Source organism: Mycobacterium sp. BMJ-28, from assembly GCF_054404835.1.
Genome location: NZ_CM136783.1, coordinates 6,290,154 through 6,491,044, shown reverse-complemented (window position 1 = coordinate 6,491,044; position 200,891 = coordinate 6,290,154). Strand labels below are relative to the sequence as shown.

Annotated in this window: 162 protein-coding genes (1 of these 162 only partly in view); 84 read left to right on the top strand and 78 right to left on the bottom strand. The window is 67.9% G+C overall.

What is annotated here, in order from left to right:
• Positions 1–613: 613 nt before the first annotated feature.
• The 9 genes from rpmH to ACXPWS_RS31815 all read left to right on the top strand — a co-directional run bounded on the left by rpmH (position 614) and on the right by ACXPWS_RS31815 (position 6,907).
• Positions 614–757, top strand: a complete 144-nt coding sequence (gene rpmH, locus ACXPWS_RS31855; protein WP_073695092.1) for a 50S ribosomal protein L34 — start codon at positions 614–616, stop codon at positions 755–757.
• Positions 758–777: 20 nt separating this feature from the next.
• Positions 778–1,158 (top strand): ribonuclease P protein component, encoded by a 381-nt coding sequence (gene rnpA, locus ACXPWS_RS31850; RefSeq protein ID WP_458710472.1) that lies wholly within the window; start codon positions 778–780, stop codon positions 1,156–1,158.
• Positions 1,159–1,208: 50 nt separating this feature from the next.
• Positions 1,209–1,439 carry a membrane protein insertion efficiency factor YidD gene (gene yidD / locus ACXPWS_RS31845; RefSeq protein WP_458713773.1) on the top strand — a complete coding sequence of 77 codons (231 nt, stop codon included), beginning with the start codon at positions 1,209–1,211 and terminating at the stop codon, positions 1,437–1,439.
• A gap of 43 nt (positions 1,440–1,482) precedes the next feature.
• Complete coding sequence (gene yidC / locus ACXPWS_RS31840) at positions 1,483–2,505, top strand: membrane protein insertase YidC (protein WP_458713772.1); 1,023 nt, start codon at positions 1,483–1,485, stop codon at positions 2,503–2,505.
• Between the two features lie 80 nt (positions 2,506–2,585).
• On the top strand, positions 2,586–3,149 hold the full coding sequence (locus ACXPWS_RS31835) for a Jag family protein (RefSeq protein ID WP_458710471.1): 564 nt from the start codon (positions 2,586–2,588) through the stop codon (positions 3,147–3,149).
• 70 nt (positions 3,150–3,219) lie between these two features.
• A complete protein-coding gene (rsmG, locus tag ACXPWS_RS31830) occupies positions 3,220–3,903 on the top strand; it encodes a 16S rRNA (guanine(527)-N(7))-methyltransferase RsmG (protein ID WP_458710470.1) in 684 nt (227 codons plus the stop codon).
• Positions 3,900–4,874, top strand: a complete 975-nt coding sequence (locus tag ACXPWS_RS31825) for a ParA family protein (protein WP_458710469.1) — start codon at positions 3,900–3,902, stop codon at positions 4,872–4,874. The genes rsmG and ACXPWS_RS31825 overlap by 4 nt, the downstream gene beginning before the upstream one ends.
• A gap of 31 nt (positions 4,875–4,905) precedes the next feature.
• The gene (locus tag ACXPWS_RS31820; protein WP_458710468.1) at positions 4,906–5,904 is read left to right on the top strand and encodes a ParB/RepB/Spo0J family partition protein; all 999 of its coding nucleotides are present in this window, start codon (positions 4,906–4,908) and stop codon (positions 5,902–5,904) included.
• Positions 5,905–6,154: 250 nt separating this feature from the next.
• Positions 6,155–6,907, top strand: a complete 753-nt coding sequence (locus ACXPWS_RS31815; protein WP_458710467.1) for an acetyltransferase — start codon at positions 6,155–6,157, stop codon at positions 6,905–6,907.
• Positions 6,908–6,911: 4 nt separating this feature from the next.
• Here ACXPWS_RS31815 and ACXPWS_RS31810 read toward each other — a convergent pair whose 3' ends face one another.
• From ACXPWS_RS31810 to ACXPWS_RS31775, 8 genes are all read right to left on the bottom strand, one after another.
• Positions 6,912–8,108 carry an N-acetylmuramoyl-L-alanine amidase gene (locus ACXPWS_RS31810; protein ID WP_458710466.1) on the bottom strand — a complete coding sequence of 399 codons (1,197 nt, stop codon included), beginning with the start codon at positions 8,106–8,108 and terminating at the stop codon, positions 6,912–6,914.
• 127 nt (positions 8,109–8,235) lie between these two features.
• Positions 8,236–8,568 (bottom strand): thioredoxin, encoded by a 333-nt coding sequence (gene trxA, locus ACXPWS_RS31805; protein WP_458710465.1) that lies wholly within the window; start codon positions 8,566–8,568, stop codon positions 8,236–8,238.
• Between the two features lie 28 nt (positions 8,569–8,596).
• The gene (gene trxB, locus ACXPWS_RS31800; RefSeq protein WP_458710464.1) at positions 8,597–9,547 is read right to left on the bottom strand and encodes a thioredoxin-disulfide reductase; all 951 of its coding nucleotides are present in this window, start codon (positions 9,545–9,547) and stop codon (positions 8,597–8,599) included.
• Between the two features lie 94 nt (positions 9,548–9,641).
• Complete coding sequence (locus ACXPWS_RS31795; RefSeq protein ID WP_458710463.1) at positions 9,642–10,235, bottom strand: hypothetical protein; 594 nt, start codon at positions 10,233–10,235, stop codon at positions 9,642–9,644.
• Between the two features lie 7 nt (positions 10,236–10,242).
• Positions 10,243–10,779 (bottom strand): RNA polymerase sigma factor SigM, encoded by a 537-nt coding sequence (sigM, locus tag ACXPWS_RS31790; RefSeq protein ID WP_458710462.1) that lies wholly within the window; start codon positions 10,777–10,779, stop codon positions 10,243–10,245.
• A gap of 140 nt (positions 10,780–10,919) precedes the next feature.
• A complete protein-coding gene (gene murJ, locus ACXPWS_RS31785) occupies positions 10,920–14,501 on the bottom strand; it encodes a murein biosynthesis integral membrane protein MurJ (RefSeq protein ID WP_458710461.1) in 3,582 nt (1,193 codons plus the stop codon).
• Positions 14,498–16,888 carry a DUF6049 family protein gene (locus ACXPWS_RS31780; RefSeq protein ID WP_458713771.1) on the bottom strand — a complete coding sequence of 797 codons (2,391 nt, stop codon included), beginning with the start codon at positions 16,886–16,888 and terminating at the stop codon, positions 14,498–14,500. Before ACXPWS_RS31780 ends, murJ begins: the two co-directional genes overlap by 4 nt.
• Before the next feature lie 71 nt (positions 16,889–16,959).
• Positions 16,960–17,733: an NUDIX hydrolase gene (locus ACXPWS_RS31775; protein WP_458710460.1), complete on the bottom strand. Its 774-nt coding sequence runs from the start codon at positions 17,731–17,733 to the stop codon at positions 16,960–16,962.
• A gap of 111 nt (positions 17,734–17,844) precedes the next feature.
• Here ACXPWS_RS31775 and ACXPWS_RS31770 point away from each other — a divergent pair, with 111 nt between their 5' ends.
• Both ACXPWS_RS31770 and ACXPWS_RS31765 read left to right on the top strand, forming a co-directional pair.
• Complete coding sequence (locus tag ACXPWS_RS31770; RefSeq protein WP_458710459.1) at positions 17,845–19,314, top strand: CCA tRNA nucleotidyltransferase; 1,470 nt, start codon at positions 17,845–17,847, stop codon at positions 19,312–19,314.
• A gap of 15 nt (positions 19,315–19,329) precedes the next feature.
• Entirely contained in the window at positions 19,330–19,830 is a 501-nt protein-coding gene (locus ACXPWS_RS31765; protein WP_458710458.1) for a pullulanase, read from the top strand.
• Here the strand turns inward: ACXPWS_RS31765 and ACXPWS_RS31760 are convergent.
• Complete coding sequence (locus tag ACXPWS_RS31760) at positions 19,827–20,603, bottom strand: TIGR03084 family metal-binding protein (RefSeq protein WP_458710457.1); 777 nt, start codon at positions 20,601–20,603, stop codon at positions 19,827–19,829. The genes ACXPWS_RS31765 and ACXPWS_RS31760 overlap by 4 nt on opposite strands.
• A 9-nt stretch (positions 20,604–20,612) precedes the next feature.
• The gene (locus ACXPWS_RS31755) at positions 20,613–21,911 is read right to left on the bottom strand and encodes an MFS transporter (RefSeq protein ID WP_458710456.1); all 1,299 of its coding nucleotides are present in this window, start codon (positions 21,909–21,911) and stop codon (positions 20,613–20,615) included.
• 122 nt (positions 21,912–22,033) lie between these two features.
• Here ACXPWS_RS31755 and ACXPWS_RS31750 point away from each other — a divergent pair, with 122 nt between their 5' ends.
• Positions 22,034–22,639: a YqgE/AlgH family protein gene (locus ACXPWS_RS31750; RefSeq protein ID WP_458710455.1), complete on the top strand. Its 606-nt coding sequence runs from the start codon at positions 22,034–22,036 to the stop codon at positions 22,637–22,639.
• Positions 22,640–22,646: 7 nt separating this feature from the next.
• Here the strand turns inward: ACXPWS_RS31750 and ACXPWS_RS31745 are convergent, their stop codons facing one another.
• Together ACXPWS_RS31745 and ACXPWS_RS31740 are read right to left on the bottom strand one after the other, a co-directional pair.
• Positions 22,647–23,024: a hypothetical protein gene (locus ACXPWS_RS31745; RefSeq protein WP_458710454.1), complete on the bottom strand. Its 378-nt coding sequence runs from the start codon at positions 23,022–23,024 to the stop codon at positions 22,647–22,649.
• A 31-nt stretch (positions 23,025–23,055) separates the two neighbouring features.
• On the bottom strand, positions 23,056–24,111 hold the full coding sequence (locus tag ACXPWS_RS31740) for an LpqN/LpqT family lipoprotein (RefSeq protein ID WP_458710453.1): 1,056 nt from the start codon (positions 24,109–24,111) through the stop codon (positions 23,056–23,058).
• Between the two features lie 175 nt (positions 24,112–24,286).
• On the opposite strand from ACXPWS_RS31740, the gene leuS reads away from it, so the two are divergent.
• Positions 24,287–27,151, top strand: coding sequence for a leucine--tRNA ligase (leuS, locus tag ACXPWS_RS31735; RefSeq protein WP_458710452.1), 2,865 nt, complete (start codon positions 24,287–24,289; stop codon positions 27,149–27,151).
• Positions 27,152–27,299: 148 nt separating this feature from the next.
• Positions 27,300–28,517, top strand: coding sequence for a formaldehyde dehydrogenase, glutathione-independent (gene fdhA / locus ACXPWS_RS31730; protein WP_458710451.1), 1,218 nt, complete (start codon positions 27,300–27,302; stop codon positions 28,515–28,517).
• Positions 28,518–28,519: 2 nt separating this feature from the next.
• Here the strand turns inward: fdhA and ACXPWS_RS31725 are convergent, their stop codons facing one another.
• Entirely contained in the window at positions 28,520–29,185 is a 666-nt protein-coding gene (locus tag ACXPWS_RS31725) for an SDR family oxidoreductase (RefSeq protein WP_458710450.1), read from the bottom strand.
• Between the two features lie 54 nt (positions 29,186–29,239).
• Between ACXPWS_RS31725 and ggh the strand changes: the two genes are divergently transcribed.
• A complete protein-coding gene (gene ggh / locus ACXPWS_RS31720) occupies positions 29,240–30,580 on the top strand; it encodes a glucosylglycerate hydrolase (protein ID WP_458710449.1) in 1,341 nt (446 codons plus the stop codon).
• 1 nt (position 30,581) lies between these two features.
• Here ggh and ACXPWS_RS31715 read toward each other — a convergent pair whose 3' ends face one another.
• From ACXPWS_RS31715 to ACXPWS_RS31665, 11 genes are all read right to left on the bottom strand, one after another.
• On the bottom strand, positions 30,582–31,055 hold the full coding sequence (locus ACXPWS_RS31715; protein WP_458710448.1) for a MarR family winged helix-turn-helix transcriptional regulator: 474 nt from the start codon (positions 31,053–31,055) through the stop codon (positions 30,582–30,584).
• A 71-nt stretch (positions 31,056–31,126) separates the two neighbouring features.
• Positions 31,127–31,888, bottom strand: a complete 762-nt coding sequence (locus ACXPWS_RS31710) for an amino acid ABC transporter ATP-binding protein (protein WP_458710447.1) — start codon at positions 31,886–31,888, stop codon at positions 31,127–31,129.
• On the bottom strand, positions 31,888–33,648 hold the full coding sequence (locus ACXPWS_RS31705) for an ABC transporter substrate-binding protein/permease (protein ID WP_458710446.1): 1,761 nt from the start codon (positions 33,646–33,648) through the stop codon (positions 31,888–31,890). Before ACXPWS_RS31705 ends, ACXPWS_RS31710 begins: the two co-directional genes overlap by 1 nt.
• Before the next feature lie 44 nt (positions 33,649–33,692).
• Positions 33,693–34,370, bottom strand: a complete 678-nt coding sequence (locus tag ACXPWS_RS31700; RefSeq protein WP_458710445.1) for a GntR family transcriptional regulator — start codon at positions 34,368–34,370, stop codon at positions 33,693–33,695.
• Between the two features lies 1 nt (position 34,371).
• Complete coding sequence (locus tag ACXPWS_RS31695; RefSeq protein ID WP_458710444.1) at positions 34,372–35,148, bottom strand: LLM class F420-dependent oxidoreductase; 777 nt, start codon at positions 35,146–35,148, stop codon at positions 34,372–34,374.
• A gap of 17 nt (positions 35,149–35,165) precedes the next feature.
• A complete protein-coding gene (locus tag ACXPWS_RS31690; RefSeq protein WP_458710443.1) occupies positions 35,166–37,232 on the bottom strand; it encodes a PhoX family protein in 2,067 nt (688 codons plus the stop codon).
• Between the two features lie 109 nt (positions 37,233–37,341).
• Positions 37,342–38,238 (bottom strand): alpha/beta fold hydrolase, encoded by an 897-nt coding sequence (locus tag ACXPWS_RS31685; protein WP_458710442.1) that lies wholly within the window; start codon positions 38,236–38,238, stop codon positions 37,342–37,344.
• A gap of 39 nt (positions 38,239–38,277) precedes the next feature.
• Entirely contained in the window at positions 38,278–39,366 is a 1,089-nt protein-coding gene (locus ACXPWS_RS31680; protein ID WP_458710441.1) for an inositol-3-phosphate synthase, read from the bottom strand.
• A 58-nt stretch (positions 39,367–39,424) separates the two neighbouring features.
• Entirely contained in the window at positions 39,425–39,973 is a 549-nt protein-coding gene (locus ACXPWS_RS31675) for a PadR family transcriptional regulator (protein ID WP_458710440.1), read from the bottom strand.
• A 129-nt stretch (positions 39,974–40,102) separates the two neighbouring features.
• Positions 40,103–40,966, bottom strand: coding sequence for a DUF1707 SHOCT-like domain-containing protein (locus tag ACXPWS_RS31670; RefSeq protein ID WP_458710439.1), 864 nt, complete (start codon positions 40,964–40,966; stop codon positions 40,103–40,105).
• A gap of 37 nt (positions 40,967–41,003) precedes the next feature.
• On the bottom strand, positions 41,004–41,861 hold the full coding sequence (locus ACXPWS_RS31665; RefSeq protein WP_458710438.1) for a DUF1707 SHOCT-like domain-containing protein: 858 nt from the start codon (positions 41,859–41,861) through the stop codon (positions 41,004–41,006).
• A gap of 90 nt (positions 41,862–41,951) precedes the next feature.
• On the opposite strand from ACXPWS_RS31665, the gene ACXPWS_RS31660 reads away from it, so the two are divergent.
• The 8 genes from ACXPWS_RS31660 to ACXPWS_RS31625 all read left to right on the top strand — a co-directional run bounded on the left by ACXPWS_RS31660 (position 41,952) and on the right by ACXPWS_RS31625 (position 51,785).
• Entirely contained in the window at positions 41,952–42,383 is a 432-nt protein-coding gene (locus tag ACXPWS_RS31660; protein ID WP_090359708.1) for a DUF5318 family protein, read from the top strand.
• Positions 42,376–44,772, top strand: coding sequence for a transglycosylase domain-containing protein (locus ACXPWS_RS31655; RefSeq protein ID WP_458710437.1), 2,397 nt, complete (start codon positions 42,376–42,378; stop codon positions 44,770–44,772). The genes ACXPWS_RS31660 and ACXPWS_RS31655 overlap by 8 nt, the downstream gene beginning before the upstream one ends.
• Entirely contained in the window at positions 44,769–46,436 is a 1,668-nt protein-coding gene (locus ACXPWS_RS31650) for a glycosyltransferase family 87 protein (protein WP_458710436.1), read from the top strand. Before ACXPWS_RS31655 ends, ACXPWS_RS31650 begins: the two co-directional genes overlap by 4 nt.
• A gap of 154 nt (positions 46,437–46,590) precedes the next feature.
• Positions 46,591–46,881 carry a 30S ribosomal protein S6 gene (gene rpsF / locus ACXPWS_RS31645; RefSeq protein WP_003931678.1) on the top strand — a complete coding sequence of 97 codons (291 nt, stop codon included), beginning with the start codon at positions 46,591–46,593 and terminating at the stop codon, positions 46,879–46,881.
• Positions 46,882–46,960: 79 nt separating this feature from the next.
• Positions 46,961–47,461: a single-stranded DNA-binding protein gene (locus ACXPWS_RS31640; RefSeq protein WP_458710435.1), complete on the top strand. Its 501-nt coding sequence runs from the start codon at positions 46,961–46,963 to the stop codon at positions 47,459–47,461.
• 36 nt (positions 47,462–47,497) lie between these two features.
• Entirely contained in the window at positions 47,498–47,764 is a 267-nt protein-coding gene (rpsR, locus tag ACXPWS_RS31635) for a 30S ribosomal protein S18 (protein ID WP_458710434.1), read from the top strand.
• A 15-nt stretch (positions 47,765–47,779) separates the two neighbouring features.
• Positions 47,780–48,232, top strand: coding sequence for a 50S ribosomal protein L9 (gene rplI, locus ACXPWS_RS31630; RefSeq protein ID WP_458710433.1), 453 nt, complete (start codon positions 47,780–47,782; stop codon positions 48,230–48,232).
• A gap of 484 nt (positions 48,233–48,716) precedes the next feature.
• Positions 48,717–51,785, top strand: coding sequence for a replicative DNA helicase (locus ACXPWS_RS31625; RefSeq protein ID WP_458710432.1), 3,069 nt, complete (start codon positions 48,717–48,719; stop codon positions 51,783–51,785).
• 21 nt (positions 51,786–51,806) lie between these two features.
• Here ACXPWS_RS31625 and ACXPWS_RS31620 read toward each other — a convergent pair whose 3' ends face one another.
• Both ACXPWS_RS31620 and ACXPWS_RS31615 read right to left on the bottom strand, forming a co-directional pair.
• Positions 51,807–52,697, bottom strand: coding sequence for an SDR family oxidoreductase (locus ACXPWS_RS31620; RefSeq protein WP_458710431.1), 891 nt, complete (start codon positions 52,695–52,697; stop codon positions 51,807–51,809).
• A gap of 148 nt (positions 52,698–52,845) precedes the next feature.
• Positions 52,846–53,268 carry a tautomerase family protein gene (locus ACXPWS_RS31615; protein ID WP_123023568.1) on the bottom strand — a complete coding sequence of 141 codons (423 nt, stop codon included), beginning with the start codon at positions 53,266–53,268 and terminating at the stop codon, positions 52,846–52,848.
• A gap of 347 nt (positions 53,269–53,615) precedes the next feature.
• Here ACXPWS_RS31615 and ACXPWS_RS31610 point away from each other — a divergent pair, with 347 nt between their 5' ends.
• Positions 53,616–54,716 carry an AraC family transcriptional regulator gene (locus ACXPWS_RS31610; RefSeq protein WP_458710430.1) on the top strand — a complete coding sequence of 367 codons (1,101 nt, stop codon included), beginning with the start codon at positions 53,616–53,618 and terminating at the stop codon, positions 54,714–54,716.
• A gap of 114 nt (positions 54,717–54,830) precedes the next feature.
• Here the strand turns inward: ACXPWS_RS31610 and ACXPWS_RS31605 are convergent, their stop codons facing one another.
• Entirely contained in the window at positions 54,831–55,271 is a 441-nt protein-coding gene (locus tag ACXPWS_RS31605) for a TIGR03618 family F420-dependent PPOX class oxidoreductase (protein ID WP_458710429.1), read from the bottom strand.
• Between the two features lie 123 nt (positions 55,272–55,394).
• A complete protein-coding gene (locus ACXPWS_RS31600) occupies positions 55,395–56,396 on the bottom strand; it encodes an SDR family NAD(P)-dependent oxidoreductase (protein WP_458710428.1) in 1,002 nt (333 codons plus the stop codon).
• A 522-nt stretch (positions 56,397–56,918) separates the two neighbouring features.
• Here ACXPWS_RS31600 and ACXPWS_RS31595 point away from each other — a divergent pair.
• Positions 56,919–57,566: a TetR/AcrR family transcriptional regulator gene (locus ACXPWS_RS31595; RefSeq protein WP_458710427.1), complete on the top strand. Its 648-nt coding sequence runs from the start codon at positions 56,919–56,921 to the stop codon at positions 57,564–57,566.
• 44 nt (positions 57,567–57,610) lie between these two features.
• Here the strand turns inward: ACXPWS_RS31595 and ACXPWS_RS31590 are convergent, their stop codons facing one another.
• From ACXPWS_RS31590 to ACXPWS_RS31580, 3 genes are all read right to left on the bottom strand, one after another.
• Positions 57,611–57,880, bottom strand: coding sequence for a muconolactone Delta-isomerase (locus ACXPWS_RS31590; RefSeq protein WP_458710426.1), 270 nt, complete (start codon positions 57,878–57,880; stop codon positions 57,611–57,613).
• 140 nt (positions 57,881–58,020) lie between these two features.
• A complete protein-coding gene (locus ACXPWS_RS31585) occupies positions 58,021–58,431 on the bottom strand; it encodes a RidA family protein (RefSeq protein ID WP_458710425.1) in 411 nt (136 codons plus the stop codon).
• A gap of 185 nt (positions 58,432–58,616) precedes the next feature.
• On the bottom strand, positions 58,617–59,240 hold the full coding sequence (locus tag ACXPWS_RS31580; RefSeq protein ID WP_458710424.1) for a TetR/AcrR family transcriptional regulator: 624 nt from the start codon (positions 59,238–59,240) through the stop codon (positions 58,617–58,619).
• Between the two features lie 423 nt (positions 59,241–59,663).
• Here ACXPWS_RS31580 and ACXPWS_RS31575 point away from each other — a divergent pair, with 423 nt between their 5' ends.
• The gene (locus tag ACXPWS_RS31575) at positions 59,664–60,056 is read left to right on the top strand and encodes an MmpS family transport accessory protein (protein ID WP_458713770.1); all 393 of its coding nucleotides are present in this window, start codon (positions 59,664–59,666) and stop codon (positions 60,054–60,056) included.
• Positions 60,053–62,980, top strand: a complete 2,928-nt coding sequence (locus ACXPWS_RS31570; protein ID WP_458710423.1) for an MMPL/RND family transporter — start codon at positions 60,053–60,055, stop codon at positions 62,978–62,980. Before ACXPWS_RS31575 ends, ACXPWS_RS31570 begins: the two co-directional genes overlap by 4 nt.
• Before the next feature lie 242 nt (positions 62,981–63,222).
• On the opposite strand, the gene ACXPWS_RS31565 is transcribed toward ACXPWS_RS31570, so the two are convergent.
• Positions 63,223–63,423 (bottom strand): alpha-ketoglutarate-dependent dioxygenase AlkB, encoded by a 201-nt coding sequence (locus tag ACXPWS_RS31565; RefSeq protein WP_458710422.1) that lies wholly within the window; start codon positions 63,421–63,423, stop codon positions 63,223–63,225.
• Between the two features lie 45 nt (positions 63,424–63,468).
• Entirely contained in the window at positions 63,469–63,846 is a 378-nt protein-coding gene (locus ACXPWS_RS31560) for a hypothetical protein (protein WP_458710421.1), read from the bottom strand.
• A 27-nt stretch (positions 63,847–63,873) separates the two neighbouring features.
• On the opposite strand from ACXPWS_RS31560, the gene ACXPWS_RS31555 reads away from it, so the two are divergent.
• Positions 63,874–64,242 carry a DUF4437 domain-containing protein gene (locus tag ACXPWS_RS31555; RefSeq protein ID WP_458710420.1) on the top strand — a complete coding sequence of 123 codons (369 nt, stop codon included), beginning with the start codon at positions 63,874–63,876 and terminating at the stop codon, positions 64,240–64,242.
• A gap of 477 nt (positions 64,243–64,719) precedes the next feature.
• Here the strand turns inward: ACXPWS_RS31555 and ACXPWS_RS31550 are convergent, their stop codons facing one another.
• The gene (locus ACXPWS_RS31550) at positions 64,720–65,184 is read right to left on the bottom strand and encodes a winged helix-turn-helix transcriptional regulator (RefSeq protein WP_458710419.1); all 465 of its coding nucleotides are present in this window, start codon (positions 65,182–65,184) and stop codon (positions 64,720–64,722) included.
• An 80-nt stretch (positions 65,185–65,264) separates the two neighbouring features.
• On the opposite strand from ACXPWS_RS31550, the gene ACXPWS_RS31545 reads away from it, so the two are divergent.
• From ACXPWS_RS31545 to ACXPWS_RS31535, 3 genes are all read left to right on the top strand, one after another.
• Complete coding sequence (locus tag ACXPWS_RS31545) at positions 65,265–65,918, top strand: cysteine hydrolase family protein (protein ID WP_458710418.1); 654 nt, start codon at positions 65,265–65,267, stop codon at positions 65,916–65,918.
• Positions 65,919–66,385: 467 nt separating this feature from the next.
• Positions 66,386–66,946, top strand: coding sequence for a MarR family winged helix-turn-helix transcriptional regulator (locus ACXPWS_RS31540; protein ID WP_458710417.1), 561 nt, complete (start codon positions 66,386–66,388; stop codon positions 66,944–66,946).
• Between the two features lie 535 nt (positions 66,947–67,481).
• On the top strand, positions 67,482–68,864 hold the full coding sequence (locus tag ACXPWS_RS31535) for a hypothetical protein (protein ID WP_458710416.1): 1,383 nt from the start codon (positions 67,482–67,484) through the stop codon (positions 68,862–68,864).
• Between the two features lie 110 nt (positions 68,865–68,974).
• Here ACXPWS_RS31535 and ACXPWS_RS31530 read toward each other — a convergent pair whose 3' ends face one another.
• Positions 68,975–69,460 (bottom strand): MarR family winged helix-turn-helix transcriptional regulator, encoded by a 486-nt coding sequence (locus ACXPWS_RS31530; RefSeq protein WP_458710415.1) that lies wholly within the window; start codon positions 69,458–69,460, stop codon positions 68,975–68,977.
• A gap of 898 nt (positions 69,461–70,358) precedes the next feature.
• Positions 70,359–70,601, bottom strand: coding sequence for a hypothetical protein (locus ACXPWS_RS31525; RefSeq protein WP_458710414.1), 243 nt, complete (start codon positions 70,599–70,601; stop codon positions 70,359–70,361).
• On the opposite strand from ACXPWS_RS31525, the gene ACXPWS_RS31520 reads away from it, so the two are divergent.
• A complete protein-coding gene (locus tag ACXPWS_RS31520) occupies positions 70,591–70,992 on the top strand; it encodes a hypothetical protein (RefSeq protein ID WP_458710413.1) in 402 nt (133 codons plus the stop codon). The two genes, ACXPWS_RS31525 and ACXPWS_RS31520, sit on opposite strands and share 11 nt — an antisense overlap.
• A 388-nt stretch (positions 70,993–71,380) precedes the next feature.
• On the opposite strand, the gene ACXPWS_RS31515 is transcribed toward ACXPWS_RS31520, so the two are convergent.
• A complete protein-coding gene (locus ACXPWS_RS31515; protein ID WP_458710412.1) occupies positions 71,381–71,932 on the bottom strand; it encodes a YaeQ family protein in 552 nt (183 codons plus the stop codon).
• Positions 71,933–72,202: 270 nt separating this feature from the next.
• Here ACXPWS_RS31515 and ACXPWS_RS31510 point away from each other — a divergent pair, with 270 nt between their 5' ends.
• On the top strand, positions 72,203–73,054 hold the full coding sequence (locus tag ACXPWS_RS31510) for an HpcH/HpaI aldolase/citrate lyase family protein (RefSeq protein WP_458710411.1): 852 nt from the start codon (positions 72,203–72,205) through the stop codon (positions 73,052–73,054).
• 54 nt (positions 73,055–73,108) lie between these two features.
• Here the strand turns inward: ACXPWS_RS31510 and ACXPWS_RS31505 are convergent, their stop codons facing one another.
• Positions 73,109–74,218 (bottom strand): ROK family transcriptional regulator, encoded by a 1,110-nt coding sequence (locus ACXPWS_RS31505; protein WP_458710410.1) that lies wholly within the window; start codon positions 74,216–74,218, stop codon positions 73,109–73,111.
• Between the two features lie 80 nt (positions 74,219–74,298).
• Here ACXPWS_RS31505 and xylA point away from each other — a divergent pair, with 80 nt between their 5' ends.
• The 5 genes from xylA to ACXPWS_RS31480 all read left to right on the top strand — a co-directional run bounded on the left by xylA (position 74,299) and on the right by ACXPWS_RS31480 (position 79,288).
• A complete protein-coding gene (gene xylA, locus ACXPWS_RS31500; RefSeq protein ID WP_458710409.1) occupies positions 74,299–75,522 on the top strand; it encodes a xylose isomerase in 1,224 nt (407 codons plus the stop codon).
• A gap of 102 nt (positions 75,523–75,624) precedes the next feature.
• Positions 75,625–76,707, top strand: coding sequence for a sugar ABC transporter substrate-binding protein (locus ACXPWS_RS31495; protein WP_458710408.1), 1,083 nt, complete (start codon positions 75,625–75,627; stop codon positions 76,705–76,707).
• A gap of 4 nt (positions 76,708–76,711) precedes the next feature.
• Positions 76,712–77,500, top strand: coding sequence for an ATP-binding cassette domain-containing protein (locus ACXPWS_RS31490; protein WP_458710407.1), 789 nt, complete (start codon positions 76,712–76,714; stop codon positions 77,498–77,500).
• 10 nt (positions 77,501–77,510) lie between these two features.
• Positions 77,511–78,776, top strand: a complete 1,266-nt coding sequence (locus ACXPWS_RS31485; protein ID WP_458710406.1) for a sugar ABC transporter permease — start codon at positions 77,511–77,513, stop codon at positions 78,774–78,776.
• A 41-nt stretch (positions 78,777–78,817) separates the two neighbouring features.
• Positions 78,818–79,288, top strand: a complete 471-nt coding sequence (locus ACXPWS_RS31480) for a hypothetical protein (RefSeq protein WP_458710405.1) — start codon at positions 78,818–78,820, stop codon at positions 79,286–79,288.
• 37 nt (positions 79,289–79,325) lie between these two features.
• On the opposite strand, the gene ACXPWS_RS31475 is transcribed toward ACXPWS_RS31480, so the two are convergent.
• Together ACXPWS_RS31475 and ACXPWS_RS31470 are read right to left on the bottom strand one after the other, a co-directional pair.
• The gene (locus ACXPWS_RS31475; protein WP_458713769.1) at positions 79,326–80,171 is read right to left on the bottom strand and encodes a glycosyltransferase; all 846 of its coding nucleotides are present in this window, start codon (positions 80,169–80,171) and stop codon (positions 79,326–79,328) included.
• A gap of 203 nt (positions 80,172–80,374) precedes the next feature.
• Entirely contained in the window at positions 80,375–80,800 is a 426-nt protein-coding gene (locus tag ACXPWS_RS31470) for a MarR family winged helix-turn-helix transcriptional regulator (protein WP_458710404.1), read from the bottom strand.
• A 104-nt stretch (positions 80,801–80,904) separates the two neighbouring features.
• Here ACXPWS_RS31470 and ACXPWS_RS31465 point away from each other — a divergent pair, with 104 nt between their 5' ends.
• The 3 genes from ACXPWS_RS31465 to ACXPWS_RS31455 all read left to right on the top strand — a co-directional run bounded on the left by ACXPWS_RS31465 (position 80,905) and on the right by ACXPWS_RS31455 (position 84,295).
• Positions 80,905–81,978, top strand: coding sequence for a substrate-binding domain-containing protein (locus ACXPWS_RS31465; RefSeq protein ID WP_458710403.1), 1,074 nt, complete (start codon positions 80,905–80,907; stop codon positions 81,976–81,978).
• A gap of 202 nt (positions 81,979–82,180) precedes the next feature.
• Entirely contained in the window at positions 82,181–83,218 is a 1,038-nt protein-coding gene (locus tag ACXPWS_RS31460) for an aliphatic amidase (protein WP_267317326.1), read from the top strand.
• A gap of 9 nt (positions 83,219–83,227) precedes the next feature.
• Entirely contained in the window at positions 83,228–84,295 is a 1,068-nt protein-coding gene (locus ACXPWS_RS31455; RefSeq protein WP_458710402.1) for an AAA family ATPase, read from the top strand.
• A gap of 15 nt (positions 84,296–84,310) precedes the next feature.
• Here ACXPWS_RS31455 and fbaA read toward each other — a convergent pair whose 3' ends face one another.
• Genes fbaA through ACXPWS_RS31420 form a run of 7 tightly spaced genes read right to left on the bottom strand, consistent with a single transcriptional unit; the run spans position 84,311 to position 90,691 of the window.
• Complete coding sequence (fbaA, locus tag ACXPWS_RS31450) at positions 84,311–85,333, bottom strand: class II fructose-bisphosphate aldolase (RefSeq protein WP_458710401.1); 1,023 nt, start codon at positions 85,331–85,333, stop codon at positions 84,311–84,313.
• A gap of 24 nt (positions 85,334–85,357) precedes the next feature.
• Positions 85,358–86,347, bottom strand: coding sequence for a LacI family DNA-binding transcriptional regulator (locus tag ACXPWS_RS31445; protein WP_458710400.1), 990 nt, complete (start codon positions 86,345–86,347; stop codon positions 85,358–85,360).
• A gap of 5 nt (positions 86,348–86,352) precedes the next feature.
• On the bottom strand, positions 86,353–87,003 hold the full coding sequence (locus tag ACXPWS_RS31440; protein WP_458710399.1) for a nucleoside/nucleotide kinase family protein: 651 nt from the start codon (positions 87,001–87,003) through the stop codon (positions 86,353–86,355).
• A complete protein-coding gene (locus ACXPWS_RS31435; RefSeq protein WP_458710398.1) occupies positions 87,000–87,920 on the bottom strand; it encodes a PfkB family carbohydrate kinase in 921 nt (306 codons plus the stop codon). Before ACXPWS_RS31435 ends, ACXPWS_RS31440 begins: the two co-directional genes overlap by 4 nt.
• Entirely contained in the window at positions 87,898–88,692 is a 795-nt protein-coding gene (locus tag ACXPWS_RS31430; RefSeq protein WP_458710397.1) for an ATP-binding cassette domain-containing protein, read from the bottom strand. Before ACXPWS_RS31430 ends, ACXPWS_RS31435 begins: the two co-directional genes overlap by 23 nt.
• On the bottom strand, positions 88,689–89,684 hold the full coding sequence (locus ACXPWS_RS31425; protein WP_458710396.1) for an ABC transporter permease: 996 nt from the start codon (positions 89,682–89,684) through the stop codon (positions 88,689–88,691). The genes ACXPWS_RS31430 and ACXPWS_RS31425 overlap by 4 nt, the downstream gene beginning before the upstream one ends.
• Positions 89,685–89,692: 8 nt before the next feature.
• A complete protein-coding gene (locus tag ACXPWS_RS31420) occupies positions 89,693–90,691 on the bottom strand; it encodes a substrate-binding domain-containing protein (protein WP_458710395.1) in 999 nt (332 codons plus the stop codon).
• A gap of 177 nt (positions 90,692–90,868) precedes the next feature.
• Between ACXPWS_RS31420 and ACXPWS_RS31415 the strand changes: the two genes are divergently transcribed.
• Positions 90,869–91,312, top strand: a complete 444-nt coding sequence (locus ACXPWS_RS31415; RefSeq protein WP_458710394.1) for a thiol-disulfide oxidoreductase DCC family protein — start codon at positions 90,869–90,871, stop codon at positions 91,310–91,312.
• Between the two features lie 19 nt (positions 91,313–91,331).
• On the opposite strand, the gene ACXPWS_RS31410 is transcribed toward ACXPWS_RS31415, so the two are convergent.
• Positions 91,332–91,907: a TetR/AcrR family transcriptional regulator gene (locus ACXPWS_RS31410; RefSeq protein ID WP_458710393.1), complete on the bottom strand. Its 576-nt coding sequence runs from the start codon at positions 91,905–91,907 to the stop codon at positions 91,332–91,334.
• A 98-nt stretch (positions 91,908–92,005) separates the two neighbouring features.
• Here ACXPWS_RS31410 and ACXPWS_RS31405 point away from each other — a divergent pair, with 98 nt between their 5' ends.
• The 3 genes from ACXPWS_RS31405 to ACXPWS_RS31395 all read left to right on the top strand — a co-directional run bounded on the left by ACXPWS_RS31405 (position 92,006) and on the right by ACXPWS_RS31395 (position 94,458).
• Entirely contained in the window at positions 92,006–92,482 is a 477-nt protein-coding gene (locus tag ACXPWS_RS31405) for a DUF1772 domain-containing protein (RefSeq protein WP_458710392.1), read from the top strand.
• A 51-nt stretch (positions 92,483–92,533) separates the two neighbouring features.
• Positions 92,534–92,917, top strand: a complete 384-nt coding sequence (locus tag ACXPWS_RS31400) for a DUF4267 domain-containing protein (RefSeq protein WP_458710391.1) — start codon at positions 92,534–92,536, stop codon at positions 92,915–92,917.
• 152 nt (positions 92,918–93,069) lie between these two features.
• Entirely contained in the window at positions 93,070–94,458 is a 1,389-nt protein-coding gene (locus ACXPWS_RS31395; protein WP_458710390.1) for a hypothetical protein, read from the top strand.
• Between the two features lie 86 nt (positions 94,459–94,544).
• Here the strand turns inward: ACXPWS_RS31395 and ACXPWS_RS31390 are convergent, their stop codons facing one another.
• From ACXPWS_RS31390 to ACXPWS_RS31380, 3 genes are read right to left on the bottom strand one after another with little or no spacing between them, the layout of a single operon-like run.
• Positions 94,545–95,216: an alpha/beta hydrolase family protein gene (locus ACXPWS_RS31390; protein ID WP_458710389.1), complete on the bottom strand. Its 672-nt coding sequence runs from the start codon at positions 95,214–95,216 to the stop codon at positions 94,545–94,547.
• Positions 95,217–95,254: 38 nt separating this feature from the next.
• Positions 95,255–96,961, bottom strand: a complete 1,707-nt coding sequence (locus ACXPWS_RS31385) for an MFS transporter (protein WP_458710388.1) — start codon at positions 96,959–96,961, stop codon at positions 95,255–95,257.
• Positions 96,962–97,396 (bottom strand): MarR family transcriptional regulator, encoded by a 435-nt coding sequence (locus ACXPWS_RS31380; RefSeq protein WP_458710387.1) that lies wholly within the window; start codon positions 97,394–97,396, stop codon positions 96,962–96,964.
• A gap of 93 nt (positions 97,397–97,489) precedes the next feature.
• Here ACXPWS_RS31380 and ACXPWS_RS31375 point away from each other — a divergent pair, with 93 nt between their 5' ends.
• The 3 genes from ACXPWS_RS31375 to ACXPWS_RS31365 all read left to right on the top strand — a co-directional run bounded on the left by ACXPWS_RS31375 (position 97,490) and on the right by ACXPWS_RS31365 (position 102,576).
• Positions 97,490–99,139, top strand: a complete 1,650-nt coding sequence (locus tag ACXPWS_RS31375) for an ABC-F family ATP-binding cassette domain-containing protein (RefSeq protein WP_458710386.1) — start codon at positions 97,490–97,492, stop codon at positions 99,137–99,139.
• Between the two features lie 114 nt (positions 99,140–99,253).
• Positions 99,254–99,700, top strand: coding sequence for an MmpS family transport accessory protein (locus tag ACXPWS_RS31370; RefSeq protein WP_458710385.1), 447 nt, complete (start codon positions 99,254–99,256; stop codon positions 99,698–99,700).
• Positions 99,697–102,576 carry an MMPL/RND family transporter gene (locus tag ACXPWS_RS31365; RefSeq protein WP_458710384.1) on the top strand — a complete coding sequence of 960 codons (2,880 nt, stop codon included), beginning with the start codon at positions 99,697–99,699 and terminating at the stop codon, positions 102,574–102,576. The genes ACXPWS_RS31370 and ACXPWS_RS31365 overlap by 4 nt, the downstream gene beginning before the upstream one ends.
• Here the strand turns inward: ACXPWS_RS31365 and ACXPWS_RS31360 are convergent.
• From ACXPWS_RS31360 to ACXPWS_RS31350, 3 genes are all read right to left on the bottom strand, one after another.
• Entirely contained in the window at positions 102,525–103,019 is a 495-nt protein-coding gene (locus ACXPWS_RS31360; protein ID WP_458710383.1) for a hypothetical protein, read from the bottom strand. The two genes, ACXPWS_RS31365 and ACXPWS_RS31360, sit on opposite strands and share 52 nt — an antisense overlap.
• A gap of 109 nt (positions 103,020–103,128) precedes the next feature.
• Positions 103,129–104,157: a fused (3R)-hydroxyacyl-ACP dehydratase subunits HadA/HadB gene (locus ACXPWS_RS31355; RefSeq protein ID WP_458710382.1), complete on the bottom strand. Its 1,029-nt coding sequence runs from the start codon at positions 104,155–104,157 to the stop codon at positions 103,129–103,131.
• A 119-nt stretch (positions 104,158–104,276) separates the two neighbouring features.
• Positions 104,277–104,849 carry a TetR-like C-terminal domain-containing protein gene (locus ACXPWS_RS31350; RefSeq protein WP_458710381.1) on the bottom strand — a complete coding sequence of 191 codons (573 nt, stop codon included), beginning with the start codon at positions 104,847–104,849 and terminating at the stop codon, positions 104,277–104,279.
• 249 nt (positions 104,850–105,098) lie between these two features.
• Between ACXPWS_RS31350 and ACXPWS_RS31345 the strand changes: the two genes are divergently transcribed.
• From ACXPWS_RS31345 to ACXPWS_RS31330, 4 genes are all read left to right on the top strand, one after another.
• The gene (locus ACXPWS_RS31345) at positions 105,099–105,398 is read left to right on the top strand and encodes a hypothetical protein (RefSeq protein WP_458710380.1); all 300 of its coding nucleotides are present in this window, start codon (positions 105,099–105,101) and stop codon (positions 105,396–105,398) included.
• A 488-nt stretch (positions 105,399–105,886) separates the two neighbouring features.
• On the top strand, positions 105,887–106,111 hold the full coding sequence (locus ACXPWS_RS31340) for an MbtH family protein (RefSeq protein WP_458710379.1): 225 nt from the start codon (positions 105,887–105,889) through the stop codon (positions 106,109–106,111).
• 28 nt (positions 106,112–106,139) lie between these two features.
• Entirely contained in the window at positions 106,140–137,189 is a 31,050-nt protein-coding gene (locus ACXPWS_RS31335) for a non-ribosomal peptide synthase/polyketide synthase (RefSeq protein ID WP_458710378.1), read from the top strand.
• A gap of 2 nt (positions 137,190–137,191) precedes the next feature.
• Entirely contained in the window at positions 137,192–140,185 is a 2,994-nt protein-coding gene (locus ACXPWS_RS31330) for an MMPL/RND family transporter (protein WP_458713768.1), read from the top strand.
• Here the strand turns inward: ACXPWS_RS31330 and pks2 are convergent.
• Positions 140,182–146,304 (bottom strand): sulfolipid-1 biosynthesis phthioceranic/hydroxyphthioceranic acid synthase, encoded by a 6,123-nt coding sequence (gene pks2 / locus ACXPWS_RS31325; RefSeq protein WP_458710377.1) that lies wholly within the window; start codon positions 146,302–146,304, stop codon positions 140,182–140,184. The two genes, ACXPWS_RS31330 and pks2, sit on opposite strands and share 4 nt — an antisense overlap.
• 143 nt (positions 146,305–146,447) lie before the next feature.
• Between pks2 and ACXPWS_RS31320 the strand changes: the two genes are divergently transcribed.
• Positions 146,448–148,184, top strand: coding sequence for an AMP-binding protein (locus ACXPWS_RS31320; protein ID WP_458710376.1), 1,737 nt, complete (start codon positions 146,448–146,450; stop codon positions 148,182–148,184).
• A gap of 4 nt (positions 148,185–148,188) precedes the next feature.
• Positions 148,189–148,986, top strand: coding sequence for a GAP family protein (locus ACXPWS_RS31315; protein WP_458710375.1), 798 nt, complete (start codon positions 148,189–148,191; stop codon positions 148,984–148,986).
• 18 nt (positions 148,987–149,004) lie between these two features.
• On the opposite strand, the gene ACXPWS_RS31310 is transcribed toward ACXPWS_RS31315, so the two are convergent.
• Positions 149,005–149,508: a hypothetical protein gene (locus ACXPWS_RS31310; protein ID WP_458710374.1), complete on the bottom strand. Its 504-nt coding sequence runs from the start codon at positions 149,506–149,508 to the stop codon at positions 149,005–149,007.
• Between the two features lie 143 nt (positions 149,509–149,651).
• Between ACXPWS_RS31310 and ACXPWS_RS31305 the strand changes: the two genes are divergently transcribed.
• From ACXPWS_RS31305 to ACXPWS_RS31285, 5 genes are all read left to right on the top strand, one after another.
• Entirely contained in the window at positions 149,652–151,337 is a 1,686-nt protein-coding gene (locus ACXPWS_RS31305) for a metallophosphoesterase (RefSeq protein WP_458710373.1), read from the top strand.
• 82 nt (positions 151,338–151,419) lie between these two features.
• Complete coding sequence (locus tag ACXPWS_RS31300) at positions 151,420–152,550, top strand: ferredoxin reductase (protein WP_458710372.1); 1,131 nt, start codon at positions 151,420–151,422, stop codon at positions 152,548–152,550.
• A 9-nt stretch (positions 152,551–152,559) separates the two neighbouring features.
• Positions 152,560–153,798, top strand: coding sequence for a fatty acid desaturase family protein (locus tag ACXPWS_RS31295; protein ID WP_458710371.1), 1,239 nt, complete (start codon positions 152,560–152,562; stop codon positions 153,796–153,798).
• A 56-nt stretch (positions 153,799–153,854) separates the two neighbouring features.
• On the top strand, positions 153,855–154,745 hold the full coding sequence (locus tag ACXPWS_RS31290; RefSeq protein WP_458710370.1) for a mechanosensitive ion channel family protein: 891 nt from the start codon (positions 153,855–153,857) through the stop codon (positions 154,743–154,745).
• A 255-nt stretch (positions 154,746–155,000) separates the two neighbouring features.
• Positions 155,001–156,011, top strand: coding sequence for a glycoside hydrolase family 6 protein (locus ACXPWS_RS31285; RefSeq protein ID WP_458710369.1), 1,011 nt, complete (start codon positions 155,001–155,003; stop codon positions 156,009–156,011).
• Here ACXPWS_RS31285 and ACXPWS_RS31280 read toward each other — a convergent pair.
• The 12 genes from ACXPWS_RS31280 to ACXPWS_RS31225 all read right to left on the bottom strand — a co-directional run bounded on the left by ACXPWS_RS31280 (position 156,008) and on the right by ACXPWS_RS31225 (position 168,443).
• Positions 156,008–157,120, bottom strand: a complete 1,113-nt coding sequence (locus ACXPWS_RS31280; protein WP_458710368.1) for a cellulase family glycosylhydrolase — start codon at positions 157,118–157,120, stop codon at positions 156,008–156,010. The two genes, ACXPWS_RS31285 and ACXPWS_RS31280, sit on opposite strands and share 4 nt — an antisense overlap.
• 467 nt (positions 157,121–157,587) lie before the next feature.
• Positions 157,588–159,945 (bottom strand): arylsulfatase, encoded by a 2,358-nt coding sequence (locus tag ACXPWS_RS31275; RefSeq protein WP_458710367.1) that lies wholly within the window; start codon positions 159,943–159,945, stop codon positions 157,588–157,590.
• Positions 159,946–160,060: 115 nt separating this feature from the next.
• A complete protein-coding gene (locus ACXPWS_RS31270; protein ID WP_458710366.1) occupies positions 160,061–160,285 on the bottom strand; it encodes a hypothetical protein in 225 nt (74 codons plus the stop codon).
• A 43-nt stretch (positions 160,286–160,328) separates the two neighbouring features.
• Positions 160,329–161,330 carry a DUF5914 domain-containing protein gene (locus ACXPWS_RS31265; RefSeq protein ID WP_458710365.1) on the bottom strand — a complete coding sequence of 334 codons (1,002 nt, stop codon included), beginning with the start codon at positions 161,328–161,330 and terminating at the stop codon, positions 160,329–160,331.
• Positions 161,327–162,862: an FAD-dependent oxidoreductase gene (locus ACXPWS_RS31260; RefSeq protein WP_458710364.1), complete on the bottom strand. Its 1,536-nt coding sequence runs from the start codon at positions 162,860–162,862 to the stop codon at positions 161,327–161,329. The genes ACXPWS_RS31265 and ACXPWS_RS31260 overlap by 4 nt, the downstream gene beginning before the upstream one ends.
• Positions 162,859–163,161 (bottom strand): lycopene cyclase domain-containing protein, encoded by a 303-nt coding sequence (locus tag ACXPWS_RS31255; protein ID WP_458710363.1) that lies wholly within the window; start codon positions 163,159–163,161, stop codon positions 162,859–162,861. The genes ACXPWS_RS31260 and ACXPWS_RS31255 overlap by 4 nt, the downstream gene beginning before the upstream one ends.
• The gene (locus ACXPWS_RS31250; protein ID WP_458710362.1) at positions 163,158–163,508 is read right to left on the bottom strand and encodes a lycopene cyclase domain-containing protein; all 351 of its coding nucleotides are present in this window, start codon (positions 163,506–163,508) and stop codon (positions 163,158–163,160) included. The genes ACXPWS_RS31255 and ACXPWS_RS31250 overlap by 4 nt, the downstream gene beginning before the upstream one ends.
• Entirely contained in the window at positions 163,505–164,449 is a 945-nt protein-coding gene (locus ACXPWS_RS31245; RefSeq protein WP_458710361.1) for a phytoene/squalene synthase family protein, read from the bottom strand. Before ACXPWS_RS31245 ends, ACXPWS_RS31250 begins: the two co-directional genes overlap by 4 nt.
• The gene (gene crtI / locus ACXPWS_RS31240; protein ID WP_458710360.1) at positions 164,446–165,954 is read right to left on the bottom strand and encodes a phytoene desaturase family protein; all 1,509 of its coding nucleotides are present in this window, start codon (positions 165,952–165,954) and stop codon (positions 164,446–164,448) included. The genes ACXPWS_RS31245 and crtI overlap by 4 nt, the downstream gene beginning before the upstream one ends.
• Complete coding sequence (locus tag ACXPWS_RS31235) at positions 165,954–167,057, bottom strand: polyprenyl synthetase family protein (RefSeq protein ID WP_458713767.1); 1,104 nt, start codon at positions 167,055–167,057, stop codon at positions 165,954–165,956. Before ACXPWS_RS31235 ends, crtI begins: the two co-directional genes overlap by 1 nt.
• A 225-nt stretch (positions 167,058–167,282) precedes the next feature.
• Positions 167,283–167,828: an isopentenyl-diphosphate Delta-isomerase gene (idi, locus tag ACXPWS_RS31230; protein ID WP_458710359.1), complete on the bottom strand. Its 546-nt coding sequence runs from the start codon at positions 167,826–167,828 to the stop codon at positions 167,283–167,285.
• Positions 167,829–167,966: 138 nt separating this feature from the next.
• The gene (locus ACXPWS_RS31225; protein ID WP_458710358.1) at positions 167,967–168,443 is read right to left on the bottom strand and encodes an SRPBCC family protein; all 477 of its coding nucleotides are present in this window, start codon (positions 168,441–168,443) and stop codon (positions 167,967–167,969) included.
• 148 nt (positions 168,444–168,591) lie between these two features.
• On the opposite strand from ACXPWS_RS31225, the gene ACXPWS_RS31220 reads away from it, so the two are divergent.
• Entirely contained in the window at positions 168,592–169,275 is a 684-nt protein-coding gene (locus tag ACXPWS_RS31220; protein ID WP_458710357.1) for a GAF and ANTAR domain-containing protein, read from the top strand.
• 58 nt (positions 169,276–169,333) lie between these two features.
• Here the strand turns inward: ACXPWS_RS31220 and ACXPWS_RS31215 are convergent, their stop codons facing one another.
• Entirely contained in the window at positions 169,334–169,801 is a 468-nt protein-coding gene (locus tag ACXPWS_RS31215) for a hypothetical protein (RefSeq protein ID WP_458710356.1), read from the bottom strand.
• A 317-nt stretch (positions 169,802–170,118) separates the two neighbouring features.
• Between ACXPWS_RS31215 and ACXPWS_RS31210 the strand changes: the two genes are divergently transcribed.
• The 3 genes from ACXPWS_RS31210 (at position 170,119) to ACXPWS_RS31200 (ending at position 172,040) form a co-directional block, all read left to right on the top strand.
• Positions 170,119–170,286: a hypothetical protein gene (locus ACXPWS_RS31210; protein WP_458710355.1), complete on the top strand. Its 168-nt coding sequence runs from the start codon at positions 170,119–170,121 to the stop codon at positions 170,284–170,286.
• A 25-nt stretch (positions 170,287–170,311) separates the two neighbouring features.
• On the top strand, positions 170,312–170,800 hold the full coding sequence (locus ACXPWS_RS31205; RefSeq protein ID WP_458710354.1) for a GNAT family N-acetyltransferase: 489 nt from the start codon (positions 170,312–170,314) through the stop codon (positions 170,798–170,800).
• A 145-nt stretch (positions 170,801–170,945) separates the two neighbouring features.
• On the top strand, positions 170,946–172,040 hold the full coding sequence (locus tag ACXPWS_RS31200; RefSeq protein WP_458710353.1) for an MBL fold metallo-hydrolase: 1,095 nt from the start codon (positions 170,946–170,948) through the stop codon (positions 172,038–172,040).
• Here ACXPWS_RS31200 and ACXPWS_RS31195 read toward each other — a convergent pair.
• Positions 172,037–173,017, bottom strand: coding sequence for an amidohydrolase family protein (locus ACXPWS_RS31195; protein ID WP_458710352.1), 981 nt, complete (start codon positions 173,015–173,017; stop codon positions 172,037–172,039). The two genes, ACXPWS_RS31200 and ACXPWS_RS31195, sit on opposite strands and share 4 nt — an antisense overlap.
• 124 nt (positions 173,018–173,141) lie before the next feature.
• On the opposite strand from ACXPWS_RS31195, the gene ACXPWS_RS31190 reads away from it, so the two are divergent.
• Both ACXPWS_RS31190 and ACXPWS_RS31185 read left to right on the top strand, forming a co-directional pair.
• On the top strand, positions 173,142–173,309 hold the full coding sequence (locus ACXPWS_RS31190) for a hypothetical protein (RefSeq protein WP_458710351.1): 168 nt from the start codon (positions 173,142–173,144) through the stop codon (positions 173,307–173,309).
• Between the two features lie 61 nt (positions 173,310–173,370).
• Complete coding sequence (locus tag ACXPWS_RS31185; RefSeq protein ID WP_458710350.1) at positions 173,371–174,201, top strand: LLM class F420-dependent oxidoreductase; 831 nt, start codon at positions 173,371–173,373, stop codon at positions 174,199–174,201.
• Here the strand turns inward: ACXPWS_RS31185 and ACXPWS_RS31180 are convergent.
• On the bottom strand, positions 174,198–175,406 hold the full coding sequence (locus tag ACXPWS_RS31180) for a TetR/AcrR family transcriptional regulator (RefSeq protein WP_458713766.1): 1,209 nt from the start codon (positions 175,404–175,406) through the stop codon (positions 174,198–174,200). The two genes, ACXPWS_RS31185 and ACXPWS_RS31180, sit on opposite strands and share 4 nt — an antisense overlap.
• Positions 175,407–175,800: 394 nt before the next feature.
• Between ACXPWS_RS31180 and ACXPWS_RS31175 the strand changes: the two genes are divergently transcribed.
• The 12 genes from ACXPWS_RS31175 to ACXPWS_RS31120 all read left to right on the top strand — a co-directional run bounded on the left by ACXPWS_RS31175 (position 175,801) and on the right by ACXPWS_RS31120 (position 187,765).
• Positions 175,801–176,664 (top strand): MlaE family ABC transporter permease, encoded by an 864-nt coding sequence (locus tag ACXPWS_RS31175; RefSeq protein ID WP_458710349.1) that lies wholly within the window; start codon positions 175,801–175,803, stop codon positions 176,662–176,664.
• A 1-nt stretch (position 176,665) separates the two neighbouring features.
• Positions 176,666–177,523, top strand: coding sequence for an MlaE family ABC transporter permease (locus tag ACXPWS_RS31170; protein WP_458710348.1), 858 nt, complete (start codon positions 176,666–176,668; stop codon positions 177,521–177,523).
• The gene (locus ACXPWS_RS31165) at positions 177,523–179,073 is read left to right on the top strand and encodes an MlaD family protein (protein WP_458710347.1); all 1,551 of its coding nucleotides are present in this window, start codon (positions 177,523–177,525) and stop codon (positions 179,071–179,073) included. The genes ACXPWS_RS31170 and ACXPWS_RS31165 overlap by 1 nt, the downstream gene beginning before the upstream one ends.
• Positions 179,070–180,125: an MlaD family protein gene (locus ACXPWS_RS31160; protein WP_458710346.1), complete on the top strand. Its 1,056-nt coding sequence runs from the start codon at positions 179,070–179,072 to the stop codon at positions 180,123–180,125. Before ACXPWS_RS31165 ends, ACXPWS_RS31160 begins: the two co-directional genes overlap by 4 nt.
• Positions 180,118–181,155, top strand: a complete 1,038-nt coding sequence (locus ACXPWS_RS31155) for an MCE family protein (RefSeq protein ID WP_458710345.1) — start codon at positions 180,118–180,120, stop codon at positions 181,153–181,155. The genes ACXPWS_RS31160 and ACXPWS_RS31155 overlap by 8 nt, the downstream gene beginning before the upstream one ends.
• A complete protein-coding gene (locus ACXPWS_RS31150; RefSeq protein WP_458710344.1) occupies positions 181,152–182,264 on the top strand; it encodes an MlaD family protein in 1,113 nt (370 codons plus the stop codon). Before ACXPWS_RS31155 ends, ACXPWS_RS31150 begins: the two co-directional genes overlap by 4 nt.
• Positions 182,261–183,430: an MlaD family protein gene (locus ACXPWS_RS31145; protein WP_458710343.1), complete on the top strand. Its 1,170-nt coding sequence runs from the start codon at positions 182,261–182,263 to the stop codon at positions 183,428–183,430. The genes ACXPWS_RS31150 and ACXPWS_RS31145 overlap by 4 nt, the downstream gene beginning before the upstream one ends.
• On the top strand, positions 183,427–184,677 hold the full coding sequence (locus tag ACXPWS_RS31140) for an MlaD family protein (protein WP_458710342.1): 1,251 nt from the start codon (positions 183,427–183,429) through the stop codon (positions 184,675–184,677). Before ACXPWS_RS31145 ends, ACXPWS_RS31140 begins: the two co-directional genes overlap by 4 nt.
• Before the next feature lie 22 nt (positions 184,678–184,699).
• Positions 184,700–185,311 (top strand): DUF3329 domain-containing protein, encoded by a 612-nt coding sequence (locus ACXPWS_RS31135; protein ID WP_458710341.1) that lies wholly within the window; start codon positions 184,700–184,702, stop codon positions 185,309–185,311.
• A 3-nt stretch (positions 185,312–185,314) separates the two neighbouring features.
• Positions 185,315–186,097, top strand: a complete 783-nt coding sequence (locus ACXPWS_RS31130) for a mannan-binding family protein (protein WP_458710340.1) — start codon at positions 185,315–185,317, stop codon at positions 186,095–186,097.
• Between the two features lie 98 nt (positions 186,098–186,195).
• Positions 186,196–186,621 carry a YciI family protein gene (locus ACXPWS_RS31125; RefSeq protein ID WP_458710339.1) on the top strand — a complete coding sequence of 142 codons (426 nt, stop codon included), beginning with the start codon at positions 186,196–186,198 and terminating at the stop codon, positions 186,619–186,621.
• Positions 186,622–186,628: 7 nt separating this feature from the next.
• Positions 186,629–187,765, top strand: a complete 1,137-nt coding sequence (locus ACXPWS_RS31120) for an RNA polymerase sigma factor (RefSeq protein WP_458710338.1) — start codon at positions 186,629–186,631, stop codon at positions 187,763–187,765.
• Here the strand turns inward: ACXPWS_RS31120 and ACXPWS_RS31115 are convergent.
• Positions 187,731–188,306, bottom strand: coding sequence for a TetR/AcrR family transcriptional regulator (locus tag ACXPWS_RS31115; RefSeq protein WP_458710337.1), 576 nt, complete (start codon positions 188,304–188,306; stop codon positions 187,731–187,733). The two genes, ACXPWS_RS31120 and ACXPWS_RS31115, sit on opposite strands and share 35 nt — an antisense overlap.
• A 96-nt stretch (positions 188,307–188,402) precedes the next feature.
• On the opposite strand from ACXPWS_RS31115, the gene ACXPWS_RS31110 reads away from it, so the two are divergent.
• From ACXPWS_RS31110 to ACXPWS_RS31100, 3 genes are read left to right on the top strand one after another with little or no spacing between them, the layout of a single operon-like run.
• Positions 188,403–189,437 carry an aldo/keto reductase gene (locus tag ACXPWS_RS31110; protein ID WP_458710336.1) on the top strand — a complete coding sequence of 345 codons (1,035 nt, stop codon included), beginning with the start codon at positions 188,403–188,405 and terminating at the stop codon, positions 189,435–189,437.
• Positions 189,438–189,463: 26 nt separating this feature from the next.
• A complete protein-coding gene (locus ACXPWS_RS31105) occupies positions 189,464–190,360 on the top strand; it encodes an SDR family NAD(P)-dependent oxidoreductase (protein WP_458710335.1) in 897 nt (298 codons plus the stop codon).
• A gap of 49 nt (positions 190,361–190,409) precedes the next feature.
• The gene (locus ACXPWS_RS31100; RefSeq protein ID WP_458710334.1) at positions 190,410–191,249 is read left to right on the top strand and encodes an SDR family oxidoreductase; all 840 of its coding nucleotides are present in this window, start codon (positions 190,410–190,412) and stop codon (positions 191,247–191,249) included.
• A 31-nt stretch (positions 191,250–191,280) separates the two neighbouring features.
• On the opposite strand, the gene ACXPWS_RS31095 is transcribed toward ACXPWS_RS31100, so the two are convergent.
• Both ACXPWS_RS31095 and ACXPWS_RS31090 read right to left on the bottom strand, forming a co-directional pair.
• The gene (locus tag ACXPWS_RS31095; protein ID WP_458710333.1) at positions 191,281–192,099 is read right to left on the bottom strand and encodes a glycoside hydrolase family 16 protein; all 819 of its coding nucleotides are present in this window, start codon (positions 192,097–192,099) and stop codon (positions 191,281–191,283) included.
• A 12-nt stretch (positions 192,100–192,111) separates the two neighbouring features.
• Entirely contained in the window at positions 192,112–194,091 is a 1,980-nt protein-coding gene (locus ACXPWS_RS31090; protein ID WP_458710332.1) for an MFS transporter, read from the bottom strand.
• A gap of 448 nt (positions 194,092–194,539) precedes the next feature.
• On the opposite strand from ACXPWS_RS31090, the gene ACXPWS_RS31085 reads away from it, so the two are divergent.
• Positions 194,540–195,355, top strand: a complete 816-nt coding sequence (locus ACXPWS_RS31085; protein WP_458710331.1) for a cutinase family protein — start codon at positions 194,540–194,542, stop codon at positions 195,353–195,355.
• On the opposite strand, the gene helR is transcribed toward ACXPWS_RS31085, so the two are convergent.
• Both helR and ACXPWS_RS31075 read right to left on the bottom strand, forming a co-directional pair.
• The gene (helR, locus tag ACXPWS_RS31080; protein WP_458710330.1) at positions 195,329–197,506 is read right to left on the bottom strand and encodes an RNA polymerase recycling motor ATPase HelR; all 2,178 of its coding nucleotides are present in this window, start codon (positions 197,504–197,506) and stop codon (positions 195,329–195,331) included. The two genes, ACXPWS_RS31085 and helR, sit on opposite strands and share 27 nt — an antisense overlap.
• A gap of 114 nt (positions 197,507–197,620) precedes the next feature.
• Complete coding sequence (locus ACXPWS_RS31075; RefSeq protein ID WP_458710329.1) at positions 197,621–198,304, bottom strand: winged helix-turn-helix transcriptional regulator; 684 nt, start codon at positions 198,302–198,304, stop codon at positions 197,621–197,623.
• A gap of 112 nt (positions 198,305–198,416) precedes the next feature.
• Here ACXPWS_RS31075 and ACXPWS_RS31070 point away from each other — a divergent pair, with 112 nt between their 5' ends.
• A complete protein-coding gene (locus ACXPWS_RS31070; RefSeq protein ID WP_458710328.1) occupies positions 198,417–198,614 on the top strand; it encodes a hypothetical protein in 198 nt (65 codons plus the stop codon).
• Positions 198,615–198,621: 7 nt separating this feature from the next.
• Here the strand turns inward: ACXPWS_RS31070 and ACXPWS_RS31065 are convergent, their stop codons facing one another.
• The gene (locus ACXPWS_RS31065) at positions 198,622–199,176 is read right to left on the bottom strand and encodes a PadR family transcriptional regulator (RefSeq protein ID WP_458710327.1); all 555 of its coding nucleotides are present in this window, start codon (positions 199,174–199,176) and stop codon (positions 198,622–198,624) included.
• A 57-nt stretch (positions 199,177–199,233) separates the two neighbouring features.
• On the opposite strand from ACXPWS_RS31065, the gene ACXPWS_RS31060 reads away from it, so the two are divergent.
• Together ACXPWS_RS31060 and ACXPWS_RS31055 are read left to right on the top strand one after the other, a co-directional pair.
• Complete coding sequence (locus ACXPWS_RS31060; protein WP_458710326.1) at positions 199,234–199,638, top strand: nuclear transport factor 2 family protein; 405 nt, start codon at positions 199,234–199,236, stop codon at positions 199,636–199,638.
• The gene (locus tag ACXPWS_RS31055) at positions 199,635–200,672 is read left to right on the top strand and encodes an LLM class F420-dependent oxidoreductase (protein ID WP_458710325.1); all 1,038 of its coding nucleotides are present in this window, start codon (positions 199,635–199,637) and stop codon (positions 200,670–200,672) included. The genes ACXPWS_RS31060 and ACXPWS_RS31055 overlap by 4 nt, the downstream gene beginning before the upstream one ends.
• Here ACXPWS_RS31055 and ACXPWS_RS31050 read toward each other — a convergent pair.
• Positions 200,669–200,891, bottom strand: the 3' portion of a protein-coding gene (locus ACXPWS_RS31050) for a cutinase family protein (protein WP_458710324.1). 506 nt of this gene lie beyond the right edge of the window; the window shows 223 of its 729 coding nt (coding positions 507–729); the start codon falls outside the window, past its right edge — the gene reads right to left on this strand; the stop codon is at positions 200,669–200,671. The genes ACXPWS_RS31055 and ACXPWS_RS31050 overlap by 4 nt on opposite strands.

Genomic DNA, 200,891 nt, shown 5'->3' with positions numbered 1-200,891 from the left:
CGACGCTTACCCCCTTGCGGCTGTCCTGGGTGTCGCCCAGGAGCGACGACGACAAACTGTCCACATAGTTATCCACAGTCTGTGGAGAGTGGCCAGCCGTGATGGTCGCGTTGTGTTGTGGCTAGTTGGTGGGCGAGGAAAACGTGTGTCGGAGCTCGTCACGCGCGCTGTGGCGTGTGGGCTCTCGGCCGGCGGTCGTCCTCGCTCTGGTGTCCGGCGCCGCCCCGGTGTCGAAACGGCATTGCCAGAAGCTAACAGTTTTCTCTCCGAGTGCCAACCGTTCTGCAACATTGCCGGGAGGTACCTGGCCAGCGCCGTAATGTTGGTGACGGGTGTGACTTTTGTGATTTGACAGGGCATTCCGGGCGGGCATTCCCGCGGGCGGGGTGGCGGCGGCGGGGGGCGGTGGCGGCAGGTTTGACCCAGGCAAATCTCGTCAGTACCCTCGAGCAGTCGCCCGCACGTGGCGATACGGCTGCGACCCGGGTGTCCAGGTACCGCGCCGGTTAGTACATGAGATCGACGAGCTTACCAACGGTGGCCGTGATCGCATCGCTACGAAACACTCGTGGCGGTGAGGTCGTGGTCCCATATGTAACAAGGAGAGACAGCCGTGGCCAAGGGCAAGCGGACTTTTCAGCCGAACAACCGGCGCCGGGCCCGTGTGCACGGTTTCCGTCTGCGCATGCGTACTCGTGCCGGGCGCGCCATCGTGTCCGCGCGGCGCGGCAAAGGTCGCCGTTCTCTGACTGCCTGATTCGATCAGGGTTCAGGGCGGTGCTTCCGGCCCCGAATCGAATGACACGGTCAACTGATTTCGGTGTCACGGTTCGTCAAGGAGTGAGGGCTGTTCAGCCTGATCTGGTCGTGCATGCGTTGCGCGGTCGGTCGGGTGGCCTTCTCGACTCCGCGCAAAGCCAGGACGATCCCAAGATCGGACTGGTGGTCTCTAAATCCGTCGGTAACGCGGTGCAACGCCATCGGGTGTCACGCCGGCTGCGCCACGTGGCCCGGACGCTGCTGGCCGAACTCGATGCCGGCGACCTTCTGGTGATCCGCGCGTTGCCTGGCAGCCGTGACGCGATATCCGCTCGGCTCGAGTCCGAACTGCGGGCCGCACTCAAACACACCCGTAGCGCGGCCGGAGCCCGACGGTGACCGGGTGGGCAGCGCGCAGCCTCGTCTTCGTCATCCAGCTGTACCGGACGATGGTGTCACCGCTGCGGTTGCCCACCTGCCGCTTCACCCCGACCTGTAGTGAGTACGCCGTCGATGCCCTGACCGAATGGGGCCTGATCCGCGGCGGATGGTTGGCCGTGGTGCGGCTGGCCAAATGTGGGCCATGGCATCGCGGCGGATGGGATCCGATCCCCGAGCGGTGCGAGCACGCCGCAGGGGCTACCTCAGCGGTAATCGTCAGGAGCGATTCTCTTGTTTAACTGGTTCAGCCTGGACATCATCTATTACCCGGTGTCGGCGATCATGTGGGTCTGGTACAAGCTGTTCGCTTTGGTACTGGGCCCGTCCAACTTCTTCGCCTGGGCACTGGCGGTGATGTTCCTGGTGTTCTCCCTGCGCGCCATCCTGTACAAACCGTTCGTCCGGCAGATCCGCACCACGCGGCAGATGCAGGAGTTGCAGCCGCAGATCAAGGCGCTGCAGAAGAAGTACGGCAAGGACCGCCAGAAGATGGCGCTGGAGATGCAGAAGCTCCAGAAGGAACACGGCTTCAACCCGATCCTGGGCTGCCTGCCCATGCTCGCGCAGATCCCGGTGTTCCTCGGTCTGTTCCACGTGCTCCGCTCATTCAACCGGACCCAGGGCGGATTCGGCCAGATCCATCTGACCGTCGAGCAGAACCGGGCCACCGGCAACTACGTCTTCAGCCCGTCCGACGTGGCGCACTTCCTGGACGCGAACCTCTTCGGCGCACCGCTGGGTGCCACGATGATCCAGACCACCGGTCTGGACGCTTTCACCGAATTCAACCGGGTGTCGGTGATCGCGGTCGGTGTGCCGATCATGATCCTGGCCGGCATCGCCACCTACTTCAACAGCCGTGCGTCGGTGGCCCGGCAAAGCCCGGAAGCCGCGGCCAACCCGCAGACCGCGATGATGAACAAGCTCGCGCTCTACGTGTTCCCGCTCGGCGTTGTGGTCGGTGGACCGTTCCTGCCCCTGGCCATCATCATGTACTGGCTTGCGAACAACATCTGGACCTTCGGTCAGCAGCACTATGTGTTCGGCAAGATCGAGAAGGAAGAAGAGGCCAAGAAGCAGGAGGCGCTGGCCCGCCGAGCGGCGAACGCCCCGGCCCCGGGTAAGAAGCCGAACAGGGCCAAGCGACCGGCCAAGGAACTGACCGAGTCCGAAGGTGTCGAAGACATGGTGCCGGATTCGGTGGAGGACTCGCCTTCCAAAGTGGAGGACACCACCACCGGGGGCAGCGCGGCGAACAAGACCCCTCGCCCGGGCGCCCGCCCCAACCGAAAGCCGAAGCGCTAGTCGCGCTGACAAGACCAAGCCGACAGCGACTGGGGTGAACGATCCCCGGAAGCAGACGCGCAGAGTAAGGAGAAGACGATATGACTGACGCCGAGACCACCGAGCGGACCGAGGACCAGATCGCCGTGACCGATACGGAGATCACCGCACCCGAAGACGGTGCCGGTCCCGTGGTGGACCTGGAAGAGCGCTTGGTCGCCGAGGGTGAGATCGCGGGGGACTACCTGGAGGAGCTGTTGGACCTCCTGGACTTCGACGGCGATATCGACCTGGACGTCGAAGGTGACCGTGCGGTGGTGAGCATCGACGGCGGCACCGACTTGAACAAGTTGGTGGGCCGCAAGGGTGAGGTACTCGACGCCTTGCAGGAACTGACCCGGCTGGCCGTGCACCAGAAGACCGGTGAGCGCAGCAGGCTGATGCTGGACATCGCGCGGTGGCGTCGTCGTCGTCGTGACGAGCTGGCGGCGCTGGGCGACAAGGTGGCGCGCCGCGTGGTCGCTTCGGGCGAACGCGAGGAGCTGGCCCCCATGACGCCGTTCGAACGCAAGATCGTGCACGACGCGGTCGCCGCGGTGGACGGTGTGCGCAGCGAGAGCGAGGGCGCCGAGCCGTCCCGCCGCGTCGTCGTGCTACCGGCCTGAATTACAGGGATGTAGTTCCAGTACCACTTTGTCAGGGCCGTCGGCCTGGGTCATCCGGAGGATGTTTCACGTGAAACATGGCGAACTGAGTCCGGCTCCCCAGTCGGCGGCCTTGTGCTTTGGCGAGCGCGCTGACCTGGCGCGTGCCTACGGGGAGATCCTCGCCGGGGCGGGTATCGAGTGGGGCCTGATCGGACCCTCGGAGTTGGACCGGTTGTGGGAGCGGCACCTCCTCAACAGTGGCGCCGTGGCCGAACTCCTGCACGCGGGCGAGCGGGTCGCGGACATCGGCAGTGGTGCCGGGCTGCCGGGTATACCGTTGGCCATAGCGCGGCCAGACGTCCATGTGGTGCTCGTCGAGCCGCTGCTCCGGCGCAGCGAGTTTCTGCGCGACGTCGTCGCCGAACTCGGTTTGGATGTGACGGTGGTTCGTGGCCGCGCGGAGGATCGGGGCGTGCGGGACGAGGTGGGGGAGCTGGACACGGTGACATCACGGGCGGTCGCGTCGTTGGACAAGTTGACCCGGTGGAGCATGCCGCTGCTTCGGATCGGCGGACGGATGCTGGCCCTCAAGGGCGAGCGGGCCGCGCAGGAAATCAATGAGCACGAGCGGGCCTTGCGCTCGCTTGGTGCCACCGACGTAAGGGTGGTGAGATGTGGCGTGGACTATTTGAATCCACCCGTAACCGTGGTCGCAGCCACGCGCGGCCAGCGAGCGGATCGATCGGTGCGATCGAGCAGGAGGAAGCGATGACAGCGGGACCCGCTCAGCGACCAGACGGGCCCGATGTTTCACGTGAAACATGGACGCCCGAAGGTGCCGGCACGTGGCGGGGCGATCCCGCAGCGGATACGCCCATCGCCGCGGAGGCCGAGCGCGCCACCCGCCTTCTGCACAATCGCGAGGCGGGCCTGCCCAAGCCGTCGCGTCAGCGCGTCTTCACCATCGCGAATCAGAAGGGCGGGGTCGGCAAGACGACCACCGCCGTGAATATCGCCGCGGCACTGGCTCGCCAGGGGTTGCAAACCTTGGTGATCGATCTCGATCCGCAGGGCAACGCCAGCACCGCGCTCGGCATCGAGCACAGGCAGGGCACCCCTTCGTCGTACGAAGTGCTCATCGGGGAGATCCCGCTGCACACCGCGCTGCAACGCAGCCCGCACAACGATCAGCTGTTCTGCGTACCGGCGACCATCGATCTGGCCGGCGCCGAGATCGAACTCGTCAGCATGGTGGCCCGCGAGGGACGGCTGCGCGCCGCCCTGGCCGAGCTCAAGCAGCACAGCTTCGACTATGTCTTCATCGACTGCCCGCCCTCGCTGGGCTTGCTCACCATCAACGCGCTCGTCGCCGCGCCGGAGGTGTTGATCCCGATCCAGTGCGAGTACTACGCGCTGGAAGGGGTGGGCCAGTTGCTGCGCAATATCGAGATGGTGAAGGCGCACCTCAATCCGGATCTCGACGTCACCACGGTCATCCTCACCATGTACGACGGACGGACCCGGCTGGCCGATCAGGTGGCCGAGGATGTCCGCGCGCACTTCGGGGAGAAGGTCTTGAAGACCGTCATCCCGCGCAGCGTGAAAGTGTCCGAAGCACCGGGATACGGGATGACCATCCTGGACTATGACCCGGGTTCGCGGGGTGCCATGAGCTACATGGATGCCAGTCGTGAGCTCGCCCAGCGCGGACCGGGTGTCGAGCAGAATAGGGGACAGGCATGAACCCCTGCGAGAAGCCGAAGGTGGACTGCGCATGAATCAGGCGTCGAAGAAGCGCACCGGGCTCGGACGCGGACTGGCGTCACTGATCCCGACCGGCCCCGCCGAGGATGACGCGCTGGGCACCAAGCTCGGTAGTGCGGCCGCCGACGTGCTCATGGGCGGGCCCGCGACCGGTGCGCCGGCCAGCGCCCCGCCGGCCACCTCCGAGTTCGGTGCGGTCTACCGCGAGATCGACCCCAAGCTCATCGAACCCAACCCCCGCCAGCCGCGGCAGGTGTTCGACGGGGACGCACTCGCCGAGATGGTGCACTCGATCAAAGAGTTCGGCGTCATGCAACCGATCGTGGTCCGGGTGGTTCCCGGTACGGACGCCGGTGATGAGCGCTACCAGTTGGTCATGGGGGAGCGGCGCTGGCGTGCCTCGCAGGAAGCCGGGCTGACCGCCATCCCCGCCATCGTGCGGGAGACCGCCGACAGCGACATGCTGCGCGACGCGTTGCTGGAGAACATCCACCGGGCCCAGCTGAATCCGTTGGAAGAGGCGGCCGCGTATCAGCAGTTGCTCGAGGAGTTCGACGTGACACACGACGAACTCGCGGTGCGGATCGGACGGTCCCGGCCGCTGATCTCGAACATGATCCGACTGCTGCGGCTGCCGATCGCGGTCCAGCGCCGGGTCGCCGCCGGCGTCCTGTCGGCCGGGCACGCCCGTGCGTTGCTCGCCCTGGAAGGCGGCGCCGAGCGCCAGGAGGAGCTCGCCGCCCGGATCGTCGCCGAGGGATTGTCGGTGCGGGCCACCGAAGAGGCCGTCACGCTGGCCAACCGGAACGGTCCCGCTGAGCCGCCGTCACCGCGGCGCAAACCGATCCAGATGCCGGGGCTCCAAGACGTCGCCGAAAAGCTGTCGACGGCCTTCGACACCCGGGTCACGGTCAGTCTGGGTAAGCGCAAAGGCAAGATCGTCGTCGAGTTCGGGTCGGTGGACGATCTGCAGCGGATCGTCGACCTGATGAACGCCGCCAAGTCGTGATGGACCGAAATGTGCGCTGAACGACCAGGACCTAGGACACCGGCGAATTACGTCACTGTGACACTAGACCGCACAATGGCCGGCTTCCTCGGGAAACACCATGTGTAACAAGGCTTTTCGGTGCGGAGCCGAATCGCCACGGCAAAACCGGCCTGAGCGGCCGGTGCCAGGCGCGCTCTCCTATTCTGGAGGGGCAACCCAGTCGGCCGCGTCATCGTGCGCCGGGAACTTGTGAGAGTCGGGGGTCGAAGTGTCATCGCGAATCACGCCGCTCCGGCTTGAGGCATTCGATCAATTGCCCAAGCACGCGAGGCGGTGCGTGTTCTGGGAGGTGGACCCGTCCACCCTCGGCGGTGACGATCATCTGGCCGACCCGGAGTTCGAGAAGGAAGCCTGGCTGTCCATGGTGATGCTGGAGTGGGGATCATGCGGCCAGCTCGCGATCGAATGCGCGCCCGGCCCCGGCGAGCAGGACACCGTGCAAGCAGAATTGCGCAGCGACTCGGCATGCCTGGGATACGCCTTCTATGCTCCACCGCGTGCGGTCCCGCGGGCGCACCGGTTTCCCACCGGCCCGGTCAGTGCGGACGCCGTGTTGCTGACCTCGCTGGGGGTGGACGCCGGTGATGAGTCCGGTGTACTGCCGCGCGGATTGATCGCCGCCGTGGTCGCCGATCTGGTCCGCCGCGGGGTACGGGCACTGGAGGCGTTCGGCCGGACACCGGCCATCCTCGACATCGACCCCGCCGCAGTGCCGGACGATCTACTGCCGGTGATCGAGGTGATCGGGGACTGCTCGACAGAGCAATGCATCATCGCGGTGGATCTGCTGGCCGAGGCCGGCTTCGAGGTGGTGGCCCCGCACCCGTATGTGCCGCGGCTGCGCCTCGAGCTGGAACAGGGACTGGGCTGGAAGGCCGATGTCGAGGCGGCGCTGGAACGGCTGCTCGAGTCCGCGCAGATGCAGATGCAGGTGCCGGTGGGCGCGATGCCGTGCGGCTGACGGTCTAGCTGGGCGAGACCCGGCCGGCCTGCTCGACCGACAGTTCGTGGGCCAACAGCTCGGCGAAAGTGAAAGTGCCCGTCGGGCGGTCATTCTTGCCCAGCAGGTACAGCCGCTTGACGGCGGCCAGCATACCTTCGGCTATGGCGTCGCGAGCGGTGCTGGAGGCCAACAACTGTCGATCGTGTGGGTTGGTGATGTAGCCCAAATCGACCTGGACGGTGGGCATCCGGGTCAGGCGCAGCAGATCCCAGGTCCGGCCATGGGTACGGCAATCGCGTAACCCGGTGCGCGCCACCACTTCACGCTGGATGAAGTCGGCAAGATTGCGTCCGATGGTGGACACCGAGCCGTGCGAGTTGCCGAAGTGGAACGACGCCACACCGCTGGCGGACGGGCTGACGTGACTGGTGCAGCGCAGGCTGATCATCAGGTCAGCGCCGACCGTGTTGGCCGTGGCCGCACGCTCCGCGTCCGACGGGCTGTGGCCGCCGGGCCGGGACAGGAAGGTGTCCATCCCGATCGCCGTCATCCGGCCCTCGAGCCGGCTTGCCAAGTCCCACAGGATGTCTGCTTCGCTGATCGGCCCGGAGGGCCCCTGCAGGATCAGGCCATGGTCATCGCCGCCGCGACCCGGATCGATGATGACCCGCTTTCCGGACAGCTGCGGGCCCGAGCGCCGGACCAACTCCTCCTCACGGATGGCGTGCGGTGAGCCACCGGTGACGCGCGAACCGAGAAAGTACAAGGAGCGCAAGGTATCCGGGCCACAGATCCCATCCGGGAACAGGCCGTACTCGCGCTGGTAGGACATCAGGGCGTTATGGGTCTGCAGACCGAAGTGGCCGTCGACCAGACCCGTGTAGAAACCGAGGTCCTGCAGCCGGGCCTGCAACGTGGCCACGTCGTCGCCATACATCGGTGCGCCGAACTGATGAGCCAGGGTGCGGGCGCCCAGCTGATAGGACGCCTCCTTCAAAGCCCGGAAGGTGGCCTCACCGACCATCCCGTCGACGAGCAGGCCGCGGCGCTGCTGGAAAGCGCGGACAGCGTGATCCAGCTCATCGTCGAACACGTCCAGGGCGATGTGCTTGCCCGTGGTCAGGTCCGAGTCGGGGTTCTCCAGCATCCCCAGCGCTGCCAGGGCCGCTCTGATCTCGGTGACCGCCGCGCCGCGGTCACCTCGACGCAGTATCGACATACCTGGCCTTTCGGATGCGCTGCAGTCGATACGTGCCGACGACTGCTGAACGGGCTGACAGCATTGTCGCAGATACGCACGGAAATCCGGAAAACTCCGGGCACGGGGTGTGGCTGCGCGTTACCTGTTAAACGTGCTCGGCGAGATCGCGGAGCAGGGCGGCCTTGCCCTTTGCGCCGACGATACGCTTCACCGGCTCGCCGCCCTTGAACAGGATCAAGGTGGGAATCGACACCACCTGGAAGTCGCGGGCGGTCTCTGGGTTGGCGTCCACGTCCAGCTTGACCACGCGCAGGTCCCCGGTCTTCTCCTTGGCGATCTCCTCGAGCACCGGGGCGACCATCTTGCACGGTCCGCACCAGGTGGCCCAGAAATCCACCAGCACCGGGGTGGAGCTGGACAGCACGTCCTGTTTGAACGACGCGTCGGTGACGGCGCTCGTCGTGGAATCTTCGCTCATCTGATCCTCCTGGTCGGGGTTGGGAAAGTTAAACGGTTGCCGCAGAGTCGTTGTCGGCCAACCAACGTTCGGTGTCGATGGCTGCCGAACAACCCGACCCGGCCGCGGTGATGGCCTGCCGGTAGGTGTGGTCGACCAGGTCGCCCGCGGCGAACACCCCGTCCACCGAGGTGGCGGTGCTACGGCCGGCCACCTTGACGTAGCCCTCGTCGTCGAGCTCGACCTGACCCCGGACCAGATCCGAGCGCGGGTCGTGACCGATCGCCACGAAGACACCGGTCACGGCGAGCTTGGACTCCTCACCGGTTACCGTGTCGCGCAACCGAATTCCACTGACCTTCGGGTCACCTTCGATCTCGGTGACCGCGGTGTTGGTCAGGAAGGTGATCTTCTCGTTGGCCTGGGCGCGCTCCAGCATGATCTTGGATGCGCGGAACTCTTCGCGCCGGTGGATCAGGGTGACGCTGCGGGCGAACCGGGTGAGGAAGGTGGCCTCCTCCATCGCCGAGTCACCGCCGCCGATGACGGCGATGTCCTGGTCGCGGAAGAAGAAGCCGTCACAGGTGGCGCAGGTGCTGACCCCGAGGCCGATGCGCTCCTGTTCACCGGACACACCCAGCTGGCGGGCCGCCGCGCCCATGGCGAGGATGACCGCGCGCGCCTCATACGTGACATCGCCCACGGTCACCTTCTTGACCGGGCCGGACAGGTCGACCTCGTCGACGTCCTCCATGCGCAGATCGGCCCCGAACCGCAGCGCCTGCTCGCGCATCTCGTCCATCAGGTTCGGGCCGGTGATGCCCTCGCGGAAACCGGGGTAGTTCTCCACCTCGGTGGTGGTCATGAGGGCGCCGCCGAACTGGATACCTTCGAACACCACAGGCTTCAGTTGTGCTCGTGCGGTGTACACCGCGGCCGTATAGCCGGCGGGGCCCGAGCCGATGACGATCACGTCGTGGATCTGCGGAGAGCTTGACATCGTGGGTGCGAAGCCTTTCTGCCGTGTGAAACCGGCGTGAGTTCAAACATCAGGGTAGGCCCCAGTGTTCCCGGCCGTACTGCGGCGCCGTCTCCTAGGGGCGCGGCAGTGTCGTCGCGGCCAGCGGTGTGGTGTGCGCGGCACTACAGCCCGCGTCGAGCAGGACGGCGTCGACCTGTCCGGGGCGCCGCCCCGGGAACACCGCCAGCACCGCGGGCCGCCCGCCCACAGCGACCGGGCGGGCGCCCAGCACCGGGGCCCCCGGATCGCGTCTGAGCCCGCTCAGGCACGCCGACCAGCGCTGTGGATCGACCAGCACGCCGAGATCGGCGGGCCGGGTCAGCAGGGCCAGGATCTCGCCGTCGGGCATGGGCATGGGGATGGTCGCCGGGCGCCGCGGGACGGTGATCTGCTCGGCCGTCGGTCCGGCGCTGCGGGCGGGCGACGACGGAGTGCTCAACGTCACCGCGCCGATGACCAGACCCGCCAGCGCCGCCGCGGCGCCACAGGCCAGCGCGGTCCTGCGCCAGTGCAGCGGGCGGTCGGCATGGGCCGGCCCGGCCGCCCGCAGTGCGGTCAGCACCCGGGCGGTGACGGCAGTGGGCACCTCGGGCGCCGAATCCGGGTCGGCGGCCAGCGCCGCCAGTTCCTCACGCACCCGGTCGTCGCCGCGGTTGGCACTCTGCACGGCTCCATCATTGCGCGACCGGCACGGCCCGTTCCGCCAAAAGGCGTGCCAACTTGGCCCTGGCGCGGGCGCACCGGCTCTTCACGGTGCCCTCGGCAACGCCCAGCATGCGCGCCGTCTCGGCGATCGAGAAGCCCTGCATGTCGACGGCCACCACCGCCGCGCGCTGCTCGACAGGCAGCCTCATCAGCGCGCGTTCCACCACGATCGCGGTGTCCACCTGGGCGGTGGCGTCGCGGACCGGCCAATCGTCGTCGTTCAGCGGTGTGGTGGGGTGGGCCTTACGCCGGCGCAGCCGGTCCAGGCAGGCATTCAGCACGATGCGGTGCAGCCAGCTGCTCACCGACGACCCGTCCCGAAACGTCGCCGCCGCGCAGTGCGCGGACAACATGGCGTCCTGCAGTGCGTCGCCGGCATCTTCGGGGCTGTGGGTGGTGAACCGGGCCAGCCGGTACAGCGGCCGCTGGTAGCGGATGAACAGCTCCTCGAACGCGAACCGTTCGCCCGCGACATGTGCCGCCAGCAACTGCGCGTCCGTGCGCATCCGGCCAGAATTCCCCCCGAAACTCCCCACAGCCGAACCCTAGTGACGCCGCGGGCCCATCCCGGACACCACTTTCTGCCACGTGTGGCAGAAACCCTCTGACCTGCACATCCAGTGTGCACAGGCTGGGGATAACCTCGTCAGGACTTGGCTTTGAGGGTGATTTCGGAGATATCGGCGCGGTTCTTGCCGTCGACCGTACCCAGCGTCGAGATCCACACCAGCACATAGGACGTCGGGGATGCGTTCTCGACGGTGATGGTGTTGGACCCCTTCTTCAGCGGGGTGGCCGGCGCCAGCACGGTGGTGTCCTCGAGCTTGGCCGGGGTGGCCGACTGCGCGGACCGGATCTGTACCGCGGTGCCGGTGCTGGTGACGTTCACGGTGACCGAACCGATCGTGGCCGGCTGGGACAGCTGCAACATCAGGCCGACGCCGTTCTTGAAATTGGGGAACGGATTCGGATCGGAATAGGTGTCGCTGGGCCAGACGGTCGCCGGGTTGCCGTCGATGGCCAGCCCGGCCAGCGTCGGCGCGTCGGCCTCGCCCTCGGGGGAGAACACCGTGGCGCGCACCGGTTTGACCACATCGCCGCTGCCGTCGGAACTGGACGAACTACCCGGGGCATTGAGCCCGAGATCGCCCTTGTCCAGCGATCCGCCGACATCCCCGAAGATCCGGTTGAGCACCGACGCCAGCACGATCAACGCGATCACCACGATCACGCCCGCCGCGGACAGGCCGACGATCAGGCCCTTGCGCCGCCGGGCCAGGGCCTCCGGGTCGGTCGAGCGCACCGCACTGAACGGCCGGGGGCTTGCCGGCGCCTCGACCGGAGCGATGTATTCGGTGCGGTCGGCGACCGCGGTGGCCTGCTGCAGCAGGTTCAGCAAGGTGGGCGCGCTGCGGATGCCGCCACCCTCCTGCACGGCCCTGGCCGCGGCGGCCGAGATCTGGAACGGGATGTCGCGATCCACCGACCGGGGTTCGACCGGCTGGCCGGCACTGTCCAGGTCGGCGGGCGCGAGTCCGCTGTGCACCCCGGACTCGGGCAGCGGCCAGCGGTTGATCAGCAGCGCGTACAGGGTCGCCCCGATTCCGCGGATGTCGTCTTCGGGTGTGGCGGCAGCCAGCGTGGCGGGGAAGGCCAGCGCGACGTCGCCTTCGATACTCACCCGGACCCGGCTCGGGTCGTCGATCGACAGCGCGACCCCGCTGCGGTGTGCGGCCTCGGCCGCAGCGGCCAACGACTGGATCGCGCGCGCCCCGCCGATCGGTGACGGAGTGGTCTCGGCGACCTCGGCCAGCGACCCGCCGCGGATCCATTCCGAGACCACCAGGCCACCGGAGCCGGTCCGGGCGACATCCAGGATCTGGGCGATACCGGGGGAGTTGACCTTGCTCAGCTTGGACGTGCGGGTCAGGATGTCCTGCAACTCACCGTCGGACAGCTGGCCGTCGGGATCGATGAAGGTCAGGGCGACCTGCCGGTCCAGCGCGGTGTCGAGCGCATGCCAGAACTGCAGATGCGGCGGCCCGCCGTGGAAGACCAGCAGCCGGTAGCGCCCACCGGCGATGATCGCGCCGGGAATCAGGTGCACGTCGTCGTCGCCGGTGGCGGACTCGATCGCGGGTTCGCGCGGCGGGTCGAACGGCAACGCCTCCCGGGTCGGGTCGTTGCTGTAGTCGGCGGGCGGGCGGGTGGGCACGTCGGGCTGCAGGTCGCCCGCGACGGGCGGCCGGGAATCCGATCCCGTGGTGGGCAGCGGGATCCGCGTGGTGGCACCGGCGCCGGTACCCGTCTCGGGCGGTACCTCACCGCCTGGCGTGAACCCGCTACCGGGTTGGTCGGCCACCTGGTGTCCTTTCCGGGCTGGGGTCCTGACGGCCGCCGCCGGGGGTCCCGGTGGGCGGGAGGCGGGCGGCCGGATGGGACGGGGTGCGGGGGGTTGCCCCGCGTACGGATTCCTCTGATCAGGGTAATTGACGGGACGCACCGGCCGCTGGGAGATACCGCCGGTCGCCGGTGCCGGCGCCGTGGTGCGGCCCAGCCGTCGCCGCACCGCGCGCAGCGCGGCCTGGGCGTCGGGCACCCGCGCGGCCAGGAGTACGCCCACGATGATCGGCAGCATGATGACCCCGAGGATCAGCAGCCGCAGCAGCGATCCGGCGGCGCCGCCGTGTTCGGTGAGCTTGTCCACACCCAGCAGCCGATCCACCACGTGTGCGGCCAGGCCGGCGATGAGGGACGCGGTGATGGTGACCAGGATGGCGCGCACGACGTCGAGGCTGACCAGCCTGCCGCCGGACCGGGGCGGTAGCAGCGGAGCCAGGTTGGCCCGCAGCACGAGGTGGCCGACGGTGGCGCCGGCCAGAAAGCCCAGCCCATTGGCCAGGCCGAGGTAGCCGGCGACCAATTCGGGGTCGGTCACCAGATGTCCGACGAGTACCGAGGCCACGATCTTGACCGCGGTGATCACCAGGATCAGCACGATCGGGATCCACGGCTGTTCCCTGGCGTAGAACACCCGCAGCTGCAACAGCACCAGGGCGTACGGGATCAGCGTGAACGCCGACAGGGTGATGGCCATGCCGAGGTAGCCGGCGTCGGTTTCGCCGAAATTGCCGTACGCGAAGAGGGCGGTGCCGATCGCCGGGCCGGTGACGGTCATGAACGCGACGATCGGAATCAGCGTGATCATGGTCAGCCGGGTGGCCAGGGACAGGTCGGCCAGGATCGCGGGGCCGTTCTCGGCGGCGGCGTTGCGGGACAGCCGTGGCATCACCACCGTCAGCACCGTGACGCCGATCATCCCGAACGGCAGCTGCAGCACCAGCCAGGTGTAGTTGTAGATCGCCGGCCCGGATGCGGCGGCCGCGCTGGCAATCCGGTTTCCGACGAAGAGGCCGATCTGGCTGATCAGCACGTAGAGCACCATCGCGGCGGCCATCGTGCCGAACCTCTTCAGCCGGTCGTCGATACCCCACAGCGGGCGCAGGCTGATCCGCTGGCGGCGGATCGCCACCAACAGCACCGTCATCTGCGCGACCACCCCGAGCGTGGTGCCGATACCGAGCACCAGCAGTTTGGCGTTGCCCATCCGCACCGGGTCCAGGGACAGTTCACCGGGCACCAGGAGATACACCCCGAGGGTGACGATGGCCACGACGTTGTTGACCACCGGCGCCCACGCCGGCGGCCCGAACACGTTGCGGGTGTTCAGGATTGCCATGTACACCGAGGCCAGCCCGTAAAAGATCACCTGCGGCAGCAGCAGATAGGCGAAGGCGGTGGTCAGCGGCCGGTCGACCAGCGAGTCGCTGTCCAGCATGAGGTCGACGAGCAGCGGCGCCGCGGCCACCGAGACGATCGTGGTGACCAGCAGCAGCGCGGTGGCCAGGGTGACCAGGCGGCGCACGAAGGCCGTCCCGCCGTCGGGGTCATCGTGTTCGGCGCGGGCGAGCACCGGGACGAAGATGGCGGTGAACGTCGCCTCCAGGACCAGGGCCGCCACCATGTTGGGCAGCTGGTTGGCCACCGTGAACGAACTGGACAACGCGGCGCCGAGGATGGCGGCCAGCAGCACGATCCGGAAGAAGCCGGTGATCCGGCTGATCAGGGTGGCCAGCGCCATCCCCCAGGACCGCGACACCACCGCAGAGTCCGACAGCTCCCTGCGCTGCGCTTGCGGCGCGGCGGGCCCGCGTTGGGACATGTTCATCGGCTGTCGTCGTCCGCTGAGTGGGCCAGTGCGGTGTCCAGCGGGTCGGGCCGGTGCACCCGGACCGGCCGCGACGGTGGCACCAGGTCGGCCCGGTCGGGCTGGCCGCGGAACCGGTGCCAGAGCCGCCGGCCGACCAACAGCGCCAGGATCGCCCCGCCGGTGAGGGTGATGAAGAACAGCACCTTCCCGTACGCGTTGGAATGCACCGACAACCGGACCTGATCGCCCAGCGGCATTCCGTCGGCGGTACTGAGCGTGACGTCGACGGCCACCCGCTGGGTGAAGTGCACCTCGATCGGCACCCGCAGCGGCAGGTAGCCCGGCGGCAGTTCGATCTCGCCCGGATCGGTCACCGTCATGCCGGGTGGGGTGTCGATGTGCAGTCGCACCCGGATGGGCACCGGCAGGTCGTTGCGCAGCGCCAGCGGTAGCGGGCTGCGTTCGGTGGCCAGCGTGTACGAGCCACCCGGATTCACGATGGTCACCGCGCTCATCAGATCCGAGAGTGTCCGCTCGACGGTCGAAAGTCGTTGCTGGGCAAGACCGTTGCGTGCGTCCGCGGGAACCGTCTGGCTCAGCGCGCGGAGCATGTCCTCGCGCAGCGGTGCGGTGTACCCGGTGCCGGTCAGTCCGGTCTGCTCGTCGGTGGTCAGCGCCGAGGTCAGCTCCCACAGTCTCGCGGTCGTGGTGCCGATACCGGAGAGGATGTCGTCGTCGAACCGGGCCCGCGGATTGCCGGCGATGTCCGGCGAGCGGGACGGCTGCGCGGGAGCGGCCAGCCCGGTTTCGGTGATCAGCGCAGGCAGCGGCCGGGGTACGGCTAGCCCGGCCCGGATGGAGCTGGAGATGGCGGTGAACACCGCCTGGGCTTCCTCGGGCCGCAGATTCCAGGCCAGCGGGGGCATCACGATCTGGGTGCGCGGCTCGAGGTCTGGACGCAGACCGCGCCACAGCACCGCACCGAGCGCGTCCTGCAGCCGCGCCACCTGCGAGTCGTGGCTCAGCGGGATGGTGAGCGACGAGTCCACGTACGTCGGCGTCTGCGGATCTGTGCCCGCACCGGCCAGCGCGGCGGCCAGCATCGGGTCGAACGGGGCGGTGACCACCTGCGGGGCGTCGCGGCGGGCGTCCAGTGCCACGGTGCCGTCACCGTCGGCGCTCAGCGGTGCCGCGGCGATCGCGACCGTCGGGCCTTGGGCCGCGAGCAGTTGTACCGCACGGTCGGTCAGCGGGCCGTCACCGATGACGGTGGCCCCGCGGACGGTCTTCACCCCGAGGATCTGGTCGACGATATCGGCGGCCAGACCGGTGGCGGCGGTGTTCAGCCGGCTGTCGCCGACCCGGGCCAACGCGTCCAGGTCGGCCTGCGCGTAGACGGTGGACGTCACACAGGTGCGCTGGGCCAGCACCTTGAGCCGGTTCAGCCAGTCCGTGGCCGCCTCCTTGCCGGTGCCGGGCTGCGATGGTGCGTTCAGGCCGCCGTCGGGGGTGGTGCTCACGACGTAGCCCGCCGTCATCGCGTTGACGGTCACCAGCAGATCCGGATCGACCGCCAGGCACAGTGCGGTGCGCACGGTGCCGTCGGGATCCACCTCGGGGCTGGTGGCGAAATCGGCCGCCGACAGCAGGGTGTCCAGCCGGCCGCCGGGGGCCAGCGAGGTGGCCAGGTCGTCGTCCAGCAACCGCACCGGTGTGGTGCCGCCCGGGATGCCGGCGGCCAGCCTGGGCCGGTCGGCCAGCGGCCACAGCACCGTGGTGGCCACCGGCCGGGTGGTGTCCGGGGCGACCACCGCGCCCAACGGGGAGGCACCGGCGGTGTCACCGCCGGCCGCATCCGTCGGGTCGGCGGGCACGCCGAGCACCGGCAGCAGGAAGCGGGCATCGTCGAGGCGCGCCGGCTCGCCGTAATCCGGGGTGCCGTTGACGTTCACCAGCACCGGGTACACGCCGGGGCTGTCGATGCGCAGCGACGGCACTCGGTCGGCCCGCACCGGATAGGACAGCGTGAACGGCACCTTCTGGCCGCGGTCCAGTTCGGGGGCCACCGTGATGAAGTCGGCCACGGGTTCGTACTGGTCCAGGTTCCCGGAGAGATTGGTGCGCAGGCCCGGCGCCGCCGTCACGCCGGCCGCGTGTTCGAGCCGGATCACGACATCGCGCACCGGCCGGTCGCCCACATTGGTCACGGTGCCCGCGACGGTGACCACCGCGTCGCTGGTGGTCGTGACGATATCGGGGGTGATCCGGTCGATCTGCAGGTGCAGGAACTGCGCGGACCGGGGTTCACCGGCCGCCGCGCGCGGCGAGACGACGGGAGCGGCGAACAGCAGGAGCACCGCGACGGCGGCGAGGAAGCGTAAGAGGACCGGCGGGCAGGAGCGCAGCGACCGGGGGAATCGGACCGGCGGGTGGGAGCGTGGCGACGGCGGCCCGTGGACATGGACCGCCACCGAACTCACGGGCCTTGCCCGCATCCGTTCGCTCGCCGGCCGGGCGAGTCCTCCTGGCGACGGTTCCGGGCGTGCGAGTGGGTCTGCGGACGGCGTCGCGGGGAACTGTGCGGAAGCGGCGGCAGCGCCGCCGGACCGTCGGACTGCAGTTTCTCGATCAGTTCGCCGGCGACCTGGGCCAGCCGGCGTTCGTCGGCATACGCCAGCCGGGCCGGCAGATCCCCGATCGGGACCCATGCGACCTCGGTGACCTCCACATCCTCATCGGAGAGCTCGCCGCCCAGGAAACGCATCAGGTAATGGTGCACCGTCTTGTGCACGCGTCGCCCCTCGGTGACGAACCAGTAGTCGATGCTGCCGAGTGCGGCCAGCACGCTGCCCTGGATCCCGGTCTCCTCGGCGACCTCGCGGATGGCGGTCTGTTCGGCGGTCTCGCCCATCTCGATATGTCCCTTGGGCAGCGACCAGAGCATCCGGCCGCGTCGGTCGATCCGCCCGATGAGGGCGGCGACCTGAGTTTCCTTCGGTCCGTCGATGCCGTCGATGACCAGGCCACCCGCCGAGGTCTCGTGCACGGTGCGCAGCCGTTCCTGGGCGTGCCGGGGTGGGCGTTGCTGCCGGTTCTGGCCGGGTTTCGCCGGGGTGGCGTTCGACTCGGCGGACGGCTGGGAGGTGTTCTTGGCGGACTGCTCGGTGGCCGGCACCGGGGGACCGGCAGCGCGGCGGCCGCGGCGGCGCCCTCGGCGCCGTCGCGGTTTGCCTTGTTCGCCGTCCGACACCCAAGCGATAGTAGTTGCCGCGACGTGGCGCTCTTGCCACACCGGCCCGGTCGTGGCCGGGCTGTCGCCGGGTCGTTACCGCGCCGGTAGACGTCATTAGACTCACCGAACGTGCCGAACGACCCGACTCCAGACACCGCCGACGCCGAACTACTGGCCGGCGCCTGGCTCACGCTGAGCGAGTATCGGCAACTGCTCGGCGACCTCGGCGCGGTGTTCGCCGCCGCCGGCCACGAGTTGTACCTGGTCGGGGGCAGCGTGCGGGACGCGCTGCTGGGCCGGGTGTACACCGATCTGGACTTCACCACCGACGCCCGTCCCGCGCAGATGCAGAAACTGCTGCGTGGCTGGGGCGACGCCACGTGGGACACCGGTATCGAGTTCGGCACGATCGGGGTCGGCAAAGGGCCGCACCGCCTCGAGATCACCACCTTCCGGTCCGACAGCTACGACCAGGTGACGCGCAACCCGCAGGTGCGGTTCGGGGACAGCCTCGAAGAGGACCTGGTGCGCCGCGACTTCACGGTCAACGCGATGGCGGTGCGGATCACCGAGGACGGTCCGGCCGAATTCTGTGACCCGCTGGGCGGCCTGGCGGCCCTGCGCACCAAGGTGCTGGACACCCCGTCGGCGCCACAGGTGTCGTTCGGGGACGATCCGCTGCGGATGCTGCGGGCGGCGCGGTTCGTCTCCCAGCTCGGCTTCACCGTGGCGCCCCGGGTGCTGGAGGCGTTGTTGGACATGGCTCCACAGCTGGAGCGGATCACCGCCGAGCGGGTCGCCGCCGAGCTGGACAAGCTGCTGCTGGGCGCCGACCCCGTCGCCGGGGTGGACCTGATGGTGCAGACCGGGCTGGGCGACGTGGTGCTGCCCGAGGTCGGCGAGATGCGGATGGCCATCGACGAGCACCATCAGCACAAGGATGTGTACTGGCATTCGCTCACGGTGCTGCGCCAGGCCATGGATCTGGAGGACCCCGAGAGCGGCCCCGATCTGGTGCTGCGCTGGGCGGCGCTGCTGCACGACATCGGCAAGCCCGCCACCCGCAGGCACGAGTCCGACGGCGGGGTGAGCTTTCATCACCACGAGGTGGTGGGCGCCAAGATGGCGCGTAAACGCATGCGCGCGCTGAAGTACTCCAAGCAGATGGTCGACGACGTGTCGCAGCTGGTGTATCTGCATCTGCGGTTCCACGGCTACGCCGATTCGGCGGGTACCGGCCGGTGGACCGACTCGGCCGTGCGCCGGTATGTCACCGATGCCGGCCCGCTGCTGACCCGGCTGAACAAACTTGTGCGTGCCGACTGCACGACCCGGAACAAGCGCAGAGCCGCACGGCTGCAAGCCAATTACGACGATCTGGAGGACCGGATCGCCGAGCTGGCCGCCAACGAGGACCTGCAACGGGTCCGCCCGGATCTGGACGGCAACGAGATCATGAAGATCCTCGGCATTCCGGCGGGGCCGCAGGTCGGGCAGGCCTGGCGGTACCTCAAGGAGCTGCGCCTGGACCGTGGCCCGCTCGATCACGACGAGGCGATCGACGAACTCCGAAAATGGTGGAACGCCCAGCACGGCTGATGCGTCTTCAAAAGCATGGATTACTGCTTGGCCGACGGTGACGGCGGCGCGACCATGTTCACCGCGGAGCCCGCCGTCGATGCCGACGGAGATGGTGTGCTCGACGCGATAGGCCTCGATCTGGACGGGGACGGCCGCTTCGATGATGCGCTGGCCGACCTGGACCGTGACGGACTGGCCGAGCGCGCCATGCACGACGTCGGTGGCGCGGACGCGGCGTACTTCACCGACGACGGGTCGGGCCGGTGGCTGCTGGCCGCAGACGGCGCGGCCGGGGCGGGCCGGGTGCGCTGGTTCGGTCTGGACGGGATCGAGCAATCCGGCGGCCCGCTGGTGGATTTCGACGCCGACGGGCAGGCCGATGACCGCCTGCTCGACACCGACGGGAACGGGCTGGCGGATCGTGTGCTCGGTGGGGAGAGCGCCTACGCCGACCGCGACGGCGACGGCAAATGGGACGTCAAACTCACCGACTCCGACGGCGACGGTGCCGCGGATACGGCCGGTGAGATCTAGCCGCGTCCCGCTCCCGGCGGGCCGGCGAAGGCTTGGGCGATGGTCAGCCACGTCGCGGCGTCGTCGCCGGTGGCCGTCACCGCGAGATCGCCGGGGGCTCGGCGCTGGGTGACCAGCATGCAGAAATCCTCGGCGGGCCCGGTCACCACCTGGTCGGCCTCGGAAGGCCCCCAGGTCCACCAATCCCCTTGGGGCCCTTGTAGTTTCACGTGAAACGGGGCGGTGGGCGGGGTCAGGCCGTGCACGGTGAAGGCGAAATCGCGGGTGCGCACCCCGATGTGCGCGATCGAGCGCAGCCGCGCCGTCGGTTCCCTGTGGACCCCGAGGGCGTCGGCGACGTCCAGCCCGTGCGCCCAGGTCTCCATCAGCCGGGCTGTCGCCATCGACGCCGCACTCATCGGCGGCCCGAACCACGGCAGCTTGCGGCCGTCGGGCACATTCAGCAACGCCTGATGCAGCCGGGCCCGGTCCGCGCGCCAGCCGGCCAGCAGTTCGGCCGGCGCCGTGGTGGCCAGCCGCTCGGCGGCGGCGTCGACGAACCCGAGCGGATCCTTGGCGGCCTCGGCCAGCACCTCGGCGAAGGCGGCCTCGTCGGTGACGGCCTGCAGGGAGGTCCGGTCGGTCCACCACAGGTGCGCGATCTGATGGGCGATGGTCCAGCCCGGAGAAGGTGTTTCGGTCTGCCAGCCCTGCCCGGGCAAGTCGGCCACCAGTGCGTCGAGCACATCGCTCTCGGCCTGCAGGTCGGCGACGATCGGTCCGGCTCCAGCCATGTGAGCACCTTAACCGCGGTCTTCGGCCGGACCGCCTCGCCTACCCAGGAACGCGTGCAGCGCCAGCCCGCCGAGGTAGACCACCGCGCCGGCGCAGACCAGCGCGGCCGATCTGCCGTCGGTGGGGATCACCGTCGCCGCCGCGGCCACCGCCAGCACGAAGGACATCCAGAACAGCGAATCCTGGACGCTGAAGACATGTCCGCGCAGGGCGTCGTCGACGTCGATCTGCATGGCGCTGTCGGCGCACAGCTTCACCACCTGGCCGGCGGCGCCCAGGATGAAACCGCAGACGATCATCACCGGCAGTGCGAGCGTCACCGCACACAGCTGTACGACGGCGGCCAGCGCCAGGGCGCCGTTGGCGGCGCGATACCGGCCCCACTTGCCGACCACCGCGGGCGTCAGCACGGTCGCCAGAAAGGCGCCCAGGCCGCCCGCGGCCAGGAACAGCACGGTCTTACCCAAGCCGACGCCCGCCACTTCGCCGTCACCGATGTGCCGGACGATCACCAACACCAGCAGCGTGTTGACCCCGAAGGCCATCCGGTGGGCGGCCAGGCCGGTCAAGGTGGCGGCGACGGCGGGCACCGAGGCCACCGTCCGCACGCCGTGCACCCATCCGGTGAACACGGCGTAGGCCACCGACCCGTGCACGGCTCGGGCGGTGTCGTCGGGACCCAGCACATGGGAGGGGAAGCGCACCGACAGCAGCAGGGCCAGCGCGATCGGCACCGCGGCCAGGAAGATCACCGCCGAGGCACCGGCGTCGTCGGCGCCCAGCAGCCAGCGCGGCAGCAGCATGAAGTTCGCGCCGAGGAAGGTGGCCGCCGATCCGGTCGCGGTGGCCACCGAGTTCATCGCGACGACCTTGTCGCGCGGCACCACATGGGGTAGTGCCGCCGACAACCCGGACGACACGAACCGGGTGAATCCGTTCACGATCAGCGCACCGAGCAGCAGCACCAGGTTGCCCGCGTCGACGGCCAGCGCGGTGGCGACCGCGAGCACCAGCGTCAGCCGGCCGGCGTTGGCGCCCACCAGCACCCAGCGCCTGTCCCAGCGGTCCAGCAGTGGGCCGGCGAACGGACCGAGCACGGAGTACGGCAGGAACAACACGGCGAACGACAGCGCGATCTCCCACGGCGAGGCCGAGCGTTCCGGATTGAACAGGATGGCCCCCGCCAGGCCCGCCTGGAACAGTCCGTCACCGAACTGGCTGGCCATCCGCAGCTCCAGCAGCCGGCGGAACTCGGGCATGCCGCGGACCGCCTGCCAGCCGGTGTCGGGTGGGCGGGTGTCGGTCATGTGGTGTCAGATCCTGTCCGGGCCGGGATCGTGCCAACCGCACCCGGAATCCACCCTACAAATATCCCGGCGGGCCGTGCTTGATCATCGCGGGCCGCGGTCGCTGGTGCCATGATGGATGGGTGGCGCACCCAGAGGATCCGGAGGATTACGCGGCTCCGACGGCACCTCGTGTGCGGGCCGGAACCCTGCTGCTGGCCGAGACGGATCTGCTCGAGCCGACCTTCCGGCGCAGTGTCATCTACATCGTGGAACACAACGAGGGCGGAACGCTCGGGGTGGTGCTGAACCGGCCCAGCGAGACGGCCGTCTACAACGTGCTGCCGCAGTGGGCCAAGATCACGGTGAAACCGAAGACGATGTTCATCGGTGGCCCGGTGAAGCGGGACTCCGCGTTGTGCCTGGCCACCCTGCGGGCCGGGATGAGCGCCACCGATGTGCCGGGGCTGCGGCACGTGCAGGGCCGGGTGGTGATGGTGGACCTGGACTCCGACCCCGATGCGATCGCCCCGGTGGTCGAGGGGGTCCGGATCTTCGCCGGCTACTCCGGCTGGACCATCGGTCAGCTCGAGAGCGAGATCGAACGCGACGACTGGATCGTGTTGTCGGCGCTGCCGTCGGACCTGCACGCCGAGCCGCGCGGTGATCTGTGGGGCCGGGTACTCCGCCGCCAGCCGCTGCCGCTGTCCATGCTCGCGACGCACCCCATCGACGTCAGCCGGAACTGACCGCCGGTCAGCTGCAGGACAGCGTGCAGGACGCGCACGAACCGGCGCAGCCGGCAGAGCTGTCGGCACCCGAGCGTGCCCGGGCGAGTTCCGCGCCGGCTTCGGCCCGCGCCACCAGCTTGGCGTTCTGCCAGCAGCCGGCCGCGACGGTGCCGACCGCACCGAGCACGCACACCGTCAGCACCAGGAACGCCATCCCGCCGGGCTTGGCCAGCGCCACCACGGCGCCGGTGGCGAGCATGGCGGCAGCCGCGAACTGGGTGGGTGCGACGGCGCGCAGCACCTGACGGACCGGATCCCCGGAATGCGGCCTGCTCAGCGTCCAGCCGGCAACGGCGGCGGTGGCCACCGCGGCGCACAGACACAACACGGCGGCAAGTTGCATGCGCTCCAGGATACGAGGCGGTCGCTGCGGGTCAGCGGGGGAGGCCCAGCGCCAGCGGTGCGACGGCGGCGGCCGGAGCGACCGGAGCGACCGGAACCACCGGTGCCGGGGCCGCCGGAGCGGCAGGTGCCGGGACCGCGCCCGGTGCGGCCACCGGTGCGGCGGGTGCCGGCGCAGGCACGGCGCCGGGCGGCAGCACCTTGAATCCGTTGATGATCGCGTCGGTGGCCTCGCCGGATGCGACCGCGACGCTGGCCCCCGTCGTCACCGCCAGCGACACTAGATAGCGGTCCGGGCCGGCCGTCGCGAAGAGATTGTGCCGGGACGTGTTGAGCGTCATGTTGTTCTCGCGGTAGGTGCCCTCGATCCAGGAGATGGGCACGTCGTTGATGACCGAGATGCGGCCGTCGGTGGGTCGCCAGGCGGCCAGCTGCTGGCTGTCGACGAAACCGTGCCGGATGGCCTCGCGCGGATCGAAGTCACCGACCAGCTTGTAGACCAGGACCTGCGCGTTGGAGGTGTAGAGGCCGTCACCGCCGGTGCGGTCGGCGATCACCGCGAAGGCGTCGGGCACGTTGGGGTCGGGGACCTGCGACCAGCCGTTGGGCATCGGCAGCACGATGTGCAGGGCTTTGAAATCGCGGGCCGACTGCGGCTGCATGGTGACGCCCTTGGACGTCAGGTAATCCCGGATGGTGCCCGAATTGTCCGGGTTCAGCGGGATGGTGACCGGCTGGGCCATGGTCGAGGTGGCCGCCGGAGCCACCGGGGCGCCGGGAACGGCCGCGGTGCCCGGGACGGTCGGGGCGGCCAGCCCGGCGACGGGCGGCACGGCGGCGGGGGCGCCGGCCGGCACGCTCGCGGCCTGCGCGGGCACCAGCGGGTTGGCGTTCGGGGTGACGGTCACCGTCTGGGTGACGGTCGCCGGCGCCGGCAGCACCGGCTGCGGAGCGAGAGGTTCGGCCCCGGCGGTATTGCCCGCCAGACCCACCACGCCGGCAACGCCGGCCGCGGTCCCCGCGATCAGAATTCGCCAGCGGCGGCTGGTGTTCTGATTGACGGTCCCGCCGTCGCCCATTTTCCTCATCTGACGTCGGTCCTTTCCAGATCGTTCGCCAAGTCAGGGGCCGACTGTATCCGCGGCCATGGCCCGCTCACCAGGGCCGGAATCGAGCTGCAACCGTGCGCTGACCGCACTGCAATGGAACCTTTACCAACCCGTGGCCGAAGGCCGCCTTGGCGGCGCTTATACCCTGTTTGGCGTGACAAACCCGCCGGCCGACACCGATGCCGCCTCCGATGTTGATGCCCCGAGCCACCGCTACAACGCGCAACTGGCCGGTGCGATAGAGGCCGACTGGCAGCAGACGTGGGCGCAACGCGGCACGTTCAACGTGCCGAATCCGGTCGGCTCGCTCGCGCCCGCCGATGGCGGGCCGGTGCCGGCGGACAAGATGTTCGTCCAGGACATGTTCCCGTACCCGTCCGGTGAGGGCCTGCACGTCGGGCATCCGCTCGGCTACATCGCCACCGATGTCTACGCGCGGTATTTCCGGATGACCGGCCGCAACGTGCTGCATGCGCTGGGCTTCGACGCCTTCGGACTGCCCGCCGAGCAGTACGCCGTGCAGACCGGGACGCACCCGCGTATCCGCACCGAGGCCAATATCGTCAACTTCCGGCGGCAGCTGGGCCGGCTGGGCCTGGGCCACGACACCCGGCGCAGCTTTTCCACCACCGACGTCGACTTCTACAAGTGGACCCAGTGGATCTTCCTGCAGATTCACAACGCCTGGTTCGACCCCGAGGTCAACCGGGCCCGCCCGATCGCCGAGCTGATCGCCGAGTTCGAGTCGGGGACGCGGGCGGTGCCGGACGGTCGGGACTGGGCGGCGCTGTCGGCCGCCGAGCGGGCGGACGTGGTGGACGGCCACCGCCTGGTCTATCGCGCCGACTCGATGGTCAACTGGTGCCCCGGTCTGGGCACGGTGCTGGCCAACGAAGAGGTCACCTCCGACGGCCGCAGCGACCGCGGGAATTTTCCGGTCTTCCGGAAGCGCTTGCGGCAGTGGATGATGCGCATCACCGCCTACTCCGACCGGTTGCTCGACGATCTGGACACGCTGGACTGGCCGGACAAGGTCAAGGCCATGCAGCGCAACTGGATCGGCCGCTCCACCGGTGCCAGCGTGTTGTTCGGCACCGACGCAGGCGATGTCGAGGTGTTCACCACCCGGCCCGACACCCTGTTCGGCGCCACCTATCTGGTGTTGGCCCCCGAACACGATCGGGTCGACGCCCTGGTGGCCGCGCAATGGCCCGCGGGCACCGATGCGCGCTGGACCTACGGTGCGGCCACGCCGGCCGCCGCCGTCGCGGCGTACCGGGCCGCCATCGCGGCGAAGTCGGATCTGGAACGCCAGGAGAACAAGACCAAAACCGGTGTGTTCCTCGGCGTGTACGCCACCAATCCGGTGAACGGCCAACAGGTTCCGGTGTTCATCGCCGACTACGTGCTGGCCGGTTACGGTACCGGTGCCATCATGGCGGTGCCCGGCGGCGACCAGCGGGACTGGGAGTTCGCCACCGCGTTCGGCCTGCCCGTCATCGAGGTCATCTCGGGCGGCGATGTCAGCGAAGCGGCTTATACCGGCGACGGTGAACTGGTCAACAGCGACTACCTCAACGGCCTGCGTGTCGCCGACGCCAAGGACGTGGTGGTTTCCCGGTTGGAGGCCGACGGCCGCGGCCGGGCGCGGGTGGAGTTCAAGTTGCGCGACTGGCTGTTCGCCCGGCAGCGCTACTGGGGTGAGCCATTCCCCATCGTGTACGACGCCGACGGGCGCGCCCATCCGCTACCGGAATCGGCTCTGCCGGTGGAACTTCCGGATATCCCCGACTACGCGCCGGTGTCGTTCGACCCGGACGACGCCGACAGTGAGCCGTCCCCGCCGCTGGGCAAGGCCACCGACTGGGTGCACGTCGAGTTGGACCTCGGGGACGGCCTGAAGTCCTACACCCGCGACACCAACGTGATGCCGCAATGGGCGGGCAGCTCCTGGTACGAGCTGCGCTACACCGACCCGCAGAATCCGGATGAGCTGTGCGCCAGGGAGAACGAAGCCTATTGGATGGGTCCGCGGCCGGAGATCCACGGCCCAGGGGATCCGGGCGGCGTGGATCTGTACGTCGGCGGTGTCGAGCACGCGGTGCTGCACCTGCTGTACTGCCGGTTCTGGCACAAGGTGCTCTTCGACCTGGGTCATGTCAGCTCCAGCGAGCCGTACCGCCGGCTGGTCAACCAGGGTTACATCCAGGCATTCGCCTACACCGACGCCCGGGGCAGCTATGTGCCCGCCGCCGATGTCGTTGAGCGCGAAGGGAAATTCTTCTATCCCGGTCCCGACGGTGAGATCGAGGTCAATCAGGAATTCGGCAAGATCGGCAAGAGCCTGAAGAACTCGGTCTCGCCCGACGAGATCTGCGATGCGTACGGCGCGGACACCCTGCGCGTCTACGAGATGTCGATGGGTCCGCTGGAGGCCTCCCGGCCGTGGGCCACCAAGGACGTGGTCGGCGCGCACCGATTCCTGCAGCGGGTATGGCGCGCGGTCATCGACGAGACCACCGGCGCCGAGCGGGTGGCCGACCACGAGGCGCTCTCCGATGACACCCTGCGGGCACTGCACAAGACCATCGCCGGGGTCGCCGAAGACTATGCGGCCCTGCGCAACAACACCGCAGCGGCCAAGCTCATCGAGTACACCAACCATCTCACCAAGGAAGGGGTGACGGCCCGTGCCGCGGTCGAGCCGTTGGTACTGATGGTCGCCCCGCTGGCACCACACCTGGCGGAGGAGCTGTGGCGCCGGCTGGGTCACGACACCCCGCTGGCGCACGGGCCGTTCCCGGTCGCCGACGAGCGTTACCTCGTCGACGACACCGTCGAGTTCCCGGTTCAGGTCAACGGCAAGGTGCGCGGCAAGATCACCGTCGCGGCCGACGCGGACAAGGCCGCCCTCGAGGCGGCGGCGCTGGCCGACGAGAAGGTGCTGGCGTTCCTGGACGGGGCCACCCCGAAGAAGGTCATCGTGGTGCCCGGCAAGCTGGTCAACCTCGTCGTCTGAGCGAACCTGACCGTTGAGCTAGGTTCTGTCCACATTCGGGTATCTGCATGTCCCGGCGCGGATACTGGGGCGCAGGGCCGCCCGGCAGTGACGGAAATACCGTCTGAGAGAACGACATACGGTTCCCGCGGCCCGGTTGGAGCGCGCCATGAGTGATAACCGGATCGTCGTCTACAAGGGCCCGGGCAAGGTCGCCGTCGAGTCGGTGCCGTATCCGAAACTCGAGGTTCCCGCCGAGGTCGCCGCCGCGATGGGGATGAGCCGCAAAGCCGATCACGGCGTCATCCTCAAATGCGTGTCCACCAACATCTGCGGCTCGGATCAGCACATGGTCCGCGGCCGCACCACCGCGCCGGTCGGCCAGACCCTGGGTCACGAGATCACCGGCGAGATCGTCGAAAAAGGTTCCGACGTACAGTTTCTCGAAGTGGGCGATATCTGCACGGTACCGTTCAACATCGCTTGTGGACGATGCCGGAACTGTCGGGAGGGACAGACCGGCATCTGCCTCAACGTCAACCCTGCCCGAGCGGGTTCGGCATATGGCTACGTCGACATGGGCGGCTGGCTCGGTGGGCAGGCCGATTACGTGATGGTGCCGTTCGCCGACTTCAACCTGCTCAAGTTCCCCGACCGGGACGCGGCGCTGGCCAAGATCCGTGACCTGACCATGCTGTCGGACATCTTCCCGACCGGCTACCACGGCGCGAAGACCGCCGGCGTCACCACCGGGTCCACCGTGTACGTCGCAGGGGCGGGACCGGTCGGTCTGGCGGCCGCGTACTCGGCGCATCTGCTGGGCGCGGCGGTGGTGATCGTCGGTGACCTGAATGCCGACCGGCTCAAGCAGGCGGAATCGTTCGGCTGCGAGACCGTCGACATCGGCGCCGACGCCACATTGGAAGACCAGATCGCAAACATCCTGCACACCAACGAAGTCGACTGCGCCGTCGACGCGGTGGGCTTCGAAGCCAGCGGGCACGGGCACGGGGCGGGCGAGCAACCCGCCGCGGTGCTGAACTCCATCATGAACGCCACCAGGGCGGGCGGTTCCCTGGGCATCCCCGGGCTGTATGTCACCGGTGATCCCGGCGCCGCGGATGACGACGCCAAGCACGGCACGCTCAAGGTGCGGCTCGGCCTGGGCTGGGCGAAGAGCCACAGCTTCTACACCGGCCAGTGCCCGGTGCTCAAGTACAACCGCGGATTGATGATGAGCATCCTGCACGACAAGGCGCATATCGCCGACGCGGTGAACGCGACGGTCATCGGCCTCGAGGACGCACCGGACGGTTACGCCGCATTCGACTCAGGGGTGGCGCAGAAGTTCGTGCTCGATCCACACGGAATGGTGCCGGCGGCCTGAAATCACCGGGGGCGGACCACGATCTCGTGCACGTGGCCGTCCGGCGGGGTGGCCACGGCGTGGGCGACGAATGCGGCGACGGTCTCCGGACGCAGGAAGTGGGCTGAGTCGTAGGCCTTCTCTTCGTAGGCCGCCAGGTCGCGCTGCATCTCGGAGTCGGTGCGGCCCGGGAAGACCGAGGTGACCCGCAGGTCGGGCTCGTCGGCGCGCAATGAGTCGGCGAAGGCGCGCAGCGCGAACTTGCTGGCCGAATAGGACGCCATCCCGGCCGACACCGTGCGGCCGGCACCCGAGTTGATGAAGACGACGTGCCCGCGGGCGGCACGCAACTGGGGCAGCAGCGCCAGCGTCAATGCCACCGCACCGGTGACGTTGACCTCGAAGCTGGCCCGCCACTGCTCGGGGGTGGACTCCGCGACCCGGCCCGGATACAGCACGCCGGCGTTGTGCACCAGCACGTCGAGCTCGGCGAGCACCTCGGTGGCGGCCTCGATCGACTCCTGATCGGTGAGCTCCAGCGGCCAGGTCGGGGCGCCGAGTCGCTCGGCGAGCGCGTCCAGGCGGTCCGACGGCCGGCCGGCCAGCAGCAGGGTGTGGGTCGGGGCGAGGGCGGCGGCGATGGCGGAACCGATACCGCCGGCGGCGCCCGTGATCAAAGCGGTCGGCACGGTTTTGAGCGTACCGATCTGCACTTTGCGGTCCGGCGTCGCATGATGGATGCGATGCCACCCGATCCGAGCTTCGCCGCCACGCAACTTGCCGCCCGCGCGGCCTATCTGTTGCGCGGTAACGACCTGGGCACCATGACCACCGCGGCGCCTCTGCTGTACCCGCACATGTGGAGCTGGGACGCCGCCTTCGTCTCGATCGGCCTGGCGCCGCTGAGTGTGGAGCGGGCGGTGGTCGAGCTGGACACGCTGCTGTCCGCGCAGTGGTCCAACGGGATGATCCCGCACATCGTGTTCGCCAACGGGGTGGACGGCTACTTTCCCGGGCCGGCCCGCTGGGCCACCTCGGCGCTGGCGGCCAACGCCCCCCGCACCCGGCATACGTCCGGGATCACCCAGCCGCCGGTGCACGCCATCGCGGTGCAGCGCATCCTGGACCGGGCCAAGACCAGAGGCCGGTCCACCCGGGCGGTCGCCGAGGCGTTCCTGGACCGGCGCTGGGCCGATCTGGTGCGCTGGCATCGCTGGCTGGCCGAGAGCCGGGATCAGCAGGGGCACGGCCGGATCACGCTCTATCACGGCTGGGAATCCGGGATGGACAACTCGCCGCGCTGGGACAGTGCTTACGCGAACGTGGTTCCGGGCAACGTGCCCGAGTACCAGCGCGAGGACAACAAGATCAACACCGATGCCAGCCAGCGACCGTCGGATCTGGAATATGACCGCTACCTGTGGCTGCTGGAGGAGATGAAGTCGGCTCGCTACGACGACGACCTGCTGCCGAAGGTCATGAGTTTCGCCGTCGAGGATGTGTTCGTCTCGGCGGTGTTCTCGGTGGCGTGCACCGTGTTGGCCGAGATCGGCGAGGACTACAAGCGACCGCACGCCGACGTCCGCGACCTCTACGCGTGGGCGGACCGGTTCCGCGCCGGCGTGATCGAGACCGCCGACGAACGGACCGGGGCGGCAAGGGATTTCGATGTCCGATCGGAAAAGTGGGTGGCCACCGAGACGGTCGCGCAGTTCGCCCCGCTGCTGTGCGGGGGCCTGCCGCACGACAAGGAGCGCGCGCTGCTCAAGCTGCTGGAGGGCCCGCGGTTCTGCGGCCATCCGGATCTGAAGTACTCGCTGATCCCGTCCACCTCACCGGTGTCGCGGGACTTCCGGTCGCGCGAATACTGGCGCGGCCCGGTATGGCCGGTGATGACGTGGTTGTTCTCGTGGTGTTTCGCGCGCCGCGGCTGGTCCGAGCGGGCCCTGGTGCTGCGCCGGGAAGGATTGCGCCAGGCCAGCGACGGTACCTTCGCCGAGTACTACGAACCGTTCACCGGCGAACCGCTGGGCAGCATGCAGCAGTCCTGGACGGCGGCCGCCGTGCTGGACTGGCTGGGTTGAGCTAGTTACTGGCCTTCTCGATCGGCTGGGCCTGATCGGCCAGCCGGTCCAGTGAGCCGAGCGCGGCCAACAGGGTGCGCTGATCCTCGTCGGTGAGCTTGCCCACCAATTCGCCGAGGAAGGCCCGCCGGGTCTCCAGCGCCTCCCGATGCTGAATCAGCCCGCGCGGGGTCACCTCGACCAGCACGGCACGCAGGTCCGAGGGGTCGCGCGACCGCTTGACCAGGCCCAACTTCTCCAGCCGGCGGATGGCCACGGTGGTGGTGGGGGTGCGAACCCGCTCGTGGGCGGCCAGCTCGGTCATCCGGATCGGCCCACAGTCCAGCAGGGTCAACAGGATCGAGAGCTGGGCCAGCGTGAGGTCGCCGGCCTGACCCTTGTTGGTATCGCCGCGACGCAGCACGGAGAACAGCTTGGAGAGCACCCGCTGGAGCTCCCCGGCCAGCTCAGCGACCTGCGGTTCGGTCTCGACCATAATTCGCTAGTCTAACCTGTCTGTTCCTGCCAGGTCGGTTTCGTGGTCAAGTTCGCCCACCGACACCGAATTCAGAGCACCTGCGACAGGAAGCGGCGCAGCCGGTCGGTTTCGGCCGCCTCGAAGATCCGCTCCGGCGGACCCGATTCGACCACCGCGCCGTGGTCCATGAACACCACCGCGTCGGCGGTGGACCGGGCGAAGCCCATCTCGTGGGTCACCACCACCATGGTCATGCCGCCGTCGCCGAGTTCGGCGATCAACTCCAGGATGCCCTTGACCAGTTCGGGATCCAGCGCGGAGGTGGCCTCGTCGAAGAACATCACCTGCGGCGACATGGCCAGCGCCCGGGCGATGGCCACCCGCTGTTGCTGACCCCCGGACAGCGTGGCGGGACGGTCTTGCGCCTTGTGCCGCAAGCCAACTCGGTCCAGCTGCGCCAGCCCCAGTTCACGCGCCGCGTCGGCGGACAGGCCTTTGAGCTTGCGCGGCGCCAACGTCACATTGTCCAGCACGGTGCGGTGCGGAAAGAGGTTGAACTGCTGGAACACCATGCCGATCCGTTGCCGCAGCACATCGGGGTTGTCCTTGAGCACCGACCGTCCGTCGAGCAGGATGTCGCCCCGGTCGGGTTCGTACAGTCGGTTCAGCGTGCGCAGCAGCGTGGACTTACCCGAGCCGGACGGCCCGATGACCACTGCGGTGCTGCCCGCGGGCACCTGCACATCCACCCCGCGCAACACCGGATTCGATCCGAACGACAGATGAATGTCCTTGGCAGCCAGTGATACCGCAACTTTCCCCGTCGCTTCGCTCGCCCCTGGATCAGCCATCAGATCATCTCCTCCTGCACGGGGGCCGGCCGGCGGCCGGTGCGCAGCCGGTCGTCGATCACGTTGACCAGGTGGGTCAGTGGAATGGTCAGCAGCAGGTAGAACAACCCGGCCGCCACCAGGGGCGACAGGTTGCCGGTCTGCGCATTGAGGTCGCGGCCGACCTGGAACAGCTCGCGCTGGTTGGCCACCAGCCCGAGGAAGTACACCAGTGAGGACGCCTTGAGCAGCGAGATGAACTGGTTCACCAGCGCAGGCAGCACCCGGCGTATCCCCTGGGGCACCACCACCAGCCGCATCGACGAGCGGTAAGAAAATCCGAGTGCGCGGGAGGCCTCCAACTGTCCGGCCTCCACGCTCTGGATACCGGACCGGAAGATCTCCCCGACATAGGCGGCCGACATCAGACCCAGCGCGGCGATTCCGAGGGGATACGGATTGTTGCCTGTCAGTCCGCCCACGACGGGACCGACGCCCAGCCCGATGACCAGGATGATCACCACTTCGGGCAGGCCGCGGAAGATGTCGGTGTACACCCGCGCCGGCCAGCGCAGCCACCGCGACCGCGAGATACCCGCGATGGCCAGTGTCAGCCCGAGCAGCACGCCGATCACCGCGGCGCAGATGGTGAGGATCAGGGTGTTGGGCAGGCCCGTCTTGAACAGATCGGGGATGGCCTGGCGGTACAGATCCCAATCCAGGAAGGCCGAGCCCAGTTGGGCCAGGGTGGATTTGGGTGCCGCGCCGCCGGCCGCGGGTGCACCGGCGTGCTGGGCGGCGATGGCCGCGAAGTCCGGAAGCTGGGGCACCGGGGCGGCTTTGGAGCCGGGCTTCCAGCCCGGTGGCAGCGCGCGCGGCACCCAGTCGGCATACAGCTTGGCCCAGGTGCCGTCGGCGATCACCGCATCCAGCCCGGCATTGAGGGCGTCGATCAGCGGCTTGTTCTCCTTGGCGACCGCCCACGCGACGAAATTGTCCAGGCTGAACGTGTTTTCGACGATGGTGGCCGGATCGCCGGACTGCACCGTGCCGACCGCCTGTTGCGAGGGCGCCACCCAGGCGTCGATCTGCCGGGTCTTGAGGCTGGCGTAGACGGTGTTGTAGTCGGGGAACTTCACCGGATCCAGGTGCAGGGTGTCGACGACGTAGGCCTCCTGCACGGTGCCCTGCACGACGCCGATGCGCTGCCCCTTGGCCAGCTGCGAGAAGCCGGCGATCGGCGAACCGGTCGGCACGACGAGGGAGAAGTAGCCGAAGTCGTAGCCGTTGGTGAATCCGACGGTCTTGCGCCGGGCATCGGTGGTGGTGATCGAGGACGACCCGACATCGAAACGCCGCGAGGCGACCTGGGCCAGCAAGCCGGAGAAATCGGTGCCGACGAAGTTGACCTTCAACCCGATCCGGTCGGCGGCGGCGCGCAGCAGTTCGTTGTCGAAACCGGTGAACTGGCCGGCCGCGTTGATGCAGATGCTGGGCGGCGCATCGGAGAGCGTGCCGACGGTCAGCACCCCGGGAACGCCGAGGCCCAGTGCGGCCTTGTCGATGTCGGGCAGTGGTTCGACGGTGTCGGTGGTGTATTTGTCCGCGCCGGGTCCCTTGGCGGCGGCGGCCAGGTTGGTCGGGAGCGCACTGGCGCTGTCGACACCGGGAGGGGCGCACTGGTCGGCGCCCGCGGGTGCGGCGAAGCCAAGGGCGCACGTCAACAGCGCCACCAGGACCGCGATCACCACCCGGGCGAAGCGCTTGGGTACAGACGTCATCGTGGCAACCTATCGGTTGCGCGGCCGTCGGCCATCGCTTCGGCTCATTCAGAGTGCTTCCAGAACGTGCCCGCCGACATCGGCGGGGTGAGCACACCGCGGCGTACCAGCTCGGCCAGCATGACCCGTCCCATCAGGGTGGCGCCGGTCTGGCACGCGGCCCGCGCGGCATCCGGGTCACCGTCGGCGATGGCGTTGGTCTCGGTCTCGTAGTGCGCCAGCAGCGCCGGCCCGGCGTGCAGGTGGTCGGCCCAGAAGGCGCGCGGGATGAACGTCTGCGATGAGCCGATGGCCGCCTGCAGGCGCGGACCGGCATGCCGGTCGACCAGCAGTTGCCGGTACTCCCATGCGATGTCGTGGAAATTCTCGGTGCGCATCGCGGTACTGAGTTCCTTGAGCCGGTCGACGGTCTCGGCGCTCGCCTCGGTGGCCGCGCCCGCCGACACCAGCCCGTTGAGCACCCCGTAGAGGGTGTAGTGCTCGAGTAGCACCGCGGAGTCGAAGCGCTCGATGAACGCGCCGCGGTGATACCGGGTCGCGACGACACCGTCGTGCTCCAGTTGGGCCACCGCTTCCTGCACCGGGACCCGGCTCACCCCGAGCTCGGCGGCAAGTTCGTTGCGGTCCAGCCGATCTCCGGACCGCAGCTTGCCCGTCAGGATCAGCTGCGCGACGTGGCCGACAACCTGGTCGCGTTCGTTGACGCCGTACCGCTTGGGCATGTCACCGGCGGCTGTCGCGCCACCGCACCAGTTCCTCGGCGTCGGACAGGTCGTAGTCCGGCCCGTTGACACCGACGGTCAACAACGAAACACCGTGCGCGGTAACGGCTTCGGCGTTGGCGATCAGACCGTCGCCGCTGCGGTCGACCCCGGCGGACCGCTCGATGGCGCCGGGATCGCGGCCGACGTCGGCGCAGTGCCGGTCCAGCACGGCGGCCTTCTCCGGGTAGGTCTCGGCGGTGGTGAACCCGTGCCAGATGTGCGCGTACTGGGCGACGAGTTTGAGGGTCTTGCGCTCACCCTGGCCGCCGATCAGGATCGGGATCTCGCGCACCGGCTGTGGGTTCAGCTTGCCCAGCCGTGCGGTGATCCGCGGCATGGCCGCCGCGAGGTCGTCGAGTCTGCTTCCCGCGGTGCCGAAGTCGTAGCCGTACTCGTCGTAGTCCTTCTCCTTCCAGCCCGATCCGATGCCCAGGATCAGCCGGCCGTCGGAGATGTTGTCGACGGTGCGGGCCATATCGGCCAGCAGTTCGGGATTGCGGTAGGAGTTACAGCTGACCAGGGCGCCGATCTCGATGCGCGAGGTCTGCTCGGCCCAGGCGCCCAGCATGGTCCAGCACTCGTAGTGCGCCCCGTCGGGATCGCCGTACAGCGGGAAGAAATGATCCCAGTTGAATGCGATATCGACGCCGAGGTCCTCGGCCCGGCGCACCGCGTCGCGCATCAGACCGTAGTTGGGGGAGTGCTGGGGCTGCAGCTGAACACCGATACGAGTCATAGATACCAACCGTAGCGCTATACCCCGATCGCGCCACCGTCTCGCCAGACCGCGACGACCGCGGGCCGCGCCGGGGCGGTGCCCCCGTCGGGCCAGTGCGACAGCGGGTTGTCCAGGCTGTGGTCATCGCCTTCACCGGGATGCTGCACGCTCACGGTGACCAGGTCACCGGTCACCACCGGTCCGCAGGTTTCCGCCCCGACCGGCACCGTGAGGAACTGTTTGGTCTCCCCGCGCCGGTCCCCGTCCAGCGCGACGGCGAACAGGCCGTCGTTGGAATCCAGGGCGTTGCCGTCGGTGGAGATCCACAGGTTGCCGTGCGGATCGAAGGCGACGTTGTCCGGGCACGAGATGGGGCTGACCTTGGTCTTGTCGAATCCGCCGTAGTAGGTGTCGGCGGCCGCCGGGTCACCGCACACCAGCAGCAGGTCCCAGGTGAACGCGGTGCCACCGTGGTCGTCGGTGATCTCCAGGACCTGACCGTTCTTGTTCTCGTTGCGCGGGTTGGCCGCATCGGGCTTGGCCTTGCCGTTGGCGCCGCGCTTGTCGTTGTTGGTCAGCGCGACGTACACCTTGCCGGTCTTGGGGTTGGCTTCGAAATCCTCCGGGCGGTCCATCTTGGTGGCGCCGGCCTTGTCCGCAGCCAGCCGGGTGAACACCGCGACATCCTGCGCGGAGAACCCCTCGATCAAGGATTCCGCCTTGCCGTCGGGCCCGGAGTGCAGCAACGGAATCCATTGGCCGGTACCGGCGAAGGTGCCCTCGGCGGGCAGTTTGCCGCTGCCGTCGATCTCGCCGGCCGGGATATCGCTGGACAACTTGGCGACGTACAGCGTGCCCACGTCCAGCAGCGTCATGTTGTGCGCCATGGCTTCCGGTGTGTTACCGGGCTGGATCGTGTTGTCGGAGACGAACTTGTACATGTAGTCGAAGCGTTCGTCGTCGCCGGTGTACACCACCACCGTGCCGTCGGTGGTGACGTGGACGTTGGCTGCCTCGTGTTTGAAGCGGCCCAGCGCCGAGTGCTTCACCGGCGTGGAAGCGGGATCCCACGGGTTGATCTCGATGACGTAGCCGAACCGGTTGACCTCCAGCGGCGTCTTGGCCAGATCGAACTGCGGATCGAAGCGTTCCCACTTGAGTTCCGACGGTTCGGTGAGCACGCCGTAGCGCTTGTACCGGTCGGGATCGGCCGCCGGCGTGCCTTCGGCCGCACCGAAATAGGTGTGGAAGTTCTCCTCGCCGGACAGGATCGTGCCCCACGGTGTCACCCCGCCGGAGCAGTTGGCGAAGGTGCCGACGACGGTGCGCCCGGCCGGATCGGCGGCGGTCCGCACGGCGGGTGAACCCGCGGCAGGACCGGTGAGGGTGAAGGGCGTGTCGGCGGTGATGCGGCGGTTGTACCGGCCGATGACCGGGTGCAGGCCGCCGTGCGGGCTGCGCTCCACTTCGACCACCGACAGGCCCACCGCGCCGGTCTCGACGTCGAACTGTTCACGGGTCGGTGCGTCGGCATCGTAGCCGTGGAACATGAACTGGGGGCTCACATATTCGTGATTGGTGGCCAGCAGATAGCGCCCGGGCCGGCCTTCGATCGGCAGCAGCGCGGCGAAGTCGTTGTTGAAGCCGAACTGCTGACGCTGTGCGGCGCCGGTCTGCCGGTTGACGTCGAAGACCGGTGCGCCGGGCAGCACCGGGTCGCCCCAGCCGATCACGACGCGCTGGCGGTACCCGTCGGGGATGACGACGGCGTCCTCGGTATTGGGTTCCACACTGTCGAACCGCATCCCGGCCGGCGGCTGGCCGGCGGGTGTGGCCGGGGTGGAGCCCGGCGCGGCCGGGGGTGCGTCGGTGGCGCAGGCGGCCAGCGCCGATCCGGCACCGACGGCCAGCACCGCGACGCCGGTGGCGCGCAGCACCGAGCGGCGCGACATAGCGGCGACGATATCGCCGAAGTACTCGTTGGCACTGGTGTTGGGAGCCGGTCGGGAGCACGCGTCCCCGCAGCGGTTGCGGCACGTCACGTGCTGGCGCGACGAGCGGCCCTGGTGTGCGACAAAGAGATTCAGCGGTACGAGCGCCATGGGTGCGCAGATCCTTCCCCCAGAGAACCGGCCGCGGGCTGGGCGACCGGTGGGGCGAACCTACGTGAAGCTGGCAATCAACTGGTGAACAGCTGGCAACGTCTCGGGGTCAGCCCAGCACATCCTTGAGCAGCGCCACCAGCGCCGCGGGCTGATCCCCCTGCACGGAGTGCCCCGCGCCGTCCACGACGTGGGTGCGCAGGAAGCCCGGTGCGGTGCGGGCGAAGGTATCGGCATCCTCGTCGTTGACGAAGAACGAGTCGGCGCCGCGGATGAGTGTGGTGGGCATGGTGATCGCCGGCACGTCATCCCAGAGCCGTTCGAACCCGTCGCCCTTGCGGAACGAGTCGTAGCGCCACGTCCAGCTGCCGTCGTCGAGTTGTTTGGCGTTGTGGAAAACCCCGCGCCGCAACGAGTTCCGGTCCCGGTGCGGTGCCGCGGCGACGGTGGCGGCCAGGATCGCCTCGAATGTCGGGAAGGTCCGGTTCTCCTGCACCAGTGCGACGGTGCCCATCTGGGCCTTCGTCATCTCGGTGTGCCGTTCGGGTGCGGACGGGGTGACGTCGACCAGCACCAGCTCGGGCACCAGGGCGGGTTCGGTGGCCGCGATCCGCAGTGCCGTCAGGCCACCGAGGGACATGCCGACGACCAGCCGCGCATCGGGGGCGTGTTCACGCAGGATGGGGATGATCGCCTCGGCGCCGAGTTTGGGACCGTAGTCGCCGTCCTCGCGCCACGCGGAGCGGCCGTGTCCGGGCAGGTCGATGGCCAGCGCCGGCACGTCCAGGCCGAGGATGACGGTGTCCCAGGTGTGCGCGTTCTGGCCGCCGCCGTGCAGGAAGACCACCTGCGGGGAGGCATCGCCCCATTTGAGGAAACTGACCCGGCCGGCGTCGATTCGGGTCACCGGCGGGATCGATGCGGCGCCGATCTGGGCGGCGTTCTCGGGCAGCAGGGCGAATTCGTCCAGGCCCACCAGTTCGTCATCCGGGATCTGTGGAGTCATACCCGCAATCATTACGGGTACGACGCCACAAATCACCGACTAGCCGTGGATGAAGGTTTCCAGCTGGGTGCGGGCCACGTCGTCGGCCAGCTGCTGGGGCGGGCTCTTCATCAGGTACGCCGAGGCCGGGATGATCGGTCCGCCGATACCGCGGTCCTTGGCGATCTTGGCGGCGCGCACGGCGTCGATGATGATGCCGGCCGAGTTGGGGGAGTCCCAGACCTCGAGCTTGTACTCCAGGTTCAGCGGCACATCGCCGAAGGCGCGGCCTTCCAGGCGGACGTAGGCCCACTTGCGGTCATCGAGCCACGCGACGTGGTCGGACGGGCCGATGTGCACGTTCTTGTCGTCGATCTTGCCGGCCAGCGAGCCGGTCAGGTTGGAGGTGACGGCCTGGGTCTTGGACACCTTCTTGGACTCCAGCCGCTCACGCTCGAGCATGTTCTTGAAGTCCATGTTGCCGCCGACGTTGAGCTGGTAGGTCCGGTCCAGCGTGACGCCGCGGTCCTCGAACAGCTTGGCCATCACCCGGTGCGTGATGGTGGCGCCGACCTGGCTCTTGATGTCATCGCCGACGATCGGCACGCCGGCGTCGGTGAACTTCTTGGCCCACACCGGATCCGAGGCGATGAACACCGGCAGGGCGTTCACGAATGCCACGCCCGCGTCGATGGCGCACTGGGCGTAGAACTTGTCGGCCTCTTCGGAGCCGACGGGCAGGTAGGACACCAGCACGTCGACGTTGGCGTCCTTGAGCGTCTTGACGATGTCCACCGGTTCGGCGTCGGAGATCTCGATGGTCTCGGCGTAGTACTTGCCGATGCCGTCCAGGGTCGGCCCGCGCTGCACGACGATGTCGGTCGGCGGAACGTCGGCGATCTTGATGGTGTTGTTCTCGGAGGCGAAGATGGCCTCCGACAGGTCGAAGCCGACCTTCTTGGCGTCCACGTCGAACGCGGCGACGAACTTGACGTCGCGGACGTGGTACTTGCCGAACTTGACGTGCATCAAGCCGGGAACGTGGGCGTTCTCGTCGGCGTCCTGGTAGTACTGGACGCCCTGCACGAGCGAGGACGCGCAGTTGCCTACGCCGACGATTGCGACCCGAACCTCGTTCGACTCAGACATGTGACGCTCTCCTTCTCAAGCTTCCGTGCTTGTACCGGTTCGGATTGATCAGGGTTGATCAAGGTTGGTTTTCGGGGTGGCTCTGGGCTACCCGCTCGGCTGCGATCAACTCGTTGAGCCACTTCACTTCACGCTCGCTGGACTCCAGGCCCAGCTGATGCAACTGCTTGGTGTAGCGATCGAAGGAACTGCTTGCCCGGGCGATCGCCTCGCGCAGCCCTTCGCGGCGTTCCTCGACCTGACGGCGCCGGCCTTCCAGGATGCGCATCCTGGCCTCGGCCGGGGTGCGGTTGAAGAACGCCAGGTGCACACCGAAACCGTCGTCGGTGTAGTTCTGCGGTCCGGTGTCGGCGACCAACTCGGTGAAGCGCTGGGTACCTGTCTCGGTGAGCTGGTACACCCGGCGTGCCCGGCGCACCTTGAGGGTGCCCTCGGGTGCGGCGTCCTCGACGATCAGGCCATCGGCCTGCATGCGCCGCAGCGCGGGGTAGAGGGAACCGTAGGAGAAAGCCCGGAACGCGCCCAGCAGGCCGGTGAGGCGTTTGCGGAGTTCGTAGCCGTGCATGGGCGACTCGAGCAGCAGCCCGAGAATCGCGAGCTCCAGCATCGAATCACCTCCCCTGGTCGCCTTTGTCAAAGCCGATCGAATGTCACGTCGGCTCGACACGTCGGGCAATTGTATCGCGCCGATATATATGGCGCTAGGTGAGGGCGATATGCCGACGGCGTCCGAACGTCAGCTGGCGTAGTTGATGCGCTTGATGGTGCCGTCGCCGTTGAACTCGATGTAGCCGCTGTTCCCGAACTTCGGGGTGACGTACACGCTGATCTGGATGGCGCCCGGCGGGGCGGTCATATCGGTGTTGGGTTCGATGCTGACGTGGGTGTTCTTCACCTCGGCGGGGTTGATGCCGACGGCCTCGGCGGTCCCGCGGATCAGCCCGACCATCTTGGGGATGTCGAACGCGCCCAGGTCGACCACCCGGTCGCTGTCACTGACGGTGTCCTCGTTCGGATCGTCCCAGCCGCCGCGGTAGTAGTAGGTCAACCCGCGTCGCGGCTCTTTCGGGTCGGGGCGCTCCAGCGACGCGTAGTCCTCGAAGATGGTGATGCTGTAGCCCTTGGTGTCGCCGAATTTCTGCCGCATCTGCTCGAACAGACCGGTGAGCCCGCCCAGTGACTGCAGTTGCCGGGGCGGGGTCAGCACTTTGCCGGGGATGCCGTCGGCCTTGGCGCCGGGGTCGGTGGTGAAGCTCAGCGGCGAGGCGGTGTTGCCGTACAGGCCCCAGCCGATGGCGATGCCCAGGATCACCAGCACCGCTGCCACCGCCACCCGCAGGCCCCAGCCCGCGCCGGCTCCGGCCGCCGGGCCGCGCTCGGGTTTCAGGTTCGGCAGTTGGACCGGCGCGTTGCCCGTCTGCAGATCGCTGACCAGCCCCTGCAGTTCACCGAGGGTGGCCGCGCTGGTGGCCGCGGTGACGCGCTGCCGGTGTTCTTCCATGGACAGCTGGCCCTCGCTCAGTGCGCTGTCGAGCACCTTGCAGGTGTCATTGCGGTCGCTGTCTCTGGCCCGTGTTGCAGCCGTCTGCCGTGTCGCCACGCGATGATCGTAGGAGTTCCTCCGCACCCGCTGCAGGTCAGCTGGGATTCTCGACGCGCTTCACGTTCGCCGACGGGTCGAGGTAGAGGTAGCCGTTGGCGCCGGATTTCGTGATGACCCGCACTCGCAGCTCCAGCCCGCCCGCCGCGGCGACGTGGTCGATGTCCAGTTCGCTGCCCTCCACGTCCTGCGGAGCGATGTGCAGGGTGGCGGGGGCGGCCGCCAGCGCCGCGGCGGTGGCGGGAATGTCGAAGGCGGCCAGATCGGTCAGGTCGTCGGTGTCGGAGCGGTCGCGTTTGGACGGATCGTCCCAGCCGCCGCGATACGGGTAGACCATCATCGAATGCTCGTCGGCCGGGTCGGGCCGCGCCAGCACCGCCTGGTCGGACGAGATGCCCAGTTCGTAGCCCATGGTGTCGCCGAACCGATCGCGGATGGCGTCGATCACCGCCGTCAGGCCCTCGACACTGTGCAGTTCACGCACCGGTCGCAGCACCACCGGAGGCACCGCGTCGGGCACCGGTGCTGCGACGGTGCTGAGCACCACGTGCGGTTCCGGGACCGGGGCCACCGGAGTCGGGCTGCTCGCCGGTGCTGGAGCGTCGTCGGTGGCCAGGCCCCAGCCGACCGCTGCGGCGACCACGACGATGACGCCGGCGCCGGCCAGGATCGGGCCGCGCGGCCGCGCCGATCGCGGGCCCGGCTGTGGCGTCCCGGAATCGAACTGCAAATCGCCCACCAACGGCTCCAACTCGCCGAGTGTGGTTGCTGTCACGGCGGCAGCGACGCGGCGCCGGTGCTCCTCGCCGGTGAGCTGGCCGTCGGCCAGCGCGTTGTCCAGAATTCGGCACGTCGCGTCGCGGTCGCTGTCCTTCGCCCGGGTGCGCGCTGCCATGGCGCAGATCGTATTGCCAGCGGCCCCGCCGCGCTGATGCTCGGTGCAGTCCTGACTCGCCCGGCTGGGGGCCGACGTACTCTGGTTAACGTGCGATTGCAGCGACAGGTGGTGGATTACGCGCTCCGGCGCCGATCACTGCTGGCCGAGGTGTACTCCGGGCGTACCGGGGTCACCGAGGTGTGCGACGCCAATCCCTACTTATTGCGTGCCGCCAAATACCACGGGAAACCCAGCTCGGTGATGTGCCCGATCTGCCGCAAAGAACAGCTCACCCTGGTGTCGTGGGTTTTTGGTGACCATCTCGGTCCGGTGTCGGGTTCGGCCCGCACCGCTGAAGAGCTGGTGCTGTTGGCGACGCGCTACGACGAGTTCGCGGTACATGTGGTGGAGGTATGCCGGACCTGCAGTTGGAACCATCTGGTCAAGTCGTACGTGCTGGGGGCCCCGCGGTCACCCAAGGCGCCCAAGGCGCCCCGCACTCGAACGGCGCGTTCCGGCGCGCGTACGGCCAGTGAATAGCGAAGGGCGCCATACGAGGTCAGCGGGAGATGCCGAACAGGGGCATGCCGCTGCCGCAGGCGCGCGCCGCCGGGCCAACGTTCCGCCCGATGACCGGCAGACCACCTTGTTGCCGCCCGTTCGCAATGTCACCGAGCCGCATCTGCGCGACCCGATCGACGTCGTCAAGGCGGCGCTGGACGGCGCACCGCCACGCAAACCGCCGCCCCCGCCGCCGGCACCCCCGCGGCCACCGGTAGGCGGCCCGCCGCCCGGGCCGCCGGCCGCGCCGCGCGGCAAGTTCCAGTGGAAGTGGGTGCGCCGCGCCGTCTATCTCGGACTGGTGCTCTTTCTGGTGCTGCCGTTCGTCACGTTCGCGATGGCCTACCTGATCGTCGACGTGCCCAAGCCCGGTGACATCCGCACCGCGCAGGTGTCCACCATCCTGGCCAGCGACGGCAGCGAACTGGCACGGATCATTCCGCCCGAGGGCAACCGCAACGACGTCAGCATCAACCAGATCCCGGTGCACGTGCGTGACGCGGTGATGGCCGCCGAGGACCGCGACTTCTACAGCAACCCGGGGTTCTCGCTGTCCGGGTTCGCCCGCGCCTTCAAGAACAACATCTTCGGTGGTGACCTGCAGGGCGGGTCGACCATCACCCAGCAGTACGTGAAGAACGCCTTGGTCGGCGACGCGCGGTCAGGTCTGGGCGGCGTAGTCCGCAAGGCCAAAGAACTCGTCATCTCGACGAAGATGTCCCGCGAATGGGGCAAGGACCAGGTGCTGGAGTCCTACCTCAACATCATCTATTTCGGCCGGGGCGCGTACGGCATCTCGGCCGCGGCCAAGGCCTACTTCGACAAACCCGTCGAACAGCTCGACGTCGCCGAAGGTGCGTTGCTCGCCGCGCTGATCCAGCGCCCCTCCACACTCGACCCGGCGGTCGACCCGGAGGGCGCGGCGGACCGGTGGAACTGGGTGCTCGACGGCATGGTCGACATCGGCGCCCTGTCCAAGACCGACCGGGCCGCGCAGGTGTTCCCGCCGACCGTGCCGCCCGAGCAGGCCAGCCAGCAGAACCAGACGACCGGGCCGAACGGGCTGATCGAGCGCCAGGTCACCAAGGAACTGATGGACCTGTTCAACATCAACGAGCAGACGCTGAACACCGAGGGCCTGCAGGTCACCACGACCATCGACCCGACCGCACAGAAGGCGGCCGAGGACGCGGTCACCAAGACCCTGGACGGGCAGATGCCCGACATGCGGGCCGCCGCGGTCTCCATCGACCCCAAGACCGGCGGCATCAAGGCCTACTACGGCGGCTCCGACGCGCAGGGTTTCGATTTCGCGCAGGCCGGTCTTCCGACGGGTTCGTCGTTCAAGGTGTTCGCTCTGGTCGCCGCGCTGCAGCAGGGCATCGGGCTGGGCTACCAGGTGGACAGCTCGCCGGTGACGGTCAACGGCATCAAGATCACCAACGTCGAGGGCGAGGGCTGCGGTGTCTGCAACATCGCCGAGGCGCTGAAGCGGTCGCTCAACACCAGCTACTACCGGCTGATGCTCAAGCTCAAGAACGGCCCGCAGGACGTGGCCGACGCGGCGCACAGCGCCGGCATCGCCGAGAGCTTCCCCGGCGTCGACCACACCTTGAGTGAGGACGGCAAGGGCGGGCCGCCGAACAACGGTGTCGTGCTGGGCCAGTACCAGAGCCGCGTCCTCGACATGGCCTCGGCGTACGCGACGCTGGCCGACTCGGGCACCTATCACAAGCCGCATTTCGTGCAGAAGGTCGTCGACGCCGACGGCAAGGTGCTCTTCGACGCCGCGCAGCAGGACAACACCGGCGAACAGCGCATCGACAAGGCGGTGGCCGACAACGTCACCTCGGCCATGCAGCCGATCGCCGGGTGGTCCAACGGGCACAACCTGGCCGGCGGGCGCCCGTCGGCGGCCAAGACCGGGACCAACCAGCTCGGTGACACCGGCGCCAACCGGGACGCCTGGATGGTCGGCTACACACCGTCGCTGTCGACGGCTGTCTGGGTGGGCACCACGTCGGGCACGAAGCCGCTGGTCAATCAGTGGGGCGGCCCGGTGTACGGGTCCGGTCTGCCGTCCGACATCTGGAAGTCGACGATGGACGGTGCGCTCAAGGGCACCGACAACGAGACGTTCCCCAAGCCGACCGATATCGGTGGCTACGCGGGTGTGCCGCAAGCGCCCCCGCCGCCCCCGCCGGTGGCGGTCCCGCCGCCGCCGTCGGAGACGGTGATCCAGCCGACCCTGGAGATCGCGCCCGGCGTGACCATCCCGTGGGGCCCGCCGACCACCGTGCCGCTGGGCCCGCCCCCGCCGGGTGATCCCAATGCTCCCGCGCCGCCTGGGCCGCCGCCGCCACCGTGACCGAACCCGAAGAGCCGCAGACGGTTTCCCCGGCACCGCTGGCGCGTGATCTGCGCAGCGCCCATGACCGGGACCTGCCGAGCCGAACGGATGTGCTCGGTTCGGCCCTGTCGCACACCATCGGTGGGCCGGTGGGACGGCATGCCCTGATCGGGCGGGGGCGGTTCTTCACCCCGCTGCGGGTGATGCTGGTGATCGGGGTGATCTTCCTGGCGCTGGGTTACTCGACGAAGGCCGCGTGCCTGCAGTCCACCAACAGCGGCACCGCCGCCCAGCGCGTCGCCAACTGGCAGAACCAGCGGGCCTATTACGAGCTGTGCTATTCGGACACGGTGCCGCTGTACACCGCGGAACTGTTGAGCCAGGGCAAGTTTCCGTACAAGTCCAGCTGGGTGGACGTGGACAGCACCGGCAAGCCCAACGTCCAGTACGACGGCAGCCCGGCCATCCGGTACATGGAGTATCCGGTGTTGACCGGTGTCTACCAGTACCTGTCCATGACGCTGGCCAAGACGTATTCCGCACTCACCAAGCTGGTCTCGGTGCCGTTGGTGGCCGAAGTGGTGATGTTCTTCAACATCTCCGCGTTCGGTCTCGGGCTGGCGTGGCTGGCGACGGTGTGGGCCACGGCGCTGCTGGCGGGACGCCGGATCTGGGACGCCGCGCTGGTCGCGGCATCGCCGCTGGTGATCTTTCAGATCTTCACCAATTTCGACGCCCTGGCGGCCGCGTGCGCTGCGGGCGCCATGCTGGCGTGGGCGCGCCGAAGGCCCGCCGTGGCGGGGGCGCTCATCGGTATCGGGGTGGCGCTCAAGCTGTATCCACTGCTGTTGATGGTGCCGCTGGTGATCCTGGCGCTGCGCACCGGCCGGTGGCGCGCGGTCGGCACGACGGCGCTGACGGCGGTCAGTACTTGGATTCTGGTGAATCTGCCTGTGCTGCTGCTGTTTCCGCGCGGCTGGTCGGAGTTCTTCCGGCTGAACACCCGGCGCGGGGACGATATGGACTCGCTGTACAACGTGGTGAAGTCGTTCACCGGGTGGCGTGGGTTCGATCCGCATCTGGGGTTCTGGGAGCCGCCCTCGGTGACCAACGCGGTGACCGCGGTGCTGTTCGCGTTGTGCTGCGCGGCGATCGGGTATGTCGCGCTGACCGCCCGGCAGCGGCCGCGGGTGGCGCAGCTGGCCTTCCTGGTGGTGGCCGCCTTCCTGCTGACCAACAAGGTGTGGAGCCCGCAGTTCTCGCTGTGGCTGGTGCCGCTGGCTGTGCTGGCCTTGCCGCACCGGCGAATCCTGTTGGCCTGGATGACGATCGACGCGCTCGTGTGGATACCGCGGATGCTGTACCTGTACGGCGAGCAGAACCGCGGCCTGCCCGAGCAGTGGTTCACCGCGACCGTGCTGCTGCGCGATATCGCGGTGCTGGCGCTGATCGCGCTGGTGATCCGCCAGATCTACCGGCCCGAACTGGACCTGGTGCGCCATCACGGCAGGATCGACGACCCGTCCGGCGGTGCGTTCGACGGTGCCCCCGACGCCTTCCCGACGTGGTGGCCGGCGCGCCTGCGCCCGCGCGAAGTCCTGGTGGGCCCCGTTCCCGCGTCGGATGCCGAGCTGGCCGACGCTGACCGCGCGAGTGCGGTTTCGTCGGCGACACGCCGCTGAGCGCTGTTCGGATCGCACAAATGCGGCCGGCGTGATCGCGCGATTTCGCAGTTCAGCGGCCCTGCCTGTAACCTAGCGGGGTTGCCGACGCAGGCGACCCTCCTGCCACGGACAAGCCGTGGCCGCAACGACCATAGGAGGTGATGGGTTTCTCATGCGTCCATACGAAATCATGGTCATTCTTGACCCCACTCTCGACGAGCGCACCGTAGCTCCGTCGCTGGAGACGTTCCTGAACGTCATCCGCAAAGACGGCGGTTCCGTCGACAAGGTCGACATCTGGGGCCGTCGCCGGCTGGCGTACGAGATCGCCAAGCACGCCGAGGGCATCTACGCCATCGTCGATGTCAAGGCTGAGCCCGCCACGGTGTCCGAGCTCGACCGTCAGCTGAACCTGAACGAGTCGGTGCTGCGGACCAAGGTGATGCGGACCGACAAGCACTAGGTCGATACACCCCGCCGATGTCGGGTGCGTTGCGTAGGCTCGCGCCCAACATAGGCTGCCCACTGCCCAGGAGGATCTTGTGGCTGGTGATACCACCATCACTGTTATCGGAAACCTGACCGCCGACCCAGAACTGCGTTTCACGCCGTCCGGTGCCGCGGTTGCGAACTTCACCGTGGCGTCCACGCCGCGGACGTTCGACCGCCAGACCAATGAGTGGAAGGACGGCGAAGCGCTGTTCCTCCGCTGCAACATCTGGCGTGAGGCGGCCGAGAACGTGGCCGAGAGCCTCACCCGCGGTTCGCGGGTGATCGTGTCCGGCCGGCTCAAGCAGCGGTCCTTCGAGACCCGTGAGGGTGAGAAGCGCACCGTCGTGGAGCTCGAGGTCGACGAGATCGGCCCGTCCCTGCGGTATGCGACGGCCAAGGTGAACAAGGCCAGCCGCGGTGGCGGCGGTGGCGGTGGTGGGTTCGGCGGCGGATCGAGTCAGCCGCGCACTGCGGAGCCGAAAGACGATCCGTGGGGCAGTGCTCCCGCGGCGGGCTCGTACAGCGGCGCTGACGAAGAACCGCCCTTCTGACAAACACAGACAAACATTTGAGAAAGAGATAGACCCATGGCCAAATCCGGTAGTACCAAGCGGCGGCCGGCACCCGAAAAGCCGATCAAGACCCGCAAGTGCGTGTTCTGCTCCAAGAAGGGCAAGGGGCAGGACATCAACTACAAGGACACCGCGCTGCTGCGCACCTACATCAGCGAGCGCGGCAAGATCCGTGCCCGTCGGGTGACCGGCAACTGCGTCCAGCACCAGCGCGACGTCGCCGTTGCAGTGAAGAACGCCCGCGAGGTGGCTTTGCTGCCGTTCGGTTCGTCGACGCGGTAAGGGAGAAACCACATCATGAAGCTGATTCTCACCGCAGAGGTCGACCACCTGGGTGTCGCCGGCGACGCCGTCGAGGTCAAGGACGGTTACGGCCGTAACTACCTGCTCCCGCGTGGACTGGCGATCGTGGCCACCCGTGGCACCGAGCGCCAGGCCGACGAGATCCGTCGGGCCCGCGAGACCAAGGAAGTCCGCGGCGTCGAGCACGCCAACGAACTGAAGACCGCCATCGAGGCGCTCGGCCCCGTGGCGCTGGCCGTCCGGGCCGGCGAGGGCGGCAAGCTGTTCGGCTCGGTCACCCAGGCCTCCGTGGTCTCGGCGATCAAGAAGGCCGGCGGACCCAACCTCGACAAGCGCACCGTGGAGCTGCCCAAGGCGCACATCAAGTCGGTCGGGACGCACCCGGTCGGCGTGCGGCTGCACGCGGGCGTCACCGTGTCGGTGCCGCTCGACGTCGTCGCCGAATAGGCTCTGCACGTCCGAAGCACTTCCGTAACGCCCGGGTGGGGAACCACCCGGGCGTTGCCGTGTTTCCAGCGAATGCCTTTCGCGTTAGCCGGCCAGCAACTGCAACTTGCTGTTAACCTTTCGGGCTCCCAGCCGCAACGCAACACGCCCGAGGTGGCAACCCTCGCCGACACGCCGGGGCAACTAGTTTCCACAGCGGTAGACAGTAGAAAAACGGCCTTGAACTGGACGTCGTTTCGCTACCGGTGAGTTAATGCACAAGTTCTCCCCAGCTCCTCAACACAGCTGTCCTCGTGTTTCCACACGGCATCCACACCCCTATGCACAGGGTCGTTTGCGCCGCGCGCAGCAACGTCTAATGTTGGCCGTCGCATGGTGGTGGAGTCCGGGCCCTCGGGGTGGTTGTCGGTGCGGCGTCCTACTGTCATGACAACTAGAGTCGAACGCATGTTCGGCCGCGATATTAGTGCGGGAGGGACGGCCAGTGGCTGTCGTAAACGACCTCGGTCATAGCGGCATGGACGAGCCGCCCAGCGAGGATTTCGGTCGCCAGCCTCCGCAGGACATGGCCGCAGAGCAGGCGGTGCTCGGCGGCATGATGCTCAGCAAGGACGCCATCGCCGACGTCCTCGAGCGCATGCAGCCCGGCGACTTCTACCGGCCCGCGCACCAGGATGTCGCGATGGTCATCCTCGATCTCTACGACCGCGGTGAACCTGCCGACGCCGTGACGGTGGCCGCCGAACTGGACCGTCGTGGCCAGCTGCGCCGGGTCGGCGGGGCCCCGTATCTGCACACCCTCATCTCCACCGTGCCGACGGCCGCCAACGCCGGCTTCTACGCCGGCATCGTCGCCGAGAAGGCGCTGTTGCGGCGTCTGGTGGAGGCGGGCACCCGGGTCGTGCAATACGGCTACGCCGGGGCCGACGGCGCCGACGTGCACGACATCGTGGACCGGGCCCAGGCCGAGATCTACGACGTCACCGACAAGCGCCGCCAGTCCGAGGATTTCGTCCCGCTGGAGGAGTTGCTCCAGCCCACCATGGACGAGATCGACGCGATCGCCTCGGCGGGCGGAATCTCGCGGGGCGTGCCCACCGGGTTCATCGACCTCGATGAGGTGACCAACGGGCTGCACCCCGGGCAGATGATCATCGTCGCGGCCCGCCCGGGTGTGGGTAAGGCGCTGGCGCTGGACACTCCGCTGCCCACCCCGCACGGCTGGACCACGATGGGCGATGTCAGCGTGGGGGATGAGCTGATCACCGCCGACGGTGTTCCGACCCGGGTGGTGGCCACCACCGAGGTACTGCTCGAGCGCCCCTGCTACGTCGTGGAGCTCGGCGACGGGACGAGCATCGTGGCCGACGGCTCGCACCAGTGGCCGACGGGCCGCGGCATCGTGGTCACGGCCGCCCTGCGCGCCGGTGCCGACCGGCTGGAGCCGGTGCTGACCGCCGGCGGCACGGCGGTGCTGACCCGCCCGGTGACGATCACCGGCGTCCGGCGCATCGACTCCGTTCCGGTGCGGTGCGTCGAGGTGGACGATCCCTCGCATCTGTACCTCGCCGGCCGCTCCATGGTGCCGACGCACAATTCCACGCTGGGACTGGATTTCATGCGGTCCTGCTCCATCAAGCACCGGCGGGCCAGCGTCATCTTCTCGCTGGAAATGAGCAAGTCCGAGATCGTGATGCGGCTGCTGTCGGCCGAGGCCAACATCAAGCTCGGCGACATGCGCTCGGGCCGGATGAACGACGATGACTGGACCCGGCTGGCCCGGCGGATGAGTGAGATCAGCGAGGCCCCGCTGTTCATCGACGACTCGCCGAACCTCACCATGATGGAGATCCGTGCCAAGGCCCGGCGGCTGAAGAAGAAGGCCGATCTACAGCTCATCGTCGTGGACTACATGCAGCTGATGTCCTCAGGCAAGAAGTACGAGTCACGCCAGCAGGAAGTCTCGGACTTCTCCCGAAGCCTCAAGCTGATGGCCAAGGAACTGCACGTGCCCGTGGTTGCGATCAGCCAGCTCAACCGTGGTCCCGAACAGCGCACCGACAAGCGCCCGCAGGTGTCCGATCTTCGTGAGTCGGGCTGCATGACCGCCAACACCCGGATCTTGCGGGCCGATACCGGCGCCGAGGTCACCTTCGGTGAGCTGATGGCCACCGGCGAGCGGCCGCTGGTGTGGTCGCTGGACGAACGCAAGCGCATGGTGGCGCGACCGATGACCAACGTGTTCCGCAGCGGGCACAAGGAGGTCTTCGTGTTACGGATGGCGTCCGGCCGCGAGGTCGAGGCCACCGCCAACCATCCGTTCATGACGCTGGACGGCTGGATTGCGTTGGGAGATTTGCAGATTGGTGACCGGCTGGCCACGCCGCGGCGGGTGCCCGAGCCTGTGCTCACCGAGCGGATGCACGAATCCGAGATCGTGATGCTCGCCCACATGATCGGCGATGGATCATGCGTGAAGCGGCAACCGCTCCGGTACGCCAGCATTGATGAGGCGAGTCTGGTCGCGGTGGAGATCTCGGCCGCGCACTTCGGCGTGACGCCGGTACGCGACGTCCATCCCGCCGCCCGGGTGACGACGCTGCGGCTGCCTGCCCCGCAGCGGCTGACGCATCGTAAGCGCAACCCGATTGCGGCGTGGCTGGACAAGTTGGGCTTGTTCGGCAAGCGCAGCTACGAAAAGTTCGTTCCCAAAGAGGTTTTCGCACTGCCCAACGATCAGGTGGCGCTGTTCCTGAAGCATCTGTGGGCGACCGACGGTTCGGTGCGCTGGGATGCCAAGGCCGGCCAAGCGCGGATCTACTACGCGACCACCAGCCGGCAGTTGGCCGATGATGTGGCGCAGCTGCTCCTGCGGGTCGGGGTCTACGCGCGCATCAAGTGCGCCAAGAAGACCGGCTACCGCGACTGCTGGCACGTGCACATCTACGGCGGCGAGAATCAGAAACGCTTCGTCGCGCATGTCGGCGTGCATGGTGCCCGCGGGAAGTCGGCACGGGAAGTGTTGGCCAACATCGACACTGCGCCGCGCAACACCAACCTCGATACGGTGCCCAAAGAGGTGTGGCGACAGGTCAAGTCGGCGTTGACCCGCAACGGGATGACGCATCGCCAGTTCGCGGCATCGATGGCGACCCAGTTCTGCGGTTCGGCCATGTGGAAGCATGCGCCCAGCCGGCACCGGCTGCACCGGGCCGCAGCGCTGCTCAAGGATGACGAGTTGCACGATCTCGCGACCAACGACGTGTTCTGGGACGAGATCGTCGAAATCACCAGCATCGGCACGCATGACGTCTTCGACGGAACGGTGCCTGGCACGCATAACTTTGTGGCGCAGGGCATCGCAGCGCACAACTCATTGGAACAGGACGCCGACATGGTCATCCTGCTGCACCGCCCGGACGCCATCGACCGTGACGATCCGCGCGGTGGCGAGGCCGACCTGATCCTGGGCAAGCACCGGAACGGGCCGACCGCGAATATCACCGTGGCGCACCAGCTTCACTTGTCGCGGTTCACAAATATGGCGCGGTAGGTCTGGCGAACTGTAGGTTGCTCAGGGTGCGGGGATCGGGTCTTGGTCGTCGCGCAGCTGCTCTGGTGTCATGTCGAAGGACTTCTGGATGCCGTCGTTGCGGGTGCCGAGACCGTCGGTGGTCTTCTTGCTCCACGGCGCCTCGATAAGCTTCTTGGTCTCCTCGAGCATCGACTTCGGCTCCAGGTTCCGGTAGCTGTCGATCTCACCGGCAGCCAGCGCTGTCAGCGTCGCGTACACGGGCTCGGGGTTGAATTGCGCCCGAGGGAAGGCCAGTTTCGAGTAGTCGAACAACCGCTGCTGCGGGTCGTCCTCCCAGCTCTCCCACGTCTGGAAGATGCGGTCGTTGAAACCGGTGAGGAATGGCCCCGGGTTCATGGTTGCGACTTCCACGCCGAACTCCTGCAACTCGTCCTTCATGCTCTCGGCGATTGCCTCGACGGCGTGCTTGGAGGCGGAGTAAATGCCGGTAAAGGGGTTGACGTTGAGCCCTTCGCGGGAGGACACCCAGATGATGCGTCCGGATCCGCGCTTGGCCATCTGCTTGGCGATGGGCTGGGTCAGCAGCAGTGGTCCGGTGACGTTGACCTCGAACTGGCGCCGGATGTTGTCTCCTGGAATGTCGACGGTGGAACCGCCTTCGCCGACGCCGGCGTTGTTGACGAGGATCTCGATGCCCCAGTCGAGGGCCTTGCGGCGGTCGCCGTCATTGGTGACATCGAGTTTCTCGACCTGCAGGGTCACCCCACGCGCGTCGGCTTGTCGTTTCAGGGTTTGCACCTGGCCGTAGATCTCAACCGCGGCCACCACGGCGAACCCCTTCTCGGCGAGTCGCATTGCGACTTCGTATCCAAAGCCGGTCCCGGCTCCGGTGATGAGCACCTTCTTCAATGTCGTTGCTGGGGTTGCCACGGTGGCGTCCTTCCGGGGTGCGGACAGCGCCGGACAGCTGCCTGGCGCCAATCGAGGGCTGTGGTCGTTGACGGTGATGGTCCGACTGAGTCGGTCGGAGGCGGCGGCACCTGGAGGTTGGCTCTGCGGGGGACCGATGCTGAATTCGTCAGTGCGGGATGGAGTTTGGGTCGAGACGGTCGGCTGGCACACCCCTGACGTAGGTCGCCACCCCCAGGCCCATGGACCAGTCCGCGGGCTGAACCGTCATCAGGTTGAAGAAGACGTCCTCGGGCCGCACCTGCAGCTTCTCCTGCAACTCGTCCACGACAGCCTCGTAGAACGTGCCCTTCTGTTCCGGGGTCGCGACGTCGAGGAAGATGAGCTGGATGAAGATGCAGTTCTCGGACCGGTAGATGCCCAGGTAGTCGGCGTCGAAGAGGAAGTTCTCCGCCTTGTGTTCACTGATGGTCTGGAACCGATCCTCGGGGACGCCAAGGCATTCGATCATCTTGTCGTAGACGACATCGGCGATCGTACGGCGGTACTCCGCTGACTTGCCTTCGATGAGGTCGATACGAGCTAGCGGCATGAGAAGCTCCTGACGAGTGTGAGAGAACCCGAGTTGCACCCCGGTGGATGGTTGGGACGTGGACTACATTCCCTACTTCCTTACTCAACCCCGACCACTGGCGGTGTGCTAGCCCAATTCGGCTCACCTTGTGCCCATTCCGACTTCATCATGGTTAGGCGCCGCCTGAGGTGGCTGGCAAGGACGGGTAGGTTGAGAGGTCGTCAAAGCCCAGGTTGACTTCACACGCGCCACAAGCGCCCAAGGCACCCCAGCCGCAACGTCCTCTCGGCAGATTCCCAGGCGCAGGTCAGGTAGGCGAGATAGGCTGTGACGAGCGGCGAGCCCACTCGGAGCTGGAGGTTGGGATGCTCGATCACCCCTGTGAAATTGAAGTATCTTCGAACGACCTTGCTGAGGAACTGTCAGCTCGTTCGTTCGGCGACGGCGCCAACGTGGGCCTATGGCCCGGTTTGACGATCTACCGGTACGTCAAGCCGACCATGCCGAAATGGGATGAGATCCAATCACTTTCAGTATGCATCGTCGCGCAGGGCCGCAAGATCGTCACCGCCGATGGCCATCACTATGTCTGCGACGAATGCCAATATCTTCTGCTCAGAAGCAACCTGCACTTTCAGTCGCAGATCCTGGACGCAACGCCAGACAAACCGTTCCTCGCATTCGTGCTGCAGATCGATCCGGCTGTGGTGCGTAGGCTCTCGGAGGCGGTGATCGGTGGTCGCGCCACGTCGGACCAATCAACGACTCCGACGGAGGGTCAGGTTCAGAGGGTCGTGTCCGAACTCGACGACGAGTTTGGGGGCGCGGTCCTCCGCTTCTTGAGGTCACTCGCAACGGATTCGGACCGACGGGTGTTGGCACCGTTGTATCAACACGAGCTGGTGTACCACATCATGCGTCGTGACCGGTCCGCTCAACTGCTGATGATCGCTGGGCAGCAGGACGATGAGAACTCCGTTGCGGCGGCGCTGAACTACATCGACGCGCACCTGTCCGAGTCACTGACGGTCGAGACCCTTGCCGGGCAGGTGAACCTCAGTTCGTCAGCGTTCTCACGAAGGTTTCGCGAACTCACCGGCAGATCGCCACGTCAGTTCGTCAAGGAGACCCGACTAGAGCGGGCGCGCGAACTGCTATTCGAACGCCGATTGGGAGTTGGGGACGTTTCCGTCGCAGTCGGATACACCAGCCAGTCGCACTTCACGACGGAATTCCGGGCGCGTTTCGGGACGACCCCGCGCGACTACGCCGACGCAGAGGGACTGAGCCGCGATCTAGGCCCGACCTACAGCGCAGCAGACGTAAGCGATGAACTCGGCCCAACGACAGCGAAGGACTTCCCGCCGCGGCCGGCCCACATTTCCATCGGAAGCGGATTCGGTTATCCCGGTGCTGCTGTGCCCTCATCCTCTGCGTACCAGGTGAAAACCCGACGTTTCGCGTGATGGCCTCAGAGTTGCGACCAGCCCCCTTCGACGGGAAGTTCAGGTCACGAGGCGGCCACACGATCCGTCGCGCTGTCGCGCACCACGACCGCGAAATGACTTGTCGTGCATCGCTTATCCGTTGCTATAGACCCGATCGGGTCGGATGAGCACTGCTGCCCGGCGCTGCTCGGCCATCGTACGGTCGTAGTCGTCCCAGTCGTCGTGTTCGCCGCCGGCTGCGGTGAAGATCGCTCGGAGCAGCAGCCGCAGCCCTTCGGCGTCCAGCCAGGGTTGCGGGTCGTCGGGTCCGACGAGCTCGGCGCGGCCCTCGACCGCCGCCCATTGCCAGCCGTTGCGGAAGGTGGCGGTGACTTGGGGCCGGGCGCGCAGGTTCGCCAGCTTGACCGGGCCTGCTGCGACCAAGGCCAAGATGGTCTCCCCGGTCGCGGGATGGGCAAGGATGCCGGCGTTGACCAGGGAGGACTGGATGGTGTCGTTGGCCCGCAACGTCGACAGCACCACCAGGCCTTGCTCGTGGCTCGACAGCGATACTGCTTCTTGAAGTGTGGTCACGGAATCTCCTCTTCGTTGTTGGGGTCCATGCACGTCTGTGTTTCGACCGCTCTGGCGCGGCGTGTGGTGGAACTGTCGATGAGGCTCGGATCCGCGATCACTCACCGCCACGGGCTCCAACCCTCAGCGGGACTCAACGCCATCCGCACCGATGGTGCGGGGAGTCGGTTCTTGCTGTGAGCGTGGCTTCTTGACGAAGCGGTGGATGGCTTCGTAGGCATGCTGTTGTATTGCCGGGTCCCTGAAGTCGGCGACGATCTCCGACTGATCGACTAGGGGCCCGACGACTTTGCCCGGTCGGCTGGCGTAGAACACGCCGCTGCGCAACTGTTGATCGGTGACACCGTCGACCAGCCGCTTCGCGCCCTTCTCCAACTGGTGTCCGACCCCCAAAGCCGGTAGGACGTAGGGCAACATGACGTGATTCATCATGGCCCGAGTGACGGAGCCCATGTCGCGCAAGGCGTCGGTTCCCGCGGTGTTGCCCGGGCTGACGGTAAGCAGCCGCAGGTCGGGATGCCTACGCGCCAGCGCCGACATCCACAACGGACCAAGGTATTTCACCTGGCCGTAGGCGAGGAACGTGTTGAACTTGTGCTGCTCGAAGTACGAACCGTCGATGACGCTGGCGAAGTCCTCCACCGAGTGGTCGGCGAACGTGGGCCGCGGCATCCGCATCATGCGAACACCCCGCGCGGCTTCGCTGCCCACCAGGACCGCGGTGTTGGTCAACGCCCCGGCGGCGAGGAGATTCTCGAGCAGGACGACGTGGCCCAGCACGTTGGAACCGAAGACATGCGTGACGCCATCGGCGGTGAGCGCCAGCGGTGTTGGGCCGCCGGTGCCGCCGGCGTTCATGACGACCGAATGCAGAGGGCCATCCAATGTGCTCAGCGCGGACCTCACCGAGTCCAAGTCGGTCAGGTCCATTCGCACGACCGTGAAGATGGACCTGCGCGTGAGGCGTTCCAGGTCGGCGGCCGCAGATTGACCGCTGTCGGTGTTGCGACACGCCAGATAGATCCGGTCGAAATCGCCGGTAAGAGCGAGTTGGCGCGCCACCTCCTTGCCGAGCCCAATGTTGGCACCGGTGATCAGAACTGCCTTGGAAGACGTCGTAGCCATGTCATTTCCTTTCGATAGAGAGAGTCATGTGCTCGGCAGTACACGGTCGGCGGCGATGGTTGACGTCGACGTCGTGATGCCCCTTCTGTAGAGGAAGGTTGCTTCGAAGCTCACCTAGAATTTGTAGTCTAGGCTACATAATTGACTTGAAGTACGCGGATGTCAATCGTCAAAGTTTGTACGGCGTAGATCGCTGTTGATACCGTTGAATATGCTGGCCCAAACATTTTCGGGTGATCCGGTGTCGAGGAACAGGCGCACCGTAGCGAAGTGCCGCCGTATCGGCGGCAAGTGGCTACTGCATCTTTTTATGTAGTATGAGCTGCATTATCGGGCAACGTTGGGGCTATACTTTTGTCCTGGTCGCCGCGGGCAGACCGCGCAGGACCCGGTAAGTCGATGTCGGGTTCGCGGCGGCGCGAGCAGCACGCATGAAGACTCGGAACAGGATTCGACGAATCGGAAGGGAGATCAGGTCAGCGGGTCCCGCAGCGACGGATCTCGCCAGACCTGGCCAACGTGATGGCAACGAACGAAACGGTCACCGAGCCGCAACGGCTCACCCCCAAGGGACGAGCCACGCGGGAGCGGATCGTGGCGACGGCAGCGCAGCTGATGTACGACCACGGTGTCGCCGGCACGAGTCTCGGCGACGTCCAGAAGACGGCGGGCGTGGGCGTTTCGCAGGTGTATCACTACTTCGGGGACAAGGATTCGCTGATCAGGGCCGTTGTCGCGCACCGCATCCAGGCTCTGCTGGCAACGCTCGGCGGGCTGGACAGCATGGAGGGGTTGCGCGCCTGGCGAGACTTCCTCGTCGACACGCTCGGCCAGCGGAACTGTGAGGGCGGCTGCCCGGTCGGGTCCTTGGCCGGGGAGCTGGCCGAGTCCTTCCCGGATTGTCGAACTGACCTCGCCGGTGGATTCGACCAATGGGAAGCGGCGATCCGCGCCGGCCTGCAGGCCATGTGCGACCGGGGCGAGCTGCGCCGCAAGGCCAACCCCGACCGGTTGGCGACGGCGCTGTTGGCTGCGGTCGAAGGCGGCATGCTGCTCGCACAGGTTCGCCGCGACCCAGCTCCTCTGGCAACGGCACTCGATGAGGTCCTCGATCGCATCGAGGAGCTCAGGCCCCGACGCGCCCCGGCCCGTCACTCGCCCGCCGTCTGACCGGCCGCCGTCGGCGAGGCCTGATGGCTACGGCCGCGCGGCCCTCATGGGGTGTAGAGGTCAAGTGCGGTGACTTCGATCTCGGTGTAGGGCCGGATCGGCAAGCTAGCAAGCGCCTCCTCCAAGGCGTTGGCATCAGCGGCTGACCAGATGCCGATGTTCGTGTGAGTACCAGGCAACCGCCAGAGCTGCCGAATCACCCCTTGAGACAGCAACTCTCGGCCCCTGGACCGTTCACGCTCGAGCAGAGCCGTACGTTTGTCTTCGGGTAGTTCGAAGGCGCGGGCAAAGTCCACACGGACGAGGAAGTCCATTTTCTCTTTTGTCCTTTCGGCGGTGGAACTGCTCTCACCCAGCGGCCGGTGTCAATCGATGGTGTGACGTCCGTGGAGGCGCCCGATCTCTGCGTGACGCGGGCAGCAAGCGCAGTAGCCGCACCGCCAAGGCGCCCTTGCTAGTCGAGAACCGCGATCGCCTCCACCTCGATGAGGTGCTCGGGGACGAACAACGCGGCGACACCGATCAAGGTGCCCGGCGGCATGAACGTGGTGACACCGAGTTTGGCGCAGGCTCGGGCGCGGCCCTCTTGCACCAAGGGCATCTTGTCCACGGTCCAGTCGGTCACGTAGTTGGTCAGTTTGACGATGTTGTCGAAGGAGCCACCAATCTCGGCGAGTGCGGCCCCGACGTTGAGATAGCACTGCTCGACCTGCGCGGCGAGGTCGCCCTCGCCGACTAGCGTTCCGTCGGCGTCCCAGGCGACCTGCCCGGCGATAAAGACAAGCCTGGATCCGGTGGCGATCGACACCTGGTGGAAAAACTCGACTTTCGGCAGGCCCTGCGGGTCCGTCAAGGTGATGCTCATGTAGAACTCCCTATCTGTCGTGAAGGCCGTTAGCCCCCTGTTGCGAGAAGACGTGGCACTGCAGCAAAGGACCGCACCACGGCGCCCCAGATGAGCACCGAGGCTTTCGGCACATTGCACCGGCAAAGTCATGCTCTTGTCGGCAGCTTTCGGGTTGGCTGGTAGAGCAGCTGTATCGGAGCTGACTATTCATGGAGGAGTGATGCCTCGACCGCGGGATCGGCCACATCGTCGATCCACCGCAGCAGCCGCTGGCTTTGGCGGTGCATCAGGGCGGGGTCGCGCAGCGAGTGGGTGAGCACGGCGGTGCCCTGGTAGGCGGCGATCAACGTGACCGCCAGATCGCGTGCGTCGGATCGTCCCATCTCGCGGAATTGCCGCTCCGCCCAGTCGACTACCACACCCAGCAGCTCACGGCTGCGGGAGGACGCTTCAATCCCAAAGCGCTTGTCCAGCTCGGAGGCCAGCGTTCCGATCGGGCACCCGTACTGCGAGATGGAGTCGCGGGCGGCGTCGAGCTCGTCAACGAGAGCCTTCAGCCGCGCGCGCGGCGTCCGTCGCCGATCTAGACGTGCGAGCAGCTCGTCACGTTCCTCGGAATAACCTTCGACGATCGCGTCGACCAGCTCGTCTTTAGTCTTGAAGTAATAGAAGATGTTCCCGACGGCCACGTTGGCCTCAGTGGCGACGTCGGCCAACGTTGTACGCTCCACGCCTTGGTGGTAGATCATCCGGCGAGCACCCTCGACCAGCCGCTTACGTTTCTCGGCTCCCTGCGCTCTGCGCGTCCCGACCATGTTCACCGCCATCATGAGTTGGTTGACTGACTAAAGCATAGCGCTCAAGAACGACCGCCCATCGGCTTCAGACCGCGAAGACCAACTGGCTGCTCTCGAACGGTCGGTCACCATCTCGCCCAGCCGGGCCGGCGTTCTGCCCGAATCACGGCGCTGCGCGCGTGAGCCCGGTGAGATGTTAGGTTAGTTGTCCAACCAACAAATCAGGAGCAGCGCTCGAATGCGTACTGGACCTTCCGACGCTTCAACCTCGTCGTCGCGGCGCGGGCGACCCACCCTCGCCCAGCTCTGCCTCGACGGGTGTTCACGTGGTCGCGGTCGGCTCAGCCGTGAGCGGGCATCGGCAGACTCCCGTTTTCCCCCCAACCGAAAGGCGCGGCAGTGAAGGGCTTTTCGATCGGAAGCGTGGTCAGGCGACGCTGGACGGTGATCGTGATGGTGGTCGTCGTGGCGCTGGCGGGCTTCGGTGTGGACCGGTTACGCGGCGTCTTCGGCTCCAACGACGTGGTGTCCTGGCCGCGCGCGGACTCGATCGAGAACAGCAAGTACAACCCCAAGCAGGTCCTCTTCGAGGTCTTCGGCAGTCCTGGGGCGGTGGCGACGATCAACTACCTGGACGAGCACGCCCAACCCCAGCGCGTCGACGACGCGACCCTGCCCTGGTCGCAGCTGCTGACGACCACTGACCCCACCCTCTTCGCCGACCTCCGTGCGCAAGGCGACGCCGACGCTCTCACCTGCCGCATCACCGTCAACGGCATCGTCAAGGACGAAAGGTCCACCACCAACGTGAACGGCTACATCTCCTGCCTGGACAAGTCCGCGTGAACGAGCACCGCGTCGAGGACCCGGTCCGGCGTTCGAGGGTCGCGCGCAACATCCGTCGATTCGCCATCCCCATCGCCATCTTCTGGGTCGCCGTCGCCGCTCTGACCAACGTCCTGGTCCCCACATTGGAGATCGTCGGCGCGAGACACACCGTGGCACAGAGCTCGCCGGACTCACCGTCGCTGAAGGCGATGAAGCACATCGGCAAGGTCTTCGGCGAGTTCGATTCCGACAGCAACGCAATGATCGTGTTGGAAGGCGATCAACCCCTGGGCGCCGACGCGCATCAGTTTTACGCCACCCTGGTCAAGAAGCTGGCTGCCGACCCCCACGTCGAGCACGTCCAGGATTTCTGGGGTGATCCCTTGACCGCGGCCGGCTCCCAAAGCAAGGACGGCAAGGCCGCGCTGGTGCAGCTGTACCTGGTGGGGAACCAGGGTGAGTCCACCTCCAACGAATCGGTCGACGCCATCCGCAAGATCGTCGCCGACTCTCCGCCACCGCCCGGGGTGAAGGCCTACGTCACCGGTGCGGCACCGCTGACCACCGACACCTTCGAGATCGGCGGTTCGGAGAACGTCCTGATCACCGGGGTCACGTTCGCGGTCATCGCGGTGATGCTGCTGGTGGTCTACCGCTCGTTCGTCACCATGATGCTGATGCTGATGACGGTGATGGTCGAACTGTCCGCGGCCCGCGGAGTCGTCGCCGCCCTCGCCAACTCCGGGTTCATCAGCCTGTCCACCTACACGACGAACCTGCTGACCCTGCTGGCGATCGCCGCCGGTGCGGACTACGTGATCTTCGTCGTCGGGCGCTATCAGGAAGCCCGCTCCGCCGGCGAGGATCGAGAAGCCGCGTATTACACCATGTTCCGAGGCGTCGTCCACGTCATCGTCGGATCGGGGCTGACCATCGCCGGGGCAGTGGCCTGCCTGAGCTTCACCCGACTGCCCTACTTCCAGAGCCTCGGCCTGCCCGCCGCCCTAGGCGTGCTGGTGGCCCTGGCGGCCGCGCTCACCCTGGGCCCCGCGATGCTGGTGATGGCCAGCCGCTTCGGGCTACTCGAACCCAAGCACGCGACACGCACCCACGGCTGGCGGCGCATCGGCACCGTCATCGTCCGATGGCCCGTTCCCGTCCTCGTTGCGTCGATCGCACTGGCCCTCATCGGCCTCCTCGCGCTCCCTGGGTACAAGACTGATTTCGATGCCCGCCCCTACGTGCCCGCCACCTCACCTGCGGCCGTCGGATACACCGCCGCCGAACGCCACTTCTCCGAGGCACGACTCAACCCCGAGTTGCTGATGATCGAATCCGATCACGACATGCGCAACCCCGCGGACATGATCGTCCTCGAACGGGTGGCCAAGGCCGTTCTCCACACCCCCGGCATAGCCATGGTGCAGTCGATTACCCGGCCCCTGGGCACACCAATCACCCACAGCTCGATCCCTTTTCAGATCAGCGCGAGCAGCGCGAACACCATCATGAACCTCAGCTACCAGCAGGCCAGAGCCCAAGACATCATCAAACAGGTCGACCAGACCTCCAAGTCGATCGACATCCTGCAACAACAGCTCGCGCTGCAGCAGGCCAGCGCCGCTGCCACCGACGAGCAGACCAAGGCATTCCACGACACCGTCGACACCATCAACCAAGTCCGCGACAACATCGCCAACTTCGACGACTTCTTCCGGCCGTTGCGCAACTACTTCTACTGGGAGCCACACTGCTTCGACATCCCATCGTGCGCAGCGATCAGATCGGTGTTCGACTCCATCGACGGCATCAGCGAACTCAGCGACAAGTTCGCGACGATCACGGCGAGCTTGGACAAACTCAACGCCCTGCAACCCCAGCTGGCCGCCCTCATCCCACCGCAGCTCGCCATTCAGGAAGCCAACCGCGACCTGCTCCGCTCGAACTATGCCACTTCGGCCGGCACCGACACCCAATCCGCGGAGGCGCTCAAGACTGCGACCGCACTCGGCAAGGCCTTCGACGACGCCAAGAACGACGACTCCTTCTACCTGCCCCCTGAAGCGTTCGACAATCCCGACTTCCAGCGCGGCCTCAAACTGTTCATGTCCCCGGACGGCCACGCCCTGCGCATGACCATCACACACGAAGGCAAACCCGCGGCACTGGAGGGAATCTCGCACATCGACCCGCTGCGGAACGCGGCATTCGACGCCCTCAAGGCCACCCCGTTGGCCGACGCCAAGATCTACATCGCCGGAACCGCGGCCACTTATAAGGACATTCAGGAGGGCGCGACGTACGACCTGATGATCGCCGCGCTGGCCGGGATCAGCCTCATTTTGCTGATCATGGTCTTCATCACCAGAAGTCTGATCGCCGCGCTGGTCATCGTCGGCACCGTCGCACTGTCCCTGGGAGCGTCGATCGGTCTGTCAATCCTGGTGTGGCAGTACATCGCTGGTATCCAGCTGTACTGGGTCATCGTGCCACTGGCCGTCATGCTGCTCTTGGCGGTGGGGGCCGACTACAACCTGCTGCTGATCTCCCGATTCAAGGAGGAACTGCCTGCCGGCCTCAAGACCGGCAACATCCGCGCGATGGCGGGTACCGGCGGTGTCGTCACCGCGGCGGGCCTGGTGTTCGCGGCCACCATGTCCTCTTTCATCGTCAGCGACCTGGTCATGCTCGGACAGCTCGGCACCACCATCGGCCTGGGCTTGCTCTTCGACACGCTGATCGTGCGGTCGTTCATGACACCGTCCATCGCCACCCTCCTCGGTCGCTGGTTCTGGTGGCCCCTCAACGTGCGTACCCGACCGGCCAGCCAGATGCTGCAGCCGTATGGCTCCCGCATCTCCGTCCGGGAACTACTCGGCCACCAACGCCGCCCAGCAACCGGACCGACCGAGAACACCGACGAGAACGGTCAGCGGCCATGACACCCACGAAGACCGTGACGTGGCTTGCACATACCGCCTCCACGGAGAGGCTTAGTCATCACTGCGCGTCACGTGACTAAACGGTGACTGTGGGTCTCGGTGGGTGTGCCAGGGGCGGCGTGCAGTCGAATCGGCGTCTGCGAAGTAGTGGACACGAAAGTGAGAATCCTCGGCTGTCTGGACCTGGCGGCCTCAATTGCTGTCGATTGCAGAACGCGCGTAACCGCGTCGAGCCGCTTGTCTCAGGCGCTGAGCACTGCGGAGAAGTTGAGGCTCATGCGTGGTCCCGCAGGGGTGTTCTGTTTGGGGACGCAGTGTTGCCAGTCGCGTTGGCAGCGTCCGTGCATGACGATGACATCGCCGCCGGCCGGCGTGAAGGCCGTGCTGGGGCCCCCGGAGCCGGGCCGAAGGAGGAAACGCCGGGGTGCGCCGAGACTCAGCACGGGGATGGTCGCAGTCGGCGCCTTATTGGCCGGTCGATCGGCATGTCATCCGGTGCCGTCGCGGTGATCGCGGTACCAGTTCATCCAGACCCGGTTGTAGAGCACGTCGTATTGTGTGCCTAGGACGGCGATGATCCGGCCGATCGTCGGCGGTACGAGTTGCACGTCGACGTACTCGGCGGTCAGTCGCGGTTCCTTGACCATCCGGTTGTACATCCAGCGACTGCGTTGTTCCCAAATGTCGAGTACGGCAAGTTGGTTGAGCAGGTGGGTGTGGCCAGGGACCAACGCCGGGACGTGTGTGATCCAGGAGTGCTCGTCAAGGGCGTGGACGGTGGCGCGGTCGAACGCCGATGGGTCGACCGACGCGGCGGTGGTGTTCTCGGCGTCGTCAAATAACGACGACTGCCACGGTTGCGCCATGTCGCCTCCTGAATCCCGTCACGTTCGATGGTGAGTGCTGTCTGCTGGCAACCCGTCGGCCCGCTCGACGAGAACGGCAAGGGAATCTTCGTCTCACTGATGTACGGCGACCTTGAAACCAAGGGGCCCACCGCATTCCTGATGAAGTACTCCGCCGGCATCACCGCTCCACCTCACATTCATGGACACGACTACTACGCTGTCGTCGTCTCCGGCAAGTTCCGGCACTATCTCCACGACCAGGACGAATACGAAGTGCTCACACCCGGATGCACATGGTTTCAAAAGGGCGACGCCGTACACGGCGACACCTGCGTCGGCGACGAAGACTGCGTCCTCAGTATCTTCTGGCCCAACGGCTTTGACGTCACGTTCATCGAGAATGCAACGCCGTAACAACCCGCGACGGCGGGTCGTTGCAGAACGAGGCGATCCACCGGCGAGAGTCCTAGCCCGACGTCAACCAGGTCGAGCTGGTCACGGCCCAGTGGGTCGAGCAATTGGCCACCGAGCGTTCTGTACGAGTACCTCGACACTTCACTCCCGAGGCCGTCGAGAAGCTCAACGGCGATCACAAACACACTGCCGACACGCAGATTATTCAACGGGGCGTGGCCGCCGGGCTCGCCGGAAGAAGTCAAGCCCGTCAACATTCCCGTCGATGGGGCTCAGGACGTGGCCGCAGGGGAAGAATCCAGCCCACCCGTGTTGCTCGGTCGCTGTGCCGATCTCGACGAGGATGTGCGGATCGGCCAGCGGCCCGAATGGAGGCACGTAGACGGCGTGCCGCATACCGTCAACGTTAACGCGCACAACGCATCCAAGCGCGCGTCTGCGTGGTGAGGGAGTGCTGGTACCTGTCGAGTCGAAAGATCAGTTAAGGCGAAGTCCGCGCTCGGCGGCGAACTGCGGGTCGAGTTCTGAAACGATCTGCGGAGAGGGAACGATCCGAGCACAGGCGGGGCAGGTGCCGTCTAGGGCGAGTTCGGCGCCGCATTCGGTGTGGCTGAGGTGGATCGCGACGGGCTCATCGGCATCCTTGCACCAGGTTTCGCCCCACGCACGCAGGGCCAGCAGGACTGGTAAGAAGTCGCGGCCTTTCTCGGTGAGGACGTAGGCGAAGCGACGGGGCCGTTCACTGTAGGCGCGACGGTCAACGATGCCGTCTGTCTGTAGCTGCTTCAGTCGTGCCGTCAACAGTTGGGCAGTGGCGCCGCTGAGGCGCTGGAGATCATCGAAACGGGTTGTGCCCAATGTGAGTTCACGCAAAATCAGCAGGGTCCAGCGATCTCCGATCTCGGGAACCGAACGTGCAACCGGGCACAACATGTCAGACATGGGTCTCACCTTCGGCATTACACGCACCTTTCCGGGTGTCCGCATTCGGGTGGTTGTCGGAACCACCCCAAGGAGTCTCGATGTCCGTTTTGCACGACGACCCCGCGCGCACCGCGCTGCTGATCGTGGATCCTTACAACGACTGGCTCGCAGACGAAGGCAAGCTGTGGCCACGCATCAGCCAGATTGCGCAACAGGTGAAACTCGTGAGCAATCTCGCGGCGCTGATAGAAGCGGCCAGATCCGCCGGTGCCCCAGTCGTGTACGTTCCGCATCGACGTTGGGAGCCCGGCGACTACGACGACTGGGCGTATCCGAACCCGACGCAGAACCTGATGCGCACCGTGCGGGCCTTCGCTCGGGGAAGCTGGGGTGGGCAGTGGCATCCCGACCTGACCCCGCGCGATAACGAGGTAATCGCCCAAGAGCATTGGGCACAAAACGGATTCGCCAACACCGACCTGGATTTCCAGCTGCGCCAACGCGGAATCAACCGAGTCGTGGCGACCGGGCTGTTGGCCAACACTTGCGTAGAGGCCACCGCCCGAGCGGCCATGGAACTCGGCTATCACGTCACCCTGATCAACGATGCCACCGCGACGTTCACCGAGCAGATGATGCACGCCGCGCACGCTCTCAACGGCCCGACCTATACCCATCAGATCACCACAACAGCCCATGCCCTGGCCGGCGCTCCCCGCCAGGCCGGGCCGATGTCGGAGTCGGCGCGGTAGGCCACCCATCTGGTACGAGTGGGGCAAATCGGCCCGTATTCTTGGTCAGCGGTGGCACAGTCGGATGCCGCCGAGCCAACGAAATGCGCGGACGGTCAGGTTCTGCCGATTTGTCACGCCTGCCAGAGGCGACGGACACTACGGCTCTTGCAAGTCCAGTCAGCCCTTAGCTATCGCGCATCTCAATCAATTCCTGCGCAACGACTACGCCACGCCAGTTAGAAAGAACCCGCATGCCGTCCCAGAAGTAACAGGCCGTCGCTCTGCTGAAAGCCATCGAACCTGGCGCGTCCGAGCCCGGCGACGTCGTTGACGCCCACAATTGCATCCAGCCAACTGGGGAGCCGCTGACGGCTTGGCGGGCTACGGGCGGCCATGTATTCGGTCACCGATGGCTGACATCCGCTGGTATCACTTTTCCAGATTTCGGGCCGACCGATGATCGGGGGCGCCTAGCATGACCGCGTATGGGGGGTGCGTGTTCGGAGATTCCACCAAATCGTCTTCCCGCGCTCGATGAGACCGAGCAGTGTAGTTGGGAACACTATCTCGATGCGGCGATGCGGCTCTACATACTGCTGAATCGGAAGTTGCTGGACGCGCACAAACTCACGCTCTTCGACGTGCTGCTATTGCAGATACTGGCCGGGTCTGGCTCCGGTTCCGCGCGGGTTGGCGATCTGGCCCAGGCACTGATGTTGACCCCGAGTCGGGTGAGCCAACAGATTCGGCGGTTGGAGTCACAAGGGCTGGTGCAGCGCAGCGCCAGCAATCGAGATCGACGCGGTGTCGTCGCGATCATCACCCACGACGGTATGGCGCGAATCCGGCCTGCGCTGGTCACTTACGCGCGGGTGGTGCGCACGCACTATCTGGATCAGCTGTCACGTCCGCAAATGGCAGCACTGGGCGACTGCAGCCGGCGGATCACAAGTGGTGTGAACCCCATTGACGTAACGCTGAATTCAGCCAAAGGACGCCGGGCGAAGCTGCTACGTAGCCGCAGGTCGGCAGACTGCCCTCCGTGATCGTCACCTTCGTGACGAACTCCGAATCGGAGGTGGCCCGATCGGCGCGGAGGCGACGCATCCCTGCTGAATTCGGTGGTATCACAGGCAGATTCGGTAAACAGTAGCTGGGGATGACGGTGCCCAACCGCGCGCCGGCAGGCGGGCCGTTCGAACCGTTGCCGGTGCCTGGCGGGACCGCCCTGAACGGTGAGGTGAGAGACCGTCAGTTCTCAGCCGACTCAGCTAACTACGACTGAGGGGCTGTTAATGCGATTTGCAGCGAATAGCTCCGCCAATTCGCAGTCTGGCAATTAAAAAGCACGAATAGAACCTGTGCCAGAACTTCTTCGAGGTCGTTGCGCATTTGATTAAGCGCATTTAAGTGAGAGTTTGCCAATGGAAGACTCACATGCGGGTTGAAGTGCGAAAATGCGGTTCAGTGTCGATTGCGGCAGTCGGGACGCCGAAACGGAACAATACATTCATACCGAAGCCTGGCTTCCGCTCGGATAGCTTTCCGGTGTCACGACCTCGTCGATTAAGGAGAGATGGCATGGAGATTGCCGTTCGGTCACGTCTCAACATGGGTATTGCGGTGGCGAGTGTCGGGGCGATTGCGTTTGCCCCGATCGCCCAACCGATGCCCGCCATCGCCGAGCTACAAGCGCGAGCAGTGTCTTCTACCGAGGTTGCGCTGACGGCAGCGGTGAACCCAATTGAGCAGTGGTCGAAGATCATCCAAGACGCGTTGGCCAACGGCGGAACGCTCGTGCAAAGCTATCTGGACAACCCCGTGCCGATCCTGCATCAGCTGTTGCTCAACGGGCTGGGCTACGGCCGGCAGACTTTCACGGCACTGCAAACCTCTGTGGTGAATCTTGTCGACCAGTTGAGATTGGATAATCCGAATGGCTTTCCGGCCGGGGTCAAGAACGGCCTGAGTCAGATTCTGGCAGGCGAGATCTACGAGGGCACGACGACGCTGTTCAATGCCGGGCTCGGATTCATACTCGGGCCGGTTGGTCCGCTGCTCGAGCTGCTGCAAATCCCCGTCACCATGGCGCAGAACTTCGCGAACGTCGTCGCCGCGGTCCCGGGAGTTCTGCTCGGCGTGGGTTTCGGAGCCATCGCCACCGTCAACGGCACCATTCAGGCAACCTCATTTCAAGCGCAGGCCGTCCTCGACGCCCTGAAAGTCGGGGACCTGATGGGCGCGGCGGGTGCGCTCGTCGCCACCCCGGGAGCGATCGTGAACGCGGTGCTCAACGGGTTTGCCCTCACCGGAGCCCCTGGTCTCCTCAGCCCGGGTGGATTGATCGCCCAGGTGATCCAGGGCCTCAACACGATTGCCCAAGCGCTCGCACCGGCCCCGCCGCTGGCGGCGAAGGTTGCCGATACCGGACCATCCGCCCTACCGTCGACGGCCTCGTCGCTTGCGACCGTCACCCTCGGTACCGAGAAGCCGGCGACGGCTGATGCAGCAAAGACGTCAGCGACGGAGCCCAAGTCGCCGGAGGCCAGCCCGACGGAACCCAGGTCGACGGAACCGACCGCGACCGTGCCCGCCGCGACGGAACCGACCGCGACTGAGCCCGAAAAACCCTCCAGTGCAACGGAATCAAAGCCCGAATCGAAGCCGGAGCCGAAGCCGGAACCGGGGACCCCTTCCAGCACCACCACGCCGAACGGCGGCACCGACATGACCAGTGGCAACAAGGCTGAACCCGGCAAGACGGGGGCGCCCACCAAGCCGAGCGGATCGACCGACGGCGGGACGGGCTCGGGCAGCACAGGCGCCGGATCCACGGGGTCGCAGAGCTCCGGCTCCGACAGCGGAAGTGCCGCGGCCGGCACCGAGGCCTCCGGGAGCGGAAGTGGCGCAACCGGTTCGGGTAGCGGCGCATCCGGAAGTGCTGCCTCCGGCGCCGCCGCCTAGCCACGTCCTTTTCAAGACCGGTGGACCCCGCTCCTGAGCGGGGCCCACTGTCGTCTGCGATCTCGAATGGCCGCCAGGCACAGCTCCGGGTGGCTACACCGGAGTCCTGTCTAGTGGCGGTAGGGGTCCAAGTCGCGCATCCGGTTCAGATGAGCTTGCTGTATTTCGTCCGCACGGGTGAGGAATCCGACGATCAGGGCGATCTCCGCCGCGGTGTAGTGGTTCAACAACATCTGTCGGCCCTGGTCCAGCACCGGAGCGACGAGCTCGGACAGACGGCGCGCAGCGAGATCCGTGGCCAACACGATCACTCGGCGTCGATCGGTCGGATGCAGCGATCGACTGACGTATCCGAGCTTCTCCAGCCGATTGAGAACAATCGTGGTGCCGGCGGCAGTCAGACCGAGCCCGTCGGCCAGGAGTCCCGGCGTCATAACGTCCTCGCCCGCAAGAAGAATGAGCTCCAGGGCACGCCGATCTGTCTGATTGATGCCTAGCACCCTCACCAATTCACGCGCCAAGTCATCGACCGTTCCATGGAGAGATTCCAGTGTTCTCTTCAGGACCACGGCCGAACGAGCGAGTTCTGTTGTCATTGAACGAAAAGACCTCCCACACCTGGGCTTGGCCCTATTCGGTGAACATGGGGTCAGGCGGCCTTTGCCGACTGGTCGAGTCTGTATTCCTTTGTGGCAGACCTGATCATACCGGCGGACGAGCGATCTCCTGCGTGATTGTCGAGGGTTTCAGTGGGAAGGTTGCCGACGACCGTTGCCGCCGTCTTCGCCGGCAATGCAAATCGGTTCCAGAGCGCAACTCTCGCTGTGGCCCAGATAGATTCAGCCACACGGGTAGGACGGCACGAGTCCGGCCGGCCAGCGGAACGATTCGTCTTGGCGGCGAACTGGACCGGTCCGATATCTGCAATTCGGCAACCACCACTGACGCGCACAAGTGGGGCGTCGGGGATGCCGCTCGCCGGCAAAGCGGTGCGCCCCGGCGAAGTTACATCACCTGACCAGTCGGTGCGCATCGACGGTTCGCGGTGAGTACCCGCTGCGCGCGTCTTGGCGCACACGTACAGGTATAGCGAACACGCGCCGGTGTGCGGCTGGGCGGTAGATCGTCTCGACCGCCGCGCCGTTCGATGTGGCTGCCGGTAGGGCAAAGCCGTACCGAGTGCGCCAAAATCTCGGCGATGCCGGTCGATGCGCGCACGAAGTGAGGGGCGACCTCCAAACTGGACGCCGGATCGCCGTTTGAACTGCGGTCTTCGAGACTCGGCGTCCAGCACCAGCCAATTCAGCGGCTTGCCGGAAGTATGCACGGAATCGGCCGCGTTGTTATTCCTATATTCGTGACGGGTTCTTGTGCGTGTTCCAATAGGCGTCGCGCCGAAAGGTCGATTACGAAATGACGACCGAAAACAGGAATGACCCTCGACTGCGCCGTTCGCCAAGCCCAGTCGAGGGTCATTCACCGCGACCGGCGGAGTTAGGTGACAGTCGTGGTGGTGAGCGTCGGAGAGGGATTCGGGTAGCACGAGGTGGCGACGTTGCCGACCGCCGCCACCGTAGTGGTCATGGTCATGCCGGGGTCTGTGTAGCTGGTGCCGGCGTACTTGCTGGTGATCGAGCCGGGAGCGGTGGCCGTCACGTTGACGGTGACGGCAGGCGGGGTGAAGCTCGAGCCACCGGAGATGGGGCCGGGAACGGTGAGTACGACGTTGCTGCCCACGAGCGCCGCCGAGCCGGAGACCGTTCCGCCGGATGTGCTGGTGGAGACGTACGTCGAGTTCGCCGGGACCGGGATGAGCATCTTCAGGTTGCTGATGCTGGTGACGGTGAAACCGGAGGCCGTTGACGGGACGGTCGATGAACCCGGGGTGAGGGTAATGGCTACCGGTGAGCCCGCGGTGACCGAGCCCGGCGCGGTCCCGGTAACCGAGGTGGTCATGCTCGATGTCTGGCCGATGCCGAAAATGGTGCCCTTACAACTCCAGTTCACGCTGACGGCTGCATTCGCCGTACCCGCGAAACAAAGTGCGGCGGCAAGCGCCACCGGAGTGACGACGCCGACCCGACGCAGCGTGGCGGAATTCGATCGCATAGTTATCTCCAAAGGGTGAAGGTAACGACGTGGCCGAAATGCCGCGCCGCGGTAGAGCGGATAAAACATAACTCTCACCCCGCCAAATTCCCGGCACATTTTGAACACGTTTCGACAGCAATATCACCTTTTCGGTAATCGTTATTTGATATTGAGAATTAGCAATAGAAAGTTATTGCCGCAATAATATTAAATGCAGAATTACCCGGACGACGGTTCTGTCCCACGCGGTGCTTATTCACCCTGGTAGGAAGGCGGTACCTGCAAAAGCCTGAGCTCGGACTGCGCACGGATCTGCCGCTGCTCGTGGATCCCGGCGGTGAAGAAGCCGCGACGAGACTTCTTCCAGTGGGATCGGCAGGGAACGCCGGCGCTAACGCCATCGACCAGCACCTCGGCTCAGACGTTCACTCCAATGGCTCGGGCGTGAAGGTGACGTCGACACTGCCCACGGTCATCGTCACCTGACCTTCCATCACCATCACCTGCGCCGAGACCCGTCGATCGACAGTCTGGGCCAGCTGCTGCACCGGCTCGTGCGGTATCTGCGCCACAGACAGGTTCGGCAGCCCCGCCACTTTGGGGCCGATGGTGCGCCACCAGGTGGCCACGCCGGCGGCGAACGGGTACAACAGCACCTGTTCGGCCTGGCTGGCTGCCTTGCCCAGGGCGCGTTCATCGGGCTGGCCGACGTTGATCCACTCCAGGATCCGGCCCGTGTAGTCCGCGAGCCGCAGGTCCGGTACGCCGGGGGTGGACAGGCCGGCCCCGAACGCCAACTCGCCGTCGACGTCGCTGAGCCGGTGTGCGCGCAGCCCAAAGGCCAACAACCGCACCACCATCCGCTCGTCGGTCTCACTGGGATGACGGGCGACGGTCAGCGAGTGATCGGCGTAGTAACCGTGATCGACATCGGAGACGCTAAGTTCGACTTTGAACACTGTTGCAGAAAGAGCCACGTCATAGTGTCCACCCTGGTGGTGTTGCCCGAGTAGTCGGGCCGCCCCGCTCGTCGCCGGATCGAGTCGCCACCGATAGACCCCTGGCTCGCAACCATGCAGCAACGCCTGGTCAACCGCGTCGAGGCAGCGCTGCAGGACGTATCCATCGAGAAACGGACATGGAGCGGCCGTGCGCGAACGCGTCGTGAACTTTATGTGCGCAATCTGGTACCCACGCCGCGGGGCTTGGACGATGGGTGCGACGCCGCCGAGCGAGAGGACCTACACGTGACAGTTTCACCACAGGTAACGGGACGAGTCCGCAGGCCGCACTGGTCCTTGGCTCGGGCGTGGCTGTTGCAGCCGGGGATCCCGGACGGTGGCGACGCGTACGACGCCGCTGCCGCCAGCAGTGCCGACGTGGTCGTTCTGGACATCGAGGATGGGCTGCCTGCTACCCAGAAACCCGCCGGTCGCCTATCGGTGGTCGAATGGCTCAACAACGGGGCACAGGGGTGGGTGCGGATCAACAGTGTGAGCACGCCCGACTGGTCGGCCGATCTCGATGCCCTGGCCGATGCCCGTGGGTTGTCCGGCGTCATGCTGGCCAAGGCCGAATCCGGTGACGATATCGCCGCGACCGCCGCGCGGCTGCCTGCCGGCACACCGCTGGTGGCGCTGGTGGAATCGGCACTGGGCATCGAGTCTGTCTCCGACATCGCGCGGGCCCAGGGATGTTCTCGAATTGCGTTCGGTGTCGGCGACTTTCGCCGCGACACCGGGATGAGCGAGGAGCCGACGGTGCTGGCCTACGCGCGTGCACGGCTGGTGATCGCCAGTCGGGCTGCGGGACTGCCCGCACCGATCGACGGCCCCACGTTGCGTGATCAGACCCGCCACCTCGCTCGGGAGACCGCGATGGCCAAAGCTACCGGTATGACCGGGCGACTGTGTCTGGACCTTGATCACGCAGAGACGATCAACCGGCTGCTCAGTCCGTCGCCGCTGGACATCGACCAGGCGCGTCGTACGCTCGCCGACCTGGACGCGCCCGCCGGACCGTACGACGGCAGCGTCGGCCCCACCCGGGCCCGGGCACAAGCCGTCCTCGACCTGGCCGAGAAACTCGGCCTGACCTGATCGTGTGAGCACCGCTGGTGGTTCAGTGCGTGATCGCTGCGCGCCCGCCACCCCTCAGCCGATGGCGTCGTCGAGCGTCCGGCGATAGTGCCCGGCGGGATCGGCGAGCAACGACGCGAACGCGGCCTCGGCGGCGCCGATCATCAGGGTTTCGGCACCGAGGGTGCCTGACACGATGCGCACCTGTTCGTTGGGTACCCGCATGGAATGCCGGGCCACCGCGGTGTCCAGCGCGGCCGCGGCCTGGGTCGGGAAGGCGCCCAGGAATCCACCGAGCACGATGAGGTTGGGGTTCAGCAGATTGATGGCGTTACCGAGTGCGATGCCGAGGTACTGCGCTTGGTGGGCAAGGGTTTTCGTGCTCGACTCACTGACCTCGGTCTCCAGGCAGCCAATTCGTCCGCAATGGCACGGTCCGGCCCCGCCGACGTAGGTGTGGCCCAGCTCGCCGGCGTAGCCCGCCGCGCCTTCCAGCAGTTCGCCGGCCACGACGAAGCCGGCCCCGATACCGCTGGCGCCGCCGTTGACGTAGATCATGTGCCGGGCATCGGGATGCCCGCCGAAGATGTGTTCGGCGATTGCCCCCAGGTTGGCGTCGTTCGCTGCGAAGACGGGTAATCCTGTTGCCGCGGTAAGCATCTGACCCAGCGCCTCGTCATGCCAGTCCAGGTTCGGCGCCAGCCGCACCACCGAACCGGGGGCATGCACCAGACCGGGCACGGCCACCCCGATCGCGGTCACCCGCTGGCTGCGGTCCAGCGTGCGTTCGATCCTGGCGACTGCTTTGGCGGTGATGGCGACGGTCTGGCGGGCGCTGGGCACACCCTTGGTCGGATACCTTCTGACATCGAGCACCGCCCCGCCCAAGGCCACCACGCCGACGGTCACCCCGACGGTGTCGGGGTTGACGGCGATCGCCAGCGTTGCGGTCTTCGGCCGCACCATCGGGCTGGGCCTGCCGACCTGGCTGGGCGACGCTGCCAGTGATTCCTCGACCAGGCCGGCGTCGGCGAGTTCCTCGACCAAGTCCTTGACCGTCGACCGGGACAACCCCGTCCGCCGGGTCACCTCGGACCTGGTCAGCGCGCCGGCGCGGTGCACCAGTGTCAGGACCGCGGACAGATTGCGGCGCCGGACATCGTCGGTGTTGGTGCCGATCCCCATTCGCGAGATCCTCCCTTGACAGTGGCCTACGCCACATCTTATGTTCGGCCGAGAAACAAATCCAGCATCGGGAGTATGTGATGTCCATCCTCGAATCCACCAGGGCCGCCACCGTCGACCTCACGCCCAAGCCCTCCGACAAGTTCTCGTTCGGCCTGTGGACCGTCGGCTGGGTCGCCAACGACCCTTTCGGTGTGGCCACCCGGCCCGCGCTGGACGTGGTCGAGGCCGTGGAGCGGCTCGCCGAGCTCGGCGCCTACGGGCTCACCTTTCACGACGACGACCTGTTCCCGTTTGGCAGCAGCGACGACGAACGCCGTCGGGCCATCGCCCGGTTGACATCGGCATTGCAGGCCAACGGCCTGGTTGTGCCCATGGTCACCACCAATCTGTTCACCCACCCGGTGTTCAAGGATGGCGGATTCACCAGCAATGATCGCGACGTCCGGCGGTTCGCGCTGCGCAAGGTGCTGCGCAACATCGACCTCGCCGCCGAGCTCGGTGCCGAGACGTTCGTCATGTGGGGCGGTCGCGAGGGTAGTGAGTACGACAGTGCCAAGGACGTCCGAGCCGCCTTCGAACGCTATCGCGAAGCACTGGACCTGTTGTGCGAGTATGTCATCGACCAGAAACACCCGCTGCGGTTCGCGATCGAACCGAAACCCAACGAGCCGCGCGGGGACATTCTGCTGCCCACCGTCGGGCATGCGCTGGCTTTCATCGAGACCCTCGCCCATCCGGAAATGGTCGGCGTCAACCCCGAGACGGGCCACGAGCAGATGGCCGGACTGAACTTCACCCACGGCATCAGCCAGGCGCTCTACTCCGGCAAGCTGTTTCACATCGACCTCAACGGTCAGCGCGGGATCAAGTTCGACCAGGATCTGGTGTTCGGCCACGGCGATCTGGCCAACGCGTTCTCACTGGTCGACCTGTTGGAGAACGGCGGGGTGGACGGTGGGCCGAGTTACACCGGGCCCCGGCATTTCGACTACAAGCCCAGCCGCACCGAGGACAGCGCCGGGGTGTGGGAGTCGGCCGCCGCCAACATGCGGATGTACCTGCTACTCAAGCAGCGCGCTGCGGCCTTCCGGGCCGACCCGGAAGTGGCCGAGGCACGCCGTGCCGCCCGGGTCGACGAATTGCGCCGAACCACCTTGGCTGCCGGCGAGACGTATCGGGAGTTGCTCGCGGACACGTCGGCGTACGAGCGGTTCGACGCCGACTCCTATTTCGGCGCCAAGGGTTTCGGTTTCGTCCGGTTGAACCAGCTGGCCATCGAACACCTGATGGGCGCTCGCTGACCATCGCGGCACCGACGCGCTGGACGTGACGCACGTCACGCTATAAGTTGTCCGGAACAACAAAAGGCCGAGGGATCGGTGGATGTGATGAGAGGCGGTTGCATGCAGCGAATCAGCGGTCTGATGTTCGCCGTCGTCGTCGGCGCGGGCCTGACGCTCACCGCGTGCGGCGGTAACGGCGGCGGCGACGCCGGCGGCAGTGGTGGCGGTGCCAAGGCGCAGAAGATCGGCGTCATCCTGCCCGACACCAAGTCCTCGGTCCGGTGGGAGTCCAAAGACCGCCCGGCGTTGGAGGCCGCCTTCAAGGCCGCCGGCGTGGCGTACTCCATCCAGAACGCCGAGGGATCCGCCGACAACATGGCGACCATCGCCGACGGCATGATCGCCGACGGCGTGACGGTGCTCGCGCTGGTCAACCTCGACTCCGACAGCGGCGCGTCGATCCAGCAGAAGGCGGCGAGTCAGGGTGTCAAGACGATCGACTACGACCGGCTGACGCTGGGCGGGTCGGCCGATGCCTACGTCTCCTTCGACAACACCAAGGTGGGGGAGCTCCAAGGCCAGGGGTTGGTCGACTGCCTCGCGGGCAAGCCGTCGAATGTGCTGTTCCTGAACGGATCACCCACCGACAACAACGCGACGTTGTTCACCGCCGGTGCGCACTCGGTGGTCGACAAGACGCCGACGATCAAGGTGGTCGCCGAGCAGGCCGTGCCGGATTGGGACAACGACAAGGCGGTCACCATCTTCGAGCAGATGTACACCGCCGCCGACGGCAAGGTCGACGGCGTGTACGCGGCCAACGACGGGCTCGCCGGATCGGTGATCTCGATCCTGGAGAAGAACGGTCGTGCCGGGCAGGTGCCGGTCACCGGGCAGGATGCCACGGTCGAGGGTCTGCAGAACATCCTCGCGGGCACCCAGTGCATGTCCGTCTACAAGTCCGCGAAGGAAGAGGCCGGAGCCCTCGCCGAGGCCGCCATCGCGCTGACCAAAGGCCAACAACCCAAGACCAACAGCACATCCCGGGATGACAAGGGCAACCGTGACGTGCCCTCGGTGCTGTTGACCCCGAAGTCGGTCACCAAAGACACCGTCAAGGTGGTGTTCGACGACGGCGGCCAAACCAAGGCCGATGTCTGCACCGGGCAGTTCGCCGCCGCGTGCAGCGCCGCGGGACTCTAGGGCGATGGTGACCGCCACCAACGCGCCCATCCTCGAACTGCGCGGCGTCAACAAGAGTTTCGGCGTCGTACACGTGCTGCACGACGTGGACTTCCAGGTGTATCCCGGTGAGGTCACCGCGCTGGTCGGTGACAACGGCGCGGGCAAGTCGACCCTCGTGAAAGCGATCGCCGGGATCTACCCCGTCGACACCGGAACCTATGTGTTCGAGGGCAATCCGGTGACCGTGCACGGGCCCAACGAGGTGTCGGCACTCGGGGTCGAGGTCGTGTACCAAGACCTGGCGTTGTGCGACAACCTCGACATCGTGTCGAACATGTTCCTCGGCCGTGAGCTCATCCGGCGGGGCGCCCTCGACGAAGCAAAGATGGAATCCCTGGCCCGCGAGGCCCTTTCGTCGCTGTCGGTGCGCACGGTGAAGTCGGTGCGCCAGGCGGTGTCCAGTCTGTCCGGCGGTCAGCGGCAGACCGTGGCGATCGCCAAGTCCGTGCTGTGGAACGCCAAGGTGGTACTTCTCGACGAGCCCACCGCGGCGCTCGGCGTCGCGCAGACCCGCCAGGTGCTCGACCTGGTCCGCAGACTCGCCGATCAGGGCGTGGGCGTGGTGTTCATCTCGCACAACATGAACGACGTGTTCGAGGTGGCCGACCGGATATGCGCGCTGTACCTGGGCCGGGTCGCCGCGGAAGTGCCGGCCGCCGAAGTCAGCCACAGCCAGGTGGTGGAGCTCATCACGGCGGGTCGGTCCGGCAGCCTGGGCCTGACCCCGGCCGACGCCGCGCAGTCGATGTGAGGGCCGCCAAATGACCACTCTCAATCCGAAACTCGCCGACACCGACTTCGCCGCCGACGCCCGCACCGACGAGTCGTTCCCGGATGCGGTGCGCAGCTATCTGCGCCGGGTCCGCGGCGGCGACATGGGCTCCCTGCCGGCAGTGCTGGGCCTCATCGTGCTGTTCATCGTGTTCAGCATCGCCAACGCCCGCTTCACCTCGGCGCTGAACCTGGCCAACCTGGTCACCCAGGCGGGCTCGATCTGTGTCCTGGCAATGGGATTGGTGTTCGTCCTGTTGCTCGGCGACATCGATCTGTCCGCGGGCGTGGCGGGCGGGGTATCGGCATGCGCGATGGGCTTGACCATCGTCAACGACGGCTGGCCCTGGTGGGCCGGCGTGCTCGCGGGCATCCTGTGCGGCGCGGCGATCGGCCTGGCGATCGGCCTGTTGCGCGCCAAACTCGGGATCCCGTCGTTCGTAGTGACATTGGCCTTCTTCCTCGGCCTGCAGGGCGTGACACTGAAACTCATCGGCGAGGGCGGTTCGATCCGGGTCGACGACCCGGTCATCCGCGGTATCACGATCGACACCATGTCGGTCACCGCGGGATGGCTGTTCGCACTGGTGATCGTCGCGGGCTTCACGGGCCTTGAGCTGTACCGGCACCGCACCAAGGTCGCGTTGGGTCTGGTGCACGCACCGCTGGGAGTGGTGATCGCCCGCATCGCCGGGGTGGCCGTGGTGACACTGGGCGTGGCGTACGTGCTCAACCTGAACCGCAGCGTGAACCCGAACATCGAGATTCGCGGCATCCCTTACGTTCTGCCGCTGGTGGGAGTGCTGTTGATCGCGCTCAGTCTGATCCTCAACCGGACCTCTTACGGCCGGCACATCTATGCGGTCGGCGGGAACGCCGAGGCGGCGCGCCGGTCCGGAATCAACGTCGCGCGGATCAGAATGTCGGTGTTCGTGGTGTGCTCATCGCTGGCGGCGCTCAGCGGCATCATCGCCGCGTCGTACGGCGGCAAGGTATCCGCGTCGTCGGGCGCCGGGAACGTGTTGTTGTACGCCGTCGGTGCGGCGGTGATCGGCGGCACCAGCCTGTTCGGCGGCAAGGGCCGCGCCGTCGACGCGGTCGTCGGCGGTGTGGTGGTCGCCACGATCGCCAACGGGCTCGGGCTGCTGAACCAGTCGTCCTACATCAACTTCCTGGTGACCGGTGGCGTGTTGCTCCTCGCGGCGAGCGTGGACGCGATCTCGCGCCGGCGCCGGTCGGCGACGGGTCTGGCCTGATGTCCGGGCGGCCCGTCCTCGCGTCCTGCGCAGCGTTGGTCGTGGCGGTGGCGTGCGCGGCATGTGGCACCTCATACGGCCTCGCCGGTTCGGCAACGCCCCGTCTTGCCGCCTATCCCGAGGAAACCCAGGGCGGCGCCGCGGTCACGCTCGGGGCGGCCACCGTGGCGGCGCAGGGCATCGTCGACAGCTTCACCGCCGGTGACTTCGGCTCGGTCTGGGAGCACATGACAGGGGATGTCCGGCAAGGCATTTCGCAGACCGACTTCGCGACGTTCTATCGAACCTGCAAGAAACCCGGTGCGAGCCTCGATGTCTCGGGCGTGCGCCTGGAAGACGATGGCGACGCCGTCGTCCGCGTGACCGGCCGCGGAGTCGACGGTGCCCGGTTCATGGTCTACGAGCAGGGCGTGTGGAACATGCGTGCCACCGCCGACTTCGCCGCCCATCTCGGCCAACCACTGCGGCAGATCATCAAGGAAGAGAAGGCCGCGGGGCTCTGCAACAGGTGAGCGGAATCCGGAGACCATGGGTTGCGCATATCCGGAACTACTTTGCGAGGGAGCGAAGTCCCTCGACCAACATCCCCAAGTTGAACGCCAAGGTCTGGGTGGACTTGCGCCGCAAGCGTGGCAGCCGCCCCACCGTAGTCCACAACAGAACCCAGACTGCCGCCTGAGCCGCCAAGGGCACCATGCCAGGCGCCACCAGCCGGGGCCGGAACTTCGTCGCAAGAATCGCCTCACCGCGCCCGAAGTTGAAGTACTGACGGAATGCCGTGGACAAGTCAGTGTGCTGCAGCTTGTCGACCACAGCGTCGGCCACCAACCACATCCGGTAACCAGCGCGGTGTGTGCGGCAGAAGAACTCCACCTCGTCCGCAGTGCCGATCAGGCTCTCGTCGAAACCGCCCACCTGGTGGAACACCTCCATCGAGAAGCCGCAGTTCGTCGCGTTCGCGTAATGGCTCCCGCCGACCTGCGACCAGTACAGCTTGCGCTCCCTGGCGAGGACGGTGCCGTCTGCCAGCACCCGATTCAATCCGCCGCCGACCGTATCGGCGCCGGCTTTCGCGGCCCGCCAGTAGGCCTCCACCCAGCCGGGATGTACCACATCGTCCGCGTCGGTCAGCAACACAAAGTGACCGTGGGCGATGGCGACTCCGACGTTGCGAGCAACGTTGGCGCCGGGGCCCCGGGAGGCGTTTGCGATGCGGACCCGCCGGTCGCGCAGCAGGTATCGCTGCGCGATTGCTACTGTGTCGTCGGTTGATCCATTGTCGGAGACGATGACCTCGAACGAAGCCTCAGTCTCCTGACTGAGCAGGGCGTCCAATTGTTTGCTGATGAACGGTGCTCCGTTGCGAACGGGAATCACGACACTGATGTCCACCATGTTCACAGTTGGTCAACCTAGCAGCAGCACAGCAAATCGTCCAATACAAGCGTATTGCCCAATCTGCCAATGGTGGCCCGCGGCGGAGCGGGCGGATTCGAATCGGGACTGAAGGGGTTGCGGGAGGCCTGACGCGGGCCTAACGCATTGCCCGACTGCCGATCCCGGCACGTGCGTGGCCTCGACGACCCGTCCGTAAGGCGCTAAGCGTTGCGGGGCGGCGACCCGAGTCGATCAGATAGCTGTCGGCGATTGGCCGCCGCCCACTGCGCTTCCACCGGCTCGATCTGGCGACGCAGTTCATCGTGGAGCGACGTGCCGCGTTCGCTGAGGAAGACCCGGACCTTGCGGCGGTCGAACTGGTCGACTTCCCGGTATGCGAGTGCCTGGCCGACCAGCCGGTCCACCACCCTGGTCAAGGTCGGCCCGGCGGTCAGCGTCAGCGCCTGCAGTTCTGCCATCGTGAGTCCGGCAGCGGCGGCCAGGGCCTCGAGCGCCAGCCAGTGGTCGACGCCGAGCCCCGATTCCTGAAGTTCGGCGTCCAGGCGGGCGGTCAATCTGCGGGTTGCGCGGAGCAGCGTGGCCGTGACCGACGTGGTCATGCCGTGCTCGGGCAACGTGCTCGTCATGACCCCACTCCTACGTGTTGCCCATCGGGCCCTGTAGCGCAATACTTTCAACTGAAAATGATGATAGCCGATCGACAGACGGTGTGGCAAAGGACGTAATGGTCATGAACTCGCAGGCCAGTGGTGATGCCGGCGAGGTATGGCGGGCGGCCATGGTGGTGCCCCTGCAGGGCCCGGGCGGCGTTTTCGGGCCATCATGTGAGGCCGTCAGCGAGTTGGTGGCCCACGACCTGAACGTCGACGGTGGAGTGCTGGGCCGCGAGGTTCAGATCGAAGTGGTCGACGGCGGGGCCGACCCGCAGCTGGTCGCCCGACAGATCGATCAACTCATCACGGCGGGAGCCATCCATGCGGTCAGTGGGTGGCACATCTCCTCGGTGCGCAATGCGCTCGCGCCGGTGGTCGCCGGCCGGGTGCCCTATGCCTACCCCGCCCTCTACGAGGGCGGCGAACGGCGCCGTGACATCTATTGCTGCGGTGAGACACCGGACCGCCAGATCGCACCGGCGTTGCGCTGGCTGCGCGACAACGCCGGGGTGCGACGCTGGTTCATCGTCGGCGACGACTATGTCTGGCCGCGATCGTCGGTAGCCGCGGTCCGGGAGTATGCCCGCGATCTCGGTCTCGACCTCGTCGGACACCGGTTCGTGGACCTGGGGCGGGCCGACATGTCCGAGGCCGTCAGGGCGGCCATGGCGTCGGAATGTGATGCCGTGTTGATGCTGCTGGTGGGGCAGGATGCGGTCGAATTCAACCGTGCCTGCGCCGCACTCGGTGCCGCCGACTCGTTCCTCCGGTTCAGCCCGTTGATGGACGAGAGCATGTTGCTGGGTAGCGGGGCGGACGGCACCCGAGGATTGTTCGTCGCCGCCTCCTTCTTTTCCTCGATGGTGGGGGCGAACGCGATGGAGTTGATGGGCCACTACTACGACTTGCACGGACCCACCGCTCCACCGCTGAGCGGTATCGCCGAATCCTGTTACGAGGGTCTGCAACTGCTCTCCCGGCTCATTCATCGCTCGGGGCAGTTGACCGACATCGCGACCAGTGATCGAGTCTCGTACGACGGTCCGAGGGGCACCGTGCACTACCGGGCGGACGCGACCGTGCAGCCGGTGCACCTGGCTGTGGCCGACGGGTACGACTTCGATGTGCTCACCACCCTGACTGCGCCCTGACCTCCGATGGTGTGGACAACGTTCGGGTTGACACCGCGACATCGGGCATTTAATTTCAACTGAATATATTTCAACTGAATATTTCAGGTGATGGCGACCGTGCCCAGTGTCGGAGGTGGCGGCCGGCATCGCCACAGTTGTGATCCGAGCGCCGTATTCCATTCGAGCCCTTGTGGTTTCGACATCGATAAGGAGAAATACCATGCGTCATGGTGACATTTCGTCGAGCCCAGACACCGTCGGCGTAGCCGTCGTCAACTACAAGATGCCCCGGTTGCACACCAGGGATGAAGTACTCGACAACGCCCGCAAGATCGCGGACATGGTGGTGGGAATGAAGTCCGGCCTGCCGGGCATGGATCTCGTGGTGTTCCCCGAGTACTCGACTCAGGGCATCATGTACGACCCCGAGGAGATGTATGCCACCGCGGCGTCCATCCCCGGCGACGAAACCGACATCTTCGCGGCGGCATGCCGGAAGGCCAAGACCTGGGGCGTGTTCTCGATTACCGGTGAGCGCCACGAAGATCATCCGAACAAGCCGCCGTACAACACCCTCGTCCTCATCGACGACACCGGTGAGATCGTGCAGAAGTACCGAAAGATCCTGCCCTGGTGTCCGATCGAGGGCTGGTACCCCGGCGACACCACCTATGTGTCCCGGGGCCCCAAGGGCATGAAGATCTCGCTGATCATCTGCGACGACGGCAACTACCCCGAAATCTGGCGGGACTGCGCCATGAAAGGTGCGGAGCTGATCGTGCGCTGCCAGGGATACATGTACCCCGCCAAGGAGCAGCAGGTTCTGATGGCCAAGGCGATGGCCTGGGCGAACAACACCTACGTCGCCGTGGCCAATGCCGCAGGCTTCGACGGGGTGTACTCCTACTTCGGGCACTCGGCGATCGTCGGGTTCGACGGCCGCACCCTGGGCGAAACCGGCGAGGAAGAGTACGGAATCCAGTTCGCGCAGCTGTCGCTGTCGGCGATCCGCGATGCCCGCCAAAACGACCAGTCGCAGAACCACCTGTTCAAACTGCTGCACCGCGGCTACTCCGGCGTGCACGCGGCCGGCGACGGCGATAAGGGTGTCGCCGATTGCCCGTTCGAGTTCTACAAGCTGTGGGTGACCGACGCGCAGAAGGCACAGGAAGTCGTCGAATCGATCACCCGGGACACCGTTGGCGTGGCGGACTGCCGCGTGGGCAACCTGCCCGTCGAACGGACCGTCGAGGCGTAAGAGAGCGACGTGCCCTACCTCACCGACATGTATCACGACCAGAACGCGACGCCGCGGCGCACCAACGACGTCGCCGTGAAATCGGTCGCCGCCTTCGATCCCGAGGCCTTCGCCGACCGGCTCGGGCAGCGGATACTCGGTCAACCGGACGCCGTCAGCGCCGTCGCCCGGGCAATGTCGATCGCACATGCCGGTATCGCCGACCCGGGCCGCCCACTGGCCAGCGTGCTGCTCGTCGGACCGACCGGGATCGGCAAGACCGAACTGGTCCGCCAGGTCGCCGCCGAGATCCGCACCGGGCCCGACGACCTCTGCCGAATCGACATGGCGGCCTTGGCTCAGGAGCACTACGCGGCGTCCTTCTCCGGGGCGCCACCGGGATACGCGGGAAGCAAAGAATCCTTCACCCTGTTCGACAAGAACAAGATCGAAGGCGATCCGTACATGCCGGGCATCGTGCTCTTCGACGAAGTCGAGAAAGCGGACCCCACGGTGATCCGTGCACTGCTGCACGTGCTCGACAGCGGCCAACTCAGGCTCGCGAACGGGCGCGAACGCATCTGCTTCCGCAACAGTTATGTCTTCATGACGTCCAACTTGGGTTCCAGGGCCGTCGCCACGGCCCAGCGCGCAGACCGGCGGTCGTCCCGGTGGCGCCGACTGAGGGGATTGGGCCGCGGCCCAACCGATCCGGCCACCCAGGTAACCGCCGCGGTCGAGGAGTTCTTCGACCCGGAGTTCTTCAACCGGATCGACGAAACCGTCATCATGGAGCCTTTCAGCACCTCGACGGCCCGGCAGGTCACCGGGCGCGAAGTGGAGTTGTTCACCGCGCGACTGGCCCGCGAATCCGTCGAACTCCGTGTCGACGAAACCGTGCTGGAGTTCTTGCGCGACTGTGGGTTCGACCCGATCTACGGTGCCCGCGGGTTGCGCAGAACCGTCAGGACCCACCTCATCGCACCGGCAGCCGAGTGCGTCCTGCGCAGTCGCAGCACACCGACAGCGCGCATCGTGATCGAGGCGAAACTGGTCGACGGAGCGATCGAGGTGACACCGGCCGACCGCGCGGCGTGAGTCAGGCGGGCGGGCCTAACGCATCGCCCGCCCCGCCGACCCCAGCATCCGCGCGGCCTCGACAACCCTTGCCGCCATGGCGTTCTCGGCCGGCTTGCCCCACGATCTCGGGTCGTAGGCCTTCTTGTTGCCGTACCCGCCGTCGACCTTGAGCACCCGGTCGTATTGGGAGAGCATGTGGCCGGCGATGGACCGGGTGAAGGCGTACTGGGTGTCGGTGTCGATGTTCATCTTGACCACGCCGCTGGCGACGGCGGAGGCGATATCGGCGGCGCTGGAGCCCGACCCGCCGTGGAAGACGAGGTCGAACGGCTTGGCCTGCCCGGTCTCGGCGCCGATGACGGCCTGGATGTCCGCCAGGATCTCCGGGCGCAAATGCACCGAATCCGGGTGGTACACACCGTGCACGTTGCCGAAGGTCAGCGCGGTCAGATACCGCCCGCGTTCCCCCGCGCCCAGTGCCGCGATGGTGGCGCGCGCATCGTCGACGGTGGTGTACAGCTGTTCGTTGATCTCATGGGACACGCCGTCCTCTTCGCCGCCGATTACGCCGACCTCGATCTCCAGCAGCGTGTTCGCCGCCACCGATGCCTCCAGCAATTCCGCTGCGATGCGCAGGTTTTCGTCGAGTGGCACCGCGGACCCGTCCCACATGTGCGACTGGTAGAGCGGGCCCAGGCCGCGGCCACGGCGTTCGACGGAATCGGCGATCAACGGCCGGACCCAGTCGTCGAGGTTCTCGGCGGGACAGTGATCGGTGTGCAGTGCCACGGTGATCGAGTAGTGCGAGGCCACCTCGTGCGCGTAGAGGGCCAGCGCCTTCGACCCGGCGAAGCGGTTCGCCACCGCACTGCCGGACAGGTAGAGCGCCGTGCCCAGCGACACCTGGATGATGCCGTCGCTGTCGGCCTCGGCGAACCCCTGCAATGCAGCGTTGAGCGTCTGCGAGCTGGTGACATTGATGGCCGGATACGCGAAGCCGCCTTCCTTGGCGCGATCGAGCATCGCAACGTACTGCTCGGGTGTCGCTATCGGCATGGTCGAACGTCCTATCGGTCAGAGTTACGTGCATCCGCACGAGGTGCGATGGTGAAACGCCGTCGGCACCCGGATCCGTTGCGGCGCGGCGTCATGTCCACGGATCCGGGCGAGCAGCAACTCGACCGCAGTGGCGCCGATCGTCTCCACGTCCTGGGCGGCCGCGGTGAGCTTGGGTTCGAACAGGTCAGACCATTCGAAGTCGTCGTAGCAGACGAACGCGACATCGCCAGGAATCGACAAGCCCAGGCTGCGTAGGGCTTTGAGGGTTCCGATGGTCATCGCGTTGTTCAGCGACACCAGCGCGGTCGGTCGGTCGGACCCGGACATCAGGGCGTGCACTTGGCGTTCTGCCACATCCGTGTTGGATCCCCCGTCGACGACCAGTGTGGCGTCGACGGCGATACCGTGCGCGGTGAGCGCGGCGGTATACCCGTCGAATCGTTCGATGGTGGAGGAGATCCCATCCAGACCGCGTATGGCGCCGATCCGGTGATGCCCGAGGTCGAGTAGGTGCTCGGTCAATGACCGCGTCGAGGTGAAGTTCTCCGGGCCGACCTGATCGCTGCCGACGTCGACGCCGCGGTCGATCAGCACCAGCGGCGTCCCGGTCCGGCTGATCTCGGGCAGGGTGACCCGTTCCGACCCGGCCGCCGGCGCCACGATCATCCCGTCGACCTGCCGGTCCAGCAGCGAGTCGATGACGCGCTTCTCCGATGTCACGTCGTCATGGGAGTCCCCGACGATCAGCACGTATCCCGCGTCCGACAGTGCCCGTTCCACCGCGTGCACCAAGCCTGCGAAGTACGGATTGGTCAACGCGGAGATCGAAAGTCCCACCGTGTGTGTGCGCCCGGCCGCCAGTGATCGGGCGACGACGTTGCGGCGGTACCCGGTCTGCTCGATGGCTGCCTCGACACGCAACCGGGTGGCAGTGTCGACTTTGCGCGTGCCGTTGAGCACGTGCGACACCGTCGAGGCGGAGACGCCGGCGATGCGGGCGACATCGCCCATCGTGGTCACCGGGGACGCACGACGCGGTCCGCGCGACCGGCGGTCGACTCGATCAGTTGGGCATTGCGCTCGTCGGGACCGAGCGCCCAGAGCGCCGCGTCCTCCGGCGACTTTCCGTACGCCTCATGCCGGCGCTGCAACCGGGCGTGCCGAATAGCGGTGTCGGGGGCCAGAAACCACACCGCGTCGATTCCGGCTCGCGCGGTGGGCCACGCATCGAAGTCCAGCAGAAGGTAGTTGCCTTCGGTGACGACCAGCGGCACCGTGGGTGGCACGGGAATGGCCGAGCCGATCGACTCTTCGATCTCGCGGTCGAACCGGGGCGCGTACACGATGGGGTCGTCGATGCGCTGCGCCCGCAGGGTGGTGATCAGCCGTGCGTACCCGCCGTCGTCGAACGTGTCGTGCGCGCCCTTGCGGTCCCGGCGCCCGAGGTCGAGCAGGACGTCGTTGGCCAGATGAAAGCCGTCCATGGGGACCAGGACGGCGGTGTCTGGACCGAGCGCGGTGACGAGTTGTTCGGCGACGGTGGACTTCCCGGCTCCCGGTGCGCCGGTCAAACCGAGAATGCGGCGTTCGCCGGGAACGACGAGCGCCATGGCCGCCTCGACCAGTTGGTCCAGGGTGGCGTCCTGCACGTCTTGCTCGATGGTCACCGTGCCCGCTTTCGTGTCTGTTCGCTGGAGAGTTCGGTCAGCCAGGCCCGGGGCCCGACCACCGAACACCGTAGTGCGGCCACGCGGGCGGAGCGCTCGATGCGCTCGGTGACAGCGCATCCGGCCCGGGTGCTGAAATACGCATACGCGCCGTGGAAGGCATCGCCGGCGCCCAGCGTGTCGACGACCACCACCGGTGTCACCGGCACGGAACCGGACAGGCCACCGGACCACCACGTGACGGGGTCGCCGCCGTGGGTGGTGACGACGGTATGCACACCGCCCTCGACCAGTGCGGCGGCAGTGGATTGCGGGTCGCCGGCTCCTGGTACCCGGAAGTCGTTGGAGCACAACATATCCGTCGCGTAGGGAAGGATGTCGCTCATCACCGGCTTCCACCGGCCGGCGTCGACGACGAGCGCGGTGTGCCGGGTGGCCGCGCGTGCGGCGGCGGCCCGGGCTATCAGCGGGTGGTGCCCGTCGACGAGCACCACATCGGCTGTCGCCACCAGGTCGTCGAGGTGCTCGGGCGGCAACGCGTCGGAGTTCACCGCATCCAGTGACACCACGGACCGGTCACCGGTCGATTCGACGACCGACACCGCGGACACCGGCACCGCTCGGGTGGTGCCGGAAGCCGCGTCGACGACACGGACACCGTAGGCGTCGAGGTCGGCTCGGATCAGATCGGCGACCGGGTCGTCGCCGAGCGCGGTCACCAGGGTCGCGTCGCCGCCCAGCGCCGCGAAGGTGACGGCGGCGTTGGCGGCCGGCCCGCCCGCGGCGACGAACTGGGCGGTCGAGGTGATCTTCTGGTTCACCGCAGGCGGTTTCGCGATGCGATGGATGACGTCGAGGGTCGCCAATCCGACGAAGACCCCGACCGGGGCCTTCTCAGAGTCCGGCGCGTTCCTCATCGGTGGGCTCCTCTGCACCGGTCATGAGCGCCACCACTTCGGACATCGAGCGCTTCTTCGGATCGACGACACCGGCACGCTGCCCGAGCCGGTGGATATGGATCCGGTCGGCGACCTCGAACACGTGCGGCATGTCGTGGCTGATGAGTACCACGGGAATGCCGCGGTCGCGGATCGACCGGATGAGGTCGATGACCTGACCGGACTCCCGTACGCCGAGCGCGGCGGTGGGCTCGTCCATGATGATCACGCCCCGACCGAATGCGGCGGCCCGCGCCACCGCGACACCTTGGCGCTGTCCGCCGGACAACGTCTCCACGGCCTGGTTCACCGATTTGATGCCGATCTTGAGATCAGCGAGGTGCTGTGACGCATCCTCGCGCATCCTGGGCATGTCCAGACGGCGGAACAGGCTGCCGGCGAGACCTTTTCGCCGAACCTCGCGGCCAAGGTACAGGTTCGACGCGATGTCCAGGGCCGGTACGACGGCGAGATCCTGGTACACGGTCTCGATGCCGGCCGCCCGGGCGTCGCGGGTGTTCTTGAACGACACCGGGGTGCCGTTCATGAGAATCTCGCCCGAGTCCGGAACCACCGCGCCCGCCAAAGCCTTGATCAAGCTGGTCTTTCCGGCGCCGTTGTCGCCGATGACCGCAAGCACCTCACCCGCGCGGAGTTCGAAGTCGGCCCCGTTGATCGCTGTCACGTTGCCGTATTTCTTGACCAGGCCCCGCGCCTCGAGGGCGGGTGCGCCGCTCGTCGTGATCGTCACTGTGATCTCCTGCGGGCGAATTGGTCCACGGCCACCGCGACGATCACCAGGACTCCGGTCGCGATGTTCTGGTAGAGATTGTCGACGCCGGCCTGGGTGAGGCCGTTGCGCAGAACCCCGACGATCAGCGTGCCGACCAGGGTGCCGCCGACGCCGCCACGCCCGCCGAACAGGCTGGTGCCACCGATCACCACCGCGGTGATCGACTCGAGATTGGCGTTCTGATACGCATTCGGGTCGGCATTCGGGATGCGGCCCAGTGCCGCCCACGCGGCGATGGCCGCGATCACACCGGTGGTGATGTAGACCGACAACAGCACCCGCTGGGACTTGATACCCGACAGATTGGACGCCTGCGGGTTGCCGCCGACGGCGTAAACGTGCTTACCCCAAGCCGTTTGGGACAGCGCGTACCACATCACCAGGTAGACGAGCAGCATCGCGACCACACCGTAGGTGGTCGAGAACGATCCGAGACGAAACGATGTGCCCAGGAAGGTGAGCGGTCCTGGCGGCACCCGGTAGGTCTCGGAGCCCGCGAGCAGTCGGGTGGCCGCCTGGATCGCGGTGAACGTGCCGAGGGTGACAATGAATGGCGGCAAGCGCAGTGCCGTGACGAGGCCGCCGTTGATCGCGCCGAAGGCCACACAGACCAGCAGCGTCGACCCGAGTGCCAGCGCCGGCCCGCTGGCGCCGGCGGTCTGCGCCATCACGATGGTGCCGAACACGGCGACGGCGCCGATCGACAGGTCGATGCCGGAGGTGAGGATGATCAACGTCTGGCCCACCGCGAGGATGCCGATGACCACGGACTGCTGCAGGATCAGCGACACGTTCTGCGGGTTGAGGAATGAGTTCGAGACCGAGCTGAAAATGATGATGGCGATGACCAGCGCCACCAGCGGACCGAGCAGCGGTTCACGCAGCAGGTGTGCCACGTTGAACCGGCTCGCTACCGAGGGTGTCGCCGTCGCCGGTGGGGCAGTGGTCATGTGTCGACTCAGCCCCAGCAGTTCTTCTCGCCCCAGGCGGTGTCCTTGGAGTCGAGTCCGGCAACGGGCTTGTCCGTGACCAGCTGCGAGCCGGTGTCGTTGAATCCGCTGGGCTTGGTGCCGTCCTTGGCGAACTTGACCACGGCCTGCACCCCCTGCTCGGCCATCTTCGCCGGGAACTGCAGCACCGTCGCGCCGATCTTGCCGGACTTCACGTCCGCGATGCCCGTGCAACTGCCGTCGATCGACCCGATGGTGATCTGGGCGGCGCGGTTGGCGGATTGGATCGCCTGGTAGGCGCCCGCGGCCGCCGGCTCGTTGATGGTGTAGAGCGCGTTGATGCCCGGAGCGCGCTGCAGGATGTTCTCCATGGCGGTCTGCGCCTTGGTCTGGTCGCCGTTGGTGTTCTCCCGGCCGACGATCTCGGGCGAGTCGTTCGTGATGCCGAAGCCCTCGAGGAATCCGTTGTGGCGGAACGTGTCCACCGTTCCGCCGGGGGTGCCGTCCAGCATGACGACCTGAGGTGCCTTACCGGCGAGGGCGGCCTTCACCCATTTGCCCTGGCTGACGCCGGCGGCCTTGTTGTCGGTGGCGAACGTGGCGTCGACGGCGTTCTCGGGGTCGGTCGCGGTGTCCAGGGCGATGACGACGACGCCGGCGTCCCGGGCCTTCTTGATGGCGTCGAGCACGCCGGTGGAGGAGTTCGGGGTGATCAGGATGCCCTTGACGCCCTGGCCGACCATGTTCTCGATGGCCGCGACCTGGCCTTCGTTGTCGCCATCGAAAGCTCCTGCAAGCGCCACCAATTGGGCGCCGTCCTTGTCGGCCTGGGCCTTGGCGGCCTCGCGCAGCTTGACGAAGTAGGGGTTGGAGTCGGTCTTGGTGATCAGTCCGACCTTGACGCTGCCGGAATCGGATCCGCCGCAGGCGGTCAGGCCGAGAACCAGCGAGCCGGCCATGAGGACCGCCCCGACCATGTGCGTGCTTACGCTGCGCCCTGCGAACATGTGGACTCCCTTGTCCCTGATGCGACGCCGGTGGCGCCGCGCGATCTGCAGAAGCCTAGAACGCACGCAAGCGCTTGCGCATGCGCTTTCGCGAAAATGGTCCACGAAATGATCGGGGCCGTGTTTTGTCATGATGGAAGGAGATGACGTGTGTTCCCTGGCGAAGGGGTGGTCGGCATGAACGCGGGACCTCATTCACCGAACGCGCCGGTCCTGCTGTACGACGGGGTGTGCGGGGTGTGCAACAGCGCAGTGCGCACCATTCTCCGGTTCGACCGGCGCGGTGCGCTGCGGTTCGCCGCGCTCGACAGTGACTTCGCCCGTGACGTGCTGGCCCGCCATCCCGACGCGGCGGGGGTGGACTCCGCGGTGTTCATCCGTAACGTCGGGCAGGCCGACGAGGCGGTGGACATCCGATCGGCTGCACTGCTTCGGGTCGCCGCCTACCTCGGCGGGTGGTGGAAGCTCGCGCTCGCCGGATGGGCGCTACCGACGGGCGTCCGTGATTGGCTCTATGACCGCTTCGCCGCCGTCCGCTATCGGGTGGCGGGCCGTTATGACACCTGCCCGATTCCGCCCGCCGAGGTGCGCAGCAGATTCCTCGACGCCAGTTACGGCTGAGAATGCTTGCCCCGCAACACTACCCGTGGGTGAACCGATCGACGAGCAGTTGGAGACGCTCTGCATCGTGGCCCGACCGCAGGCGCCCACCGCGGCCGAGGGTGACCAGCCCATGCAGTGCGGCGAACAAGACCTCGGTGAGGCCATCGGCGTCCCGTTCGCCGGCGACGCGGTCGACCGCCTGTCGCAACTCCGCGAAGGAATCCTTCAGCTGCGGCGGTGTGGCATCGGCCGCGAAGGGCAACGACGTCGCGCGGGTGAACATCGCGTCGTAGACCGCCGGGTTGTCGCGCGCGAAATCGAGGTAGGCGTGCGCCATCGCGGTCAGATCGGCAGCGGGGGTGCCAGCACCGGAACGGGCGGCCCGAATCGCTTGCGCGAGTTCGCCGAAGCCGTCGATGGCGATGGCATCGGCGATCTGTTCCATCCCGCTGAAGTGCTTGTACAAGACGGGCTGGCTGTATTCGATTTCGTGGGCCAGCCGGCGGGTGGTGACGGCGTCCCAGCCTTCGGCCTCGGCGAGGGTGCGTGCGGTGGCGATGATCAGCTGACGGCGGGCGGCGCGCTCTCGCTCGCGGCGGTCCTCCATGGCCATACTCGACGATAGCATCGCTAGAACTGCTAGCGCTGCTATTGACGCCGTGCCATTCCAGGGTTAGCGTTGCTAGCACTTCGCTGGAAAGGGCATATGACATGGCCATGGACCTCATCGCGCGGCTATCTGCACTGATCGCCGTCCTCTGTACCGCGGTCGTCTATGGCACCGACGTGTTCTGCGCGATCGTCCTGCGCCCGGCCCTGGCATCGGTCGATGACCGGGCGCTGGTCGCGGTCACGGGCAGCGTGCATCGGTACGGCGACCGACGCATGCCCGTGCCCGGCGGGCTCGGCGTGGTCGCCACCGCGGTGAGTGCGCTGACGGCCGCGCTCGCGGCGCAGTGGGTACAGGCCATCGCGGCCGGCTCCGCGCTGATCCTGCTGTTGAGCTGGCTGCTGCTCTATGCGCGGGTGAGCGCACCCATCAACCGACAACTGACGGCCGCAGTCGATGCCGACCAGACACTCCCGAATGCGCGTGCGTTGCAAGCGAAGTGGGACCAGATCATCGACACCCGCGCAGTGCTACAGGGTCTGGCCGTGACCGCCCTGTGCGTGGTGCTGATGGCCTGAACCGGGCCCACGCAGTCACCCTTTACCGACAAACCCCCGGGAGTGCTCGACATGACCATCACCACGACCATCGGCTACGTCCTCGCCGGGCTGCTCGCGGCGGCCATCATCGGCATCGGCGCCCGCTTCCTCGTCGCCCCGCGCGTCGCCGCCGCCGGATACGGCGTGCTGCCCGACCTCGATGCACCGGGGGCTGGCGCGTACCTGAGCGTCAAGGGCGTGCGCGATATCGCCACCGGGCTGTTCGTGTTCATTCTGATGGCCGCCGGCGCCCCGCACCTGGTCGGCTGGGTGATGCTGGCCGCCACCATCATCCCGATCGCCGATGCCGTCATCGTGGTGCGAAATGGCGGCGCGAAGTCGACCGCCTGGGGTGTGCATGGCGGCACGGCCGCCGTCATGCTGTTGACCACCGCGCTCCTGCTGCTGTCCTGACCGGCAGCGCGCCGGCACGAAAACGGCCGGGCCGGGTCCACTCGGAAGAATCTTCCAGACATCGGATGAATTTTCATGAAAACGCAAACAAATGAGCTTACTGGTTGGTAGCTTTCCTGAGTCGCTACCCTTCAAAGCTGAAAGTGCCACCTATGTCCCTTGTTTCGTTCAAACGCCGCACCGCGGCACCGGTCGTGTGGATCACCGCTTCGGCGCTGGCCGCGGTCCCGATGATGGCTTCCGCACCGACTCCCCACCGCCTCGCCGTGGAACTGGCCGCCGACAGCACGAGCGTGGCCGCGGCGGACACCCACGTGGCCGACAACGCCGTGGCCGCCGTTCCGACGGTGGTCGGGCTGCTCGCTCAATCCACGGATGTGCTGCGTTCGACGAACGTCCATGACCTGGCCCAGCTGGTCACCAACCCGGTCGCCACCCAGCCACTGACCCGAACCGCCGCCGCCACCGCACCCGCCACGGCTCACGTCGCCGCCGCGGCGGCGTCCACCCCGATCACCGACCTGGGCGAACTCGGCGCAGCACTGCAGACCATCCTGGGTCGCCTCGGCACCGCGGTGACCGGCGCCCCGGGCAATGTGGTCAAGGCTCTGGGTCAGTTGTTCAGCGGCGATGTGCGTGACGCGCTGCAAACCGTCACCGGCATCCTCACCGAGCCGCTCCTGTTCATCGCGCTTCTCGACCTGCCGAACGTCACCGCGCCGCTGGCCAAGCTGCTGCCGCCGCTGGCTCCGGTCTTCAATGCGCTGCCCAACATCGTCGTCAATGCGGGCGTCACCGTGCTGCAGTTGGTTGCCGATGTGCAGAGCAGCGTCGCCGATGTGTACGAGGATGTCCGCGACGGAATCGTCGCCCGCGACCTCGGCAAGACGGTGCTCGGCATCACGTCGAACACCGTGAGCCTGCTGCAGAAGGTGCTGGCCGACACCATCGGTACCAACGGCATCCTGCGCGGCCTCTACAACGCCGGCCGGGATCTGCTGACGGCCGTCGGTAAGGTGTTCCGTCCGGGTACGGCCAACGTGACGGCTACGGCTACGGCTACGGCTACGGCTACGGCAGTGTCGGCTGCCGCGGCCGCCACCACCGCCGCGACCACCGATGCCACCGCCGCCACTGCCGACACCGCGGCAGCCCCGGTGACCGCCAAGCGTGCCACCGTTCGCCACACCCCGGCGAGCAAGCCGGCCACGGATACCACCGACACCACCTCGACCGATTCCGGCAAGGTCACCACCGGCGCGTCCGAGAGCGATGCCGCCGGCTCGGGCACCTCCACCAAGGGGGACACCGAAACCACCAAGCCCGCAACCAAGGACTCGACCAAGTCCGATGACGCACAAGCGGGTTCGAGCACCACGAAACCGGGGAAGACGCCCAAGACGCCGAAGACCCCCAAGCCGGCGAAGTCGTCGACCTCGACCTCGACGTCCTCGGAATCGGGTTCGGCGTCGGCATCCAAGGACGCCTCGGCGAAGGACGCCAAGTCCTCGACCGGCGCGTCACACGGCGGCGATGCCTGAGGCACCAACCACCGCAGGAATGACCCGGGCCGTCATCGGCCCGGGTCATTCCCGGCTGCAACGGGTTTGATCCCGCGCAAGGCAGGTCAACCGCGCACGATGGCGCCGATCCGGGCGGCTATCTCCCCGGCGACCGCCAACGTGGCCGGATCGTCGGCGGGTTCGTACCGGCCGTGCACGGGGTCATACCGCGCCCCGGCGATCGAGCCGTGATCGGCGGCCACCTCGATGATCTGCACCGGCCAGTCCCTGGCCCGTAACGCGGACGCGAAATCTGTTGCCGCGGAGCGGGGTATGACGTCGTCGGCCGCACCGGTGAACAAGTGCAGCGGCGTACGGACCGCGTCGGCGGCCACCTCGTCGAGCGCCGCGCCCCCCGAGATCGGGTCTGCGGCCATGAACGCGCCACCGAGGCAGATGGTGTGCGCCACCGCCACGCCGAACTGGCGCGCCCGCAGTGCCAGACCGGCCGCGGCGACTCCTCCCAGCGACCATCCGATCACCACCAGATCCGCCCCGTCGGCCCGGTCGCGCGCCAGGTCCACCGAGCTCAGTAGATCCGCCCGTCCAGCGTCGGCGGTATGGGGATCCCAATCCGGTGCCACCACGCCCAGTCCATGGCCGGCCAGCGCGTGGGCCAGCACCCGCACGGCCGCGCGCGAACAGGTCTGCGAGCCATGCCATAACAGCGCCGTCGGCTGGCCCGGTGCGCCGACCACGTCGGCCAACCGCCCTGCGCCGTACTCAACGGTGGGCACGATTACTCCGCGTGCGGGGTTGGGCTCCGCGCCGACTCTCAGTCATCTTTCGACGGTAGCGAACGCTGCGGCGGGTCCGCTTTGCCCCGGGCCACCGAGGCGATGGCCGCCAGCAGCGCGAGGGCGATCGAGACGCCGAACACCACCGTGAGTCCGTGGTGGAAGGGTTCGCTGATGAGGTGCGGGAAGAACTCCCGGCCGGTGATGGCAGCACGGTCGGGCGCCGACAGCGTGCCGAGCACCCCACTGGGGGTCAGCAGATGCTCAAGCGGGTTGACGCCCAGCACGGCGGCGAACAGGGTGGAGACCGGCGGCAGTCCGGACACCTGCTCGGCTACCCCGGCGGGCACCCCCCGATCCTGCAGGCCGGCGGTCATGGCCCCGGGCAGGGTGCCGGACAGGCCGACGATCATCAGCGAGAAGAACACCCCGATGGATAAGGCGGTGCCGCTGTTGAGGAAGGTTGCGCGCATACCCGACACCACGCCGCGCTCGGCGGGCGGCACGCTGCCCATGATGGCAGAGGTGTTGGGGGCGGCGAACATTCCGCTGCCGATGCCGTTGAGGGCGATCAGCGCGGCGAACATCCAGTACGGGAAGTCGATCGGCAACAACAGCAAGCCGACGAAACTGAGGCCGAACAGGACCATGCCCGCCGAGGCGATGCCACGGGACCCCAGCCGGTCCGACAGTGCGCCCGCGGCGGGCCCGGCAACCAGGAAGCCGGCCGTCAGCGGCAGCAGGAAGATGCCGGCCCACAGCGGCGTGTCGGCGTAGTCGTACCCGTGCAGCGGAAGCCAGATGCCCTGCAACCAGATGATGAGCATGAACTGCAGCCCACCCTGGGCCAGTGCGGAGGCCAGCGTGGCCACGTTGCCCGCGCTGAAGGCCCGAATCCTGAACAGGCTCAACCGGATCATCGGCTCGGCGACGCGGGACTCGATGACCACGAAAGCGATCAGCAACAGGACGCCGGTGGTCAACGTGGCCAGCACGAACGGACTGTGCCAGCCGGTGGGATGTCCGCCGTGCGGCTGGATCCCCGAGGTGATCGCGATCAGGATCGCCGACAGCCCGACGGCAAAGGTGATGTTGCCCCACCAGTCGATGCGGCCGCGGTGCCGTTCGCCGTTGTCGCGCAACCGGCGGTAGGCCCAGACGGTGCCGAATACGCCGACGGGCACGTTGACCCAGAACACCGCCCGCCAATCCCAGGCCGCCAACAGCCCACCGGCGACCAGGCCGATGAACTGGCCGGCCAACGCGGCCACCTGGTTGAATCCGAGCGCGAATCCGCGCCGGTCGGCCGGGAACGCATCGGTGAGGATGGCCGCCGAATTGGCCGTCAGCATGGAGCCGCCGACGGCCTGCAGCAATCGCCAGCCGATCAGCCATTCGGCGGCGGTGGACCCGTCGAAGGGGTCGAAGGACAACAGCACCGACGCGACCGTGAAGACGGTGAATCCGAGGTTGTACACCCGCACCCGGCCGTACATGTCACCGATCCGGCCCAACGTCACCACCAGTACCGACTGCACGAGTCGGTAGCCCATGATCATCCACAGCAGGTAGGTGATGTTGGCCGGCGCCAACGGATCCAGATGGATGCCCCGGAAGATCGCCGGCAGCGAGATGATCACGATCGAGCCGTCCAGCGCGGACATGAACACCGCCGCGGTGGTGTTGGTCAGCGCGACCCAGCGATAATTGTCGCGGGTCTCGGCGGCGTGCTCGTCGACGGTCATCTAGAGGCGCTGTGCCAGTCGCTCGATCAGGGGTGCGGCCGCGGCCAGCTGGGCCAATTCCGCCGCGCTGAAGCCGGTCAGACCCGCGGTGAGCTGTTCGACCCGGGCATCGCGCCTGCGGTTGACCGCGCGCTTTCCGGAAGCGGTGATGGACAACAGGATTCGCCTGCCATCGGTCGGGTCGGGCTGCCGGGACAGGAAACCCCGGCCTTCCAGCTCGCCGATCGTGACACCCATCGACTGAGGGCTGATCTGCTCCTGGCGCGCCAGCTCGGCCGAGGTCGCCGATCCGCACCGATCCAGCCGGCTCAGCGCGGCCATCTGCGGAAAGGTCAGGACGTCGGCGACGGGGCGCTGGCGCAACCGCCGGCGCAGCAGGCCCATGCACAGGAACAGGGCCCGCGCCACCTGTTCGGCTTCCCGGTTCGCCACCATTTCATCAGGCTAGCCTTATCAGTATCAGTTGATCAACATGCGCCGGACCGTCCTTCCTTCGCCACCTGGCCGCGGCAGTGCGACGATGGACCCATGACCGCAACGCTCGTCGCGAAGAACGTCGCCGGCGGGTTCGCCCATCGCACCTTGTTCGAGAAACTCGATGTCACCGTCGCGCCCGGTGATGTGATCGGCGTCGTCGGCGCCAATGGTGCGGGCAAGAGCACGTTGCTGCGGATTCTGGCCGGCGACATCGATCCGCTGGACGGCACGGTCAGCGTCGCGCCCGCCGATGCGTTCGTCGGCTGGCTGCCCCAGGAACACGAACGGGTGCCGGGCGAGACGGTGACCGCCTACATCGCCCGCCGGACGGGATGCGCGGCGGCGACGGAGGCCATGGAAGCCACCGCCGCGGCGCTGGATGACTCCGCCGCCAGTGCGGACGCCTACTCGGCTGCGCTCGATCACTGGCTGGCCGCCGGGGCGGCAGACCTGGAGGACCGACTGCCGGCCGTGCTGGCCGATCTGGGCCTGGATTCGGATGCGTTACAACCGGATTCGACACCGATGACCGCGTTGTCCGGCGGGCAGGCCGCGCGGGTGGGCCTGGCGGCACTGCTGTTGTCGCGGTTCGACATCGTGCTGCTCGACGAACCGACCAATGATCTCGACCTCGATGGGCTGGCCCGGCTGGAACGTTTCGTCGGCGACCTGCGCGGCGGCGTGGTGTTGGTGAGTCATGACCGGGAGTTCTTGGCCCGCACCGTCACTCGCGTCCTCGAGTTGGATCTCGCGCAGAACACCACGACCGTTTTCGGCGGCGGGTACGAGAGCTATCTGGACGAACGCGAGGTCAACCGGCGGCATCGGCGCGAGCAGTACGAGGAGTTCGCCGACCGCAAGGCCGACCTGGTCGCCCGCGCGCGGACGCAACGGGAGTGGTCCAGCCAAGGGGTGCGCAACGCCATCCGCAAGGCACCCGACAACGACAAGATCCGCCGGCGCGCCGCCTCGGAGTCCAGCGAGAAGCAGGCACAGAAGGTGCGCCAGATGGAGAGCCGGATCGCTCGGCTGGAAGAGGTCGACGAGCCGCGCAAGGAGTGGTCGCTGCAGTTCACCATCGGGTCCGCGCCGAGATCCAGTTCGGTGGTCGCCACGCTCGACAACGCCGTGGTGCGTCACGGTCAGTTCGTGCTGGGGCCGGTCTCGCTGCAGGTCGAGGCGGGTACCCGGATCGGCATCACCGGACCGAACGGGGCGGGCAAGTCGACACTGCTGCGGCTGCTGCTCGGGCGCCAGCAGCCCGACGAGGGACGGGCCGGCCTCGGCGCCAGCGTCGCCATCGGCGAGATCGACCAGGCCCGCGGCGAGTTCTCGGGCTTGCATCGGCTGGTCGACAGCTTCGAGCAGCGGGTGCCGGACTGGTCGACCGCCGACGTGCGGACGCTGCTGGCGAAATTCGGGCTCGGCGCCGACCATGTGGAACGGCCGGCCGCCGAACTCTCACCGGGCGAGCGGACACGGGCGGGGCTGGCGCTGCTGCAGGCCCGCGGCACCAACGTGCTGGTACTCGACGAACCGACGAACCACCTCGATCTCCCCGCCATCGAGCAACTCGAGCAGGCGCTGGAAAGCTACGACGGCACCCTGCTGCTGGTCACCCACGACCGGCGGATGCTGCAGAACGTCCGGCTGGATCGGTCATGGCAGGTGCAGGACGGCCGGGTCACCGAGCTGACCTGATCGGCACTTCGGTGTTGTGATGCCCGGCCATCTGTCGTACCGTCAACCTAGTTGATTAGCCGTCCTAAAAGGATGCACCGTCCGCGCCTGTCGCCGTTCACGAAAGGGTCACGGATGCAGCGGGTTTCATTCAGCCGAAAGCTGGGAAAACGCTGGATGATCCTGGTGGCCGTCGCGGTGATCGTGGTCGCGGGATTCACGGTGTTCCGGCTGCACGGGGTCTTCGCCTCCGAAGACGTCACCTCCACCCCGAGCGGCAACGGCAACGACATCGTCCCGTTCAACCCCAAGCATGTGGTCGTGGAGGTGTTCGGTCCGCCGGGCACCGTGGCCACCATCACCTACCTGGATGTGAACGCCCAACCGCAGCGGGCCGACGACGTCACACTGCCCTGGGCCTACGACACGACCACCACCCAGCCCGCGGTATTCGTCAACGTCACGGCCCAGGGCAACAGCGACTCGATCGGCTGCCGGATCAAGATCGACGACGCGGTCAAGGACGAAAGAACGGTGACCACCTTGAACGCCCTCACCTACTGCCTGGACAAGTCCGGATGAGCGCCCAGCGGATCCCGGACTTCATCCGGCGTTACTCGGTGTTGATCGCCTTCTTCTGGCTGGGCCTGGCGGTCGTCACGAATGTCTTCGTGCCGCAGCTGGAGACCGTCGCCGAATCGCACAACGTGTCACTGAGCCCGCACGACGCGCCGTCGCTACAAGCGAGCAAGCAGATCGGCAAGGTGTTCGGCGAATTCGACTCGGACAGTTCGGCGATGATCGTGCTGGAGGGCGACCAGCCGCTCGGCGCCGAGGCGCACCACTACTACGACGGTCTGATCGACAAGCTCACCCAGGACACCAAGCACGTCGAGCACATCCAGAATTTCTGGGGCGATCCGCTGACGGCGGCCGGTTCGCAGAGCGCCGACGGCAAGGCGGCCCTGGTCCAGGTGTACCTCGCCGGCAACCAGGGCGAGTCGCTGGCCAACGAATCCGTCGACTCGGTGCGCAATATCGTCGACCACACACCACCGCCGCCCGGCCTGAATGTGTACGTCACCGGCGCCGCGCCGCTGGTCACCGACCAGTTCGAGGTGGGCCGCCACGGCACCCTCAAGACCACCCTGATCACCCTCGGGGTGATCGCGCTGATGTTGTTCTGGCTCTACCGCCGGCTCACCACCGTGTTCTTCGTGATCTTCACCGTGATGATCGAATTGACCGCATCCCGCGGTGTGGTGGCCGTGCTCGCCAACGCCGGCGTCATCGAGCTGTCGACCTATTCGACGAATCTGCTGACCCTGCTGGTGATCGCCGCCGGCACCGACTACGCGATCTTTCTGCTGGGCCGCTTCCATGAAGCGCGCTACGCCGGCCAGGACCGCGTCTCGGCGTTCAACACGATGTACCACGGCACCGCGCACATCATCTTGGGTTCGGGACTGACCATCGCCGGCGCCGTGCTGTGCCTGACCTTCACCCGCCTGCCCTACTTCCAGAGCCTGGGCGTGCCCGCGGGCACCGGCGTGCTCGTCGCCGTGGTGGCCGCACTGACCCTGGCGCCGGCGCTGCTGGTGATCGGACGCCATTTCGGCCTGTTCGAACCGGCCCGCCCGATGCGCACCCAGGGCTGGCGGCGGATCGGCACCGCCATCGTGCGGTGGCCGGTGCCCATCCTGGCGGCGACCATCGCGATCGCCCTCATCGGCCTGCTCGCTCTGCCGCGCTATCAGACCAGCTACGACGCGCGACCGTACATGCCCGCCGGTGCCCCGGCCAATGTCGGGTACGCGGCGGCGGAACGGCACTTCTCGCAGGCCCGGCTCAACCCTGAGTTGCTGATGATCGAGGCCGACCACGATCTGCGCAATTCCACCGACATGATCCTGCTGGAACGGGTCGCCAAGGCGGTCTTCCACACCGACGGGATCGCGCAGGTGCAGTCGATCACCCGTCCGCTGGGCACACCCCTGGACCACACGTCGATCCCGTTCCAGATCAGTGCGAGCAGCGCGTCCCAGATCAACAACCTGCCCTTCCAGCAGGCCCGCGGCTCCGATCTGCTCAAACAGGTCGACGTGATCAACAATTCGATCGACGTGCTGCGCCAGCAGTACGCGCTGCAACAACAGTCCGGCGCCGTCACCGACGAGCAGGCCAAGGCGTTCGCCCAGACCGTCGCCACCGCCAACGACCTGCGCGACAAGATCGCCAACTTCGACGATTTCTTCCGGCCGTTGCGCAACTACTTCTATTGGGAGCCACACTGTTTCGACATCCCGGCCTGCGCCGCGATCCGATCGGTGTTCGACGCCCTGGACGGTATCGACGCGTTGTCCGACCAGCTGAGCAATGTCGCGGGCAGCATCGCCAAACTGGATGCGCTGCAACCCAAGTTGCTCGCGCTGATCCCGCCGCAGATCCAGTCTCAACAGACCAACCGTGATCTGACGCTGACGAACTACGCCACCACCTCCGGTATCAACGATCAGACGGCGGCGGCGCTGCAAAACGCGACGGCGCTCGGCCAGGCCTACGACGCTTCGAAGACCGATGACTCGTTCTATCTGCCGCCGGAGGCGTTCACCAACCCCGAATTCCTGCGCGGCATGAAGCTTTTCATGTCACCGGACGGCAAAGCGGCACGGATGATCATCACCCATGACGGTGATCCGGCCACGCCGGAAGGCATCTCGCACATCGACACCATCAGGCATGCCGCGCAGGGCGCGGTCAAGGGCACGCCGCTGGCCGGATCCAAGATCTACATCGCCGGTACCGCGGCCACCTACAAGGACATTCAGGACGGCGCCAAATACGATCTGATGATCGCCGCGATCGCGGCGCTCAGCCTGATCCTGTTGGTGATGATGTTCATCACCCGAAGCATCATCGCCGCGATCGTCATCGTGGGCACCGTGGCACTGTCGCTGGGCGCGTCGTTCGGGCTGTCGGTACTGATCTGGCAGGACCTGTTCGGCATCGACCTGTTCTGGATCGTGTTGGCGCTGGCGGTGATCCTGCTGCTGGCGGTCGGCTCGGACTACAACCTGCTGTTGATATCGCGGTTCAAGGAGGAGATCGGCGCGGGATTGAACACCGGCATCATCCGGGCGATGGCGGGATCGGGTGCGGTGGTGACGGCGGCCGGCCTGGTTTTCGCGGCGACCATGGCGTCCTTCGTCTTCGCCGATCTGCGGATTCTCGGTCAGATCGGGACGACCATCGCCCTGGGGTTGTTGTTCGACACCTTGATCGTGCGGTCGTTCATGACGCCGGCCATCGCCGCGCTGCTCGGCCGCTGGTTCTGGTGGCCGCTGAAGGTGCGTCCGCGTCCGGCCAGCCAGATGCTGCAGCCCTACGGCTCCCGCGCCTCGGTTCGTCAGCTGCTGCTCTGGGAAGACAATGATGAGGTGGCTCCGGAGTCCCGATAGCCCGGCTCGATCACCTCGACGGCGTCGAGGTTCTTCTTCAACCGCGCGACGCGGCGCAGTTGCGCGGCGATGTTCATCGACGTCAACATCGGGATGCCGCCGATGAAGGTGCGGAACGACGGGTTGCCGCCATGCACGTGCAGCTCGTAGAGGCAGCCGACGACGTAGAAGAACCCGCAGCTGAACAGGACCGCGGGGATGGCGTAGGCCAGCGGTGAGCGAGCGTCGGCGACCAGCTCGCCGGCGTAGTCGAACTCGTCGCGCGACAGCGCTTCGCGGTTGCGCAATTTGGCCAGGATCGTCTTGTGGGCGCCGACCTGTTCGCCCAAAGCGGCGGGTGTCCGATTCTCCAGCCGGCGGATGTAGACGAACACGCCCGCGGCGAACGTCAGCGCCAGCATGCCGGCGAGGATGGTGAGATCACCCCAGGGACCGAGATTCACGGTGTGCTCCTCTGCGCGCCGAACCCAGAAAACGTTACGTCATCTAAGTATCTCTTCGGGCGGGGCGGGAGGCAAGGTGTGGGCGAGCGGCCGACGGTCGCCCGTGGGTTCAGCGGAACCGGATGTTCAGGGTGGCGAGCCCGAAGATCTTGCGCCCGCCGGACTTGGCGCCGACGATCACCACACCGGTGCGAGTCTGCGGGTCCAGCGATTTGATCCGGCCGCTGTACTCGATGTCCGCGCCGCCGTCGGCCGGCACCACAGCGGGCTGGGACAACCGCACCGCGTAGCGGGTCACCGCCCCGGGATCACCCGACCATGCCGACAGGAAGGACGCCCCCAAGCCCATGGTGAGCATGCCGTGCGCGATCACGTCGGGCTGGCCCGCCAGCCTGGCGATGTTCTCGTCCCAGTGCAGCGGGTTGGCATCGCCGGAGACCCCGGCATAGTTCACCAGGTCGCCCCGGGACAGTCGGGTGTGGTGCACCGGCAGCTCGTCGCCGACCTTGAGGTCGTCGAAGGACGGAGAGCCGGGGGTACGGAGCGTGCCCCCTTCGGCGATCCGGTACGTGCCTTCGGGGCGCACCGTCTTCTGGTAGTCCTCGGGGTTCTCGGCGCCGAGCATGTTGATGCCGTGCATCATCACGCCCTGCACGGCCGGCTTGATCGCCGGATCGACATCCTCCCCGGTGACGCCGACGACGGTGGTGTGCAAGGTGTGCACCACCTCGCCGGCCACATCGGTGAAGGTGTTGGTGACGGTGATCAGGTCGCGTCCGGCCACCCGGCGCACCGAGGTGAGCTCGATGTCGATGCTCAGCTCGTCGCCCTCCACGATCGGGCGGTGCTGCTCGAAGACCTCTTCGGTCTGCAGATACATGTCGTAGCCGACGACCACCGATTCGAACATCCGTTGATTGCAGGCCATCGCCGGGCCGGAGGTGAACGTCAGCGGGGCTACCAGGCCGGGATAGCCCAACTCGGCGGCAGCGGCGGCATCCCAGTGCGCGGGGTGGTCGGCCTGGAGGGCACGGGCGTACTCACGGATCTTTTCGCGGCCCACCAGATAGGTGTCATCCATCTGGTAGTAGTGGCCGACCCGCGATTCGAGGGTCGACGTATCTGCTGCTGCGGTCATGGAGGGGCTCAACTTCTCTGTCTGAATATTCGCTGAGGCTGCTCACAGCACATTAACGCGCGGGCCCCGAAGTTAATAAACGGCGGCGACCGCGACAGCGGCCCGGATTGGTTGCCGATTCAGGACTTGATGGCGTGCCACACCAGGTCGGCCACCTGCAGGCAGTACGGCTCGTCGATCGTCTCGCCGGTGAACAGGGCACGCATGTTGATGGGCGCCAGCAACAGTTCCAGCACCACGGCCGGGTCGACTCCGTCGCGCATTTCGCCACGCTCGTGGGCACGCACGAAAACCGCGCCCAGGCGTTGTGCGCGCACCCGCCACAGGGTGCGCCGGATCTCGATGCCGTCCAGGAACGGCTCGCCGATCAGGTGTGAGCCCTGCATCCGATGTCCCTGGCCGGATGCCACGTACGCGGCCATATCGGCGACGAGCGCGAACAGGTCGCCGCGCAACGACCCGGTGTCCGGCACGACGGCCTCGCGGCCGGACCCCTCCAACAGCACGTCGATGATCAGCGTCGGCTCATCGGACCAGTACCGGATGATCTCCTGCACGGGCAGATCATTGCGATCCGCGAGTGCCATGATGCTGAACCGGTCGATACCCCACTTCGTCAATTCTTCGCGGGCAGCCGCGTGCACGCGGTCACGGAACTCCGGCGTCAATCCCGCCGTATCGATCGTGCTCAAAGAGACCTCCCCCAAGGCGAATTCAACCATGGTAGCGGCCGGTATGCGCCGGTTGACCGGCCATTCTCAGGTGACGGGTTGCAGCAACGCCGTGCCGGATACCGCGAGGTCGCGAGCCTGGATCAAACGACGGAGTGCCGAGGATCAGCGAGTCACAGCGACTTCACGTGTCGGGCCGTCAGGCCCGCAAGGATCACCATTGCCCGGTGGCGGGCGAAGGCGGATCTTGAAGGCATGCGGTGCCTGCGGGTGGTTCTCGGAGCGGCGTTGACCGTCGCGGTGATCGCCGGTGCGCCGGCCGCACATGCTGCCGGGGCCGATGCCGTCATCGCCGATCTGGAAGCCCAGGGTTACCTGGTGCAGATCAATTGGGTGAACGGTTTCGACACCAAGCCGCTGTCCACCTGCACCGTGGTCGCGGTGAACAACCCCGACCGCTCGGGCGCGCAACCACAGCAGGGTGACACCGTCTACGTCGACGTGCGCTGCCCCAACCACGTCGATGACGATTCCGGTGCCGAGGCCGGGATCGGGGTGTTCTTCGGGTGAGCGGGTGCGGTGGCCGCGGAGTCGTCCCGGAACCGCACGGAACGGAATTTGCATTAACGTCAAATACCCTGAAACGCAGCCTTTTTCGTTTCCCTGTGAAGAGACGTTGGGGCGGCGATGTGGGACGGATATTCGGCCCCGAACGGCCCGCGCGGAACGCTCATTGGCCGCCGGCGGATATCAATGACACGCCGATCAAAATTTGCGCTCTGATTGCCATTGCCGGGAAAGGCGTTGTCATGTCGCCGGAGGTGGACAGCGGTGCTTAGCTGGAAGTTACACGGCTGTCAGATTTCATAGGTAATGCCTGCTCTGGGCGTACCCGCCGACACCAGCGCGAGGGTGCTGTTTGTAGGCTGCAGGGCGGTCGACCATTGCCCGAGAATTGTTAGCTGAATGAATCAGTTACTACCATTCGTTTGGACGGGTAACATTCGGGCGGCGGGTCGACCCTGATCTCGGAAGCGCCAATTGTCTTGGAGGGCAGCGTGACAACAAACCCGTTCGACGACGACAACGGTAGCTTCTACGTGCTGGTCAACGAGGAAGAGCAACATAGTCTCTGGCCCACGTTTGCCGATATTCCCGATGGGTGGCGAGTCGTGTTCGGCGAAGCCGACCGTGCCGCATGCCTGGACCACATCGAAAACTCGTGGCCGGATATCCGGCCCAAGTCTCTTCGTGACCGGTTGGCCCAGAATCAGCCAGGCTAGTCGTTCAACCGCTCGATTCGGGGTCGGAATGGAATTCGGGGACGACGACACGGCACTGCCCATCACCCGCGGACAGCTCGACATCTGGCTCGCGCAGGAAACCGGCCACTCGGAAACCGAGTGGCAACTCGGCCTCTTCGCCGACATCGACGGCCCGGTAGAACTGGAAGCCCTGGAATGGGCCATCCGGCGGGCGGTGCGTGAAGCCGAACCGCTTCGCGCCGCCTTCTTCGAGGTGGACGGCCGGGTGTATCAACGGCCCACCGAAGAGCCCGACTTCGAGGTGGCCGTCATCGACGTCAGCCACGCCGATGCACCGGCCCGGGAAGCACGCGATATCGCGTCGTCCATTCAGCGCACCCCCATGCCGCTGTCCGGGCCGCTGTTCAGGTTCGCCCTGTTCCAGGCCGGCGCCGCCAAGACCTATCTGTTCGTGTGCTGCCACCACATCGTGATCGACGGCTACGGGCTGGCCCTGGTGTGCCAGCGGATCGCGTCGGTGTACTCGGCGGTCGTCTCGGGCGCGCCCGTTCCCGAACCGATCTTCGGGTCGCTGCAGGACCTCGTCGATGTCGAGTCGGAATACGAGGGTTCGCCGGTATACGCCGCCGACCAGAGGTACTGGGCGGCCCACCTCGCCGAACTCCCGCACGATGCGCGCGCACCCAGAGCCACCGGCGGGGACATCGTGCACCCCGATGCGGGCCCGGTCGCACTGGATCCGGCGGTCCTGCAGCGCGTCGAGCGACTGTGCGAGGCGTGGGACATGTCGCGGTCCACCATCCTGACCGCCGCCTGCGCCCTGGTCCTGCGTGGCTGGTGCGCCGACGGGGACGACGTGGTGTTCGACTTCCCGGTCAGCAGGCGAGTGCGCCCGGAGTCCAAGACCCTGCCCGCCATGGTCGCCGGCGTCGTGCCGCTGGGCTTGCGGCTCGCGCCGGACATCTCGCTCGCCGACTTCTGCGCGCACGTGGACACCCGGATCCGGGAAGCGCTCGACCACCAGCGGTATCCGGTGGAGGCGCTGGAACGCAAAGCCGGGGTGCGCGGACCGGGGGAGATGGCCGACCGGGTGGTCATCGATTTCCTGCCGTCCTCGTTCACGGTGCCCTTCGGTGGCGCCGCGGCCACGGCCACGTTGTTGTCGGGTCTGGGCCGCGGTTCCGGTCTGCTGTTCTCCGGCACCGGCGCCGAACTGTTCCTCAGTATTTTTGGCGCCGGTCAGCGATTCTCGGGCCTGGATGCCGCCGAGCTGTCCGGGCGGTTGCAGGCAGTGCTGGACACCATCAGCACGGATCCGGCCCGGCGGTTGTCGGCGCTGGACCTGATCGGCGTGGCGGCCCGCACCCAGCTGGCCGAGCTCGGCAACTGGGCGGCGCTGACATCCACTGCGGCCGTGCCGCTCTCGATCCCGCAGATGTTCGGCGAACAAGTCCGCCGCACCCCCACGGCGGTGGCGCTGAGCTGCCAGGGCCAGTCGTTGACCTACCGGGAACTGGACCAGGCATCGAACCTGATCGCCGGTCGGCTGGCCGCCCGCGGGGTCGGCCCGGGGCAGCGGGTGGCACTGCTGTTGCCGCGGTCCCTCGAGGCCGTGACGGCGATCGTGGGCGTGCTCAAGTCCGGCGCGAGCTACCTACCGATCGATCCGGCGCTGCCACCGGCGCGCATCGCCTTCATGTTCTCCGACGCCGTGCCCTCGGTCGTCCTGACCACCACCGAACTCGCGGGCCGGGTCGCCGACTTCGGCGTTCCGGTGCTCGACGTCGAGGAGCCCGCGGCCCACGCGCTATCCGATTCGGTGTTGCCGACCCCGGACCCGGCCGACATCGCCTACGTGATCTACACGTCCGGCACCACGGGAACGCCCAAAGGCGTTGCCGTCACCCACCACAATCTGACGCAGCTGATCGCCTCCCTGGACGGTGGACTGCCCGACCCGGCCGAGCAAGCCTGGTCGCACTGGCACTCGTATGCCTTCGACTTCTCGGTCTGGGAGATCTTCGCGGCGCTGCTGCGCGGCGGCCGGTTGGTGGTGGTCCCGGAGTCCGTGGTCGGCGAACCGGACGAGTTCCACGACCTGCTGGTCGCCGAGCAGGTCAATGTGCTGACCCAAACACCTTCTGCGATAGGCATGTTGGCTCCCGAAGGGCTGGAATCGTGCGCGCTGGTGATGGGCGGGGAGGCATGCCCGGCCGATGTGGTGGACCAATGGGCCGGCGGCCGGGTGATGATCAATGCCTACGGCCCCACCGAAACCACCATCTATGTGGCGATCAGTGCGCCGCTCACCGCGGGCGGCGGCGCGGCACCCATCGGCGCGCCGGTGCCCGGGTCGGCGCTGTTCGTGCTCGACGCCTGGCTGCAGCCGGTCCCGGCCGGCGTGGTCGGCGAGCTGTACGTGGCAGGCGACGGGGTGGGTGCGGGCTATCTGCACCGGACCGGTCTGACCGCCGCACGATTCGTCGCCTGCCCGTTCGGCCCCGCGGGCACCAGGATGTATCGGACCGGGGACCTGGTGTGCTGGGGCACCGACGGGCAGCTGCGCTACCTGGGCCGGGCCGACGACCAGGTGAAGATCCGCGGATACCGCATCGAACTCGGCGAAGTGCGCGCGGCGTTGGCCGCGCTCGACGGTGTCGAGCAGGCCGCGGTCATCGTCCGCGAGGACCGGGCCGCCGACCGACGCCTGGTCGGCTATGTCACCGGCACCGCCGACCCGGTCGAGGTGCGTGCGCTGCTGACCGAGCGGCTACCGGCCTATCTGGTTCCGGCCGCCGTGGTGGTGCTGCCCGAACTGCCGCTGACCACCAGCGGCAAACTCGACGTCCGCGCCCTGCCCGCGCCGGAGTACACCGCCGGGCAATACCGGGCACCGGCCAGCGCGACGGAGAAACTGCTCGCGGGCATCTACGCCGAGGTGCTCGGCGTCGACAGCGTCAGCATCGACGACTCGTTCTTCGAGCTGGGCGGCGACAGCATCCTCTCGATGCAGGTGGCCGCCCGCGCCCGGGCGGCCGGACTGGTGTGCCGCCCGCGCGACGTGTTCGTCGAGCAGACGGTGGCCCGGCTGGCCCGGGTGGCCGGCGCGGCCGACCCGGTGACCGCCGTGGTCGACGAGGGGATCGGCGCGGTGACACCCACGCCGATCATGCGCTGGCTGGCGGCTCAGGACGGGCCGACCGACCAGTTCAACCAGACGCTGGTGCTGCAGGCGCCGGCCGGGGTGATCGAAGCCGACGTGACGACGGTGCTGCAAGCGGTGCTGGACAAGCACGCCATGCTGCGGCTGCGGGTGAAAGACGGTGGACTGTACGTCCCCGAGCCCGGCGCAGTGGACGCCCGTGACTGCCTGCGCGTGGTGGACGAACTGTCCGACGCGGCGGTGCTCAGTGCCCGCTCGCTGCTGAACCCGGCGGCCGGGACCGTGCTCAGCGCGGTGTGGGCCACCACCAGTGGTGAGCTGGCCCTGGTCGTGCACCACCTTGCGGTGGACGGTGTCTCGTGGCGAATCCTGCTGGAGGACATCAACATCGCGTGGCACCAACACCGCGCAGGGCAGCCGGTGCGGCTGGCGCCCACCGGCACCTCGTTCCAGCGGTGGGCCACGCTGCTCACCGAGCACGCACAGTCAGCGGAGGTGACCGAGCGGGCACCGGCCTGGCGAGCATTGACATCTGTGCCGCAGGTGTTGGGCCCGCCGCGTCCCGCGGACACCTACCAGACGGCGGGCCGGCTGACCGTCACCCTGGACGCCGAGCACACCCGCCTGCTGCTCGGCGAGGTGCCCGCCGCGTTCCACGCCGGGGTCCAGGACATCCTGCTGATCGGGTTCGCCCTGGCGCTGGCCGAATTCGCCGACGATCCGGCGGTGCCGGTCGCCATCGACGTCGAGGGTCACGGCCGCCATGAAGAGTTGGGCGCCGACGTCGACCTGTCGCGCACCGTCGGCTGGTTCACCACCAAGTATCCGGTGGCGCTGTCGGTCGGCCCGGGCGAACGACGCGGCGGGGTGCCGTGGGCACAGATCCGCGCGGGCGAGGCCGCGCTGGGCGGCGTGCTCAAGGACGCCAAGGAACAGCTGCGCGCCCTGCCGCATCCGCTGACCTACGGTCTGCTGCGGTACCTCAACCCCGATGTCGAGCTGGACGGCGCCGAACCCACCATCGGCTTCAACTACCTTGGCCGACTGGGTTTTCCGGCCATCGACGGAATCGAAAGCCTGTGGCGGCTCGGCCCGGACGGGATGTCGAGCACCGGCGTCGCCGGCGCGCTGCCGATCCCGTTGTCGCACACCGTCGAACTGAATGCCGGCACCGTCGACACCGAAGCGGGACCGCACCTGCAGGTGGACTGGACGTGGGCGCCCTCGGTCCTCGACCATGACCAGATCACCCGGCTCAGCCGGCTGTGGTTCGAGGCCCTGACCGGAATCTGCGCCCACGTGCGGGCCGGCGGCGGCGGGCTGACCCCATCCGACATCGCCCCGGCGCGCCTGCGCCAGCACCAGATCGACGAATTGCAGCGCAGCCGCCGCATCGCCGACATCCTGCCGCTCACCCCGCTGCAGCACGGACTTCTGTTCCACACCAGCACCGCGCTGGAGAACGTCGACATGTACGCCGTCCAGCTGGATTTCACGCTGGCCGGCACGCTGGACCCGGATCGGTTGCATGACGCGGTGCGCGCCGTGGTGGCCCGGCATCCGCACTTGGCCGCCCAATTCTGCAGTCAGTACGACGAACCGGTGCAGGTCATTCTGGCCGACCCGGTGATCGCCTGGCGCTACCTGGATTTCAGCGCCGACGCGGTGAACGTCGAGGATGAGATCGAGAGGTTGTCCGTCGCCGAGTGCGCCGCGGTGGGCGATCTCGGCACTCAGCCGGCATTCCGGGCCGCGCTGATCCGCGTCGCGGCAGACCGGTACCGGTTCGTGCTGACCAACCATCACATCGTGCTCGACGGCTGGTCCATGCCGATCCTGCTGCGCGAGATCTTCGCCAGCTATTTCGGGCAGCGACTGCCCGCGGCGGCGTCCTACCGCACGTTCATCACCTGGCTGGCCGACCGCGACCTGGACCAGGCGCGGGCGGCATGGTCACAGGTGCTCGCCGGGTTCGACACGCCCACCTTGGTCGGCCCCCGGCATCGGCTGCAGGATCGATTGGGGTTGGGACAGCGCGGTTTTGCGACGGTCCGGATACCGGAGCAGACCACAGCAGCCCTGGGCGAGTTGGCCCGCTCATGCCACACCACGGTGAGCACCGTGCTGCAGGGCGCCTGGGCGGTGCTGCTGAGCTCGCTGACCGGCAACCACGATGTCGTTTTCGGCACGGCGCGGTCCCGGATGGGCCAACTCGAGGTGGCCGACGCGGAATCGATGGTGGGCCTGTTGATCAACACCGTGCCGGTGCGGGCCCGCCTGACCGGCGCCACCACCGTCGCCGATCTGCTGGATCAACTGCAGACCGCGCACAACGACACCCTCGACCATCAGCACCTGGCCCTGGCCGAGATCCACCGCGCGACCGGTCACGAACAGCTCTTCGACACCCTGTTCGTCTACGAGAACTATCCGATCGACACCGACGTGCCGCTCGGTGACGACTTGGTCATGGCCGGGTTCACCAACCGTGAGTACAACCATTACCCGCTGACCGTGGAGGCGCTGCCGGGCCGTGAGCTGAGCCTGCACATCGAGTACGACACCGATGTGTTCACCCCGGCCGGCATCGACGCCCTGACCGGACGGATGCACCGGCTGCTGGCCGCGATGACCGCCGACCCGGACCGAAAACTGCTGTCGGTCAACCTTCTCGACGCCGACGAACGAGCCCGGTTGGAGCGCTTCTCCGGTGTCGGCGGGCGGGCCCCGGTGGGAACCGCGGTGCAGCTGCTGACCGAGGCGCTGCATGCCGATCCGGCGGCCGTCGCGGTGATCGACGGCAGCCGCAGCTTCTCCTACCGTGAGCTCGACGAATGGTCCAACCGGTTGGCGCGCAAGCTGATCGGGTCGGGCATCGGGCCGGAATCCGCCGTGGGTGTCGCGATCGACCGCAGCGCCGAGCTGGTCGTGGCGTGGTGGGCGGTGCTCAAGGCGGGCGGCAGCTACGTACCGGTGGACCGCACCCACCCGGTGGAACGCATTGCCACCGTGCTGGATTCGGTCGGCGCGAGGTGCGTCCTGACGTCGGCCGCCGACACCGTGCCCGGGTCCGGTCCGCGTCCGGTGCTGCGGATCGACGACCTGGACCTGACCCGGTTCGGCGCCGGACCGGTCACCGATGCCGACCGGCACGCGGCACTGGGCGTGGACAACACCGCCTACGTCATCTTCACCTCGGGTTCCACCGGCGAACCCAAGGGTGTCGCGGTCAGCCATGCGGGCCTGCTGGGAGCGGCCGCCGCCCAACGCGAGAGTTACCGATTGGCCGCGGACGCGCGCGTGTTGATGGTGGCCGCACCGACCTTCGACGCCTCCCTCTTCGAATTGTTGATGGCCACCGGTGCCGGAGCGGCCCTGGTGGTGGCACCGCGCGAGGTGTACGCCGGTGCGGCGCTCACCACCTTGATGCACGACAACCGGGTGAGCGCCGCGCTGCTGACGCCGACGGTGGTGGCCTCGCTGGACCGGCCGCGGCTGGACGGATTGACCACCCTGGTCACCGGAGGCGAGGCCTGCCCGGACGAATTGGTGCACGCCTGGGCCCCGGGTCGGCGGATGCACAACGCCTACGGTCCCAGCGAGGCCACCATCTGGGCGACGGGCACACCGCTGACGTCCGACCGGCCGGTCAACATCGGCTCGCCGATCGCCGGTATGCGCACCCTGGTGCTCGACGCGCAACTCAACCCGGTTCCCGTCGGCGTGGTGGGGGAGCTGTATCTGGCCGGGCCCGCACTGGCGCACGGCTACCTGGGCCGGGTGCGGTTGACCGCCGAGCGATTCATCCCCAATCCCTTCCCGAATCCCGTTGACGGCCAACCCGAACGGATGTACCGCACCGGTGACCTGGCGCGCTGGAACACCGACGGCACGCTGGACTACCTGGGCCGCGTCGACACCCAGATCAAGCTGCGCGGGCAGCGCATCGAACTCGGCGAGATCGAGAGCGCGCTGCTGGCCTGCCCGCAGGTCAGCCAGGCGGCCGCCACCGTGCACCACGGCACCACCGGATCCCAGCTGGTCGCATACATCACCTTCGAACAGGCCACCGGCGGCCACCGCGACACCCGGCACGACGACGAGATCGTCGACGAGTGGCAGACCATCTACGACGAGCTGTACGCGGCCGAGGGTGAGACCACCGCGTTCGGTTCGGACTTCCGGGGCTGGAACAGCAGCTACACCGGGGACCCGATACCGCTGACCGAAATGCAGGAGTGGCGGTCGACGACGGTCGACCGGATCCTCGCGCTGCGACCGCGTCAGGTGCTGGAGATCGGCGCCGGCTCGGGACTGCTGCTGTCCCAGATCGCCCCACACGCGCAACGCTATGTCGCCACCGACATCTCACCGGCGGCCATCGACAAGCTCGCACATGACCTGCGCGAGTTGCAGATCCCGTGGCGCGACCGGGTCGAACTGTCGGCCCGGCCCGCCCATGACATCGACGGGCTGCCGCGCGGACACTTCGACACCATCGTCGTGAACTCGGTCGTGCAGTACTTCCCCAACGCGGCCTACCTCGCCGAGGTCATCGACAACGCGATGGAACTGCTGGTCCCCGGCGGCACCCTGTTCATCGGCGACGTCCGCAACCAGACCCTGCAGAACGCCTTCCAGACCGGCATCGTGCTGGCCCGGTTCGGCGGCGACGGCAGCCCGAAGACCTTCGATGCCACGGTGTTCCGCCAGCGGGTGCAGCACGCCGTGCTCGGTGAGCCCGAGCTGCTGCTGGCCCCGGAATTCTTCACCCGGTGGGCGGATTCCGCCGCCGCCGCGGCCGGGCTCGACATCCAGGTCAAACGCGGTTCGGCCGACAACGAACTCAGCCGCTACCGCTACGACGTCACCATCCACAAGGCCCCCGCCGCGGTGCGCTCGGTGGCCGCGGCACCCAGCTGGCCATGGACCGAGTTTGCCGGCCTGCCCGAACTGCGGCGCCGGTTGACCGCCGAGCGCCCGGATGCCGTTCGGGTCAGCGGTATTCCGCGCGCCGGCGTGCTCACCGACGTACGCAACGAACACGCCCTGGCCGCCGGACACAGTGCGGCGGCCGGTACCGCCGAGGCCGCCGGCGTGGTCCCCGACCAGCTGCATCAGCTCGGCGCCGGTGCCGGGTATCGCGTCGCCGTCACCTGGGGCACCGAACCGGGCACCGTGGACGCCGTCTTCGTCACGCCGGCCGACGCCGTGCTGACCGATGTGTATCTGCCCGCTGCGCATCAGCACATCGTGGTGGCCAACGAGCCGCACAGCAGCACCAAGATCAGTGCCGTGCGCCAGCGGCTGAGCACCTGGCTGCCCGAATACATGGTGCCGCCGCACATCGTCGTGCTCGACGAGATGCCGTTGACCTCCTCGGGCAAACTGGACCGCAAAGCCCTTCCCGCGCCGGAGTATTCCGATGCCGACGGCTACCGCGCCCCGGTGGGTGCGGTGCAGGAGATCCTCGCCGACATTTACGCGCAGGTGCTGGGCCTGCAGCGGGTCGGGGTGGATGATTCGTTCTTCGACCTCGGTGGTGACTCGTTGTCCGCCATGCGCCTGATCGGCGCCGTCAACACCAGCCTGGATGCCGACCTCTCGGTGCGCACGGTATTCGAGGCACCCACGGTCGCCCAGCTGGCGCCACGGGTGGGCGGCGACGCGCGCCGGCTCGAACCGCTGGTGGCCGGGACGCGGCCCGAGGTGGTGCCGTTGTCCTTCGCGCAGAACAGGTTGTGGTTCTTCGATCAGTTGCAGGGCCCGTCGCCGATCTACAACCTGGCGGTGGCGCTGCGATTGCGCGGCAGACTCGACGCCACCGCGTTGCGCGCCGCTCTGAGCGACGTGGTCGGTCGCCACGAATCCCTGCGCACCCTGTTCGCCGCCCCCGGTGGCACCGCGCAGCAGGTGGTGCTGCCCGCCGAGCAGGCCGACATCGGCTGGGACGTGATCGACGCCGGTGGCTGGCCGGCAGCCCGACTCGACGAGGCGGTGGGCACGACGACCCGCCACACATTCGATCTCGCCACGCAGATTCCGTTCCACGCCAAGCTGTTCCGAGTCGGTGACAGCGAACACGTGCTGGTCACCGTGGTGCATCACATCGCCGCCGACGGGTGGTCGATCACCCCGCTGGTGCGCGACCTGGGACTGGCGTACGCCAGCCGCTGCGCGGGGCAGGCGCCCGCCTGGGCGCCGATGCCGGTGCAGTACATCGACTACACGCTGTGGCAGCGGGCGCAGCTGGGTGATATCGAGGACAGCGCGAGTCCCATCGCCGCGCAGCTGACCTACTGGGAAGAGGCCCTCGCCGGCCTGCCCGAGCGGCTGCAGCTACCGGCCGATCGGCCCTATCCCGCGGTGGCCGATCATCACGGTGCCCGGGTGTCCATGCAGTGGCCGACGGAGTTGCAGCAGCAGGTCCGCCGGGTGGCCCGTCTGCACAATGCGACCAGCTTCATGGTGATCCAGGCCGCGTTCGCCGCGCTGCTGTCCCGGGTGGCCGCGACAACCGATGTGGCCGTGGGCTTCCCGATCGCCGGGCGCACCGACGAAGCGCTCGACGATCTGGTCGGCTTCTTCGTCAACACCCTGGTGCTGCGTGTCGACCTGTCCGGTGACCCGACCTTCGAAGAGCTGCTGGCCCAGGTCCGCCTGCGCAGCCTGGCCGCCTACGAACATCAGGACGTGCCCTTCGAGGTGCTGGTCGAACGGCTCAACCCGACCCGCAGCCTGACCCATCACCCGTTGGTCCAGGTCTTGTTGGGCTGGCAGAACTTCGCCTGGCAGGCCGGTGACGCGGCGGGACTGGCACTCGGCGATCTGCAGGTGACCCCGCTCCCGGTCGACACCGAGACCGCCCGCATGGACCTGGCCTTCTCGCTGGGTGAACGGTGGGACCAGGACGGCGAGCCGGCCGGACTGGAGGTGAACGTCGAGTTCCGCACCGACATCTTCGATGCGGACACCGTCGGGGCGCTCGTCGGGCGGCTGCGCCGGGTGCTGTCCGCGCTGACCGCCGATCCGGGTCGTCGGCCGGCAACGGTCGACCTGCTCGAGGAGGCCGAGCACGCCCAACTGGATCATTGGGGCAACCGCGGCGTGTTGACCCGGCCGGCAACCCAGACGACGGTCACGGAGATGTTCGCCGCGCAGGTGACGCGCGCCCCGGAAGCGGTGGCAGTGGTGTGCGGTGACCGGACGCTGACTTACCGCGAACTCGACGAGGCCGCCAACCGGTTGGCGCACCTGCTGCGCACCGCCGGCGCGGGCCCGGGACAGTCTGTGGCGCTGCTGTTCTCGCGGTCGGCGGAGGCGGTGGTGGCGATCCTGGCGGTGCTCAAGGCCGGCGCGGCCTACCTGCCGATGGATCCGGCACTGCCGGCGGCGCGCATCGGGTTCATGCTGGCCGATTCCGCGCCGGTGGTCGCCGTCACCACACATGACCTGGCCGACCGGTTCGACGGGTCCGGTGTCCGGGTCATCGACGTGCACGATCCCGCGCTCGCGGCGCAGCCCGGCACCCCGCCGCCGGCACCGCTGCCCGGCGACATGGCACACATCATCTACACCTCCGGCACCACCGGTATGCCCAAGGGGGTGGCCGTCACCCAGCACAACGTCACCCAGTTGTTCGACGGCCTGGAGATCGGCATCGAGCTGTCCCCGCACCAGGTGTGGACCCAGTTCCACTCGTATGCGTTCGACTTCTCGGTGTGGGAGATCTGGGGCGCGCTGTTGCACGGCGGGCGGCTGGTCGTGGTGCCCGACGCGGTGGCGCGATCGGCCGACGACTTCCATGACCTGCTGGTGCGCGAACGGGTCACCGTACTCACCCAGACACCCTCTGCCGCAGCGGTATTGTCCACCGACGGACTGGATGCGGCCGCCCTGGTGATCGGCGCCGAGGCCTGCCCGCCCGAAATGGTGGACCGCTGGGCGCCCGGCCGCACCATGGTCAACGTCTATGGGCCGACCGAGACCACGATGTGGCTGTGCAAGAGCGCACCACTGGCGGCGGGTTCAGGGGCGCCGCCCATCGGTGCGCCGACCGCAGGCGCGGCATTCTTCGTGCTCGACGAACGGCTGCGCCCGGTGCCCCCCGGCGTGGTGGGCGAACTCTATCTGTCCGGTCGTGGAGTGGGCATCGGCTATTGGCGCCGGTCCGCCTTGACGGCAACACGATTCATGGCATGCCCGTTCGGGGCGCCCGGTCAGCGGATGTACCGGACCGGCGACCTGGTGTCCTGGCGGCCCGACGGGCAGCTGGACTACTTCGGACGCGCCGACGAACAGGTCAAGGTCCGCGGCTACCGCATCGAACTCGGTGAGGTGCGTTCGGCGCTGGCCGCCCTCGACGGCGTGGAGCAGGCGGTGGTGATCGCCCGCGAGGACCGCCCCGGTGACAAGCGGTTGGTCGGTTACATCACCGGCACCGCCGACCCGGGCGACGCGCGCGCGGCGCTGGCCCAGCGGCTCCCCGGCTACATGGTGCCCGCAGCGGTGATCGGCGTGGACGCCATACCGGTGACGGTCAACGGCAAGCTGGACACCCGCGCCCTGCCCGCACCGGACTACCAGGACGCCGCGCGGTACCGCGCACCGTCGGGCGCTGTCGAGGAAGTGTTGACCGAGATCTACGCGGAACTGCTCGACGTCGAGCGGGTCGGTGTCGACGATTCGTTCTTCGACCTCGGCGGCGATTCCCTGTCCACCATGCGGTTGATCGCGGCGATCAACACCGCGCTGGGTGCCGAGCTGCCGGTGCGCACCGTGTTCGAGGCGCCGACGGTGGCGCAGCTGGCGCTGCGGGTCGGCGACGGTGCGGCACAACGGGAACCGTTGGTCGCCGTGCAGCGCCCCGCGACGATTCCGTTGTCCTTCGCACAGAACCGGTTGTGGTTCATCGACCAACTGCAGGGCCCGTCGCCGATGTACAACATGCCGGTGGCGCTGCGGCTACGCGGCCGGCTCGATACCGGTGCACTGCGGGCGGCGCTGACCGATGTGGTGGCCCGGCACGAGAGCCTGCGTACCCGGTTCACCGCGACGGACGGAACTCCCGAACAGGTGATCGTGCCCGCCGGGCAGGCCGAGATCACCTGCGACGTCGTGGACGCCGTGGGGTGGGCGCAGGACCGGCTGGCGGGCGAGATCCGAGCGGCGGGCCAGTACGCGTTCGATATCGCCGCCGAAATCCCGGTACGGGCAACACTTTTCCGCACGGACGAGGATGAGCACCTGCTGGTCGCGGTGGTACACCACATCGCCGCGGACGGCTGGTCGCTACGCCCGCTGGTGACAGATCTGGGCCTGGCCTACGCCGGCAGGAGCACCGGCCGGGCGCCGGGGTGGGCACCACTGGCGGTGCAGTACGTCGACTACACGTTGTGGCAGCGCGTCCAACTGGGCGATATCGACGACCCTGCCAGCCCGATCGCCGAACAGCTGGCCTACTGGGAAGGCGCCCTGGCCGGCCTGCCGGAGCGGCTCGAACTGCCCACCGATCGGCCCTATCCGGCGGTCGCCGATCAGCGCGGCGCCACCGTCGAGGTGAACTGGCCGGCGGAATTGCAGACCCAGATCGCCCGGGTGGCACGCGAGCACAACGCCACCAGCTTCATGGTGATCCAGGCCGGGCTGGCGGTGCTGCTCGCCAAGATCACCGCCAATTCCGATGTGGCCGCAGGATTTCCGATTGCCGGGCGCCGGGACCCGGCACTCGACGATCTGGTTGGGTTCTTCGTCAACACGTTGGTGCTGCGCGTCGACCTGGCCGGCAACCCCACCCTCGCCGAACTCCTGGACCAGGTGCGCAGCCGCAGCCTGGCCGCCTATCAGCACCAGGACGTGCCGTTCGAGGTGCTGGTCGAGCGACTCAACCCGACCCGCAGCCTGACCCATCACCCGCTGGTGCAGGTGATGCTGGGCTGGCAGAACCTGCCCTGGCAACACGCCGACGAGGCGGCCGGACTGGTGCTCGGCGATCTGGAGGTCACCCCCCTTCCGGTCGACACCCAGTCGGCCCGGATGGATTTGGCGTTCTCGCTGTCCGAGCGCTGGAACGATGCCGGCGACCCGGCCGGTATCAACGGCATCGTCGAATTCCGCACCGACGTGTTCGACGCGGCGAGCGTCGAGGTGTTGGTGGCGCGGTTACGCACCGTCCTGGTGGCGCTGACCTCTGACACCGGGCGGACGTTGTCGTCGGTGGACCTGCTCACCGAGCAGGAGCGGACGCGTCTGGACGCCGTCGGTCACCGGGGCGAGCTGACCCGGCCCGCGGCGGACGTGTCGATGCTGGACCTGTTCACCGAGCATGCCGGCCGCATCCCGACGGCGGTCGCGGTCAGCGACGGGCATCGCCACGTGACATATGCCGAGTTGGACACGGTCTCGAATCGGCTGGCGCACTTGCTCGCCGAACACGGTGTGGGCCCGGGCCGCTGCGCGGCGCTGCTGCTGTCGCGATCCGCCGAAGCCGTCGCCACCATGCTGGCGGTGCTGAAGACCGGAGCGGCGTACCTGCCACTGGATCCGGGCTGGCCCGCCGAGCGCATCGAGTTCGTGCTTGCCGACGCGAACCCCGCGGTGGCGATCACCAGCACGGAATTCGCCGACCGGCTGACCGGCTTCGGCGGTGTGGTCGTCGACGTGGACGACCCGTCGATCCTGATGCAGCCGGGCGCACCGTTGCCGGGCCCGGCCGCAGACGACCTGGCGTATGTGATCTACACCTCGGGCACCACCGGCGTACCCAAGGGCGTGGGCCTCACCCACGCCAACGTGACGCAGCTGCTCGGTTCGCTGAAGGCGGGCCTGCCGCCTGCCGGGGTGTGGAGCCATGCGCATTCACCGGCGTTCGACGTCTCGGTGTGGGAGATCTTCGGGGCCCTGCTGCGCGGCGGCCGGGTGGTGGTGATCTCGGATACGGTGGCCCGCTCCGCTCCGGATCTGCACGCGGTGCTGGTCTCCGAAGGCGTCACCGTGCTGACTCAAACTCCTTCCGCGGCAGCGGTCTTGTCCCCGCAAGGGCTGGAATCGACCACGCTGGTGGTGGTCGGGGAGGCCTGCCCGCCGGATGTGGTCGAGCGATGGGCGACCCCCGGGCGGGTGATGGTGAATGCCTACGGGCCCACCGAGACCACGATGTGCGTGGCCGTCAGCGCGCCCTTGGCGCCCGGCGGCGGCGTGGTGCCGATCGGCACCCCGGTCGGCGGCGCGGGTCTGTTCGTGCTGGACGGCTGGCTGCGGCCGGTGCCACCCGGTGTGATCGGTGAGCTGTACGTGGCGGGCACCGGGCTGGGCGTCGGCTATCTGGGCCGGCCCGCGCTGACCGGAACACGTTTCCTGGCCTGCCCGTTCGGGGCGCCGGGACAACGGATGTACCGCACCGGCGACCTGGTGTGCTGGGGACCGGACGGTCAACTGCGCTATCTGGGCCGCGCCGACGAGCAGGTGAAGATCCGCGGCTACCGCATCGAACTCGGCGACGTGCGGACCGCGTTGAACGCCCTCGACGGTGTGCGGCAGGCAGTGGTGGTCGCCCGCGAGGACCGGCCGGGGGACAAGCGGCTGGTCGGCTACGTGACCGGTGACGCCGACCCGGGCGTGCTCCGCACCGCGCTTTCGCAACGATTGCCGGCCTACATGGTGCCCGCGGCGATCATGGTCCTGGACCGGTTGCCGCTGACGGCCAACGGCAAGCTGGACACCCGGGCCCTGCCCGCACCGGAATACACCGGGGGCGCCTATCGCGGCCCGGGCAATCCGGTCGAGGAGATCCTCGCCGGCCTGTACGCGGATCTGCTTGGCCGCGACCGGGTGGGCGTCGACGACTCGTTCTTCGACCTCGGCGGCGACAGCATCATCGCGATGCGGCTGATCGCGGCGGTCAACAGCAGCCTCGGCACCGACCTGGCCGTGCGTGCGGTGTTCGAGGCGCCCACCGTCGCGGGGCTGGCTCAGCGACTGGACGGCGCCGCGGCCGGCCTGGATCCGCTGGTGGCCGGACCGCGCCCGGCGGTCATCCCGCTGTCGTTCGCCCAGAACCGGCTGTGGTTCCTGGAGCAACTGCAGGGCCCCTCTGCGGTGTACAACCTCGCGACGGCGATGCGGCTGCAAGGACAGCTCGATACCGGTGCGCTGCAGGCGGCGCTGGCCGATGTGGTGGCCCGGCACGAGAGTCTGCGCACCTTGTTCGCCGCACCCGACGGGGTGCCGCAGCAGATCGTGATCCCCGCCGACCGGGCGCGGTTCGGCTGGCAGACCGTCGATGCCGAAGACTGGCCGGCCGACCGGGTGGACCGGGCCGTCGCCGCCGCCACCCGCGACCCGTTCGACCTGTCCGCTGAAATACCCTTGCGGGCAGTGCTTTTCCGGATCGGCCCGGAGGTGCACGTGCTGGTGGCGGCCGTGCACCACATCGCCGCCGACGGCTGGTCGATCACGCCGCTGGCCCGCGACCTGGGCATGGCCTACGTCGCCCGATGTGCCGGTGTCGCGCCCGGATGGCGGGAACTGCCGGTGCAGTACGTCGACTACACGCTCTGGCAGCGCGCCCAATTCGGCGAGCTTCAGGACGGCAACAGTGCCATCGCCGCGCAGCTGGCTCATTGGGAACATGCCCTGGCCGGCCTGCCCGAGCGGTTGCAGCTGCCGACCGATCGGCCCTACCCCCAGGTCGCCGACCAGCGCGGTGCCACCGTGCCGGTGCAGTGGCCAGCCGAACTGCAGGCGCAGATCGCCCGGGTGGCCCGCGAACACAACGCCACCAGCTTCATGGTGGTGCAGGCCGCACTGGCCGCGCTGTTGTCCCGACTCAGCGCGAGTTCGGATGTGGCGGTGGGTTTCCCGATCGCCGGTCGGCGGGACGCCGCGCTCGACGAACTCGTCGGGTTTTTCGTCAACACCCTGGTGCTGCGCGTCGAGGTGGCAGGTGACCCGACATTCGCCGAGCTGCTGGCCCAGGTGCAGCACCGCAGCCTGGCCGCCTACGAGAACCAGGACGTCTCCTTCGATGTGCTGGTGGAGCGGCTCAACCCGACCCGAAGTCTGACCCATCACCCGCTGGTGCAGGTGATGCTGGCCTGGCAGAACCTGCCGGGCACGGGTAACACCCCGGCCGCCGGCCTGGCGCTGGGCGACCTGCAGGTCACCCCGCTGCCGGTGGACACCAAGACCGCCCGCATGGACCTGACCTTCTCACTCGGCGAATGCTGGACCGCCGACGGTGAACTCGCCGGTATCGCGGGCACCGTCGAGTACCGCACCGATGTGTTCGACGCCGCCACCATCGAAACGCTCACCGGCCGCCTGCAGCGGATGCTGACCGCCCTGGCGGCGGACCCGGCCCGGACGCTGTCGTCGGTGCAGGTGCTCGACGACGCCGAGCGTGCGCACCTGGACCTGATCGGGAACCGGGCGGCCCTGGCCGACGGTGGCCCGGACGCGTCGATTCCGGAACTGTTCGCCGCCACCGTGCAGCGCACCCCGGACGCGCCTGCGCTCACCTACCAGGGGCACTCGCTGACCTACCGCGAACTCGGCGAGGCGGCCGACCGGCTGGCGCACGTGCTCACCGGGTGCGGCGCCCGACCGGGACAGTCGGTGGCGCTGCTCCTTCCGCGCTCGGCCGATGCCATCGTGGCCATCCTGGCGGTGCTCAAGTCCGGCGCGGCTTATCTGCCGATCGACCCGGCGCTGCCGGCCGCGCGGATCGAGTTCGTGCTCGCCGACGCGGAGCCGGTCGCCGTCATCGCGACCGCGGCCACCGCGGGTCTGCTGGAGAACTCCGCCATCCCGGTCATCGATGTCGCAGGCACGGGTGTGGACGCGCCGCCCGGTGCGCCGCTGACCCCGCCTGCCGCCGCTGACCTGGCCTATCTGATCTACACCTCGGGCACCACCGGTGTGCCCAAAGGCGTTGCGGTGACGCACCGCAACGTCGTCGCCCTGCTGACCGCGCCGGACTCGGGGCTGCCGGCCACCGGCGTGTGGTCGCAGTGGCATTCGCTGGCATTCGACGTCTCGGTCTGGGAGATCTTCGGTGCGCTGCTGCGCGGCGGCCGGCTGGTCGTGGTGCCCGAATCGGCGGCCCGCGCCCCGGAAGACCTGCACGCGCTGCTGGTCGACGAGGGGGTCACGGTGCTCAGCCAGACCCCGTCGGCGGCCGCGGCGCTGTCGCCCGCCGGGCTCGACGACGTCACGCTGGTGGTCGCCGGTGAGGCTTGCCCGGCCGAACTGGTGCAACGGTGGGCCGGCCGTGCGCGCGGCGCGATGATCAACGCCTACGGTCCCACCGAGGCCACCGTCTACGCGGGCGTCAGCGCGCCGCTGACCCCGGAGCCGGGCGTGGTGCCCATCGGCAGGCCGGTGCCCGGAGCGTCAATGTTCGTGCTGGACAACATGTTACGTCCGGTCCCGGTCGGCGTGGTCGGTGAGCTGTATGTGGCCGGTGCCGGGGTGGCGGCCGGGTATGTGCGCCGCGGCGGGTTGACCGCGTCCCGCTTCGTGGCCTGCCCGTTCGGCTGGGCTGGGGCCCGGATGTACCGCACCGGGGACCTGGTGCGCTGGCGCGCCGACGGGCAGCTGGACTACCTGGGCCGCGTCGACGAGCAGGTCAAGATCCGCGGGTACCGCATCGAACTCGGTGAGGTGCGTACCGCCCTGGCCGCGGTGGACGGTGTGCGGCAGGCGGCCGTGGTGGCCCGTGAGGACCGGCCGGGGGACAAGCGTCTGGTCGGCTACGTCACCGGTGCGGTGGACCCCGCCCTGGTCCGCATCGCGTTGGCGGACCGGTTGCCGGCCTACATGATTCCGGCCGCGTTGGTACCGGTGCCGGAGTTGCCACTGACGCCCAACGGCAAGCTCGACACCCGCGCGCTGCCGGCGCCCGACTATGCCGCAGGGGAATACCGGGCCCCCGGTACCGCGGTCGAGGAGACCCTGGCCGGGATCTTCGCCGACGTGCTCGGTGTGGACCGCGTCGGGATCGACGATTCCTTCTTCGATCTCGGCGGCGACAGCATCTCCTCGATGCAGGTGGTGACGCGGGCCCGGGCGGCCGGGCTGACCTGCCGCACGCGCGACATCTTCGTCGAACAGACGGTGGCCCGGCTGGCCAGGGTCGCCGAGACGACCGGTCGCGGGGCACAATCCGATGACGACGCGGTCGGCCCGGTGGCGCCCACCCCGATCATCCGGTGGCTGGCCGAGGTGCCGGGTCCGGTGGACCAGTTCAACCAGACGATGTTGATACAGGCCCCGGCCGGGGTCACCGAAGGCGATGTCGCGGTGGTGCTGCAGGCCCTGCTGGATCGCCACGCCACGCTGCGACTGCGGGCGCAGGACGGTGCGCTGGCGGTGCCCGAACCGGGAGCGGTGGATGCCAGGGACTGCCTACAGACCGTCGACGAGCTGTCCGAGGAGGCGGTCGCGGCGGCGCGGTCGCGGTTGAACCCCGCGGCCGGCACGATGCTGCGCGCGGTGTGGGCGAGGTGCACCGGCCGGCTGGCGGTCATCGTGCATCACCTCGCCGTCGACGCGGTATCCTGGCGAATCCTGTTGGAGGACATAAACATCGCGTGGGGTCAGCACCACGTCGGGCAGCCGGTGGTGCTACCCGCCGGAGGGACGTCGTTCCAGCGGTGGGCGACCCTGCTCGGCGAGCAGGCCCGGCACCCGGAGGTCGTCGGCCTCGCCGCGGACTGGCAGCGCGTCGCCGACACCCCGGCCGCGCTGCCCGCGCTGCGGCCCGGGGTCGACACGTTCGCCAACGCCGGTCATCTGTCGGCGCAACTGGATGCCGAGACCACCGCCACGCTCCTGAGCGAGGTGCCCGCCGCGTTCCACGCCGGGATCAATGACATCCTGTTGATCGCCTTCGCCATGGCCGCAGCGGAATTCACCGCCGCGGGCGAGGCATTGGTCGGCATCGACGTCGAAGGACACGGCCGTCACGAAGAGCTGGGCGGCGATATCGACCTGTCGCGCACGGTCGGATGGTTCACCACCAAATATCCGGTGGCGCTGTCGGTGGGCGAGCTGTCCTGGGCGCAGGTGATCGCCGGTGATGCCGCACTGGGTGCCGCGGTCAAGGACGCCAAGGAACAACTGCGTGCCCTTCCGGACCCGTTGACCTACGGCCTGCTGCGCTACCTGAACCCCGACAGTGGGCTGGCCGCACCGGATCCCGCGATCGGGTTCAACTACCTGGGCCGCCAAGCCGGTACCGGCCAACTGTCCGAAGACCTCTGGCGGATGGGGCAGGACGGGGACCTCGCCCGCGCCGCCGCCGCCACGGACATGCCGCTGATGCACACCCTGGATCTGAACGCCGGCACCGTCGACACCGCCGACGGCCCTGCGCTGCATGCGAATTGGACGTGGGCGCCGTCGGCACTCGACCGGGACCAGGTCGCCCGGCTGAGCCGGCTGTGGTTCGACGCCCTGACCGGTATCTGCGCCCACGTGCGCGACGGCGGGGGCGGGCTGACCCCGTCGGACATCCGCCCCGCAAGCCTGACCCAGCACCAGATCGACGAACTGCAGCGCATTCACCGGGTGGCCGACGTGCTGCCGCTGACCCCCGTACAGCAGGGTCTGCTGTTCCATGCCCACACCGGCGCGGGCGCCGACGACCTGTACGCCGGGCAGCTGGACATCGGCGTGACCGGGCGGCTGGACGAGGGACGGCTGCGCGACGCCGTGCACACGGTGCTCACCCGGCATCCGAATCTGGTGGCCCACTTCCATCAGCGGTTCGGCGAACCGGTCCAGGTCATCCCGGCCGACCCCGCGCTGTCCTGGCGGTATGAGCATGCCGACGGCGATGAGCAGATCGCCCGGATCTGCGCCGACGAACGCGCCGCGGTCTGCGACCTGGCCGGCCGGCCCGCCTTCCGGGCGGCGCTGATCAACGTCGGGCCGGACCGCTACCGGTTCGTGCTGACCAATCACCACATCGTGCTCGACGGGTGGTCGATGCCGATCCTGCTGGGCGAGATCTTCGCCGGCTACCACGGACACCGGCTGCCCGTGACGACACCGTATCGGCAGTACGTCAGTTGGCTGGCCGGCCGGGACCGCGATGCGGCGCGCGCGGCCTGGGCCCGGCTGTTCGACGGCTTCGACACCCCCACCTTGATCGCCGCGCCGAACGGACCGCGGACCGCGGCCGAACCCCGCCGCAGCGCCGTCGAAACCTTCACGCTCCCGGCCGAAGTCGGGCACGCGGTCGGTGAGCTCGCCAGGGCCCGGCACACCACCGCCAACGTCGTGCTCCAGGCCGCGTACGCGCAGGTGTTGTGCTGGCTCACCGGCCGGCACGACGTGGTGTTCGGGACCACCGTCTCGGGCCGGCCCGCCGAGGTCCCCGGTGTGGACTCGATGGTCGGCCTGTTCATCAACACGCTGCCGGTGCGCGCGAACATCACCGCGAGTACCAGCACCGCAGATCTGCTCGGGCAACTGCAGACCGCGTACAACGGCACCATCGACCATCAGCATCTGGCCCTGACCGACATCCACCGGGTCACCGGCCAGGACCAACTGTTCGACACCCTGTTCGCCTATGAGAACTATCCCGTCGACGCCGCCGCGCTGTCCGGTGGCGCGGGCGGCGACGAACTCGCCATCACCGGCGTATCGACCACCGAATCCACCCACTATCCGCTGGCGATCCAGACGCAGCCCGGCCGGGAACTGAGCCTGCGCGTCGAATACGACCGCGATCTGTTCGACGCGGCAGACATCGCGGCGCTGATCGAGCGGCTGCAACGGGTGCTGGTGGCCATGACCACCGATCCGGACCGGCCGCTGTCGTCGCTGACCGCGCTGGACACCGTCGAAGACGCCCAGCTGGAACGCTGGAGCGGGCGCGCGGTGCTGGCCGAGCCGGTGGCCGGCACCTCGATTCCGGCACTGTTCGCAGCGGCCGCCGCGCGCACCCCCGACGCGGTGGCCATCACCGGCCGGGGCGCTTCGCTGACCTACCGGGAACTCGACGAGCACTCCGATCGGCTGGCGCGCCGGCTGGTCAGGTCCGGCGCCGGCCCGGGACAGACTGTGGCGCTGCTCTTCCCGCGCTCGGCCGAGGCCGTCGTGTCGATCCTGGCGGTGCTCAAGTCGGGGGCGGCCTACCTGCCGATCGACCCGGCGCTGCCGTCGGCACGCGTCGAGTTCATGCTCGGCGACACCGCGCCCGTCGCGGCCGTCACCACCGGCGAACTCGGCGAACGCCTGCACGGGCTCGGAATCGAGATCGTCGCCGTCGACCAGCCCGGCATCGAGCCATCGGAAAGTCCGCGGACCCCGCTGCCGGTCCCGGCCCCGGATGACCTGGCGCACATCATCTATACCTCCGGGACCACCGGTGTGCCCAAGGGTGTCGCGGTCACCCACCGCAACGTCACCCAACTGTTCGAAGGCCTCGAGATCGGCATCGAGCTGTCTGCGGAGCAGGTCTGGACCCAGTTCCACTCCTATGCGTTCGACTTCTCGGTGTGGGAGATCTGGGGTGCATTGCTGCACGGCGGACGCCTGGTGGTGGTACCCGACGCGGTGGTCCGGTCGGCAGAAGACTTCCACGCCTTGCTCGTCGGCGAAGGCGTGACGGTGTTCGCCCAAACCCCGTCGGCGGTGAGCATGCTGTCACCGGCGGGCTTGGAAGCGGCGACGCTGATCATCGGCGCCGAGCCCTGCCCGCCGGAACTGGTTGACCGGTGGGCCTCCCGCGGCCGGATGGTGAATGTCTACGGCCCCACCGAGACGACCATGTGGGTCAGCAAGAGCACCCCGCTGCAGCCCGGCTCCGGCGCTCCTCCGATCGGCTCGCCGGTGCCCGGCGCGGCGCTGTTCGTCCTGGACGACTGGCTGCGCCCGGTCCGTCCCGGTGTCATCGGCGAGCTCTACGTGGCCGGGCGCGGCGTGGGTGTCGGGTATTGGCACCGATCCGCCCTGACCGCAACACGATTCGTGCCCTGCCCGTTCGGCGGCGCAGGCGATCGAATGTACCGGACCGGCGACCTGGTGCGCTGGGGCGCCGACGGCCAGCTGCAGTACTTCGGCCGGGCCGACGAACAGGTGAAGATCCGCGGCTTCCGGATCGAACTCGGTGAGGTGCGTTCGGCGCTGGCCGCCCTCGACGGGGTCGAGCAGGCGGTGGTGGTCGCCCGCGAGGACCGCCCGGGTGACAAGCGGCTGGTCGGCTACATCACCGGCACCGCCGACCCGGCCGAGGCCCGGGCGGCGCTGGCCCAGCGGCTCCCCGGCTACATGGTGCCCGCCGCGGTCCTCGGGCTGGCCGCCCTGCCGGTGACGGTGAACGGCAAACTGGACACCCGCGCACTGCCCGAACCCGACTACGCGGCCCGGATGTACCGGGCCCCGGCCAACCTCACCGAAGAGATCCTGGCCGGCGTCTACGCCCAGGTGCTCGGGGTGGACCGGGTCGGCGTCGACGACTCGTTCTTCGACCTCGGCGGCGATTCGTTGTCCACGATGCGTCTGGTCGCAGCGGTGAACGCCGCACTGGACGTGGACCTTTCGGTCCGGACCGTGTTCGAGGCGCCCACCGTGGCGGCACTGGCTCCGCGTCTGGGTGAGGGCGAAGGCCGGCTGCAGCCGCTGGTGCCGGTTGCGCGGCCGGCGGTGATCCCGTTGTCCTTCGCCCAGAACCGGTTGTGGTTCATCGATCAGTTACAGGGCCCGTCACCGGTCTACAACATGGCCGCGGCGCTGCGGCTGACCGGCACCCTCCACGTCGGGGCGCTGGGCGCGGCGCTGGCCGATGTGGTGGCCCGGCACGAGAGCCTGCGCACCCTGTTCACCGCTCCCGGCGGCACGCCCGCCCAGGTGGTCGTCCCCGCCGAGCGGGCCGACTTCGGCTGGGATGTCATCGATGCGAGCGGGTGGTCACCCGGCCGACTGCATGATGCGCTGGAATCGGTGGCACTGCAGACCTTCGATCTGGAAACCGATATCCCCTTGCGGGTCAGCCTGTTCCGCCTCAGCGATGACGAGCACGTGCTGGTCGCGGTCGTGCACCACATCGCCGCCGACGGATGGTCGTTGCGGCCACTGGTCGCCGACCTCGGGGTGGCCTACGCCTGCCGCAGCGCCAACCAGGCACCGGACTGGGCCCCGCTGCCGGTGCAGTATGTCGACTACACCCTGTGGCAGCGTGCCCAATTCGGCCGGATCGAGGACACCCACAGCCGCGTCGCGGGGCAGCTGGCCTACTGGGAAGACGCGCTGGCCGGGCTTCCGGAACGCATCGACCTGCCCACCGATCGGCCCTACCCGCTGATCGCCGACATGGCCGGCGCCACGGTGACGGTGGACTGGCCGGCCGAGCTGCAGCAGCAGATCGCCGCGCTGGCGCGCGAGCACAATGCCACCAGCTTCATGGTGGTGCAGGCCGCGCTGGTCACACTGTTGGCCAAACTCAGTGCGAGTTCCGATGTGGCGGTGGGTTTCCCCATCGCGGGCCGGCGCGATCCGGCGCTGGATGACCTGGTCGGTTTCTTCGTCAACACGCTGGTGCTGCGCGCGGACCTGAGCGAGCATCCAGGTGGCGATCCGACCTTCGCACAGTTGCTGACCCAGGTGCGCGCGCGCAGTCTGGAGGCCTTCGAGCACCAGGACGTGCCGTTCGAGGTATTGGTGGAACGGCTCAACCCGGCCCGCAGCCTCACCCATCACCCACTGGTGCAGGTGATGCTGGCCTGGCAGAACTTCGCCGGGCACAACGACGCCGCGGCCGGTTCCGCGCTCAAGGGCCTCGATGTCACGTCGATACCGCTGGGCACCCAATCCGCCCGGATGGATCTGACCTTTTCGCTGTCCGAACGGTGGACCTTGACCGGCACGCCCGCGGGGATCGGTGGCGAGGTGGAGTTCCGCACCGACGTCTTCGACGCCGACACGGTCGCATCGATGGTGGCGCGGCTGCAGCGAATCCTGATGGCGATGACCGCCGACCCGCGCCGCGCGCTGTCCTCGCTGAGCCTGGTCGACGACGCCGAGCAGGGCCGCCTTGATGTGTTCGGCAATCGTGGTGTCCTCGCCCGTCCGGCCGATACCGCGATGTCGTTGCCGGAGCTGTTCGACGCCCAGGTGCTACGCACACCGGCGGCGCCCGCGCTGACCTGGCGGGGCAGCACCCTGACCTACGCCGAGCTGGCCGAGGCCGCCGACGAGCTGGCCCAGCTGCTGGCCGGCCGCGGTGCGGGCCCCGGACAGACGGTGGCACTGCTGTTGTCGCGGTCCGCGGAGGCGATCGTGTCGATCCTGGCCGTGCTCAAGACCGGGGCCGCCTACCTCCCGATCGACCCGGCGCTGCCGGCCTCGCGGGTCGAGTTCATGCTCGCCGACGCCGCACCCGTCGCCGTGCTCAGCACCGCCGATCTGGCCGGCAGGCTGGCCGGATCGGGCATCGAGGTCATCGATGTGGCCGACCCCGGCGACCCGGTCGGCGGGCCGCGCTCGACGCCCGGACCCGACGATATCGCCTACCTGATCTACACCTCGGGCACCACCGGTGTGCCCAAAGGTGTTGCCATCAACCATCGCAACGTCATCGGATTCCTGGACACGCTGCGCGCCGAGGTGCCGGACGGAGGTGTGTGGAGCCAGTGGCATTCGCTTGCGTTCGACGTCTCGGTGTGGGAGATCTTCGGGGCGTTGCTACGCGGCGGGCGACTCGTGGTGGTGCCCGAGTCGGTGGCGCGGGAACCGGAGGAGCTGCACACCCTGCTGGTCGCCGAACAGGTCGGCGTCCTCACCCAGACCCCCTCCGCGGCAATGATGTTGCCCTCGCACAGACTGGACTCCACGACGCTCGTGGTGGCCGGTGAGGCCTGCCCGGCCGAGCTGGTCGACAGGTGGGCCCCCGACCATCTGATGATCAACGCGTACGGACCCACCGAAGGCACCATCTACGCGGCGGTCAGCGCCCCGCTGTCGGCGGGCTCCGGTGTGGTGCCGATCGGGAAGCCGGTGCCCGGCGCCGGATTGTTCGTCCTGGACGAGCGGCTACGCCCGGTGCCGGTCGGTGTGGTCGGCGAGCTGTACGTGGCCGGATCCGGGGTGGCCGACGGCTACCTGCGGCGGCCCGGACTGACCGGCTCGAGGTTCGTCGCCTGCCCGTTCGGAGACCCCGGGATGCGGATGTACCGCACCGGGGACCTGGTCCGGTGGGGCCCCGACGGCCAGCTGCAGTATCTGGGCCGCGCGGACGAGCAGGTCAAGATCCGCGGCTACCGCATCGAATTGGGCGACGTGCAAACGGCTTTGGCCGGCGTGGAAGGCGTCCGGCAGGCCGCGGTGATCGCCAGGGAGGACCGCCCCGGCGACAAACGTCTGGTCGGCTACATCACCGGCACCGCCGACCCGGCCGAGGCGCGCGCGGCGCTGACCAAACACCTGCCCGGGTACATGGTGCCCGCGGCGGTGGTGGCGATACCGGCGCTGCCGTTGACCCCCAACGGCAAACTCGACAGACGAGCCCTGCCTGCACCCACCTACGGCGACGCCGATCGATACCGCGCACCCGAGGGCGCGGTGGAGGAGCTGCTTGCCGGCATCTACGCCGAGGTGCTGGGGCTCGACCGCGTCGGTGTCGACGACCCGTTCTTCGAACTCGGCGGCGACAGCATCATGTCGATGCAGGTGGTGGCCCGGGCCAGGACCGCCGGACTGATGTGCCGGCCGCGCGACATCTTCGTCGAGCAGACGGTGGCCCGGCTGGCACAGGTGGTCACCCTCGACACCGCCGAGGGGGACGGGGTTATCGACGATGGCGTCGGGCCGCTGCCGGCCACCCCCATCATCCGCTGGCTGGCCGAGGTGCCCGGGCCCGTCGACCAGTTCAACCAGACCGTGGTGGTGCAGGCGCCGGCCGGGGCCACCGCGGATGACGCGGCAATGCTGTTGCAGGCCTTGCTCGACCGGCACCCGATTCTGCGGCTGCGGGTCGGCCCCGACTGGGAGCTCACCGTGCCGGAGGCTGCGACGACCCCCGCCGCCGAGCACCTGCAGACGGTGGCCGAGCTGTCCGAAGCGGCCATCGTCGCGGCACGTTCGCGACTCGATCCGGCGGCCGGGTCGATGCTGAGCGCGGTGTGGGCCGCCCACACCGGCCAATTGGTGCTGATCGTTCACCACCTGGCGGTCGACGGGGTGTCCTGGCGAATCCTGCTGGAGGACCTCAACATCGCGTGGGCCCAGCACCGCGCCGGGCGGCCGGTGGCGTTGCCCGTCACCGGCACGTCGTTCGCCCGGTGGGCGACGGTGCTGCGCGATCACGCCGGCACGCCCGAGGTGGCGGCGCAGGCCGACGCCTGGCGCCGCGTGGCGGAGTCGGCCGCAAGTGTGGCCGCGTTCCCCGCGGTGCGGCCGGAGGTCGACACCTTCGCCCGCGCCGGGCAGTTGTCGGTATCGCTGGACGACGCCGACATCGTGCACGCACTTCTGAGTGAGGTGCCCGCGGCATTCCATACCGGGATCAACGACATCCTGTTGATCGCCTTCGCCATGGCCGCAGCGGAATTCGCCGGCGCCGGCGATGCCCCGATCGGGATCGACGTCGAAGGGCACGGCCGCCATGAAGAGCTGGGCGGCGATATCGACCTGTCCCGCACGGTCGGATGGTTCACCACCAAATACCCGGTGGCGCTGTCGGTGGGCGAGCTGTCCTGGGCGCAGGTGATCGCCGGTGACACCGTACTGGGTGCGGTGATCAAGGACGCCAAAGAGCAGCTGCGCGCCGTGCCGGACGGGCTGACCTACGGCCTGCTGCGCTACCTGAACCCCGACAGCGGGCTGGCGACACCGGATCCGGCGATCGGGTTCAACTACCTGGGCCGGCTCGGTGGCGGCGCCGAGATGCCGGGCGAACTGTGGCAGATCGCCCGCGGCGGCGCGGCCGTCACCGGTGCCAGCACCGCGGTGCCGATGCCGTTGCTGCACACCGTGGAACTCAACGCCGGTACCGTGGACACCGAGCACGGCCCGCACCTGCACGCCAACTGGACGTGGGCGCCGTCGGCGCTCGATCACGAGCAGGTCGGCCGGCTCGGCCGACTGTGGTTCGAAGCCCTGACCGGGATCTGTGCCCATGTGCGTGCCGGCGGGGGCGGCCTGACACCGTCGGATGTGGCGCCGGCCCGGGTGAGCCAGCAGCAGATCGACGAGTTGGCCGGCCGGCACCGGATCGCCGACATCCTGCCGCTGACCCCGCTGCAGCAGGGCATGCTGTTCCACGCCGCCCGGGCAGGCGGTGCCGGCGCCGGCGAGATATATGCCGTGCAACTGGATCTGACGGTGGCAGGTGCGCTGGACCCGCACCGGCTACGCGACGCCGCGCACACCGTGCTGCGCCGGCATCCGCACCTGCACGCCCGATTCAGCCAGCTCTCCGACGAACCCGTTCAGGTCATCCCGGCCGACCCAGAGCTGGTTTGGACTCACACACAGCTGCGCACCGAGGACGAGATCGCGCGGTTCTGCACGGCCGAGCGCGCCGCGGTCGGCGATCTCGCACACCAGCCGCCGTTGCGGCTCGCGCTGATCGGCACCGCCGAGCACCGGCACCGGTTGGTGCTGACCAACCACCACATCGTGATGGACGGCTGGTCGATGCCGATCCTGCTGGGCGAGATCTTCGCCGCGTACTACGGCCAGCGGCTGCCCGCCGCACCGCCGTACCGCAAGTTCATCGGCTGGCTCGCCGACCGGGATGTCGACGCCGCCCGCACGGCGTGGGCCGACGTGCTGGCCGGCCTGGACGCCCCGACCCTGGTCGGGCGACCGCACCGGATCGGCTGCGGACCCAAAGAGGTTCGTGCGTCCCGAATTTCGGCACCGACGACCCAGGCCGTGGGGGCGTTGGCGCGGTCCTCGCACACCACCACGAACGTCGTGTTGCAGGCAGCCTTCGCTCAACTGCTGGCCGGCCTGACCGGTCAGCGGGACGTCGTCTTCGGCACCGCCGTCGCCGGACGCCCCACCGACATGCCCGGCGTGGACTCGATGGTGGGACTGATGATCAACACGGTGCCGGTGCGCGCCGTGCTCACCCCGGCCACCAGCACCGCGAGCCTGCTCGAGCAGTTGCAGAACATCCACAACTCGACGCTGGAGCATCAGCACCTGGCCCTGGCCGAGATGCACCGGATCGCCGGCCAGGATCAGCTTTTCGACACGCTGTTCGCCTTCGAGAACTACCCGGTGGACACCGGCGCCCAGTCCGGTGCGGACGATATCGCCATCACCGCGTTCACCAGCCGTGAGCAGAACCACTACCCGTTGACGGTGCAGGTCGCACCCGGCCACGAATTGGGCCTTCGGATCGAATACGACACCGACGTGTTCGACGCGGCCCAGATCGACGCGCTGGCAGCACGATTCGAGCGGGTGTTGGTGGAGATGAGCACCGACCCGGCGCGGCGGCTGTCGGCGATCGATCTGCTCGACGCCGACGAGCAGTCCCGGCTCGATGCGATCACCGGCCGCGGTGCGCTGACCAACGCGACGGCCGGCGCACTGTCGATCCTGGACCTGTTCGGCCATCAGCTTGGCCGGAGCCCGGACGCGGTGGCGATCACCTGCCCGCCGGCGGACGGCCGAGCCGGGCAGTCGATGACCTACGCCGAGCTCGACGAGGCGGCCGATCGGCTGGCGCATCTGCTCGGCGGATACGGTGCCGAGCCGGGAGAGGCTGTGGCGCTGTTGTTCTCGCGCTCGGCGGCGGCGATCGTGTCGATCCTGGCGGTGCTCAAGACGGGGGCGGCGTACCTGCCGATCGACCCCACCCTGCCCGCGGACCGCATCGCCGTCATGCTGGCCGATATCGGACCGGTGGCGGTGTTGACGGCGGGCGAACACGCGCCGCGCGTCGCAGGGTCCGGCATTGCGGTGCTGGACCTCGACGAAACCGCGCTGGATGCCGTGCCCCGGGCCACGCTGCCCGGGCCGGCGCCCGAGGACATCGCCTACATCATCTACACGTCGGGAACCACGGGCGTGCCCAAGGGTGTGGCGATCACGCACCGCAACGTGACCGAACGATTCGGTTCACTGGACGCCGGCCTGCCTCCCGGGCAGGTGTGGACCCAAGGGCACTCTTACGCGTTCGACTTCTCGGTGTGGGAGATCTGGGGCGCGCTGTGCTACGGCGGCCGGCTGCTGATCGTGCCGGAATCGGTGGCGGCCGCGCCGGATGCACTGCACGCCCTGCTGGTCGCCGAGCACGCCACGGTGATCACCCAAACACCTTCGGCGGCAGGGGAGTTGACGCCGGACGGGCTGGAATCGGCGGCGTTGCTGGTGGGCGGTGAAACCTGCCCTCCCGAGTTGGTGCGGCGCTGGGCACCCACTCACCTGATGATCAACGCCTACGGCCCGACCGAGGCCACCATCTACGCGTCGATGTCCGCGCCGCTGGCGCCGGGAGTCGACACCGTGCCGATCGGGTCGCCGGTGCCCGGCACCGCGCTGTTCGTGCTCGATCCCTGGTTGCGGCCGGTGCCACCCGGCGTGGTCGGTGAACTGTATGTGGCCGGTACCGGCGTGGGCGTCGGGTATGTGCACCGATCCGGTCTGACCGCCGAGCGCTTCGTGGCCTGCCCGTTCGGCGGTGCCGGCGCGCGGATGTACCGCACCGGGGATCTGGTGCGCTGGCGCGCCGACGGCCAGCTGGACTATCTGGGCCGCGCCGATGAGCAGGTCAAGATTCGCGGCTACCGCATCGAATTGGGCGATGTGCGGGCGGCTTTGGCCGGCCTTCCGGGTATCCGGCAGGCGGCCGTGATCGCGCGCGAGGACCGTGCGGGAGACCGGCGGCTGGTCGGCTACGTCACCGGTACGGCGGATCCGGGCGCGGTGCGCGCCCAGCTCGCCGACCGGTTGCCTGCGCACATGATCCCGGCCGCGGTGGTGGTGCTACCCGAGCTGCCCGTCACGGCCAACGGCAAGCTCGATATCCGGGCGCTGCCGGCGCCCGAATATCGTGCGGGCGAGTACCGGGCCCCGGCCGACCCCACCGAACAGGCGCTGGCCGACATCTACGGGCGAGTGCTGGGTGTCGACCGGGTGGGCGCCGACGAATCCTTCTTCGACCTCGGCGGCGACAGCATCTCGGCGATGCGTCTGGTCGCGGCGATCAAGGCGGGCCTGGCCGCCGACGTGTCGGTGTCCAGCGTGTTCGAAGCACCCACCGTGCAGGAGCTGGGGGACCGGCTGCGCGCCGGCACCGCCGCCGACCGGGAGATCGCGCCGATCCAGATGCTCAAGGCCGGCAACGGGACTCCGGTGTTCTGCCTGCACGCGGTGAGCGGCATCAGCTGGCCCTACCAGATTCTCGGCAGTCACCTCGACGGCCCCATCATCGGCATCCAGCAGGATTCGCGCCGCACACCGGGTTCGATCGCCGAGATGGCCGCGCACTACGCCGACCGCATCCAGGACACCGCTGCGGCCGGTCCCTACCACCTGCTGGGCTGGTCCTTCGGCGGCGTGCTGGCGCACGCGGTGGCGGTCGAGTTGCGGCGCCGCGGCGCCGTCGTCGGTCGGTTGGTCCTGCTCGACGCGGAGCCCGCCCTGCGCGACCCGGCCAGCCGCTCGGTGGACCGGGCCGAGCTGGACCGGCTCCCGGGATTCGAGGGGCTGCTGGACCAGATGGTGCGCAACTTCGAGACGAATGTCCGGGTGTACGGCACACACCGAGCCGGTGTCTTCGACGGCGACGCGGTGATCTTCGCCGCCGCACGTGACGACAGTGGCCGCGCCGCCGACCTGGCGGGCCGGTGGCGGGCACACATCACCGGCAATATCGACGTGCACCCGGTGGACTGCACCCATGAAGCGATGCTGACCGCCGAGGCGCTGACCGGATTCGCCGACCGACTCGGCCGTGAGACGATGTGAGCTTGACCTGGCCGCGCAGGCCGCGCCGTGACGTCGCCGAGAAAGTCACGGTCGGCGGCATCTTCGATCGACTGGCGCATCTCGTGGTGCGCCGGCCGTGGTGGGTCATCGGCATCTGGCTGATCGTCGTCGCGGTGTTGTCGGTGGCCGTTCCGCCGTTGATGAAATTGGCCAGCGACCGGAACCAGGAACTGCTGCCCGCCGATTCCGCGGTGATGGCGGCCACCCGCGAGATGACCACGGCGTTCGGCGAACCCGGTATCCAGAACATCGCCCTGGTGGTGCTGACCAACGAGAACGGACTGACCCCCGCCGACGAGGACGTCTACCGCAACCTGGTGGACCGGTTGCACCACGAGCAGGGCGACGTGGTGATGGTGCAGGACTTCGTCGCGCAGCCACCGCTGCGGGATGTGATGGAGAGCAAGGACCACAAGGCGTGGTTCATCCCGGTGGGAATCACCGGCGAATTGGGGTCACCGGAGTCGACCACCGCGTACCAGCGCGTGGTGGATACCGTGCGCGACACCGTAAAAGGGTCCGCACTCGACATGCACATGACGGGGCTCACCGCGACGGTCGCCGAGCGCGAGGAGATCGGGCTGCGCGATCTGCGGGTGATCGAGACCGCCACCGTGGCCATGGTTTTGGTGATCCTGCTGGTGGTGTACCGCAGCATCGTCACCATGCTGGTGCCGCTGGTCACCATCGGCGTCTCGCAGGCGGCCGCCACTCAGGTGGTCGCCGCCCTGGCTCAGATGGGTCTGGCCATCTCCCAGCAGACCCTGGTGTTCATGAGCGCCATGATGATCGGCGCCGGTGTCGACTACGCGGTCTTCCTGATCAGCCGGTACCACGAATACCTGCGGCAGGGCCTGGAATCCGATCAGGCGGTGGCGCGGGCGCTGATCGCCATCGGCAAGGTCATCGCGGCCTCCGCCGCGACGGTCGCGGTCACCTTCCTGGGGATGAGCTTCACCTCGCTCAAGGTGTTCTCCACCACCGGGCCCGCCCTGGCGGTGTCGATCGCCGTGGCGTTCCTCGCCTCGGTCACGCTGTTGCCTGCGATCCTGGCGCTGGCCGGCCGGCGTGGCTGGGTCCAACCGCGCCGTGAGCTGACCTCCAAGTTCTGGCGCCGGTCCGGCATCCACATCGTGCGGCGTCCGGTGGCGCATCTGGTGGGCAGTCTGCTCATCCTGATTCCACTGGCCGCATGTGTCACCCTGTTGCACACCAGCTATGACGCCCGGTCGGCATTGCCGGCGTCCGCCGAGAGCAATGTCGGGATGGCCGCCATCGAACGCCACTTCCCCGCCAGCCTCACCGCCCCGCAGTACGTGTTCATCCAGTCCCCGCACGACCTGCGGACCACCAAGGCACTGGCGGATCTGGAGCAGCTGGCCCAGCGGGTCGCCCAGCTGCCCGACATCTCGGCGGTGCGCGGCGTCACCCGGCCCACGGGTGTACCGCTGGAGCAGGCCACGCTGAGTTACCAGGCCGGGGAGATCGGCAACAAGCTCGCCGACGCCACCGCGAAGATCACCGCGAGCACGGACGCGCGAGCCGCACTCACCGGTGGCGCCGACAAACTCGCCGACAGCCTGGCGACGGTGCGCGGGCAGCTGACCAAGACCACCGGGGTGCTCGACAATCTGAGCAAGACGCTGTCCGGCATGCGCAACGCGTTGCCGAGTTTGGATGAGCTGGCGAAGGTCATCGGCCGTGACTCGCTGCTGCCCGACATGGCGCAGTTCAACGATGCGCTGTGGCTGAACGACACCACCCTGGAAACCATGAAGGCCGACCCCAGTTGCGATCTGGACGAGAAGTGCGCGAGTGACCGGGATCGGTTGCAGCGCATGTCCGATGTGCTGCACAAGGTACTGCCGACGTTGGACGCGGCCACCAAAGCGCTGCATTCACTGGGTCTGAGCAGCCCCGGCGGGGCGAACGGCGGATCCAGCGGTGGATCCGGTGGGCTGCAGCGCCAGCTGGCCTCCCTGGACCAGGGCGCCGCCGCGCTCGCCGAGGGCAGCCGCAAGATCGCGGACGGGGTGCGAATCCTCGACGATCAGACCAGGCAACTGGGTGAAGGTCTGTCGCACGCGTCGGCTTTCCTGTTGTCGATGAAGCTCAACGCCTCGGACCCCGGGGCGGCGGGCTTCTATGTGTCCCCGGAGATCCTGAGCAACGACCGGTTCAAGGACCTGGTGAAGGTCTTCATGTCACCCGGCGGTCACTCGGCCCGGTACCTGGTGGAATCCACCCTGAACCCGTACGACACCAAGGCGATGGATCAGGTGAAGACGATTCTGGCCACAGCTCAAGGGGCACAGGCCAATACGTCGCTGGCCGATGCGTCGGTGTCGATGTCGGGGATGACGCCGTACTACAGCGAGCTGCGTGACTACTACAACCACGACCTCGAGTTCATCGTGGTGATGACCGTCGCCGTGGTGTTCCTGATCCTGGTGCTGCTGCTGCGCGCGGTGGTGGCGCCGCTCTATCTGGTGGGCACGGTGATCCTGTCGTGCCTGTCCTCGCTGGGCATCGGGGTGATCGTGCTCCAGCTGATCGGCGGGCAGTTCATGTCGGCGAGCACACCGGGGATGGCGTTCATCGTGCTGGTGGCCGTCGGCGCCGACTACAACATGCTGCTGATATCGCGGATACGCGATGAGTCCCCGCACGGGATCCGGTCCGGGGTCATCCGGACGGTCCGCTCGACGGGCAGCGTGATCACCTCCGCCGGAATGATCTTCGCCGCACCGATGTTCGCCATGGTGTTCAGCAGCATCGGCTCGATGGTGCAGGGCGGCTTCATCATCGGCGTCGGACTGCTGCTGGACACCCTGTTGGTGCGCACCATCACCGTGCCGGCCCTTGCGGTGCTGGTGGGCAAGTACAACTGGTGGCCGTCCGGGGCGCTGGGGCGGCGCACAGTACGCACGCCGGAGCATGCCGACCCGTCGCGGCTGCAGGACGCGAACGCCTAGACCGGGGCGAGCCGTTCGGTCAGCAGATCGGCCAGCCCACGGATGGTGGTGATCTCGGTGGCCCGCACCCGCACGCCCGTCGCGGTCTCCAGGCGGGTGATCAGTTCCAGGGCGCCGAGGGAGTCGATGCCGCTTTCGGGTAGCGGACGGTCCGGATCGATGTCCCGGCGCACGACGGCGCTGACCTGTTCGGTGATCATCCTGCGCAGGCGCGGCGGCCACTGCGCGCGCGGCAGCCCGTCGAGTTCGGTACGCAGTCGTGCGGCGTCCGCCGAGTCCCGCGGAGACGCCCGCAGCGCCGCCCCGAACGGACTGCGCGCGACAATGGCCGATCGCCAGGCCGAATCGCTTGGCGCGTAGGCGGTGTGCGCGCGACCGTGACGCAGCAGCATCTCGAACGCGGCGCAGCCCGCGGCGGTGGTCGCGGTGTCGGCGGCCCATGCGATCGTGGTCGCGGGCCGGCCCGCGTTTTGGCGCCACCTGGCGAAGCCGTCCAGCCATCCGCCCGCCGCAGCCTCGGCGCCGCGCCCGGGCGGGCCGGCCAGCGCCGCGGTCGAGGTGAACGAGCAGAACCAGTCCAGCGGCTGGGAAATGGTGGCCGCGTGCAGATTCCAGGCGCCGAGAACCACCGCCGCCCAGGTGTCGTCAAACGATGCCGGGGTCTGCGCCAGCGCCTCGGTGTGCAGCACCCCGCGCACCGGCCGCCGGGTGCGGGCCGCCGCGGCGACCACGCCGGCGGCGGTGCCGCCCTCGGCGATGTCGGCGGATTCGAGCGCCACCTCGGTGCCCGTCGCGCGGATGGCGTCCACCCGGGCCAGGGCCTGCGGCGACGGCGGTGTCCGCGAGCACAACACCAGGGCACCGGCACCGGCGGCGGACATACGTTCGGCCAACAGCAGTCCCGGGTCGGTGAGCCCGCCCGTGACGACGTAGGTGCCGTCGGGCCGGAAGGTCTGGATCTGCTCGGCAGGCATCACCACCCGCAGACGGCCCACGGCGGGGATCTCGAGCACCGGCACGCCGATGTGGCCGGCCCCGTCCGTCGCCGCGACGGCACCGGCCGCGTCGGCCAGTGGGTGCACGGCGTGGGCGGGCAGCGGCAGCGTGCCATCGGAGATCGATCCGAACACCTCGGTCAGCACGGCGCCGACCCGGCCCGGGTGGCTGCCGGCCAACTGCGCCATGTCGACAGCGCTGAACGTGAGGTTGGCGCGATCGGCGGGCAGGCCCGCACCGCCGAAACCCTGGCCGCCGATCTCGACGAACCGGCCACCGGGCGCCAGCAGTTCGGCGCCCGCGCGCCGGGCCACCCCGGAAACCGAGTTGAGCACCACGTCCACCCCGCGGCCCAGGGTGTCGCGGCGGAGGTGGGCGGCCAGATCGGCACTGTGCGAATCGTAGACGTGCGCTACACCCATGTCGCGCAACAAGGTTCGATTACCGTCGGTATCGGCGGTGGCGAAGATCTGCGCACCCGCGTGCCGAGCGACGGCGACCGCAGCCGGCCCGGCCGCGCCGCTCGCGCCGTGGATCAACACCACGTCATCGGCGCTCAGCCGGGCCGATTCGCGAAGGCCGCGATGAACGGTGGCGTATGCGGTGACGACGGCCGCCGCGGCGAGGTCGGACAGGCCGGCCGGAACCGGGACGGCCGACCGCGCATCGCAGGTGAGGAAGGTGCCCCACGACCCGCCCGGGCAGATACCCGCCACCCGGTCGCCCACCTTGAGCTCCGTCACACCCACCCCGACCGCCGTCACCATCCCGGCGAAGTCGGTGCCCAGCCGGCGGTCCGGCGCCTCGGCGTCACCGTCACCGCCGAACGCCGCCCGGGCGTCGGCGACGGTCACGCCCGCGGCGCGTACCGAAACCTCGACTTCCCCGGGACCCGGGGATATTCGTTCGTGGGCAACGAGTTCCAGTGACTTCGGGTCGCCGGGGGTGCGCAATTGCGTGCGGATGCCGTGACGCAGCGGATCGACCTCGGCGGTACGCCGGTCCTCGGGTCCAAGGGGTGCCGCCGTCAGCCGGGCCACGTACCACCGGCCGTCCCGCCACGCGCTCTGATCCTCGTCGGACCCGATGAGCAGCTGGCGGGCCAGGTGTGGCGCAGTGCCCGCGCTCGCGTCGATATCGACATGGCAGGCCGCCAGGTCGGGGTGCTCGTTGCCGAGTACCCGGATCAGTCCCGGCACGCCGGCCTGGGTCAGGTCACACCGCTCGCCGGTGCGGACCGGCTGGGCGGACCGGGTCACCACGTACAGCCGCGCGGGTTCCCCGGGTAGTGCGGCCAATTCGTTCGCGATGCGCATCACCCGGCGCGCCGGTGCACCGTCGGGTCCGTCCTGCTCGGGGCCCGGCGACGGCTCGAGCAGGACCACCACGCCGGCGAATTCGGTGCCGGGGGCTACGCCGCCGAGCAGCGCGGCATCCAGGTCCATACTCGTGCAGTGCGCGCCAAGGCTTTCCAGAGCTTCGACCAGTTCGCCGGCGACCGGATCGCGGCTGGGGTGGCCGATGATCAGCCACCCGCCGGGGTCGGTGTGGGGAAGCTCGGGCAGTGGCCGGTGCTGCCAGTCGACGGTGAGCAGCCGATCATCCGGCCGATGTCGGCCGGTGGCCGCGAATCGCAGACCGGTGACCTCGATCAGCACCGTGCCGTCCGGATCGAGCACCTCGACATCGGCTTCGATGGCGTCGGCGGACACCGCGGTGATGTGGGCGTGGCAGTGGCGGGCGGCGCGTGCCGATCCGAACGCGCGCAGGCGTTTTACCCCGGTGGGCAGCACCGGCACCGCCGGAAAGCCGGGATGGCCGGCCACCGCCTGGAAGCACGCTTCCAGCAGCGCGGGGTGCACCCCGAAAACCGACTGCTGGGCCCGGACCTGCCCGGGCGGCGCGATATCGGCCAACACGGTGTCCTGCCCGTCCGCGGTGCGCACCGCGGTGAGCCCGCAGTACGCCGGACCGATCGCCAGACCGCCCCGGCTCAGTATCGTGCGGAGCTGGCCGCCGTCGCGCCGGATGGGGTGCGCGGCAAGCAGTCCCGCCACATCGCGGGCGGGCGCTGCTGCGGGGCCGGCCACCCGCAGCTCGGCGCGGGCATGCCGGCGTCGCTGCCCCTGCTGATGGGTCTGCACGACGAAATCGAACGCACCGGCGGATCGGTGCGTCGCGACTGCCCCGATGGTGGTGCGCTCCTGCACCGTCAGAGTCTTGTCGAAGGAGAGGTCACCCACCTCGGCGTCCGCGCCGAGCGCCGCGCGAGCCGCGGCCAGCGCCATCTCGCAGTACGCGGCTGCCGAAAGCACTGCCGTGCCGTGGATCTGGTGGTCGGCGAGCCACGGATGGGTATCGATACCCAGCTCGCCCTGCCACAGATGACGGTCCTGATCATCGGCCGAATGCAGATGTGTGCCCAGCAGCGGATGCACCACCACGGTGTACTGCCCACGCGCGGTGGGGTTCGCACCGTCGTCGGTGAACCACAACCGTCTGCGGGTCCAGGCCGGCAGCGGCGCATCCACCAGCCGCCCGGCCGGATAGAGCGCCGCGAAATCGACGGCCGCTCCGGCCGAATGCAACCGGCCGACGAACTCTTGCAGCCCGCCGGTGCGGGCCGGGGTGACCGGCCGGATGTCCAGGGGTTCCGCGGTCCGTTCCAGCGCGCCGGTCAGCACGGCATCGGGTGCCAGTTCCACGAACACCCGATGGCCGTCTTCCAGGGCGGCCCGCGTCGCGGCCGCGAACCGGACCATCTTGCGCAGGTTGGCCACCCAGTAGCGGGCATCGCAGACCGGCTGGTCGCGCGGGTCGAACGAACTCGCCGTATAGAACGTGACATCGGGCGTCATCGGGGTCAGGCCGGCCAACGACGCGGCGAAATCGTCGACGATGGCGTCGACCTGTGGTGAATGCAGGGCGACGCCGGTGGGAATCTCGCGGGCCTGCACCCCACGTTCGGCCCAGGCCGCGACGAGTTCGCGCACCGCGGGGGCGGCACCGGCGATCACCGCGGTGTCCGGGGACGGGACCGCCGCCACCGCGACGTCCTTGGCGCCGCGCAGCGCCGGCTCCGAGAGCAACTGCTGGGCCGGCAGTGCGACCGTCGCCATCGCTCCCGCATCGTCATCGGGTATGCGGGACAACAGGTTCGCCCGGCTGCACACCACCCGCAGGCCGTCCTGAAGCGACAGCGCCCCGGCGACCACGGCGGCCGCCGTCTCGCCGATCGAGTACCCGATGACCGCACCCGGGCGCGCACCGTGCGAACGCAACGCCGCGGCCAGGGCGACCTGCATGGTGAACACGGTGGGCTGGCCACGCCGCACGTCGATGCCGTTGCTGGCCAGCGATATCGCCTCGGTGACCGAGAAACCGCACTCGCGCAGGATCATCGGTTCGCACCTGGCCACGGTGGCGGCGAACACCGGTTCGCCGGCGAGCAGTTCGGCACCGTCCCACCGGGACACCACGTCGGGGAACAGCCAGACCGGACCCCGGTCGGCGGGCCCCTGCGCCGCCGGATGCGTGGTCGCGCTGTCGGCGAGGTCGCGCAGCTCCGCGCAGAGCTGCGCCCGGGTGCTCGCGACGACGGCGGCGCGGACCGAACGGTGGGTGCGCCGGCGGGCCAGGGTGTGGGCCAGGTCGGGCAGCGCCACCTCGTCATGCGCGTCCAGCCAGTCGGCGAGCTCGGCTGCGGTGCGGCGCAATCCCTGCTCCGACGTCGAGGACAGCGGGAAGAGCAGCGCGGGGGAGGACGGTGCGGGGGCGGTAAGAGCTTGTGCCGGAGCCTGTTCCAGCACACCGTGCACATGGGTGCCGGACCCGCCGTGGGCGGACACCGCCGCCCGCCGGGGACCGCCGCCGGCCGGCCACGGCTCCGGCTCGTGCGGGACGGCGAGGTGGGTGGAGATCTGGGCCAGGGCATCCGGCAGCCGGTGAAAGTGCAGGTTCTGCGGCACCACCCCGTGCCGCAGGGCCAGCACCGCCTTCATCAACCCGAGCACGCCGGCGGCGGACCGGGTGTCGCCGAAATTGGTCTTCGCCGAGGTGACCGCACAGGGACCGTCGACACCGTAGACCGTGGCCAGGCCGGTGAACTCGCTGGTGTCACCGTCCGGGGAGCCGGTACCGTGCGCCTCCACCATTGCGACGGTGGCGGGATCGACACCGGCCGCCGCCAACGCCTTTCGGTACACATCACGTTGGGTCTGCGGGGACGGGGTGCCGATCCGGCCGCTCTGATTGGTGGCGGTGCCGCGCACCACCGCCAGGATCCGGTCGCCGTCGCGCAGTGCGTCGGGCAACCGTTTGAGCAGCACCATGCCCGCGCCCTCGCCGGGCACGATGCCGTCGGCGGCGGCGTCGAACGCACGGCAGCGCCCCGTCGGCGACAGCATCCCCTGCGCCGATGCGGCGGCCAGCCGGCGCGGTTCCAGCAGCACGCACGCTCCGCCGGCCAGGGCCAGGTCGCTCTCGCCGTCGTGCAGGCTGCGGCACGCCAGGTGCACGGCGAGCAGGCTGGAGGATCCGTCGGTATCGACGGTGACGGCGGGACCGTGCACGCGCAGTGCGTGGGCGATCCGCCCGGACGCCATGCCGAAACCGTTGCCGTCGAAGCCGTGCGGGCCGGCCATCGTGGCGGGCCCGGAGATCAGTTGGTAATCGGCGTGCGTCAGCCCGATGAAGACACCGGTGCGCGATTGCGCCACCGAACCCGGTGGGATCCCGGCGTGTTCGAAGGACTCCCAGGAGGTTTCCAGCAACAATCGGTGTTGGGGGTCGAGCGCCGCCGCCTGCTGCTCGTCGATATCGAAGAACGGGGCGTCGAATCCGGCGATGTCGTCGAGGAACGCGCCCCAGCGGGACACCGAACGGCCGGGCACACCCGGTTCGGGATCGAAATAGTCGTCGGCATCCCAGCGGTCGGCGGGGATATCGGTGACCAGATCGTCACCGCGCAGCAACGCCTGCCAGAGCTGCTCCGGTGATTCGATACCGCCGGGAAGCCGGCACGCCATCCCGATCACCGCGATCGGGGTCACCGTCGAAGGGCCGTCCGGCGACGGCGACGGCGGACGGTGCGCGCGACGGCCGACGGGATCGAACGAGACCATTGCACCCCTACCGAACCGTCTGACTCCGTTGGCCGCACCCTCGAGTTCCGAAGTCGGGCGCCGTGTGCCGCCGCCCACCATAGTCGACCCAGCTAAGGCCCGACGCAGCTATCACGGCCGGGCCCGCCAGTAGTGTGAGCTACGTGATTGAGGCTTCCATCCCGGCCGTCCTGCGTGAGCGCGCCAGTCTGCAGCCGGATGACGTCGCGGTCACCTTCATCGACTACGACCGGAACTGGGACGGCGAGGCCGAGTCGCTGACCTGGATGCAGCTGTACCGGCGGGCATCGGGTGTGGCGAAGGTGCTGTCGGAGACCGGGGCCGCGGGCGACCGGGTGGTCGTCTCGGCGCCGCAGGGACTCGACTATGTGGCCGGTTTTCTCGGGGCATTGCTGGCGGGCCGGATCGCGGTGCCGTTGTCGGTTCCGATGGGTGGCGCCACCGACGAACGGGTCGGTGCGGTGTTGCGTGACGCCACCGCCGGCGCGGTGCTGACCACCTCCGCGGTGGCCGGGGTGGTGGCCCAGCACCTCGGGCCGGATGCCGGGCACCGCGCGGTCCTGATCGAGGTCGACCAGGTGGGCGAGGATTCCCGGTTCGGGTCCTCGGCCGAATTCGGTGACAGCGCCGGCACGGCCTATCTGCAGTACACGTCCGGGTCGACCCGCCAACCTGCCGGCGTGATGATGTCGCACCAGAACGTGCTGTCCAATTTCGACCAACTGGTGTCGGGCTACTTCGCCGACCGCGGGAAGGTCGCGCCCCCGGACACCACCATCGTGTCGTGGCTGCCGTTCTACCACGACATGGGTCTGGTGCTGGGGGTGTGCGCACCGGTGCTGCTGGGGCTGCGCACCGTGCTCACCAGCCCGGTGGCGTTCCTGGCGCGGCCGGCCCGGTGGATGCAGTTGCTGGCCGGCCATCCGAACGCCTACACCGCGGGACCGAACTTCGCGTTCGAACTGGTCGCACGCAAGATCACCGATGACGATATGGCGGGACTGGACCTGTCCGGCGTGCTGAACATCGTGACCGGCAGCGAACGCGTGCACCCGGCCACGCTGCGCCGCTTCACCCAGCGGTTCGCCCGCTTCAATCTGAAGGAGTCGGTGATCCGGCCGTCCTACGGACTGGCCGAGGCGACGGTGTACGTGGCCACCAGGGCACCGGGTGAACCACCCAAGATCGGGCACTTCGATCCGGAGGAACTGTCCGCGGGCCGGGCCGTCACGCCGGAAGGTGGCCGGGGTACCCCGCTGATCAGCTACGGCGTCCCGGAGGCGCCCCTGGTGCGGATCGTGGATCCCGACACCCGAACCGAATGCCCGCCCGGCACCACCGGAGAGATCTGGGTGCACGGCCCCAACGTCGCCGACGGGTACTGGAACAACCCGGAGAAGACGGCGAGCACCTTCGGCGGCGTGCTGGTCGCTCCGCCGGACGGCACACCGGACGCGCCGTGGCTGCGCACAGGGGACCTCGGCTTCCTGTACGAGGGGGAGCTGTACATCGTCGGGCGGATCAAGGACCTGCTCATCGTGCGCGGCCGCAACCACTCGCCCGACGACATCGAGGCGACCATCCAGGAGATCACCGGCGGCCGGGTCGCCGCCATCGCGGTCGCCGACGGGCAGACCGAGAAACTGGTCACCGTCATCGAGCAGAAGAAGCGCGCGGCCTCGGACGGCGAGGCGGACGCGCAGCTGGCCGCCGTGCGGGGCGAGGTGGCCTCGGCGGTGTTCAGCGCGCACGGATTGGCCATCGCCGACCTGGTCCTGGTGCCGCCCGGCTCGATCCCCATCACCACCAGCGGCAAGATCCGCAGGGCGTCGTGTGTCGAGCAGTACCGGCTCGGCCGGTTCGACCGTCTGGACGCCTGAGCACATGTGGAGTTCTGTTGCGGTGCTTGCGCTTCCGATCGCGCTCGACCCCGTCCGACTCGGCGTCAACCTGCTGCTGATCTCCCGGCCGCGGCCGGCGCAGAACCTGCTGGTGTACTGGATCGGCTGCGTGAGCGCGAGCGTCCTGTTGCTGGTGGTCCCGTTGCTGGTGCTGCACAACACGGCGGTGTTCTCGTCGTTCGTGCACGACCTGGCCAATCCGCACACCACCACGAGCGTCACCGTCCGCGGTATCGAGATCGGCGTGGGCGTGCTGATCCTGTTGATCGCCGCGGTGATGGTGCTCCGTTTGGTCCGGCGGCGCACACCGGAACCGGCGGTGAGTGCGCAAAACGCCGGCAGCACAACCGATTCGGCGACACCGGCACCCATCGCGCGATTGTTGAACCGCGGCCGGGACGCACCGGCCGACGGTGGGACGGCCGTGTCGCGGCTGCTCGGGCGCGCGCACCGGGCCTGGGAGAGCGGGGCCCTGTGGGTGGCGGCGGTCATCGGCTTCTGGGCCGGACCCAACCCGTCGCTGGTCACCTTTTCGCTGGCCACCATCCTGGCCTCGGGTGCCGCGTTCGGTGCCCAGCTCGGCGCCGCCATCGTCTTCATCGTGGTCAGCCTGGCGGTGGTCGAGATCGTGCTGCTCTGCAATCTGGTCACCCCGGCCAGAACCCAGGCCGCGCTGCGCCGGGTGCACGACTGGGTGGGCGGCTATCGCAGCCAGATCGTGATCGCCATCCTCACCCTGGTCGGCTGTGTGTTCGTGGCCCAGGGCGCCGGAATCCTCTGACCGGTGCGGCAGGTGTCCTCAGCGTTGCTCGGCGCTTCGCAGAATGGCCCGGGCCGCCTCGAACCACCTGGCGGCGCCCTTGACGTCGGCGCCGAACTGGATGAAGTCGCGGGTGCTGGAGGTGAAGCCCAAGTTCGGGCAGTGCGTGGTCAGGCTGCCGAGCTGGCTGGTCATCTGGCGCAGCGCGGTGGTCAGGGCCGGGTCCGGGGTGGGCAGGCTGGTCCGGATCTGCTGATTGGCGGCCGTCATGTCGCGGCAGACCCGGTGGATACCGTCGAAATCGGCATGGTTGATCGCCGTCGCCAGCCGGCCGGAGGCCGTGCCGAGGGTCTTGAACGCCTCGTAATGCTGCTTGCGCCACGCATTGATGTGCTCGGCGCTGCCCAGGCCCAGCGGGGCCGAATCCGGCATCCGCGCGGACGCGAGCTCGGCGGCCGAGACGGTGGGATCGGGCGCCGCGCCGCAGGCCGACACGCCGAAGGCCAACGTCACCAGCACGACGAGCCGGTGGGAGCGTTTCACGGTGAGAACTCGCATGCCTAGTGGAGAGGAGAGGGTTCGCTGGGCACTCTATCGCACCCGGCGGCGCAGATACTTCTTTCGTGTTCACCGGAAGTTCCCGTGCGGTTCGGCCGCTGCGGGCGGGCCTCGATGATCATCCAATGATGGACGACGCCAAGAACATTCCCGACACCGGGATCCCACCGGCACTGGCGCACCTGTCGATGGCCGAGCAGCACGACTGGCATCGGGACTACCTGAGGCGGCGGCCGGTCTCCCGGCGCCTCTTTCTCGGCGGCGCGGCCGCGGCGAGTGCCGTCGCGGCGCTCGGGGTTTCACCGTTCGGGTCGCGTGCCTACGCTGCGGAGGCACCGCTGGGTGTCGGCAACCGGCGCGTCGGCTTCGGCGTGGACGCAGCCAGGCAATTGCGGTTCTCGGCGCAGCTCTCGCGAAATCCGAAGAGCACAAAGGTATTCCTCGATCACGGCCCGACGGCCGAGCTGGGCGCCACCGTCGAGGCCGAGGTGCGAAACCTGGTGACTCAGATCCCGGACGGTCGCGACGGTGTGCTGGCCGCCGAGCAGTTCTATGTGCACGCGCCGCTGGACGACCTGCCCGGGTGCGCACCGCATTTCTACCGTTGGCGCACCGACGACGGTTTCAGCAGCGATGTGCGGTCGGCCGCGACCGCGATGCCGAGATCGCGGGCGTCGACGGCGCCGTTCAGGTTCACCATGATCGGCGACCAGGGCACCGACCAGACGCCCGCGCTGCCTGCCGGTCTGGGTCGCGGCGAGTACGACGACGACTACTACCAGCCCGACAACGATCCCGGCGTGGCGCATACCGCCAATGTGCTCGACCAGATCATCGCCGCACGCCCGGACTTCCATGTGCTGGCAGGCGATATCGCATACGCGGACCCGTCGGGACTGGGCAGGCCCGCGACCTTCACCCGCGCCGGGAGCACCCCGCCGGCCGGATTCGACAAGTACAACCCGTTCGTGTGGGACGTCTACCTCGGATCGATCGAGGAGTCCGCCTCGACCACGCCGTGGATGTTCGCCACCGGCAACCACGACATGGAGGCGGCGTACGGGGCGCATGGCTACGGCGGGCACCTGGCCCGACTGGATTTCCCCGGCGGCGGACCGCCCAGCTGCCCGTCGGTGTACTCGTTCAGCTACGGCAACGTCGCGGTGCTGTCGCTGGACGCCAACGACGTGAGCCACGAGATCACCGCCAACACCGGCTACTCACGGGGCGCACAGACGGGTTGGGTGGGCCGCACGCTGGCCGCCTACCGCGGCGACCCGGACATCGACTTCATCGTCTGCTTCTTCCACCACTGCGCCTACTCGACCACCGATGCCCATGCCAGCGACGGCGGCGTCCGCGCGGCATGGTGCGACGTGTTCGACCGGTACCAGGTGGACCTGGTGTTGCAGGGCCACAATCACGTCTTCGAACGCACCGACCCGATCCGTGCCGGTGCACCGACCACCGCCGCCGGCGACAACGCCGTGGTCTACCCCGAGACCGATGGCACCGTGTACTACACCGTGGGCTGCGGTGGCCGTCCCCGCTACGGGTTCGCGCCCGGCGAACGGGAGAGCTACCGCGGCAACGTGCTGGACGACATCGCCGTGCCCAACAGCTACTACTGGAACGCCGCGGGCGCGAAGCAGGCCGAGGCCGTCGGGTGGTCGCGGGTGCGGTTCCGCAACTACGCCTTCCTGCGGGTCGACGTCCGGCCTGGTGCGCTGGTCAGCGAGATGGACGTGACCGGCGTCGACGAGTACGGACGCGAGTTCGACAAGCTCACCTACCGGCGCCCGGTGCGGTTCTGATTTCTTTTCAGGTGTGAGGTTTCTTACTGCCGGGTAATAACACCGGTATGGAGTCAACGTCGCACCCAGGAGTGTTCGCCCGATGACCACACCGTTGCGCAAACTGGCGCGGTGGAGCATCCGCCCCGCGAAAAACGTCGACACCGCCACCAGTCCGAAGGTGAACGTGTTGCGGGGCTTGACCGCTCGGGCCACCACCCCGCTGCTCCCGGATGACTACCTGAAGATGATCAACCCGTTGTGGACCGCCCGCGAACTGCGTGGCGAGGTGGTCACGGTGCAACGCGAAACCGAGGACACCGCAACGGTCACCATCAAACCGGGGTGGGGATTCTCGGCGGACTACCAGCCCGGCCAGTATGTGGGCATCGGATTGCGGGTCAGCGGCCGCTGGCATTGGCGCTCGTACTCGCTGACCTCGGTGCCGAAGCGCGGTGCCAAACACATCACCATCACCGTCAAGGCCACCCCCGAGGGCTTCCTGTCCTCTCACCTGGTCAACGGCGTCGAACCGGGAACCATTGTCCGGCTGGCGAAACCCAAGGGGGACTTCGCCTTACCCAATCCGCCGCCGCCGAAGATCCTGTTCATCAGCGCAGGCAGTGGCATCACCCCGGTGATCGCGATGCTGCGGTCGCTCTCGGCGCGCGGGCAGCAACCCGACATCGTGCACGTGCACTCCGCACCGTCGGAGGGGTCCGTCATCTTCGGTGACGAGTTGCGCGAGCTGCAGCAGCGCCACCCCAGTTATCGCCTGCATCTGCGGCTGACCGAGACGGATGGGCACCTGGACTTCAGCAGGCTGGACGCGGCGGTCCCCGACTGGGCCGACCGGCCGACCTGGGCCTGCGGACCCGCCGCGATGCTCGACGATGTCGAGGCGGTCTTCCACGACGCGGGTCTGGACCGGGCGCTGCATGTCGAGCGCTTCACCATCGACCGCACCGACAAGGGCGGCGAGGGTGGCACCGTCACCTTCGCGATCTCCGACAAATCGATCGAGATCGACGGCGCCACTTCACTTCTGGAAGCCGGCGAGAAGATCGGGATTCAGATGCCGTTCGGCTGCCGGATGGGTATCTGCCAGACCTGCGTGCTACCGCTGGAGGAGGGGTACGTGCGGGATTTCCGGTCGGGTGCCGAACACGGGGCCGGCGATCGGATCAACACGTGCATCTCGACGGCTTCCGGGGATTGCACACTCAAGATCTAGGGGGAAAGCATGGCCATCACCGACATCAAACAGTATGCGCACCTGACGCCCGAGGACGTCGAAGCCCTGGCCGGTGAGCTGGACGCGATCAGGGCCGAGGTGGAAGAGTCGCGCGGCGAACGCGATGCCCGCTACATCCGGCGGGCCATCCAGCTGCAGCGGGGACTGGCCGTCGCCGGCCGGGTCGCCTTGTTCGCCAGCCATCACAAGGTGGCCCGGCGTGCCGGTATCGCGTTGTTGGGCACCGCGAAGATCATCGAGAACATGGAGCTGGGGCACAACATCACCCACGGTCAGTGGGACTGGATGAACGATCCCGAGATCCACTCCACCGAATGGGAATGGGATACCACCTCGCCGACCGAGCACTGGAAGAAGTCACACAACTTCATTCACCACAAGTACACCAATGTCGTTGGCCTCGACGACGATATCGGCTACGGCATCATGCGGCTGACCCGTGATCAGCGCTGGGAACGGTGGATGATCGGCAACCCGGTCTACAACGTGGCGCTCGGCACCTTCTTCGAGTGGGGTGTCGCGGCGCACGGGCTGGAAACGGCCAAGGTCCGGGCCAAGGAGAAGTCCTGGGCGCAGGTCCGCAAAGACCTGCGGGTGATCGGCAAGAAGGTCGGCAAGCAGGTCGGCAAGGATTATGTGGTGTTTCCCGCCCTTGCCGGCCGGAACTGGAAATCCACCCTCAAGGCCAACGCGATCGCCAACCTGATCCGCAACTACTGGTCCTACATGGTGATCTTCTGCGGACATTTCCCGGACGGCGCGGAGAAGTTCACCCGTGAAGAGTTCGAGAACGAGACTGCCGGCGAGTGGTATCTGCGGCAGATGTTGGGGTCGGCCAACTTTCACGCCGGACCGGTGCTGGCCTTCATGAGCGGAAACCTCTGCTATCAGATCGAGCACCACCTGTTCCCCGACCTGCCGAGCAATCGGTACGCCGAGATCAGCGTGCGGGTACAAGCCCTGTGCGACAAGTACGACTTGCCCTATACGACGGGATCGCTTCCCCGCCAGTACTTTCAGTCGTTCTGGACCATCCTGAAGCTGGCGCTGCCGAACAAGCTGCTCAAGGCGACGCCCGACGACGCCCCGGAAACGCACTCGGAGCTGAAGTTTCGGATCAGGGCGGGCATGCGGGAGAGTTTCGGGGTGGACCCGGCCACCGGACGGCGTCGCGGCCTGCGCACGGCGATCCGGGAACTGGAGAACGGCGCGATGACGGCCGGGTGACCGGGTTCGCACCGCATTCGCTGGACAGTGCCCGCCAGGTACGTACGGTCGAAAGCATGGATGTTCACACCCTGGCGTTCGAATGGACGGAGACAAACCGGCACTGGCTCATCGAGGTTCCGGCGCGGGTCGTGGTCTACACGATCGTCGTGTTGATCGCCCGGTTCAGCCTGCACCGGATGATCGACCGCGCGTCCGGCACCCGCCGCAAGGCGGGTGCCGGCGAGCCGAAGCCATCGCTGGTGCGCAGCATTCGCGGCCGCATGCCCACCGGGTCTGCCGATCAGCGCAGCACCGAGCGCCGTCTGCTGCGGGCCCAGACGATCGGGTCCGTGCTGAAGTCGACGGTGTCGATCGTCCTGCTGGTCTGGTTGAGCCTGGCGACCCTGAGCGTGCTGGGGGTGAACATCGCGCCCTTCATCGCGTCGGCCGGGGTGATCGGTCTCGCCATCGGTTTCGGTGCCCAGAACCTGGTGCGTGATTTCGTGACCGGTGTGTTCATGCTGCTGGAAGATCAGTACGGGGTGGGCGACACCATCGACGTCGGCGACGCGGTCGGGGTGGTGCAGAGCGTGGGATTGCGGATCACCACGGTCCGGGATATCGACGGCACCCTCTGGTACGTCCGCAACGGGGAGATCAAGCGCGTCGGCAACATGAGCCAGGGCTACGCGGTGGCGCGGATCGAGGTGCCGGTGGCGCCGAGTGCCGATATCGCGCAGGCCGAACAGGTCGCCGTCGACGCGGCACGGGCCGCGCTGTCCGATCAGGAGCTGGCCGACAAGGTCCTCGGTGAACCCAAGATGCTCGGGGTGCAGGAGTGGTCGCCGGACCTGCTCAAGCTGCGGATGACGTTGAAGACCCGGCCGAACGAGCAGTGGGCGGTGCAGCGCCGGTTGCGGCGGGAAATACTGGTCGCCTACGAGCGGGAGCTAACGCAGCGGTGAGGCCGCGACTGCCGCAACGCCGATTCGTTTGCCGGCGGCTATGTCCGCACTTCGAGCACCGGGATTCCCCGCACGTCGCACGGGTGTCCTCACCACGGTGGGTAATTTTGAACGCAATGTTGCTGAGTCTCGGCCGTCGATCGGCAAGCGGCATGTGACGCAGATATGCCGACGTGGACGGGGTTTGCCTCGCGCATCGGACCCGCCGCCGCGATTGGCGCGAATTGATCAGCCGCACTACCTTTCTCTGGCGTGATGGCCTCAGCAGCAGGCGCGCTCGCGCGGTGGATCTCTCCCTTCCTGGCGGCCGCGGCCGTCGCCGCGATCGGTTGCTCGGTGATCCCGGTACCGGACCGGCAGGCCCCGGCGATCCGGCTGGCCGACGATTCCAACCCGCTCGCCGGTCGGCCTTTCTACGTCGACCCCATCTCCAAGGCCATGCGCGCCGCCCAAGGTGCCACGCCGCCGAACGCCGAGCTGACCGCCATCGCCAACACGCCTCAGGCGTACTGGCTGGACCAGGCGTTCCCGGCGTCCACCGTCGGAGGCACCGTCGCCAAGCTCGCCGGCGATGCACAGGCGGCCGGTGCGACACCGGTGCTGGCGCTGTACGCGATCCCGCACCGGGACTGCGGCAGCTACGCCGCCGGGGGATTCTCCTCGGGTGACGCCTACCGCGGGTGGATCGACAGCATCGCCGCGGGCCTGGGCTCCGCGCCGGCGGCCATCATCCTCGAACCCGACGCGCTGGCGATGGCCGACTGCCTGTCCGACGGGCAGCGCCAGGAACGTTTCGACCTGATCAGCTACGCCGTCGACGCACTGACCCGCGACCCGGCCGCGGCGGTGTACGTCGACGCAGGCCACTCCCGCTGGGTGAGTGCCGACACGATGGCCGCCAGGCTCAACCAGGTCGGTGTGGCCAAGGCCAGGGGCTTCAGCCTGAACACCACGAACTACTTCACCACGGAGGAAGAGATCGGATACGGCGAGGCGATCTCGGCGCAGACCAACGGGGCGCACTACGTGATCGACACCTCGCGCAACGGCGCCGGACCGGCCACCGGCGAGTACTACTGGTGCAATCCCGACGGCCGGGCGCTCGGCACCCCGCCGACCACCGACACCGCGGGCCCACATGCCGATGCCTATCTGTGGGTCAAGCGCGTCGGTGAGTCCGACGGCTCCTGTGGCCGCGGTGAGCCGTCGGCGGGCACTTTCGTCAGCCAGTACGCCATCGACCTGGCGCGCGCGACCGTCCGCTAACCGCTCGTCTTGGCGATGACGGCGCCGCCCACCGGGTGCGCGGCGATCCAGTTGGCGATCGCGGTGGCGGCCGGCTTCGCGGTCCACGCCTGGTTGAAGACGCCCCAGGGGGTGTCGTTGGGCCGGTCCACCAGCGAGTAGATGAACATCGGCCCGACGCCGGGCAGTGTCGACCACGTGGTGGCGAAGTCCGTCACCCAGGCGGCCTGGGTCGGCGCGGTGACCGCCGAGGTCGGTATGCCGTATTCGGTGGTCCAGATCAGCTTGGCTGCGTCGCCCGAGTTGTTCATCAAGGTGCGCAACGACTTCAACTGTTGGTAGGGCGTGTTGGCATACGGTGCGCCGGCCGAGAAGCTGCTGGAGAAGTTGTAGGGGTGGAAGGACAGCGCGTCGAAGTAGCCCTGCGCGCCGGCCGCGTACATCTGGGTCAGATAGTTGACCGGGTTGATGGTCCAGGTGCCGAACGTCAAACCGGCGCCCAGCACACCGCCGATCACCAGCGCCGTCGGCTCCACCTGCTTGATCGCGGTGTAGGCCGCCTTGAGCAGCGCGGTGTAGCCCGCGACGTTCGGCTGCGGGGACCAGCCGGTGTTGCCGTTGGGTTCGTTCCATACTTCATACGCCGCGATGCGCGGCTGGTCGCTGCCCGAGCCGTAGCGCTGGGCGACCTGGGTCATGAACCGCGCGTAGTCAGCGGGGTTGTCCGGTGCCGCGTTGGGCAGCCAGAAGCCTGACTTCGATGCCCACGCCGGGGTGCTGGTCACCGCCCCGACCACCGCAATACGCTGTGCTGCAGCGGCATTGAGGATGCGGTCGGCGTCGACCCAGTTATAGTTACCCTTCTGCGGCTCCATCGCCCGCCATGGCAGGAACACCCGGATCTGCGTGACCCCCATCGCCTGGAACGACTGCATGGCCGTGGCGAGGTCGGTGGCGTTCATGAAGTAGAGGTTCGACTCGGCCATTCCCATGGCGGTCGCCGAGGTGTCGATGGTCAACGGGGAAAGCGCGCCGGCCCGGGGCGCGGGCCCGAGCGCATGCAGGGCCGCGGCAACGAGCACGGCGGCCAGTGTCAACCGGGTGGAGTAACGCAGGCGGGTTGCGAGCATGACAGCCTTTCTGGCAGGCCAAGCGGTTGTGCACTATTAATGCAGACCAACCCCGCTACTGCACACCGGCATTGGGGCGCCCTGTCGGCAGCAAACCCGACACCGTAGTCGCCGTGGTGAGATGTTCTACCGGTGGTCTTGGCGGTGCGCCAGCAACGCAGCATGGCGTCGCCAGGGTTTCCGTGACGCCGGGACGGACCGGGCGTCACCGGCCGCAGCAAGGGCCCGTACAGCTGGTTTCGTTTTCAACTATCCCGGCCGACGTGAAATCTGCGAGGTCGTCAAAATGTGCTCGGCACTCGCCAGGTAACCCGACTTACGGCGCGCCGCTCTTGCCGGAATCGATCCGGCCAGCCCGGCGGGCTGCGAATGTGCTGTCGGCGCAACGAAATACCGTCACCGAAACGAGACGCCGCCGAAGGTAATCCGATATTCACCGGGCCCCTCGGGCGCCCCGTGCGGCGGGCTCACTGCCGCGATATCGCGATGTTGAACTTGTCCTGTGCCGTCACCAGGTGATCGTGACCGTCCTGACCGATGTCGATGATCACCCGGTCGATGGTGCCGGAGAACCTGTTGCCGTGCGGGCCGTAGTCCGTCGATGTCGGAGAACCGGTGTCGGAGCCGACATCGCAGGCTTCATCGGCGGAGAACGCCATCGGCTCGGTCCGGTCTACTCGACCGGTCCCGACCGGCCGGCCGTCGTAGTACAGCGTGACCGTCCCACCTTTGCCCAACCCGCCGCCGTCGTACGCGAACTCCATTCGCACGTCCTGCTCCCCGGCAGGCAGGACGTCCTGCGCCGTGACGAAGTAGCGGTCGATGCCGAAGAAGTTGTAGCAGTACTTCAGCCGTCCGTCGTGCGCGTAGAGCGCCCAGCCACCCACCCCGCCGCCCTGGGCCACGATCACCCCGGCGGCGCCGGTATCCGGCACCGTGATCCGGGCGCTGACGGAATGCGACTTGTTCTTGATGTTGAGCACGCAGTTCTCCAACAGGCGCATCCCGGAGAACAGCGTCTGCGTGGTGCCGCGGATCAACTGCGGCCGGCCTGCGATCTCCGGGATGAAACGTTCGACGGACCGGTCGTCGATCGGCAGGACGTTGTACTTCACCGCCTCGATGAGCCAGAGTCGTTGCAATTCGGCAAGTTTCGCCGGTTGCTCGGCGGCAAGATCGTGTGCCTGCGACCAGTCGTCGGGGCCGTAGAGCTCCCACCGGTCGTCGTCCAGTGCCGGCTTGTCCATCAACCACGGCGTCCGGTGCTTGGTCACCGCGGTCCAACCCTTGTGATACACACCGCGATTGCCGAACATCTCGAAGTACTGCAGGTCGTGGGTTTCGGGTGCGTCGCCGTCCCGCAGCGTGGCCAGCATGCTGGTGCCCTCCAGCGGCGCCTGCGTGATGCTGTTCACCACGGTGGGCGCCGGAATCCCGGCGGCCTCCAGAATGGTGGGCACGACATCGATCACGTGGTGGAACTGATTGCGCGAGGCGCCCTTGTCCGCGAGACCGGCTGGCCAGTGCACGATGGTGCCGTTGCGGGTACCGCCCCAGTGCGAGGCCACCTGCTTGGTCCATTGGTACGGCGTGCACAGTGCGTGTGCCCAGCCCACCGCGTAGTGGTTGTAGGCATCCGGGGTTCCGAAGTCGTCGATCTTGGACAGCAGGAACTCGGTGGTCTCGATGTCGGGAAGGCCGTTGAGCGTGACCATCTCGTTGAAGCAGCCCTTCGGCGTGCCCTCGGCGGAGGCGCCGTTGTCACCGATGATGTAGTAGATCAGCGTGTCGTCCAGGGCACCGAGGTCCTCGATCGCGTCGATGACCCGGCCGATCTCGTAGTCGGTCTGCTCGAGGAAGCCGGCGTAGATCTCCATCTGCCGGGCCAGCACCGGCTTCAACTCGTCGGACATGTCGTCCCAGGCCGGGATCTCGGCATGCCGCGCGGTCAGGACGGCGTCTTGCGGCACGGCGCCGAGTTCCTTCTGCCGGGCCAGGATCTGCTCGCGGAGCACATCCCAGCCCTCGTCGAACTTGCCGCGGTACCTGTCGGACCATTCCTTGGGGACGTGGTGTGGCGCGTGGGTGGCCCCCGGCGCGTAATACATGAAGAACGGCTTGTCGGGAGTCAGGGCCTGCTGCTGGCGCACCCAGGTGATCGCCCGGTCGGCCAGGTCCGCGTTGAGGGTGTAGCCCTGCTCGGGCGTCTTCTCCGGCTCGACGGGTTTGGTGCCCTCGTACAGCCCCGGGTAGTACTGGTTGGCCTCACCGCCGATGAACCCGTAGAAGTGCTCGAAACCCGACCCGGTGGGCCACTGCCCGAACGGCCCGACGGGCGATACCTCCCACACCGGAACCTCGTGGCACTTGCCGAACTGGCTCGTCGAGTAGCCGTTGAGCCGCAGCGTTTCTGCGACCGGCGCCTTGTCCTTGGGCCGGATGCTGCTGTATCCCGGCGCCGACGTGGCGATCTCGGTGATGCCGCCCATCCCCACCGAGTGGTGGTTGCGGCCGGTCAGCAGCGCCTGACGGGTCGGTGAACACAGCGCCGTGGTGTGAAAGCGGTTGAGCTTCAGTCCGTTCGCGGCGAGCCGGTCGGCCACCGGGGTGTGGCACGGCCCACCGAACGCGCTCGCCGCGCCGAAGCCGACGTCGTCGATCAGCACGATCAGGATGTTGGGTGCACCCGGCGGTGGCCGCAGCATCCGGATGGGCGGATACGCGGTGTCGGGGTCCTTCGCGTCGTAGGTGGTCAACCCGACATGCTGGGGATCCGGGATGGGCAGGATGTCGCGGCGTACCTGCGATTCCGGCGAACTGGGCATGATCGTCCCTTCGGTGCGCAACCACTTGGCTTGAGTCGCGCCGCCCAGACTATCCGGCCCCGGCATGCCGGTACGGGGTTATTGACGCTCTTTCACGGAACGGACAATGCCGTGATCAGTCCGCGGACTGATCGGCGCGGTGGCTGTCCACCGCGAAGTAGACCAGGCTTGCGACGAATCCCGCCGCGGCGGCGATCGCCAACACCACCGCCGTGGCGGTCTGCCCGGACAGCGCCATCGCCAGCGAGCCGGTGATGGCCAGCAACGCGGCGAAATTCAACAGCAGCCCCAGCGTGGCGGGCGCGTCATCGCGAATATCCGAGGGCAGCGGTGTGCTCATGCCGCAGCGGTTACCCGATCCGGTGCCGCGGAAAACCTCGTCGTCAACCGGCCCCGGACCGCAGTTGGTACAGGCGTTCGGCGTAGCCGAGGTCATCGCGCCACAGGCGTGTCGCGGCCATCCGGATGAACGGCCTGATCAGCGGCGCGACCGCGGTCGACTTCCCGAAGTGCTTGCGGTCCGAGTGCGCGATCACCGCTTCCAGCACGGCGGTCCGGGGCCTGCCGTCCGCGCCGGGGCCGACCGGAGTGGCATGGGTCTCGACCACGCTGCCGACCCCCTCGCCGTCGACGATGCGCATGACGACGGTGCGCGGGCCCGGCGTGGTGAACTCCGCGACCACCGGCACCCCCAACCGTCCCAGCCGGAAGGTGACGGCCACGACGAAGCGGTCGTGCTCGGGGCGGGCCACGTCCGGGGCAGGGGCACTCAACACCTCGAGCGCGGTGAACGAATACGGGTGGAACCATGCGCCGTGCCACGGGTCCAGCCGGTTGGCCACGATGTCGGCCGGCTCGCACACCCCTTCCACCGTCGCGACGGTGGCCAGCCGGGGCTGCGGCGGGCGCTCGGGCACAATCGGTGTCTCGGTGGGTGTCTCCCCACCGACGGCATCGAGGCGCACCCAGCTCAGCACACCGTCGTCGTATGCGGGCAGCGTCCGCCAGCGGCCGTGCCGCTCGCCGGTGAGCCGCAGTCCGTGCCAGGGGCAGACCAGCGCGCCGCAGTCGACCGGCGCCTGCGCCAGGTCGGCGCCCAGGTGCGGGCATGCGCGCGGCCCGACCAGCAGCTCACCGCCCGTGCCGCGCCATGCCACCAGCTCGATCCCGGCCACGCGCGTGCCGAATGCCCCGGTGCCGATTCGGGAACTGTCGGCGAACGGGAACCAGTTCCCACTCGGGCGCCGCAGCGCGCGCTGTAACGCGGCCTGGATGACGGCGGGGTCGGCGGCCGCGTACGTCGGGTGCTGAGCGGCCCAGCGCGTCGCGGGCAGCGTGGTGAACGGGAATGCTTGCGCCGCCCGGCGCCGCAGCGCCCCGCTCACCGGGCCCGCTCCTGCGCCCGGATGGCGAGCCGGCGCAACGTGCCGGATCTTCCCCTGCTGGGCACGGTGTGCAGATCGTGCCCGGCCAGTCCGAAACCGGCGAGCAGCCGGTTCGCGGCGATCCAGCCGGTGGTGGCGGCGCGCTCCATCAGCGCCACCGGCAGGTCGACCCGAATACCGTCGCCCGCCAGCATGATCCGGTGATCCGGCGTGCTGACCGTGGGTCGGCCGGCGAAGTCGCCGGGCGCGAACCGGGGGCAGTCCTGCCGGCGTAGCAGACGTTCATCGACGATCGACGCCTGCGCCGTCTCCGGATACAGCTCGTGCATCCGGGTCAGCAGTGCGCTGCGCACCGCGGCATCGGGCTCGCTCACCGAGTATGCGTGCAGTTCGACCACCGATCCTCCCGTCCGTCCGGCCCACTGTGCGGCCTCGCGCTCATAACGTTCCAGCACACTGATGTTGTCCAGCGGCGCCCGGCCGCCGGTCCCGACGAAGGCAGCCCGGTCGGCACGCACCGGCGCACTGAGCCACAGCCGCAGCACGACGAAGGCGGGCGCGGTGCCCAGCGCGGCGACCCCGCGCTGCCACCGCCGGTCACCGAGTTGCGGTGTCGCCCCGACGATGCGTTGCAGCGCCGCGACATCGGTGGCCAGCACCGCGGCGTCGGCCTCGAATTCGCGGCCGCTGCCGGTATGCACCCGCACCCCCGTCCGGGTGGCCTCCAGCGCCTGCGCGGTGACACCGGTGTGCAGGCCCGCCCCGCGCGCGATGAGCTGCTCACCCAACGGATTCCACAGCGCGACATCGAAGTTCGCGTTGGCCACGTCGAAGGTCAAGCCTTCCGAAGAGCCGAGGAAGTAGATGTGGAACATGGTGACCAGTTCGGCGGCGGACAACTGCTCGGGCCGGGCGAAGAAGCTGCGGGCGAACACCTCGAAGGCCAGATGACGCGCGGCGTCGGGAAACCTGATATCGCGCAGGAACGCCGCCGCGTCGAGGTGGTCGAGCCGGTCGTAGGTCGACGGCACCCCCACCGAAATCAGGGGTGCGGCCGCCCTGGCGTTCAGCCGGACCAGATCACGCACCCCGAAAGTGGGGCTGCGCAACGCAAAAGCCAGCGCGTTGAACGGCGGGGTGCGAGGCAGACCGCGGAACGTGTCGCGCCGGCCTGCGCCGTCGATCAGCGGGTAGTCCGAGACCGGCATCAATGCGCTCAGGTGCGGATCACCCCGGCGCAGCAGCTTCCTCAGGTTGTAGTACTGCCGGAAGAAGGCATGGAAACCGCGGTTCATCGCGGTGTGACTGCCGTCGGCGAGTACTTCCGGCCAGCCGCGCACCCGGCCGCCCAACTGATCCTGGGACTCGATGACGTCGACCCGCACCCCGCGCTCGGCCAGTCCGGTCGCCGCGGCCAATCCCGCGATACCGCCGCCGACCACGATGACCGACGGCCGGTGGCCCAGCGCGGTGGCGTCCAGGAGGCCGGGTGCGCCCGGCAGCCGTTCCCGCCGCGGGTCCGTTGTGCTCACCGCTGCCGCTCCCACAACAACAACACCGCGGTCACCAGTGCGAAACCGAAGAGGAAGTCCTCCACCGGAATGTCGAAGGGGAACCGGATGCCGGTGGTGTGCCGGTCGTCGTATATCACGATCGGCGCGCCGAGCTTGGTGAGCCAACCGTCCACCAGGATCTGGAAGCCGAACACGATCACCATCGAGATCCAGTAGGTGGCGCGCCGGAACAGCCCGGTGCGCAACACCTTCGCCTCCAGGACGCAGACGATGGCGACGGCCAGCAGCGCGGGCAGCGTGTAGCCGAGGCCGGTCACCGGTCGGGGCCCGAGCGTGACCGGGTGACCATGGACACGATGGTGGTCACCGCCGAGTAGGTCAGCAGCGCACAGAGCGGGATGACCACGAAGAACAACACCTCCTCCAGGGGCAGGGCACCCGGCAGGATCAGGCCCAGTAGATAACGGGGGTTGTACTCCCAGACCCCCGCGGCCACGGCGATGGCATCCCAGATCAGGAAAACGGCCGCGACCGGCAGGATGGCGGTGACCAACCGGCGCGGCTGCCGGTAGACGCCCCGGCCGAAGATCTCCAGCGGGGCGGTGACGAGCACGCAGGCGCCGAGCACCAGCAGGTAGTGCCAGTGATCCGGGACCGGGTTCATCGCCGCCTCGGCTGGGCTCGGGCCCACCATGCGCCGATGAGTCCGCGGCCGGCGACCACGGCGCGGCGGGCGTTGCCCACGCTCGCGCGCCGGCCGAAGACCTGGTAGTCGGAATCCTCTATGCAGGACAGGATTTCGGAATACAACGTGAAGGCGGCCTGCACGCAGGGCCGCGACTGCGGGGCCAGCATGGCGATGCCGGGCTCCGCCTCTCGATACACCCGGCGGGTCGCGGCATGCTGCTCGATCAAGGCGTTACGCACCCGCTGATCGATGCGGCCGTTGCGTTGGCACCACAGCAGCACATCGCGATCCACGCCGTGCCCGGCCAGCTCGTCGGCGGGCAGGTACACCCGGCCCCTGGTCAGGTCTTCATCCACATCGCGCAGGAAATTGGTGAGCTGAAACGCTTTTCCGAGCGCGGCGGCGCGGGGCTCGGCCTCCTCGCGGGGCGCCGTGGTGCCCAGCACGGGCAGCATCTGCAACCCGATCACCTCGGCGGATCCGTACATGTACCGCTCCAGCGCGGGACGGTTGGGATAACCGGTCACCGTCAGGTCCATCCGCATCGAGGCCAGGAAGTCGTCGAAAAGACCCCAGCCCAAATCGTATTGGCGAGCGGTGTGCACGACGGCGGTCAGCACCGGATCACCCGTCGGTGACGCCGCGCCGGTCAGGCAGCCGAACAGGCGGTCCGACAACGACTGCAATTCGGCGGCGCGGGCAAGGTTGTCGCGTTCGTCGAAGGTGTCGAGGATGTCGTCGGCGTACCGGGCGAACCCGTACAGCGCGTGCACCGCGGGCCGTTGCTGCGGTGCGAGCAGCCGGGTGGCCAGAAAGAAGGTCTTGCCGTCGCGGGCGTTGATCGAGCGGCAATGCGCGTACGCATCCCGCAGGGCGGTGCCCCGCACCCCGGCGGCGTTGAGTTCGTCGTTGATCATCGCGTGACCGCCGCCCGGTTCGGCCGGCGCGTGCTCAGCCCGGTGATCCGGTCGGCAGCCAGCCGGCCGGAGATGACCGCGGTCGGCACGCCGACTCCCGGCACGGTCGAGCAACCCGCGAGCACGACGTTGTCGATGCCACGTACCGTGTTGGCCGGCCGGAACGGGCCGGTCTGGCCGAAGGTGTGGGCCAGCGCGAACGGCGTGCCCGCCAGCATGCCCCGGCGGCCCCAGTCCGCCGGGTTGGTCACCTGCAGGAGTTCGGCATCCTCGCCGAGTCCGGGGACCCGGGCGCGCACCGAGTCCAGCATGTGCTCGACGTATGCCGGCCCGGCGGCATCCCAATTGATGCGTCCCACTTGGGTATTGGGTGCCGGCGCGAGCACATAGAGCAGGTCGCGCCCGGGCGGGGCCAGACTGGGATCACTTGCCGTCGGCCGGGTGACCAGCAGTGAGGGATCGCCCATCACGCGGCCCTGGTTGATGATCTCGTCGAACGTCTGCTGCCACGCATCGCCGAACACGATGGTGTGGTGGCCTGCGTCGTGGCCACCGGCGCGGCAGCCCACGTGCGCGACGACCGCCGACGGCGAGGGGCGCAGCGGGGTCAACCGCCGCGGGGTGCGCCCGAGCAGATGGTAGGTGGTGGGCAGCTCGGTGGTCAGCACGACGGCGTCGGCCGGTACCCGGGTGCCGTCCTCGGTCACGACGGCGGTCACGCGAGATCCGTTGTGCTCCAGTCGGTCGACGTTGGCGTTGTAGACGAACTGGACGCCGGCCGCCACGGCGGCATCGGCCATCGCGTCGGGCACCGCCCGCATTCCGCCGCGGGGGAAGTACACCCCGGCGACGGTGTCCATGTAGGCGATCACCGCGTACGCGGCCAGGGCACTGTGCGGTGGAACGCCGGCATAGAGGGCCTGGAAGGTGAAGACCCGCAGCAGTCGCTCGTCCTGTAGATAACGGCGCATCACCCGTCCCCAGCGCCGAAATCCGCCGAGCGCGGCCAGCCGGGCCAATTGCGGAGTCAGCAGCGACAGTGGGGAATCGAAGTTGGCGGCGATGAATCCGTCGAACTCGGCCCGGTACAACGAGGTCAGCCAGTCCCGCATCCGCAGATACGCCGCCGCCTCCGCGGGCCCGGCGAAGCGCTCGATCTCGGCGGCCATCGAATCGGCTGCGGTGTGCACGGCGAGCTCGCTGCCGTCGGCGAACTTCGCGCGGTACGCGGGATGCACGGGCTCCAGATACAGCCGGGCGGCCAGCGAATCACCCACCGCGCCAAGGGCTTCGTCGATGATATCCGGCATGGTCAGCACCGTCGGGCCGGTGTCGAGGCGGTAACCGGCGATATCGGCTCGTCCGACCCGCCCGCCGGGTACCGGGTCGCGTTCCAGCACGGTGACCTGGCGCCCACGCCCGGCGAGGTGCAGCGCCGCCGACAACCCGGACAGCCCGGCGCCGACGACGACGACGCGGTCGGTGCGACCTTTCACAGAACGCATCAGGTATGCCTTTCGGTGCAGAACATGGCCATATCGGTGAGTGCCCGGCGCGCGGCGTCGGGGATGTCGGAGCGGTCCAGGCAACCGAATGCGAGCGAGAGCCGGTCGGCGATCAGCTCTTCGATCCGATCCAGTGCCCCACTGGCCTCGATGAGCGTGCGGCAGCGGTCGATATCCGCCGGTTCCAGCCGGTCGGCCGTCAGCAGCGCGGACAGTTCGCGGCGCAGTGCAGGATCGCCCAGTTGGTGGGCGGCCACCACCACGCTGGTGGCCTTGCGGTCGGCGAGGTCGGTGTGGGTCGGCTTGCCGGTCTCGGTGGTGCTGCCCGCGATTCCCAGGATGTCGTCGCGCAGCTGGAACGCCTCCCCGACCGCACCGCCATACCGGCCGATCGCGTCGATGACACGCGGCGTGCAGCCGGCCATCGCGGCACCGAGTTCCAGCGGCCGGCGCACCGTGTAATTGCCCGACTTGCGGCGCAGCACATCAAGGACGTCGTCGAGCGAGGGCAACGAACGCGAGTCGTTCACCAGATCGGCGAACTGGCCGACGGCCAGCTCGGTGCGCATCATGTCGTATCGCGGCCAGACCCGCGCCAAGGCCTGTTGGTCCAGTCCGCTGTCGCGCAGCATCTGCTCGGCCCAGACCAGGCAGAGGTCGCCCAGCAGGACCGCCGCGGATTCGCCGAACCTGTCCGGGTCGCCGCTGAATCCGCGCTCGCGGTGCCATCGACCGAACGCGACATGTGCGGCCGGGTGCCCGCGCCGCAGCTGCGCCGAGTCCATCACGTCGTCCTGCAGCAGTGCGAAGGCATGCAGCAGCTCCAGACTGGCGGAGGCCCGCAGGGCGGGCGCGGCCCGTTCCGGTTCCGCGGCGCCACAGTTCCAGCCCAGGTACATGAAGGTGCTCCGGATGAACTTGCCGCCGTCGGTGACCGAGCGCAGCACGTCGGCGGCGATGTCGACGTGCGAATCACTCAGCTGCGGTGCGCAATGCGTGGCAACGAAGTCGGCGAGTTGATCGCGTACCTGCGCACAGAACTGGTCACGCCATTGCGGGAACGAGGCCGTCAGGCCGGTGCTGCGGTGCCGGACGCCGACCAGCACCGCGCCGCGGCGCGGCGCCGCGCGGGACACGTCATGGGCCAGATCGAAGTGTTCAGCCAAGGCGCTCCTCGAACCCATCGGCATCACCGCACGGCCGGCCGAGTTTCTGTGTCGTTGCGAACCAGTTCGTACGGATATTCGGAGAGCACGCCCGCACAGATGAGAATCGGATGGCCGTTGTGCGCACCGTCACATCACCGCGGCGGGATACCACGTAGCCCATCAGCGAAACGCCATCACGTGCAGAGATTCGAGCAGCGGGATCTGGGCGGCCGCCCACGGGCTGATGGCCCATGGGAGCCGCGCGGCGGCCCGCACCTGATGCCATGGCGCCCACAACAGATCCATCACCTCGTCGGGATCGGGGTCGATGATGCCCGCGGCGCGCCCGACATACACCGGGCACAGTTCGTTCTCCATCACCCCGTCGGAGGCGACGGCCTGGTACCGGAAGTCGGGTAACACGCATCGCAGGTCGGCAATGCCGACGCCCAACTCCTGACCGACTCGGCGCACCACGGCCTGAGCCGGGTCCTCGCCGGGGGCCGGATGTCCACAACAGGAGTTGGTCCAGACTCCGGGGAAGGTGCGCTTGTGCAACGCGCGCCGAGTCAGCAGCACCGAGCCCGACCCGTCGATCAAGTAACAGGAAAACGCCAGGTGCAGCGGGGTGGCGTCGTGGTGGACCTCGGCCTTGGGGGCGACGCCGATACTGCGCCCGTCGTCATCGAGAAGAATCACCAGTTCCTGACTGCCTGCACATTTCACGGAGGGCACCTAGGTATTCGGAGCCGCTGCCGGTGCGGATCGGTGCGATTTCCGGGCGGCCGCCGCGCGGGTGGCCGACGCCGAGAAGCGCAAGCGCCAAGCGGCGCGGTCCGCAGCCAAATCCTGATATCCGCGGCGCTACCGGGCATCGTCGGGGATCCGGCGTTCGGCGAGGGCGGCCAGCCGCCAGGTGCATTCGCGGTTGCGCGGAATGACGGCCAGCAGTGCCAGCCGCTGGGGCACCCACCCCATCGGGGCGCCGATCGGCACCTCGGCCATCTCGATGCGGCAGCCACCACCCTCGATATCGAACAGCCGCAATGTGATTCGCGCCTTGCCGAAGGGCCTGCCCTTGGCGAGAAGTACCAGTTCCTCCATCGGCCGGCAATCCTGCACCATTGTCACGTCATTGAGCAGCAGCGGCCACACACCGAGCGAGTGTTCGATGGTGGCGCCGACGGCGGGCCAGTCGGGGTCGACGGCGCGCATTCGGCTGTTGCCCACCACCCATTGCGAGTAGGTCCAGCCGTCGGCGATGACATCCCACACCTGGCTGCGGGTGGCCACGGTGTCCCGCTTCACGGTCAGTGCACTGGTGACTTCCTCTGGTGCCACGAAGCCGCCTCCTCAACGAGACCCGAAGGGTTTGACGATGGGCCGGTTGGCCACCGCCAACGGGTTCGACATGGTCGGCGGGCTACCCGCTGGGGCGGCGGTCAAACGTGTTGTTTGGAGTTGTCCGGGGTGGGCAACCCTGCGGGATATGTCTGACTTGCAAGGTCGGCAGCTGGCCGCCCGGATGGGTGAGTTGGCCCGTGCGGTCGCGGTCCCGGCCACAGCGGAGGAGATCTTCTCCCACGTCACGTCCGCGGCTGTCGAACTGATCCCTGGCGTCGACACCGCCGGCATCCTGCTGATCACCGCCGGCGGAAAGTTCGAATCCCACGCCGGGACATCGACATTGCCGCACGAACTCGACAAGTTGCAGGAACTGTTCGATGAGGGGCCGTGCCTGGCCGCGGCGGTGGAGGATGTCATGGTGCGCACCGATGACTTCCGGCGCGAGACCCGTTGGCCCGCCTACTCCACGGCGGCGGTCGAAATCGGCGTACTCAGCGGGATGTCTTTCCGGTTGTACACGGCCGACCGCACCGCGGGAGCGCTCAATCTGTTCGGGTTCGAGCCCCAGGACTGGGATGAGGATGCCCGCACCACCGGCAGCGTGCTTGCCTCGCATGCCGCCGCGGCGATCCTGGCCCACCGTCAAAGCGAACAACTGCAGTCCGCGCTGGCCAGCCGGGACCGCATCGGTCAGGCCAAGGGCATCATCATGGAGCGCTACGGGGTCGACGACGTACGGGCTTTCGACATGATCCGGCGGTTGTCCCAGGAGGGCAACGCACGGGTCGTCGACATCGCCGAACGTGTGATCGCCAGCCGCGGTTGAGGAATCACCGGGCCCGGAACGGGCGGGTCGGCTGATCCGGCTTGCCCTCGCTCGGGACTCACCTCACGTGCACGGCTGCGGGGTGCGCGGCGGGCGCGGGCCGGGCGGGGGCAGCTTCGGTGCTGCGGCGCAGCCGGCGTTGATCGCGCATGATGCGCCGATTGAGGATGCGCTCCTCTTTGGCGGTGACCGAACGATTGCGGCGAGCCAGCAGCTCCAGTTGTTCCCAGCTGAGCCCGTCGAGATCACCGTCGGAATCGTGGGTGGCCACGACGATGCAGCCGCGCAGCAGCGGCACCGTCTTCGCGTCCAACGTCGTGGTGGCCATCAGCAACTCGGTTGCCTTGCGGTTGGCCCGGCGCTGGCACCGACGAGAGGTGGAGCTGAACCAGAAGTCGAACTGCCGGTCAGCGCTGGTCAGGCATTGCAGCCCTTGGTCATGGACGAGCTGGGTGATGTCGGCCTGGGTGTAGGCGCGGGTTTCATATACGGCGCCGTTGGCGCTGAAATACAGGACGGTGTTCATCGCAGTTACCCATTCGGTTCTTTCTCTGTGGACTGGTGCACCGCTGTCCGGTGCTGTTACCAGAGGTACCCATGTGACAGTTGGGGTAAACCTTGATAACGATCCGGCGACGGCCGGTATTCCGGCGCGTCCGCACCGGAGGTAGCGAGAGCGCCCCGCGGCGAGCCACCCGCGGCTGGGCGACAGGCCACTTCCTGCCAACCGTCAAGCAATTGCTGCCAATGGAATTAACCGCGCTGAGCAGTGCGTTGTGTAGCCCAGACCGGCCGGGAAACCCGGAACCGGTACCGAAACCACACACCGAGGGACGCAAGATCATGAAGAAGTTCGGATTTGCCAGTGTCATCGCCACCGGGTTCGTGGCCGCCATCGTGGGTTTGGCCGCCCCGGCTCAAGCCGACATCACCCACCACGAGTGGGTGCACGACATCCAGCAGCACGCCACCACCGGTCAGGTCACGTCGGTGTTCGGAAATGGCCGCTGATCCCGCTGCTTGTAACGTGTCCCGGATGCGCGGGCCCGGCGACGTCGTCGACTTCATCGCCGTCGCGCAGGATGACCCGCTGGCGGCACCGCTGCTCGACGACCTCGGGCGCGAGTACCGCTCGCGTTACGGCGACCTGACCGGCACCGAGTACGCCGACATGCGGTCGTATCCGGCCGCGGAATTCGCCGCGCCGGGCGGGGCGCTCATCGTGGGACTGCGCGCCGGGGAGCCGGTCGCCGGTGGAGCGTTCCGGCGCCTGGACCCGTCGACGGCCGAGCTCAAGCGGATCTGGACGGCGTCGGCGCACCGCGGCCGTGGCTACGGCAAGCTGGTGGTGGCCGAATTGGAGCGCATCGCACGAGACCGTGGCTATCGCAGGATCTACCTGACCACCGGTCCGCGGCAACCCGAGGCCGTCGCGCTGTACCTGTCGGCCGACTACCGCCCGCTCTTCGATCCGGCACTGCCGGCCGAGCAGGTGGGTGTGCACGCGTTCGAGAAACGGCTCTAGCCTCAGTCGGCGGTTTGCGTCCGATACCAGCGTCGTCACGCTTGACCAGGGCGCACGCCCTGCCGGCTACCGGGCCGATGTCGCCCGAAACTTCCGCGGCCGAACGGGCATCGCTGTGCTGGTGTGCGGGTGGTACGTTCCCGCCATGCACGGGTGTGGCGACGGATGTGCGAGCGGGATCTCGCGACGGTCGGCCATCGCGGCGTCGGTGTCGGCGGTCCTGGGTGGGGCGGCGCTGGCGACGGCGGCCCGCGCTTTTGCGGCCCCGCCGCCGGCCCCGTTGCCCGAGGATGCCCTGATCACCCTCGGCGTCCAGGCGGGGCCACCGCCGGTCCCGAACCGCACCGGAATCTCCTCGGCGCTGAAGATCGGCGGGTCGGTCTACCAGATCGACTGCGGGCTGGGCTCTTTGAACGCCTTCGCCGATGCGGGCCTGCGATTCGACCAGCTGCAAAGCCTGTTCATCACGCATCTGCACACCGATCACATCGTCGACTACTTCAGCTTCTTCCTGTCCGGCGGGTACACCGCCGCACCGGGTAAGACGCCGGTCACCGTGTTCGGCCCCGGACCGGCCGGGGGGTTGCCGCCCAGTCAGGTCGGCGACCCAGCTCCGCCGACCGTCGATCCCGCCGACCCGACGCCGGGCATCGCCGCCATGACCGATGCCCTGCAGCGGGCGTTCGCGTACACCAGCAACATCTTCATCCGGGACATGGGGACCGTCGACATCCAGAACCTCGTCGATGTCCGCGAGATCGCGGTGCCGCCCGGCCCTGACTACCTCAACCGGTCGCCGCTTACCGAGCCCTTTCCGGTGATGAGTGACGCCAACGTGACCGTCAGCGCCACGCTGGTCAGCCACTACGACGTCTACCCGGCGTTCGCGTTCCGGTTCGACCTGGTGAAGTCGGGCCGGTCGGTGACCTTCTCCGGGGACACCACCAAATCCGAGAACCTCATCCGGCTGGCCCGCGACAGCGATGTGCTGGTGCACGAGGCCCAGTTCAGTCTCGACGACACCGGCGCCAACAGCAGATTCCCGCCGGGTTATCTGGTGCGATCACACACCTCGGCCGAACAGGTCGGTGAAGTGGCTGCCGCAGCGAGCGCCAAACATGTTGTATTGAGCCACTATTCGCCCACCGATCTGCCCGACTCCGCATGGCTCGGCGCCATCGGAAAGCACTTTCCGGGCAAGGTGACGGTGGCCCGGGACGGTCAGGTGTTCCCGCTCTAGCCGACCGGCGCCGGGATCCGGTCACCGAACAGGTGCATCGCATTCTGGTAGCCCACCTTGTGACGATCGGCATCACTCATCGGGTACGAAGCCAGGAACTCGGCACCGGCGATGTTGTCGTCCATCGGATAGTCCACCGAGAACATCACCCGGTCGGCGCCCAGCACCGACAGGGTGCAGGCCATGGCCGGCGGGGAGAAGTTGCCACTGGTGGTCACATAGAAGTTCTCCCGCAGATATTCCGACGGCAGCTTGGCGAGGTGACCGCCGGATCCGCCCAGTCCGTAGTACCGGTCGGTGCGAAACGCCGTGAACGGCAGCATCTCTCCGAGATGTCCCAGAATCATCTGCAATCGCGGATGCCGGTCGAACAGTCCCGAATAGATCAGCCGCAGTGCGTGCGTACCGGCCTCCACGGCAAAGCCCCAGGACGCCAGGTGCAGACCCTGATCGGTGTAGGGGGCGAACCAGGCGTCCATCACCGCCGGATGGGGCGTGGTCGGATGCAGATAGATCGGCGCCTGCAACTCCTCGGCCAGCGCGAAGAGCGGCTCATACGCGGGATCGTCCAGGTAGCGGCCGCGGGTGTGGCCGTTGATCAGCGCACCCACGAATCCCAGATCGCAGACCGCTCGCCGTAACTCGTCCGCCGCGGTTGCAGGATCCTGAGTGGGCAACGTCGCGAACGCGCCGAACCGGCGTGGGTGGTGCCGCACGGTCTCGGCCAGTTCGTCGTTGGCCCGGCGCGCGTGATCGACGGCCAGCGCGGTGTCGGTGTACTCCTGCACGCCGGGATCGAACAACGACAGAATCTGGAACTCGATGCCAGCCGCGTCCATCTGTTCCAGCCGTAACGACCCGCGGTCGTACAGCCGGTCGTAGCCCACCTTGTTGTGCGAGCGCAACCAGGTGGCCACCGCATTGCCCTCGCTCGCGGGATCCCAGGCGAAGTGTTCTTCCAGCGCGATCAGGTGCATACCAGTGAGGATACGTACCGCGACTGCCAATCGGCGGCCAATTACTGCCACCGGAATGACAGCGCGTAGTCCGTGTGTTGTGTAGGGCAGAAGCCAGCTCAGTACACCACGAAAGGGCTTGAAAATGACGAAGTTTGGAATCTCCGGGATCATCGCCACCGGGTTCGCCGCGGCCCTGGTCGGATTGGCCGCGCCCGCGCAGGCCGACATCGCCCACCATGAGTGGGTGCACGACAATCAGCAGCGGGCCACCACCGGCCAGGTGACGTCCACCTTCGGCAACGGTCGTTGAGCCGGAATAGTCGCGAGTTGACCGTGGTTGGGAAAAGCGTGACGACGAACGGGGTCTCCGGGTGAAGTTCGGGATATCGACGTTTGTGAACGACGACACCGTCGACACGGTGACGTTGGCCAAGGCCGTCGAGGAGCGGGGCTTCGGCTCTCTCGCCGTCGCCGAACACACCCATATCCCGGCCAGCAGGCAGAGTGCCTATCCGCCCGGGGGTGAACTGCCGGAGATGTATTACCGGACGCTCGACCCGTTCGTCACCCTCGCAGCCGCTGCCGCGGTGACGTCCACGATCGAGTTGATCACCGGTATCGCGCTGCTCATCCAGCGCGACCCGATCATCACCGCGAAGGAAGCCGCCAGCATCGATCTGATCTCTGGCGGCCGGTTCGTGCTCGGCGTGGGAGCCGGATGGAATCTGGAAGAGCTGCGCCACCACGGCACCGACCCCAAGACCAGGGGCGCGCTGCTCGACGAACGCATCGAGGCCATCAAGGCGCTCTGGACCACCGAACCCGCCGAGTATCACGGCAAGTACGTCGATTTCGACGCCTCGTACCTGAGGCCCAAGCCGGTGCAGACACCGCATCCGCCGATCCTGATCGGCGGCGACTCCGATGCCACCGTGAAGCGGGTGATTCGACATGGCGCAGGCTGGATTTCGAACCCGTTGCCCGTCGAACGCCTGACCCAGCGTATCGAGCAGATGCGTGCGGGTGCCGGACACGACGTGCCGTTGGCGATGTTCGGCGCGCCGGTCGATCCGCAATATTGGCGTGCTGCAGAAGATCTCGGTTTCGGGCAATTGGGACTGATGTTGCCGACCGTGTCCGGCGACCAGACGTTGCGTCTGCTCGATGACTATGCGGGCCGGATCGCGCAGTATCGCGGCTAGGACGCCCGAGCAGGTGTGTGACTGGGCGCCAGCAGTGCCGCCCGCATCATCACCCCGACCACTTCGCGTGCACCGGCGCTGTTCCGGTATCCGGTGAGCCGGCCGAGATCCACGACCACTGCGAAGGCCGCATGGACGACGAAACGCGCTTCGCGGTCGGTCAGTTCGGGGCGGATGGCTGCGAGTAGGCGCGACCACTCCTCGACGTTGGCGCGCTGCAGGTTGTGCAGCATCACGCGGTCGCTCGGCGGCAAGCTGGTGCGCTCGGTGAAGTACAGGTAGTCGATCTCGGGATTGTCGAAAGACCTTGCCACATACGAAGTGACGAGCCGGTCCAGCGCTGCCTTCGGATCCGGTTCGGTGGACAGTATCGCCGCGGTGTCGCCGGCGAGCCGGTCGGCGGCGCGGCGGAACAGCGCGGCCAGGATATCGGCCTTGCCGGGGAAATAGCGATAGATGCCGGAGGCGGGCATCCCCACCGCTGCGGCGATGTCGTCCACCGTCGTCTCCCGGTAGCCACGCTGGTGGAAGAACGTCATGGCGGCGCGCAACACGGCCTCGTACCGAACGGTGGCGCCGCCCGTTCCGGATTCGGGAACTCCGGCGCTCCGCGGGGGCATCTCGGAAGGGAGCGCGGGGATTTCGGCCCGCAGGATCGCGTCCGTCTGTTTGGCGAAGAGTTGGTGAATCCGGCCGGCCGACAGCGTGGTCTTGTGCTCGACGATGGATCCGATCACGCTCAGTACGCTCACCGACAGTGTCCAGCGCTGGTGGGAGTTCAGGGTCGGCCGCAGGGTGGCCAAAGGCCGCTGGAGCCTGCGGTTGACCACCTCCACCGCCGCGTCGAGGAGGCGCCGGTCCGACTCGGCCAGATACCGGCCGCCCCACCGGTACACCCCGCCGGTGCTGCGATTGCGGATCGCGACGTCCACCAGACCCGCGACCATGGCGTCGAACAGCTCATGGGGGTCGGCGTCGGAGCCGTCGGCGAATTCGGTGCCGTCGACCAGTTGCTGGCTCAGCGCGAAAACCGCCCCGCGGAACAACTGGTACTTGCTGGGCGAGTGACGGTACAGGGCCGCGGCCGAGACGCCGACCCGGCGCGCGATGTCCTCCATGCTGACGGCGTGGTAGCCCAGGTCGCTGAACGCTTCGGCCGCGACACCGGCGATCTGCGTCTTCCGGTCCTTGGGACGCCGCCGCATTTCGGGCATCGCCCCAGCATAGGGCAACAACAACGGTAACCGGCGCTAACTTCGATGCCGGCGGCAATCACCTGGCTCCGCGCTTCACCGCGGTGAAATCCGAAATACTGCCAGTTCAGCGACAAATTCCTGGGATGGTAGGTCGGGGCGCGCAGGTTCAGATAGTCAGAATAACGATTAACTTAGAGCTTGCCTTCGGCCGACCCTTGTGACACGCTTCACACCAAATCCAGGGGTAGCGCCCCCCATTCGGTCCGGTCTCGGCCGTCGCGCATGGAACCGGTGGGGTCGTCGCGGACACCGGGCGCTGCCCTGATCGGCGGTCCGCGCGCAGAAAGACCGAAAGGTGAAGGGGGGAAGGGGTATTGACAATGACGTATAGCGAGGGGGCTCGGTGGCGGTGACGCACGCCGGTACGCAAGCGCATCCCGGTGACGGCTTGATCGCCATCGAGCACTGGGCAGGCGGCTACCTCAGGCGCCACCCACTTGCCGCGATCGCGACGGTGGGGGACCAGTTCGTCGTGGGCGTCCGGACGCTGCAGTATCTGTTCGCCGACCTGATCACCGGCCGATTCCCGTGGGGTGAATTCGTCCGGCAGGGAGCGTTCATGGCCGGCACGTCGGTGGTGCCCACCGTGCTGGTGGCACTGCCGATCGGGGTCACGCTGTCGATCCAGTTCGCCCTGTTGGCAGGCCAGGTCGGCGCCACCTCGCTGGCCGGCGCGGCCAGTGGCCTTGCAGTCATCCGGCAGGCCGCATCGCTGGTCGCCGCGGTGCTGATGGCCGCCGCCGTCGGCTCGGCGATCACCGCCGACCTCGGCTCCCGCACGATGCGGGAGGAGATCGACGCCATGGAGGTGATGGGGGTCTCCGTGCTGCGCCGGCTGGTGGTGCCGCGGTTCGCTGCCGCGATCATGATCGGCGTGGCGCTCACCGGCGTGGTGTGCTTCGTCGGATTTCTGGCCAGCTACCTGTTCAACGTCTATTTCCAGAACGGCGCACCGGGAAGTTTCGTCGCCACCTTCGCCTCGTTCACCACCACCGGCGATATGGTGCTGGCCTTGTTCAAAGCTGTCCTGTACGGCGCCATCGTGGCGGTGGTGTCCTGCCAGAAAGGGCTGTCCACCAAGGGGGGTCCCACCGGGGTCGCCAATTCGGTGAACGCCGCGGTGGTGGAATCGATCCTGGTGTTGATGATCGTCAACGTCGCGATCAGCCAGCTCTACACCATGCTGTTCCCGCGGACCGGGCTGTGAGATGACCGCATCGACCTACCGCCCGCTTCTGCTCGGTCCGCTGGCCAGGGCCGGCTCCACGGTCGGGCGCCCGCTGGCCCGGATCGGGCACATGATGGTGTTCTTCGTCCGGGCCGCGGCAGCGGTGCCACTCGCCCTGCGGCAGTACCGCTCCGAGTTCGTCCGGCTGCTGTCCGACATCGCCTGGGGCAACGGCTCTCTGGTGGTCGGCGGCGGGACCGCGGGAGTGGCAGTGGTGCTGGGAATCACCGTCGGAGCCGTGGTCGGGATCGAAGGGTACAACTTCCTGAATCTGCTCGGGCTGGGCCCGGCGACCGGAATCATCTCGTCGCTGGTGAACACCCGCGAGCTGGCGCCGATCGCCGTCGCCCTCGCCTTCGCGACGCAGGGCGGCTGCCGGTTCACCGCGCAGCTGGGATCCATGCGAATCGCCGAGGAGATCGACGCGCTGGACTCCCTGGCGATCCGGCCGATCCCGTACCTGGTGACCACCCGGCTGATGGCGTCGGTGGTGGCCGTGGTCCCGCTGTACGTGGCGTGCCTTGCGGTCAGCTACCTGACCACCCAGATCGTGGTGTTCGCGATCAGCGGCAGTTCGATGGGCTCCTACACCCACTACTTCACCCTGATGCTGTCCGGCCGGGACATCATCTTCTCTCTGCTCAAAGCCGTTGTGTTCGTATGGATCGCCTCGACCATCCAGTGCTATTTCGGGTACTACGCCTCCGGCGGCCCCGAGGGCGTAGGGGTCGCCGCGGGCCACGGCATGCGTGCCAGCATCACCGCCGTCGTCATCGTCAACATGCTGCTCACGATGGCGCTGTGGAGTGTCGACTCCGGCGCCAGGTTCGGTGGCTGATGGCCAACACCTTCGATACCGACGGCCGCGGTCCGACGACGCGGCAGCTGCTGCTGATCGGCCTCGCCGTGATTCTGGTCTTCACCGCGGTGACCGCGTTGCTGCTGGCCAAGGCCACCGGCAGGTTGGAGAACTACGTGCGGGTGGTCGCCGACCTGAGCAATGTCGGCGACGGTCTGCCGCAGAAATCCGATGTCAAGTTCCACGGCCTGCTGGTCGGGTCGGTGGACACCGTCGTACCGGCAGCCAACGGAAACCCGAACTTCGTCCACATCGACCTCAAAGCCCAGTACGCGCAATTGATTCCGGCCTCCGTCACCGCGCGGGTGGTGCCCAGCAACGTGTTCGCGGTGTCCTCGGTCCAACTGGTCGACAGCAGGCCGGGACCAGCCATCCGCACCGGCGACCGGATCCACGAGGACACCGACCTGCCGACGGTGCTGTTCCAGACCACCATCAGCAAGCTGCGCGACATCCTGGCAGCCACCGGCCGCGGCCGGGAAGACCACACCATCGGCATTCTGGCCGCGGTGAACGCCGCCACCCAGAACCGCCGCACCGCATTGCTCACGGCCGGCGCGCAACTCAACGCCGTCATCGATCAACTCAACGGGATCGTCGGCACCGATCCGGACGGCACCACGGTATCCGCACTGATCGACGCCACCCGCGGACTTGCCCAGACGGCCCCCGACCTGCTCGATGCGCTGCATCAGGCGGTGCGGCCCATGCAGACCCTGGTGCAGCAGCGCGCGCAACTGACCGATCTGATCGACGGTGGGGTGCACACGGTGAACAACACCGGCACCGCGCTGCACAACCACAGCGATCAGCTGGTCCGGATCACCGGTCAGCTGACACCGGTGTTCGGGGTGTTCGCCCAGCAGGCGCACAACTTCGTACCGGCCTTCACCAAACTCAACGCGCTGGCGGACAAGTTCTTCGGCGAAGTGTGGATGTCCGATGTCGACACCCCGAACATGCGGGTGAACCTGTCCTTCACACCGTCCTACACCTACAGCCGGGCCGACTGCCCGCAATACGGCGAGTTGAAAGGCCCGAGTTGCTATACGGCGCCGCTCATTCCGGTGCGCCCGGACCTCCCGCAGACACTGCTGCCGCAGCACTATCGGCCGCCCGCCGATCTGGCGCCGCCGCCGGGCACCGCCGTCGGGCCGGACGGAAATCTGGTGCCGACCGGGCCGCCGCTGGTCAATCCCTACCCGAACCTCACCGACCCGAATCCGGCGCTGCCGCCGGGTGTCGTCCCGGCCCCGCCGGTCCCGGGAACCTCCAACCCCGCCTTCGCCCCACCCCCGGTCCCTGAGCCCGCGCCTGATGCGCCGCTGCTGCCCGCCGAGGCGGCGCCAGCCTCGTTCGGCAGTACCGGATCCGCCGCCTCCGGCGGCAATGTGGGCCCCGTCGGAGGTCCCCAGGAGCGCGCCCAACTGAGCATCATCACCGGCCAACCCACGACTGCCGCCACCCAGTTGCTGTTGGGCACGCTCGCCCGGGGCACCACCGTCTCCCTCGCCGGAGGACCGCGATGAGGCATCGTTGCGCTGCCATCGGACTGGCACTGTTCATGGTGGTCGCGCTGACCGTCACCTGGCTGGTCTACGTCACGCTGCGCCGGGACGTGGCCGGCCGGACCGAGCCGTTCTCGGCCATGTTCACCGATGTGTTCGGGCTGCGGGTCGGCGATGACGTCCGGATGGCCGGGGTCCGGGTGGGTCGCGTCGAGAACATCGAACTCGCAGGCGATCTGGCGAAGGTCTCCTTCGTCGTCCAGAGCGACCAACAGGTGATGGGCAACACCGTCGCCGCCGTCACCTACCAGAACATCGTCGGCCAGCGGTATCTCGGCTTGTCACTCGGCACCATCGGCGACGGGCGGCCACTGCGCCCGGGCAGCGTCATCCCCACCGAGCGCACCGACCCGTCCTTCGACGTGGGAACTCTGCTCAACGGGTATGAACCGCTGTTCAGCGTGCTCAACGTGCAGGACGCCGACAACCTCACCAAGGGTGTCATCCAATCGCTGCAAGGCGATCCGGCCTCACTCACCGCACTGGTCGACCAGACTTCCCGGTTGACCGAATCCTTTGCCGGACAAGACCAGGCGCTCGGCAACACCATCACCAACCTCAACAAGCTGTTCGGCACGCTGGCCACCCAGAACGACAACCTCGACCACGTCATCGGCCGGACCCGGGATGTCGTGCAGACGCTGGACGCCCGGCGCCCGGAGCTGATCGCCGCCACCGGATCGGCGGCCAGGGTGATCCGCCAGCTCGCGACCATCTCCGACGAGGTCTACCCGGCTCTGAACGAACTGGTCACCCGGGAACCGGGTTTCGTCGAGCACATGGTCGGCATCGAACCGCAGCTGGCGTTCACCGGTGACAATCTGCCCTTGCTGCTCAAGGGCCTGGCCCGGATCACCAACGAGGGCGCGTATGCCAATGCGTACTCCTGCGACCTGAACATCACCGGTTTCTTCCCCGGCCTCAACGACGTGGTGCCGATCATCGTCGACGCCGCAACACCGGGCAACAAGGCCTGGCACACCCCGAGATGCAGGAACATGGCGAATGGCTGAGCAGACACACTCCACCCGCCGGCCGCTGGAGTCGTATGACAAAACCGTCCTCGGCCTCATCGCGATCGCGGTCGTCGTCGTACTCGTCGCAGCGTTGCTGCTGGCCAAGGTGCTCGATATCGGATATCGCTCGTACACAGCGCAATTCCAGCAAGCGGCCGCGCTGCAAACGGGCAACCCCATCACGGTCGCGGGAATCCAGGTCGGCGAGGTCGGCGCGATGACACTGACCGGTGATCACGTCGAAGTCCGGCTCAAGGTGCGCAAGGATGTGATGCTGGGCGCGGACACCAAGGCCGTCATCAAGATCACCACGATACTGGGATCGCGGTACCTGGCCCTGCAGCCGGCCGGCGGCGCAAGCCTTCCGGACCGGACGATCAATCTCGCGCACACCGAGGTCCCCTACGATCTGCAGGAAGCGCTGGCCGACGTCACGACCACCTACGAACAGGTGAACACCGACCAGTTCGCCACGTCGCTGGCCGTGCTCGGTAAGCAGTTGTCCACCATGGGACCAGTGCTGCCGCAAGCCATCACGAACGTGCACACGCTGTCGACGCTGATCGCCGATCGGCGCGACCAGATCGGCGCCTTGCTGAAAACCACCGAGCTGGTCAGCAATACACTGCGCCGCCAGCAGAAGAACATCGGGAACCTGGTCAACCAGGGCAGCCAACTGGTCGGCGAATTCGTGGCCCGTCAGCAGACATTCCGCGCGATGATGCGCGCCCTGACGGATGTGGTGAACACCCTGAGCGATCTGGCCATCGAGAATCGGCCCCAGCTCGAGCAGCTGCTCAAGGAGCTTCGCACGCTCTCGGACATGCTCGGCCGGCACGACGATCTGCTGCGCAGCACCCTGCAGGCCGGACCTGTCGCATTGCGCGGGTTGACCAATGCCACCGGCACCGGGAATGCCGTCGATCTCGGGGTGCCCAACGGTCTGCTGGTCGACTCGTGGATGTGCGCCATCAGCGGCCGGGCCAAGCAGTTCGGCATGATCCAGTACTACAAGGACTGCAAATGAGATCCACCCGAACCAAGCTGATCGCACTGGCCGGGGCCACCGCGGTGCTGGTCGGCGGCATCGCGACCTGGCGCCTGATCGAGGCACGGGTCGATGTCATCCACGTGACAGCGCAATTCGACAGCGCAGCAGGGCTTTACACCGACAACACGGTCGCGGTGCTCGGGATGCCGGTCGGGCGGGTCACCAAGATCACCCCGAGGAGCGGCTATGTCGAGGTCGAGTTCACCGTCGATCGCGGGGTCAAGATCCCGGCCGACGCCCAGGCGGTGACGGTGTCGAACTCCATCCTGACCGACCGCCAGATCGAGCTGACACCGCCGTACCGGGGTGGGCCGGCCCTGTCCGATCACGACACCATCGGGCTGCCCCGCACCAAGACCCCGGTCGAGTTCGCCCGGGTACTGGATGTGCTGAACAAGCTGTCGGGTTCGCTGCGCGGTGACGGCGAGGGCGCAGGCCCGCTCGCCGATGTCGTCGACAATGCGGCCGGTATCGCCTCCGGTAACGGTGCGCCGCTCAAGTCGGCCCTAGGTGAACTGTCGGATGCGCTGCGGCTCAGCGCCGACGGCGGCAATCAGACCTCCGCTCAGCTGACCACCATCGTGAAGAATGTCAGCTCGCTGTTCGACGCCGCGGCCACCAACGACTCCACCCTGCGGGAATTCGGTTCCACCATCGGCCAACTCAGCGCCATCCTGGCCGAGGAGAAGCTGGGCAGCGGGACGACCGGCCACCAGGTCAACCGCGTCATCGAGCAACTCGGCCAGGTGCTCGACGCCAACCGGGACCAGATCAAGCAGATCGTGCTCAACGGCAACACCACGTTGAAGACGGCGGTGGAACATCAACGCGATCTGGCCGAATTCCTCGACCTCACCCCGATGACCCTGGACAACCTGTACAACATCGTCGATCAGACCAACGGCTCGGCTCGGGTGCGGGTGCTCACCGACAAGATCATCTTCGACACGCAGTCCACCAAGGAACTGTGCAACATGATGGGGCTGCGGCAATTGGGTTGCAGCACCGGCACGCTGCAGGATTTCGGGCCGGACTTCGGGCTCAGCTACGTGCTGGACGGCATGGCCGCAATGGGGCAGAAATGAGGCGGGGGGCGGGCCTGGTGGCCCTGTTGGTGGGGACGTCGGTCACGGTGGCGGCCTGCGCCTCCGACGGCCTGGCTGGCCTGCCACTGCCGCGCCCCGGAGTGGGCTCCGGCGGCTACACGCTGACCGCCGTGTTCGCCAATGCGCTCAACCTGCCCGCCAACGCCAAGGTCAAGCTGGCCGGCGCCGACGTCGGTCAGCTCGAGACGATGACAGCCCACAACTACACCGCGGTCACCACGCTGCGCATCATGGACGGGGTGGCGCTGCCCGTCGGCAGCACCGCCGAACTGCGATCCGCCACACCGCTCGGGGACGTCTTCGTCGCACTCAAACCGCCGCTCGACACCGCCGGCGCCCCGCTCTTGCACGACGGCGACACCATCGGACTGGACGCCACCCGGGCCGCGGCAACCGTCGAGTCGGTGCTGAGTTCGGCGGCGGTCCTGGTCAACGGCGGAGCCGTGCGCAATTTCACCGGACTCATCAACGGCTTCGGTAAGGCCACCGGTGACCAGGGCCAAGCCTTCGGCCAGCTCATCGGGAAGACCAACGACCTGCTGTACCGGCTGAATTCGCGCTCACAGCAGATCTCCACCGCGCTGACCGAAACCGCGAACCTGGCCCAGACCATCGACGCCAAGAACCAGACGCTGACCGAGGTGATGACTGCGGCCGCCCCGGCGACCGACACACTGGCCGAGCACACCACCGCCATCGCCGACCTCGTGCGGCAACTCGGTGACACCTCCGAGGAACTGCGCAAATTCCCGTCGGTCGCCGGCACCGACACCAGCGGGCGCAGCGTGGTGAAGGACGCGAACACCATCGCCGCGGCGTGGAACGACGTCGCGTTGGCACCCGACGCCACGCTCGCCGCGCTGAACAGGCTGATGCCGCCGCTGGTGAAGGCGACCTCCAGCAGCGCGATGTCGGTGCGGGTGAGCATCGACCGGCTGGTGCTGGGGTCGATTCCCGATATCGGCTTCGGTGGCGATCCCGGCCTGCACGGCCCCAAACGCAGCAACTTCCAGCAGATCGTCGGCTCGCTGAAATACACCCTGTGGCGATTGCAGGAACGTGTCGTCGGCCAGGGCCCGGGCGTACCGCAGGTGCCGGTGACGCCCAGCCCGACCGAACCCGGCGTACTGGAGCCGCCCCGATGATCGGCCGGGTGGCCGACGCCGTCGTGGCCATGGTGCGGGCCGGGCATCGGCAACGCACCTGGCTGTCCGCCGGTGCCCTCGTCGGCACCTTGGCGGTCGCGACGGCGTATCTGTTCTTCGGTGCGCTGCAGGTCAATCCGCTCGCCTCGAGTTACCGCGTGACGATCGAGCTGCCCGAGTCCGGTGGATTGCTGACCGATCAGAACGTCACCCTGCACGGCGTGCCCATCGGCCGGGTGCAGGCGCTGCGGATCGCGCCGCACGGGGTGGACGCCGAGGTGACCCTGCGCTCGAACGTGCAGATACCCGCCTCCTCCGCGGTGCGGGTATCGGGTCTGTCGGCGGCAGGCGAGCAGTACATCGATTTCGACGGTGGCGCGGGCGCCGGCCCCTTCCTGCGGGACGGCAGTGTGGTGAAACTCGGCACCGCCACGGTGCCCGTCACCCTGGCCGATCTGCTGGCCAACGCCGATGGTGCGCTTGCGCAGGTGAATACGGCCAAGATCGACATCATCAAAAAGGAACTGAGCCTGACCACCGAGGGCCCGCGCAAGCTCGCCGACATCATCGACGGCGGCACGTTCCTGCTCGCCACGCTGGACTCGGTGCTGCCCGAAACGACCAGCCTGCTCAGGACCAGCCGGGTGGTGCTCAACCTGCTCGATGCCAAGAACGCCGGAATCCGCACCGCCAGCGGCAATCTGAATGCCACCTTCGCCGGGATCGACGCGATGCGCGACGGGTTCCGGCGACTCACCGATCAGGCGCCGGGTGCGCTGCACTCGATCGACAACCTGTTCGCCGACAACTCCGACACCATGGTGTCGCTGTTGGGCAGCATGGCGACCACCTCGCAACTGCTGTACCTGCGGACACCGGCCGTCAACGCGTTGTTTCCCACCTACCGCACGTCGGTGCTCGACGCGCTCGGCAGCATCATGCACGACCACGGCATCTGGGCCACCGGTGATGCCTACCCGCGGTACGCCTGCGATTACGGAACACCGCGCCGCCCACCGTCTTCGGCGGACTACCCGGAACCGTACAGGTACACCTACTGCGCCGATGACGACCCGGCCGTGCTGATCCGCGGCGCCAAGAATGCACCGCGCCCGGCCGGTGACGACACCGCGGGCCCACCCCCGGGCGCCGACCTGGGCAGCACCACCGATCCCACCCCGCGGGGCCGGTTCACCATTCCCACCCCCTACGGCGGCCCGGTGCTGCCGATCGAACCACCGCGTTAGCACAACCACGAGGAGTATCACCATGGCCACGCTTACCGAGAAGACCCGAGACGATACCGGGCAGGACGACGTCCACGAAAACGAAGACGAAGGCGAAGGCGGCGAGTCCGCTGCCGAGACAACCGAATCCGCGCAGCCCGAGATCCCGACGCCACACCCGTCGCGGCGGGTGCTGGCCGCCGCGCTGGCACTGCTCTACGTCGCGACGCTCGGTGGCTGCGGATTCCTGGGCTGGCAGTTGTGGCAGCAGCACCAGCTGGCGAGGGCCGGTGACCAGGCCCGGCAGGCGGCCGTCGGCTATGCCCAGATCCTCACCAGCATCGATTCGACCAAGGTGGACGAGAACTTCGCTCAGGTGCTCGACGGTGCCACCGGCGAATTCAAGGACATGTATTCGCAATCCAGCGTGCAGCTGCGCCAATTGCTGATCGACAACAAGGCGGCCGCCCACGGCATCGTGACCGAATCCGCGGTCCAGTCCGCGACCGAGGACAAGGTGGTGGTGCTGTTGTTCGTCGATCAGTCGGTGCAGAACAGCAATGTGCCCGATCCGCGGGTCGACCGCAGCCGGGTGAAGATGACCATGGAGTACGTCGACGGGCGCTGGCGGGCGGCCAAGGTGGAACTGCCGTAAGCCATGCGCATCAGCTCATTGTTGTTGTCCGGCATGGTATTGCCGATGCTGTGGGCGCCCACGGCGGCCGCATCCGCGGTGTCCTTGTGCAGCGACCTCGGCGGACAGTGGGACGGGCAGTACTGCCACGCCACCGTCACGTCGGAACGCCAGGCGGTCCGCGATATCAAGATGGCCATCCCGGTGGGACTGGTCGATGACCCCGCCGCCGGGCCGGTGGTGAGCGGGTATCTGCGCACCTTGATGAGCAACTGGAAGAGCGTGGCGGTGAAGATGGTCGCCGACAGCTACGGCGAGGAGAACTTCCAGACCTTCGCCCACGGCGCGCTGCTGTCGATAGTCTTCCGCGAGACCTACCACGCCGACGGGCCGGCTTTCAACAATGCCTATCGGACGTTCACCTTCGATATGGCTGACGGCAGCCAGGTGCGCCTGGCCGACCTGCTGCGTCCGGGTGTCGACCCCCTGACCGCGATCCCTCCGCTGGCCCAACCCTTTGTGACCGCCGCGCTCGACGCCGCCGCCCCGCCGCACACTCCGGGCAGCTACCCGTTCACCCCGGACCGTTGGACGCCGGACAAGGTGTACTCCGGCGGGTATCGCGCGTGGGCGATCACCCCGGACGAGCTGGTCCTCTACCTGCCGGATTACCCGGTCGGACATGATCTGCCGGTGGACTACACGACCGGCGTCATGCAGTGGTCGATGGACGGTGGTGCGGTACAGGCGCACATCCCGCTGGCCGCGCTGGCACCGATTCTGCGCCCCGACCTGGGCGGGACGTGAGCCGATCAAGAAGTCGCCGCCACGATGTCGAGAAACGCGCGGCGGCTCCGTCCCTGTAGTGAGCGACCGCTAGGGTCGCGAACTGGAGGGAGAAATTCATGGCGAAGTACCTGCTGCTGAAGCACTATCGGGGCGCCCCGGCGTCGGTGAACAACGTGCCGATGGACCAGTGGACACCCGCCGAGGTCGAGGCGCACATCGCCTACATGAACGATTTCGCGAAACGACTGCAGGCCAGCGGCGAATTCGTCGACAGTCAGGCGCTGGCACCGGGCGGCACCTGGGTCCGTTCCGGTGGTGACGGCAAACCACCGGTGACCGACGGCCCGTTCGCCGAGACCAAGGACCTCATCGCCGGCTGGATGATCATCGACGTCGACACCTACCAGCGGGCGGTCGAACTGGCCGGAGAATTGTCGGCCGCGCCCGGCGCCGGTGGGGAGGCGATCCACGAATGGCTCGAGCTGCGGCCGTTCCTGACCCACGCGGCGACCGACACCGACTGCCTGCTGCACCGACCGTGACGCGGTAGTGGACGACGCGCGGCTTCGCGATCTGATCCCCGGTGTGCTGGCGGCGCTGGTGCACCGGGGTGCGGATTTCGCCACCGCCGAAGATGCGGTGCAGGAGGCGCTGATCCGGGCGCTGGAGACGTGGCCGGCCCGGCCACCGGATGACCCGAAGGGCTGGTTGATCACCGCCGCATGGCGCCGCTTTCTCGATCTCACCCGATCCGATGCCGCCCGGGCGCAGCGCGAAGTGCTTGTTGCAGAACAGCCACCGGTGGGATCCGTCCCCGCGGTGGACGACACCCTGGCGCTGTACTTTCTGTGCGCGCACCCCAGCCTGACATCGGCCTCGGCGGTCGCGCTGACCCTGCGGGCAGTCGGCGGGCTGACCACCCGCCAGATCGCACAGGCCTACCTGGTGCCGGAAGCGACCATGGCACAACGGATCAGCAGGGCCAAACGCACCATCGGAAATACGGGGCTGGACCGGCCGGGCGATCTTCCCACCGTCCTCAAGGTGCTGTACCTGGTGTTCAACGAGGGCTACGGCGGAGACGTCGACCTGGCCGAAGAGGCGATCCGGCTGGCCCGGCAGCTGGTGGCCACCACCGGTGACGAAGAGGCCGCGGGGTTACTGGCCCTGTTCCTGCTGCATCACGCCCGCCGGCCGGCCCGCACGACCGCCGACGGCCGGCTGGTCCCGCTGGCCGAGCAGGACCGTGCGCTGTGGCGGCGCGACCTGATCGCCGAGGGGGTGGCGGTATTGCAGGCGGCGCTGGCGGCCGACCGGCTCGGGGAGTACCAGGCGCAGGCGGCGATCGCCGCCCTGCACGCCGATGCGCAGAGTGCCGGCGAGACCGACTGGGTGCAGATCGTCGAGTGGTATGACGAATTGGTCCGCCTCACCGGCAGCCCGGTGGTGCGGCTGAACCGGGCCGTGGCGGTGGGAGAGGCCGACGGGCCGCGCGCCGGGCTGGCGGCACTGGCCGAATTGGATCCGGCGCTGCCCCGCTACACCGCCGCGGCGGCTTATCTGCACGAGCGCGACGGTCAAACAGCCAGGGCGGCAGATCTTTACGTGCAGGCGGCGGCCGAGGCGGACAACGTCGCCGAGCGTGACCACCTCACGATCCGGGCGGCGACCCTGCGGCAGGGGTGAGGGGTGCAAAACCCCGCATGATGGTGTCGAGGTGGCGTTGCCACCGTTGTTGCCCGCGGTGCGCCGGATCGATCTGCTCGGACTGGATGACACCGCGCAAGGCCCACACGGCGATGGTGATGTCATCGGCGGTCAGGTCCGCGCGTACCGCGTGCGCCTCCTGGGCGCGGGCGAGCAGGCCGGTGGACCGTCGGCGCAGTTCTTCGACCAGGTCCCGGGGTGCGAGGTCGCCCCATACCGGTGCGGACAGCCCCGACTTCTCGGCCAGCTCGACACCGACGGTGCGCAGGAACAACTCCACGCCGTCTTCGGGTGGCGCCTGTTCGGCAGCGGCCGCGACATCGATGAGCCGTGCGAAGAAGCCGGCGAGCACCTCCGCCACCAGACCCTCCTTGTTGGCGAATCGGCGATAGAGGGTGGCCGGGCCCACGCCGGCCTCCTCCGCGATGTCGTCCAGGGTCGCCGCAGGCCCCCGCTGGGCGAAAACCCGCTCAGCCGCCGCGACCAGCTTTTCGCGGTTGTTCGTGGCATCTCGCCGCACGCGCACCTCCTCCGGACCATCGTGGGAATAGATCCCGAACCGACGCGTTCCATACTATGTGATAGTCGAACTATCAGTTAGAGGATGATGGTGAGGATGAACGACGACAAGGCCCGCGTACGGCTCGGGCACACGGATCTGACGGTGCGGCCCATCGGATTGGGCTGCATGGGTATGTCGCAGTTCTACGGAGATTCCGACGACCGGGGCTCGATCCGCACGATTCGCGCCGCGATCGAACTCGGGGTGGATTTCCTGGACACCTCGGACGTGTACGGCGGCTCGGATATCGGCACGGCCACCAACTCGCGCGGATTCGGCCACAACGAACAGTTGATCGGAACGGCCCTGCAGGGCCGGTGGGACCGGGTGGTGCTGGCCACCAAGTTCGGCGCGAAGATCAACGACACCAGAGACGGCGTCACGATCGACGGCCGGCCGGTTTATGTGGCGGCCGCGTGCGAGGCGAGCCTGCGGCGGCTGGGCACCGACGTCATCGATCTGTACTACTACCACCGGCTGGACCGCACGGTGCCCATCGAGGACACCGTCGGGGCGATGGCCGAACTGGTCGAAGCAGGCAAGGTCCGCGCGCTCGGCCTCAGTGAGGTGGGCCCCGACCTGATCCGCAGAGCGCATGCGGTGCATCCCATCTCGGCGTTGCAGAGCGAGTACTCGCTGTGGGAGCGCAGCGTCGAGGCGGAGATCACCGCGACCTGCCGCGAACTCGGAGTCACCCTGGTGCCGTACTGCCCATTGGGCCGCTCGGCGTTGACTGGTGCACTGAAGGCCGGGGACACGTTCGACGCCAATGATTTCCGGCATTCCAACCCGCGGTTCTCGAACGGCAACCTGGCCACCAACCTCGAACCGGTGACAGCACTGGCCGAGCTCGCGAGTGAGAAGAACTGCACTGCCGGCCAACTGGCGCTGGCCTGGTTGCTGGCCCAGCCGCTGGACGTCGTCCCCATTCCGGGAACCCGGCGTGTTGCACATGTGCGGGAGAACTTCGCCGCCACCGCGGTCGCCGTCAGTGCCGATGAGATCGCCTACCTGAATGCCGTTTTCGCCCCCGGGCGAGTGGTGGGGGAACGCTACAACCCGGTCCACGCGGCCACCGTCGCGCGCTGAACTCACACGAACAAGGAGAGAAAGTCATGAACAACATCTGGTTCATCACGGGATCCTCGCGCGGATTCGGCCGCGAACTGGTGCGTGCCGCGCTGCAAGCTGGTGACAGTGTGGCCGCCACCGCGCGCCGGCCCGAGCAACTCGATGATCTGGTGGCCGAGTACGGCGATCGGATCGCGGCACTGGCACTGGATGTCACCGACGCGGACGCGGTGTCCGCCGCCATCGCGGCCACCCGGGACCGGTTCGGTCGTATCGACGTCGTGGTCAACAACGCCGGTTACGCCAATGTCGCACCCATCGAGACCGGTGCGGTGGCGGACTTCCGGGCCCAGTTCGAGACCAACTTCTGGGGCGTCTATCACGTCTCGAAGGCCGCCATCCCGGTGCTGCGCGCACAGGCCGGCGGCCTGATCATCCAGTTCTCCTCGATGGGTGGCCGGGTGGGCGGATCGGCGGGCATCGCCTCCTACCAGGCGGCCAAGTTCGCCATCGACGGCTTCTCCCGCGTCCTGCAGACCGAGACGGCGCCGTTCGGGATCAAGCTGCTCGTCGTGGAACCCAGTGGGTTCGCCACCGACTGGGCCGGCTCGTCCATGTCGGTCGCCGACGTTCCCGAGCGCTACGCCGGCACGGTGGGGGCGATGAACACGGTTCGGAAATCGGATGCGATCACCGCGGGCGACCCGGCCCGCGCCGCCGAGATCCTGGTGCGGTTGTCCCGGCGGAATGACCTGCCCTACCACCTGCCGCTCGGGGTGAACGCGGTGGAAGGCTCGATCCGCCAGGACGAAACGCTGCTCGCGCAGGACCGCAAGTGGGCGGCGGTGGGTCGGTCCGCGGACTTCGGTGAGCCCTACCCCGTCGAGTTCCCGGCAGCCGAGGACCACGAATGCGCCTCCGCGCGGCCCACCGTCGTGTGACAGCACGGCAGGGATGTGTAACTACCGAATAAAGGTATACGGTCTAACTATGAGCGCAGTATCGGTGATCACAGGTGGTGCCGGCGGAATGGGTGTGGCCACCGCCAAGATTGTCGGCAGGGACCACACCGTGGTGCTGGCCGACAACCGGCAGGACCGGCTGGATGCCGCGGCGGGCACGCTGACCGGCCTCGGGGTGCGGGCGGCCGCGGTCCACTGCGACGTCACCGACCCGAACGCGGTCGCGGAACTGTTCGAAGCCGCGGCCGCACTCGGCCCGGTCGTGTCGGTGATCCACACTGCGGGTGTGAGCCCCAGCATGGGCGACGCCGATCACGTGATGCGGACCAACGCCCTGGGCACCGTCAACGTCAACGAGGCCTTCTTCGCCATCGCGGGCGAGGGCTCGGTGATCGTCAATGTCGCGTCGATGGCGGCGTATCTGATGCCCGAGGAGTTCATGCCGGCAGCCCAGTTCCCGCTGGCGCTGACGGATGCCGCGGCCTTCGCCGACGCGATGCGCGAGTCCTACTCGATGGCCCCCGAAGAGGCCCGCTCGGGGATGTCCTACGCGGTGAGTAAGGGCTTCGTGAAGTGGTACACGTCATCGCAGGCCGAGCGTTTCAACACCCGCGGGCTGCGGATCGTCTCGGTGTCCCCGGGGTCGGTGGACACCGAGATGGGGAAGCTGGAAGCGGACGCGGGCGCTGGGGCCATGGTGGCCGACTTCGCCGTGCCCCGCTGGGGCAAGGCTGAGGAGATGGCCGAACTGTTCGCCTTCTGCGCCAGCGACCGGGCGGGCTACCTGACCGGCACCGACATTCTCAACGACGGCGGAGTGGTCGCGTCCATGCGCGAACGTGTCCGGGTCGCCGCTTTGCAGGCCTGAAGCCCCCGCTGTTCTGAAAAGGCGTGCGGCGTCACCAGACTCGCACGTAATCGACGAGCATGTCGGCCGGATAGGTCCCGGCGCCCGGGTCGCCACCGCCGGACCCGGCCACCGCCAGATCCAGCACCGGAAACAGTTGGTAGCCAGGCTGATTGAACTGCCAGTCCGGTAGGGCGTGGGCCGGGACGTTGAAATACGGCTGGGCGCCGTCGGTGTAGTCCCGCCAGAACCGCATACCCGCGTCATCCCACTGCACCCGCCAGGTGTGCCAGGCACTGTCGACGCTGATCGTCTGGCTGACGTGCTCGCCGCCGTTGAGCTTGGCGTGCACCGCGGTACCGGGCGCCCATTTGCCGTTGCCGTACCACTCCATGATGTCGACCTCCCCACCAATGGTGGGGTCGTTGTTGGCCAGGTACCAGGCCGGCCAGCTACCCGGGGTGAGGCAGTTCAGCTTGATCCGGGCCTCCCAGTTGTGCCCGATGCCACCCCGCCACTTGCCGAACAGCTTGCCGCTGTAGAACGTGTTGCCGTCCTTCGCGGCGCGGAAGACGAGATTCGACTTGCCGTCCAGGAAGACGTTTCGGCGGTCGTCGCGGTACTGCCCGACATTGCCGGGCAACTCCCAGAACGTCGGGTCTTCCATCGATTCGCGCGCCAGGGCCACTTCCCATTTCGACGCGTCGGGTGCCGAACCGGCGGGGCCGTCGAATTCATCGGCGAAGAGATAACCACCGGCCGCGGGCGCCGCGGGTGGCGGTGCGACCGGAGCGGCCTGGGCAGCGGGGGTGGGCATGGCGGCCGTCAGCGCGCCGATTCCGGTCAGCAACATCATGTCGCGTCGGTTCATCCGTAGTTCCTCTCAGCTGATCGCGGACACCAGGTCCGACGCTTCGGGAACGATGAGCACCGGAGTGTCGGTATGCGCCACGACTGCAGCTGCGACGCTACCCTGCAGATGCCCGAGCAGGCCGTTGCGGCGATGCGGACCGAGCACGATCAGGCTGGCCTGGTGCTCACGGGCGGCGCCGACGATGCCCTTCCAGGTGGGCGAGGCTTCGACGGCTTTGCTGCACACCAGGAACCCGGCATCGGCGGCCAGTTGCGCGCCGTGCGCGGCGGTCTGCTCCGCCGCGCGGCGCACCTCGGCGGCTTTGTCGGCGTCGAAACGCCCGCCATCGGTCGGGGTGAAGCCCACGTCGACGGGCTGCCAGACGCACACCAGCAGCGCCTGGCGGCCGGGTGGAAGCTGGGCCGCGGCCGCCGTGATGGCCGACGCGGCACGCTCGGAGCCGTCGTAGGCGATGAGGATCGGGCCGGGGGAGCCGGCCCGGCCGGGGTGCTCGGTTGCCTCGGCGGGTACCGGTGCTGTGGTGGGCGGTGGCGCGGGCAGTCCCTTGCGCAAGCGCGCCAGCAGCGGTGGGGAGTACCAGGCCGGCGATTCGCCGTTCAAGAACAGGTCCAGGTCGGGGGTTTGCGGCCGGGCACCGCTGAGGACGTAGACGGCCACCCCGAACACCGCGCCGGCGATGGCCAGCCCGAACCCGATCCACAGCGCGGTACCGGTGCCGGTGACCAGGTCGCCGGCCGTCGTCGCCGCGAAGTGCGCGAAGATCGGCGCCACCATGAACGCCGCCACCGCGCGCAGCAGCTCGATGATCGCGAACACCCGCTGCAGGCTGTTGGACTGCAGCGAGAATCCGGCTACGAACAGCGCGGGTGCGACGGTGGCGCCGAGGGCGAGACCGGTCAGCGCCGAGCCGACGATGGCCAGCGGCTGATTGGCCGGCAGCGCCAGCCGGAACACCAGGATGCCCGCCGCCAGCAGGGCCATGCCGACCAGCGGCAGGTAGTGCATGGCGCGCCGGGAGATCACGATGCCGAACACCACGGCCATCACCACCGCGCCGGCCAACTCCGGCAGGTAGAGCAACCCGACCTGCACCGGGCTGAAACTCAGCAGGAACACGTTGGCCGTCAGGGCGGTCGCGGCCACCGAGGCGGCCGCGGCGAACAGCGCGACACCCACCCCGGCGACGGGGATGGCGCTGGTGAGCATCGTGCGGATGGTCAGCAACGGGCGGCGGGCCCGGAACTGATAGACGATCAGCGCAACGATGAGCGCCAGACCGCCGAGCATGGGACCGGTCACCGCCATGTCACCGAAGCCGTGACTGGTCAGCTGCGCGGCCCCGACGAACGCGGCGGTGCAGCCGGCAGCGGCCAGCGCGATCGCCCACAGGTCGCGGGGTGCTTCCCGGTCGGCGGGCGGGGCGTCGTCGAAGGTGAGCGCGGCCAGGATGAGCGCCGTCAGCGCGACGGCGGCGACGATCCAGAACAGCGGCCGCCAGGCATGCGACTCGGCCTGCACACCGCCGACGAACGGGCCGAGCGCGACAGCGCCGAACACGCACATGTTCATGATCATGGCCGTGTTGCGCAGCTTGTCCCTGGGGAAGCCGATGGTCAGCGGCGGCGCGGCCGCGATGAGCAGCATGCTGGTCGACAGGCCCTGCAGCACGTGACCGCCGATGAACATGCCGGCGTTCTGCGCCGCGGCGGCCAGCACCGAGCCCAGCACGAGCAACACGGCGTAGGCGAGCAGCATCCGGCGCTGGGGCAGATGCTGGGCGAACTGGACCGCGAGCACCGTGCCCACGGCGTAGGCGGCGTTACCGAGGCCGGAGCTGAGGCTCATCTGCTGAGCGGTCATGTGCAGCTGTTCGGAGATGATCGGCACCAGCGGGTCCAGCGCGGCCGACAGCGCGAGGTAGGGAATCAGCGCGAGCGTGACCATGGCGGCCACCGCCGGATAGCGTCCGGCCAGCGGTCCTTGGCGCATCAGCGATACCCGAACCTGTGAATTTGCTGGCAGTTGTGCGCAGCGCGGGGCCGGCTGGTCATCCGGATTGGGTCGGCCACGTGTCGCTGCAACTCCTTCGAACGGGCGTTTGTTCCCGGTGCGGTGACCGGGAACGCCCTGATGTCGGCAGTTCATTTCGATTGCCCACGCCGAGAGACATTTTCACCGGTGGGGCGAACGCGGTGACGGCATCGTCAGCGCGGAGATGGTGTCATCCTATCGGTTCGCGGACCCGCGGGTGGGCCCGGGCCGGGCGCGGGTACGTCGAGCAAACCGCGTATTTCGTTCACAAACACTAATTAGCTGCACTTATCTGCGTCATCGAACCTCCCGAGCACCCTCGGGCCGGCCCGTGCCGCATGTCACGTAACACCCGGCCCGCCGGTGACGATGAATCCTTTGCTGTGACTTGCGGAAGGGGCGTCGGGTGATCGGTCGGGTGGCATCGGTGGTGGCGGCAGTCATCGCCATGGGAGTTTCCGGGATGTCGATGGGAAGCGCGTCAGCGGAGCCGGGGTGCCCGGACTACCACTGGATCGGCGCGGCCGGGTCGGGCCAGCGCGACGCCGCGCACCTCGGCGCCAACGGCGGGATGGGCGACGTCGTCTACCAGTCGTACCAGCAACTGCAGAGCGCCCTGGCGGCCGACGGGCGCACCATCACGGCCGAGGCCGTGCAGTACCCGGCCGCACCGGTGCCCGCCGACGGCGGGGTGCGAGGCTGGATGACCTTCATGGACAGCGTGCACGACGGCACCGATGCCGCGGCCGATCAGCTGAAGTCCTTCAGTGCGCAGTGCCCGGACACCAAGGTGATCCTCGCCGGATATTCACAGGGCGCCATGGTGATTCACCGCAACCTGCACGACCTCGCCGATGACCCCCGGGTGGTGGCCGCGCTGCTGGTCGCCGACGGCGACCGGCTGCCCGCCGACACCACCATCAACATGGGCTCGGCGGCGCTGACCCCCGGGGTGGGTAAGGGCGTGGCGCAAGAACATTCGTTCCTGGCGTCGACGGACACCTCGACGCTGCCCGCGGCCATCGGGGCGCGCACCGTCAGCGTCTGCGATGCCGGCGACCCGGTCTGCGACTCCGTCCCGGACCAGGAGTCGATGTCCCCGGCCGGCATCGCCATCCACACCGGCTATGCGCCGACCACCGCCGGCCTGCACGCCTGGGGCGCCCCGCTGTACAACCTGGTGCTGGCCTCCGAGCTACAGCCCGCGCAGAGCCTCCGGTAACGGCCCGGTGTGCAGCACGCCGAGGCGCTGGGTGGCTCGGGTCAGCGCGACGTAGAGGTCGGCCGCCCCACCGGGCCCGTCCGCGAGAATCGCCCCCGGTTCGACCACCAGGACGGCGTCGTACTCCAGGCCCTTGGTCTCCGACGCGGGTACGGTGCCCGGCATCCCTGGCGGTCCGATCACGACGCTGGTGCCGGGCAGGCGGTCCTCCTCGGCCACGAATTGTGCTATCGCCGACGGTAATTCGTCGGCGCTGACGCGACGGGCCCAGGGCGCGAAGCCGGACGCGCGCACCGACTCCGGCGGCGTGACATCCGGCGCGAAATCGGCGAGCAGCGCGGCCGCCACGGCCATGATCTCCGAAGGTGTGCGGTAGTTCACCGACAATGAGCGGTATACCCAGCGGCCGGGCACATACGGGGCGAGCATCTCGTCCCATGAGCGGGCACCGGCTGCCGAACGGCGCTGCGCCAGGTCGCCGACGATGGTGAAGGACCGTGCGGGGCAGCGCCGCATCAGCACCCGCCAGTCCATCTCGGACAGCTCCTGCGCCTCGTCGATGACCACGTGCCGGTACGTCCAATCACGGTCGGCGGCAGCGCGTTCGACGAGCTCGCGGGTGTCGCGCTCGGCGAACCGATCGGCGAGGTCCTCCGCGGCCAAGACGTCCTGGGCCAGCAGCCGGTCCTCGTCGTCCATCAGTTCTTCGCGGGCCACCATGAGGTCGAGCACACCCTTGGCGTAGTCCTGCTGCTTCTTGCGCTCGCGCGCGGCGGCCCGGTCGGCGGCCCGGTCCCGGCCGAGCACGTCGACCAGTTCGTCGAGCAGCGGCACGTCCGAAACCGTCCACGCGGCACCGTCGGCGCGCCACAGTGATTCGTCGGCGCCGGCGGCCTTGAGCCGGTCATGAGACGAATACAGTTGCGATAACACCGATTCCGGGGTCAGCAGCGGCCAAAGCTGGTCGATGGCGGCGTGGAAGGCCGGGTTCTCGATCAGGTCCTCGAGCAGGTCGGAGCGCATCTGTTCCCAGGCGTTCTTGTCCGAGCGCGACAGCCAGCCCTTGCCGATGCGCGCGATCGCCCGCTCGGTGAGGACATAGGTGATGATGTCGATGAACACCGCGCGGGCCTGGTTGTGCGGGTGGCCGCTGCCGCGTGCCTCGTCGCGGGCCCACTGCGCGGTTTCGGCGTCGATGCGCGCCGTCACATCGGACAGCTCGATGACCAGTGGTTCCTCGGGCAGGCGCTGATGGTCGGCGACCGCGGCGGCCAGCACGTCCAGCATTCGCAGCGAGCCCTTGATCCGTGCGACGCCGGGGGCGTCCACGGCGGTGACGTGCAGCCCGGGCACCAGGTCGCCGGTGGTGGTGAAGACCACGTCGGTCTCGCCGAGGGAGGGCAGCACCCGGCCGATGTGTTCGAGGAACGCCGGGCTGGGCCCGACGACCAGCGCGCCGTGGCGCTCGATCTGCTCGCGGCGGGTGTAGAGCAGGTAGGCCACCCGGTGCAGTGCCACCACGGTTTTGCCGGTGCCGGGACCGCCCTCGATCACCAGCACGCCGGGGTGGTCCAACCGGATGATCTCGTCCTGCTCGGCCTGGATGGTCGCGACGATGTCGCGCATCCCCTCACCGCGGGGCGCGTTGACCGCGGCCAGAAGTGCGGCGTCGCCACCGGTGGTGGCGTCGGGCCGGCCGAGCGCCTCGTCGGTGAATCCGACCAATTTGCGGCCCAGGGTGCGGAACTGGCGGCGTCGCCGCATGTTCTCCGGGTTCGCGGCGGTGGCGGTGTAGAAGGCGCGGGATGCCGGGGCCCGCCAGTCGAGCAGCACGGGTTCGTACCCGTCGGTCGGGTCGAACAGGCCGAGGCGCCCGATGTAGAGCCGTTCGCCGTCCGCTGTGTCCAGCCGTCCGAAGCACAGGCCGCTGTCGGCGACGTCGAGGCGCCGCATCTCCTTGGCCAGGGCGCGCACGCTGACATCGCGCTCCAGCAGGGTCGCCCCGTCCTGCGCGTCGATATCGCCGCGCAGTGCGGCGTCATAGCGCCGCTTGGCTGCCGCGCGGTCATCATCCAGCCGGGAGTAGAGCCGGTCCACGTACAGCCGTTCGGACCGCAGCTCGCCCTCATACCCGGTTTCTCCGGTAGTCACAGTTCCCCCCAACGCACCCGAACCCAGATGAGTTCCGGTTCAGGCCAATGATTCTGCGATACCACCCTGGCCTTGCCGCAAGCCCCCCACCTGGCTATATGGTGGAAAGGGGAGTCAGGCACCCGTGGTGGCGTTGCCGGGCAGGCGCCGCTCGACGATACCGGTCAATGCGGCCATCGCGGCAGGATCGCCGGTGACCTCCAGATCACCCCGGGCGATCGCCTCCCGCATGGTGACGTGCCGGCCCGCGATCGCGAGGAATGTCGCGGCGGTGGTCCGGACCGTGACGGCGGCGTCCGGGCTCTCGCCGGCGGTGACGCGCATTCGTCCGTTGCGCACCCGCAGCCACGCGCTGCTGCCGTCGATGTGGAACTGATAGACGGCGGCGAAGTCCGGGGGCATGTCGTCGGCGTCGGCCGCCGCCAGGAAACCGAGTGCCCACTCGGCTCGGAAGGCTTCGTCGACGGCGCTCGCGCCGGCCATCTGGTGCCTGGCACCCCACAGCGCGAGCGGGATGACGGCCTCGGCGAGCTCGAAGCCGGACGCGGTGAGTTCGTAGGCCACCGCCGTGTTGGGCTGATCGAGGATCAGCTTGCGCGCCACGACGCCGTCGGTCTCCAGCTGCCGCACCCGGGTGGCGAGCAGGCTGGTACCGATGCCGGTCAGCGCCTCGGCGAGCTGGTTGTAGCGCTTGGGGCCCGAGGCCAGCTCCCGGACGATCAGCAACGTCCACCGTTCGCCCACCACGTCGAGGGCATGCGCGAGACCGCAGAACTGACCGTAATTGCGCCGGGACATGACCAAACCCTACCGGAGCGCTACAGAATTCGTATGCGGACTGATAAAACATGGTGCGCACTTCAATTTCTTATGTTAGGTTTCGGGCAGCAAAGGTGAAGGGGAAGGCGTCATGGCTGCACTGACACACGCGGGATCACCGACACGGGCCCGCCGGATTCTGATGGCACTGGTGCACGGGTTGGCGCGCGAATGGATGGCGGAGCGGGAACTGCCGGCCTCGGACCGCAAACAGCGGCGGTACTACCCGCCCAGGCGCGATCGCGTCATCGAAGACGCGGCGATGTCACGCGAGATGTTCCGGCTCTGAGCGCGGCTCAGGTCAAGCGCTTGTCGAGCACCGACAGCGTGCGCTGCGCCCAGCGGATGTTTTCCTCCTCGAAAGAGATTCCGCGCAACAGCGTGAGGTACGGGCCGATCCGCTGACCGGTCGCCAGGAAGTCGTCCTCGTCGCGGTCGCCGAGCAGGCGCAGGCGCATCCGCTCATAGCGTTCGAGTTTACTTGTCGACCAACGTAATTGATCTGCGACCAGACCGCGAACGGCCACCGGATCGCCCCCGTCGACGGCGTTGACCTTGATGAGCAACTCGTCGCGGAAGGTGGAGGGCTTCGGCGCCGCGGCGGTGAACTCCCGGATGGCGGCGTGGCCGGCGGGGGTCAGCGAGAAGAGTCGCTTGTTGGGCCGGCGTTCCTGTTGCACCAGCCGGGCCTCGATGAGACCGTCGGCTGCCAGTCGGTCGAGTTCGCGGTAGAGCTGTTGGGGGGTGGCAGTCCAGAAGTTGGCCACCGACGCATGGAACAACTTGGCCAGGTCATACCCCGACGACTCACCGCCGAGCAGGGCGGCCAGCACCGCGTCGCGTAGTGCCACGCGGCTACTGTACTGTCATCCACACCTATTCAACAAAGTGACTATGTGAGGTGCCGGATGCATCCATTCCGTCAAGCCGTCGAGGCCCGAGACCCCGACGCGATGGCCGCACAGTTGGCCGATGACGTCGTGTTCACCAGCCCGGTGGCGTTCAAGCCCTACCCGGGTAAGCCGATCACCGCCGCCATCCTGCGCGGGGTGCTGCGGGTGTTCGAGGATTTCCGGTACGTCCGGGAGATCACCGACGGGAACGGGCACGACCACGCGCTGGTCTTCGAGGCCACGGTGGCCGGCAAACGGATCACCGGCTGCGACTTCATCCACACCGACGACGACGGCCTGATCGATGACTTCATGGTGATGGTGCGCCCGCTGTCCGGCGCCCAGGCGCTCTCGGAGGCGATGGCTGCGCAGTTCCCGCAGATCCAGCGGGAGGCGCTGGAAGGAGCTCAGAACTCGTGAAGATCGGGCTCGGTATCAACTACGCCGGCGGTTTCAAGGAGGTCGCGGCCGAGGTCGCGGATCTGGAACGGGCCGGCCTGGACATCGTCTTCGTTCCCGAGGCGTACTCGTTCGACGCGGTGAGCGCGCTGGGCTATCTGGCCGCCAGTACCCAACGGGTGCAACTGGCTTCGGGCATCCTGCAGCTGTACACCCGCACCCCCACCCTGACGGCGATGACGGCAGCCGGGCTGGACTACGTCTCCGACGGTCGGTTCATCCTGGGCCTCGGCGCCTCCGGCCCGCAGGTCATCGAGGGGTTCCACGGGGTGCCTTACGACGCGCCGATCGCCCGGACCCGGGAAGTGGTGCAGATCTGCCGGCAGGTGTGGCGCCGCGAACGGGTGCAGTTCGACGGTGAGCACTACACCATCCCACTGCCCAAAGACCGCGGCACGGGGCTGGGCAAACCGCTGAAGTTGATCAACCGGCCTGTGCGCGAACGGATCCCGGTCCTGCTGGCGGCTCTCGGGCCGAAGAACGTCGAGCTGGCCGCCGAGATCGCCGAAGGCTGGCAGCCCATCTTCTTCCTGCCCGAGAAGTCGGGCGACGTGTGGGGCAAGGCGCTGGCTGCCGGCCGGGCCCGCCGTGATCCGGCACTGGGCGAGCTCGACGTGTACGCCGGGCCGGCGCTGGCCATCGGCGACAACGTGGAGCCGCTGCGGGAATTCGTCAAACCCCATCTGGCGCTCTACATCGGCGGGATGGGTGCCAAGGGCAAGAACTTCTACCATGCCCTGGCCACCAGCTACGGCTACGGCCCGCAGGCCGACCGCATCCAGGAGCTGTACCTGGCCGGCGACAAGGAGGCCGCGACCAAGGCAGTGCCCGACGAGCTGGTGCGCGACGTATCCCTCATCGGCTCAGCGGCATTCGTCAAGGAACGGGTTGCCGCGTTCCGGGAGGCGGGCGTGACGGCACTCAACGTCGTGCCGATTGCCGAAACACCCGCCGCCCGGGTCAAGCTGATCGAAACGCTGCGCGACCTGGTTTAGCGGTGCGCGGCGGTCTGGTCCACGGGCTGCACCGACCGCTGACTGCCCAGGCGGCTGACCACATAGCCGGCCGCCTGATCCGTCAGTCCGCGGTCGATGTAGGTGCCGTGCGCGGCTTGATCCCTGCCGGTCGGAGAGCACACCGGATCCTCCTCGATGCAGATATCGTCGGTCTTGCCCACGTACCGGGAACCGACGGTGATCGGGGGTGCACCCGTG

Bases quoted from the DNA above. Each gene is read 5' to 3' on its own strand.
- ACXPWS_RS31110 (WP_458710336.1), top strand. From the start codon at position 188,403: ATGAACGACGACAAGGCCCGCGTACGGCTCGGGCACACGGATCTGACG.
- ACXPWS_RS31200 (WP_458710353.1), top strand. From the start codon at position 170,946: ATGCACGGGTGTGGCGACGGATGTGCGAGCGGGATCTCGCGACGGTCG.
- ACXPWS_RS31100 (WP_458710334.1), top strand. From the start codon at position 190,410: ATGAGCGCAGTATCGGTGATCACAGGTGGTGCCGGCGGAATGGGTGTG.
- ACXPWS_RS31135 (WP_458710341.1), top strand. From the start codon at position 184,700: ATGGCCACGCTTACCGAGAAGACCCGAGACGATACCGGGCAGGACGAC.
- ACXPWS_RS31140 (WP_458710342.1), top strand. From the start codon at position 183,427: ATGATCGGCCGGGTGGCCGACGCCGTCGTGGCCATGGTGCGGGCCGGG.
- ACXPWS_RS31295 (WP_458710371.1), top strand. From the start codon at position 152,560: ATGGCCATCACCGACATCAAACAGTATGCGCACCTGACGCCCGAGGAC.
- ACXPWS_RS31170 (WP_458710348.1), top strand. From the start codon at position 176,666: ATGACCGCATCGACCTACCGCCCGCTTCTGCTCGGTCCGCTGGCCAGG.
- ACXPWS_RS31555 (WP_458710420.1), top strand. From the start codon at position 63,874: ATGGTGAGTGCTGTCTGCTGGCAACCCGTCGGCCCGCTCGACGAGAAC.
- ACXPWS_RS31765 (WP_458710458.1), top strand. From the start codon at position 19,330: ATGGATTACTGCTTGGCCGACGGTGACGGCGGCGCGACCATGTTCACC.
- ACXPWS_RS31615 (WP_123023568.1), bottom strand. From the start codon at position 53,268: ATGCCGCTAGCTCGTATCGACCTCATCGAAGGCAAGTCAGCGGAGTAC.
- ACXPWS_RS31370 (WP_458710385.1), top strand. From the start codon at position 99,254: ATGCAGCGGGTTTCATTCAGCCGAAAGCTGGGAAAACGCTGGATGATC.
- ACXPWS_RS31125 (WP_458710339.1), top strand. From the start codon at position 186,196: ATGGCGAAGTACCTGCTGCTGAAGCACTATCGGGGCGCCCCGGCGTCG.
- ACXPWS_RS31305 (WP_458710373.1), top strand. From the start codon at position 149,652: ATGGACGACGCCAAGAACATTCCCGACACCGGGATCCCACCGGCACTG.
- ACXPWS_RS31535 (WP_458710416.1), top strand. From the start codon at position 67,482: ATGGAGATTGCCGTTCGGTCACGTCTCAACATGGGTATTGCGGTGGCG.
- ACXPWS_RS31740 (WP_458710453.1), bottom strand. From the start codon at position 24,111: ATGAGGAAAATGGGCGACGGCGGGACCGTCAATCAGAACACCAGCCGC.
- yidD (WP_458713773.1), top strand. From the start codon at position 1,209: ATGGTGTCACCGCTGCGGTTGCCCACCTGCCGCTTCACCCCGACCTGT.
- ACXPWS_RS31600 (WP_458710428.1), bottom strand. From the start codon at position 56,396: ATGGCTACGACGTCTTCCAAGGCAGTTCTGATCACCGGTGCCAACATT.
- ACXPWS_RS31375 (WP_458710386.1), top strand. From the start codon at position 97,490: ATGACCGCAACGCTCGTCGCGAAGAACGTCGCCGGCGGGTTCGCCCAT.
- ACXPWS_RS31180 (WP_458713766.1), bottom strand. From the start codon at position 175,406: ATGCGGCGGCGTCCCAAGGACCGGAAGACGCAGATCGCCGGTGTCGCG.
- ACXPWS_RS31090 (WP_458710332.1), bottom strand. From the start codon at position 194,091: ATGCGCCAAGGACCGCTGGCCGGACGCTATCCGGCGGTGGCCGCCATG.
- ACXPWS_RS31485 (WP_458710406.1), top strand. From the start codon at position 77,511: ATGACCACTCTCAATCCGAAACTCGCCGACACCGACTTCGCCGCCGAC.
- yidC (WP_458713772.1), top strand. From the start codon at position 1,483: ATGTGGGTCTGGTACAAGCTGTTCGCTTTGGTACTGGGCCCGTCCAAC.
- ACXPWS_RS31675 (WP_458710440.1), bottom strand. From the start codon at position 39,973: ATGCTGGAGCTCGCGATTCTCGGGCTGCTGCTCGAGTCGCCCATGCAC.
- ACXPWS_RS31145 (WP_458710343.1), top strand. From the start codon at position 182,261: ATGAGGCGGGGGGCGGGCCTGGTGGCCCTGTTGGTGGGGACGTCGGTC.
- ACXPWS_RS31290 (WP_458710370.1), top strand. From the start codon at position 153,855: ATGGATGTTCACACCCTGGCGTTCGAATGGACGGAGACAAACCGGCAC.
- ACXPWS_RS31435 (WP_458710398.1), bottom strand. From the start codon at position 87,920: ATGAGGAACGCGCCGGACTCTGAGAAGGCCCCGGTCGGGGTCTTCGTC.
- rplI (WP_458710433.1), top strand. From the start codon at position 47,780: ATGAAGCTGATTCTCACCGCAGAGGTCGACCACCTGGGTGTCGCCGGC.
- ACXPWS_RS31400 (WP_458710391.1), top strand. From the start codon at position 92,534: ATGACCATCACCACGACCATCGGCTACGTCCTCGCCGGGCTGCTCGCG.
- ACXPWS_RS31445 (WP_458710400.1), bottom strand. From the start codon at position 86,347: ATGGGCGATGTCGCCCGCATCGCCGGCGTCTCCGCCTCGACGGTGTCG.
- ACXPWS_RS31315 (WP_458710375.1), top strand. From the start codon at position 148,189: ATGTGGAGTTCTGTTGCGGTGCTTGCGCTTCCGATCGCGCTCGACCCC.
- ACXPWS_RS31490 (WP_458710407.1), top strand. From the start codon at position 76,712: ATGGTGACCGCCACCAACGCGCCCATCCTCGAACTGCGCGGCGTCAAC.
- rpsR (WP_458710434.1), top strand. From the start codon at position 47,498: ATGGCCAAATCCGGTAGTACCAAGCGGCGGCCGGCACCCGAAAAGCCG.
- crtI (WP_458710360.1), bottom strand. From the start codon at position 165,954: ATGCGTTCTGTGAAAGGTCGCACCGACCGCGTCGTCGTCGTCGGCGCC.
- ACXPWS_RS31610 (WP_458710430.1), top strand. From the start codon at position 53,616: ATGCTCGATCACCCCTGTGAAATTGAAGTATCTTCGAACGACCTTGCT.
- ACXPWS_RS31165 (WP_458710347.1), top strand. From the start codon at position 177,523: ATGGCCAACACCTTCGATACCGACGGCCGCGGTCCGACGACGCGGCAG.
- ACXPWS_RS31075 (WP_458710329.1), bottom strand. From the start codon at position 198,304: ATGTCCCGGCGCAATTACGGTCAGTTCTGCGGTCTCGCGCATGCCCTC.
- trxA (WP_458710465.1), bottom strand. From the start codon at position 8,568: ATGAGCGAAGATTCCACGACGAGCGCCGTCACCGACGCGTCGTTCAAA.
- sigM (WP_458710462.1), bottom strand. From the start codon at position 10,779: ATGCGCACGGACGCGCAGTTGCTGGCGGCACATGTCGCGGGCGAACGG.
- ACXPWS_RS31335 (WP_458710378.1), top strand. From the start codon at position 106,140: ATGGAATTCGGGGACGACGACACGGCACTGCCCATCACCCGCGGACAG.
- ACXPWS_RS31130 (WP_458710340.1), top strand. From the start codon at position 185,315: ATGCGCATCAGCTCATTGTTGTTGTCCGGCATGGTATTGCCGATGCTG.
- ACXPWS_RS31105 (WP_458710335.1), top strand. From the start codon at position 189,464: ATGAACAACATCTGGTTCATCACGGGATCCTCGCGCGGATTCGGCCGC.
- ACXPWS_RS31820 (WP_458710468.1), top strand. From the start codon at position 4,906: ATGAATCAGGCGTCGAAGAAGCGCACCGGGCTCGGACGCGGACTGGCG.
- ACXPWS_RS31415 (WP_458710394.1), top strand. From the start codon at position 90,869: ATGAACGCGGGACCTCATTCACCGAACGCGCCGGTCCTGCTGTACGAC.
- ACXPWS_RS31575 (WP_458713770.1), top strand. From the start codon at position 59,664: ATGGTGGTCGTCGTGGCGCTGGCGGGCTTCGGTGTGGACCGGTTACGC.
- ACXPWS_RS31380 (WP_458710387.1), bottom strand. From the start codon at position 97,396: ATGGTGGCGAACCGGGAAGCCGAACAGGTGGCGCGGGCCCTGTTCCTG.
- ACXPWS_RS31300 (WP_458710372.1), top strand. From the start codon at position 151,420: ATGACCACACCGTTGCGCAAACTGGCGCGGTGGAGCATCCGCCCCGCG.
- ACXPWS_RS31155 (WP_458710345.1), top strand. From the start codon at position 180,118: ATGGCTGAGCAGACACACTCCACCCGCCGGCCGCTGGAGTCGTATGAC.
- ACXPWS_RS31495 (WP_458710408.1), top strand. From the start codon at position 75,625: ATGCAGCGAATCAGCGGTCTGATGTTCGCCGTCGTCGTCGGCGCGGGC.
- ACXPWS_RS31580 (WP_458710424.1), bottom strand. From the start codon at position 59,240: ATGGCGGTGAACATGGTCGGGACGCGCAGAGCGCAGGGAGCCGAGAAA.
- ACXPWS_RS31705 (WP_458710446.1), bottom strand. From the start codon at position 33,648: ATGACGTCTGTACCCAAGCGCTTCGCCCGGGTGGTGATCGCGGTCCTG.
- ACXPWS_RS31355 (WP_458710382.1), bottom strand. From the start codon at position 104,157: ATGACCGCAGCAGCAGATACGTCGACCCTCGAATCGCGGGTCGGCCAC.
- ACXPWS_RS31270 (WP_458710366.1), bottom strand. From the start codon at position 160,285: ATGAGCACACCGCTGCCCTCGGATATTCGCGATGACGCGCCCGCCACG.
- pks2 (WP_458710377.1), bottom strand. From the start codon at position 146,304: ATGGTCTCGTTCGATCCCGTCGGCCGTCGCGCGCACCGTCCGCCGTCG.
- ACXPWS_RS31070 (WP_458710328.1), top strand. From the start codon at position 198,417: ATGGCTGCACTGACACACGCGGGATCACCGACACGGGCCCGCCGGATT.
- ACXPWS_RS31665 (WP_458710438.1), bottom strand. From the start codon at position 41,861: ATGGCAGCGCGCACCCGGGCGAAGGACAGCGACCGCGACGCGACGTGC.
- ACXPWS_RS31700 (WP_458710445.1), bottom strand. From the start codon at position 34,370: ATGCCCAAGCGGTACGGCGTCAACGAACGCGACCAGGTTGTCGGCCAC.
- ACXPWS_RS31760 (WP_458710457.1), bottom strand. From the start codon at position 20,603: ATGGCTGGAGCCGGACCGATCGTCGCCGACCTGCAGGCCGAGAGCGAT.
- ACXPWS_RS31460 (WP_267317326.1), top strand. From the start codon at position 82,181: ATGCGTCATGGTGACATTTCGTCGAGCCCAGACACCGTCGGCGTAGCC.
- rpsF (WP_003931678.1), top strand. From the start codon at position 46,591: ATGCGTCCATACGAAATCATGGTCATTCTTGACCCCACTCTCGACGAG.
- ACXPWS_RS31190 (WP_458710351.1), top strand. From the start codon at position 173,142: ATGACGAAGTTTGGAATCTCCGGGATCATCGCCACCGGGTTCGCCGCG.
- ACXPWS_RS31210 (WP_458710355.1), top strand. From the start codon at position 170,119: ATGAAGAAGTTCGGATTTGCCAGTGTCATCGCCACCGGGTTCGTGGCC.
- ACXPWS_RS31095 (WP_458710333.1), bottom strand. From the start codon at position 192,099: ATGAACCGACGCGACATGATGTTGCTGACCGGAATCGGCGCGCTGACG.
- ACXPWS_RS31590 (WP_458710426.1), bottom strand. From the start codon at position 57,880: ATGGACTTCCTCGTCCGTGTGGACTTTGCCCGCGCCTTCGAACTACCC.
- ggh (WP_458710449.1), top strand. From the start codon at position 29,240: ATGCCACCCGATCCGAGCTTCGCCGCCACGCAACTTGCCGCCCGCGCG.
- ACXPWS_RS31475 (WP_458713769.1), bottom strand. From the start codon at position 80,171: ATGGTGGACATCAGTGTCGTGATTCCCGTTCGCAACGGAGCACCGTTC.
- ACXPWS_RS31245 (WP_458710361.1), bottom strand. From the start codon at position 164,449: ATGATCAACGACGAACTCAACGCCGCCGGGGTGCGGGGCACCGCCCTG.
- ACXPWS_RS31505 (WP_458710410.1), bottom strand. From the start codon at position 74,218: ATGGGGATCGGCACCAACACCGACGATGTCCGGCGCCGCAATCTGTCC.
- ACXPWS_RS31835 (WP_458710471.1), top strand. From the start codon at position 2,586: ATGACTGACGCCGAGACCACCGAGCGGACCGAGGACCAGATCGCCGTG.
- ACXPWS_RS31215 (WP_458710356.1), bottom strand. From the start codon at position 169,801: ATGAACACCGTCCTGTATTTCAGCGCCAACGGCGCCGTATATGAAACC.
- ACXPWS_RS31470 (WP_458710404.1), bottom strand. From the start codon at position 80,800: ATGACGAGCACGTTGCCCGAGCACGGCATGACCACGTCGGTCACGGCC.
- ACXPWS_RS31560 (WP_458710421.1), bottom strand. From the start codon at position 63,846: ATGGCGCAACCGTGGCAGTCGTCGTTATTTGACGACGCCGAGAACACC.
- ACXPWS_RS31550 (WP_458710419.1), bottom strand. From the start codon at position 65,184: ATGTCTGACATGTTGTGCCCGGTTGCACGTTCGGTTCCCGAGATCGGA.
- ACXPWS_RS31530 (WP_458710415.1), bottom strand. From the start codon at position 69,460: ATGACAACAGAACTCGCTCGTTCGGCCGTGGTCCTGAAGAGAACACTG.
- ACXPWS_RS31465 (WP_458710403.1), top strand. From the start codon at position 80,905: ATGAACTCGCAGGCCAGTGGTGATGCCGGCGAGGTATGGCGGGCGGCC.
- ACXPWS_RS31365 (WP_458710384.1), top strand. From the start codon at position 99,697: ATGAGCGCCCAGCGGATCCCGGACTTCATCCGGCGTTACTCGGTGTTG.
- ACXPWS_RS31195 (WP_458710352.1), bottom strand. From the start codon at position 173,017: ATGCACCTGATCGCGCTGGAAGAACACTTCGCCTGGGATCCCGCGAGC.
- ACXPWS_RS31250 (WP_458710362.1), bottom strand. From the start codon at position 163,508: ATGAACCCGGTCCCGGATCACTGGCACTACCTGCTGGTGCTCGGCGCC.
- ACXPWS_RS31060 (WP_458710326.1), top strand. From the start codon at position 199,234: ATGCATCCATTCCGTCAAGCCGTCGAGGCCCGAGACCCCGACGCGATG.
- ACXPWS_RS31395 (WP_458710390.1), top strand. From the start codon at position 93,070: ATGTCCCTTGTTTCGTTCAAACGCCGCACCGCGGCACCGGTCGTGTGG.
- ACXPWS_RS31285 (WP_458710369.1), top strand. From the start codon at position 155,001: ATGGCCTCAGCAGCAGGCGCGCTCGCGCGGTGGATCTCTCCCTTCCTG.
- ACXPWS_RS31220 (WP_458710357.1), top strand. From the start codon at position 168,592: ATGTCTGACTTGCAAGGTCGGCAGCTGGCCGCCCGGATGGGTGAGTTG.
- ACXPWS_RS31695 (WP_458710444.1), bottom strand. From the start codon at position 35,148: ATGACTCGTATCGGTGTTCAGCTGCAGCCCCAGCACTCCCCCAACTAC.
- fbaA (WP_458710401.1), bottom strand. From the start codon at position 85,333: ATGCCGATAGCGACACCCGAGCAGTACGTTGCGATGCTCGATCGCGCC.
- ACXPWS_RS31710 (WP_458710447.1), bottom strand. From the start codon at position 31,888: ATGGCTGATCCAGGGGCGAGCGAAGCGACGGGGAAAGTTGCGGTATCA.
- ACXPWS_RS31595 (WP_458710427.1), top strand. From the start codon at position 56,919: ATGGCAACGAACGAAACGGTCACCGAGCCGCAACGGCTCACCCCCAAG.
- ACXPWS_RS31205 (WP_458710354.1), top strand. From the start codon at position 170,312: ATGCGCGGGCCCGGCGACGTCGTCGACTTCATCGCCGTCGCGCAGGAT.
- ACXPWS_RS31680 (WP_458710441.1), bottom strand. From the start codon at position 39,366: ATGTCTGAGTCGAACGAGGTTCGGGTCGCAATCGTCGGCGTAGGCAAC.
- ACXPWS_RS31745 (WP_458710454.1), bottom strand. From the start codon at position 23,024: ATGCAACTTGCCGCCGTGTTGTGTCTGTGCGCCGCGGTGGCCACCGCC.
- ACXPWS_RS31810 (WP_458710466.1), bottom strand. From the start codon at position 8,108: ATGTCGATACTGCGTCGAGGTGACCGCGGCGCGGCGGTCACCGAGATC.
- ACXPWS_RS31275 (WP_458710367.1), bottom strand. From the start codon at position 159,945: ATGCCCAGTTCGCCGGAATCGCAGGTACGCCGCGACATCCTGCCCATC.
- fdhA (WP_458710451.1), top strand. From the start codon at position 27,300: ATGAGTGATAACCGGATCGTCGTCTACAAGGGCCCGGGCAAGGTCGCC.
- ACXPWS_RS31690 (WP_458710443.1), bottom strand. From the start codon at position 37,232: ATGGCGCTCGTACCGCTGAATCTCTTTGTCGCACACCAGGGCCGCTCG.
- ACXPWS_RS31585 (WP_458710425.1), bottom strand. From the start codon at position 58,431: ATGAGCATCACCTTGACGGACCCGCAGGGCCTGCCGAAAGTCGAGTTT.
- ACXPWS_RS31420 (WP_458710395.1), bottom strand. From the start codon at position 90,691: ATGTTCGCAGGGCGCAGCGTAAGCACGCACATGGTCGGGGCGGTCCTC.
- murJ (WP_458710461.1), bottom strand. From the start codon at position 14,501: ATGAACATGTCCCAACGCGGGCCCGCCGCGCCGCAAGCGCAGCGCAGG.
- ACXPWS_RS31405 (WP_458710392.1), top strand. From the start codon at position 92,006: ATGGCCATGGACCTCATCGCGCGGCTATCTGCACTGATCGCCGTCCTC.
- ACXPWS_RS31755 (WP_458710456.1), bottom strand. From the start codon at position 21,911: ATGACCGACACCCGCCCACCCGACACCGGCTGGCAGGCGGTCCGCGGC.
- ACXPWS_RS31425 (WP_458710396.1), bottom strand. From the start codon at position 89,684: ATGACCACTGCCCCACCGGCGACGGCGACACCCTCGGTAGCGAGCCGG.
- ACXPWS_RS31825 (WP_458710469.1), top strand. From the start codon at position 3,900: ATGACAGCGGGACCCGCTCAGCGACCAGACGGGCCCGATGTTTCACGT.
- ACXPWS_RS31540 (WP_458710417.1), top strand. From the start codon at position 66,386: ATGGGGGGTGCGTGTTCGGAGATTCCACCAAATCGTCTTCCCGCGCTC.
- trxB (WP_458710464.1), bottom strand. From the start codon at position 9,547: ATGTCAAGCTCTCCGCAGATCCACGACGTGATCGTCATCGGCTCGGGC.
- ACXPWS_RS31160 (WP_458710346.1), top strand. From the start codon at position 179,070: ATGAGGCATCGTTGCGCTGCCATCGGACTGGCACTGTTCATGGTGGTC.
- ACXPWS_RS31385 (WP_458710388.1), bottom strand. From the start codon at position 96,961: ATGACCGTCGACGAGCACGCCGCCGAGACCCGCGACAATTATCGCTGG.
- ACXPWS_RS31280 (WP_458710368.1), bottom strand. From the start codon at position 157,120: ATGCTCGCAACCCGCCTGCGTTACTCCACCCGGTTGACACTGGCCGCC.
- ACXPWS_RS31715 (WP_458710448.1), bottom strand. From the start codon at position 31,055: ATGGTCGAGACCGAACCGCAGGTCGCTGAGCTGGCCGGGGAGCTCCAG.
- ACXPWS_RS31685 (WP_458710442.1), bottom strand. From the start codon at position 38,238: ATGACTCCACAGATCCCGGATGACGAACTGGTGGGCCTGGACGAATTC.
- ACXPWS_RS31545 (WP_458710418.1), top strand. From the start codon at position 65,265: ATGTCCGTTTTGCACGACGACCCCGCGCGCACCGCGCTGCTGATCGTG.
- xylA (WP_458710409.1), top strand. From the start codon at position 74,299: ATGTCCATCCTCGAATCCACCAGGGCCGCCACCGTCGACCTCACGCCC.
- ACXPWS_RS31150 (WP_458710344.1), top strand. From the start codon at position 181,152: ATGAGATCCACCCGAACCAAGCTGATCGCACTGGCCGGGGCCACCGCG.
- ACXPWS_RS31410 (WP_458710393.1), bottom strand. From the start codon at position 91,907: ATGGCCATGGAGGACCGCCGCGAGCGAGAGCGCGCCGCCCGCCGTCAG.